Origin of the sequence: Hydrogenophaga sp. ANAO-22 (genome assembly GCF_042466645.1) — a bacterium.
GTDB lineage: Bacteria > Pseudomonadota > Gammaproteobacteria > Burkholderiales > Burkholderiaceae_C > Hydrogenophaga.
The window spans coordinates 3,839,187-4,061,958 of record NZ_CP159956.1 but is presented as its reverse complement, the minus strand read 5'-3'; the positions used below and the strand labels follow the sequence as shown (position 1 = coordinate 4,061,958).

Here is a 222,772-nt window from a genome sequence, read left to right as displayed (position 1 = left end):
ATGCGGTGCGCCACGTACCAGCTGGCGCGCAGCTTGGCCTCACGGGTGTGCGAACCCAGACGCGGCGTGAGGTGCAGATTGGGAATGCCGTGCAGCGGCGTGCCTTCGGCCGCGAACTGCGGGTTGGCGCCATCGAGCAGACAGGCGTCGATGCGGCCGTCGCACAGCGCCAGGGCCAGGGCCTCGGCGTCGAACAGCGAGCTGCGGCTCACGCCCACCCAGAGCTGGCCGGGCTTGCAGTGGTTGAGCATGCGCTCGTTGATCCAGCCCCGGAAACGCGAGGCGTAGACCATCTGCAGCGAGATCGCGTCCGAGTGTGCCAGCAGTTCCTGCAGCGACACGGGTTCGACCTTGAGCTTGTCCCAGATGTCGGCGGCGTGGTGCACGGCCGGGTCGTAGCCCAGCAGGCGCACGCCCAGGCTGCGCAGCATGGGCGCCAGCGTGTGCGCCACCGGTGCCAGGCCCAGCAGTCCGACGGTGCTGCCCGAGAGTTCGCGGCCCATGCGCACCTGGGCGATCTTGCGCCCCAGCAGCGCGCTGACCATGCCCCGGCGGTACAGCATCAGCAGGCCGTACAGCAGGTACTCGGCGTTCGAGCGCACCGTGGCGCTGCGCGCCTGCAGCACGCGCACATTGCGCCGCGCGCAGGCGTTGAGATCGGTGTTGTCGCTGGAGATCTGCATGCGCGCCACGATCTCGAGCTTGGGCGCGAAATCCAGGAATTCGCTGGAGACCACCACGTGCGGCGGCAGCACGATGGCGCGGGTCTTGTAGGTGCTCTTGCGCAGCTCGGCGGGATCGTCGGCCAGCTCGGGCCGGAAACTCACCTCATGGCGTTCCTGCAACCAGGCCAACGCTTCGGGCACGAGCGGATCAAGCAGCAGGACTTCCATGGTGTTGGGGCAGGGCGGTGTGGAGAGGAAGAAATCTGATCGCGCCTGCCTGTGCTCAGCGGCGCTTGAGCAGGGTGATGTGGTCGCCGCCCACCGTCTCCTGCTGCATCAGCAGGTTGCCCGTCTGTTTGGCAAAGGCCTGGAAATCGCGCACCGAACCCGCGTCGGTGGAGATCACCTTGAGCGTCTGGCCGCTGAGCATGTCGGCCAATGCCTTCTTCGCTTTGAGGATGGGCAAGGGGCAGTTCAAGCCGCGGGCATCGAGTTCTTTGTCGGCAGTCATGGGGTGGGGGGTATTCCTGGGTTGTCAACATTCTAAGCGGCCCACAGCGCGCGGCGGCCCCCGCGCGGGGCCCAAAGCACGCTAGCCGGCGCCGTCGGCCGGACCCGCGGCGGGTTTCTGTGACAAATCTTCCATGAAGACAGGCTCATGCCCCTGCTGGCGCAGCCATTGCGCCAGGGCCAGCCCGGTACCGGCCCGCCAGCAGCGCACCTGCTCGGGCCGCATCAGCTTGTAGTCGACCAGCTCGGGCGAGAGCCGCACCTCGCCGTGCGCGCGCGCGTGGTAGGTGATGATGACCTGGTTCATGCGCTGGAAATCGTGCACGCCCACCAGCGCCAGCGCGTCCACCTCCAGCGAGGTTTCCTCGGCGATCTCGCGCCGGATGCCCTCTTCGGGCGTCTCACCGGCCTCCATGAAGCCGGTGATGAGGCCGAACATCTTGCCCGGCCAGGCCGCGTTGCGCGCCAGCAGGATGTGGCCGTCCATCTCCACGATGGCCGCGAGCACCGGCGTCGGGTTGTTCCAGTGGGTGAAGCCGCAGGCCGGGCAGCGCAGCCGCTGGGTGAAGCCGCCGTCTCCCTCCATGCCAATCAGCGCCAGCGGCGTGGCGCACACGGGGCAGAACCGGAATTCGGTGCTCATGGTCGGCCGCTGGCGCTCAGGCCGGGAAAACGCCGGTGGAGAGGTAGCGGTCGCCCCGGTCGCAGACCACGAAGACGATGGTGGCGTTCTCGACCTGGCTGGCGATCTGCTGCGCCACCCAGCAGGCGCCCGCCGCCGAGATGCCGCCGAAGATGCCCTCTTCGCGCGCCAGCTGGCGGCACATGGCCTCGGCGTCGCCCTGGCCCACGTACACCAGCTCGTCCACCGTGCTCGGGTCGTAGATCTTGGGCAGGTACTCGGTGGGCCACTTGCGGATGCCCGGGATGCGCGAGCCCTCGCTGGGCTGGGCGCCGATGATGCGCACGGCCGGGTTCTTTTCCTTCAGGAAACGCGACACGCCGGTGATGGTGCCGGTGGTGCCCATGGCGCTCACGAAATGGGTGATGCGCCCGCCGGTCTGGGCCCAGATCTCCGGGCCGGTGGTTTCGTAGTGGATGCGCGGGTTGTCGGCGTTGGCGAACTGGTCGAGCACGCGGCCCTTGCCGTCGGCCTGCATCTTCTCGGCCAGGTCGCGCGCGGACTCCATGCCGCCGCTCTTGGAGGTGAGGATCAGCTCGGCGCCGAAGGCCTTCATGGTCTGGGCTCGCTCGATGGACAGGTCCTCCGGCATGATCAGCACCATGCGGTAACCCTTGATGGCCGCGGCCATGGCCAGGGCGATGCCGGTGTTGCCCGACGTGGCTTCGATCAGGGTGTCGCCGGGCTTGATGTCGCCCCGTTCCTCGGCGCGCTTGATCATCGAGACGGCGGGCCGGTCTTTCACGGAACCGGCGGGGTTGTTGCCCTCCAGCTTGCCCAGGATCACGTTGCCTCGCGCCTGGTTGGCCGCCGCGCCAATGCGCTGCAGCGCCACCAGCGGCGTGTTGCCGATGGCGTCTTCAATCGTCGGGTAGTTCATCCCACCACTGTGCCATAATTTCGAGTCTCCCTTCTGGCAGCCCGGGTGGTGAAATTGGTAGACGCGCCGGACTCAAAATCCGGTTCCGAAAGGAGTGTCGGTTCGATTCCGACCCCGGGCACCACGACACAATCCCAAGCCGTGCAGGCAAGCCGCACGGCTTTTTTGTTGCCCGCCGCTCAGGCCAGGCCCTGCGCCACCGTGGGGTAGCGCAGGCGCAGGCCCAGCTCGCCCTTGAGGCGCTGGTTGCGCAGCCGGCGCGACTCGCTCATGAAACTCAGCAGCACCAGCGGCAACTGATCGCCCGCGCCCTCGCGCGCCAGGCGCGGCGGCCGGGGCAGGCCGTACAGATCGGCCGCGAGGTCGAAGTAGTCGCCCATCTTGAGTTCGGTGTCGTCCACCACGTTCAGGTTGCGCTGCGGCCGGCCGCGCCAGAGCGCGAGCACGCAGGCGCGCGCCAGGTCGTCGGCGTGGATGTGGTTGGTGTACACGTCGTCCTCGGCGCGCAGCACCGGCGTGCCGCGCAGCAGGCGTTCGCGCGGCGTGCCGCCGGCCCGGTCAGGCGCGTAGATGCCGGGAATGCGCAGCACCGTGGTGCGCACGCCGGTGGCGCGGCCCAGCCAGTGCACGGCGGCTTCGGCGTCCACCCGGCGCCAGGCGCGCGGCGTCTTGGGGTTCGCGGGCGAGGCTTCGTCCATCCAGCGGCCCTGGCCGTCGCCGTAGACGCCGGTGGTCGACCCGTAGACCACCGAGGCGGGCAGCGAACGCTGCGCCAGGGCCCGGGTCAGCGCGCGGGTGCGCGGGTCCAGCCGCCAGTCGGCCAGCTCTTCCGAGGGTGGCGGCGCCAGGTGCAGCACGCGCGTGGCCAGGCCGGCCAGGCGGCGCAGGCTGCGCGGGTCGTCCAGGTTGCCCTGCAGCGGGGTGATGCCCTGGGCCCGCAGTTCCGGGCCGCGCGCGGCGCTGGAGGTGAGGGCCAGCAGGCGCGCGCGGGCACCGCCGCCCAGCACGCGCGCGGCGCGCTGGCCCACGTCGCCACAACCCACGATGAGAACCCGTTCACGCCGGAAGCGTGCGGGCAAAGCGCCGAGAAGGCTCATGCGAAATCCGGATTTGAGACAATGGCGGGTTGCCACACGGGGGGTCGCCCCCGTCGGCCTTTCCCGTTCCAACACGTGCCAGTATGACATTCACCATCACCGTCGAGCCCAGTGGGCGCACCTTCACCGCCGAGCCCGACGAGTCCATGCTCGCCGCCGGCATCCGCCAGGGCATCGGCCTGCCCTACGGCTGCAAGGACGGCGCCTGCGGTTCCTGCAAGTGCAAGCTGGTCTCGGGCAGCGTGACGCATGGCCACCACCAGCCCAAGGCGCTGAGCGCCGACGAGGAAGCCGCCGGCTACGTGCTCACCTGCTGCGGCGTGGCCCACAGCGACGTGGTGCTCGAATCGCGCCAGGTCACCGAGGCGGGCGCCTTCCCGATCAAGAAGATGCCGGTGCGCGTGAGCACCCTGGAGCGCGCCTCGCACGACGTGATCGTGCTGCGCCTGCAGCTGCCGGCGAGCGACGCCTTCCAGTACCACGCGGGCCAGTACGTCGAGTTCCTGCTGCGCGACGGCGACCGCCGCAGCTACTCCATGGCCAACGCACCGCACACGCAGGCCACGGCGCCTGCGCTGGAACTGCACCTGCGCCACATGCCCGGCGGCAAGTTCACCGACCACGTGTTTGGCGCCATGAAGGAAAAGGACATCCTGCGCATCGAAGGGCCCTACGGCAGCTTCTTCCTGCGCGAGGACAGCGACAAGCCCATCGTGTTCCTCGCCTCGGGCACGGGCTTCGCGCCGATCAAGGCAGTGATCGAGCACATGCAGTTCAAGGGCATCACCCGCCCCGCCACGCTGTACTGGGGCGGCCGCCGCCCGGCCGACCTGTACCAGAGCGCCTGGATCGAGGCCCGCCTGGCCGAGATGCCCAACCTGCGCTACGTGCCGGTGGTGTCCGACGCCCTGCCCGAGGACGCCTGGACCGGCCGCACCGGCTTCGTGCACCAGGCCGTGCTGCAGGACTTCCCCGACCTCTCGGGCCACGAGGTGTACGCCTGCGGCGCGCCCATCGTGGTCGAGTCGGCGCACCGCGACTACGTCGCCCAGGCCGGCCTGCCCGACGAGGCCTTCTTCGCCGACTCGTTCACCAGCGCCGCCGACAAACTGTGACCCACCCCCGTCGCTTGCTCACTGCGTGTAGCCGCATCCCCCCTCTAGGGGGCAGCGCCAGCGGCCCGGCAGAGCCGGTTCCGCGGCGCTTCTGACTGTGCACCCGTTCACTCATAGGAGACAACCATGCTGAACCGCCGCCAACTGATCACCCGCTCCGCCCTGGCTTCGGCCAGCCTCGCCCTGCCGGGGTTCGCCTCGGCGCAGGCCGCCAACACCACGCGCATCGTGGTGCCCTTCGCGGCGGGCGGCCCGATCGACGTGACGGCGCGCATCGTGGCCGAAGCGGTCAAGGGAACGCTGGGCACGGTGATCGTGGAGAACCGGCCCGGCGCGGGCGGCAACATCGGCGTGAGCGCGGTGGCCAAGGCGCCGGCCGACGGCCTCACGCTGGGCATCGCCACCACGGCCTCCCACGGCATCAACCCCTGGCTGTTCAAGCAGCTGCCCTACGACCCGGCCAAGGACTTCGCCGCCATCACGCAGATGCTGCGCGTGCCCAACGTGCTGGTGATGAACGCCGAGACCGCCACGCGCCTGAACATCCACTCGGTCGCCGACCTGATCGCCTACGGCAAGGCCAACCCCGGCAAGCTCAACTACGGCTCGGGTGGCAACGGCAGCGCCGGCCACCTCGCGGGCGAGCTGCTGAAGAACCAGGCCGGCATCTACGCCGTGCACATCCCCTACAACGGCGGCAACCCGGCGCAGCTGGGCCTGCTGTCGGGCCAGGTCGACTTCAACATCGACAACCTCGCCACCGCCGCGGCCAACATCCGCTCGGGCAAGCTCAAGGCCCTGGCCGTGACCACGGCTCAGCGCAGCAGCGTGATGCCCGATGTGCCCACCGTGGCCGCCACCCTGCCCGGCTTCGAGATCGACACCTGGTGGGGCCTGATCGCCCCGGCCGGCACGCCGGCCGAGACGGTGCGCAAGCTCAACACCGCCTTCAACGCCGCGCTGAACTCGGCCGAGGTGAAGACGCGCTTCGCCCAGCTGCTGGCCGAGCCCGCGCCCAGCACGCCCGAGCAGTTCGACGATTTCATGAAGCGCGAGCGCTCGAAGTACGAGCGCATGGTGAAGATCTCGGGTGCAACGGTGGACTGACCCGGGGGTTTTTGCCTCAGATTCTGAGGCGCCAAACGAACGGGTCGAACAGACGGCATGGGCGGAGCCAGTGGCCAGGGCCGCGCCCAGCGCGCCGGCCTCTGCCAGCCAGCGACGGCGGGTCGCTCCCGTATCAATGGCTTGAAATCCGTTCATGCGCGAGTTCCGTGAACGCAACATCACGCCTGCGGTCCGTACTGGAACAGGCGCCTCGATTCAGGGGACAGTCTTTCTGACTTCGTCCCCGGCCAATGGGTGAACGGTTCCAGTTCGAAGTGCTGTGTCTTGCCCACCGGCAGCGGCAGGCGCACGTCGCCCTTGACCAGGGTTGCCGTGAACCGCCGGAAATCGTCGCTCACATGCACCTCCACCCGCGCCATGTCGGCTTCGCCCGGCAGGTAGTCGTTGTCCTCCAGCGTGCGCTTCGGGAACAGCTCGTCGAACGCCGCTCGCACTTCGCTCAGGTCGGATTCGCTCACCGCCCGCTCGCGCAGGGAGAAGCTCAACCACAAATGGTGCCGCTTGCCCTGCAGATCGTGAAACCAGAACTTGGCCGTGTCAGGAATGCCGCGCATACGGTTGATCTGGGTGTAGGTGGCCATCTCCCATTGGCCCACCGTCTCGGCCTCGGCATTGCCCTGGTAACTCTCCAGCTCGGTCACGCGCGACACATTGCCCGTCATCACGTGCCGCCAGGGGAACTTCACACGGATGTGCCGCATGTACCACATGGCGTCGGGCCGCCAGCCCGCGTCGATGCGCGCGATGGTCTCTGGCTTGAGCCGGTCCAGCATCAGGCGGCGGTCTTCGCTTTCGGTGAGCGTGAACGTGCCCCCCGGCAGGCTGGCGTTGTAGCTCTTGCCGGTGCAGCCACTGCCGGAGATGACGATCTTCAACGAAATGGTCGAACTTCGCGACAAGAAGGGCCGGCCAGTGAGCGGCCTCCCGTACCGGCTGGAGTTGGGCAACAGCCACAAGGTGAGCGGCGTGACAGACAGCCAGGGACGCACCCAACGCGTAGGCAGTGGCGAGGCGGCCGCACAGCTTCACATGCATCACGAACGGTCGCAATGACCTGAACCCCAGGAGGACTCTTACCGTGGCCATTCAACAACTCGACGATCAAGGCTTCTACAACCAACGCGGCACGACCAACACGGTCGAGGACAGCGTGCACGTGGTGGAGGTGGACACCCTCAACGATTCATCCAAGGTCGGACTTCACTGGATTGACGAATGGCCCTAAAGCGATCACCTCGCCAGAACCGCAACCCATTCCTTCAAATCTGCAGTTCGTTGATTGAATTCATCTCCCTGTATTGACGCGCGAATGGACTCCAGCCGTGGAAAGCTCTGCGGAGGTGCTCTGAGTGTCGGGCGGTTGCAACAGGCGCTCGGCCTTTCGGATGGTCCAATCCGCGGCCGCCTCTTGGGAACGCGGCAAAAGAAAAGCCACCTCGATGAAGGTGGCTTCTCCAGAAACACCGCGGAACCGATTTCGATGGGCCGCTGGTATTTCCCTCAAGGGGGTCGCGCGAAGCGCGGCAGGGGTGTTTCCTTACTTGCGAGCGGCGACCGCCTTCTCGGCCTTGGTCACCAGGTCGGCACCGATCTGGTTCTTCCACTTGTCGTACACCGGGCGCGTCACCTTGACGAACTCGGCGCGCTGCTCCGGCGTCAGCTCGGTCACGGTCACGCCCATGTCGCTGAGCTGCTTGATCAGCGGCTTGCCCGGCTCGACCAGGCCCTTGCGGGCCAGCGCCTTGCCTTCCTTGCCGGCGTCGATGGCGGCCTGCTTGACGATGGCGCGGTCGGCCTCGGTCCAGCTGGCCCAGATGTCCTTGTTCACCACGAAGATCAGCGGATCGGCCACGTAGCCCCAGAGCGTGAGGTGCTTCTGCTCCACGGTGGGTAGCTTGGCGGCGAGGAACACCGACAGCGGGTTCTCCTGGCCGTCCACGGCGCGGCTGGCCATGGCGGGCTGGGCGTCGGCCCAGCTCATCTGCGTGGGGTTGGCGCCCAGCGCGGTGAAGGTGTCCAGGAACAGCGGCGAACCCACCACGCGGATCTTCAGGCCCTTGAGGTCGGCCGGGGTCTTGATGGGGTGCTTGGAGTTGGAGATCTCGCGGTAGCCGTTCTCGCCCCAGGCCAGCGGCACGGCGCCGGCGCGCTCGATGTCCTTGAACAGCTGCGTGCCCACTTCACCGGTGGTGAGCGCGTCGATGGCCGCGAAGTCGGGCATCAGGAAGGGCATGGAGAACAGGTTGAGCTGGCGCACCTGGGGCGACCAGTTGATGGTCGAGCCCACGGCGAGGTCGATCACGCCCTGGCGCAGGCCGCTGAACTCGCGCGTCTGGTCGCCCTGCAGCAGCGACACGCCGGGGTACAGCTTGATGTTGATGCGGCCCTGGGTGCGCTCGCGCACGAGGTTGGACCAGATCTCACCGCTCTTGCCCCAGGGGAAGGCCGTGCCCAGCACCAGCGACATGCGGTACTCGGCCTTGTAGGCGCTGGTGCTCTGGGCAAAGCCCTGGGTGGTCACGGCCAGCGCGGCGGCGGCCAGCGTGGTGGTCAGGAAGGTGCGCAGTTTCATGAGTTTGGTCTCCTTGGTTGACATCGAAAATCAATAACCCAGTCGGGCGGGCAGCCACAGCGCGAGCTGCGGGAAGGCGATCACCAGCACCATGACGAGGAACATGGCCAGCAGCATCGGTCCGACCCAGCGGATGGTGGACTCCATGCGCACCCCGGCGATGCGGCACGAGACCATGAGGTTCACGGCCAGCGGCGGCGTGAACTGGCCCAGCGCGACCTTGAGCGTGAGGATCACGCCGAACCACACCGGGTCCCAGTTGTAGTGCTCCATGATGGGCATGAGCAGCGGCACGAAGATCAGGAAGATCGAGATGCCGTCGAGGAACATGCCCACGGTGATGAGCAGCAGGATCAGCAGCGAGAGCACACCGTACTCGCCCAGGCCCGAGTTCACAATGGCGTTGGCCACCGGGTCGATCACGCCCAGTGTGGACAGCGAGAACGCGAAGATGCCCGCCAGCGAAACCACCAGCAGGATGATGCCGGAGAGCTCACCCGCTTCGCGCAGGATGGGGAACAGGTCGCGCACGGCGATCGTGCGGTGGATCACCATGCCCACGAACAGGCCGTAGAACACCGCGACCACGGCCGCTTCGGTCGGCGTGAACCAGCCCGCGCGCATGCCACCCAGGATCAGCACCGGCGCGGCCAGGCCCCACAGGGCCTCGCGCAGGCTCTTCCAGAACGGCGGGCGCGGCATGGCGGCTTCGAGCGCGCCCATCTTGTGTTTGCGCGCCAGCCACACAGCCGGCACGATCAGCGCGATGCCGGCCAGCACACCCGGCACCATGCCGGCGGCGAACAGCGCGGGCACCGAGGCGCCGGGCACCAGCACCGAGTAGATGATGAAGGCCACCGAGGGCGGGATCAGGATGTCGGTGGCCGCGGCCGCGCCGACCACGCTGGCCGAGAACGAGCCCGGGTAGCCCGCGCGCGCCATGGCCGCGATCATCACGCCGCCGACCGCCGCCGCATTGGCCGGGCCCGAGCCCGAGATGCCGCCGAGGAACATGGCCACCACGATGGCCACCAGCGGCAGCATGCCCGGGCCGCGCCCGACGATGGCCACCGCGAAGTTCACCAGCCGCAGCGCCACGCCCGAGCGGTCGAAGATGGAGCCGACCAGCACGAACATGGGAATGGCCAGCAGCGGGTACTTGCCCAGGCCGGCGTAGAAGTTCTGCGGCACCGCCAGCAGGCCGAACCACTGGGTGTTGAAGTCGGCCATGGCGATGGCGGCGGCGCCGGCCAGGCCCAGGGCCGCAGCGATGGGCACGCCGGCGAACATGGCGCCGAGGAAGAGCAGGAAGAGCAGCGCGGCGATCATGGCTGTTCTCCGGCGCGGCGAAGGCGGTTGAAGCGGCCCAGCGCGCGCAGCGCGATCGCCAGCGAGAGGATGGGCAGCCACATCGAGTACCACCACTGCGGCAGGCCCAGGCCCGGCGAGACTTCCTCGTAGATGTAGTGGTCCCAGACCATGCGCACGCTCAGGCCCGCCATCAGCAGGAACAGCAGCACCATGGCCATCGCGCCCCACAGCGCCAGCAGGTGGCGCCGGCGCGGGGAGCCGGCGTCGGCGAAGAACTCGATGCGGATGTGGCGGTGCCGCGCGACGGCGGCCGAACTCGCCACCAGCGTGAGCACGATCATCAGGAAGATCGAGAACTCTTCGGTCCAGGCGAAGGACTGGTCGGTGAAGTAGCGCGCGATCACGTTGCCGAAGGTGATCAGGGCCAGCAGCGCCATCGAGATGACGGTCAGCCAGTCTTCGATGCGCAGCGGCACCCGGGTGTTTTCGTCGTCCGGGTTGGCGGGCGTGGCGGCATCGGCATCGGCGTCGTCGGCGCGCGCGTCGCGTGGGGGGTCGGTAGGTGCGGACATGGGATGTGGGAACGGCAGGCCGGCGGCCCGGCGGCCACGGCGAAAGAGCCAGGGATCATAGACGTTTTCCCCTTTTGACCCCTGTCCTGCGGGTGCCACCTCCCCATGAAAAACGGCACCCGAAGGTGCCGTTGCCATCAAAGTTGAAGCGCTCAGCCCAGCGGAACCGGCACGAAGATCTGGCTGCCGTCGCGCTGGATCAGCAGCGCCAGCGACTTGGTGGACTTGCCCAGCATGGCGCGCACCTGCTCCACGCTCTGCACCTTGGCGCCGTTGACCGCGAGCAGCACGTCGCCGGGCTGCACGCCGGCCAGCGCCGCCGGACCCTGGGCGTCTTCGACCACGAGGCCACCGTCCAACCCGACTTCGCGCTTCTCCTGCGGCGCCAGCGGACGCAGCGCCAGGCCCAGGCGGCCCTGGTCGGCGGCCTTTTCATCGCCGGCCGTCTTCACGGCCTTGGCCGCGGCGTCACCCAGTTGCGCCGTCAAGCTCACCGGCTTGCCCTGGCGCCACACGTCCAGCTTCACCTTTTCGCCCGGCAGGGCCTGGCCGATCAGGGCCGGCAGGTCGCCCGAGCTCACGATGGGCTGGCCGTCCATCTGGCGGATCACGTCGCCCACCTGCAGGCCGGCCTTGGCGGCCGGGCTGCCCGGCTCCACGCTGGAGACCAGCGCGCCTTCGGGCCTGTCGAGCTGGAAGGACTCGGCCAGGGTCTGGTTCACCTCCTGCACCGAGACGCCCAGGCGCGCGTGGCTGGCCTTGCCGTGGGCCACGATCTGGTCCTTGACCTTGAGCGCGGTCTCCATGGGGATCGCGAACGACAGGCCCTGGTAACCGCCGGTGTGGCTGTAGATTTGCGAGTTGATGCCCACCACCTCGCCGCGCGCATTGAACAGCGGGCCGCCCGAGTTGCCCGGGTTCACCGCCACGTCGGTCTGGATGAAGGGCACGAAGCTGTCGTCGGGCAGCGAACGGCCCTTGGCGCTGACCACGCCGGCGGTCACGCTGTTCTCGAAGCCGAACGGCGCGCCGATGGCCAGCACCCACTCGCCCACCTTCAGGTCCTTGGTGCTGCCCAGGGGCACCACGGGCAGGTCCTTGGCGTCGATGCGCAGCACCGCCACGTCGGTCTTGGGGTCCGAACCCAGCACCTTGGCCACGAACTCGCGGCGATCGGTGAGCTTGACGGTGACGCGCTGCGCGTTGCGCACCACGTGGGCGTTGGTCAGCACCAGGCCATCGGCGCTGATGATGAAGCCCGAGCCCTGGCCGCGCGAGGGCGCTTCGGGCGCGCCGCCCTGGCCCGGGCCCTGGAAGCGCTTGAAGAATTCGAAGAAGGGGTCGTTGGGGTCGATGCCGGGCGGCAGGCGGTTCTGCGCCTGCTGGCCGTCTTCAGGCCCGGCCTTGCCGATCACGCTGATGTTGACCACGGCCGCGCCATGGCGCTGCGCGATCTGCGAGAAGTCGGGCACGGCGGCGGCCGTCACCAGGGGCGCGGACTGGGTGGCGACCGGTGTGGCCGCCGTGGCATGGGTACCGGAGACCAGCCCCACGCTGGCGCCGCCGACGATGCCCGCGGCCGCCAGGGACAGCACCAGGCGCGTCGCGGTGAGAGACAAGGTTTTCATGAGAGCTCCTTCAGCAAGGACAGGTTGAACATGTCCTTGAATATGGGCCCTCAGAGTTAGACGGTTCTTAAAGGCAGCCGCACCGCGATGCGCAGGCCGCCGAGGCGAGGCGAGCGGTCCAGCGCCAGCGCGGTGCCGTGCAGTTGCGCGATGGCGTTCGCAATCGCCAGACCCAGCCCGCTGCCGGTAGCGGTCGAGCCCGGCACGCGGTAGAAGCGGTCGAGCACGCGCGCGCGGTCGGCCTCGGGGATGCCAGGGCCGCTGTCTTCCACCATCAGCACCAGCTCGTCTTGGTCGCGCCGCACCGCCACGTCCACCGTGCCGCCCTCGGGCGTGTACTTCAGCGCGTTGTCCACCAGGTTGCCGAGCAGGATGCGCAGGGGCTCGGCGTGGCCGTTCACCTGCCCCGCGTCGGCCTCGCTCAGGCCGAGGTCGATGCGGCGCGTGGCCGCCAGCGGCGCCGCGTCGGCCACCACCTGGGCCGCGAGTTCGGCCAGCGACACGGGCTGCGCCGGCTCACCGCTGGAGGGCTGGGCCTGCTGGCGCGCGAGCACCAGCAGCTGCTCCACCAGCCGCGTGGCGCGGTCGATGCCGGCCAGCAGGCGCTCCGTCGCCAGTTGGCGCGTGGCGTCGTCGGGCGCGCGCTGCAGGCCCTGCACCTGCAGGCGCAGCGCGGCCAGTGGTGAACGCAGCTCGTGCGCGGCCTCGGCCACGAAGTTCTTCTGCGCGTCGAAGGCCTGGCGCACGCGGCCGAACAGCAGGTTGAGCTCGTGCACCAGCGGGCGGATCTCGTCGGGCAGGCCGGCTTCGCTCACCTCGGCCAGCTCATCGGCCTCACGCGCGGCCACCTGGCGCCGCACCCGGGCCACGGGCGCGAGCGAGGCGCTCACCACCGCCCAGGCCACCAGCATCAGCAGCGGCGCCATCCAGGCGATGGGCAGCACGGTGCGCCAGGCCAGCGCGCGCGCCATGGTCTGGCGCGGCCGCAGGTCCTGCGCCACCTGGATCACCTGCGTGCGCGACTGCATGGAATAGACACGGTAGGGCTTGCCGTCGACCTCGATGTTGGAGAAGCCCAGCACCGCGCGCTGCGGCAGCGCCGCGCCCGTGCCGGACTGGAACACGCGCAGACCTTCCTGCGTCCAGACCTGCACGAAGAAGTCGAACGCCTCGGCCGGCAGCGGTGGCTCGTCACCCGGCGGCGCGGGCAGACCCGGGGGCATCACACCGGCGCGCAGGGCCTGCGCCATCTGCTCCATGTGGTAGTCGAAGATCCCGTCGGCCTCGGCGCGCGCCTGGCGGTACACCACCGCCACCTGCAGGCCCGCCGCGAGCACGATGGCCAGCAGCAGCAGGCCGATCAGGCGCGCGCGCAGCGAATGCGTGGCCAGGCGCGGCAGGTTCATGGAGTACCTCCGCCCAGCGGGCTTCGGTGCGAGCTTGCTAGGGAACGGCCCGGCGCTGCGCTCATGCTTTCGGCACCATGTAGCCCACGCCGCGCACGTTCTGGATCAGGCCGGCGCCGAGCTTCTTGCGCACGCCGTGGATGTAGACCTCGACCGCGTTGCTGCTCACGTCGTCCTTCCAGCCATAGAGCTTTTCCTCCAGCTGCGCGCGAGAGAGCACGCGGCCGGGCCGCGCGATCAGCGGTTCGAGCACGGCCCATTCGCGCGCCGAGAGCACCACCGGCTCGCCCTGCGCCGTCACCTCGCGCGTGGCGGTGTTGATGCTCACGCCCAGGTGCTCGTAGACCGGCTCGGCCCGCCCCGAGGCGCGGCGCAGCAGCGCGCGGATGCGCGCGAGCAGCTCGTCGAGGTCGTAGGGCTTGAGGATGTAGTCGTCGGCCCCGGCGTCCAGGCCCTGCACGCGCTGTTGCACCGAGTCGCGCGCGGTGGCGATGAGCACCGGCACGCGGTTCTTGCGGGCGCGCAGTTCGCGCAGCACCTCCAGGCCGTCGCGGCGCGGCAGGCCGAGGTCGAGCAGGATCAGGTCGTAGCTCTCGGCCTGCGCCGCCGTGGCGGCCATCTCGCCGTCGCGCACCCAGTCGACCGCGTAGTGCTCCGCCCGCAGCAGGTCCAGCACCGTTTCGCCAATCATGGTGTCGTCTTCGACCAGCAACAGCCTCATGGCAATGCACTCTCCAGGTCCGTGGGTTGTCGAACACCCCGGCGGGGCGCCCCGCGTCCATGGTGCGGGGCTTGGCTTAGGCCGATCTTAGGCGCCCGCGAGCAGCTTCTTCAGATCGCCCGCCAGCGCGGCCGCGCCGCTGCCGTAGCGGTTGTACAGGCGGATGCGGCCCTGCGGGTCGTACACGTAGCTGCCGGCCGAGTGGTCCATGGTGTAGCTCGTGGGCGTGGGGCCTTCGACCTTCTTGTAGTAGATCTTGTAGCTCTTGGCCAGCGCGGGCAGTTCGCCGGGGGCCGCGTAGAGGGCGAGGAAGCTCGGGTCGAAGCTGGCCACGTACTGCTTCATGACCTCGGGCGTGTCGCGCTCCGGGTCCACGCTGACGAACAGGCCCTGCAGGCGCTCACCGTCGGCGCCGAGCAGGCGCTTGGCCTCGGCCAGCTCGGTCATGGAGGTGGGGCAGACGTCGGGGCACTGGGTGAAGCCGAAGAAGATCACGACCGCCTTGCCCTTGAAATCGGCCAGGGTGCGCGGCTGGCCGTTGTGGTCGGTGAGCGAGAAGCCGGTGGCGTAGTCGGCGCCGGTGATGTCGATGCCGGTGAACGCGGCTGGCGCATCGGCCTTGTCGCTGCAGGCGGTGAGGGCCACGGTGCCCAGGCTCAGGGCGAGAAGTTGTCGACGGTTCATGACAGAGGACTCACAAATAGTGATCAACCAGCAGCGCAGCAAACAGCACCGCGAGGTGGATCAGGGAAAAGCGAAACGTCTTGCGCGCGAGCGCGTCGGAGTAGTTGCGCCAGAGCGCGAAGGCATAGCCGCAGAAACCGATGCTCAGCGCCACCGCGACCACGAGGTAGATCCAGCCGCTCATGCGCATCACGAAAGGCATGAGGCAGGCGGCGAACAACACGAAGGTGTAGAGCAGGATCTGCAGGCGCGTGAACTCGGAGCCGTGCGTGACCGGCAGCATGGGCAGGCCGGACTTGCGGTAGTCCTCCACCCGGTACAGGGCCAGCGCCCAGAAGTGCGGCGGCGTCCAGAGGAAGATGATGAGGAACAGGATCAGCGCCTCGGGCGACACCACGCCGGTCATCGCGGCCCAGCCCAGCACCGGCGGCATGGCGCCCGAGGCGCCACCGATCACGATGTTCTGCGGCGTGAGCGGCTTGAGGATCACGGTGTAGACCACCGCGTAACCCACGAAGGTGGCGAAGGTGAGCCACATGGTCAGCGGGTTGACCCAGAGGTAGAGCACGGCCGAACCGGCGACGCACAACACGGCCGAGAAGGTGAGTGTCTTGCCGTTGGTGAGCTGGCCCTTGGCGGTGGGGCGCCAGGCGGTGCGCTTCATCTTCGCGTCGATGTGCTGCTCGACCACGCAGTTGAAGGCCGCGGCGGCACCAGCCACCAGCCAGATGCCGAAGCAGGCGATGGCCGCGAGCTGCACCTGGGCCCAGGTGGGTGCGCCGGGCACGGCCAGCACCATGCCGATGAGGGCGCAGAACACGATGAGCTGGATCACGCGCGGCTTGGTCAGCGCGTGGTACTGGCGCCAGACCGAGGGCAGCGCGGCGGCAACAGGAGGGGTGGACGCGGTGCTCATCGGATCGGTGTGGACAGGTGCAGGGAAGTGGCGGACGAAGCGGCATCGCGCTGGCGGGCGCGGCGCGTGCCGCAGAGCGCGCCGGTGAGCACGATCACCAGCGCGGCCGCGCCGCCGGTGTGGCCCACGGCGGCCAGCAGCGGCCAGTCGAGCACCACGTTGGTCAGGCCGCTGGCGAACTGCCAGGCGGCCAGCAGGAGCAGCGCGCGCGCGGCGGGGCGCATGCCGTCCACCGACCACAGGCGCCAGCCCAGCCAGAGCATGGCGGCCAGCACGAGGTAGGCCATGAGGCGGTGCACGTAGTGGATGGCGGTCAGCGCGGGGAAGGTGATGAGTTCGCCGGTGTGGTTCTGGCCCAGCTCGCGCCAGAGCGTGAAGCCCTCGCGGAAGTTCATCGCCGGCCACCAGCTGCCCTGGCAGGTGGGGAACTCGCCGCACACCAGCACGGCGTAGTTGGTGCTGACCCAGCCACCGAGGGCGATCTGCAGCCACAGCAGCACGAACACCGCGCCCAGCGCCCAACGCAGGCGGCCCGGCAGCGGCACGGGGCCGGCGTGGCCCGGCTCGGCCAGCGCGTAGCCCACCGACTGTGCGCGCAACAGCGCCAGCAGACCGAGGCCGCCGAGCAGGTGCAGCGTGACGATGGCGGGGAACAGCTTCATGGTCACGGTCAACGCGCCGAACGCGCCCTGCAGGCAGACCCACACCAGCGTGACCAGCGGCCACACGTAGGACACGCTCAGGCGCCTGCGCTCGACCCAGCTGACCATGGAGAGCACCAGGATCAGCACGCCCACGGCGGTGGCGAGGTAGCGGTGGATCATCTCGATCCAGGCCTTGGAGAAGGTGACCGGGCCGTGCGGCATGGCTTCCTGCGCGGCCGCGATCGAGGTGCTCGCGCCCACCGGGCTCACGCTGCCGTAGCAACCTGGCCAGTCGGGACAGCCCAGGCCGGAGTCGGTGAGGCGCGTGAAGGCGCCGAACAGCACGAGGTCGAAGGTAAGGAACAGCGTGATGAGCGTGAGCACCCGCAAGCGATGCGCGGGGGGCGCATGGCGGTTGCGCAGCCACACCCAGGCCAGCGGCCCGAGCGCGATCACCACGCCCAGGAGCATCAGGCGCGCCACCGGCGCGAGGTCGTACAGGGGTTGGGCGTCCATGTCAGTTCGCGGGGCGGCCTTCCTTGTCCCAGGACGAGGAGGCGCGCAGCAGGCGGTCCAGGTCGCGCTTGGCCTGCTTGGGGTCGAGCTTGGCGGGGAAACGCATCATCCAGTTGCCCAGCGGATCGACGACGTACAGGTGGTCCTCGATCTTCTGGCCGGGCGCGGGCTGAAGCCAGCCGGCCACGGCCTGCGGGTCCACCTGCAGCACCACAGCGGGGGCCGTGGCCTTCTGCAGTGGCTCGGGCAGCGCGGCGTCCCCGGTGCGCAGCCAGACCCAGTCCAGCCGGTCCTTTTCGCGGCCCAGGGTTTCGCGCAGCTGGCGCTGCAGGTACAGGTGCTCCACGCAGGCGTCGTTGCAGGCGCTGTCGGCCACGCTCACGAGCAGCCACTGGTCCTTGAGGCTGCTCATGGGGACGGCGCGGCCTTGTGCGTCGGTGCCGGTCCAGGTCGGCAGCGGGCGCTGCGGGTCGATCAGCTCGCCGTAGTTCTGCCGGCCTTCGGGGCGCACCACGTAGTACATGAAGTACGACGCGATGACCGGCGCGGCACACACCAGCATCAGGCCCAGCATCTTCCAGCGGCCCTTGCGCGTGCTGGCCGCCGCGTCCGCGCTGGCCTGGTCCAGTTGCGGCAGGCTGTGCACGGTCAGGGTCAGGGGTTCATCGGGCGTCTGTGCCATGGGATCTGCGCTTTCGGCGGGGGGAGAGGATTTGGAACCAGAGATAGAGACAGCCCGCGAGGGCACACAGGGCGAACCACTGGAAGGCGTAGCCGTGGTGCTTCTGCACGTCGATCGCGACGCGCGGCCACTCGCGCAGCAGGCCATCGGCGGCGGCATCGGTCTGCAGCACGGACACCGCCAGCAAGGGCAGCCCGGTTTCCTGCGCGAACGCCGCAAGGTCGATATTTTGCCGGATCACCCCCGTGCCCGCCGCGCCGAGCTCGTATAGCTTGCCGGGCGGGGGGGCCAATCGGCCTTCCAGCCGCACCTGGCCCGCCGGGGTGGGGACCTCGGGCACGCGGTTGCGGTCGGTGAAATCGCGCGGCACCCAGCCGCGCTGCACCAGCACCACGCGCTCGCTGCCCTCGAGCCGCAGCGGCGTCACCACGAAGAAGCCCACCCGCGTGTTCATCTGCCGGTTGTCCAGGAACACGGTGCGCCCGGGCACCCAGGTGCCGCTCAGGCGCACCGGCCGGTGCACGCCGGCCGTGGCATCGGCCGCGCCCAGGAGCTGCGGCGTGTCCCACGCGGACAGCCCGCCGCGCTCGTTGATCTGTGCCTCCAGGGCCAGCTTCTGCGCGGCGCGATCGAGCTGCCACAGACCCAGCGAGGCGGTCGCCGCCATGGTGAGCGCGGTCGCCGCGGTGACGACCCAGAAGCGCCAGGTGGAACCTCGCATGATCAAGCAGCCCCGACCCGGGCGCGGATAATGGCGCCCATGAAGTACCTGGTCATCGTGGCGTTCATTGCCATCCTCGGAAGTCTCGCCGCCGCGCTCGTGTACATGATGCGGGGCGGCAGCAACACCGAAGAAGACGGCACGCCGCGCAAGAACCACATGGCTCGGGCGCTGGCGTTTCGGGTCGGTTTTTCCATCCTGCTCTTCATCGTGGTGCTCATCAGCTACCGGATGGGCTGGATCCAGCCCACCGGCTTGCCCCTGCGCGGCTAGAACAGCCGGGCCCTGTCAGCAAAAAAGCGCCGGAAGGCGCTTTCTTGTGGCGGGTGTCCGGGGAAGGTGGATGCACCACCATGACCGTTTACATCCAGTAGACGAGGATGTACAGGCCCAGCCACACCACGTCCACGAAGTGCCAGTACCAGGCCGCGCCCTCGAAGCCGAAATGGCGCTCGGCGGTGAAGTGGCCCTTCTGCAGGCGCAGGGTGATGAACAGCAGCATCAGCATGCCCACGAACACGTGGAAGCCGTGGAAGCCGGTGAGCATGAAGAAGGTGGAGCCGAACACGCCCGAGGAGAGCTTGAGGTTCAGGTCGGCGTAGGCGTGCGCGTATTCATAGCCCTGCACGAACAGGAAGACGATGCCCAGCAGCACGGTCATCCACATGAAGGCGATTGTCTTGCCGCGGTTGCCGACCTGCAGCGCGTGGTGGGCAATGGTCAGCGTCACGCCCGAGGTCAGCAGCAGCGCGGTGTTGATGGTGGGCAGCCAGAACGGGCCCATGGTCTGGAAGGGCTCGACGATGCCACCGGGCGACGCGGTGGCGCCGGCCTGCAGGCTGGGCCAGACGGCCGAGAAGTCGGGCCAGATCAGCGCGTTCTCGATGTTGCCCAGCGCCGGCACGGAGTGCGTGCGCGTCCACCACAGGGCGGTGAAGAAGGCGCCGAAGAACATCACCTCCGAGAAGATGAACCAGCTCATGCTCCAGCGGTACGAGAGGTCGATCTTGTGGCCATACATGCCGCTTTCGCTTTCACGCACCGACTCGCTGAACCACTGGAACAGCACGAACAGCCAGAACACCAGGCCGAACGCCAGCGAATACGCGCCCCAGCCGTGGCCGTTGATCCACTGCCCGGCACCCAGGATGACGAAGAAAAGGCCGATGGCGGCCATCACCGGATGGCGCGAGGGTCCAGGGACGAAGTAGTAGGGCGTCGTGCCGTGGGTTGCTGCTGACATGCTCACTCCTGTTGTGCTTTCGCTTGTATCTAATGTCAAAAATCAAAAATCGTCTCGGGTCGCCGTGTCTCAGCCGACGACCCAGTTCACCACCACGATCAGCACCGCCACGAACAGGATCGCCATGCCCACGCCCACCGCCATCAGGTGCAGCGGGTTGAGCTTGGCGATGTCCTTCTGGTAGTCGGCGTTGCGGCGCACGCCGAGAAAGCCCCAGGCCACGGCCTTGACCGTGTCGATGAAAGAGCCCTTGCGTTGGTGAGCAGGTGTGGGTGTGGTCATACGTCCCCCGTGGGTTTGAGCGTGGCCGGGCTTTGGGCCTGCGGCGCGTCATCGGTCGGCGCGGCCGGCACCTTGCCGCCCACCTCGAAGAAGGTGTACGACAGGGTGATGGTGGACACGTCCTTGGACAGCCGGGGATCGATGACGAAGGCCACCGGCCATTCTTTCTTCTCTCCGGCCTGCAGGGTGTACTGCGTGAAGCAGAAGCACTCGAGCTTGTTGAAGTGCGCGGCCGCCTGTTTGGGGGCGTAGCTGGGCACCGCCTGTGCCGCCATCGTGCGGTTCTGGATGTTCTGGAACTCGTACATCACCGTGGTGAGCTCGCCCGGATGCACCTGCAGCGAGCGCACGGCCGGCTTGAAGTGCCAGGGACCACGGGCGTTCGTGTCGAATTCGACGGTGATGGTGCGCGTGCGGTCCACCTGCGTGTTCGCAGGCAGGCTCGCGGCACCGGGCACACGCAGTTCCGACACCGCCAGCACGTTGATGCCCAGGGCCTCGCAGATATGCCGGTAGATCGGCACCAGCGCGTAGCCGAACGCGAACATGCCCAGCGCGATCACGCAGAGCTTGCCCACCATCTTGAGGTTTTCGCGCTGAACGGCCATGGTCAGAAGCCCAGCAGGAAGCGTTTGCCCACGAAGCCGAGGAAGAACACCACGGCCACGGACGCGAGGATCAGGCCCAGGCGGCGGTTGTTCTTCTTCTGTTCGGGTGTCATGGCGTTGGCAGACATGGCGTGAAAAGGCTTAGCCGATCACCTTGGTGGCGGTCGCGTCGAGCTTGGGCGGGTTTTCGAAGGTGTGGAACGGTGCCGGCGACGGCACTTCCCACTCCAGGCCCACGGCGCCTTCCCAGGGGTTCTGGGGGGCCTTCTCGCCCTTGCCGCGCATGGCGGGCACGACCACGGCCAGGAAGAAGTACACCTGCGCCAGACCGAAACCGAACGCGCCCACCGAGGCGATCGCGTTGAAGTCGGCGAACTGCATCGGGTAGTCGGCGTAGCGGCGGGGCATGCCGGCCAGACCCAGGAAGTGCATCGGGAAGAAGGTGATGTTGAACGAGATCATCGACCACCAGAAGTGGATCTTGCCGCGCGTTTCGCTGTACATCACACCGGTCCACTTGGGCAGCCAGTAGTAGATGCCCGAGAACATGGCGAACAGCGAGCCGGCCACCAGCACGTAGTGGAAGTGGGCCACCACGTAGTAGGTGTCCTGCATCTGGATGTCGATCGGCGCGACCGACAGGATCAGGCCGGTGAAGCCGCCGATGGTGAACACGAAGATGAAGCCGACAGCCCACAGCATGGGGGTCTCGAAGGTCATCGAGCCCTTCCACATGGTGGCGATCCAGTTGAAGATCTTCACGCCCGTGGGCACGGCGATCAGCATCGTGGAGTACATGAAGAACAGCTGGCCCGTCACCGGCATGCCGGTGGTGAACATGTGGTGGGCCCACACGACGAAGGACAGGATGGCGATGGAGCCGGTGGCGTACACCATGGAGGCGTAGCCGAACAGCTTCTTGCGCGCGAAAGCGGGCACGACCTGGCTCACGATGCCGAATGCCGGCAGGATCATGATGTAGACCTCGGGGTGGCCGAAGAACCAGAAGATGTGCTGGTACATCACCGGGTCGCCGCCGCCGGCGGGGTTGAAGAAGCTGGTGCCGAAGTGGCGGTCGGTCAGCGTCATGGTGATGGCGCCGGCCAGCACGGGCATCACGGCGATCAGCAGGTAGGCGGTGATGAGCCAGGTCCAGCAGAACATGGGCATCTTCATCAGCGTCATGCCGGGTGCGCGCATGTTCAGGATGGTCACGATGATGTTGATCGAGCCCATGATCGAGGACGCGCCCAGGATGTGCATGGCGAAGATGCCGGCGTCCATCGAGGGGCCCATCTGCAGCGTCAGCGGCGCGTAGAGCGTCCAGCCGGCGGCGGGTGCGCCGCCGGGCATGAAGAACGAGGCCACGAGCATGATGGCCGCGGGAATCATCAGCCAGAAGCTGAAGTTGTTCATCCGCGCGAAGGCCATGTCGGATGCGCCGATCTGCAGCGGGATCATCCAGTTCGCGAAGCCCACGAAGGCCGGCATGATGGCGCCGAACACCATGATCAGGCCGTGCATGGTGGTGAGCTGGTTGAACAGTTCGGGGTTCACCAGCTGCAGGCCGGGCTGAAACAGCTCGGCGCGGATCAGCAGGGCCAGCACGCCGCCCACCATCAGCATGGTGAAGGCGAACAGCAGGTACAGCGTGCCGATGTCCTTGTGGTTGGTGGCGTAGACCCAGCGGCGCCAGCCCGTGGGGGCATGGTGGTCGTGGTGATCGTCGTGGCCGTGTGCGTCGTGGTGGTCAAGAACTGCACTCATGGTCGATTCCTTTGAGACTCAATGTTTTTCTGTCAACAGATCACTTGCGGGCGGCCAGCACTTCGGCCGGCTGCACGATCTGTTCGGTCTTGTTCGACCAGTTGTTCTTGGCGTAGGTCATGACCGCGGCCAGCTCGGTGTCGGACAGCTGCTTCCAGGCCGGCATGGCGCCGCCTGCCGCACCGTGCAGCAGCACATTGATCATCTTGGCGTGGTCGGTGTCGGTCACGATCGCGGAGCCATCGAGGGGCTTGATCGGGCCGGCGCCCTTGCCGTTGGCCTGGTGGCAGGCCGCGCAGTTGGCGGCGTAGACGGACTCGCCGCGCTTGACCAGGTCGGCCAGCGTCCAGACCTTGCTCGGGTCATCGGCGGCAGCGGCCATGGCCTTCTGGCGCTCGGTCACCCAGGCGGTGTATTCCTCGGCCGACACCACCTTCACGTGGATCGGCATGTAGGCGTGCTCCTTGCCGCAGAGTTCGGCGCACTGACCGTAGAAGTCGCCGGTCTTCTCGGCGCGGAACCAGGTGTCGCGCACGAAGCCGGGAATCGCATCCTGCTTGACGCCGAAGGCCGGCACCATCCAGGCGTGGATCACGTCGTTGGCGGTCGTGATGATGCGCACCTTCTTGTTCACGGGCACCACGAGCGGGTTGTCCACCTTGAGCAGGTAGTCGTCCGTGGCTTCGGGCTTGCCGCTGTTGGACATCACGCGCTGGTTGTTGTCCAGGGTGGAGAGGAAACCGATGCCCTCGCCCTCGCCCTTGATGTAGTCGTAGCCCCACTTCCACTGCATGCCCGTGGCCTTGATGGTCAGGTCGCTGTTGGTGGTGTCCTTCTGGGCCACCAGCACCTTGGTGGCGGGCAGGGCCATGCCGATGACGATGAGCAGCGGGACGATGGTCCAGCCCAGCTCCACCCAGATCGGCTCCGGCAGCTCCTGGGCCTTGTGCCCGGCCGCCTTGCGGTGCTTCAGGATGGAATAGAACATCACGCCGAAGACGATGACGAAGATGACGGCGCACAGGACCATCATGAACCAGTGCAGCCAGTGCTGCTCCTCGGCGATGCGGGTCACTGGGGGGTGGAAGTTCAGCTGGTTGACCGCCGGGCCACCAGCGAGGTCCTTGACCGCCTGAGCAGCGACCGTGGACCAGGCGCCTGCGCCCAAGGCCAGCGTGGTTGCCACGGCGCGGATCGTGGCCCACCGGTTTCGCAGGGAATGCACCTTTTTATTCGTCGTACTCACTTTAAGCGCCTCAAATATAAGTATTGATTTATATCAATGCCGATTAGAACAAATTTTCCGGGCACACCTACCCAAAACCCCACCATCACGCGCCACGCAAGGCCTGGCGTATCTCCCGCGCCAGCACCGGCCGCAGTTCGGGGCGCAGAAAGCGCCCCACCCTCACCGACTGGCCGCCGCAGCGGAGTTCGATCATCTGACCGTCGCCTTCGCGCGGCTCCACCTGCACCCACTCACGGGCGAACTCGCACCGCTTCGTCCGTCCCGCCATCTCCTGCTCCACCACCAGCCGGCCTTCCAGCAAGCGGATGCGTTCGCCGTCGGTCGCGTGGCGGGCATAGGCCAGAAAGGCCACCGCCACCACGATCAACTCCAGCACCGCGAAAGGCAGCACCAGCGTTGCACCTTGCGACCAGAAGAATCCGGCCACACCCAACGACACGACACACATGGAGGCATAGAGCCATCCCAGTTGTGCGGGCGTGACCGAACAGTTGCGCTTCAGCGACCACTCCATGCCTTGTTCAGACTCGGTCGCGAAACGATGAGCGTTGCAGGTAAGGTTCACCACCCACCACCGGTTCAAGCCGCGCTGCGCCCGAAAGCGCGCGCGTTGACGCAGGGAAAATCCCCTTGAAACTTGGATCGCCTCCAATTGTAGCGGCGAGAAGGGTGCCATCCGGCCGCAAAGCCGCCCCATCCGACTCGGACAATGCGGTATCCCCAGGCGAGAAACGGCCCGCCGCCAGCCCGGCTCAGCCCCTGCGGCCCCGCAGCATGGCGCGCATGTCTTCCATCGGCACCGTCGTCGCAGGCCCCATGGGCACTCGCGGCGTGGGCTTGAAGGCGTGGCCGTAGATGATTTCGAAGGTCAGCAGCAGCCGGCCGTCGGCCGCGCGCGGCAGGCCCGTTTCGATCGCCTCGCACAGCCGCGCACGCCAGCCCCGCGACCGACAGGCGGCAAACCGGCCCGAATGAAGGTTGCGGCCCAGGCTGCGCAGCTCGGCCAGCAAGGGCTCCGCCCCGCTGTACGAGAGGGTGATGCGCTCCATGTCCATCACCGGTTCGGCAAACCCGCTGTGCACCAGCATGTCGCCCCAGTCGTGCATGTCGGTGAAGGCGTGGGCCGGCTCGGGCCAGCCTTGTGCCGCGTACACCACGCGCAGTTCGCGCAGGCTGTCCGGCCCCAGGCAGGAGAACATCAGGAAGCCGTTGGTCTCGATGTGTGCGTTCCAGCGCTTGAGCAGCGTTTGCGGCCGTGGCTCGGTGTGCAAGGCCATGTTGGCCCAGAGCATGCCCACCCGGGTGTCGGCGTTCGCCGCCTGCGGGCCTCGGCTGCGCCCCCAGTTCAGGGGGTTCCAGCCCGGCCCGCCCCCTTCCCGGGTGGCCTGCAAGGCCTCGGGCAGGCGCTGTGCGGCCACGTGGCAGGGCGCGTCGGGCAACTGAGCCCGGAGCTGCTGGTGCGCGAGCAGCCCGCCGCCCACGGGCTCCCAGTGCATCCAGCTGGCGGGCGGCTCGCGGAACCATTTCAGGCGTGCGGCCATGCGCGAGGCCACCTCTTCGTGCAGCCACGGACTGGTCGTCGCGGCGCGTTGCTGCCAGCGCAGGGCCGCGACCGGGTCCATGCCGGGCACGGGGGTTTCAGTGGGGGTGGAGGTGTTCAAACGGGATGCCGGCGGGCGGGACAACAAGGCCGCGCCAGTATATTGGCCCCATGCTCAACCCCTGGCGCACGCTCTGGAATTCCCTGCCCGGCACCTGCCAGGTCTGCGGCGCCTGGCCATCGAGCGCGGTGTGCGAGGCCTGCGCGGCGCGGTTCCAGGACGAGGCGCCCCGCTGCACGGCGTGTGCCGACCGCGTGCACGTGGACGTGCCGCTGTGTGGGGCCTGTCTCACCCGGCCCACGCCGGCCGCGCTGCACGCCTGCGCGGCGGCTGTGGACTATGCCTACCCTTGGGACGGCCTCATCGCCCGCTTCAAGTTCCGCCAGGAGCCTGGCTGGGCCGGGCCTTTCGCGCGGCGGATGCTGCAGGCACCGCAGGCCGGCGCCCTGCTCTCGTCATGCGACCTCCTCGCCCCCGTGCCACTCACCCCGGCGCGCCTGGCCGGGCGCGGCTACAACCAGGCCTGGGAGCTGGTGAAAGCCCTGCGGCGCGCGAGCACGCCTGCCGCCCGGGCGCCGGCCCTGGCCGAGGCGCTGGTCCGCCTGACCGAGACCCCCGACCAGCACAGCCTGCCCCGCGAGCAGCGCCTGCGCAACCTGCAAGGCGTGTTCGCCGCCCACCCGTTGCACGCGCCCCGGCTGCACGGCCGGCACGTGCTGCTGGTAGACGACGTGACCACCACCGGCGCCACACTGCAGGCAGCGGCCCAGGCCTTGCGGCAGGCAGGGGCGGGCCGGGTCAGCGCGCTGGTGTTCGCGCGCACGCCGGCGCGGTAAGCTCGCCCGCCACCATGTTCCACATCGTCCTCGTCCAACCTGAAATCCCGCCCAACACCGGCAACGTGATCCGGCTCAGCGCGAACACCGGGTGCACCCTGCACCTCATCGAGCCCCTGGGCTTTTCCATGGATGACCGCCACATGCGCCGCGCGGGGCTCGACTACCACGAGTACGCCGACCTGCGCCGCCACGCGGACTGGGCCAGCTTCCTGCAGACCGAAGCGCCGGACCCGCAGCGCATGTTCGCCTTCACCACCCGAGGCAGCCACAGCGTGTTCGACAACGCCTTCCAGGCCGGCGACTGGCTGGTGTTCGGCTCCGAGACGCGCGGGCTGCCCGACGCGCTGCGCGAGTCCTTTCCCCCGACGCAGCGCCTGCGCCTGCCCATGGTGGAAGGCCAGCGCAGCCTGAACCTGTCCAACGCCGTGGCGGTCACGGTGTTCGAGGCCTGGCGCCAGCGGCAGTTTGCGATGCCGGTTCCGTGACGCAGGTCACGCAAGTGGCGGGAGGCACAGATCACATCGCGCGCGAAACGCGCAACATAGGCTTGCCAACCTGATCGGGACCGCGCGGCTCCACACCCTGTGGGCGGCGGCCCGATCGCCACTCTGCGCATCACGGACCGCCTGCATGGAGACCGCCCTGATTTCTGTCCTCACCCGGATCTTCCGCGTGAACCTCGCGTCTCGACAGCGCGCGCCCAGAAGCCCCAGCCTCAAGGAGTTGGCGCGCATCCGGCGCCATCTCGAGCGCAGCATCGAGGACTGCCCCGGCACACCCGCGATCCGGCTGCGCAAACAGATCGATCAGGCCCACACGCCGCAGGAACTCTGGCTGCTGCGCAACGACGCGTACCAGCTCATCTCGCAGCGGCACAACCAGTCGGTCGCCGCCGAGCGCATCAACCGGCTGATTCAGTACTTCGAAGGCTGGCTCGAGCCCAAGCAGCTCATCCGCATCAAGTAGGCAGGCCTGCCCGCGCGCTCAGGGGTACTGGCGCACCAGCGATTCGGCGAAGCACACCGGCTTGTCGGCCCCTTCGCGCTCCACCACCACACCCCAGGTCATCTGCTGCCCACCCTGTTCGATGGGCTCGATGGCCTGCAGCGTCAGGCGCGCGCGCAAACGGCTGCCCACCGGCACCGGCGCGGTGAAGCGCACGCGGTTCAGGCCGTAGTTCACCCCCATGCGCGTGTTCCGGATATCGAAAGAGGACTCGAAGAACACCGGCAGCAAGGACAGCGTGAGAAAGCCGTGCGCGATCGGCCCACCGAATGGCCCGGCCTTGGCGCGTTCCACGTCCACGTGGATCCATTGGTGGTCGCCGGTGGCCTCGGCGAAGCGGTTGACCTGCTCCTGGGTGATCACCACCCATTCGCTGACGGCCACTTCCTGGCCCACGCAAGCCGCCAGATCGGCCAGGGATTCAAAGGTTTTCATGCGAGCCACTGTATCGCCGGCCCCGCTCCGCGCGTGTCGGGCCGGCGACACGGCACCGCCGAGTGTCAGCGATCAAGCCACTCGCAGATGCCCTGCCACTGCTTGAGGTCCTTCTCGACCCGGCTGGGCGTGACGTCGAACAGCGTGAGCCCGCGCGCCGCGAGGTGCACGTAGTTCTGCGTGTCGCGCAAGGCGCCCAGCACCGGCAGGCCCAACCCGGTCACGAACTCACCGAGCTTGTCGGCCGCGATGGTGCGCATGTCCACCCGCATGCCGACGATGCCCACCTGCAACTGGCCCGCGCGGCGGGACTCGGCCAACTCATCGATGAAGGCGCGCGTGGCGTAGATGTCGAAGATGCTGGGCTGCAACGGCACCAGCACCTTGTCGGCGATCTTGAGCACGTCCTTGAAGCGCCAGCCATGCAAACCAGCGGGGGTATCGAGCACCACGTGCGTGACGTCCTTGGGCGGCCGCGCGATCAGGTCCTGCGAAACCTCCCAGGTCTGGATCGGCCGGGCCTCGGGTGGGCGCAGGCGCAGCCAGAGGGCCGACGACTGCTGGCGATCGGCATCGCCCAGCATGACCGAGTGACCCTGGCGGGCAAAGTAGCCGGCGACATTGGTCGACAGCGTGGACTTGCCAACGCCTCCTTTGGGATTCGCAACCACCACGATGGGCATGAAAAGCTCCTTTGTGTGCGGGACGCCCCACACGGACAGCGTGATGGGGAGGGGGGTATCGGGCGCTATGTTATCGCCACCGCGTCCCACACCAGTTTGCAACCGGTCAGGAACATCCCCACATAGATGAGCCGGTAGAACAGCCGAGGCTCGATGCGCTTGGCAATGTAGACCCCGAGCCAGACCCCGAACGGGGCGAACGGCAGAAGCGCCAGCGAGGTCGCCATGTTGCGCAGATCGAGCAGACCCAGCCAGGCGTACGGCACCCATTTGGCGAGGTTGACGAAGAAGAACAGGTAGGCCAGCGTGCCGGTGAAGACCGCTGGCGACAGACGCATCGGGATCACGTAGGCGTTGAGCGGCGGCCCACCGGCGTGCGCCACGAAGCTCGTGAAACCCGAGGTCACCGTGAGCAGCGCGCCCACCCAGCGCGGCGGCGGCGCGCTGTCGGGGCGCGGCGGAAACAGCAGGCGCTGCGCCAGGAACACCAGGGTGAACACGCCCACCATGCCCGCCACCACGCGGGAATCCAGCCATTTGAAAAGCAAGGCCCCGACCACGAGGCCGACCAGGCTGCAGGGCACGAGGAACATCAGCAGGCGGCGGTCGAAGTTCTTGCGGAAGGCCGCCATGCCCAGCAGGTCCATCAGCAGCAGCACCGGCATCAGGATGGCGGCGGCCTGCGGCACCGTGACCGCCAGGGCCATCAAGGGCACGGCCAGGGAACCAAAGCCGGCGCCAAAGCCGCTCTTGCTGATGCCCAGCAGGAGCACCGCGGGAATCGCGACGAGGTAGAACGAGGGATCGGTGATGAGCGGGAAGTTCAAGCGCGCGATTGTCGCCGCAGGCGAATGCCCTTGCCTCCCGCCCGGCGAGAATCGGCGCATGCACAACATTCAGTTCTGGGGCGAGACCCTGCGCCTGCTGGTCGAGCTGGCGGCCACGGTGGCCTTTGCACTCTCCGGCATCCTCATGGGCGCGCGCATGCGGCTGGACGCCGTGGGCGTGGCGGTGGTGGGCTTCCTGGCCGCCTTCGGCGGCGGCACCCTGCGCGACCTGCTGCTCGATCAGCGCCCGTTCTTCTGGGTGCGCCACGTCGAGCTGCTCTGGGGCGTGCTCGGGCTGTGCGTGCTCGCCATGGTGTTCCTGCGCGGGCGCCACATGAAGCTCACCGAGCGGGCCATCCAGTGGCCCGATGCGCTGGGCCTGGGCCTGTTCACCGCCACCGGTGTGCACCAGGCCCTGCTGCTGGACATGCCGGCGCTGGTGGCCGTGCTCATGGGCCTGATCACCGGCGTCTTCGGCGGCGTGCTGCGCGACGTGGTCTGCAACGAGATCCCCACGGCCTTCAAGGACCACCGGCCCTATGCGCTCTGCGCCTTCGCCGGTGGCTGGCTCTACGTCGGGCTCTGGGAGATCGAGGCCCCGGGCTGGATCGCCCTGGTGGCCTGCGTGGTGTTCACGGCCGGCCTGCGCGGCCTCGCTCTCTGGCGCAACTGGCAGCTTCCCGCGTGGAAGTTGTAGGCCCCCACGCTCCGCCGCTGCGCGGGTCGCTGCCCCCGAGGGGGCTGAGCCCGGCCTTGGGGCGGTCCGGCGGCGGGCTCGCCCTCAGACCCTCAGACCTTTTCGATCACGAGCGCGATGCCCTGGCCCACGCCAATGCACATGGTGCACAGCGCGTAGCGGCCACCGGTGGCGTGCAGGCGGTTGACCGCCGTGGTCGCCAGCCGCGCGCCGCTGGCGCCCAGCGGGTGGCCCAATGCGATCGCACCGCCCCAGGCGTTCACGCGCTCGTCGTCGTCCTTGAGCCCCAGCATGCGCAGCACCGCCAGGCCCTGCGCGGCAAAGGCCTCGTTCAGCTCGATCACGTCCAGCTGCTCCAGCTTCAGCCCGGTGAGCGCCAGCACCTTCTGTGTGGCCGGCGCCGGGCCAATGCCCATCACGCGCGGCGCCACGCCGGCCGTGGCCATGCCCACGATACGGGCCTTGGGCGTCAGGCCGTTCTTCGCCGCCGTGGCCTCGTCGGCCAGCAGCAGCGCGCAGGCGCCGTCATTCACGCCGCTTGCGTTGCCTGCCGTCACCGTGCCATCGGGGCGCACCACGCCCTTGAGCTTGGCCAGCGCTTCCAGGCTGGTCTCGCGCGGGTGCTCGTCCTTGTCCACCACCAGCGGATCCCCCTTCTTCTGCGCGATGGTCACCGGCGTGATCTCGCGCGCCAGGTGACCCGCCTTCTGCGCGGCCACGGCCTTGATCTGGCTGGCCAGCGCCATGCGGTCCTGCGCCTCGCGCTCGATCTTGTAATCGGTCGCCACGTTCTCGGCCGTCTCGGGCATGGAGTCCACGCCGTACTGGGCCTTCATGAGCTTGTTGACGAAGCGCCAGCCGATGGTGGTGTCGTAGACCGCGTTGGCGCGGCTGAAGGCGCTCTCGGCCTTCGGGCTAACGAAGGGCGCGCGGCTCATGCTCTCCACGCCGCCGGCGATCATCAGGCCGGCTTCACCGGCCTTGATGGCGCGCGCGGCCGAGCCCACGGCGTCCAGGCCGGAGCCGCACAGGCGGTTGATGGTGGCGCCGGGCAGCTCCAGCGGCAGGCCGGCGAGCAGGCCGGCCATGCGCGCGACGTTGCGGTTGTCTTCGCCGGCCTGGTTGGCGCAGCCAAAGAGGATGTCGGCCACGGCGGCCCAGTCCACGCCGGGGTTGCGCTGCATCAGCGCCTTGAGCGGGATCGCGCCGAGGTCGTCGGCGCGCACGCTGGAGAGGGCACCGCCGTAGCGGCCGAAGGGGGTGCGAATCGCGTCGCAGATGAAGGCTTGGTTCATGTGTGTTCTCCTCAGGTCAACCTGCGACTGTACCCAAGCCGGGCGCAGGGGTGCGCGGCATGCGGGAGAATCCCCGCACCATGTTCAGCCCATCCCAAGCCGACGTGCGGCGTTTCTTCTGCGCCGTTCACCAGAAACAGTTGCTGCAACAACCCATGGAGGCCATCGAAACCCTGGCCGGCCAATGGATCGCCGAGCACAGCGAGTACCACGCCGAACTGTCCGACGTGGACGCGGCCCTGGCGCGCCTGGGCGAGCCCGACAGCGGCCGCGACAACCCCTTCCTGCACCTGTCCATGCACCTGTCCATCAGCGAGCAATGCAGCATCGACCAGCCCCCGGGCATCCGCCAGGCGGTGGAGCTGCTGGCCGCGCGGCGCGGCGACCTGCATGTGGCGCACCACGAGGTGATGGAGTGCCTGGGCAGCATGCTCTGGGAAAGCCAGCGCGCGGGCCGGCCACCCGACGGGCAGGCCTACATCGACGCGGTGCGGCGCAGGGCAACGCGGGACTGACCACAAAAAAACCGCTCGATGAGCGGCTTTCTTGATGGGTGGCGGCAGGTCAGCGGAAGCGCGATTGCGGCACGACCTTGAGTTCACCGTCCACCGTGGACAGGTACTTGGCGATCTCGCGCATTTCGGCCGGGGTGTACTGCTTGGCGATGCCGGCCATGATGCCGTTGGAGCGGCCGATCATGTTGTTGCCTTCGACCGTGTAGGCCTTGAGCGCGAAGAACAGGTAGTCGGCGTGCTGGCCGCCGATCTTGGGGTAGCTCGGGTCGATCGGCTTGCTGAAGTTGGCACCGTGGCAGGAGGCGCAGGCGCCCTTCTCGATCAGCGCGGCGGCCGCGGTGCTGGCGGTGCGAGGCGCTTCGGGGGCGGCCTTGTCGGCCTGCGACGCGTAGTAGGCGCCCAGATCGGCCATGTCCTGCTCGCTCAGCGAGCCCGCGATGCCGCGCATGGTGGGGTGCTTGCGGTCGCCCTTCTTGTAGGCGTGGAGCGCCGCCACGATGTACTTGTCCGACTGGCCCGAGATCTTGGGGACCTTGTGGATCTCGGGGAAGCTGTTCTGGTAGCCGACGATGCCGTGGCAACCGATGCACATTTCGGCCTTCTTGTGGCCGGCTTGCACATCACCCGTGACGCCCTGGGCCTGGGCAGCGAGAGCGACGGAGAGGGTCGCAGCGGCGACAAGGGTGCGGGCGATCGTGGACAACATTGGAATCATTTTGCAAGCACAATGAATGGAACCGGCTGAGAAAATCAACCCCTGATTATATAGACTGGTCCTCAGCCCCGGCCACACCCCCGCCAACCTTCGCACAAGGCGCTTTTTCATGAAATTCCAAGGTTCCGAGAATTACGTTGCCACGCAAGACCTGATGCTGGCGGTGAACGCCGCCATCACCCTCAAGCGCCCGCTGCTCGTCAAGGGCGAGCCCGGCACCGGCAAGACCATGCTCGCCGAGGAAGTGGCCGGGGCGCTCAAGCTGCCGCTGCTGCAGTGGCACATCAAGAGCACCACCAAGGCGCAGCAGGGCCTGTACGAGTACGACGCGGTGAGCCGCCTGCGCGATTCGCAGCTGGGCGACGAGCGCGTGAAGGACATTCACAACTACATCGTCAAGGGTGTGCTGTGGCAGGCCTTCACGGCGGACGAGCCGGTCGCGCTGCTGATCGACGAAATCGACAAGGCCGACATCGAGTTCCCCAACGACCTGCTGCGCGAACTCGACCGCATGGAGTTCTACTGCTACGAGACGCACGAGATGATCCGCGCCAAGCACCGCCCTCTGGTGTTCATCACCTCCAACAACGAGAAGGAACTGCCCGACGCCTTCCTGCGCCGCTGCTTCTTCCACTACATCAAGTTCCCCGACGCCGAGACCATGCAGCGCATCGTGGACGTGCACTTCCCCAAGCTCAAGAAGGAACTGCTGGCCGCGGCCATGAAGACCTTCTACGACGTGCGCAACCTGCCCGGCCTGAAGAAGAAGCCCAGCACCTCCGAGCTGCTGGACTGGCTCAAGCTCCTGATGGCCGAGGACATCCCGCTCGAAGCCCTGCAGAGCGCCGACAGCAAGGTCAGCGTGCCGCCGCTGGTGGGCGCGCTGCTCAAGAACGAGCAGGACACCACGCTCTTCGAGAAGCTGGTCTTCATGAACCAGCGCAACCGCTGAGCCCACCATGGACAAGCAGACCCGAAACGCATTCAAGGAAGGCCTGGCCGATGCGTCGGGCTTCGTCATCGGTTCGCTGGCCGGCTGGGCCCTGGGCAAGCAGCTGGGCCTGGACTTCTTCGCCGCGCCCGATGCCTTCGGCTGGCGCGAGATGGCCGGCCTGGGCCTGATCGCCCTGGGCTGCGGCGTCGGCAAGCTGGTGGCGCGGCGCCTGATCGCGCCACCACCGCCTCCCTCACCCTGATTTCCACGCCATGGCCTTCGTCGAACCCCTCACCCTGCGCGCCAACGGCCTTGCCCTGGTGCCGCTCGCGCTGGACCACGAGCAGGGGCTGCGCGCGGCCGCCGCCGACGGCGAGCTCTGGAAGCTGCGCATCACCTCGGTGCCCGAGCCCGGGCAGACGCGCGCCTACATCGAAACCGCGCTGCAGATGCGCGCCGAGGGCCACCGCTTTGCCTTCGCCGTGACCGACGAGGCCAGCGGTCGGGTGCTGGGCAGCACCAGCTACCACGACATCCTGCCGGCGGTGAAGCGGGTGGAGATCGGCTACACCTGGTACGCCCAGAGCGTGCAGCGCACCCATGTGAACACCACGTGCAAGCTGCTCATGATGGGCCACGCGTTCGACACGCTGGGCTGCCACGTGGTGGGCTGGCGCACCGACAACTACAACTTCGCCTCGCAGCGCGCGATCGAGCGGCTGGGCGCGAAAAAGGACGGCGTCATCCGCGGCCACGCCCTGCGCCGCGACGGCACCATCCGCGACACGGTGATGTACAGCATGCGCTCGGGCGAATGGCCCGAGGCCAAGGCCCAGCTGCTGTACCTGCGGGACATGCACGCCTGACGAACCCGGGAGATCGCCATGCTGATCGATTTCTTCTACACCCTGCGTTCGGCCAAGCTGCCGGTCTCTGTCAAGGAATACCTGACGCTGCTCGAAGCGCTGCAGGCCGACGTGGTGGGACCGTGCAACCCCGAGGCCTGCTCCATGGACGACTTCTACTTCCTGGCGCGCACCGCGCTGGTGAAGGACGAGAAGCACTACGACAAATTCGACCGCGCCTTCGCCGCCTACTTCAAGGGCGTGGAGATGATCGCGGACTTCACCAAGCCGATCCCGGCCGACTGGCTGCGCCAGGAGATGGAGCGCATCCTCTCCGAAGAGCAGAAAGCCAACGCGCCCAAGATGGACTGGGACGAGCTCATGGAGACGCTGCGCAAGCGCCTCGAAGAGCAGAAGGAACGCCACGAGGGCGGCAGCAAGTGGATCGGCACCGGCGGCACCTCGCCGTTCGGCCACAGCGGGCAGAACCCGCAGGGCATCCGCATCGGTGGCAAGGGCGGCAACAAGACCGCCGTGAAGGTGTGGGAGCAGCGCGCCTACCGCGACTACGACGACACGCAGGAACTGGGCACGCGCAACATCAAGGTGGCGCTGCGCCGCCTGCGCAAGTTCGCGCGCGAAGGCAACGACCTCGAGCTGGACCTGCCCGACACCATCCGCTCCACCGCCGCGAACGCCGGCTACCTGGACATCAAGATGATCCCGGAGCGGCACAACAACGTGAAGGTGCTGCTGCTCATGGACGTGGGCGGCACCATGGACGAACACATCCAGCGCGTGGAGGAGCTGTTCTCGGCGGTCAAGAGCGAGTTCAAGCACCTGGAGTTCTACTACTTCCACAACTGCGTCTACGACTTCATGTGGAAGAACAACCGCCGCCGCTACGCGGAGAAGTTCCCGACCTGGGACATCATCCGCAAGTACAACAAGGACTACAAACTCATCTTCGTCGGCGATGCCACGATGAGTCCTTACGAAATATTGCAACCTGGCGGCAGCGTGGAATACAACAACGAGGAGGCCGGCGCCGAGTGGCTGCAGCGCCTCACGCACGCGTTTCCGAAGTTTGCGTGGATCAACCCGGAACCCCAAGGGGTGTGGCAGTATCGACAGAGCATCAGCGTGATTCAGCAACTGATGGGCCAGCGCATGTACCCGCTGACCTTGAAGGGGCTCGAAGACACGATGCGCCTGCTCTCGAAATAACGGCCGAATGACCTTTTCCTTTCCTGGCCATGCCCGCCGGGCATGGCCTTTGCTGTTGTGCGCGACCCTGCTGTGGCCGCTCGCCACCCGCGCCCAGGAAACGGCCGCACCGGGCGCCGCCCGCGCCGCGGCCCCCGACGACACGGATGCCGACGTGCCGCGTCCGCCGCGCGAGGCGCGCACGCCAGCCGGCGCGCGCTTCGAGATCGACATGCAGGCGCCCAGCGAGGCCATGCGCGACTTCCTGCTGCGCCACATGGAAGTGCAGCGCTACCGCGAACTGCGCAGCCTCGAAGCCAACGAACTGAGCCGCCTGCTGGCCCAGGCGCCGGCCAACGTGCGCGAACTGCTGGCCACGCTCGGCCATTTCTCGCCCCAGGTCGAGGTGATCCCGCCCCCCGGGCTGGGCGATGTGGCCGCCGCCACGAGCGATGGTGACCGCACCACCAGCCCCGCCTCGCTGGGCACCATCACCGTGAAGGTCGATCCCGGCCCGGTCACGCAGGTGGCCTCGGTCACGGTGTCCTTCGTGGGCGACATCGCCACCGCGCCCGAGGCCCAGGCGCAGCGCGCCGACATCGAGCGCGAGGCCGGCCTGATCGCCGGCCTGCCCTTCTCGCAGGCCGACTGGGACCGCGCCAAGACCGCCGCGCTGCGGCGGCTGATCGCCCAGCGCTACCCCTCGGGCCGGATGCAGAACAGCCTGGCCGACATCGACACCCAGGCGCACCAGGCCCGGCTCTACATCGAACTCGATTCGGGCAAGCCCATGCGCATGGGCGAGGTGGTGGTGCAAGGGGCTGAGCGCTACGACGCTGTGACCGCCGAGCGCCTGGTGCGCCTGACCGGCCTCACGCCCGGCAGCGACTACGACCTCGAGAAACTGCAGGACGCGCAACGCCGCATCGCCGAGAGCGGCTACTACGACTCGGTCTTCGTCTACGCCGAGACCTCGACCGACGGACAGACCCTGCCGGTGATGGTGCAGCTGCGCGAGAGCAAGCGGCAGAAGGTCGTGATCGGCATTGGCGGCAGCACCGACAACGGCGCTCGCCTGTCGCTGGAACACACGCACAACAGCGTGCCCGGCATCGGCTGGCGCGCGGTCAGCAAGCTGCAGCTGGAGCGCGACGACCAGCTCGCCAGCACCGACTGGAGTTCGATTCCGAACGACGACGGTTGGCGCAAGATCGCCGGCGCACAGCTGGCCAAACAGCTCGACGACTTCACCACCACCAGCAGCCAGCGCCTGCGCGTGGGCCAGACGCAGCTCGGCGTTGAATACGACCGCAGCTTCTACCTGCAGTACGACCGCGCCCATGTGAAGAGCAGCCTGCTGTCCGCCGCGGCGCAGCAGGAAGCCAGGTCCGCCGTCAGCGTCAACTACGCGTGGACGCGGCGCCGCTTTGACGACCAGGTGTTTCCCCACCGCGGCTATGGCCTCGCGGTGGAGCTGGGGGTGGGCTACACGCTGGGCAGCAGCCGCCAGCCCTTCACCCGCACGCAGGCGCGCTGGCTCACCTACTGGCCGCTGGGTGCGATCGCTCGCGCCGCCGACCCGGTGCCCGGCCAGCCGCGCGACGTGGGCACGCCGTCGCGGCGCACGCAGCTGGGCCGCCTGGCCTTGCGCGTGGAAGGTGGTGCGGTGGTGGCGCGCGACTCGGCCCCCATCCCGGACACGCAGCTGTTCATCACCGGCGGCGACAACACCGTGCGCGGCTACGGCCTGCGCGACATCGGCGTGCCGCGCGCCGACGGCAGCATTGGGCCCGGCCGCTACAAAGGGGTGGTGAGCCTGGAGTGGCAGCGCCCGATCTTCAACGCCGACCAGCGCTCCAACTGGGAAAACGTGCTCTTCATCGACGGCGGCGCCATCGCCAACAAGGCCGGCGACCTCAAGCCGGTCTGGGGCGTGGGCACCGGCATCCGCTACAACAGCCCGGTCGGCCCGCTCCAGCTGGACCTGGCCTATGGCCTGGAGGTCAGGCGTTTCCGCATCCACCTCAATGTGGGCTTCACGTTCTGATCGGCGCATGAACAGCGACAACGATCCCGACCGCATCGCCCCCCCGCCCTCGCGCATCGGCCGCGTGGTGCGCTGGGTGTTCGGCGGCCTGGCGGCGCTGGTGCTGCTGGTCCTGCTCGGCGCCGGCCTGTGGGCCGCCTCGCCCGGCTCGCTGGCCCAGGCCATCGGGTGGGGTCAGTCGTTCATGGCCCGGCAGGGGCCGCAGGCTGGCACGCTGGAAGTCACCGGTGTGCAGGGCAGCCTGTTGCGCGGCGGCCAGATCGCGCAGTTGCAATGGGCGCGCGACGGCCTGAGCGTGCAGGCCAGCGACACGCGCATCGGCCTGAGCAACTGGTTCTGGGCCGACGCCGTGCTCGGGCGCGGCGTGCGTCTGTCGCAGCTCGACATCGGCCGCCTGCGGATCGACGACCAGCGCCCGCCCACGCCATCGGCCCCACCCGAGCCCCTGCAACCCATCACCCTGCCCCTGCCGGTCACCCTGCCCTGGTCGATCGGTGAACTGGTGCTGGCTGGCGAATCGCCGCTCACCCTCAGCGGCCTGAAAGGCCAGTACCGCTACCGCACGGCCGACCGCGCCTGGAACCTCGGCGTGGCCGACGCGCACCAGTTCGACCTGGACAGCGTGGAGGTGGCCGGCGGCCGCTACCAGGCCAAGGCGGTGCTGGGCGCGCAAGCCCCCATGCCCCTGCGCGTGGACGCCAGCGGTGAGGTGCGCACCACCGTGCCGGGTGGCGAGCCCGTGACGCTGCAGGCCATCGCCAAGCTCACCGGCGTGCTGGCCACCACCGACGCCGCGCTCGATGCCAGCGCCAGCGTCAAGGCCACCGGAGGCATCGACCCGGCCCAGGCCCCCACGCTGGATGCCCAGGCCCGCCTGCGCCCATGGTGGCCGCAGCCGATCGAAACCGCCGACGCCACCATGGCCCGCATCGACCTCGCCGCCTTCTGGCCGCAGGCGCCGGTGACGCTGCTCAGCGGCACGGTGAAGGCCCAGCCCCAGGGCGAGGCCTGGCGCGCCGAGCTGAAGCTCACCAACGCCGCCAGCGGGCCGGCCGACCGGCAGCGCCTGCCACTCGACCGGATCGAGGCCGCGCTCGAACAGCGCGGCGCGCGCTGGGCGCTGACGCAACTGGACGCGCAGCTCGGCGGCGGCCGTGTGCAGGGCCAGGGCCAATGGGAACCGGCCAGCGGCGCGCAGCCCTCGCCGCTGGGCCAGTGGCAGGGTGAGATCCAGGCCCGCCGCATCAACCCGGCCCAGCTCTGGAGCAGCATCGCGCCGGCCGCGCTGGACGGCACCGTCACGGCGCGCACGGTCGACACCGCCATCGACCTGGGCGCGCGCCTCCAGCCGTCGGGCACGCAACCCCGGGGCGGCGCCCTGGCCGGCCTGCGGCTGCGCGAACTCGATGTGAAAGGCCGCTGGCGCCCCAGCGCCGACAGCGCCACGCAAGGCGTGCTCGACCTGCGCCAGGCCCGCCTGGGCGTGGCCGACGCCACGCTGGACGGCCAGGGCACGCTCGATACCCTGGCACGCAGCTTCGACGGCCAGTTCGCGCTGCAGCTGCCCGGTGCGCAGGCCCGCTGGAAGGGCAAGGCCGCGCACGCCCAGGGCCACGGCGACCTGGACCTCAACCTGGACGACGCCAGCCGCGTGCTGGCCTGGGTGCGCAGCCTGCAGACCCTGCCCATCGTGGGCCCGTCGATCCGCACCGCGCTGGACGGCCAGCCGGGCCTGCAGGCCGAAGGCAGCGCCCGGCTCAACGCCGACTGGCAAGGTGGCCTGGGCGTGCTGGGCTACCCGCCGCCGGCGGCCGGCGCCACCCAGGCCGCCCCGCTGCGCCTGCAGCTCGGCCTGGACGCGCCGCGCCTGCGCATCGCGCGCGAGGTGGCCGCCGGCGATCCGGCCAACCCCACCAGGGCGCAGGACATCCTTCTCAGCGCGCTCCAGCTGCAGGCCAACGGCCCCCCCGAGCGCCTGGCCCTCACCCTGGCCGGCCGGGCCGAACAAGGCCCCTGGCGCGCCGCCCTCGACACCCAGGGCGTGCTGCAACTGGGCAACGCCCGCCAGCCCGACATCGACACCGGCCGCCTGGAACTCAGCCGGCTGAAATTGCAGGCCACCGACAGCGCGCGGCCCGACCGCTCCGTGGAATGGACGCTGGAGAGCACCAACGCGCTGGGCGTGCAATGGCAGGGCGCGCGCGGCGACACGCTGCAGGTGCAGGTCGACGCCGGCCAGCTGCGGCTGCAGCCCGTGTTCCGCCGCCGCGCGGCGCCCGCGTCCCCGGTGGCCGTGTCGGCCGCTGCCGCGGCCGCGGCCGCGGCCACGCCCACCGTCACCACCCCCATGACGCTGGCCTGGGAACGCATCACCTGGCGGGCCGGCGCGCTCGACACGCGCGGCCAGCTCAGCCACCTGCCGCTGTCCTGGGTGGATGCCCTCGCCACGCCCGAGGGCGCGCGCCACGGCCCGCTGAGCGAATCCGGCCTGGGCGGCGACGTGGTGTTCGACGGCTCATGGGACCTCACCCTGCCGGCCGACCCCAGCGCACCGCCCCGCCTGGCGGCGCAGCTGCGCCGGCGCAGCGGCGACCTCTCGGTGCAGACCGACGGCGCCTTCGACGAGAACACCGCCTCCACCCAGCGCCTGCAGACCGGCATCCGCGAAGCCCAGCTGGACGTGGAAACCCAGGGCAGCAATGTGCTGGCGCGCCTGCGCTGGGACAGCGAGCGCCTGGGCCAGGCCAGCGCCGACGTGAGCACCACGCTGAGCCCGCCCAACGCCGCCGAGCCCGCCTGGCACTGGGCCGAGCAGGCGCCCTTGCGCGGCACCCTCAAGGCCAGCCTGCCTCAGGTGGGCGTGTGGTCCGCGCTGGCGCCGCCCGGCTGGCGCGTGCGCGGTTCCCTGGGCGCCGATCTCACGCTGGGCGGCACGCGCGACAAACCCCTGCTCAACGGCTCGCTCAACGCCGACGACCTGGCCCTGCGCTCGCTGGTCAATGGCATCGCCTTCTCGCGCGGGCAGCTGCGCGCCACGCTCGCGGGCGAGCGCATCACCATCGACCGTTTCTACCTGCAGGGCCTGGGTGGCGTGCAGAACGGCGGCACGCTGCTGGCCACCGGCAGCACCGAGTGGCGCACCGTCACGGTGAACGGCCAGCCGCGCCGCCAGCCCTACATCAGCCTGCAGGCCACCGCCACGAAACTGCGCGTGTCCACCCGCGCCGACCGCATGCTCACGCTCTCGGGCCAGTTGCAGGCCGAGCTGGCGGGCACGGCGCTGCAGCTGCGCGGCCAGCTCACGGCCGACGAGGCCCGTTTCGTGCTGCCCGACGAGTCCACCCCCAGCCTCGGCGCGGACGTGGTGGTGCGTGGCACCGAGCGGCCGCTGGAAGACCCGAACGCCTTCCGCGTGCAACCCGATGTGCTGGTGGACCTGAACCTGGGCAACAACTTCGAGGTGCGCGGCCAGGGCCTGCAGACGCGCCTGACCGGCCAGCTCAATGTGCGCAGCACACCCACCTCGCCCGCGCCGCGCGTGCTGGGCGAGGTGCGCACGGAGCGCGGCACCTACCGGGCCTACGGCCAGCGGCTCGACATCGAAACCGGCGTGCTGCGCTTCAACGGGCCCTACGACAACCCCACGCTGGACATCTCCGCCGTGCGCCCCAACACCACGCAGCGCGTGGGCGTGCTCATCAGCGGCTCGGCGCAGTTGCCGCGCGTGCGCCTGTTCTCCGACCCCGAACTGCCCGACAGCGAGAAGCTCGCCTGGCTGGTGCTGGGGCGCCCGGCCAGCGGCGCCGGGGCCGAAGCCGCCGTGCTGCAGCAGGCCGCGCTGGCCCTGCTCTCGCGCAACGGTGGCAACCTGGACGGCGGCCTGGCCAGCGCCTTCGGTCTGGACGAGCTGTCCTTCGCCGGCGCGGCCACGAACGCCGATGGCACCACCTCGTCCGCTGCGCTCACGCTGGGCAAGCGCCTGTCCAACAAGCTCTACCTGACCTACGAAGCCAGCCTGGCCGGGGCCATGGGCACGGTCTCGATGTTCTACGACCTCTCGCGGCGCGTCACGGTGCGCGCGCGGGCGGGTGAAGAGAACGCCATCGACCTGATCTTCACGACGACATTTGACTGACCCCCGCGCCGCGCCTTCGGTGCGTCACCCCCTTTCAGGGGGCAACACCTGCGGCCTGGCAGAGCCAGCTCCGCGGTGTTCTGGACGTGGGATTCGCGCTCCGGAAGGTTCTCAGGCGACCTGGGCCACCGCGGGCTGGTTGGCGGCTTGCGCCACGTGCGCGCGGATCTCGCTCTCGGCCGTCGCCAGGCCCTGGGCCTTGGCATCCGGGCCCATGCCCACACCCTCGGCGCGCACGAAGCGCACGTCGGTGATGCCGAAGAAACCCAGCACCGTCTGCAGGTAGGTTTCCTGGTGTTCCATGGCGCGGCCTCCTTCGCTGGTGGAGTACACGCCGCCGCGGCTGAGCACCACGATCACCGTCTTGCCACCGGCCAGGCCCACCGGGCCCTGCTCGGTGTACTTGAAGGTGCGGCCACCCTGGGCCACGCGGTCGATCCAGGCCTTGAGCTGGGTCGGGATGGTGAAGTTGTACAGAGGGGCACCGATCACCACCACGTCGGCCGCCAGAAACTGGCTCACCAGCGCTTCGGAGACGGCGTTTTCCTGGCGCTGCGCCTCGGTGGCGGCGGCCTGGCCGGTGCGAAAGCCCAGCGCGTCGGCGCTCAGGTGGGCCGGCGCGTTGACCGCCAGATCCAGGTGCTGCACTTGCGTGCCGGGATGGGCCGCCACCCAGGTCGCCACGGTCTGGGCGGTCAGTTGACGGGACACCGACTGGTCGCCGGTGATCGCGGAATCGATGTGAAGCAGTTGCATGGAAATCTCCTGAAAAGTTGAAAGCCACGCCAAGTGGCCATGGATAGATTGTGATTTCGATGCCAATACTTGATAAGACGGCATTTTTACGACATATCGTTCCATAATCAGGACAATCAACGGGGAACGCCATGCAAGACCTGAACGACATGATCCTGTTCGCCGAGGTGGTGGAACACGGCGGTTTCGCGGCCGCCGGCCGCGCGCTGGGCCTGCCCAAGTCGCGCCTGTCGCGCCGTATCGCCGGGCTGGAGGCGCAGCTGGGCGTGCGGCTGTTGCAGCGCACCACGCGCAAGCTCTCGCTGACCGACGTGGGCGAAACCTACCTGCGCCACTGCCAGGCCCTGCGCGAATCGGCCCAGGCCGCCGCCGACGCCGTGGCCCACGCGCAAACCGAGCCGCGCGGCACCATCCGCGTGGTCTGCCCCGTCACGCTGGCGCAGACCGTGCTCGGCGGCGTGATGCCGATCTACCTCGCGCGGCATCCGCAGGTGCGCGTGGAGATGGAGGTCAACAACCGCGTGGTCGATCTCGTGAAGGACGGCGTGGACGTGGCGCTGCGCGTGCGACTCACGCTGGAGGAAAGCGGCAGCCTGATCGTCAAGCGGCTGGACGACGCGCGCTCGGTGCTGGTGGCCAGCCCGGCGCTGCTGGCGCGCCAGGGCACGCCCACCACGCTGGAGGAAGCCAGCCGGCTCGACAGCGTGGCCATGTCCGCCACCGAGGGCAAGACCAGCATCCGCCTGACCAGCCCCGAAGGGCGCGAGGCCGTGCTGCAGTTCACCCCGCGCTACATCGCCGACGACCTGCTCACCCTCAAGCTCGCCGTGCTCGGCGGCAGCGGCATGTGCTGGCTGCCCGACTACATGTGCGAAGACGAACTGCGCAGCGGCCAGCTGGTGCGCCTGCTGCCCGACTGGTCCACGCCGGTGGGCGTGGTGCACGCGGTGTTTCCCTCGCGCCGGGGCCTCTCGCCCGCGGTGCGCAGCTTTCTCGATTTCCTGGCCGAATACGTGCCCGTGTGCGGCAAGCTGCAGCGCCGCGAGGGCGCGTCCCGGCTGCAGCCCGCCCCGTACAATGCGGGCTCTTTTTCGCCGCCATAGTTCAATGGATAGAACGAGCGCCTCCTAAGCGCTAGATACAGGTTCGATTCCTGTTGGTGGTACCACCTCGAGCCACCATGTCCGAACCGCTGCCCGGCGGCGAACTCGTCCATCAGCTGCGCCGCCTGGGCCTGGCCGCGGGCGACGTGGTCATGGTGCACGCCTCGCTCAAGGCCATCGGGCCGGTGGTCGGCGGCGCCCCGCAGATCGTGCGGGCGCTGCAGGAGAGCATCGGCCCGGGCGGCACACTCATGGCCTATGTGTCCTGGGACCGCTCCCCCTACGAAGAGACCCTGAACGGCGCCACGCTGGGCGCCGCCGCGCGCGAGGCCTGGCCGGCATTCGACCCGACCACCGCCGGCACCGAACGCAGTTTCGGCCTGCTCAATGCCTTCATCTGCCACACACCCGGCGTGCGGCGCAGCGCGCACCCCGACGCTAACATGGCTGCCCTGGGCGCGCAGGCGGACGAACTGGTCTCGCCCCATTCGCTCCAGGAAGGCTACGGACCCGGTTCACCGCTGGACCGCTTCGTGCAACTGGGCGGCCAGGTGCTGCTGCTCGGTGCGCCCCTGGACGCGGTGACGGTGCTGCACCATGCCGAGACCCTGGCCGACATCCCGAACAAGCGCCGCGTGCGGTACGAACAACCGGTGCTCGACGACCAAGGCCGCAAGGTCTGGCGCGCGGCCGAGGAGTTCGACACCAACGGCATCCTGGACGGCTTCGCGCAAGACGGCGCCATGGACGCGGTGGAGACCATCGCGCGGGCCTACGTGGCCGAAGGCCGCCACCGCACGGGCCGTGTGGGCCAGGCCGACTGCCACCTGTTCGATGCACGGGACCTCGTGCGCTTCGGCAAGGCCTGGCTCGAACAGCGCTTTGGCGAGCAGGCTCAGCGCAGCATGAGGTAACCCACGCCGATCGCGGCGGCCAGCCCCACCGCGTCGGCGAACAGCGCACAGGCCAGCGCGTGCCGCGCGTGCTGGATGCCCACGCTGCCGAAGTACACCGCGAGCACGTAGAAGGTGGTTTCGGTCGAGCCCTGCACGATGGCCGCGAGCCGGCCCGCGAACGAATCCACGCCGTGCGTCTGCATCACGTCGATCATCAGCCCGCGCGCGCCCGCGCCCGACAGCACCTTCATCAGGCCCACCGGCAGCGCGGGCAGGAAGTCGGTGTTCCAGCCCATCGCGGCCACCATCGCGCCGATGCCCGAGAGCAGGAAGTCCATGCAACCGGCGGCGCGGAACACGCCGATGGCGATCAGGATCGCGATGAGGTAGGGCACGATCTGGATCGCCACGCCAAAGCCTTCCTTGGCACCGTCGATGAAGGCGTCGTACACGTTCAGGCGCTTCCAGGCCCCGGCCAGCACGAACAGCATCACCACGCTCAGGATCACCGCCGCGCCGGTGGTGCCGGCCACGCGCGCGGCCTGTTCGGCCGGCAGGCGGGCCAGCGCGGTCACGGCCGCCGCGAGCAGGCCGGCCACCGCCAGCACCGGCAGCAGGAACCGCGCGCGCCACAGCGGCAGGCGCTGGCACACGGCCACCGCCAGCACCCCCGCGAGCAGCGAGGTGAAGGTGACCAGCAGCGTGGGCAGAAAAATATCCGCCGCGTTGAAGCCCGCGCCCAGGCCCTGCTTGAGCGCGACGCTCTGGCGGATGGCGATCACCGAAGTGGGGATCAGTGTGAGGCCCGCCGTGTTCATCACCACGAACATGATCTGCGCGTTGCTCGCCGTGCCGGGTGCTTCGGTGTTGAGCGTCTGCAACTCGCGCATGGCTTTCAGGCCCAGCGGTGTGGCCGCGTTGTCCAGGCCCAGCAGGTTGGCCGAGATGTTCATGGTCATCGCGCCCTGCGCCGGGTGGCCTTGCGGCACGGCGGGGAAGAGGCGGCGCAGCAGCGGCCCGGCGAGGCGGGCGAGCAGCTCGATCATGCCGGCGCGCTCGCCCACCCGCATGAGCCCCAGCCACAGCGCCATCACACCGGCCAGGCCGAGCGAGATCTCGAAACCCGAGCGCGCGCCATCGAACATGGCCGTCAACAGCGCTTGTAAGATGCCCTGCTCACCCATCAGCCAACGCGCGACGGCGGTGGCGAAAGCCACGATGAAGAAACCGACCCAGACCCAGTTCAGCGCCATGGAGAGCGATGGTAGCGCCCACGGAGACCTGTCCATGCAATCGATCAACCACCCCCGCCGTTCGTTCTTCTGCGCCCTCGGTCTGGCATGGGCCCTGTCGGCCCCCTCGGTGCAGGCCCAGGCCAGGTTCGTGCAGACGCCCTACAAGAACCCCAAGGCCCTGTTCGACATCTACCTCGACCACCCGGCCAAGCTGGGCGCCGCGCTGCACTGGCTGCGCTCCTTCGTGAACCCGCTCACCGAAGCGCCCTACAGCTTCTTCAACGAGGACATGAGCGTGATCGTGCTGCTGCACGGCACCGAACTCGTGGCGCTGGCGAAGAAGAACGAGGCGAAATACGAAGAGGTGGTGCAGCGCATGCGCTACTACACGGAACTGGGCGTGAAGTTCAAGGTCTGCGGGCTGGCGCTGCAGGACTTCGGCTACACCGCGGCCGACATGCAGCCCTTCGTGGAGGTGACGCCCTCGGCCATCACCGAGCTGGTGCACTGGCAGAACCAGGGCTACGCGCTGGTCACGCCCACGGTGGTGGACAAAAAGCTGTCGGTGGAGGAGATTCGCTGAACGGCCCGCCCGCCGTTCGTCGTGCGGCGCCGGCCGATGTCGAAACGGCCGCGCCTGGTGCGTCGTCAGGTGGCAAGCCCCTTCATCCACCCTTCAGGAGATCCCCATGTCGACGCAACTCAGTGCCTACCTGTCCTACAACGGCAACTGCGCCGAGGCGATGCAGTTCTATGCCAAGCTGTTCAACGCCAAGCTCGAGGCCCTCATCACCTATGGCGAGATGCCCGGCGGCGAACCGGTGCCGCCCGAGAACGCCAAGCTCATCATGCACGCCTACCTGGTGCACCCGGACTTCGCCCTCATGGCCGGCGACGCGCCGCCCGGCGTGCCCTTCGCGGGCATCCAGGGCTGCATGATGGCCATCACCTTCCCCACCGTGGCCGAGGCCGAGCGCGTCTTCAAGGCCCTGGCGGACGGCGGCAAGGTGACCATGCCGCTGTCCGAAACCTTCTGGGCCGACACCTTCGGCATGGTGACCGACCGTTTCGGCACGCCCTGGGGCATCAACGGCGGGCCGAGGGAAATGGCCAAGCCGTGACCGAGGCAGCGCCCGGGCTGCAGGCCACCATCACGTGGGGTGGCCGGTTCGCTGAACCGGCCAGAGCCGGTCAGAGCTGGCCTTCGCTCAGGGTGTCGAGCTGGAAGCGGCCACTGCGGTCCCACAGCCAGGTGTCGACGCTGCGCACGCGGCCCCAGCCCGGTGGGTTGGGGAACGGCGCGGCCTGCCGCACGAGGCGATCGATCTCCGCCATCACCTCCGGCGCGTGGCTCGGTCCGCGCAACCAGCGCACCGCGTCCACGCCGCCGCTGCGGTCGATTTCGAGCTCCATCACCCCGATGGCGTACAGCATCGGCGGCAGCTTGCCCCGGTAGATGCGGTCCGGGTAGCGGCGGTAGATGTGGTTCGCCACCGCGAGCCGGTAGCTGGCGTCGGCCAGCGGCGGACGGCTGGAGCCCGAAGGCAGGACCGAGCAACCCGCCGCGAGCAGGCCGGCCGCGCTGGCGGCAGCGGTGGCCAGCAGCCGGCGGCGCCCAGGCAACAAGGAAGGCGGTGAGGACAGGGTGAGGTCGGTGGTGTTCGGCATGGCGACAGCATACGGCCCTGTGCAGGCCTGGCGCACAAGCAATCGCAACAGCTGTTACCGCCTGCCGGCCGCTGGTGGCGCCACCGGCGCGGCCACGAAGCCTTCCTGCAGCAGCAGCTGGGCGCGGATCGCGTCGATGAAAGCCGTCACGCGCGCGGGGCGGTGGCGGCCCGGCAGCAAGGCCACGTGGATGCCCACGGGCGCGAGCGCCCACTGCGGCAACACACGCACCAGCCGGCCGGCGGCGATGTCTTCACGGCACATCCAGGGGGCGGCCGATCCGATGCCCACGCCGTTGAGGATGGCCCGGTAACTCGCGGGCAGGCTCGGCGTGCGAAAGGGCGTGTTCAGCGTGACCATGCGCGCGGCGCCATCGCTGCGGCGCACGAGCTGCACCGTGCCCACCACGTGCGCGGCCAGCCCGATGAAGGGCAGGCGAGGCAGGCGCGCCAGCGTCACCGGGCCGATGCGCTCCACCAGCGCGGGCGTGGCCACCAGCACGCGCTCCATCGTGCCCAGCGTGCGGCAGACGATGTCCTGGTCGGGCACCTCGCCCACGAAAACGCAGCACTCCGCCCCCGTGGCCGAGAGGTCGGTGTAGCGCTCGGCCAGCGCCAGTTCCACGCGCAGCCGGGGGTGCGCCGCCATCAGGCCGGTGAGCGCGTCGGTCAGGAAACTGGCGCCGTAGCCCGCCGGACCGATCACGCGCAGGGTGCCCTCGGGCCGGCTCTGGCGGCCCTGCAGCCGGTCGGACAGACCGGCCCACCGCTCGCCCAGGTCGCGCGCCTCCAGCAGCAGCGTCTGGCCCTCGTCGGTCAGCGAGAAGGTGGAGGTGGTGCGGTTCACCAGCTTGCAGCCCAGCAGGGATTCGAGTTCCACCAGGCGCCGGCTCACCGTGGGCTGCGTGGTGCCCAGTTGTCGCGCCGCCTTGCTCAGCGAGCGCGCCTCGCTGATGTGCTGGAAGGTGTCGAGCAGTTCGAGTCGGTCGTAGGTCGTCTTCATACGTGACGTGTATAGCACTTACATCGTCCATGCGTCTAGCGAGCGAAGCTCTCTTTGCGTACCGTGGCGGCTTCGAACAGGAGACAAGACGTGAGCACGCATTCCACGACGGCCCCCCCCGCGGACGACGACGCCGCCGCCATCCCCGACACACTGTGGACCCCGAGCGCGGACGACATCGGCGCCAGCCGCCTGGCGCGCTACGAGCGCTGGCTCGCCGAGCAGCACGGCCTGCGCTTCGACGGCTATGCGGCGTTGTGGCAATGGTCGGTGCAGCACCTGGACACCTTCTGGCGCAGCATCTGGGACCACTTCGAGGTGCTGGCCGACGGTTCACCCGAACCCGTGCTCGCGAGCCGCGAGATGCCCGGCGCGCGCTGGTTTCCGAACACGCGGCTGAACTACACGGAGCACGTCTTCCGGCAGGCCAGCGCAGAGCGCCCCGCGCTGGTGGTGCGCACCGAAGGCGAGGAAGCGCGCGAAGTGTCCTGGGCGGCGCTGCGCCAGATGACTGCGGCCTTCGCGGCCACCCTGCGGGATCGCGGCGTGCAGCCGGGCGACCGCGTGGCGTCCTACCTGCCGAACCAGGCCGAGACCGTGGCGGCCTTCCTGGCCTGCGCCAGCCTGGGTGCCATCTGGTCGAGTTGCGCGCCCGACATGGGCCCCTCGGTGGTGTTCGACCGCCTGAGCCAGATCGAGCCCAAGGTGCTGCTGGCCACCGACAGCTACCGCTACAACGGCAAGGTGCACGACCGCCACGACACCGTGGACCAGTTGCTCGCGCGCCTGCCCAGCGTGCGCACCGTGGTGCACCTGCCCGGCCCGCTGGCGAATGAACGCGCCGTGGCGTGGCGCGACCGCCTGGCATGGGACGGCGCGATGCAACAGCACGCACTCGCCGAGCTGCGCTTTGACCGCCTGCCCTTCGACCACCCGCTGTGGATCGTCTATTCCTCCGGCACCACCGGCCTGCCCAAGGCCATGGTGCACGGCCACGGCGGCGTGGTGCTCACCCACCTCAAGACGCTCGCGCTGCAGCACGACCTGCGCGAAGGCGACCGCATGCTGTTCCTCGGCGGCACCGGCTGGATCGTCTGGAACCTGCAGATCGGCGGCCTGCTCACCGGCGCCACCACCGTGCTCTACGACGGCAACCCCGCCTGGCCCGACGACGAGGCGCTCTGGCGCTTCATGGACCGGCACGGCGTCACGCTGTTCGGCTGTGGCGCGGCCTTCCTCATGAACTGCATGAAGCGCGGCCTGCGCCCACGCGACTTCGCCGCCCTGCCGGCGCTGCGCGCGATCAACTCGACCGGCTCGCCGCTGTCCATCGACGCCTACCACTGGGTCTACGGCGCGGTGAAAAGCGACCTCTGGCTGGCCTCGATCAGCGGCGGCACCGACATCGCCTCGGGCTTCGTGGCCTGCGCGCCGGGCCTGCCCGTGGTGGCGGGCGAGATCCAGTGCGCCGAGCTCGGCGTGGCGGCCCAGGCCTTCAACGAGGCGGGCCAACCGGTGCAGGACGAGGTCGGCGAACTGGTGATCACGCAACCCATGCCCTCGATGCCGCTGTTCTTCTGGAACGACGCCGACGGCCAGCGCTACCGCGAGAGCTACTTCGACACCTTCCCCGGCGTCTGGCGCCATGGCGACTGGATCCGCTTCACGCCGCGCGGCACCGCCGTCATCTACGGCCGCTCCGACAGCACCATCAACCGCTTCGGCATCCGCATGGGCACGGCCGAGATCTACCGCGTCGTCGAGGAGATGCCGCAGGTGCGCGACAGCCTGGTGGTCGACCTCGAGTACCTGGGCCGGCCGTCCTTCCTGCCGCTGTTCGTGGTGTTGCAGCCGGGCGTTGTGCTGGACGACGCGCTCAAGGCCGCCATCGCCGGGCAGATCCGCACCAAGGCCTCGGCGCGCCACGTGCCGAACGAGATCTACCTGGTGGACGAGATTCCGCGCACCCTCACCGGCAAGAAGATGGAAGTGCCGGTGCGCAAGCTGCTGCTGGGCACCCCGCTGGAGAAGGTGGCCAGCCCCGACGCCATGGTCAACCCACGCAGCCTGGACTTCTTCGTGCGGCTCGCCCTCGAACTCAACACGCCGGGCACCGCGCCCGCCTGAGTGCCTTCGCTTTTTCCACTACCCACACAGGAGACAACCAGCATGATGCAACGCCGCCAACTCACCCGCCTGGCCCTCGCCCTGGGCGCCACTTTGAGCCTCGGCGCCGCGCCCGCGCTCGCCCAGCCGGCCTACCCGAGCAAGCCACTCACCATCGTCGTGCCCTTCGTGCCCGGCGGCCCGGTGGACGTGATGGCGCGCACGCTCGGCGATGCCCTGGGCAAGTCGCTGAACGTGCCGGTGGTGATCGACAACCGCGCCGGCGCGGGCGGCAACATCGGCAGCCAGCACGTGGCCAAGGCCCCCGCCGACGGCTACACGCTGCTCATGGCCACGGGCAGCATCCTGAGCATCAACGAGGCGCTGTATCCCCGCCTCGGGTTCGAGCCCGGCAAGGACTTCGCCCCGGTCTCGCTGGTGGGCGACATGCCGCTGATCGTCACCGTCAACGCCTCGGTGCCGGTGAAGAACGTGGCCGAACTCGTGGCGCAGGCCAAGGCCAAACCCGACAGCCTGCTGCTGAGTTCGCCGGGCAACGGCACCACGCCGCACCTGGCCACCGAACTGCTCAAGCGCGAAGCCGGTGTGACCCTGGTCCACGTGCCCTACAAAGGCGGCGCCGAGTCGGCCACGGCCATCCTGTCCAACCAGGTCACCGGCGGCATCGAATCCCCGCCCGCCGTGCTGCCGCACGTCCGCGCGGGCAAGATGCGCGCGCTCGCCATCGCCGGCCCGGAGCGCCTGGACAGCCTGCCCGACGTGCCGACCACCACCGAAGCGGGCCTGCCCGGCCTGCAGATCGTGAGCTGGTTCGGTCTGGTCGCACCGGCCGGCACGCCGGCCGCGGTGATCGACAAGCTCAACAAGGAAACACTCGCCGCGCTCAAGACCGACGAAGTGAAGGCCCGTTTCGAGCGCCTCTCGATCCGCCCGATGGGCAGCACGCCCGCCGCACTGGCCACGCTGGCGCAGCAGGACCGCGTGAAGTGGGGCCAGATCGTCAAGGCCTCGGGTGTGCGCCTCGACTGAGGCGCGCCGCTTTCACCTCGCCCGCAAGGTGCGGCTGAGCAGGATCACCGGCACCAGACCCACCAGCACCAGCGTGAGCGCCGGCAGCGCCGCCTCGCCCAGGCGTTCGTCGCGCGCGAGCTGGTAGGTCACCACCGCCAGCGTGTCGCTGTTGAAGGGCCGCAGCACCAGGGTGGCGGGCAGCTCCTTCATCACGTCCACGAACACCAGCAGCGCGGCCGCGGCGGTGGAGCGCTTGAGCAGCGGCCAGTGCACGCGCACGGCCAGGCCCAGGCCGGTGGTGCCGAGCATGCGGGCCGAGTCGTCGAGGCTGGCCGGGATGCGCGCGTAACCACTCTGCAGCGACTGCAGGGCCACGGCGGTGAAGCGCACGAGGTAGGCCCACACGATGCCGAGCGCGGTGGCGGTGACCCAATAGCCCACGCTGGCCTCGGGCCACAGGGACTGCACCCAGCCCACCGGCAGCAACAGGCCGACCACGATCACCGCGCCGGGCACGGCATAACCCAGGCTCACGAGCTGCACCACGCCGCGCGTGAGCCGGCCCGGCCGTGCGCGCAGCGCGAACGCCAGCGCCAGCGCGATCGCGGTGGTCAGCGCGGCCGCCAGGCTGGCCAGCCACACGCTGCTGCGCGACCACTGCAGGAAGGAGGTCCACGGCAGGTCGTCCCAGCCCCCGATGAGCGGGCGCAGCATGAACAGCACCGGCAGCACGAAGCCGAAGGCGATGGGCAGCACACAGGCCAGCACGGCGCACACGGCGCGCCCGCCTTGCAGGCGCGTGGGCTGGGCCTCGGCGCTGCCGGCGCGCTGGCCGCGCAGCGTGGCGAAGCGCAGCCGGCGCTGGGCGCGGTGTTCGAGCCACAGGAGCAGGGCCACCAGCGCCAGCAGCATGGTGGCGAGCTGGGCGGCGGCCATGCGGTTGTCCATCGCGAGCCAGGCCTTGTAGACACCGGCCGTGAAGGTCTGGATGCCGAAGTAGCTGGCCACGCCGAAATCCGCCAGCGTTTCCATGAGCGCGAGCGCCACGCCCGCGGCCACGGCCGGGCGTGCCAGCGGCAGCGCCACTTCGCGGATGCGCCGCGCCAGCGGCGCGCCCAGCAGGCGCGCGGCTTCCATGAGCTGGGCCGCGCGCTCGGCCAGCGCGGTGCGCGCCAGCAGGTAGACGTAGGGGTAGAGCGAGAAGGTGAACACCCAGACCGCGCCCGGCGTGCTGCGCACCTCGGGCAGCAGGCGCCCGGACAGGCCGAAGGTCTCGCGCAGCCCCACCTGCAGGGGGCCGCTGAACTGCAGGAAGTCGGTGTAGGCATAGGCCACCACATAGGCCGGCATGGCCAGCGGCAGCAGCAGGGCCCATTCGAAGAAACGGCGGCCGGGGAAGTCGAACAGCGTGACCGCGCTGGCCGTGGCCATGCCCACCACCGCCACGCCGATCGCCACGCTCACGCACAACACCAGCGTGGTGAGCGCGTACTCCGGCAGCACGGTCTGCGCCATCTGCGAGAGCACGTCGCGCGCGGCGGCATCGAACTCGAACCAGGACGCCCCCAGCGACAGCACCGGCAGCGTGAGCAGCAGCGCAAGCAGGATCAACAGGGCGGGAGCCAACCAACGCAGCATGGGCAGGTTTCAGGTGAAAGGGCCATCGACCCGCGTCAACACAAATGAGAATTGTAGTTATCTAGAATAGACCGCCTATGTTCCTGAACGTCTCTCAACTCAGCGTGCGGTACGCGGGCCAGTCCCAAGCCGCGGTGGATGGTGTCTCGCTGGGGCTGCGCGCAGGCGACATCGGCGTGCTCATCGGCCCCTCGGGCTGCGGCAAGACCACCCTGCTGCGCGCGGTCGCCGGCCTGGAACGCGCCAGCGGCGGCAGCATCACGCTCGACGGCGAGACCGTGAGCGACAGCCAGCACCACATGCCGGCCGAGCAGCGCCGCATCGGCATGGTGTTCCAGGACTACGCCCTGTTCCCCCACCTCGACGTGGGCCGCAACATCGCCTTCGGCATCGACCGCCTGCCGCGCGCCGAGCGCGAGGCCCGCGTGGACGAGGTGCTGCGCCTGGTCGGCCTGGCCGGCATGCAGGCGCGCTTTCCGCACGAGCTCTCGGGCGGCCAGCAGCAGCGCGTGGCCCTGGCCCGCGCACTGGCGCCGCGCCCGCGCCTGCTGCTGCTCGACGAACCCTTCTCCAACCTCGACGTGGACCTGCGCGAGCGCCTGGCCCACGAGGTGCGCGGCATCCTCAAGGCCGCCGGCGCCACCGCTCTCTTCGTCACGCACGACCAGCTGGAGGCGTTCGCCATCGGCGACGTGATCGGCGTGATGCACGAAGGCCACCTGCACCAGTGGGACGACGCCTACGCGCTCTACCACCGCCCGGCCACGCGCTTCGTGGCCGAGTTCATCGGCCACGGCGTGTTCGCCCCGGCGCAGATCCAGATGGTGGGTGACCAGGTCTCGGTGCAGACGCCGCTGGGCCCGCTGCACGACGTGGAGGAATGCCCCCTGCCCTCGGCCTACGAGGCCGGCCTGTGCGACGTGCTGCTGCGCGCCGACGACATCGTGCACGACGACGACGCGCCGGTGAAGGCGCAGATCCTGCGCAAGGCGTTTCGCGGCTCCGAATTCCTCTATACGCTGCGCCTGGCCAGCGGCGAGGTGCTGATGACGCACGTGCCCTCGCACCACAACCACGCGGTGGGCGAGTGGATCGGCATCCGGGCGGAAGTGGACCACGTGGTCACGTTCGAACGCGGCGGTGGCGCCAGCTCGCCGCCCGCACCGGGCTCGCGCCAGACCGCGGCCTGAGCGGCCCGGTTTTTTTTCGCCCTTGAGACTTAAAAAAAACTTATCAAAGCAGTGAACTCTTGCGGTGCGGACACACTCCGTCACAGGTCCAAATCGGAATAAATCTTATTTGCAACCTGTCTGGAGTACTTTTTGATGAAACGCCTCGTTTTCACCGCCCTCGCTTTTGCCGGGCTGGCCGCCCCCCTCGCGCAGGCCCAGACCGCGCCGGCGGTGACGGTTTATTCCTCGCGCATCGAGCAGCTGATCAAGCCGCTGTTCGACCGCTACACCGCCGAGACGGGCGTGAAGATCAACCTGCTGACCGACCGCGGCGGCTCGATCGCCGAGCGCCTGGCCGCCGAAGGCGCGGGTTCGCCGGCCGACATCCTGCTCACGGTGGACATGGGCAACCTCTGGAGCGCGGCCGAGCGCGGCCTGCTGCGCAAGATCGATTCGCCCACGCTCAACAACAACGTGCCGCCCAACTTCCGCGACCCGGGCAACCAGTGGTGGGGCCTGTCGCGCCGCGAACGCACCATCTTCTTCAACCCCGAGAAGGTCAAGCCGGCGCAGCTCTCCACCTACGAAGACCTGGCCGACCCGAAGTGGAAGGGCAAGCTCTGCCTGCGCACCGGCAAGCAGACCTACACGCAATCGCTGGTGGCCATGCTGATCGCCAAGCACGGTGAGGCCAGGACCGAGCAGATCGTGCGCGGCTGGGTGAGCAACCTCGCCACCGACGTGTTCACCAACGACGCCAGCCTGCTGCAGGCCATCGGCGCCGGCCAGTGCGAGGTGGGCATCGCCAACACCTACTACTACGGCCGCCTGGTCTCCAGCAACGCCGGCATCAAGGACAAGGTGCACCTGTTCTGGGCCAACCAGGGCGCCAACGAAGGCGGCGCCCACGTGAACCTCTCGGGCGGTGGCGTCACGCGCCACGCCAAGAACCCGGCCGGCGCGCAGAAGCTGCTGGAATGGCTGTCGTCCGAAGCGGCGCAGAACGGCTACACGCACGGCACTTTCGAAAGCCCGGTGAACCCCAAGGTGGAGCCTGACGCGATCATCAAGGCCTGGGGCACCAGCTTCAAGCCCAGCCCGCTGAACGCGGCCGACATCGGTTCCAAACAGGCCGACGCGATCCGCCTGCTGGACCGCGCAGGCTACCGTTGAGCGACACCCTCGCCGCGACACCGCTGGCGCCCCGCCAGCGGGTGGCGCGGCGCTGGCCGGGCTGGGCGCTGGCCCTGCCCGTGGCCCTGCTCACGCTGATCCCGGTGCTCACCGTGCTCGGCGTGGCGCTCTCGCCGCAGCCCGAGGTGTGGGACCACCTGATCCAGTACGTGCTGCCCCGGGTCACGGCCAACACCGCGCTGCTCATGCTGCTGGTGTCCGTCGGCGTGTTGTGCGTCGGCGTGCCACTGGCCTGGCTCACCGCGCTGTGCGCCTTCCCGGGCCAGCGCTTCTTCTCGTGGGCGCTCATGCTGCCGCTGGCGTTTCCGGCCTATGTGCTGGCCTTCGTGCAGATGGGCCTGTTCGAGTTCGCCGGCCCGGTGCAGAGCCAGCTGCGCGTGTGGTTCGGCAGCAGCGCCTGGTTCCCCGAAATCCGGGGCAGCCTGTGGGGCACGGTGATGGTGCTGACCATGGCCTTCTACCCCTATGTCTACCTGCTCGCGCGCAACGCCTTCATGACCCAGGGCCGCCGCGCGCTGGAGGCCGCGCGCACGCTCGGCCACAGCGCGCCGCGCGCGTTCTGGCGCGTCTCGGTGCCGATGGCGCGCCCCTGGATCGCAGGCGGCCTCGCGCTCGCCCTGATGGAAACCCTGGCCGACTTCGGCGCGGTCGCCGTCTTCAACTACGACACCTTCACCACCGCCCTGTACAAGGCCTGGTTCGACCTGCACAACCTCGACGCCGCGGCGCAGCTCGCCGCCCTGCTCGTGCTGGTGGTGCTGGTGCTCGCGGCGGCCGAGCAGCGCTCGCAACAGGGCCGCAGCTACCAGGTGGCCTCGCGCCACACCCCCCCGGTGGCGCTGCACGGCTGGCACCGCTGGGCCGCCTTCGCAGTCTGCGCGCTGGTGTTCACGGCCTCGTTCGCCATCCCCATCGCGCAGTTGGTGATGTGGTCGCTGAGCACCTGGCGCGAAGAGCTGGAGCCGCGCTACTGGGACTTCACGCTGAACACGGTGCGGCTCGCGCTGGGCACCGCGGCCATCGCCACGCTGCTGTCGCTCGCGCTGGCCTGGGTGCGGCGCCACCACCCCGACCGCGCCACCGGCTGGACGGTGCGGCTCGCGATCATCGGCTACGCGGTGCCGGGTGCCGTGCTCGCCGTGGGCGTCTTCATCCCCATCGCCTGGCTCGACAACCTGCTCATCGCCTGGCTGCAGCCCCTGGGCTTCGAAGGCTTCCAGCTGCTCAAGGGCAGCGTGGCCACCATGCTGCTCGCGCTCTCGGCGCGCTTCCTGGCCGTGGCCTACCACGCGACCGACAGCGCCATGCAGCGCATCACGCGCAGCCAGGAAGAGTCCGCGCGCACGCTGGGCCTGGGCACCTGGGCGATGCTGCGCCGGCTCTACCTGCCGCTGCTGCGCGGCGGCCTGCTCACGGCCTTCCTCATGGTCATGGTCGATGTCATGAAGGAAATGCCGATCACGCTGATGACGCGCAGCTTCGGCTGGGACACGCTGGCCGTGCGCATCTTCCAGCTCACGTCCGAATCGATGTGGGCCAACGCGGCGGTGCCGGCACTGGCCATCGTGGCCGTGGGCCTGCTGCCGGTGGTGCTGATCGTGCGGCAGACCGACCGCCGCGTCGGCGGCGGTTGATCCATCGATCGATCAGCCCAGCGCGGTCCGCAGCGCCGGCAGGCGCGAGACCACCAGCCAGTCGAGCAGCAGCACGCCGAGAAGCACCGCCCCGCTGAGCGGGAAGGCCAGCGCCAGCGCGCACATCACCAGCGCCCCGCCCTTCCACAGCGACGGGTCGCGCGGCGCGGGCGGCGCCACCAGTCGCCAGCTGCCCTTGGGCCGGCGCTTCCACCACACCACGATGCCGCTGGCGCACAGGAACACGATGGCCAGGCAGAACAGCACGTTGAGCACGGCGTTCCACAGCCCCAGGTCGCCCTGGTGCAGCGCGATGCCCACCGCCATGGCCTTGGCCAGCAGCGGGTAGTCGGCATAGGCCGCCTCGGCCAGCACGCGGCCGGTGTAGCGGTCCACGTGCACCGTGCGGTCCTGCGTCGGGCGGTCCAGGTCGCCGCTCATGGTGTCGGCCGACAGGGTGTACACGCCGGCATCGCCTTGCGGCAGCTGGATGTGGTGCTGGCCCGTGAAGCCGAGCCGCTTCGCGAGCGCGGCCACGCTGTCCAGGTCCACCGGCTGGCCGGCGGGCACGCCCACCGCGCCGCCCGGCGAACCCGAGACCGGCAGCGGCGTCTGCGCCAGGCCCCAGGGCACCTCGTGCGTGCCGCCGGCGTTGAGCGTGGCGTGCGTGGCGTCCGACAGCGGCACGGCGTCCCACTTGGCGGCGGGGAAACTGCCCCAGGGCTGAGCGAACTTCGCGCCCCACACGCCCGTCCAGGACAGCCCCGTGAGCAGGAACACCAGCAGCACCGCGCCGAGCCAGAAGCCCAGGCTGGCGTGCAGCGAACGCCACCACAGGCGGCCTCTCATGCGCAGGTCGGGCAGCAGCACCTGGGCCCAGCGCGTGCCGCCGCGCGGCCACCAGAGGTAGAAACCGGTGACGACCATCACGATGGCCAGGCCCGCCGCGATCTCGATCAGGCGGTCGCCCACGTCGCCCAGCAGCAGCGTGCCGTGGATCTTCTCGGCCCAGGCGAACCAGGTCTGGTCCTTGTCCACCAGCTGCAGCACCTGCGCGGTGTACGGGTCCACCGCCACCGCTTCGGTGGTGCCGTCGCGCGCGACGACGAACCAGCTCGCGCGGTCGGGCGTGGCCGGCGCGATGTACTCGCGCAGCGTGGCCTGCGAGCGCAGTTCGAGCACGGCCTTCGCCTGCGCGCTCACGGGCAGCGGCGCGTGGTCCATCGGATTCACCGTCACCACCGGCCCGAGGCGGGTCTGGAAACCGGTGAAGAACACCATGACCAGCCCGGTGAGGGCCAGCATGAGCAGAAAGGGCACGACGTAGAGGCCGGCGTAGAAGTGCCAGCGCCAGGCCACGGCATGGAAACTGGAATGCGAGGACGGCTTCGTCCCCGCGTCCGCCAGCGCGGACGCGCGTTCAGCAACGGCTTTCATGGCCGCCTCAGTGCTTGTGCTTGCCGTGGTCTTCGGCCGCGGCGGCCGGTGCCGCACTGGTGCCACCGAGCGCGCGCGCCGTGGCCTTGACTTCCAGCGTGCTGCGCTGGCCGTCCTTGCCTTCGAGCACCAGCGTCACGGGCACCACGTCACCGGCCTTCACCTGGCCCTTGAGGTCCAGCAGCATCACGTGGTAACCACCGGGCTTGAGCTCGATGGCCTGGCCGGCGGGCAGCGCCAGGCCCTTGACCTCGCGCATGCGCATCACGTCCTTGTCCATGGCCATTTCGTGGATCTGGGCCACGCCCGCGATGGGCGAGCGGGCTTCCACCACGCGGGTGTCGGCCTTGGCGGTGAGTTGCATGAAGGCGCCGGTGGATTTCTGTTGCGCGACGGTGGCGCGCACCCAGGCGTCTTTCACCTCGACGGGAGCATTGGCGGGCGCTTGCGCCCAGGCGCTGGCCGTCACGGCCAGCAGGGTGGAGATGAGCAGGGATTTCATCGTGGAGTCGTCCATCGAAAAGCATTGATCGGGTTCGCCCGGCCCGGGCCGCGGCGGGGCGGCGACAGGGGCTTGGGCGGAGAGGCAGTCCGCGCATGGGCGCGGGCCGGTGGGGTGCGTCAGGCCGTGGGCGGGGCGCGCGACTGCGCGGCGGGCCAGGGTGGCGCGGGCAGGGCCGAGCGGAAGGGCTCGGGCGGGGGCTCGGCGCGGGGCGCGAGCGCCAGGGTGGGCATGGACGATGCGGGCGGCAGGCCGACGGCGCCGTGCAGGTTGCACCAGGGGCAGTGGCGCGAGGCGTCGGCCATGGACTTGCCGACATCGGCCATGGCGGCGTTGTCGCCGTCGATGGCATCGGCCTGCACCCAGACCATGCCGCTGGCGCTGCAGACCTGCACCCAGCCGGGGCCGCCTTGCGCGGCGACCACCGCCTGCGCCACGGTGGGCGCGAGCGCGCCCAGCAGCATGGCGAGCATGGCCAGCCAGGCGGCGAATCGGTGGGTGGTGCGGGGGAAGCGCATGGCGGGGCAGTTTATCAGCCGGGCCCGTCAACTGCGGGACGCGTGGGCGGATGCCCCGGGGCTACGATGGTGCGCACAACCCCCAACAGGAGACAGACATGCTCAAACTTTGCGGCTTTTCGGCCAGCAATTACTACAACAAGGTCAAGCTCGCGCTGCTCGAGAAGGGCGTGGCGTTCGAGGAGGAGTTGGCCTGGATCGGCGAGACGGACAAGGCCTGCAGTCCGCTGGGCAAGGTGCCTTACCTGAAGACGGACAAGGGGGCGCTGTCGGAGTCGACGGTGATTCTGGAGTACATCGAGGACGCTTTTCCCGAGGTGCCGCTGTTTCCGCGCGATGCGTTCGAGGCGGCGAAGGTGCGGGAGTTGGTGCGGTATCTGGAGCTGCATCTGGAGCTGGTGGCGCGCAACCTGTATCCCGAGGCGTTTTTCGGCGGCAAGGTGAGCGAGTCGGCGAAGGAGAAGATCGGCCAGCAGCTGGAGAAGAACGTGGCGGGGTTTTCGAAGCTGACGAAGTATTCGCCGTTCATCGCGGGTTCGCAGTTCACGTTGGCGGATTGCGCGGCGGCGGTGCACCTTCCGCTGGTGAGCAGCGCGACCAAGATCATCTACGGCCGCGATTTCCTGGCCGATACGCCGGCTAGGGAGTACCTGAAGAAGCTGGGCGAGCGGCCTGCTGTGCAGAAGGTGAATGCGGATCGCAAGGCGAACACCGAGTTGATGCTGGGGCGGTCCAAGGGCTGATTTTTTGTTCTGCTTTGGTGGGCGGGGCGGGTGGGTAAGGGGTGTTTGGGCTCCGGCCGCTCGCGGGTGGCTGCCCGGGTTCGCCTTCACCGCTTCGTCAACACTTTGGTTGGCACGCTCGCTCTGTGGCAACCGCGAATGGGGCCTGCGCCCAAACACCCCTTACCCACCCACCTACAAGCAAAGTCGGCGCGCGCCCCTTTGCATGCCAGCGTTTGTTCGCAGGACAGTGGCGGTGCCCGCAGGCGCAGGCCCCATTCGCGGTTGCCACAAAGGGAGGAGTGCGGGGATGGTGTTGACGACGCGATCTGTGCGCGCCCGGGCAGACACCCGCGAGCGGCCGGAGGCCTGCGGGCACCGCCACTGGCCTGACGCGAGGTCCCCGCCGGAAACCCCACGAGCACCCACCAACCTCAGGGAAACCGCCGCACCAACTCAAAGCCGACGTACAGGGACCGCCCACCCCCAGACTCGAAGAACCGGTTGTTCCCCTCATTCACGATCACCGACCCCGCATAAGAACGGTCGCTCACGTTGTCGATGCGCACGAACTCCCGCCAGGTCCAGTCGCCCCGGTTCTGCTCGAACCGCACCCCCAGGTTGAACACCGTGCTCGCGGACGTGAAATCCGTGTTGCGGTCGTTCACCGCCATGCGCCCCGTGTGCAACGCCTCCAGCGTGAACACACTGTTGGCCCACCCCGGCTCCCACGCCACCTGCAGATACGCCTGCTGCTTCGCCAAGCCCGGCAGGCGGTTGCCCGCCGCCACCGGCACATTCGGCACCGCGCACGGCGTGGCCACACAGGTCAGGAAACCATCGCGGTAAGTCGCGTCCATCCACGTGTACGCCGGCGTCACGGTGAATTTCCCCCACTGCATCACCCCCGCCAGCTCCACACCGTGGCGGCGCGTGCGCCCCGCGTTCTGGAACGTGGACCGCCCCCCCGTGTTCGACAACACCACGATCTCGTCCTTCGTGCGCGTCTCGAACAGCGTGGCGCTCCAGCTGCCCCAAGCCTGGCGCCCCCGCAAACCCGTCTCGGCGCTCAGGCTGCGCGAGGCGTTCAACGAGGGGTTGAGCCCCGTCAGCCCCGAGGCGCGGTAGGCCACCTCGTTGAGCGTGGGGGTCTCCAAACCGCGCCCCACGCTCGCGAACGCCTGCAGCTGCGGCGTGATCTCCCGGCGGATGCCCAGCACCGGGCTGAAGCCGTCGTAGTCCGCCGCTCCACTGTCGTTCGGGTTGCCCGCCACGATGTAACGGTCGGCCGAGGTGAAGCGCACGCGCGAGTGCCGCAGCCCGGCCAGGAACGTGGTCGCCGGTGTGCGCCACTCGGCCTGCACATAAGGGTCGAAGGTGCTGGCGCGGTTGGTCTCGTCGCGCCGCAAGCGGCCCTGCACGCCCAGCGCGGCGCCGATGAAGTTCTCGTACCCCAGGCGGTCCTCGGTCTGCCGGTCCGAGGCGATGCCGGCGGCCACGGTGAGGCGGCCGCTGTCGTAGCTGCGGTCCAGGCGCCAGCGCGCGTTCCAGCCCCAGTAGTCGCGGTCCAGGTCGATCACGCCGCCCGCGCTGCCGGCCGGAATCTGCGCGCCGGTGGGAATGGCCTGGAACTGGCGCACGGCGCGCTGGCCGCCGTAGCCCATGAGTTCGATGCGGTGGCCCTGCCCCAGCGCCTGCTCCCAGGCCAGTCCCACCTGCGTCTGCGAGACGCTCTTGCGCGTGTTGAACTGCGTGGCCGCCGCCGTGGTCTGGCCGGGGTCGGCGTCGAACTCGGCGCGCGTGAGGCCCAGCGGGTCCAGCGCCTGGCTGCTCTGGCGGTTGAGCACGAGCACCGTGCGCCCGCCGTCGTGCGCGCGGCTGAGCTTGAGGTTGCCCGTGCTGCGCGAAGCGGCGGATTGCGGGCGCTCGCCGTCGGTGGCGAACTTGCCCGCGTCCAGGGTGTACGACCAGCCCGGCCGCTCGGCGCTGCCGGTCTGCCCGGTGAGCTGGGTGGAGAAGCGCCACAGCCCATTGGAGCCGGCCGCCACGCCGGTGCGCCACTCGGTGGGGCGCTGGCCATCCAGCGTGTAGAGCGCGATCACGCCACCGGCCGAGGCGCCGTACAGCGCCGAGAACGGACCACGGATGACCTCGATGCGGTCGGCGCTGCCGATGGGGAAGTTCGCCGCCTGGCCCTGCCCGTCGGGCGCGCTGGCCGGAATGCCGTCCACGTACAGGCGCACGCCGCGCACACCGAAGGGCGCGCGCGCGCCGTAGCCGCGCATGGAGATCTGCAGGTCCTGCGCGTAGTTCTGCCGGTTGCGCACCACCAGGCCGGGCACGCGGCCCAGGCCCTCGGAGAGGTTGATCTGCAACTGGCCCGCGCGCAGTTCCTCGCCATCCACCACCTCGACCGAGCCCGGCGCCAGCCAGCGTTGCTGCCAGGCCGAGCCGCCGGTGATCACCACGGGCGCGAGCGCGCCGGCGGTGTCGCCGTCCGGCTGGGCCAGCGCGGGCGGTGCAAACAAGGCGCAGGCACCCCACAAAAGCCAGCCCGCAGCGACCGGGCCAGCCGCCGGGCCGCCCCAAGGCAGGCCCAGCCCCCCCGGGGGACAGCGACCCGCGAGGCGGCGGAGCATGGGGGCGCTACTGCTTCGGCCGAATGGCATCGGCCGTGCCTTGGATGAACGCCTTGATTTTCTGGACATCGTCTTGGCTGAGTTTGCCTGTGAAATCGGGCATGCCGCGTGCCATGGCCGGACCGGCGAACACGAACTTGTCGAGATTCTCGATGAAGGCCGAATCCATGTAACCCAGGTTGGGGATGTTGCCGCCCCGGTCCACCCCCGGCACGCCGTGGCAGAACACGCAGTTGCTCACGTACAGCGCGGTGCCGGCCGGCACCTGGGCCGGGTCGTACTTCACGCCGGCCACGAGCTTGCCGAGCTGGTAGTTCACGAAGGCCGGCGGCTGCGCCTTGCCGCCCACGGCGAAGGTGTAGACCGTACCCGGGCCCTGGCGGTCGGTGGCACGCTGCGCCAGGCCATAGACCCCGCCCCAGCCCACCGCGATCGACACGTACTGCTTGCCGTCGACCATGTAGGTCGAAGGCGCGGCGATCACGCCGGTGCCGGTGGGCGTTTCCCACAGCTTCTCGCCGCTGGTCGCGTTGTAGGCGATGAAGCGGCCGTCGGCCGTGCCCTGGAACACCAGGTTGCCGGCCGTGGTGAGCGTGCCACCGTTCCAGGGCGAGATCTGCTCCTGCGTCCAGCGCGCCTTCTGCTGCACCGGGTCCCAGGCCACCAGGCGGCCGAAGGGTTTGCTCGAGGGCGGCTCCACGTTGGCGAAGGTGGCCAGGTTCCAGCCCATGTTGGCGTGCGGTTCACCGGGCCGGTCGGCGTTGAACTTCCAGTCCTTGTTGTCCATCAGCGTGAGCGGCACGCCCTGCACCGGCATGTAGACCAGGCCGGTGGCCGGGTTGTACGACATGGAGTGCCAGTTGCGCGCGCCGAACGCGCTGGGGATGATCTCGCGCGGCCGGTCGGCGGTGCGCGCGGCCGGGGTCTCGATCGGGCGGCCGTTCTTGTCGTACCCGGTGGCCCAGTTCACGTCCACGAAGTTCTTGGCCGAGATGAACTTGCCGTTGGTGCGGTCGATCACGAAGAAGAAGCCGTTCTTGGGCGCGTGCAGGATCACCTTGCGCGGCTTGTTCTCGAGCTTGATGTCGGCCAGGATCATGGGCTGCGTGGACGTGAAGTCCCAGTTGTCGCCCGGGGTTTCCTGGTAGTGCCAGACGTACTTGCCGGTGTCGGGGTTGAGCGCGACGATGGACGCGAGGTAGAGGTTGTCGCCGCCGGCCGGGCTGCGCTTGCTGCGCGCCCAGGGCGAGCCGTTGCCGGTGCCGATGTACATCAGGTTGAGCTCGGGATCGAAGGTCATGGTGTCCCAGGCCGTGCCGCCGCCACCGGCTTCCCACCACTTGCCGGCCGGGTCCCAGGTCTTGGCGGCCTTGGCCATGGACTCGTCCTCGAACGGCTTGCTCGGGTCGCCCGGCACGGTGAACCAGCGCCACTTCTGATCACCGGTCTTGGCGTCGTAGGCGGTGATGTAGCCGCGCACGCCGTACTCCGCGCCGCCGTTGCCGATGATCACCTTGCCCTTGAAGACGCGCGGCGCGCCGGTGATGGTGTAGCTGAACTTGCGGTCGATGATGGTGTCCTTGGACCACACCTGTTCGCCGGTGGCCGCGTCGATCGCGATCAGCCGGCCGTCGTAGGCCGCCACGAAGACCTTGCCCTCGTGCAGCGCCACGCCGCGGTTGACCACGTCGCAGCAGCCCTTGTAGCCCGCCTCGCGCGAGACCTTGGGGTCGAAGGTCCACAGGCGCTTGCCGGTGCGCACGTCCACCGCGTGCACGATGCTCCAGGAGGCGGTGACGTACATGATGCCGTCGACCACCAGCGGCGTGGACTCCACCCCGCGCGAGGATTCGAGGTTGTAGGACCAGACCAGGCCCAGGTCCTTCACGTTGGCGGTGCTGATCTGGTTGAGCCTGGAGTGGCGCGTCTCTGCGTAGTCCAGGCCGTAGCTGGGCCAGTCCGGCGTCTTGCTCGCGTTGGCCTTCATGAAGCTGGCGTTGACCTTGCCCACGGCGGCCCGGATGTGCTCCTGCGAGCCCTTGATGGGGGCTTGCGGCTGCGCGAGCGCGGCGCCGCAGAGCGTGGTGAGTGCGGTGAACAGGCAGGCGGCCGCGCGGCACCTGACCAAAGCAAGTGGTGACGGATTCATCGTGTCTCCTTGTGCTGCCTGCGGCGCGCAGGCCTGTTTGTGGGGCTGCCAGGGCCTGTCGTGCTCGGCCCAGCTTTGCCATCTTCTGCCTCTCCGGGCGCCGATTCATCTTCGGGATTTCCCTGAAGCCGATGTGTTCCGGCGTGGAACATCCGACGGGCGGCGGGCAGGGCTTACCCGCATGCCACCGCGCGCCGATGAACGGGATACTGATCGAGGAGACGCCCAGCAGGACAAGAACATGCCCCACCCCACGAACGGGCAGGCGAGCACGCCGCGCCAGCTCTTTTTCCAGACCACCGAACAGCGCACCGCGCTGGCGCGTCAGCGCTTCTTCGACGAAGGCACGCGCCCCTCCGGCCTGGTGGGCGAGGCGGTCATCCAGTCCTGGCTGCGCTGCGCCTCGGCGCACCAGCAGCCCACCGACCGCGTGAGCTTCGAGCAGGTCACGCGCAGCCGGGCCCACGCCAGCCTGAACCGCAACCGGCAGCTGCTGCAGGCCGGCAACCTCGAGCTCAACCACATGGAAGCCGCGCTGGCCGGCACCGACTGCCGCGTGCTGCTGACCGACGCGCAGGGCGTGATCATCCACGCCACCCAGCTGCCCGCGACCAACCAGCACCCGCTGCTCAAGACCGCCTCGCGCGTGGGCGTGAACCTCACCGAGGGCCAGGTCGGCACCAACGCGCCGGGCATCGTGGTGCGCACCGGCGAGGCCTGCACCGTCACCGGCGCGGAGCACTTCTTCCAGAGCCTGCAGAGCCTGCACTGCGCGGCCGCGCCGATCCGCGACATCCACGGCCAGCTCGCGGGCGTGCTGGACGTGTCGATCGAGGCCGGGCGCTTCCAGTTCGATGCCGCGTCGGTGGTGGGCATGTACGCCACCACGATCGAGAACCGCCTGCTGCAGCTGCAGTCGGTCGAGCACCTGGTGCTGCACTTCCAGGCCAGCCCCACGCTGCTGGGCACGCCGATGGAGGCCCTGGCCGGCATCGACGCCGGCGGGCGGGTGCTGTGGCTCAACGGCGCGGGCCGCCGGCTCACGGGCTGCCGCATGGAAGAGCGGCACACGGTGGACGAGGTGTTCGGCGTGCCGCTGGAGCGCCTGCTGGCCCTGCCGCGCCAGCACCAGGCGCAGACCCTGCGCCTGCCCAATGGCCTGGGCGTGTGGGTGACGGGCACGCTGACCGCGAGCGACGGCGCCGACTTCAAGCACGCGGTGGCCGTGTCACAGCCCGCGCCCGAAGTCACCGAAACGGCGCCCCCACCGGCTGCCCTCGACACGCCGGCCCTGGCCACACCGCCGGAAACCGACCACGCGCAGGCCACCCTGCTGGACCACAAGCAGCGCCTGATCGAAACCACGCTGGCCGCGTGCGGCGGCAACATCGCGAAAGCCGCGCGCGCGCTCGGCGTCTCGCGCGGCATGCTGTACCGGCGGCTGCAGAAGGCGCAGGCGCCGGACGCGGGTTAAGGCGTCGACCAGACGGCGAGTTCGTGCCCGTCCGGGTCGAGAAAGTGGAAACGGCGCCCACCGGGAAATGCGAACACGGGCCTGGAGATCCGCCCGCCCGCGGCCTCGATGCGCTGTTGCGTCGCGGCCAGGTCGTCCGCGTACAGCACGATCAGGGCGCCGCCAGGGCGAACAGCCTCGCCGGTGGCGAAGCCCCCGGTCATGCGCCCGTCGTTGAACTCGCAGTAGCCCGGGCCGTAGTCCACGAAGGTCCAGCCGAACGCCGCGCCATAGAAGGCCTTGGCGCACGCGATGTCGCCCACGTTGAACTCGATGTAGTCGATGCGCTGGTCGCGCCCTTCGGTGCCCATGGTGGGTCCTTTTTTCAGAGCGCGCGCAGGCGGTCGATGTCCGCGCGCAGGTCGTTGGCCCAGGCGCGGCGGTCGCGCCCCTGGTCGTGTTGCGGCTCGCCGTAGCGCACCACGGCCCGCAGGCCGTCGGCGTTGAGCGTGGCCCAGATCGAGCCGATCAGCGTGGTGTCGCCCACGAACACCGGCGCCGGGTGCGGCTCGCCGGTGTCGCGCTGCACGAAGCGCAAGGCAATGGGCAGCACGGGCGCGCGCGCCGCGATGGCAGCCTGCAGCAGGTTGGCGTGGAACGGCAGCAGGGCCCGGCCGTCGCCCGTGGTGCCTTCGGGAAACACCGTGAGGATGTCACCCAGCTCCAGCCGCTCGGCCATGTGGTGCACCATGCGCATGGCCGCGCGCCGGTTGCCGCGTTCGAGGTAGAGCGTGCCCGCGCCGGTGATGAGCGAGCCCAGCAAGGGCCAGTGTTCGGCGTCGGCCTTGGAAACGAAGCGGCTCGGGCGCGCGGCGTTCATCACCAGGATGTCCAGCCACGACATGTGGTTGGCCACCTGCAGCAGCGGGCCGTGTTCGGGCGGCGTGCCCTCGACCACCAGCTCCACGCCCAGGATGAGCAGCATGCGGCGCGTCCACTCGCGCACCACGAGTTCGGTCTGCGACGGGGTCAGGCGGCCGAGCTCGGTGCGGATGGTCCACAGCGCACCCAGCACGTGCGCGGTGGCCCGCAGGCCACGCCAGAGCGCGCGAAAGGATTTCACGCGGTGGCGGCCCGCTCGGTCTCGGCCTGGTAGGCGAGCTGCCCACCCACCAGCGTGGCGTGCACGCGCACCGGCAGTTCGTGGCCGCCGAAGGGCGTGTGCTTGCCCTGGCTGCGCAGCGCCTCGGGCCGCACGGTCCAGCCGCTGTCCGGGTTGAAGATGCAGAGGTCGGCCACGCCACCCACGGCGATGCGGCCCGCGCTGGCCTGCAGCGTGCCCAGGCTCGCGCCCAGCACCGCCTGCGGCCCGACGGTGAGCACGCCCAGCGCCTGCATCAGCCCCAGGCCTTCCTGCTGCGCCCAGGTGCAAGCCAGGCCCAGCAGCAACTCGACCGCCGTGGCGCCCGGCTCGGCCTCGGCGAACGGCAGGGTCTTGGCGTCGCTGTCCACCGGGTTGTGGTCGGACACCAGCGCGTCGATGGTGCCGTCGGCCAGGCCCGCGCGCAGCGCGTCGCGGTCGCGCTGCTGGCGCACCGGCGGCTGCAGGCGCAGGCGGCTGTCGTAATAACCGATGTCCACATCGGTCAGGTGCAGGTTGTGCACGCTCACGTCGCAGGTGACGGGCAGGCCCTCGGCCTTGGCCTGGCGCACCAGGGCCAGGCCGGCCGCGCTGCTGAGGCGGCACAGGTGCACGCGCGCGCCCGCGCCGCCGCCCTTGGCGCTGCGCATCAGCTCGAACAGCGTGTGCAATGCGATGGTTTCGGCGGCGGCAGGAATGCCCGCCAGGCCCAGGCGCGTGGCCAGCGGGCCGCTGGCGGCCACGCCCTTGCCGAGCCAGAAGTCCTGCGGGCGCAACCAGACGGTGTAGCCGAAGGTGGCGGCGTACTGCAGCGCGCGCTGCAGCACCTGCACGTTGACGATGGGCACCTCGGCCTGGCCGAAGCCGATGCAGCCGGACTCGGTGAGCTCGGCCATTTCCGTGAGCACCTCGCCCTGCAGGCCGCGCGTGAGCGCGCCCAGCGGGAACACACGCGCCAGGTGCAGCTTCTCGGCGCGGAACTTGAGCATGTCCACCAGGCCGGGCTCGTCGAGCACCGGGTCGGTGTCGGGCGGGCAGACCAGCGAGGTCACCCCGCCTGCCACGGCGGCGGCCATCTCGCTCTCGAGCATGCCGGCGTGCTCCTGCCCGGGCTCGCGCAGGCGCACCGCGAGGTCCACCAGGCCGGGCGCGACCACGCAGCCGCTGGCGTCGAGCGTGCGGTTGGCGTGGAAGTCGGGCGCCACGTTGCCGATGGCGATGACGCGGCCGGCGGCGATCGCCACATCGGCGATCTCGTCGCGGCCGCTGGCCGGGTCCATCACACGGCCGTTCTGGATCAGTATTTTCATAGGAGGTTCTTTCGCACAGCAAGCAGACGGCCGCGGCGCAGGGCCGCCCCAAGCAAGGCCAGCCCCCTTGGGGGCAGCGACCCGCGCAGCGGTGGAGCGTGGGGGCCACGCTCATGCCTCGTTCCCCGCGACGATGCCCATGACCGCCATGCGCACCGCGATACCGTAAGTGACCTGCGGCAGGATCACGCTCTGCGGCCCGTCCACCACGGCCGAATCGATCTCCACACCCCGGTTGATCGGGCCCGGGTGCATCACGATCGCGTCGTCCTTGGCCCAGCGCAGGCGCTCGGGCGTGAGGCCGAAGCTCTTGAAGTACTCCTGGCTCGAGGGCAGCAGGGCACCGCTCATGCGCTCGTTCTGCAGCCGCAGCGTGATCACCACGTCGCAGTCCTTGATGCCCTCTTCCAGCGTGTGGCACACGCGCACGCCCATCTGGGCGAGGTCGCTGGGCACCAGCGTGCGCGGGCCGACCACGCGCACGTCGGGGCAGCCCAGCGTGGTGAGCGCGTGGATGTCCGAACGCGCCACGCGCGAGTGCAGCACGTCGCCGACGATGGCCACCGACAGTTTGGTGAAGTCCTTCTTGTAGTGGCGGATCGTGTACATGTCGAGCAGCCCCTGCGTGGGGTGCGCATGGCGACCGTCGCCGGCGTTGACCACATGCACGTGCGGGGCCACATGCTGCGAGATCAGGTAGGGCGCGCCCGACTCGCTGTGCCGCACGACGAAGATGTCGGCCGCCATGGCGCTGAGGTTGGCGATGGTGTCGAGCAGCGACTCGCCCTTGGCGGTGGAGCTGCGCGCGATGTCGAGGTTGATCACGTCGGCGGAGAGGCGCGTGGCCGCGATCTCGAAGGTGGTGCGCGTGCGCGTGCTGTTCTCGAAGAACAGGTTGAACACGCTCTTGCCGCGCAGCAGCGGCACCTTCTTCACCTCGCGGTTGCTCACGCTCGTGAAGTTGGCGGCGGTGTCCAGGATCTGCGTGAGGATGTCGCGCGACAGGCCCTCGGTGGAGAGCAGGTGAATCAGTTCACCGTTCTTGTTGAGCTGGGGGTTCTTGCGTTGCACGGTCAGGCTTCCTTGGTTTCCAGCACGAAGCTCAGGCGGCCGCTGTCGTCGCGCGCGAGCTCGAGCGAACGGCCCGCGGGCACGTCCAGGCGCGCGGCGCACAGGTTGGCCTCGATCGGCAGTTCACGCCCGCCCCGGTCCACCAGCACCGCCAGGCGCACGCTGGCGGGGCGGCCGTAGTCGAAGAGTTCGTTGATCACGGCGCGCAGCGTGCGGCCGGTGTAGAGCACGTCGTCGATCAGCAGCACGTGCGCGCCGTTCACGTCGAACGGCAGTCGGGTTTGCGCGCTCGAAGCCAGGCCGCGCTGCGCGAAGTCGTCGCGGTGCATGCTCGACGAGATCACGCCCGCCGGCCCGCTCAGGCCCAGGTCGGCCTGCAGGCGCTCGGCCAGCCAGGCGCCGCCGGAGGTGATGCCGGCGAGCACCACGGGCGCGGGCGACGAGGCCAGCAGCTGTTTCACCCCGCGCGCCAGCTCCGCGTAGAGCGCCTCGGCATCGGGCAGGTGGGAAGGTGACGACGACGACGTCAAGGCAGGCTCCTCAAAAACTGTTCCAGGATGATGCAGGCCGATGCGGCATCGGCGTCTTTGGCCCCGAGGCTGTGGGCCTCGGTGGTGCTGTAGCGCTCGTCCACCTCGAACACCGGCAGGCCGTGGCGGCCGCGCAGCTGGCGCGCGAACTTGAGCGCGCGCGCGGTGTTCTCGTGCGCGGCGCCGTCGGGGTGGTAGGGCACGCCCACCACCAGGGCGTCGGGCTGCCATTCCTTCAGGCGCTGCGCGATCTGCGCGAAGCGCGCGTCGCCCTCGGCGGCGATGGTGGGCTGGGGGGTGGCGCTGCGCGTGAGGCGGTTGCCGGTGGCCACGCCGGTGCGCTTGAGGCCGAAGTCGAACGCCAGGAACACCTGGCAATGCGCCGGGACTTCAATGGTCGTGGGCGCCGGTGCGTTCACGGTCATGCATGCCCCGCGTCGGGCGACAACATCCAGGGCTGCAGGCCCAGCAGGGCCATGGCACGCTCGTAGCGCTCGGCCACCGGCGCGTCGAAGATGAGGTTGGGGTCGGCCTCCACCGTGAGCCAGCTGTTCTCGGTGATTTCCGACTCGAGCTGGCCCTGCCCCCAGGAGGCGTAGCCCAGCGAGACGAACACCCGGCGCGGGCCGGCACCCGAGGCCATGGCTTCGAGCACGTCCTTGGAGGTGGTCATCTCCAGGCCGCCGGGGATGGACAGGGTGGACGCGTAGACCGACTCGCCCTCGCCCGAGACCGATTCGTGCAGCACGAAACCGCGCTCGGTCTGCACCGGGCCGCCCTGGAACACCGGCAGCTCGGCCAGGTCGTCACGGCCCATGGGCAGGTCGACCTTCTCGAACAGGCGGGGCAGCAGGATGTCGCTGGGCTTGTTGATCACCAGCCCCAGGGCGCCGCGCTCGCTGTGTTCGCACATGAACACCACGCTGCGGCCAAAAAGCTCGTCGCTGAGGCCGGGCATCGCAATCAGGAAATGATTGGTCAGGTTGATGGGGGCAAAATCAGCGGACATGGCGCGATTTTAAGCCGCCTACTCTGCTGGTCATTGCCCGGCAGGGGCAACCCCCGCCCTGGCCCATGAACAGCTACGACAAAGGTCTGATGTGGTTCCGCCGTGACCTGCGTGCCGAGGACAACGCGGCGCTGTACCACGCGCTCAAGGTCTGCCGTCAGGTGTGGTGCGTGTTCGTGTTCGACACCGAGATCCTGGACGACCTGATCGAACGCGGCCTGCGCGCCGACCGGCGCGTGGAGTTCATCCGCGAATCGCTGGTGGAGCTCGACGAACGGCTGCGCGCGCTGGGGCGGGCGCACCGCGTGGAAGGCGTGGGCCTGATCGTGCTGCACGCGCCGGCCCGGCAGGCGATTCCCGCGCTGGCGCAGAAGCTGGGCGTGCAGGCGGTGTTCGCCAACCACGACGACGAACCCGCCGCCCTGGCGCGCGACGCGCGCGTGTTCGGCGACCTCGCGCACGCCGGCATCTTGCTGCACAGCCACAAGGACCACGTGGTCTTCGAGCGGCGCGAGGTGCTCACGCAGGCCGGACAGGCCTTCGGCGTGTTCACGCCCTACAAGAACGCCTGGCTCAAGGCGCTCACGCCCTTTCACCTGAAGGCCTACCCGGTCGCCCGGTACGCGGGCACGCTGGCCGGCGTGCCGGCCGAGCACTCGGTGCCGGTTCCGAGCCTGTCGGACATCGGCTTCGAGCCCACCAACCTCGCGCAACTCGCCCTGCCCACGGGCACGAGCGGGGCGCAGGCGCTGTTCGAGGACTTCGTCGACCGCATCGACCGCTACACCGAGGCGCGCAACTTCCCCGCCGTGAAGGGGCCGAGCTACCTGAGCGCGCACCTGCGCTTTGGCACCATCTCGATCCGCCACCTCGCCTCGGTGGCCTACCAGATGCACCTGCAGGGCATCGCGGGCGCGAGCACCTGGCTGTCGGAACTGGTCTGGCGCGACTTCTACCACCAGGTGCTGGCCAACTTTCCGCACGTGGTGGACAAGGCCTTCAAGCCCGAGTACGACGCCATCAAGTTCGAGCACGGCAAGCACGCCAAGGAGCAGTTCGCGGCCTGGTGCGAGGGCCGCACCGGCTACCCGCTGATCGACGCGGCCATGGCGCAGATCAACCAGACCGGCTACATGCACAACCGGCTGCGCATGGTGGTGGCCAGCTTCCTGGTGAAGGACTTGGGGCTGCACTGGCAATGGGGCGAACGTTACTTCGCCGACCACCTGATCGATTTCGACCTCGCGGCCAACAACGGCGGCTGGCAATGGGCCAGCTCCAGCGGCTGCGATGCCCAGCCCTGGTTCCGCATCTTCAACCCGGTGACGCAGAGCGAGAAGTTCGACCCGCAGGGCAAGTTCATCCGGAAGTACCTGCCGCAGCTCGCCGGCCTGCCGGACGCGGCGATCCACGCGCCCTGGAAGGCCAACGAGATCGAGCTGGCGGCGGCCGGGCTGGTGCTGGGCGAGGGCTACCCGCAGCCGATCGTGGACCACGCGGTGGCGCGCGAGCACACGTTGGAGCGCTACGCCGTCGTCAAGCAACCAGGCAAGACGCCCCGCTGAGCATCAGGCCTCGGCCGCCGCCTTCGCGTAGTGGCCGATCAGGGCCAGCAGCTCGTCTTCCGAGTACGGCTTGCCGAGGTAGTGGTCCACCCCGAGTTCGCGCGCGTGCTCGCGGTGTTTCTCCGCGATGCGCGAGGTGATCATGATCACCGGCAGGTCGGACAGGCGCACGTCGCTGCGGATGTTGCGCACCAGGTCGAAGCCGTCCATGCGCGGCATCTCGATGTCGGACAGCACCACGGTCGGGCGCTCGGTTTGCAGCTTCTCCAGCGCCTGCAGGCCATCGGCCGCCAGCGTCACGCGGTAGCCCTCGCGCTGCAGCAGGCGCTGCGTCACGCGGCGCACGGTGATGGAGTCGTCCACCACCAGCACCAGCGGCACCGTGTTCACCTCCGCCGCGCTCTGCGCCAGCGCCTCGCCCAGGGACGTCGCCGCCTGCGGCGTTGTGCGCTGGTTCGCCACCCACTCGGCCACCTGGGCGCCGTACACCGTGGCCAGCGCCACCGGGTTGTAGATCAGCGCCACCGCGCCCGAGGCCAGCACCGACATGCCCGCCAGACCCGGCAGCCGCGAGAGCTGCGCCCCCAGGTTCTTCACCACGACTTCCTGGTTGCCCAGCACTTCGTCCACGTGCATGGCCACGCGCTGCGCTGCGCTTCGGAAAATCACCACCGGTTGTGTGCGGCCATGCACCTCGGTCGAATGCGCCGAGGATTGCAGCAGCGCACCAGCCCAGTAGAAGGGCACGTCCTCGCCCGCCACATTGAGGTGGCCGCTGGCGTAGGCCTTGGTGAGGTCGTCGTTGCCCAAGCGGCGCACCACCTCGACCAGGTTGGACGGTACGCCCACGGTGAGCCCGCCCGCGCGCAGCATCACCACCTGCGTGACCGCGGTCGTCAGCGGCAGCACCAGCTTGAAGCTGGTGCCCTGCCCGGCCTGCGTGGCGGTCTCGATGCGGCCGCCCAGCGCGACCACGTCGTTGCGCACCACGTCCATGCCGATGCCACGGCCGGCCAGTTCGGACACCTCGCGCGCCGTGCTGATGCCGGGCTCGAACACGAGCTGGGCGGCGTCCTCGTCGCTCAACTCGGTGCCCGCCGGCACGATGCCTTGCGCCAGGCCCTTTTCGCGCAGCCGCGCGAGATCGAGGCCGGCGCCATCGTCGGTGAACACCAGCGACACGTCGTTGAGCTCATGGCCCAGCACGATCTCGATCTGACCTTCCGCCGGCTTGCCGGCCTGCTGGCGCCGCTCGGGCGCTTCGATGCCGTGGGCCACGCTGTTGCGCAGCAGGTGTTCGAACGCGGCGGTCATGCGGTCGAGCACGCCGCGGTCCATTTCGATGTTGCCGCCGGTGATGTCCAGCCGCACCTGTTTGCCGGTTTCCTTGGATGCCTGGCGCACCACGCGGTACAGGCGCTCGGAGATGCCTTCGAACTCCACCATGCGCGTGCGCAGCAGGTCGCGCTGCAGTTCGCGCGTCTGGCGCGCCTGGGCGACCAGGCTGTCTTCGGTGGCCTCCACCGCGCGCTGCAGGTTGCGCTGCACGGTGGCCACGTCGTTCACCGACTCGGCCATCATGCGGGTGAGTTCCTGCACGCGGGTGAAGCGGTCGAACTCCAGCGGGTCGAACGACTGGTCGGCGTCGCGCGCCTGGGCCAGCCGCGACTGCATCTGGGTCTCGGCCTGCAGCTCGATGTCGCGCAACTGGCCGCGCAGACGGTCCAGGTTGCCCGTGAGGTCCTTGAGCGAGCCGCGCAGGGTCACGAGTTCGGACTCCATGCGCGAGCGCGTGATCATCACCTCGCCGGTCTGGTTGACCAGGCGGTCCAGCAGCTCGGGGCGCACGCGCACGGCGGCACCCGCGCGGGCCTGCAGGATCGTGGGCGCCTGCGGCAGCGAGATGCCGGTCAGGCCCCCCTCCCCGCCGATGGCGGCGGTGTCGGCCACGGGCGGTGGGGCGGCTTCTGCCACCGGCTGGGCCGGCACCGACTCGGGCGCCGGCGGCGCGATGTCGATGATCTGGGCGTCGGCGTTGCGCAACTGCTCGAAACGCGCGCTGATGGCGTCGAACGCGCTCTGCAGGGGTTCGAGGTCGGCACCGCGCTGAAGGTCGGAGCCCAACCGCTCGGCGGTGGTTTCCATGCGGTGTGCCATCTCGCCCAGCCGCAAGGCGCCGGCCAGGCGCGCGCTGCCCTTGAGCGTGTGCAGGTTGCGCAGCACCTCGGCGCGCGCGCTGCTGTTGTCGGGGCGCGCCACCCACTGGCGCAAGGCGCCGTCGAGCTGAGGAATGAGCTCCTGCGCCTCTTCCGCGAAGATCGGGAACAGGTCGACGTCCACGGTATCGACCACGTCGATGTCGTCGTCAATGTCCTGCACCACCTCGTGCACGCGGCTCACGTCGGCGTGCGGCGCGGTGAAGGCGGTGGTGTGTTCGGCGCGGTCGGGCACCTCGAAACCGGTCAGCGCCAGCACCGGCGCGCCGTCGTCCTGGGGCGCCTGCACCTCGGCGGGCGCTGGCGCCTCGACGGCGGGCTCGGGTTCGGGCTGCGGGTCGTGCACCACGCGGTACAGGGCGTCCATCAGCTCGGCGTTGGGCTCCTTGAGGAAGCCGGCGGCGAACTGGTGCAACAGGCGGCGGATGTCGTCCGACGCCTCGACGAACAGCTGGGCCTGGCCGGCACTGGCCGGGTGGCCCGAGCGCTGGTGCATGCCCACCGATTCGATCGCATGCTCCAGCGCGCGCGCGATGTCGGACAGGGACTGGAAGCCCACCGTGGCCGAACTGCCGGCCAGCGAATGCGCCAGCGCCTCGGCCTGCTCGGGCACCGGCTCGTGGCGCTCCAGGGCCCACTCGGTCAGAACGGTGTTGAGGCGGCGGGACCACTCGTCGGCCTCGTTGAGGTAGACGTTGTAGAGCTTGAGGCCGATGCGCAGCGAACCGATGACCTTGGTCTGTTCGTCGGGGATGGCCTCGGGCTCGGGTTCGGGCAGCGCGAAAGGTTCGACCGACTGCGCCACTTCCAGGGCCAGATGGTCGTCCGCGGGGGGGCCTCGACGGGCTCGGGCAGCGGTGCCACCTCCGCCTCGTCCACCACCTCGGACACGCTCGCCAGCAGCGGTTCTTCTACGGGATCGACCACCTGGGCCAGTTCGGGGTCGGCCCATTCGGGCTCGGCCAGGACGGGCTCAACCAGGGTGGGCTCGGGTTCGACCGGCACTTCGGCCGGCACGGCTTGCGCGGCGGAGGAGAACGCGGCGAGGCTGCCGAAATCGATGTCGGCCAGCAGCGGCTCGGCGTCCAGCGGCGGGGCCACCACCGGCGGCTCGGCGGCGGCGTCCACCGGCGGGAAATCCTGGGTGGGCGGTGCATCGGCAGGCGCCTCTGCGGTCGCAGCTGCGGCTGCGGCTGCGGCTGCGGCCACGGCATCGAGATCGAGGTCGAACGAGGGCTCGGCCAGGGCCTCCCCCACCGGGGCCGGTTCGGCCGCCTCCGGCGGCACGAACACGGTGGCTTCCACCAGAGGCGCCGGTGCGGACGTGGCCGCCTCCGGCGAGGCCAGCGGCAGGTACTGCCCCTGGTCGCGCAGCGCCTCGGCGCTGGCGCGGAAGGGCAGCGAGCGCCAGGGCACGGCACGGCGTGCCGAGATGTCGTCCACCCAGCGCCCGAACTCGGTCATGGCCTCGCCTGAGAGCGTGAGCAGGGGCGGGCTGGCGGGCCGCTGTTCGGCCAGCACCGTGTTGAGCAACTGCTCCATGGCCCAAGCCGCTTCGCCGAATTCGTCCAGGCCGACCATGCGCGAACTGCCCTTGAGCGTGTGGAACGCCCGGCGCAGCGTGGTCAGGTGCTCCAGATCGCTGGGCTGCACCTGCAGGTGCGACACGGCTTCCAGGCCGTTGGCCACGACCTCGCGGGCCTCTTCCAGGAAGATGTCGAGCAGGTCGTCTTCGTCGTTGTCCGCGTCGCTGGGCGCTTCGGGCTCGGGCGCCTGGGCCGCCGTGGAAGACGCCGACAGGCCCACCAGGGCCTGCGCACCGGCGGCGGCATCGTCACCGACCACCGCCTCGGCCGCTTCGCGCGCGGCCCGCGCCACGCCCGACTGCTCGGCCAGCGAAGCCTGATCCGCCAGCGAGTCGAGCTGTTCGCTCAGATCGACCAGGCTCAGGCCACCCTGCACGCTGTCGACCACGCGCTGCACGCCATCGCTGATGGCCTGCGCCTCTTCCAGGGCGGGTTGGTGCGCCGCATCGGCCCCCACGCTGCGGCCCATGAGGGGCAGCAGCTCGCCCTTCTCTTCGTCGAACACGAAAAGCTTCTTGGCCAGCGCCGGCTGGTAGTTGAGCATGTCGACGAGGAAGCTCATCGCGCTCAGGTTGTTGCCCAGCTGCTGGAAGGTGCCGGCCTCGCGCGCCAGCGCCTCGTCCACCTCGGTGTCGAGGATCTGGTCCACCGCGTTGCGCATGCGGGCCACGGTGAGCACCGCCTGCTCCAGCCCCAGCACGGAGAGCACGCCGCGCATCTGCCCCAGCTGGGACACCGCCACGTGCAGGCCCGCCTTCTCCTGCGGGTTGCGGAAGAACTGGTCGAGCGATTTTTCCGCCTCGCCCAGCGAGGCCTTGAGTTCGCCGACCACGCTGCCCATGGTCTGGCGGTCGCTCACGCGCCGGTACAGCTGCTCCATCCACACATCCAGCGGCTGCGCGGGCCGCCCGGCGAGCACGCCTTCCAGGCGTTCGGCGAGGGCTTGCGTGCGTTCGGTCAGCTCGGGTGCGCTGGGGTCGAAGTCTTCAAAGGCCGCTTCCAGGTACAGCGTGGTGGTGGCGACTTCCATCGCCAGTTCGGCGCGCACGCTGCCTGCTTCCTGCACGGCCTGATCGGCCGCCTTCACCAGGGCCTGGGCCAGCACGGTGCTGGCCGGGTGCAGCTTGAGCAGCGAATCACCGATCAGGCTGAACTGGTCGGCCACCTGCCGGGCGCGGCTGCTGTCGCCGCCGGAGTACAGCGACCAGACTTCCTTGGCCGCGTGGATGCGCTTGCGCGCCTGGGCGAGCACCGCCGGGTCGTAGCGGCCCAGCGTGGCCTGGTGGTAGTCCACCGGCGGCAAGTGGCCCAGGCCGAAGGCGTCGCGCACCGCCGCCAGGTGGGGCGTGGTGGTGGCGGAAACCGCCGTGGGCTGGGCACAGAAGAACAGCAGGTCGTGCAGCAGGGTCTCCGACACCTGGGCCTTGCCCTGGCTGAGGTTGACGAACTGCAGCAGGATGCGCGAGGTTGCGCGCTTGACGTAGACGTCGGGCGGCAGCAGGCGCTGCGCCACCGCCTCGAAATAACCGGCGGCCACGCGCCAGAACGTGCGCGAGCGCGCATCGGTGGCGCCGGCGGACAGGCCGGCACTGAGCTTGGCCAGTTGCTGCGCGGCGGCCACGCTCTGGGTCTTCACGACCAGCAGCACCAGGCGGTCGAACAGCGAGCGCACCGCCGCGCTGGATTCGAGCGCGGCGACGTCGGCCGGCGCGCCGACCTCCTTGCCCCGGTGTTCGAAGGGCCACAGATCGGCCGGGTGCACGCGCTCGGCCGCGGCCAGCTCCTGCACCTCGCGGTACTGCGCGAACAGCGCCACCGGCTGGATCGGCTTGTTGTTGAGCACCGCTTCCAGGTACTCGATCAGCGCGAAGCTCGCGCGCTCGACCTTGCCCGCGGCCTCTTCGTTGCATGTGCTCGGGCGCTGCACGAAACGCTGCACCGCGGCTTCCATCGCGCGCAGCACCTGGGCCGGCGAGGTCAGCCCCACCATCTCCAGCGCACCCACGGCCTGGTGCAACTGCTGGCGCGCCAGCCGCAGCGAACCGGGGTCCACCGCCTCCAGGTCGTTGTTGCGCGACAGTTCGGTCTCGCGCACGAAGCGCCGGATGGCCTTGTTGGCGCCGTCGAGCGATTTGCGCAGTTCCTCGAAAACCCAGGCCAGGGGGCCGAGGTCGGCGACCGGCGCGTCCGCTGGCAGGCTGTCGGTGTCGATGGCGGAGTCGAGCATGTTCTTCCAGTGGGTTGACGCGGGCGCCGAGCGGGGTCGTCAGGCGATCTTGAATCGGGCCACGGATTGGCGCAGTTCCTCGGCCATGGCCGAGAGCTCGCGCACCTGGGCCGCCGTGGAGCGCGTGCCTTCGCCGGTCTGTTCGGTCACCGCGAAGATGTGCTGGATGTTGCCGGCCACCTCGTTGGCCGAATCCGCTTCGCGGGACGCGGCATCGGAAATCTGTTCAATCAGTTCGGCGAGGCGGCGCGACACACGGTCGATCTCCGACAGCGCGGTACCGGCGTTGTCCGACAGCTTGGCCCCTTCGACCACACCCTGCGTGGAACGCTCCATGGCGGCCACCGCGTCCTGCGTGTCGGTCTGAATCGCCTTCACCAGCGCCGAGATCTGGCGCGTGGCATCGGCGGAGCGTTCGGCCAGCCGCTGCACTTCTTCCGCCACCACCGAGAAGCCCCGGCCGGCTTCACCGGCCGACGCCGCCTGGATGGCGGCGTTGAGGGCCAGCACGTTCGTCTGTTCGGTAATGTCCGAGATCAGTTCGGTGATTTCACCGATCTCCTGCGACGACTCACCCAGCCGCTTGATGCGCTTGGAGGTTTCCTGGATCTGGTCGCGGATGGCGTTCATACCGCCAATGGCGTCCTGCACGGCCTGCAGGCCCGACTCGGCGGCCTGCAGCGACGCGCGGGCCACCGTGGCCGACTCCTGCGCCTGGCCCGACACCTGGTTGATGCGCTGCGCCATGTCCAGCACCGACTGGCCGGTTTCGCGGATCTCGCGCAGCTGTTCGGTGGACGCGGCCAGCAGCTCGGTCGAGGTGCTTTCCACCGCCGACGTCGTCTGCGCCACGCGCGTGGCCGTGGCCTGCACGTTGCCCACCAGCGAGCGCAGTTCTTCCACCGTGTAGTTCACCGAGTCGGCGATGGCGCCGGTGATGTCTTCCGTGACGGTGGCTTCCTGCGTCAGATCGCCTTCGGCCACCGTCTGCAGTTCGTTCATCAGGCGAAGAATGGCCGCCTGGTTGGCGTCGTTGACGCGCTTGGCGTCCTGCTCCAGCGATTCGGCAGCAAGCCGCTGCGATTCCGCGACCGACTGGCGCTGGCGGCTGTCGAGCAGCTGCACATAGGCCAGGCCGCCCGCGCACAGCAGGGCAAACAGGGCCGAGAGGGCCAGGGCCGCCAACTGGCCGCCACCGAGGCCCGAGCGCGACGACAGGTCGCCCTGCAGCTTCTCCAGGCTCAGGCGCAGGGGCTCGCTGTCGGCAATGATGCCGGCCTGCGCTTCACGTGCCGAGACCAGGCCCTGCAGGTTGCCCAGAATCGCGCCGGCTTCGACGCGCGTGGCTTCGTACAGCTTGAGCAGGGCGTCCAGGCGCTCGCGCACCTGCGGGTCGCGCGCGGCGGCCAGGCGCAGTTCGTCGCTGCCGTTGAGCAGGCCTTCGGCGATTTCCTTGAAGGTGTTCAAGTCCTTGCCGAGCAGGAACACCGCTTCCGGGCTCACGCCCTCCATCGTCAGGAACTCGTTGGCCGACTTGCCGATGCGCTGGGTCAGCATCACCAGCTGGCCCGAGGCCGAAATCTCGGCGGCCGGCGCGTTCTGCTGCAGCTTCAGCGAGGACACGGTCTCGGCGATCTCCAGCAGATCCGACGACTGCCGGTTGATGGTGCGCAAGGCGTTGCCCACCTGCGTCAGGATGTTCTGCTGCGCCAGCACCGCCGCCGCATTGCGCTCGGCCTGGTCCACCTTGGGCAGGATCTTGCCGAGGTCTTCCGAATATTCGGCGCCCAGCGCGTCGAGCGACATCTCGCTGTCGCCGCCCTGCAGACCGCGCAGCGTGCGGGCCATCACGGTCGAGCTGTCGCGCACCTCGGGGAAGGCGGTAGGGCTGCCGATCAGGGCCTGCGACACGCTCTTGGCCAGGCGCTGCGACTGCATCAGGGCCTGGCCGCTGGCGGCCACCTGCTGACCGACCTTTTCGGTCTGGGTCAGGGCATACAGCGTCACGCCACCGAGAACGACCAGGCCGAGCGCCAGCAGGATGGCCAGCGTGCGCTGGTGCTGCTCGGCCGGTTTGCTGCCCAGCAGCGGCAGGGTCACCTGGCCGCTGGCGTCGGGGCTGTCCTCGTCCACCATCGGATTGCCGACGAGGCCTTCCGATGCAAGCGTCGGCGCCAGGCGGGCCGCCGCGAGTTCGGCGACCTCCTGGTCGGTGGCATTGGAAAGGTCGGGTTCGTCGCCGGCTTTTTTCTTGAAGAGACCCTGGAATCGATCAAGCATAGCCATGTAAAAACCTTCCAACTGAAAACAGAATGACGAATGGACCCCATGCGGTCCGCGGGTTCAACCTTCAGGCGGCGATCGCCAGAAACTCGGGCTCGGCCACCAGCATCTGCAGATCCAGCTCCTGCCAGGACTGACCCTGGGCATCGACCAGCGAGCGGGTGAAATACGAAGGCGCGCCCTCGGGATTGGCCCCGAGCGCGGTGAACATGGAGGGGTTGCGCAGACCGAGCAGGCGGTCGATCCAGATCACGGCATTGAAGCCGAGCGCGGTGTGCAGGCTGACCAGGCGTGACTCGGAGGTCACGCGTTCGCTGGTCGGGGAAGGGAGCGCCGAGGCCGCCGAGCCGACCAGGCGGGCCAGGTCGATCACGCCGTGCAGGCCGCCGCGCAGGCTGGCGACCCCGGCGTACCAGGGCTTGGTGTAGGGCACGCGCTGCAGCGCGGACCAGGGGAAGATTTCACCGGACTGCACCAGAGGGAGCAGGTAACGCCGGTCGCCGGCTTCGACCGCCAACCAGGTGGCGGTGACGGCTTCGGTCTTGGCGGCCGTCAAACGCTGGGCCAATCGTTCCTGGAGTTCCTTGAGTGATTGACGTTTGGCCATGCTCGGTGCGGTTCAGGTCGTTGGTGCGGTCAACCCAGCGCGCGAATCTTCGACAGCAACTCTTCCGCGTCGACCGGTTTGGTCACGTAGTCGCGTGCGCCCTGGCGCATGCCCCAGACGCGGTCGGTCTCCAGATTTTTGCTCGTGCACATGACGATGGGAATGCTCGAATACTGAGGGTCCCGCGTGATGGCACGCGTGAGTTGAAACCCATTCTGACCGGGCATCACCACGTCCATCAGGATCAGATCGGGCTTTTCCTCGCCAAGCCGACGGAAGGCCTCGTCCGCGTTCTCAGCGGTGCTCACGGTGTAGCCGTTTTTTCCCAGCAGATCGGACAGGACCATCAGCTCGGTTTTCGAGTCGTCCACCACGAGGATTTTCCGAATGGGCATCACACTGCTCCTGTCAGGTTGGCGCCGAACTGCTGCACGGCTTGCAGCAGCTGGTCTTTGGTAAAGGGTTTGGTGAGGTAGTCCTGCGAGCCGACCATGCGCCCACGCGCCTTGTCGAACACGCCGTCCTTGGACGACAGCATCACCACGGGGATGCTGGCGAAGCGGGCGTTGCGCTTGATGATGGCGCAGGTCTGGTAGCCGTCGAGGCGCGGCATGAGGATGTCGCAGAACACCAGATCGGGCTGGTAGTCGTTGATCTTGGCCAGGGCGTCGAAGCCGTCGTCGGCCAGCAGGACTTCATGCCCGCCCTGCTTGAGGAAAATCTCGGCGCTGCGGCGGATGGTGTTGCTGTCGTCAACCACCAGGACTTTGAGGGCAGGCGTTGTGCTCACGTTTCACTAGCTCCAGTGGGTGGGACAGAACGAGGAAAGCGAGACCGGAGAAATACCCTACCGGGTTCGCCAGGAAACCATCAAGCGCGCAGACCCCGACCTCAGATCTGCACCATTTCAAAATCTTCTTTGCGGGCGCCGCACTCGGGACAGGTCCAGTTCATCGGCACCTCAGCCCAGGGAGTGCCGGCGGCCACGCCATGCTCGGGTGCACCTGCGGCTTCGTCGTAAATCCAGCCGCAGATCAGGCACATCCAAGTCTTGGTTTCGGTCATGGTTATAGGGGGCATTGTCTTAGAATGCAAGCATTGTATCGAGCGACATAAGCCGCTCCGCAAGCCAGTTGGACCGGCTGTCGATCACGTTTGGCGCCCTGCGCAACGCACCCACCCGGGTGACCGCGCCACAACCCTTCCCCCCCTCCGTACCCATGCCCGATACACCCGCAACTTTCGCGCCCGAAACGGTCGAGAAGCCCGGCGAGATTTCCCTGCCGTGCGTGCTGACCTTCAACGCCAGCGATCCCAGCGGCGCGGGTGGCCTGAGCGCGGACATCACCGCCATGTCGAGCGCGTCGACGCACGTGCTGCCCATCGTCACGGGCGCCTACATCCGCGACACCTCCGACATTCACGACCACTACGCTTTCGATGAAGAAGCGGTGGCCGACCAGGCGCGCTGCGCGCTGGAGGACATGCCGGTGCAGGCCTTCAAGGTCGGTTTCGTGGGCAGCCCGGAAAACCTGAGCGTGATCGCGGAGATCACGACCGACTACAGCGAGGTCCCGGTCATCACCTACATGCCCGACCTCTCCTGGTGGGACGAGATGGCGATCGACACCTACCTGGACGCCTGCGCCGAACTGCTGCTGCCGCAGACCACGGTGCTGGTGGGCAACCACAGCACCTTGTGCCGCTGGCTGCTGCCCGAGTGGGAAGGCGATCGCCCGCCAACCGCCCGCGAGGTGGCCCGCGCGGCCGCCGTGCACGGCGTGCCCTACACCCTGGTGACCGGGTTCAACGCGGCCGACCAGTACCTGGAAAGCCACCTCGCCACGCCCGAGACGGTGCTGGCCACGGCGCGCTACGAGCGCTTCGAAGCCACCTTCACCGGCGCGGGCGACACCCTGTCGGCCGCGCTGTGCGCGCTCATCGCGGGCGGCAGCGACCTGCAGGCGGCCTGCGCCGAAGCCCTCACCTACCTCGACCAGTGCCTGGACGCGGGCTTCCAGCCCGGCATGGGCCACGCCGTGCCCGACCGCCTGTTCTGGGCCCACGACGACGAGGGCGAGGAAGAAGAAGCCCCCGCCGAAAGCACGCCCGACAGCACACTCGACGCCAACGATTTCCCGCTCGACACCACGAGACATTGACCTTCGCTCCATGACCACCGATCGCAACCAGCAACTGTTCGACCGCGCCAAGGCGCTGATCCCCGGCGGCGTGAACTCGCCCGTGCGCGCCTTCCGCGCGGTGGGCGGCACACCCCGTTTCGTGCAACGCGCCCAGGGCGCCCACTTCTGGGACGCCAACGGCCAGCGCTACATCGACTACATCGGCTCCTGGGGTCCGATGATCCTGGGCCATGGCCACCCGGCGGTGGTCGAGGCGGTGCAGAAGGCCGTGCTGGAGGGTTTCTCGTTCGGCGCGCCGACCGAGCGCGAGGTCGAGCTGGCCGAGGCCATCGTCGAACTGGTGCCCAGCATCGACATGGTGCGGCTGGTGAGCTCGGGCACCGAGGCCGGCATGAGCACCATCCGCCTGGCGCGCGGCGCGACCGGCCGCAAGAAGATCATCAAGTTCGAGGGCTGCTACCACGGCCATGCCGACGCCCTGCTGGTCAAGGCCGGCTCGGGACTGGCCACCTTCGGCAACCCCACCAGCTCCGGTGTGCCGCCCGAGGTGGTGCAGCACACCCTCGTGCTCGAATACAACAACCTCGAACAACTCGAGGCCGCGTTCGCCGAGCACGGCCCCGACGTGGCCTGCCTCATCATCGAGCCGATCGCGGGCAACATGAATTTCGTGCGCGCCAGCGTGCCGTTCATGAAGCGCTGCCGCGAGCTGTGCACGCAGCACGGCGCCCTGCTCGCCTTCGACGAGGTCATGACCGGTTTCCGCGTGGCGCTGGGCGGCGCGCAAAGCGTGTACGCCAAGCTCATCCCCGGCTTCGAGCCCGACATGACCGTGATGGGCAAGGTGATCGGCGGCGGCATGCCGCTGGCCGCCTTCGGCGCCAAGCGCGCGGTGATGGAACAGCTCGCGCCGCTGGGCGGCGTGTACCAGGCCGGCACGCTCTCGGGCAACCCGGTGGCCACGGCCTGCGGTCTGGCCACGCTCAAGGAAATTCGCCGGCCCGGTTTCTACGACAAGCTCGCGGCCACCACGCGTTCGCTGGTCGATGGCCTCAAGCGCGCCGCCGCCGCCGAGGGCGTGGCACTGAGCGGTGACAGCGAGGGCGGCATGTTCGGCTTCTTCCTGTTCGACGACCTGCCGCAGAACTACGCCAAGGTGATGACCACCGACGGCCCGCGCTTCAACACCCTGTTCCACGGCCTGCTGGACCGCGGCGTCTACATCGCGCCGGCCCTGTACGAAGCCGGCTTCGTGAGCGCGGCGCACACGGCCCAGGACATCGAAGACACGGTGGCCGCAGCGCGCGACGTGTTCAAGCAGCTGGCGCGCTGAGCGCGGGCTTCGGTCAGTACGCCCGGAAAAAACGGGCGTGCTCCCGGTGCATGTGCGAGCGCAGCGTCAGCCAGTCCCGCAGCGCGGCCTGCGTCAGCGGTGACAGGTCCTGCGCGCACCGCTCGAAGGCGTCCCCGAGGCGCTTGAACTCGGCATCAAGATCGCGCTGCGACGCCAGCGCATCCGGCATCGGGCCCATGGCGATGTCGGCATGCCCCCAGACCATGATCTGCGCAATGAGGCGCCTTCGCTCCAGCATGAGGCGGCGGTACATGGCCGAACGCCGGCGGGCACCGAAGCGGCGGAGCACGGGATTCGAGTCACCGGCTTGCACCATCGCCAGGATCACATCGAGCTGCTCGATCAGGTGAATCCAGGGCTCGGGCTGAAAACGCACGGTGGATGCTTCAGGCATCTTCTGCAGGGTGAGCATGCGGGTCTCCTGTTGTTGTTCTGGGTCGGCCGTCTGGATCGCGCCGGCCCAGAGAATAGAGAGCCGCCTTGAAAACAGCCATTTGATTGGCCGCATCCGAAGAATAGAAGTTAACTATTCAAGGTCGGGGACCACGCAAGAAAAAGGGCCGCGGCAGGTTTCTGCGGCGGCCCGGAGGGCATTCAGGCGCGCGTGGCGCCGTTCGCTCAATGGCGGAAGTGGCGCACGCCGCTGTAGACCATGACGACACCACGCTCGTCCGCCGCGTCGATCACTTCCTGATCGCGCATCGAACCACCCGGCTGGATCACGCAGCTCGCGCCCGCGTCCACCACCACGTCCAGGCCGTCGCGGAACGGGAAGAAGGCGTCGCTGGCCACCGCCGTGCCCTGCAGCGAGAGCTTGGCGTGGCCGGCCTTGATGCTGGCGATGCGCGCCGAGTCCAGGCGGCTCATCTGGCCCGCACCCACGCCCATGGTCATGCCGTCCTTGCAGAACACGATGGCGTTGGACTTCACGAACTTCGCCACCTTCCAGGCGAACAGCAGGTCTTCGATCTGCTGTTCGGTCGGCTGCAGCTGGGTGACCACCTTGAGGTTGCTGCGTTGCAGCACGTGGTTGTCGGCGCTCTGGATCAGCAGGCCCGAGCCCACGCGCTTCACATCGCTGAGGTTCAGGCCCTTGTCCCACGCCCTGGCGCCGCCCGGGGGCAGCGCGATTTCGAGCACGCGCACATTGGCCTTGGCCTTGAAGACCTCCAGCGCCTCGGGCGTGTAGCCGGGCGCCATCAGCACCTCGACGAACTGCTTGCTGATCGCCTGCGCGCCCGCGCCATCAAGCACGCGGTTGAGCGCGATGATGCCGCCGAAGGCGCTGGTGGGATCGGTCTGGAAGGCCTTGCCGTAGGCCTCCAGCGCGTCCTTGCCCACGGCCACGCCGCAGGGGTTGGCGTGCTTGACGATCACGCAGGCCGGCACCTCGAAGCTCTTGACACATTCCCAGGCCGCGTCGGCGTCGGCGATGTTGTTGTAGCTGAGTTCCTTGCCCTGCAGCTGCCTGGCCGTGACCAGCGAGCCCGGCGCCGGGTGCAGGTCGCGGTAGAAGGCGGCGCTCTGGTGCGGGTTCTCGCCGTAGCGCAGGTCCTGCAGCTTGACGAAGCGGCCGTTGCTCTGGGCCGGGTACTCGCTGCGGCGGGGCACGCTGGCGCCTTCTTCGAACTCGATGGACGAGAGGTAGTCGCTGATGGCCGCGTCGTAGTTGCTGATGCGGTTGAACGCGGCGACCGAGAGCGCGAAGCGCGTCTTGTCGCTGAGCTTGCCGCTGGCCTTGAGTTCGTCGATCACGGCCGGGTACTGGGCCGCGTCGGTCAGCACCGCCACGTCCTTCCAGTTCTTCGCGGCGCTGCGCACCATGGCAGGGCCGCCGATGTCGATGTTCTCGATCGCGTCTTCCAGCGTGCAACCGGCCTTGGCCACGGTGGACTCGAAGGGATAGAGGTTGACGATCAGGAGGTCGATGGTGTCGATGCCATGGGTCTTGAGCGCGGCCATGTGCTCGGGCAGGTCGCGGCGCGCCAGCAGGCCGCCGTGCACCTTGGGGTGCAGCGTCTTCACGCGGCCGTCGAGCATCTCGGGAAAGCCCGTCACCTCGGCCACCTCGGTCACCGGCAGGCCTTTCTCGGCCAGCAGCTTGGCGGTGCCGCCGGTGGAGATCAGGGCCACGCCGAGGCCGTGCAGGGCCTGGGCGAGTTCGACGATGCCGGTCTTGTCGGAGACGGAGATGAGTGCGCGCATGGAAGAGAGGGCTTGGGAGGTTGGGAAATCGGTCGGGCTCAGTCGATGAGCTTGTGCTCAAGGAGCTTCTTGCGCAGCGTGTTGCGGTTCAGCCCCAGCCATTGCGCGGCGCGCGACTGGTTGTTCTGCGCCTGCTCCATCACCACTTCGAGCAAGGGTTTTTCCACCGCCTTGACCAGCATGTCGTGCAGGTTGGCGGGGTCGGTGCCGTTGAGGTCGCGGAAGAAGTCTTCCATGCTGGCACGCACACAGTCGTGCAATTTGTTCTGTTTCATGCGGCCAGTTTCCAGTTGTCGCTCGGGGTTGTTGTTGTGGTTTCGCCGGACGACCACTCGTCCAGGCTCTCGCTCACGCAGCGCAGCTGCGCCTCCACCGTGGTGACGGCGTTGACGCGCGAACGGAACAGGGCGGCCGCGCCGGGGGGCAGCGGCAGCGATTGTGCGTACCAGCCCAGGTGCTTGCGCGCGCTGCGCACACCGGTGGACTCGCCGTACAGGTCGTAGTGGTCGTGCAGGTGATCGAGCAGCCAGACCCGCACGTCGGCCAGGTCGGGCGGCGGCAGGTGTTCGCCGGTGGCGAGGAAGTGGGCGATTTCACGGAAGATCCAGGGCCGGCCCTGGGCGGCGCGGCCGACCATGATGGCGTCGGCCCCGGTGCGGCGCAGCACCTCGCGCGCCTGCTCGGGGCTGTCGATGTCGCCGTTGGCCACCACCGGAATGCGCACGCGGCTCTTGATGTGGGCAACGGTGTCGTGCTCGGCCTGGCCCTTGTAGCCCTGCTCGCGCGTGCGGCCGTGCACGGTGAGCATCTGCACACCCGCGGCTTCGGCGGCCAGCGCGAGCGTGGGGGCGTTGCGCACGCTGGCGCACCAGCCGGTGCGCATCTTGAGGGTGACGGGCACGCCGTGCGGCTCGCAGGCGGCCACCACGGCCTGCACGATCTCGATGGCCAGCGTCTCGTCCTGCATCAGCGCCGAGCCGGCCCACTTGTTGCAGACCTTCTTGGCCGGGCAGCCCATGTTGATGTCGATGATCTGCGCGCCCCGGTCGATGTTGTAGCGCGCGGCGTCGGCCATCATCTGCGCGTCGGTGCCGGCGATCTGCACCGAGATCGGCGCGGCCTCGCCTTCGTGGTTGGCGCGGCGCGAGGTCTTGAGGCTGTCCTGCAGATCGGGGCGCGAGGTCACCATCTCGCTGACCGCGTAGCCCGCGCCCAGGCGCTTGCACAGCTTGCGGAACGGCCGGTCCGTCACCCCCGCCATGGGCGCGACGAACAGGGCATTGGGCAGGGTGAAAGCCCCGAGTTGCATGGCGGTGGGAGAATCGGTGTCGAGCGGTGGAACTGCCGCGATCCCTGCTAACGCGGGGGCGAAGGAACGCGATTGTATCTGCCTGTTTTTTCAGCAGGCGATATGTCGACACCCTTTTTGCCCTCTCCCTCCGACTTCCCGATCGCCGGTCTCCCCCACCCCCGGATTTCGCCGCCCATGCCCGACTGGATCACCTACCTGATAGAGCTGCTGGCCCTGCCCGAATTCGGCCTGAGCACGGTCTTCGTGGTGTCCTTCATATCGGCCACCTTGCTGCCCCTGGGGTCGGAGCCGGCGGTGTTCGGCCTGATCAAGATCAACCCGCATCTCTTCTGGCCCGCCATCCTGGTGGCCACCGCCGGCAACACGGCCGGCGGCGCCGTGAGCTGGCTCATGGGCCTGGGCACGCACAAGGTGGTGGACCGAGCGCGCGGCAACCACGTCGATCTGCGCGCGCTGCAATGGCTGGAGCGCTTCGGCCCCAAGGCCTGCCTCATGTCCTGGCTGCCGGTGGTGGGCGACCCGCTGTGCGCCGTGGCAGGCTGGCTCAAATTTCCGTTCTGGCCCTGCCTGGCCTACATGGCCATCGGCAAGTTCGCCCGCTACCTCACCATGACGGCCGCGCTGTTGTGGTTCTTCCCTGGAACCCTGCATCCATGACCGTTGCCAGCAACCGCCTGCCACGCGCCCTCTGGGCCCTGATGGTGGGCAACTTCGTGATCGGCACCGGCGTGATGGTGGTGCCCGGCACGCTCAACGACATCAGCCACTCGCTGGGCGTGTCGATCCCGCAGGCCGGCCAGCTGATCACGGCCGCGGCCATCCTGATGGGCCTGGGCGCGCCGCTGTTCGCCAGCCTGGTCGCGGGCTGGGACCGGCGCCGCCTGCTCACGATCTCGCTGATCTGGTACGGCGTGCTGCTGCTGGCCTGCGCACTGGCACCCAACTACGCCAGCCTGATGCCGCTGCGCGTGCTGGCCGTCATCGCGCCGGCCATCTTCACGCCGCAGGCGGCGGCCAGCGTGGGCCTGCTGGTCGGCCCGGCGATGCGCGGGCGCGCCATCACCTTCATCTTCCTGGGCTGGTCGCTGGCCTCGGTGCTGGGCATGCCGCTGTCGGCCTGGATCAGCAGCGAACTCAACTGGCGCTGGGCCTTCGGGCTGGTGGCGCTGACCTCGTTCCTCAGCGGCGCCTGGGTGTGGCGCGAGATGCCCGACGGCATCAAACCGGCCGCGCTGTCGCGCGAAGCCTGGGGCCGCACCCTGGGCTCGGCCCCGCTGATGACCGCCGTGGCCGTGACGCTGCTCTTCTCCTTCGGGCAGTTCACGCTGTTCTCCTACTTCGCCCCCTACTTCGCGCAGACCCTGGGCGCGGGCGGCGGACTGCTGTCGCTGATCTTCCTGTGGTTCGGCGTCTTCGGCTTGGCGGGCAATGTCGCGGTCACGCGCTCCATCGACCGCATCGGCGCGCCCCGGGCCGTGCTGATCACGCTGGGCGCCATCGTGCTGAGCCTGCTGCTCTGGCCGCTGGGCCGCTACGGCGTCTGGGCCCAGGCCTTCGTGCTCATCCCCTGGGCGCTGGGCTGCTTCTCGTGCAACTCGGCGCAGCAGGCGCGGCTGGTGCAGATCTCCCCCGAGCTGGCCCCGGCCACCGTGGCGCTCAACACCTCGGCCCTGTATGGCGGGCAGGCCCTGGGCGCGGCGCTGGGCGGTGTGATGATCGCCCAGGGCCGCATGATGAACCTGCACCAGGTCGGCCTGGCCGTGATGCTGGTCGCGATGGCCGTGAGCCTGTGGGCCGCGTGGCTTCAGAAACGCTCGTGCGCGGCGAGGTAGCGCCACTGGCCTGAAGGCAGGCCGTCCAGGCCGATGCGGCCCAGGCGCTGGCGCCGCACCGAGGCCAGGCGCAGGCCGGCACGCTCGGCCAGGTGCGCCACCTGCCCCGGCAGCGTGCCCTTGATCGCCAGCCGCAGGCGCCGCTCGCTCTGCCAGCTCGCGCGCGCCGTGGGCACGGCCCAGCCGTCGAAGAACAGCGCCTTGCCCAGCGACTGCAGCACCGCTTCGCGCCGCGCGTCGTCGTCGAGTTCGGGATCGTCCTGCACCTCCACGAGCCACTCGTGTTCCAGCGGCGAGGAGGCATCGGTGATCTTGCGCGCCACGCCCGGGTTCTGCGTGAACACCATCAGGCCGCTGGCAAGCACCTCCAGCGGCGAGACCGGCAGCAGCTTGTGGCCATGCGCCTTGAGCGGGCGCACGCCCGAGCGGTCGCCCTTGAAGCGCGCACCCGGGGCGAACCAGCGCGCGGCCAGCTCGTCGGGCAAGGGCGATTCGTCGGGCAGGGCCTGGCCCGAGGGCTTGTGCCAGACCAGCGTGACCGGCACCAGCGGTTCCAGCCGTGCCTTCGGATCGAGCTCCACGGCCTGCTCGTCGCGCACGCGCGCCATGGGCTCCTCGACCACGGTGCCGTCAACCCGCACCCAACCGCCTGCGATGTAGTGTTCGGCGTCGCGGCGCGAGCACGGCAGTTGGGCCGCGAGCCGTTTGGCCAGGCGCTGGGGTTCGGGGCGGATCGGTGCGTCGTTCATGCCGCCGACTCTACCCCCTGTTCGGGCGTGTCCAGGCAGAAGAACGCATCGCACGCCGCCGCGCGGCACAGGCGGGGCCGACATTGTTCCTGTCGATGTGCAACACCAGCGGGATCAATGGGCCTGCGGGGGGTCGCTCCGTATGATCTTCCGAAGGACAAGCCGACAAAAAAACCGCGAGGAGACACCCGCATGCACCGCCCCGATTTTTCTTTCGATCAACCCGCCGGGCCTCGCTGATGTGGTTGCGCATGGAGGATGTGCGAAACGGCGCGCGCCAGCGCCTGCCTCGCTTCGTGTTCGACTATGTGGATGGCGGCGCGGAGGATGAGGCCTGCCTTCATGGCAATGGCAGCGACCTCGCCGCGCTGCGCCTGCTGCCGAACTGCCTGAAGGACACCACCACGATCGACACCCGGGTCGAGGTGTTTGGCCAGACCTGGTCGCGCCCGCTGGGCGTGGCCCCGGTCGGTTTCAACGGGCTGGTGCGCCCTGATGGCGATGTGCTGCTGGCGCGCGCGGCGGCCTCGCAGGGCATTCCCTTCGTGTTGTCTACCGCCTCGAACGAGCGGCTGGAAGCGGTGCGAGCCGCGGCGCCCGATGCCGTGCAATGGATGCAGCTGTACGTGATGTCGGACCGCGCCATCGCGGAGCAGATCGTGCGGCGCGCGGCCGCCGCCGGCTATGGCGCGCTGGTGCTCACCGTCGATGTGCCGGTCAGCGGCATGCGCGAGCGCGACCTGCGCAACGGGTTCAAGCTGCCGTTTCGCCCCGGGCTGCGCACGCTGTGGGACCTGGCGAGCCACCCCGCATGGTCGCTGGGCATGGCGCGCGCCGGCTCGCCCGGCTTTGTGAACCTGTCCGAAAGCACCGACGGCGCCGCGTCGGCCCAGCTGCAGGCCGCGCTGCTGGCGCGCGCCATGGACCGCAGCCTGGTCTGGGACAGCCTGGCCTGGCTGCGCCGGCTGTGGGCGGGCCCGCTGCTGCTCAAGGGCGTGCTGCGCGCGGACGATGCCGCGCGGGCCCTGCGGGCCGGTGTGGACGGTCTCATCGTGTCCAACCACGGCGGGCGCCAGCTGGACGCGGCACCGTCGACGATTTCGGTCTTGCAGGGCATCGTGCAATCCGTTGAAGACCGCGTCCCGGTGTTCATCGACAGCGGGTTCCGGCGCGGCAGCGATGTGGTCAAGGCCTTGTCGCTGGGCGCGCGCGGCGTGTTCGTCGGCCGCCCGGCGGTGTGGGGCCTGGCCGCCAACGGTGAAGCCGGCGCGCGCGAGGCCCTGGGCCTGATCGGCACCGAGATCGTACGAACACTCACGCTGATGGGGGCGGCTTGCGTGCGCGACCTCGGCCCGGACCACGTCACCCGTTCATGGACCTCCCAACCACAGGCAAGCACACGATGAATGAGATTCCGACCATCACCGGCGTCAGGGCGCGCGCGGTCAACGTGCCGCTGGAGTACCCGGTGCGCACCAGTGTGGGCGTGGTGGCCACCTCGCCGCTGGTGCTGATCGACATCGAGACCAGCACCCAGGTGGTCGGCCACGCCTACGTGTTCACCTACACGCCCATCGCGCTGGAGGCCACGCGCGTGCTGGTCGAGTCGATCGGCCGGGCATTGGTGGGCGAACGCGTCGTGCCGTTCGAACTGGACCGCTGGTTCTCGCAGCGCTTTCGCCTGCTGGGCCGCACCGGCATCACCACCATGGCGTGCGCGGGCATCGACATGGCGCTGTGGGACATTCTGGCGAAGGCGCAGGGCCTGCCGCTGGTGACGCTGCTGGGCGGCAAACCCAAGCCGGTGCCGGCCTACGACAGCCACAGCATGGATGGCATCGAACTGGGCACCTCGCGCGCCGCGCGCGCCGCCGCGCAAGGGCACCGCGCCATCAAGACCAAGATCGGCTACCCCACGCTGGCCGAAGACCTGCAGGTGGTGCGCGCGCTGCGCCGCGCGGTCGGGCCCGAGGTGGAGATCCTGGTGGACTACAACCAGGGCCTCACCGTGCCCGAGGCGATCCGCCGCATCGGCGCGCTGGAAGGCGAAGGCATCGCCTGGGTGGAGGAGCCCACGCTGCAGGAAGACCTGCGCGGCCACGCCGAGATCCGCCGCCACACGCGCATTCCGGTGCAGATGGGCGAGAACTGGTGCGAGCCGACGGACATGCAGCGCGCGCTGGACGCGGGTGCCTGCGACCTCGCCATGCCCGACGCCATGAAGATCGGCGGCGTGACGGGCTGGCTCAAGGCCTCGGCCCTGGCCCAGGCCCGCGGCATTCCCATGTCCAGCCACATCTTCCAGGAGATCAGCGTGCACCTGCTGGCGGTGACCCCCACGGCGCACTGGCTGGAGCGCATGGACCTGGCCGGGGCCATCCTGCAAAACCCCCTGGTGTTCGTCGACGGCCAGGCTCAGTGCCCGCAGGAACCCGGCGTGGGCCTCTCGTGGAACGAAGCGGCGGTGGCGCGCTTCGCGGTGTGAGCGCTCAGGAACTGCGCCAGCAACAGATCGAACAGCTCGGCGCGCTCCAGGTGGGCCGCATGCGCCGCGTGGGGCAGGACCGCGAGGCCGGCGCCGGGAATGCGCCGCGCGAGGTCCACGGCGGCCTCCAGGCGCACCGTCTGGTCGCGCTCGCCCACGACAACCAGCACGGGTGAGCGCACACCGCCGAGTTGCGACGCCACGTCGAAACCCCGGCAAGCCACCATGGCGGCCAGGGCGGCGTCCAGCGCCATCTGCGAACCCTGCCGCACCGCGTCGGCAAAGTCCGGATCGCGCGGGCCGGCCAGGAACCAGGTGGCGACGATGCGCTCCACCGTGCGTTCGATGCCTTCGCGCTGCAGCCGGGCGGCGGTTTCGTCCACCGACTCGAAGCGGCCACCCTCGGCCAGGGAAGAGAAGGTGCCGTACAGGACCGCGCGGCCCACGCGCTCCGGGTGGTGGATCAGCAGGTGCTGCACGACGAAGCCGCTCATGGAATGCCCCACGACGTGAAAGCGGCGCAGGCGGTAGCGGTCGGCCAGGCCCAGCACGTGCCGGGCCATGGCGTCGATGGAGCGCAGCGGCGGCTCGGCGCGCCGTGCGCCGAACCCGGGCCAGTCGGGCGTGAGGACCGTGAAGGCCTCTTGCAGCGAAGCGGCCACGCGATCCCAGGTGCGTGCGCTGCTGCAGAAGCCGTGCAGCAGGATGACCGCCTCGTGGGCAGGCTCACCGGGTGGCGTGGCGGTGTCGTCGACGCGCATGCTCAGACCGGGCGGATGTTCAGGCGCCGGATCAGGTCGCCCGACAGGTCGTATTCCGCCTTGGCCAGCTGGCGCACCGCGTCCGGCCCGCCCTTGAGGCGGTCGCAGCCCATCTCGATCAGCTGGGCCTGGATGTGGGGTGGCGCCAGGGCCTTGTCCACGGCGCTGGCGATCTGGCGGCAGATCGCGTCGGGCGTGCCGGCCGGTGCCATGAGCGCGAACCAGCCGCCGATGGTCACACCGGGCACGACCTCGGCCACGGCCGGCACGTTGGGCAAGGCCGCCAGGCGGCTGGTGCCGCAGACCGCGAGCGGTTTCAACTGGCCTGCCTTGATCAGGCCCGAGGCGGGCGTGTAGGCCACGATGCCGATGGCGACCTGGCCCGAGGTCAGGTCCGTCACCATGGCCGAGCCGCCCTTGTAGGGGATGTGGCTCAGGTCGCCCTTGCTGCGTTCGCGCAGCATCTCGCCGATCAGGTGCATGGGCGTGCCCGCGCCGGGCGTGCCGTAGGTCACCCGCCCGCGCCGGCTGGCCTCGAGCACGCCTTCGAGCGTCTGGGCCGGCGCGGCCGGGCCGGCGACGACCACCAGGCCGATGTTGGTGACAGGCGCGATCGGCACGAAGGAATCGAGCTGCACGCCGCTGTTCGGAAAGAGGTGCGGGTTGGTGCCCAGCATCGAGTTGGTGGCCGACAGCAGCGTGTAACCGTCCGGCCGGGCCTTGGCGACCATGGCCGCGGCGATGTTGCCGGCCGCGCCCTGGATGTTGTCGATCACGATGGGCTGGCCCAGCGCCTGGTGGAGCTGCGGCGCCATCAGGCGCGTGACCACGTCGCTGCTGCTGCCCGGCCCGAAGCCGCCGTAGATCTTGATCGACTGGGTCGGGAAGGTTTCACCCGACGCGCCCAGGGGCAGGCCGGTGGCGGCGGTGGCGGCCAAGCCGGCCATGAAGGTTCTTCTTTGCATGATGTCTCCTCGTTCAGGTGGAAAAGACGCCCGCCGCCGAAGGCACGGGCGCCATGGTGGGGTCAGACCAATCGGTACTTTTCGTGCATCGGTGTGGGGCCCGCGTTGCCGCGGGTCAGGGCCTTGTCGCGCCCGCCGAAGCGGGCGATCAGGTCGTCCTGGTCGCGCTTGGCCTGGCGGTCCACCGCGTCGGGATCGAGCATGGCGCGCAGCGCGGCTTGCAGCGATTCGAGTTCGCCCGCATACCGGGGGTCGCCGGCCAGGTTGATGCACTCCTCGGGGTCCGTCTCGAGGTGGAACAGCTCGGGCGCGTGGCCGACGTAGTGGTGGTACTTGAAGCCGTTGCGCGCGACCATGTAGGCGGCCGATGCCGAGCCCACGGCGTGGTACTCGCTGAAACCCAGGCGAGCGGGATCGTCGGGCTGCGCGGCCAGGGCCACGAGCGACTGGCCGGCCAGGTCCCGCTCTTCTTCCAGCACCGGCACCTGGCAGGCCGCCAGCGCCGTCGGGTAGACATCGACCAGGTTGACGTTGGTCTGCCGCACACTGGCCTGCGGGATGCCGGGCCCGGCCAGGATCATCGGCACCGAGGTCGACTCGCGGTACAGCGTGGACTTGTTCCAGAGCCCGCGCGCGCCCAGGTTGTCGCCATGGTCGGCGCTGTAGATCACGGTGGTGTTGTCCTCGAAGCCCTGCTCCTTCAAGGCCGACAGCAGCCGGCCGACCTGCGCGTCCATGAACGAGATCAGGCCGAAGTAACACGCGCGCGCGAGCCGCCGGCGGTCGTCGGTGCCCAGGGCGGCGTCGTGGTCCCAGTGCCGCTTGAGCCGCTCTACCCAGGGGTGGCGCACATCGTCCGGGCCGCTGAGCTTGGGCGCGGGAATGCCATCGAGCGGGTACTTGCTCAGCCACCCGTCCGGCACCACCAGCGGCATGTGGGGGGCGACGAAGCCCACGAACAGGGCCCAGGGGGCATCGCCACCTTCACGGCCGCTCTCGTGGCCACGTTCGTGGATCCAGTCGCAGGCCAGGTCGGCCACGCGCTGGTCGTAGCGGTTGTAGCTGGACTCGCCGGCCCCGAGCTCATCGAAGATGGGGGAGCGCCCGCGCGTGGCCGGCAGCGGCGAGCGCACGGAGCCCCAGACCAGGCCGATGCCGTCGAGGATGTGCAGGGGCTCGTGCTGCGCGCCGAAGCCGGTGGGGTCGCTGGCCTGTCGGTAGTGCAGCTTGCCGATCGACTCGGTGCGCACGCCGGCCTGCGCGAGCCGGTGGTGCCAGCTGGTCCAGCGCCCTTCGTAGGCGATGGCGTTGTCCCAGTAGCCGGTGTGGTGCGTCCAGCGCCCGGTGGCGAGGCCGGCGCGGGCGGGCACGCAGATGGGGCTGGGCGTGTAGGCGTTGGTGAAGCGGGTGCCACGCTGCGCGAGCCGGTCGAGGTTCGGCGTGTGCATCCAGTCGGCGCCCGAGCAGCCCATGTAGCGGGGGTCGTGCTCGTCCGAGAGGATGAAGAGCAGGTTGCGCGACGCGGGTGTTTTTCGTTGTGAAGACAACTTCAGGGCCCTTTCATGCGGGGAAGTGGGTTCATCGAGCCGCGCTCGAGCAGTTCGAGCGTGCCGGCCTGCGGGTCCAGCCGGACGCGATCGCCGCTGCGCAGTTGGGTGACGGGGTCTTCGTTCAGCCGGTCGATCATGGGCATGCCGGCCAGCACCGCGCCCTGCCACACGACGGGGTTGGCGCGCCGGCACACCAGCGCCAGTGGAGCCAGGCCCCGCTCGCGCAGGTCCAGCAAGGCCCAGGAGGTGGCGATGCCGCCTTTGGGGGTGGTGAACACGTAGATGCGCCCGGCGGGGCTTTCGCCGAAGAGATCGTGGCCCGGCCGCGAGAACGTGCCGCGCTCGCGGTCGAGGTCGTAGCGGGCGTTGAAGCCGTGGTGGGAGACGATGGCGATGCCCTCCACCGCCGGTCCACAGCCGGCGGGGCCGTGCCATGCCGTGATGGGTGGGCGGCTCATGCGAGGCGCCCCCGGATGGCGGCCTCGACGCACTCGGCGACGCCCGCCAGCGCAATGCCGTAACCGGCGCCGCGCAGGATGTTGGCCAGCTTCGCCGATGGCGTGGCGAGGGTGCGTGCGCCCATGGCCTGGCGGACCAGCGCCGGGGCCATGACATAGAAGCAGGTGCCCGTGATGACCTCACCGCCGGCCGCCGTCAGCCTGTCCAGGAAACCCAGGCGCGAGAGCTCGGCCTCCACCTGGGCGTTGACGGTCATGATCAACCGGGTGCCCTGGGCCACATGCCTTCCGTCCAGCAACTGCACCACCTGCACCGCCTCCTGAATCGAGAGTTGCGGCGCGCTGAAGACCACCAGGTCCAGCCGCTCCTGCCGGTCGAAGTCCGCGCGGAAGATGCCCTGCAGGTCCGCGCGGTGGACCTGCCGCCGGGCCTGCGGCACCGCGCCGCCGCAGGCCTCTTCCAGCGTGGGCGCCTCCGGGGTCGCACCCACCACATGGAACATGGCGACCGAACCGAAGCTGGCGACCGCCGCAGCGAAGTGCTTGAGTTCGTCGATGCCGGGGTCGCTGCCGGGCGCGATCACGGCGGGCACCGTCCAGTAGTCCGCCACCTCGGCGCCCACCAGCGCGCCCAGCGCCGACCAGTCGGCCGTGCCCTGCAGCGGGAAGGTCAGCTCGAACACCCGGGTCGCGAACCGGTTCTGGGGCAGGTGAAAGCCGTATGCCGGCACCAACCCAGTCAGCGCAGCGGCCACCGAGGCCGGCCCGGCCTCGTAGTTGGAGCGCGCGCCCACGACCCCGTTGGCGAAGGCCACGGCGCCGGTGTCACCCCAGGCGAGGTGCTGCCGGAAACGCGGCGGTGTCACGGTCTGGTAGTTGATGCAGGTGGAACTGTCCAGGCAACCCATGCCGCGCAGGGCGGCGTGCAAGCGGGACTCGGCGTCCAGCTGGCTCTGCGGCACCCCATAGGCGCAGGACCGCCCGAAATCGACACTGCAGGCCGCGGTGACGCTGGGCACGCTCACCCGGGCGCCGTCGCGCGCGAGCGACTCCACCAGCCGGATGCCGGCTTCGCCCATGGTGCCGGCCTCGGCGCCGACCTGGGCCGAGGCCACGGGCACGAAGCGCTGCGCGCCCAGGATCTTGCCGACCTGCACCTGCTGCCCGATGGCCCAGCGCAGGGGCTCCCCCAGCGCGCCCCGGGCCATGGCCTGTTGGCGTTCGTCCAGTTTCATGCGGCACTCATTCCAGGCGTTCCGCCGCTTGTTGCAGCCGGTCCAGCAACGACTCCAGTTGGCGGAGGTCCGACCGGCTGAAGGCGGACTCCAGGTGCCGCTGCCGCTGCTGGGACACGCGCGAGCCCTTGAGATGCAAGGTCTGGCCGCGCTGGCTCAGGCTCAACTGGAACTGGCGCCTGTCGGCGGGGTCGGCGGTCTTGACGACCATGCCGTCCTTCTCCAGCTGGGCCAGGGTGCGGCTGATCCAGCCCTTGTCGATGTCCAGCGTCTGCACCAGGGCGTTGAACGAGATGCCCGGGCGGCTGCCGATAACCGAGAGCACGCGCCACTCGGCCACCGAGATGCCGACCTCCCTCGGCAAGGCGCGGGCGGCGGACCGGCTCAGGGTGCTGGCCAGCACGACGACGCGGTAGGTCAGGTTCTGCGTGACGTCCACGCCTTGGCTGGTCTGTTCACAGTCCATGGGGTCTCCAGGTGTCAGGAAAGAAGGGGCGAAGCGGGCCCTGCGAGCCGGATCACATCGGACCGGGACGAATGGCCGGCCAGGTCGAAGGCGCGGCGCGCCGCGTGCACGGCCGAGGGAAAGAGGTCCGCCAGCAGAAGCCCTTCGGCCTCGGGCGCCAGGGGTTCGCACAGGGCGTCGCCATTCGGCGCGTAGATCTGCGCGTGGCCGCCGCCGCGGCGCAGCTGGTCGGCCTTGGCCGGGGTGTCGCACACCAGCGCGCGCATCTCGTCGTTGACCAGCGAGCAGGGCGCGAGCACGTAACACCCACCCTCGACCGCGTAGGTCCGGCTGATGGCCAGAAAGGTCTCCGGGCTGGACATGTTGGGGATGCCCACCAGCGGGAAACCGGGCCACGAGGCCACATGGAGAAACTCGTGCTGCAGGTGCATCGCGTGTTTGAGCAAGGGGTGCCGGTGCTCGGCGCAGGCCAGCGCCCCGATGCGGCCGGCGCTGCTGTCCACCACGGGCAGGTCGTGCGCGCCGCCTTCCGAGAAGATCTGCATTTCCAGCGGCCCCGGCTTGAGCTTGCGCCGCCGGAACAGCGTGCGCCCGGTCTCGTCCACCAGCCACTGCGTGATGAACAGGCGCTCGCCCTCCTGCTCCGCCACCCCCATCAGCACCACGATCCGGTGCTCGGCGGCGGCCTGCGCGATCGGGCCGCACGCCGCGCTGTCGAAGCGCAACGCCTGCGCCCGGTAGCGGGCCGAGAGGCCCGAGCGCTGGGCCCAGGCCGCGCCGTCGAGCCAGATCCACCACGGGTACCCGGGCAGCCAGACTTCGGGGAAGGCCACCACCCGGGCACCCTGGCGCGCGGCCTGCGCGATCAGGTCCACCGCCTTGTGGACCGAAGCCTCCAGGTTCAGGTAGACCGGCGCGGCCTGCACCACGGCCACACGGACGGGATCGTTGGGCGACATGGGATGCTGGGTCCTATTCTGTTGTCAAGACAACGAAATGATAAGAAGCCACAGCGGCAAGTCAACCGCTGCGCCATCGACCTCGGCGTTGTTGCAGATCGATGGCGTGAATGCCGGGGTCAGAGGCCGCTGAGGGCGCGCACGACTTCTTCGCGCAGCCAGCGGTGCGCGGGTGCGCCGTCCTGCCGCGTGTGCCAGTGCAGGCGCACCTCGAACGGCGGGATCGGCACCGGCAGATCGACCACCCGCACGCGGTGCTGACTCGCAAAAAGCCGAGCGACCCGGCTCGGCAGCACGACGACGAGGTCGCTGTCTTCCACCAGGCTGGGCAGCACGGAGAACTGCGGCACCAGGGCCACCACGTTGCGCTGGATGCCCCGCTCGGCCAGCGCGCCGTCGATCAGCGCATGGCCCGAGGACGGGGAGGTCACCATCACGTGACGGGCCCGGCTGAAGGTGTCGAGGTCGATGGCGCCCATTGCGGCAGGGTGCTGGTCGGCCAGCATGCACACGTAGTGCTCACGGAACAGCAACTCGTTGCGCGTGTGCGTGTGCAGGTTCGGGAGGTTGCCCAGCGCGAGGTCGAGCGTGCCGCGCGCGAGGTCGTCCAGGATCGTGTCGGAGAGCTGGACGAACTCCACCTGGATCCGGGGCGCCACCACCTGGAACAGCCTGAGCAGGGGCGGTGTGAAGAACAGCGAACCGATGTCGGACAGCGCGATGCGGAACCGCCGGGTGGAGCTGAGCGGCGCGAAGCCGGAACGCGCGTCCACCGTGCCCTCGATCGCGGTGAGCGCCACGCGCAGGTGCTCGTACACGCGCTCGGCAATCGCGGTGGGCACCAGCCCCGCGCTGCCCCGGGAAAACAAGCGGTCGTCGTACAGCTCGCGCAGCTTGGAAAGCGCATGGCTCATCGTGGGCTGGGTGAGGTTCAGGCGCTCGGCGGCCTGCGTGACGCTCTTGGTCTCGTAGATCGCAACGAAGGCGCGAACCAGGTTCAGGTCAAACCGCGCGGGTGATTCGTTCATGCTGCCCCTCGATATGCGGCCGGGATTATATCGACCGTATCTATCGAACAGGCCCGCCTCCGGCGCGAGGCCTGAGCCACCTTGGCGCCGCGCCGCATGTTCGCTGGCGAACAGTCGCGAGGCGCCGTTCGGTCTTACCCTGGTGACCTTCTTGTTCGACAGAGGTTTTCGCCATGTCCACTGAGTTCTCTTCCTGGTTCACGATCGAGACCAACGGCAACCCCGCCCGGGAGGGCGTTTACGAGACCACCGCGCTGGGCATTCCCGGCGAGAGCCACAGCGTGCTCCAACACGGCTTCCGGCACTGGGGCGACGGCAGCGGGTGGGGCGACCTGGGCGCCACGCCGGACGCCGCCCTGGCGATGAAGGACCACCGCCCGGTGTTCCCGTTCAACGTCCGCCACTGGCGGGGCAAGGCGCAGCCCGCGGACTGACGCCCGCGGGCTCAGCCAAGGCGGATCGAGTTCAGCTGCTGAACAGGAAGTTCATCACGTCGCCGTCCTTGACGACGTAGTCCTTGCCTTCGGCGCGCATCTTGCCCGCGTCCTTGGCGCCCTGCTCGCCCTTGTAGGCGATGTAATCGTCGAAGCCGATGGTCTGGGCGCGGATGTAGCCCTTCTCGAAATCGGTGTGGATCACGCCAGCGGCCTGCGGACCGGTGTCGCCCACGTGGATGGTCCAGGCGCGCACCTCTTTCACGCCGGCTGTGAAGTAGGTCTGCAGGCCGAGCAGCTGGTAGGCCGCGCGGATCAGGCGGTTCAGGCCCGGCTCGTCCTGCCCGAGTTCCTTGAGGAATTCGAGCCGGTCGGCGTCGTCCATCTCGGAGAGTTCGGCCTCGATCTTGGCGCAGATGGCGACCACGGGCGCGTTCTGCTTCTGCGCGAATTCCTTGAGGCGGTCCAGCAGCGGGTTGTTCTCGAAGCCGTCTTCCGACACGTTGGCCACGAACATCGCGGGTTTGGCGGTGATCAGGAAGAACTGCTTGAGCTGCGCCTGCTCTTCCTTGCTGAAGTCGATGGTGCGCACCGGCTGGGTGTCGTTGAGCGCGGCCTGGCACTTCTCGAGGATGGCGACCTGCTTGATCGACTCCTTGTCGCCCGAGCGCGCGGTCTTGCTCACGCGGTGCAGGGCCTTTTCCACGGCGGCCAGATCGGCCAGGCAGAGCTCGGTCTGGATGACCTCGATGTCGGCGATCGGGTCGACCTTGTTGGCCACGTGGATGACGTTCGGGTCTTCGAAGCAGCGCACCACGTTGACGATGGCGTCGGTCTCGCGGATGTGCGCGAGGAATTTGTTGCCCAGCCCTTCACCGGTGCTCGCGCCCGCCACGAGGCCGGCGATGTCCACGAACTCCACGATGGCCGGCACGATGCGCTCGGGCTTGACGATCTCGGCGAGCTGCTGCAGGCGCGGATCGGGCACTTCCACCACACCGGTGTTGGGCTCGATGGTGCAGAAGGGGTAGTTCTCGGCCGCGATGCCGGCCTTGGTCAGCGCGTTGAAAAGGGTGGACTTGCCGACGTTGGGCAGGCCCACGATGCCGCATTGGAGGCTCATGGAAATTCCTTATGAATCAACCCCTGTGGCACTGTGCAGCGCCTGTCTGGCAGTGCTGCGAACCGAGGTGAGAGGTACCGGGTTCCGTGAGGACGTTGTCCTCGTCTTGCCAAGGGGAAACGGGTGTCGATTGTACTGATGGGTGAATCTCTCGCGCTGAAGCGTCCCGGACGCTCAGCCGCCCGCGCGCCGGGCCTGTTCACGGACCCAGAGCGAGAAGGCCTCCACCGCGCGGGAGCCGGCGGTCGCGCGCGGACGGCACAGGTAGTAGCCCCGCCCGGTGTTGGCGCTGCCGGACACGGGGGTGACCAGGCGGCCGGTGGCCAGTTCGGCCTGCACCATGCAGCGCTGGACCACCGCCACGCCCATGCCCGCGCGGGCCGCTTCGATCAGGTTCATGACCAGGTCGAAGCCCGTCCCCCGCCAGTGCGGCGGCAGTTGCCCACCCACGGAGTCGGCCCACAAGGCCCAGTTGTCGCGGTAGTTGCTGTGGTACAGCAGGGGCAGGTTCAGCAGCGCGTCCACGCCGTCGATGCCTTGCGCCAGCGCGGGCGCGCACACGGCCACGATCTCGCGGCCGATGAGGTACTGCGCCGCCACCTGGCGGGGCCAGTGCTTGCCAGCGCGCGCCTTGAGCGCCACCCACAGGTCCACGTCCGCGCGGGTGAAGTCCTCGTCGTGGTGGTACTGGCGGAACTCGATGTCGATCTCGGGGTGGCGGTGCCGGAAATCCTCCAGGCGCGGCATCAGCCAGAGGTTGCCCAGGCTGGGCACCACGGACAGGCGCAGCCGCAGGGCTTCGGGCAGGGCCCTGACCTGGCCCGCCGCGGCCTCCAGCGCGGCCACGGGCCCTTCGACCTGGCGGCGCAAGTCGGCGCCGGCCGGGGTCAGGCGCACGCCGCTGGCTGCGCGGTCCAGCAGCTGGACCCCCAGGTGTTTCTCGAGCCGGGCCACCGCGCGGCTCACCGCCGCCTGGGTCACGCACAGCTCGTCGGCCGCACGGTGGAAATTGCCATGGCGGGCCACGCCCAGGAAGGCGTGCAGCTCCACCAGAGAAGGGCTTCGGATGCGCATGCGGCTGATTACATCATGTCATCGCACACAGCGAAAATGTCGTTTGCCTGCCTTGGTCGGATTTCCTACCCTTCGGCTCCCATCCCCGAGGAGGAGACCTCACATGACAACCCGAACCCTGCTGCGCACCGCGCTGACCCTGACCACCGCGCTCGTTCTGGGCGCTGCCGCCCAGGCCCAGACCGCCTACCCCAACCGGCCGATCAAGCTGATCGTGCCTTTCGCCCCCGGCGGCTCGACCGACCTGGCCGCGCGCCTGGTGGCCGAATACGGCGGTCGCGAGCTCGGCCAGTCCATCGTGGTGGAGAACAAGGCGGGCGCCGGTGGCTCGACGGGCATGGAATTCGTCGCCCGCGCGCCGGCCGATGGCTACACCCTGGGCATGGCCACCGTCAGCACGCACGGCAGCAACCCGGCGGTCTATGGCAACAAGCTGCGCTACAACCCGGTGAAGGACTTCGCGCCCATCACCAACGTGGCGACCACGCCCAGCGTCTTCGCGGTGCATCCCGCCACACCGGCCAAGGACATGAAGGAGTTCATCGCCCTGGCCCAGGCCAACCCGGGCAAATACAGCTTCGCCTCGCCGGGCATCGGCTCCCTGGGCCACGCCAACATCGAGCACTTCATGGCCCTGTCCAAGATGAACCTGCTGCACGTGCCGTACAAGGGCGCCGGGCAGGCCATGACCGACGCCATGGCGGGCCAGGTGACCGCCATCACGGACAACCTGCCGTCGGCCCTGCCGAACATCCAGTCTGGCAAGCTGCGCGCGCTGGCGGTGCTGAGCGAGAAGCGCTCGCCCTCGCTGCCGGAGGTGCCCACCTACGGCGAACTCGGCTTCCCCCAGATGGGCGGTGGCGGCTGGTTCGGCGTGGTCGCGCCAGCGGGCACGCCACCCGAGGTGGTGGCCAGGCTCAACGCCGCCATCCACAAAGGCATGAAGCACCCCGAGTTCATCAAGCAGATGGAAGCCTCGGGCTCCACGCTGATCCCCGGCACGCCCGAGGCGTTCGCCCAGCAGATCCAGCAGGCCATGGAACGCTATGAGCGCGTGGCCAAGATGGCCAAGATCTCGGTGGACTGACACATGCCGATCGACGCGCCACCGTTCACGCTGCACCGCCCGGCCGCCGCGCCCGTGCCCCTGGTGTGCGATTCGCCGCACAGCGGCACCGACTACCCGGCGGACTACGACCACGCCGTGTCCCGGGCGCTGCTGCGGCGCGGCGAGGACACGCATGTGGAGGCGCTGTGGGCGGCGGTGCCCTCGGTCGGCGGCAGCCTGCTGGCGGCCCACTTTCCCCGCACCTACGTGGACTGCAACCGCTCGGAGGACGACCTCGACCCGGACCTGCTCGACGGCCCGTGGCCGGCGCCGCTGAACCCGAGCGAGAAGACCCGCCTGGGTTTCGGCCTGGTGTGGCGCAACATCGATGCCAGCACGCCGATCTACCGCCGCCGGCTCACCGTGGCGGAGGTGCAGGCGCGCATCGCCCGCTGCTACCGCCCATACCACGCGGCCCTGTCGCGATGCATCGACGAGACCATGGACCGCTTCGGCGCGCTCTGGCACCTGAACCTGCACTCCATGCCCGACAACGCCTACGAGCGGCTCCAGATCCGCAGCACCCGCCCGCTGGCGGACTTCGTGCTGGGCGACCGCGACGGCACCACCTGCGACCCGGCGTTCGTCGATCTGGTGGAGCGTGAGCTGCGCTCGCGCGGCTACTCGGTGGCCCGCAACGACCCGTACAAGGGTGTGCAGCTGATCGCGCGCATCGGCCAGCCCGCGCAAGGGCGCCACAGCCTGCAGATCGAGATCCGCCGCCCGGTGTACATGGACGAGATCACCCGGGAGCGCAACGCCAGTTTCGCCACGGTGCAGCGCGACCTGGGCGAACTGGCGGCCACGCTGGCGCGCTACGCGAGCGAGCGGGCCAGCCCGCCACGATCAGCCCAGGGCTGAGTTCAGTCGAACTTCCAGTCGGCGCTCACGGGCTGGCCGATCCGCAGCACCTGCCCGTCGCCTTCGAGCACGATGGCATTCATGCCGAAGGTGATGGCGCCGTTGAGGCGCGGGTCCTGCCGGTAGACCTGCAGCGTGTCGTTCACCTCGGGGCTGGAGGTGGCGGTCGCCGGGTCGATGTTGGGAATGGGGCAGCGCCCGCAGGGCTTGACCGGCTCGATCAGCGCGGACGCGCCATCCCCGGTGCCGATGCGCATCGCACCCACGCGGTCTTCGTCGTGCGCTTCCACGCCGGCCAGCACGACGTTGGGCCGGAAACGCAGCATCTCCACCGGCCCGTGGCCGGCCGCGCCCAGGCGGGTGTTGAGTTCGTCCAGCGACGCGGTGCTGGTCACCAGCAGGCTGAAACCGTCGGCGAACTGCGTGACGGCCTCGCGGCCCCCGGTCCACTTCAGGCTGCACACGCGCCGCACCTCGGGGTCGAAGCGCGCCAGGCGCAGGGGCTGACCGAGGAAATCGCTGAACCACTGCGCGGCCAGATCGCCCATGTCGTAGGCCTGCACCTCGTCGTCCCACACGCGCACCTTGAGCGGGCCTTCGGCCGCGTCCAGCGCCAGGTGCAGCGCGAGCATGCCGGGGGCGCGCAGCACCAGCTGGCCCATCTTGAAAGCGGTCTGGATGAGCGCCATGCGGGGCAGCTCGCGCTGGGTCACGAACTCGCCGTCCGCGTCCACCACCATCCAGGCGCGGTCGTACAGCAGGCCAGTGTCGGTCAGCTCGACCTCGGTCAGCGAAATGCCGGCGCAGGACTTGACCGGATAGACCCAGAGCTGGGCGATGGTGGCCTGCACGTCGGCGGCAATGGGTTCAGCACTCATGGTGGATGGTCAGGATGGGGGTACCGGGTATCGCCCGGGGGAAGGCCCGGATTGTGCCCTGCTCCTAGAATCCCCCATGAACTCCCCCGCCCCCCGCACCGGCTCTACCCGGCGTTTCGACGTCGCCATCCGAGGGGCCGGCGTGGTGGGCCAGACCCTGGCCCTGCTGCTGGCCCGCGACCGCCTGCGCGTGGCCCTGGTCGGCGCGCCACGCGGCCCGCAGGACACCCCCGACGTGCGCGCCTACGCGATCAACGCCGCCTCGCGCGACGTGCTGCGCTCGGTGCGCGCCTGGCCCGAGGCCGATCCGCAGGACGACCGCGTGCCCCCCATCACCCCGGTGAGCGCCATGCAGGTGTGGGGCGACGACGGCGGCGAGCTGCAGTTCTCGGCCGACGACCAGGGCGCGGACGCGCTGACCTGGATCGTGGACGTGCCCGCGCTGGAGCAACGCCTGTCCGACGCGATCGGTTTCCAGGGCGGCATTGAGCGCGTGAGCGAAGCGCCCAACGCCGCCCTGACGGTGGTGTGCGAGGGCAAGCGCAGCCAGACGCGCGCGGAACTGGGCCTGGAATTCGACGTGCGCCCCTACCCCCACAAGGCGGTGGCCGCGCGGCTGCATTGCGACCAGCCGCACGGCGGCATCGCCCGGCAGTGGTTTTCCAACGGCGAGGTGATGGCCCTGCTGCCCCTGGGCGGCGCGTTCGGGAACTCCGTGGCGCTGGTGTGGTCTGTCCCTGCACAGCAGGCCGACGCCTGGCTGCAAGCCGACCCGACCACCTTCACCCAGGCCGTGCAGGCGCGCTGCGCCCAGGCCCTGGGCCACATGCACATGGAAAGCCCCGCCCAGGCCTGGCCCCTCGAACTCTCGCGCGCCCAACGCTGGATCGCCCGCACCGCCCAGGGCGGCGTGGCGCTGGCCGGCGACGCGGCGCACGCCATGCACCCGCTGGCGGGCCAGGGCCTGAACGTGGGTCTGGCCGACGCCGCCGAGCTGGCGCGCGTGCTGCAGCAGCGCGAATACTGGCGCGAGCTGGGCGACCTCAAGCTGCTGCGCCGCTACGAGCGCGCGCGCGCCGCCGAAGTGGGCGCCATGGGCTGGGTCACCGACGGTCTGTTCGGCCTGTTCGCCCACGGCGACTCGCGCATGCAGGCGCTGCGCAACTGGGGCCTCAACGGCTTCGACCGCAGCGGCCCGCTCAAGCGCTGGATCGCCCGCCAGGCCATGGGCCAGCCGCACCTCTGAAACCCTTTTTTACCCTTTCGAATCCCGCACGCCCTCCAAGGCTCCCACGATGAAACTCTTCAAATCCCTCCTGATCGCGGCCTTGGCTGCCCTGTCGATGGCCGCCATCGCCCAGGAAGCCACCATCCGCAAGAACCTCGCCGAGCGCCTGCCCAACCTGCCGGCCATCGACGAGGTCAGCAAGACGCCCATGCCGGGCATCTACGAGGTGCGCGTCAACCAGAGCGAGCTGTTCTACACCGACGCCGAAGGCAACTACCTGATCCAGGGTTCGATGATCGACACCAAGGCCCGCGTGGACCTGACCGAGCAGCGCATGGACAAGCTCACCGCCATCGCCTTCAAGGACCTGCCGCTGAAAGACGCCTTCACCATCGTGCGCGGCAATGGCAAGCGCAAGCTGGCGGTGTTCGAGGACCCCAACTGCGGCTATTGCAAGCGCTTCGAGCGCGACCTGATGAAGATCGACAACGTGACGGTGCACGTGTTCCTGTACCCGATCCTGAGCGCCGACTCGGGCGAGAAGTCGCGCAACATCTGGTGCGCCAAGGACAAGGGCAAGACCTTCATCGACTGGATGGTGCGCGACGTGACCCCACCTTCGGCGACTTGTGACGCGGCCGCCGTGGCGCGCAACTTCGAGTTCGGCAAGAAGGCCCGCATCACCGGCACCCCGACCATCATCTTCGCCAACGGCACGCGCGTGCCCGGCGCCATCGGCGCCGAGCAGATCGAGAAACAGCTCGCGGAAGCCAAGCCTTGAGCACCCGCGCCAGGGCGGCCAAGGCCGCGCGCAACGCGGACGTGCGCTACACCGTCTCGGTGCTCAGCGCGCACGCCCACCTGTTCGCCGTGACGCTGCGCATCGAGCGGCCCGCGAAGAACCAGCGCGTGGCCCTGCCGGTGTGGATACCGGGCAGCTACCTGGTGCGCGAGTTCTCGCAGAACCTGCAACAACTGCGCGCCTGGCAGAACGGGCAACCCGTCGCCCTCAGGCAGCTCGACAAACACCGCTGGCAGGCCCAGGCCGAGGCCGGCGAGCCGCTGGAGCTGCGGTATGAGGTGTATGCCTTCGACGCCTCGGTGCGCACCGCCTTCCTCGACGCCTCGCGCGGTTTCTTCAACGCCACCAGCCTGTGCCTGCGCGTGCTCGGCCAGGAGGACACGCCGCACGCGCTCGAACTCGTGGGTGGCGAGGCCACCGCCGGCTGGCAGGTCGCCACCGGCCTGACGCCGCAGACCGTGGACGCCCAGGGCTTCGGCCACTACCTCGCCGAGGGTTACGACGAGCTCGCCGACTGCCCGGTGGAAATGGGCCGCTTCTGGAGCGCCAGCTTCACCGCCGGCGGGGTGGAGCACCGCTTCGTGGTGGCCGGCGCGGGCGAGTGGATGGATGGCGAACGCCTGATCGAAGACACCCGCAAGATCTGCGAGACGCAGATCGCCTTCTGGCACGGCCAGCAGCCCCCGCCTTTCTCGCGCTACGTGTTCATGCTGTACGCCAGCGCCGACGGCTACGGCGGCCTGGAGCACCGCAACTCCACCGCGCTGATCTGCCAGCGCGCCGATCTGCCACGCGCGCCCGCGCCGGGCGAAAAGCCCGCCGCCCTCAAGGCCACGGACGGCTACACCACGCTGCTGGGCCTGATCAGCCACGAGTACTTCCACACCTGGAACGTCAAGCGCCTGCGCCCGGCCGAGTTCGCGCGCTACGACTACGACAGCGAGAACCACACCGAGCTGCTCTGGTTCTTCGAAGGCTTCACCAGCTACTACGACGATCTCATGCTGCGCCGCGCCGGGCTGATCGACGACGCGACCTACCTGCAGCTGGTGGCCAAGACCCTCAACCAGGTGCAGCAGACGCCGGGCCGGCTGGTGCAGACCGTCGCCGAGGCCAGCTTCGACGCCTGGGTGAAGTACTACCGCATGAACGAGAACACGCCCAACGCGACGGTGAGCTACTACACCAAGGGCTCGCTGGTGGCGCTGTGCCTGGACCTCACGCTGCGCGCCGAAGGCCACGGTTCGCTCGACGCGGTGATGCGCGAACTCTGGCAGCGCTGCGAAGGCGGCCCGATGCGCGAGGCCGACGTGCTGCGCGCGCTCAAGCGCCTGGGCCAGCGCAGCTACGAAGGCGAGATCGCGGCCTGGGTGCACAGCACCGACGAGCTGCCCCTGCCCTCGCTGCTGCAGGACCATGGCGTGAAGGTGGCGCACGACAAGGCGCCGCTGGCGCAGCAACTCGGCCTGCGCGTGAGCGAGACCGGGGGCGGCGTGGTGCTCAAGACCGTGCTGCGCGGTGGCGCTGCCGAGGCCGCCGGCATGGCCGCGAACGACGAGTGGCTGGGCTTGGAGTTCGCGCCCGCGCAGCGCGGCGGCGAGGCCGAGGCCTGGCGCCTCCACAAGCTCGACGAACTGCCGCCCCTGCGCGCGCGGCGCGCCAAGCTGACCGCGCTGGTCTCGCGCGACAAGCGCCTGCTGCGCCTGCCGCTGGACTGGCCCACCGAGTCCTTCACCGTGCGGCTGGCGGTGGACGACGCGCCCAAGCTCGCCAGCTGGCTGAGCTAGCGCCCTCGCTGATCCAGAACGCGCTTGGCCTTGCCCTGGCTGCGCTCCACGCCGCCCTCGGGCTTCAACTGCACCATCACGCTGCTGCCCACGAACACCTTGATGTCGTGCTGCAGCAGGCGCGCGGCCCCTTGGGCCTCCTCGCTGTCCGGTGACAGACCCGAGCGCGTCTCCACCACCACGGTGAGGTCGTCCATCGGCCCCTGGCGCGTGAGCACGCACTGGTAGTGCGCGCTGAGTTCGGCGCGCTTGAGGATGAGCTCCTCGATCTGCGTGGGAAACACGTTGACGCCGCGCACGATCATCATGTCGTCGCTGCGGCCGGTGATCTTTTCCATGCGGCGCATGAGGCGCGCCGTGCCGGGCAGCAGGCGCGTGAGGTCGCGCGTGCGGTAGCGGATGATGGGCAGCGCCTCCTTGGTCAGGCTGGTGAACACCAGCTCGCCCAGCTCGCCATCGGGCACCGGCTCGCCGGTGTCGGGGTCGATGATCTCGGGGTAGAAGTGGTCTTCCCAGATCGTCGGGCCGTCCTTGGTTTCCACGCACTCGTTGGCCACGCCGGGCCCCATCACCTCGGACAGGCCGTAGATGTCCACCGCGTCGATGCCCATGCGCTGCTCGATCGCCAGCCGCATGTCGTTGGTCCAGGGCTCGGCGCCGAAGATGCCCAGGCGCAGGCTGCTCTCGCGCGGGTCCACGCCCTGGCGTTCGAACTCGTCGGCGATCGCCAGCATGTAGCTCGGCGTGACCATGATGATGTCGGGCCGGAAGTCCTGGATCAGCTGCACCTGCCGCTCGGTCTGGCCGCCGCCGAAAGGCACCACCGTGAGCCCCAGCTTCTCGGCGCCGTAGTGCGCGCCCAGGCCGCCAGTGAACAGGCCGTAGCCGTAGCTCACGTGCACCAGATCACCCGGGCGGGCGCCGCTGGCGCGGATGCTGCGCGCCATCACCGTGGCCCAGGTGTCGATGTCCTTGAGCGTGTAGCCCACCACCGTCGGCTTGCCGGTGGTGCCGCTGCTGGCGTGGATGCGCGCGCATTGTTCGCGCGGCACCGCGAACATGCCGAAGGGGTAGCTGTCGCGCAGGTCCTTCTTGGTGGTGAAGGGGAACTTCGCCAGGTCGGCCAGGCTGCGGCAGTCGTCCGGATGCACACCGGCCGCATCGAACTTCGCGCGGTACACCGGCGAGTTCTGGTACGCGTGGCGCAGCGTGGCCTGCAGGCGTTTGAGCTGCAGCGAACGCAGTTCGTCGATGCCGGCTTTTTCGATCGGTTCGAGGGGAAAGGTCTTCATGGCTGCTTGTCCTCGGGAAACACGGTGCCGGCGATCACGGCGCTCTTGCCGCGGAACATCGCGACCACTTCGCCGCGCTGGTTGCTCACCCGCATGTCGTAGATGCCGTGGCGGCCCGACAGCGTCTGTTCGATGCCTTCGCAGGTGAGCACGTCGCCCGCGTGCGCGGGCCGCAGGAACTCGATGCCGCAGCCGGCCGCCACGGCATTCCTGTTGTGGCTGTTGCAGGCAAAGGCGAAGGTGGAATCGGCCAGCGTGAAGATGAAACCACCGTGGCAGATCTGGTGGCCGTTGAGGTGCAACGGCCGCACGGCCATGCGCATCACGGCGCGGCCGGGTTCGCAGGCCAGCAACTCCATGCCCATGGTGTCCTTGCTCGCGGTGTCCACCGCGAACATGGTCTCGCCCACCTTGCGGGCCTTGTCTTCGGGGCTCATCCTCATTCGCCCTTGAACTGCGCCGGGCGCTTTTCGCGGAACGCCATCACGCCTTCGATGTAGTCGTGCGTGCGGCCCAGGGCCGACTGGGTGTCGCGCTCCACGTCCAGCTGCTGGTCCAGCGTGCGTGTGCCGGCATCGCGCAGCAGGCCGCGCGTGGCCACCAGGGCCTTGGTGGGCATGGTGGCCAGGCGCGCGGCCAGGGCCAGTGCCGCGCCCACGCAGTCGTCGGACACGTCCCAGACCAGGCCCCATTCCTTGGCCTGCGTGGCCGGCAGCTTGTCGCCCGTCAGGGCCAGGGCCATGGCGCGCGCCAGGCCCAGGCGCTCGACCAGGAACCAGCTGCCACCAGCGTCCGGTATCAAGCCGATCTTGCTGAAGGCCTGGATGAAGCTCGCGCCGGTGGCGGCGATGGCGATGTCGCAGGTCATGGCCAGCGAGGCGCCCGCGCCCGCCGCGACGCCGTTGACGGCCGCGATGGTGGGCATGCGCAGCCCTTGCAGGCGGCGCGCCGTGGGGTTGAAGGCCTGCTCGATCACCGGGCCGGGGTCGGCGCGCTTCACCAGATCGGGGCCGGGCTCGAAGTCGAATTCGGCCAGGTCGGCGCCGGCGCAGAAACCGCGCCCGGCGCCGGTGAGCACCAGCGCGCGCACCGCCGGGTTGGCCTCGGCCTGGTCCAGCGCGGCCCACAGCTCGCGGTGCATCTGGCGGGTGAAGCTGTTCAGGGCTTCGGGGCGGTTGAGCGTGACCAGGGCCACGGCCCCGCGCTCTTCATACACCACGGTGGCGTTGTTGCTCATGTCGGTGGGTCTCCTGCTGTTGTCGTTGGCCGATGGATCGCAATTTACCATTAACCAACCAATCGGTCGGCTAATGTTTTCCCGGAGGGCGGGCCCGATATAGTGGTGGGCTTTCAACCCGACGCCATTGCCCGAGGAGACACCATGACCGCCGCCACCCCACCCGAATGCATCACCATGCGCACCGAAGGCCGCGTGGGCATCGTCACGCTCAACCGGCCCAAGCAGCTCAACGCGCTCAACAACCAGCTCATGGACGAGCTGGGCGCGGCGCTCAAGGCCTTCGACGCGGACGAGGGCATCGGCTGCATGGTCATCACCGGCAGCGAAAAGGCCTTCGCGGCCGGCGCCGACATCGGCGCCATGGCCACCTACACCTTCGCCGACGTCTACAACGGCGACTACATCACGCGCAACTGGGAAACCATCCGCGGCATCCGCAAGCCGGTGATCGCGGCCGTGAGCGGCTTCGCGCTGGGCGGCGGCTGCGAACTCGCCATGATGTGCGACTTCATCATCGCGGCCGACAACGCCAAGTTCGGCCAGCCCGAGATCAAGCTGGGCATCATCCCCGGCGCGGGCGGCACGCAGCGCCTGCCGCGCGCCGTGGGCAAGGCCAAGACCATGGACATGGTGCTCACCAGCCGCATGATGGACGCCACCGAGGCCGAGCGCGCCGGCCTGGTCAGCCGCGTCGTGCCGCTGGACAAGCTGATGGACGAGGCCCTGGGCGCCGCGCTGGTGATCTGCGGCCTCTCGCTGCCCAGCGTGATGGCGGCCAAGGAAGCGGTGAACCGCTCGTTCGAGGGCACGCTGTCGGACGGCGTGATGTTCGAGCGCCGCCTGTTCCACGCGATGTTCGCCACCGAAGACCAGAAGGAAGGCATGGACGCCTTCGTCAACAAACGCAAGCCGGCTTTCCAGCACCGCTGAGCCGCCCAAAAAAACTGTCTATAATGCGCGCTTCGCTGGCGATATAGCTCAGTTGGTTAGAGCGCAGCATTCATAATGCTGATGTCGGTGGTTCAAGTCCACCTATCGCCACCAGCATCTCAAAAAGCGGGTTCCGGCAACGGGGCCCGCTTTTTTCATTTCAATCCATTTGCGCGGCGCAACGCATGTGGCGGTGCCAGCCAGAGACACCGAGGGTCCGGCTGTGCCGGCCCGAAGTGTCGCCCCCTAGAGGGGGGTGGCGCCGAAGGCGACGCGGGGGGTGTTTCTCACATGGCAATCAAATCCACCATCTTCAAGGCGAACCTGCAGATCGCCGACATCGACCACGGCTACTACGCCGACCACGCGCTCACCCTGGCCCGCCATCCCAGCGAGACCGACGAGCGCATGATGGTCCGGCTGGTGGCGATGGCGCTGCACGCGCACGAGCTGCAGGACACCTGCCGGGGCGACGGCACACTGGCTTTCGGCGCCGGCCTCTCCGACCCGGACGATCCGGACGTCTCGCTGACCGATTTCACCGGCCGCAAGCGCCTGTGGATCGAGGTCGGCCAGCCGGAAGACAAGCCGCTGGCCAAGGCCTGCAGCAAGGCCGACGCGGTGGTCGTCTACGCCTTCGGCAGCGCGGCCGACGTGTGGTGGCGCGGCATCGAGGGCAAACTCACGCGGCTCGACCGCCTGCAGGCCTGGCGCCTGCCGACCGAGGTGGCGCCCGCGCTGGCCCAGCTCGCCGAGCGCAGCATGCAGCTGCAGGCCACGGTGCAGGAAGGCGCGCTCACGCTCTCCAGCGAGCGCGGCAGCGTGCACATCGAGCCGGTGCGCTGGAAGTAGCCGGCCGGCCTTCGCGCCATGCGCTGCCCCGTCTGCGAAAGCCTTGAGGGCCGGGCGTTCCAGGTCGTCGGCGAGCGCGCCTATGGCCGCTGCGGACGCTGCGAGGCCACCTTTCTATTCCCCGAACACCGGCCCTCGCCCGAGGCCGAACGCGCCGAGTACGAACTGCACCGCAACACCGGCGACGACGCGGGCTACCGCGCCTTCCTGGCCCAGGTGGCCACACCGCTGCTGCAGCGCCTGGCGCCCGGGTGCAGCGGGCTCGACTACGGCTGCGGCCCCGGCCCGGTGCTGGCCGACCTGCTGCGCGAGGCCGGCCACACGGTGGCCCTGTACGACCCGTTCTTCCACCCCGACACCGGCGCACTGGCCACCCCCCACGACTTCATCACCTGCACCGAGGTGGCCGAGCACTTCCACGATCCCGCCGCCGAGTTCCGCCGCCTGGACGCGCTGCTGCATCCGGGTGGCTGGCTGGCACTGATGACGCGCTTCCAGACCGACGACGCGCGCTTCGCGCAGTGGCACTACCGCCGCGACCCGACCCATGTGGTGTTCTACCGCGAGGCCACGCTGCGCTGGCTGGCGCGCCACCATGGCTGGCACTGCGAAGTGCCTGGCGCCAACGTGGTCCTGATGCAGAAGCGCCCCGCCCCCGCGTGAGACAATCGCCCCTCCCCACAGCCTCTGGACACATACCATGAACCGCTGCCGACCCGCCCTCGTGGCCACCCTCGCCGGCTTGAGCACCGCGCTCGCCGCCACCCTCCTCCTGATCCCCGCCAGCGCCGCCCACGCGCAGGCCGTGCAACGCGAGTTCCCGGCCAAGGCACTGCGCGGCACCATGGTGGTGGTGCAACCGCCGCTGGTGGCCATGGACGACCGCGCCACGCGCTTCGCACCGGGCGCGCGCATCCTCGACAGCACCAACAAGCTGGTGATGTCCTCCACCCTGCTCAACCAGGAACTGGTGGTGAACTACACCCTCGACCAGCGCGGCCAGGTCCACCAGGTGTGGCTGCTGACCGAGGCCGAAGCGAAGGTCAAGCGCCCGGGCTACGGCACGCAGCGCAACTTCGTCTTCGAGTCGCAACAGACCCTGCCCGCTGGCGCGCCGGCCCGCACCACGAACTGAGTCCCCCGGCGCCTGCCGCGGTCACCATGGCCGCGGCCCCGCCCATGGCGCGCGCCCGCGGCGCGGCGCCCTTTCCCGAACGGAATTCCCCATGAGCAAAAAAGTCTTCATCAAAACCTTCGGCTGCCAGATGAACGAGTACGACTCGGACAAGATGGCCGACGTGCTGGGCGCCGCGCAAGGCTACGAGCCCACGCAGGACGTGGAAGAGGCCGACCTGATCCTCTTCAACACCTGCTCGGTGCGCGAGAAGGCGCAAGAGAAGGTGTTCAGCGACCTCGGCCGCGTCAAGCACCTCAAGGAAAAGGGCGTGCTGATCGGCGTCGGCGGCTGCGTGGCCAGCCAGGAAGGCGCCGAGATCATCAAGCGCGCGCCTTATGTGGACGTGGTGTTCGGCCCGCAGACCCTGCACCGCCTGCCCGAGCTGCTCAACCAGCGCGCGCGCCAGGCGCTGCCGCAGGTGGACATCAGCTTCCCCGAGATCGAGAAGTTCGACCACCTGCCGCCGGCCAAGGTCGAGGGTGCCTCGGCCTTCGTGTCCATCATGGAAGGCTGCTCCAAGTACTGCAGCTACTGTGTCGTGCCCTACACGCGCGGCGAAGAGGTCAGCCGCCCGTTCGACGACGTGTTGGTGGAGGTCGCGGGCCTGGCCGACCAGGGCGTGAAGGAAGTGACCCTGCTGGGCCAGAACGTGAACGCCTACCGCGGTGCGATGGGCGAGACCAGCGAGATCGCCGACTTCGCCCTGCTGCTGGAGTACGTGGCCGAGATCCCCGGCATCGAGCGCATCCGCTACACCACCAGCCACCCCAACGAGTTCACGCCGCGCCTGATCGAGGCCTACGGCAAGATCCCGCAGCTGGTGAACCACCTGCACCTGCCGGTGCAGCACGGCAGCGACCGCATCCTGATGGCGATGAAGCGCGGCTACACCGCCATGGAATACAAGAGCACCGTCCGCAAGCTGCGCGCGATCCGGCCCGAGCTGGCCATGAGCAGCGACTTCATCGTCGGCTTCCCCGGCGAGACCGAGGACGACTTCCAGAAGATGATGAGGCTCATCACCGACGTGGGTTTCGACACCAGCTTCAGCTTCATCTTCAGCCCGCGCCCCGGCACGCCGGCGGCCAACCTCACCGACGACACGCCGCACGAGGTCAAGCTGCAGCGGCTGCAGCACCTGCAGGCCGTCGTCGAGGAGAACGTGCGGCGCATCAGCGCCAGCCGCGAGGGCACGGTGCAGCGCATCCTGGTGGAAGGCCGCTCGCGCCGCCCCGGCAAGCACGGCGAGATCGAGCTGATGGGCCGCACCGAATGCAACCGCATCGTCAACTTCGACGGTGGCCCGCGGGCCGAGCGCCTGATTGGCCAGATGCTCGACGTGCGCATCACCGAGGCCCGCCCGCATTCGCTGCGCGGCAGTCTGGAAATCACCCCCGCCGCGCTGCGCGCGACCCCCTCGATGGGGCAACACCTGCCGCCCGGCAAAGCCGGTTCCGCGGTGTTTCTGGATTGAGCACCCCTCGGTGAAACCGCTGCGCTTCTCCTTCCAGCAGCTGCTGCTGGTCGCCTTCCTGCTGATCGGGGCGCTGCTCGGCGTGGCGGCGGTGCGCGCGCTGTTCTCGCTCGAAACCCTGATGGCGCAGAGCCGCGAGAGCGCGGCGCAGGCGATCGCGCTGTCGACCGCCGCGCAGTCGCTCTCCGAGCGCAGCCTGACCATGGAGCGCGCGGCGCGCCAGTCGCTGGTGCTGCGCGACCGGCAGCTGCGCCAGCGCTTCGACGAAGCCGCCGGCAACGCGCGCGACATCCTGCGCCGGCTCGAGGACAACGAACTGCCGCCCGACTTCGCCACCAACTGGCGCGACCGGCTGGACGCGATCACCGTGCTGCTGGACGGCCCGCCCGAAACCGCGCTGGACCGCGAGCGCGAGGTGGCGCAGGCCTTTCGCGAGATCGACGGCCACAGCGCGTCCATCGCGCAGAAGGTGCAGTCCATCATCACCGGCCGCAACGAGGCCCTGCAGGCCCGCTTCGAGACCAGCCGACAGGAGCTCACGCAGCAGGTGGTGGGCTCCATCGGCATCGCGGCCATCCTGGCGCTGGGCTTCGGCATCTGGCTCGCGCGGCCGTTCAAGCGGCTGGAGAAGGCCATCCAGGGCCTGGGCGAAAACCGGCTCGACGTGCCGATCGACATTCGCGGGCCGTCCGACGTGCGCCGCGTGAGCCAGCAGCTCGAATGGCTGCGCCTGCGGCTGACCGAGCTCGATGCCGACAAGGCTCGTTTCCTGCGCCACATCTCGCACGAACTCAAGACGCCGCTGGCCTCGCTGCACGAAGGCGTGGCGGTGCTGGGCGACGGCGTGGCCGGCGCGCTCAACCCCAGCCAGGCCGAGGTGGTGAACATCCTGCAGCACAACACGCAGCTGCTGCAGCACCAGATCGAGGCGCTGCTGCGCTTCAACGCGGCGGCCTTCGAGGCGCGCCAGCTCAAGCGCGAGCGCACCGACCTGCTGGCGCTGCTCGAGGACCAGGTGGACACCCAGCGCCTGCAATGGCAGGCCCAGTCGCTGAACGTGCGCGTCGAGGGCGTGCCGACGACGATGCCGCTGGACCGCGAGAAGATCGCCTCGGCGGTGGGCAACCTGCTGTCCAACGCGATCCGTTTCTCGCCGCCCGGTGGCCACATCCGCCTGGTGCTGCTGGACCTGCCGGGCCGCGCCTGCATCGACATCGTGGACCAGGGCCCGGGCGTGGCCGAGGCCGACCGCGACCGCATCTTCGAACCCTTCTACCGTGGCGAACGGCAACCGAGCGGCGCCGTGCGCGGCACCGGCATCGGCCTGTCCATCGTGCACGAGTACATTCTGGCCCACGGGGGCCGCATCACCCTGCTGCCCCAGCGCCAGGGTGCCCACTTCCGCATCGAACTGCCCCATGCCCATTAGCCCATCCCACCCCACCCACGCAGGGCGCCTCACCGGCCTGGTCGCCGCGCTGGCCCTGTCGCAGGCCGCCTGCGGCACGGCGCCGACCGCGCCCGAGACCGGCGGCAACGGCACGGTGACCATCCAGATGACCAACCCCACGGTCACCGTGGCCACCGCGCCGCCCCTGGTGACGCCGGTGACGGCCCCGCCCTCGCAACCCCCCATGGTGCTCAGCGGTGACACGACCCCGGTGCCCGACGTGGTCACGGCCCTGCTGAGCTACGCCGACCGCTTGCACGCGCTCAGCCCCGCCGACCTCGCCGCCGAGATCGTGGTGCAGGGCGACCCCGGCAACGTGGCGCTGCGCCAGATGCAGCTGGCCCTGGCGCTGACCCACCTGCGCCAGCCGGCCGACACCGCGCGCGCGCTCGGTCTGTTCCAACGCGTGATCGCCCACCCCGGCCCCGAGAGCCTGCCGCTCAAACCGCTCGCCCGGCTGCTGGCCAACCGCCTGCTGGACCAGCGCAAGCTGGAGGAAACCACGGACCGCCAGGCCCAGCAGTTGCGCGACAGCCAGCGCCGCATCGACCAGCTCAACGAACGGCTGGAAGCCATGCGCGCCATCGAGCGCAGCCTCACCACGCGCCCACCGGCCGCCGCGCCCAACGGCGCGCGCCCCACCACGCCATGAACGCCAGCCCCGAGCGGCCTTCGGCGCCGCGCGCACGGCTGCTGGTCGTCGACGACGACGCCGACATGCTGCGCCTGCTGGCCATGCGCCTGGGCGCGGCGGGCTACCAGGTGACCTCGGTCGGCTCGGCCGAGGCCGCGCTCAGCCAGCTCGACATCGAACGGCCCCAGCTGGTGCTCTCCGACGTGCGCCTGCCCGGGCGCGACGGCCTGGCGCTGTTCGACGAGATCCGCGCGCGCCACCCCTCGCTGCCGGTGATCCTGCTGACCGCGCACGGCACCATCCCCGATGCGGTGGAGGCCACGGCGCGTGGCGTCTTCACCTACCTCACCAAGCCCTACGACGCCAAGGAACTGCTCGAGAAGATCGCGCAGGCCCTGGCCCTGGGCGCGCCCGCGCACCAGAACACCCACGTGGACGAGGCCTGGCGCAGCGAGATCGTGAGCCGCTCCAACCGCATGGCCGACCTGCTGGCCGAGGCGCGCATGGTCGCGCAGTCCGACGCCAGCGTGCTGCTGCGCGGCGACTCGGGCACCGGCAAGGAAATGCTGGCGCGCGCCATCCACAAGGCCAGCGCGCGCGCCAACCGCCCCTTCATCGCGGTGAACTGCGGCGCGATCCCCGAGGCCCTGCTCGAATCCGAGCTGTTCGGCCACATGAAAGGCGCGTTCACCGACGCCGTGGCCAACCACAAGGGCCTGTTCCAGGCGGCCGACGGCGGCACGCTGCTGCTCGACGAGATCGGGGACATGCCGCCGGCCCTGCAGGTCAAGCTGCTGCGCGTGCTGCAGGAGCGCGCGGTGCGCCCGCTGGGCTCGAGCCAGTCGCTGCCGGTGGACGTGCGCATCATCTCGGCCACCCACCGCGACCTGGAAGACGCGATGGCCGCCGGCCAGTTCCGCGAGGACCTGTACTACCGGCTCAACGTGGTCACGCTCACGCTGCCCACCCTGGCCGAGCGGCGCGAGGACATCGCCCTGCTGGCCAACCACTTCCTCGCCCGGCTCGCGGCCAAATACGGCAAGCGCAGCTCGGGTTTCGCGCCCGAGGCGCTCAAGGCGCTCACCCTGGCGGCCTGGCCCGGCAACGTGCGCCAGCTCTACAACGTGGTCGAGCAGGTCTGCGCCCTGTCGACCACGCCGCTGGTCTCGCTCGCGCTGGTGCAGCGCGCGCTGCGCACGCCGTCGATCGAGGTGCTCAGCTTCGCCGACGCCAAGCAGCGCTTCGAGCGCGAGTACCTGGTGGACTTGCTCAAGATGACCGACGGCAACGTGGCCGACGCGGCCCGCCTGGCGCAGCGCAACCGCACCGAGTTCTACCGCCTGCTGCAGAAACACGCCCTCACCCCGGGGCTGTTCAAAAGCGATGCGCCGGGCGCCGCCAGCGACGCTGTCGCCGATGAGTGACAAGGCCAAGCCCTTGTTTTTGCTGGTTTTTTTCTGAACGAAGACCCAGCCTGTCGCCATTCGGCGACAAAAACGGGGCTTGAAACGCCCGCCAGCGCGGCGAAACGCCGAAAACACATCTGGATACTGAAAAAGTCGTTGATCTGATTGGGTTTTTTCGGGTTGGCACAGGGTTTGCCCTTATACCGGCATGCCCTTCACGATTCGCCCGTTTTTCACCACCCGCCGCCTGCGCGGCTGGGGCGTGCTCGGCGCCCTGCTGGCCTCGTTCTGCGGGGCGTCGGCCCATGCGCAGCGTGTGGACTGGGACCAGATCACCCAGCTCGCCAAGGCGCGTGCCCAGCAGCCCTATCAGGCAAACAGCGACAAGCTGCCCGCCGAGCTCGCCACCATCACCTACGACCAGCTGCGCGACATCCGGTTCAAGACCGACCAGTCCGTCTGGCGCGCGCAGAACCTGCCCTTCGAAGCCCAGTTTTTCCACCTCGGCCTGTACCAGACCGAGCCGGTGCGCATCCACGAACTGACGGCCGACGGCACGGTGAACCACCTGCCCTACCGGGGCGCCGATTTCGACTACGGCAAGAACACCTTCGACACCAGCCGCTGGGGCGACCTGGGCCACGCGGGCTTTCGCCTGCACTACCCGCTCAACGGCCAGGCCTACAAGGACGAGCTGATCGTGTTCCAGGGCGCGAGCTACTTCCGCGCGCTGGGCGCAGGCCAGCAGTACGGCCTGTCGGCGCGCGGCCTGGCGATCGACACCGTGGGCGGCAGCGGCGAGGAGTTCCCACGCTTCTCCGAGTTCTGGCTGCAGCGCCCCGCCGCGGGCGCGACCGAGGTCACCGTGTTCGCGCTGCTCGAGTCGCCGCGCGCCACCGGCGCCTACCGCTTCGTGATCCGCCCCGGCCAGCAGACCACCACCACGGTGACCACGCGCGTGTTCCTGCGCGCCGGCGCCGGCCCGGTGAACACCCTGGGCATCGCCCCGCTCACCAGCATGTTCCTCTCGGGCGAGAACCAGCCCATGCCCGGCGACTTCCGCCCCGAGGTGCACGACTCCGACGGCCTGATGATGGTCAGCGGCGAAGGCGAGTGGCTGTGGCGCCCGCTGCAGCGCCCCAAGGCGGTCACGGTCAGCTCCTTCACCCTGCAGAACCCGCGCGGCTTCGGCCTGATGCAGCGCGACCGTGCCTTCGCCAACTACGAAGACGTGGAAGCGCGCTACGAGCGCCGCCCGAGCGCCTGGGTCAAGCCGGTGGGCGACTGGGGCGCGGGCCGTGTGGAGCTGGTGCAGCTGCCCACGCCCGATGAGACGCACGACAACATCGTCGCCTACTGGGTGCCCGCCCAACTGCCCGCCGCCGGCCAGCCGCTGGAACTGAGCTACGAACTGGCCTGGCAGGGCGACACCCAGCAGCGCCCCCCGTCGAGCTGGGTCACCCAGACCCGCAAGGGCTATGGCTTCACCCGCCTCTCGCCGGCCGAACAGGCGCGCCAGCCGCAGTACGTGATCGATTTCGCCGGCCCCGCGCTGGACAGCCTGCCCGCCGGCGCACCGGTGAAGGCGGTGGTCACGACCAACGCCAATGGCCGCGTGCTCGAAACCCTGGCCTACCCCAATCCCGCCACGCGCACCTGGCGCGTGACCGTGCGCGTCGAGCGCGTGGACCAGACCCAGCCGGTCGAGCTGCGCGCCTTTCTTCAACACCACAACGACACCGTGAGCGAAACATGGACACATCTGCTGCTTCCCGAATGAGCACGGCCCTCCCCAGTTCGCACCCCGGTGCGGCGCCTGAAAGCCTTCCCATGCCCCAGCATGCCCTGACCCAGCTGCGCGAAGAGCGCCACCCCAATTCCGTCACGGCGCCCCCGATCAACCGCGGCTCCATGGTGCCCCGCCCCTGGCGCGGCTTCTGGAACAGCATCGGCACCGCGCTGTTGAGCACGGCCAGCCGCGTGCTGCCCCCGCGCACGCCCGCCGTGGCGTCCGCCGAGGTCGCCGAAGCGCCCATGGCCTGGCAGAGCGCGGCCAACCGCCGCCGTCTCGTGTTCGCCCTGCTCACCGTGGTGAGCACCGCGTTCGCCACCAGCCTGTTCGCCGATGCACAGCCCGAGCACCACAGCGCCTGGCTGCAGTACGGCCAGCTCGCGCTGTTCGGCCTGCTCTCGGCCTGGGTCGTCACCGGCTTCGTGACGGCGCTCATGGGCTTCTGGGTCTCGCTGTTCGGTGACCGCCACACGCTGCGCGCGACCGACGTGAAAGACCACGCCATGAACCCCGAGGCGCGCACGGCGATCATCATGCCGATCTGCAACGAGGACGTGGCCACCGTGTTCGCCGGCCTGCGCGCCACCTGCGAATCGCTCGCCGCCACCGGCCACGCCGGCCAGTTCGACGTGTTCGTGCTCTCCGACAGCTACAACCCCGAGATCGCCCAGGCCGAACGCAAGGCCTGGGAAGACCTGCGCGCCGCGCTGGCCGCCCAGCCGGAGCTGCCGTCGATCGAGGTGTACTACCGCCTGCGCACCCGCCGCACGCACCGCAAGGCCGGCAACGTGGCCGATTTCTGCCGCCGCTGGGGCAAGGACTACCGCTACATGGTGGTGCTCGACGCCGACAGCGTCATGAGCGGCAACTGCCTGGTGTCCATGGTCAAGCTGATGGAAGCCAACCCCCGCGCCGGCATCGTCCAGACCGCCACCCAGGCCATCGGCCACGCCACCCTGCATGCGCGCGCGCAGCAGTTCGGCTCGCGCGTGACCGGGCGCCTGTTCACGCTGGGCATGCAGTTCTGGCAGCTGGGCGAGTCGCACTACTGGGGCCACAACGCGATCATCCGCGTCGAGCCCTTCATGAAGCATTGCGCGCTGGCGCCCATCAAGGGCACGGGCGGCATGTCCGGCGGCATCATGTCGCACGACTTCGTCGAAGCCGCGCTGATGCGCCGTGCCGGCTACCACGTGTGGCTGGTGTCCGACCTGACCGGCAGCTACGAGCAGCAGCCGCCCGACCTGCTGAGCGAACTGCAGCGCGACCGCCGCTGGTGCCAGGGCAACCTGCAGAACTCGCGCCTGATGGCCGAGCCCGGCATCCACCGCGTGCACCGCACCATGTTCGCCATCGGCGCCATGTCCTACCTCTCGGCCCCGCTGTGGCTGGCTTTCCTGTCCATCGGCACCGCGCTGTGGGCGGCCGATTCCAGCGCCATCCCGAGCTGGCAGGCCGTGCCCGAAGAACTGCGCGCGCTGTGGATGTGGACGCTGACCATGCTCTTCATGCCGCGCGTGCTGGGCCTGCTGGCGGTGTTCATGAAGGGCGAGCAGAAGTCCTTCGGTGGCACCGTGGGCCTGCTGGGCAGCTCGGCCGTGGAAACCGTGCTGGCCCTGATGCAGGCGCCGATCCGCATGCTGGCGCACTCGCTGTTCGTGCTGGTGGCGATCACCGGCCTGAGGCTGGAATGGAAGTCGCCTCCGCGCGAAGCGGCCGGCGTGACCTGGCGCGACGCCGTGGCGCGGCTGGCCCCCATGACGCTGGTGATCGGCCTGCTGGCCGTGGGTGTGGCCGCGATCAACGCCAACGCGCTGATCTGGCTGGCACCGGTGGCGATGCCGCTGCTGCTGGCGGTGCCGCTGACCGTGGCGACCAGTCATGTGGACCTGGGTGCCTGGATGCGCTCGCGCGGTGTGCTGCTGATTCCCGAAGAATCGTGGTCACCCGCGGTGCTGCGCCGCGCCTGGCGCCATGCCAGCCGCTTCGGCCTGCCGCACGCGGCCTGACCGGCTCCCCCGTTTCCGTCCAACGCGCCGCTCTTGCGGCGCGTTTTCTTTTGAGGGCTTGTGTGGCTTGTTTTTCGCGCCACCGGGTGGGAGAGGTCGGGTGGTCCGGGCAGGCTGGCGCCGGCCGCTCGCGGGCGTCTGCCCGGGCAAGCGAACAGCATTTCGTCAACACTGGGTGGGCACGCTTGCTTTTGTGGCAACCGCGAATGGGGCCAGCACCCTCCTGCCCGGACCACCCGCCCCACGACAAGAGTGGGCGCGCCAAGCTTGGTGTACGCACACCTCTTGCAGGACGGTGGCGATGCCCGAATGCGCAGGCCCCCATTCGCGGTTGCCACAGAAGGTGCGCACCAGCAACGCTGTTGATGAAGGGGTACATGCGAACCAGTGCAGCCGCCCGCGAGCAGGGCCGGAGCAGTCGGGCGTCGCCACCGGCCTGACGCGAGGCAGACGCCAGAAACCTCAAGAAGAGCGACGAGAAACCAACCAGCCCCCGAGCTGATTCACCACCAGCCCCATCAACACCGCCCCCGTCCCCAGCCACTGCTGAAACAGGGGAAGTTCGCCAAAGAAAACCCAGGCCGCCGAAAGCCCCACCACCGGCACCAGCAAAGAAAACGGCGTCACCCGCCCAGCCGGATGGCGCTGGAGCAACTGCGTCCACAGCGTGTAGGCCAACAAGGTCGCCAGCCACGCAAGAAACAACACCGCCAACACCGCCGACAGACTCAAGCCTGCCACCTGCGCCCACACCACCGAAGGCCCATCCATCCACAGCGCCAACGCCATGAACGGAACAATCGGAAAAACGCTGCTCCACACGATGAACGGAAACGGCTCGTAATCCGCCACCCGGCTCGCCAGCCGCGCCACCAGATTCGACACCGCCCACATGAACGCCGCCGACAAGGTCAGCACAAAGCCCGCCAACGTCATCTGCCCCGGCCCCTCACCATGCGCCGTCGCGATCAGCACCAGCCCGCCCAAGGCCACCAGCAAACCCAGCCCCTGCGACCAGCGCGCCCGCTCACCCAGCACCGGCACCGCCAGCAACAACGTGAAAAACGCCTGCGTCTGCATCACCACCGACGCCATGCCCGCCGTCATCCCCATCTGCAGCCCCAGGAACAGAAAACCGAACTGCCCCAGACCCTGCGCCAAGCCATACGCCACCACATAGCGCCACGGCAGCTTCGGAAACTTCACGAACAGCAGGAACGGCAAGGCCGCCGCCGCAAACCGCAAGGCGCCCAGCAACATCGGGCCAATGCCCTGCAAGCCGATCTTCATCACCACGAAGTTCAAACCCCAGATCACCACCACCGCGAGCGCGCGCAGCAGATCGCCGCGCGAAAGAGGCACAGGGTTCACGCCATCACTTTCACCGGTCGCCCCTGCGCAGCGCGCGCGGCCACAAAAGCATCGAACGCCTGCGCGCTGGTCTTGCGCGGCGTGTAGCCAAAACGCTGCTTCAGCGCGGTGTTGAGCAACACCGGCCGGTAGCGCAGGAAATCGAGCTGCTCCGGGCCGTAGCGGCTCACGCCCAGCGAGCTGCCCACGCGCAGCAGCGTGCGCAACAGGCCCGCCGGCAGCACGCGCGGTTTCTTGCCCAGGCGCGCGGCGATCTCGCGGATGGTCAGCGCGCCGTCACCGGCCAGGTTGTAGCAACCGGGCACGGCCTCACCACTGAGCGCGTGCACGATCGCGCCGGTCACGTCCTCGTCCCAGACGAACACGAAGGGGCTGTCGCTGCCGGCGATCGCGATCAGGCGCGGTTTCTCGAACAGGGCCGTGATCTGGTTGTCCACCCGCTCGCCCAGGATGGTGCCGATGCGCAGCACGGTCTGGCGCAACGCCGGGTGGGCCGCGCGCGTTTCGGCGAGCATTTCTTCCACCAGGCGCTTGTGGTGCGCGTACGCGAACACCTCGTTGCCGCGCAGTGCGTGGTCTTCGGTCAGCCAGGCCGGGTTGTCCGCGTGGTAACCATAGGCCGCGCCGCTGGACGAGACCACGAGGTGGGCCACGCCGTGGGCGAGGCAGGCCTGGATCACGTTGCGCGTGCCGCCCACGTCGACCGAATGTTCGAAGGCCCGGCTCGACCCCTTGCCCGGCGTGACGACGGAGGCCAGGTGCACCACGGTGTCGATGCCGTGCGCCTCCACCGTGGCGGCCAGGGCGCGGTCGCGCACGTCTTCCACCACGTAGGCCACGCGCGGCGAACGCCGCGCGACGGGCACCTCGCGCACATCCACCGCCACCAGGTGTTCGATGTGAGGCTCGCGCGCCAAGGCGTCGATCAGCCCGCGCCCGAGGAAACCGTCGGCGCCCGTGACCAGCACGCGCCGGGCGGCCGGCGCCTTGTCCATGGCCGCGCTCATGGCTTCTCGATCCCCGGCACGCCACCTTGCAGCGGTCTGCGCGCCCACCAGCCCGCCAGGATCAGGCCAGCGATGATGTCCCAGAAGCCCCAGACGCCGGCCACCACGGCCATGCCGCCCAGGCCACCGAAGAAGCTGAAGATGATGACCAGGCCCAGGCCCGCGTTGCGGATGCCGACCTCGATCGACACCGCGCGGCGGTCGTAGTCGGGCAGGCCGGCGGCGCGCGCGATGGCGTAGCCGGTGCCGAAGGCCAGCGCGTCGTGGATCACCACGGCCAGCAGCACCAGGCCCACGTAGTCGAGGAAGTAGCGCCAGTTGCCCGCGATGGCGCCGACGATGAAGGCAATGAGCGCGAGAAAACTGAGGATGCGCACCGGCTTCTTGAAGCGCGCGGTCCAGTTCGGAAAGCGGTGCGCGCACCAGATGCCCAGCACGAAGGGCACGCCGATGATCAGCAGGATGTGGCCGAACATCTCCAGCGGGTCCAGCGCGATGGTCTTGAGCAGCGGCGCGGCGGTGGGGTGGATGCCGCCCCAGAAAGCGAAGTTCAGCGGCATGGCCACGATGGCGATGGCGTTGGACACCGCCGTCATCGAGACGCTGAGCGCGACGTTGCCGTTGGCGCGGTGCGTGAGGATGTTGCTCACGTTGCCCGGCGGGCAGCAGGCCACCAGGATCATGCCCAGCGCGATGCTGGGGCCTGGCTGCAGCAGCAGCGTGAGCGCATAGGTGATGGCCGGCAGCGCGATGAACTGCGCCACGATGCCCACCGTGAACGCCAGCGGCATGCGCATGACGCGGCGGAAGTCCTCCAGGCGCGTGTCCAGCGCGATGCCGAACATCAGGAAGGCCAGCACCGCGTTGAGCACGGCCAGCGAGGCCGGGTTGAAGTTGAGGCGGATTTCGTCCACGGGCAGCATGCGGGTCTCCTGTGTCTGTTGTCTTTGTCGTCGGGCGGGATGTCAGGCCAGGGCCTCGGCCGCCTGGCGCACGGTGTCGCGGTAGACGTTCTTGTTCACGTAGTAGGCCATGCGCTCGAGCTGCAGGTACTTGTAGCCGCCGGAGAGGTCGGGCGGCGGCCCCGCCTTGGCGATCCGGAACGCGCTGGCGCTGGCCTTGCCTTCGTCCAGCCCCTTGAAATAGCGCGCCACCAGCTCGGCCTGTTCATAGCGGCCCTGCCAGCCCAGGCCGCTGGCCTCGACCATGCCGAGCACGGCGAGGCGGTCGAAGCGCGGCGCGAAGATGTTGAGGTAGAGCCGGGGCGCCATGCCCTGCCAGTTGAGCAGCGCGGGGGCGAGGAAGGGGTAGTGCAGCCTGTAGCCGGTGGCCGCGAGCACCAGGTCGTACTCGCCTTGGCGCCCGTCCTTGAAGTGCACGGTGTGGCCGTCGAAACGCGCGATGTCGGCGCGCACGCCCACGTCGCCATGGCCGATGTGGTACAGGATGAGCGAGTTCACCACCGGGTGCGACTCGTACATCTTGTAGGTCGGCTTGGGAAAACCGAAGCGCACCGGGTCGCCGGTGAACCACTTCAGGATGGTGCTGTCGATCTTCTGCTTGAGCCAGGGCGGCAGCCGGATCTTGCCGCCGAGGGTGTCGGCGGGCTGGCCGAACACGTACTTGGGCACGAAGTAATAACCGCGCCGCACCGAGATGTCCACACTGCGCGCCTGGTGCACGGCGTCGACGGCGATGTCGCAACCCGAATTCCCCGCGCCCACGATGAGCACGCGCTTGTAGCGGAATTGGTCGGCGCTCTTGTAGGCCGAGGTGTGCAGCAGCTCCCCGGAGAAGTGGCCTTCGAAGCGCGGCATGTTGGGCTCGGCCAGGGTGCCGTTGGCCACCACCACGCCCTTGTAGTCGGCGGTGGTCTGAAGGCCGTCCGCGTCTTCGGTGGTGACGCGCCACAGCGTGCCGGGCGCATCACCCAACGGCACCACGCTCAGCACGCGCACACCGAAGCGGTAGTGCTCGCGCAACCGGAAGTGGTCGGCGAAGGCGCTGAAGTAGTCCAGCAGCTCGCGGTGGCTCGGGTAGTCGGCCACGCGCTCGGGCATGGGGAACTCGCTGAACTCCGTCATGCGCTTGCTGGAGATCAGGTGCGCCGACTGGTACACCGTGGAGCGCGGGTTGTGGATGTTCCACAGACCGCCGACGTCGGTGTGCGCCTCGAAGCCCTGGAAGGGGATGCCGTGTTTCTGCAGGCAGCGCGCGCCGGCCAGGCCCGAGGGGCCGGCACCGATGAGCGCGATCTGTTGTTCGGTGGGTGTCGTCATTTTTTCAGGCCTGGAATGTCGGTCGCGCCGGGTTCGCCCGCGCGCGGCTTGCGCGGCTGGCCGAGCAGGATGCGGTCGTGCAGGCGCGCGGGCAGCAGGCCCAGCGCGTGCGAAAGCCAGCCGATGCGCCGGGGCAGCACGATGTGTTCGGTGCCGGCGGCCACGCCCGCGAGCAGGCGCCGCGCGGCCTCGTCGGCTTCGAGCAGGCCGGGCATGGCGAAGCGGTTGCCGGCCGTCAGCGGTGTGCGCAGGTAGCCCGGGCTGATGGTGTGCACGCGCAGCGCCGTGGGGCGCAGCTCGGCGCGCAGGCTTTGCAGGTAGGCGATCAGGCCGGCCTTGCTCGCGCAGTACGCACCGTTGCCGGGCATGCCGCGCCAACCCGCGAGGCTGGCCACGCCCACCAGCGCGCCGCGCCGGCCGCTCTCGCGCATGGGCGCCAGAAAGGGCTGGAAGGTGGTGGCCACGCCGAGCAGGTTGATCTCGAGCATGCGGCGCATCACGGCGAGGTCGCCGGCCTGCGCGGTGTCGAAGCCGCCGGCCACGCCCGCGTTGGCGATCACCAGGTCGGGCGCGCCGAAACGGCCCATCCAGTCGGCGGCCACGGCCTGCATCGCGGCCGCGTCCGACACGTCGGGCTGGTAGATCGCGCAACGTTCCGGCGCGAGCGCGGCCAGCGCCTGCAGCGCGGGACGCTGCAGGCCGACCAGCGCCACGCGCCCGCCCGCGGCGATGAGCTCACGCGCCAGCGCCTGGCCCAGGCCACCGCAGGCGCCGGTCACCACGGCGTTGTGAAAGCTCGGCGTCGTCGTCAAACCACCCATCTCCTCGAAGTTGTGCCCGCAATGTAGAGGCCCCTAGAATTCGTCTCAAAATAATTTATGGATTCGTCTCATTTTTCGAGATATGAACACAGAAACCGACAACAGCCCGGGCCTGCGGCTGATGGAGCTGCTGGACCTGCTGACGCGCCACGCCCAACCGATGGCCCTGCCCGAGGTGGTCGCACTGACCGGCTGGCCCAAGCCCACCGTGCACCGCATGCTCTCACAATTGGAGCAAGGTGGGTGGCTGGTGCGCGAGCCCGACGGCCGGCGCTACGCGATGGCCACGCGCCTGCTGCGCATGGCCGAGGCCGCCCTGAGCAACAGCACGCAGCAGGGCGTGCGCCACGCGGTGCTGCGCCAGCTGGTGGCCGAGGTGGGCGAGAGCTGCAACCTCACCGCCCTGTCGGGTGCGGAGGTGGTCTACCTGGACCGCGTGGAGTCGGCGTTTCCGCTGCGGCTGGAGCTGCGCCCGGGCACGCGCGTGCCGGCGCATTGTTCGGCCAGCGGCAAGCTGTTCCTGGCCTGGATGGGCGCGCGCCAGCGCCGCACCGTGCTCGACGGGCTGGTGCTCACGCGCTACACCGCCAACACGCTGACGCTGCGCGAGGCCCTCGAAGCGGAGCTGGAGGCGATCCGGCGCGACGGCCACGCGGTGGACGCCGAGGAGTTCGTCGAAGGCCTGGTGTGCGTGGCGGTGCCGGTGTTTGCGCCGGGCCAGCGCACGGTGCGCTGCGCGCTCGCCCTGCAGGCACCGGCCGCGCGCATGGCGCTGGCACAGGCCCGGTTGCAGCTGCCGCGCCTGGAGGCGGCGGCGCAGGCGCTGGCCCGCACCCTGGGCTGACGCCTCAGTACAGCGTGTCGCGCTGGCGCGCGGGCAAGGCGCGGTCGTAGGCAACGCCGTCGATGGCGTTGTGCGTGAGGGCCGCGAGCATCTCGCCGGCCGTGGGCACCGCCGCCGCGGCTTCGCGCGCGTCCCACAGGCTGGCGCGCTTCATGGCGCGGGCGCATTGGAAGAACACCGTGTCCACCGTGATGACCAGCACGCACCGGGGCAGCTTGCCGTCCATGGCCAGGCGCTGCATCAGGTCCGGCGCCACCGAGATGCGCGCGCGGCCGTTCACGCGCAGCGTCTCGCCCACGCCGGGCACCAGGAACAGCAGGGCCACGCGCGGGTCGGCCAGGATGTTCTTGAGGCTGTCTATGCGGTTGTTGCCGGCGCGCTCGGGCAGCAACAGCGTGTGTTCGTCCTGGATGCTCACGAGCCCGGGCGGATCGCCGCGCGGCGAGGCGTCCAGCCCGTCGGAGCCGACGGTGGCGAGCACCGCGAACGGCGAGGCCTCGATCCAGCGCTGGTAGACCGGGTGCAGGCGCGAGACCTCCTTGCGCACCGACGCGTCGCCCACCGGGCCGAACAGCGCCTGCAGCGAAGCGAGATCCTGAATGGTGTAGGGGTCGGTGGGCGTGGTCATGGCGGTGGCTCCCTCAACCCATGCCGGGCAGCTTGGGCATGCCCTTCATGCCACCCATGCGTTTCATCATCTTCATCATGCCGCCGCCCTTCATCTTCTTCATCATGTCCTGCATCTGCTCGAACTCCTTGAGCAGGCGGTTGACTTCCTGCACCTGCACGCCCGCGCCGGCGGCGATGCGGCGCTTGCGCGTGGCCTTGATGATCTCGGGCTTGCGGCGCTCCTTGAGCGTCATGCTGCAGATGATGCCTTCCTTGCGCTTGATGTCCTTCTCGGCGCGGCCCATGTCGACCTCGCTGGCCTTGGCGGCCATCGCGGCGGGCAGCTTGTCCATCAGGCTGGAGAGGCCGCCCATCTGCTTCATCTGGCGCAACTGGTCGAGGAAGTCGTTGAGGTCGAAGCCCTCGCCGCTCTTGACCTTGGCCGCGAGCTTCTGAGCCGCCGCCATGTCCACGCCGGCCGTGACCTGCTCGACCAGCGCCAGGATGTCGCCCATGCCGAGCACACGCTGCGCGTGGCGGTCGGCGTCGAACACCTCCAGACCGTCGATCTTCTCGGACACGCCGGCGAACTTGATCGGCGCGCCGGTGATGGCGCGCACCGAAAGCGCCGCGCCGCCGCGCGAATCGCCGTCGAGTTTGGTGAGCACGATGCCGCTGAGCGGCAGCGCGTCCTTGAACGCCTTGGCGGTGTTGATCGCGTCCTGGCCCTGCATCGCGTCCACCACGAACAGCGTCTCCACCGGCTTGAGCACGGCGTGCAGTTCCTGGATCTCGCGCATCAGCGCCTCGTCGATCGCCAGGCGGCCGGCGGTGTCGACCAGCAGCACGTCGAAGAAATGCCTGCGCGCGTAATCGATCGCGGCGCGCGCGATGTCCACCGGTTTCTGGTCGGGCGTGCTGGGGAACCACTCGGCACCGGCCTGCGCGGTCACGGTCTTGAGCTGCTCGATGGCGGCCGGGCGGTAAACGTCGCCCGAGACGGTAAGCACCTTCTTCTTGCGCTTCTCGATCAGGTGCTTGGCCAGCTTGGCGGTGGTGGTGGTCTTGCCGGCGCCCTGCAGGCCGGCCATGAGGATCACCGCCGGCGGCTGCGCCGCGAGGTTGATGTCGGCCACGCCGTCGCCCATGGTCGCGGCGAGCTCGCGGTTGACGATGCCCACCAGCGCCTGCCCGGGCGTGAGCGAGCCCACCACTTCCTGGCCCAGCGCCTTCTCCTTCACCCGCGCGATGAAGTCGCGCACCACCGGCAGGGCGACGTCGGCCTCCAGCAGGGCCATGCGCACCTCGCGCAGCATGTCGGTGACATTGCCCTCGGTGATGCGGGCCTGCCCGCGCATTTCCTTGACGATGCGTGAAAGTCGGTCTGAAAGGGCTGAAGCCATGCTGCCTCGGGTAGAAGGGAAAAGGGCGGAAACCCGCGTCGGGCGGGCGGTCAGGCGGGCGCCTGGGTCGGCGGACCGGCGCGTCCAGGAGGGACAAGGCCGTTAAACTGTGAGGATGATTTTAGCTGCGCCCTTCCTTTTCACGCTTGGCGCGCTGCCCCGGTGATGAGCCTGCTGCCCGCACTCGCGTCCAACCTGCCCGCTGCCGTGTTCTCCGGCGGCGCGGCGCTGGCCTACGCAATGCTCGCCATCGCCCACCCGCGCATGTCGGCGCCGCAAAGCCGCGGCCTGCTCGGCCTGGCCTGGCTGCTGCACCTGGTCGTGCTGGTGCTCGGCCTGTTCGAACAACCCGCGCGCTTCGGGTTCGCGCCCGCCCTCTCCGTCACCGGCTGGCTGGTGCTCACCGTCTACCTGATCGAAAGCCGGCTCTACCCGCAGATGCGCGCGCGCTGGACACTGGCCATCCTGGGCATGGTGGTCGTGCTGCTCGCGCTGGTGTTCCCGGGCACGCGCTACCCGGCCCTGCATTCCGCGCTGCTGCCGCTGCATTGGGCCTTGGGCATCGCGTCCTATGGCCTGATCGCCGCGGCGGTGGTGCACGCCTGGCTGATGCAGCGCGCCGAAAAGGCCATGCGGCTGGGCAACGCCAGCGAGGCGTCCATGCCCCTGCTCACGCTGGAGCGCCTCACCTTCCGCTTCGTCGCCGCCGGCTTTGCCTTGCTGAGCGCCACGCTGCTGGCCGGCTGGTATTTTTCCGAGACCCTGAACCACCGCTGGATCTGGGACCACAAGACCACCTTCTCGCTGCTGTCCTGGATCACCATGGGGGTGCTGCTCTGGGGCCGCTGGCGCCTGGGCTGGCGCGGCCGTGTCGCCGTGCGCACGCTCTACGTGGCCGCCGGTTTCCTGCTGCTGGGCTACGCGGGCTCGCGCTTCGTGCTCGAAGTGATGCTGCACCGCGGCTGAGGCATTGACCATGAAATACCTGCTCGTCCTGGCCGTGGTGATGGTGGCGTTCTACATCTGGCGCAACAACCGCCTGAGCGACCGCGCCGAGGCCGCCCGCCAGGCGCCCCCGCCCAAGCCGCGCGCCAACGTCCCCACCATCATGGTGGCCTGCCTGCAATGCGGCACGCACCTGCCCGAGACCGAGGCGGTGCGGGGCCAGCAGGGCGCGTACTGCAGCACCGAGCACCGCCGGCTGCGCGAAGGCGGTTCGGCATGACCTCCCTCCGGATGGACGCCTGACATGGCCCGGGACGTCAGCTCGCAGTTCGCCCCGTCCTGGTACTCCGCTTTCGAGGGCAGCCATGTGCAGAGCCGCGAACAGCGCATGCGCGCCTTCGTCCGGCTGTGGCGCGCCTTCATGCGGGCCCGGGTGTTCATCGCCACGGTGCTGCTCGCCCTTCAGGTGTTCATGCTGGTCTCGCAGACCGGCGGCCCCAACTGGCTGGTGGTGGTGTGCTCGGCCCACCTCTGCGCCGCGCTGGTCACGCTCTACCTGTGGCGTCCGGCGGAGCAGGCCGCTCCGATGCACGTCCAGTGGCTGCTGACCATCGGCGTGGACGTTCTGGTGTTCGCGCTGCTGCAGTCGTTCCAGGTCGGCAGCATCAACTACACGGCGCTGTTCGCCCTGCCGGTGCTGCTGGCCTCCATCCTGGGCTCGCTCACGCTGGCCCTGGCCACCGCCGCCAGCGTCACGCTCTACCTGCTGGGCGAAGCGGCGCTGCATGCGCCCTTGTTCAGCGACCTGTCCACCGCGCGCTTCCTGCAGGCGGCGCTGACCGGCACCGGCTTTTTCCTGGTGGGCGTGCTGGCCAACCAGCTGGCGATCCGGCTGGCCCGCGAAGAGGCCCTGACCGCCAGCAGCCAGGCCGCCGCGCGCGCGCAGGCCCAGGTGAACGAACTGGTGATCGAAAGCCTGACGGTGGGCGTGCTGGTGGTGGACCCGCACGGCGTGGTGCGCAGCGCCAACCCGGCGGCCCAGGCCATGCTGCTCGGCCAGGTCTCGCCCCAGGCGGCCAAGCTCCTGCTGTCCGCCCGCTCCAGCTGGCAGCACCTGGCCCACCTGGTCAACGAAACCTTTGCGCGCGGTGAGGCCCTGGAAACCGAAACCACCATCGACAACGAGGACCGGCCGAGCCAGCGCCTGCATGCGCGCACCCGCCTGACCGCGCAGAGCGGGCGCAGCGCGGGCCTGTGCGTGCTGTTCCTCGAAGACCTGCGCGAGGTCGAGGCGCGCGTGCGCACCGAGAAACTGGCTTCGATGGGCCGCATGTCCGCCGCAGTGGCGCACGAGATCCGCAACCCGCTCTCGGCCATCACGCAGGCCAATGCGCTGCTCGATGAAGAGGTGCAGGCACCGGCCCAGAAGCGGCTGACCCGCATGATCGAGCAGAACGCCCAACGGCTCTCGCGCATCGTCGACGACATCCTCAACGTGGCGCGCGCGCAGCCCAGCCAGGACACGACCTCGGCGCCCTCCCTGCCACTGGACCAGACCGTTCGGCAGATCGCGCACGAGTGGGTGCGCCAGAGCAAGGCTGAGCGCATCCTGGGCGTGCATGCCCACGCGCCTGCGGCCCATGTGGGCTTCGACCCGGAGCACCTGCGCCGCCTGCTCATCAACCTGCTGGACAACGCCCTGCGCCACGCCAGCGGCAAACCCTCCTCGATCCGCCTGATCACCCAGCCCAGTGGCAGCGAGCATGTTCGCCTCTCGGTGTGGAGCGACGGCCAGGCACTCGAAGCCAGCGTGATGCGCCACCTGTTCGAGCCCTTCTTCTCCTCCGAGAGCCGCTCCAGCGGCCTGGGCCTGTACATCTGCCGCGAACTCTGCGAGCGCTACGGCGCCCAGATCGCCTACCGCCGCACGCGCCTGGACCAGCGCGAGGGCAACGAGTTCTATGCGCTGATCCCCGCCGCCAGCGCGGCGCCCACTCGCGAGCCGACACAGCAAAGCCTGTCGTACCCGATGGGCGATTCGGTGGCCACGCGCGCCGAGCACCAAGGCCACCCGCTCTCGGGTGACACCCCCCTGGCGACCCGCTGAACACGACGCCAATGGCCACCGCCCCCTCCTCCGCCTCCGTGCTGGTCGTCGACGACGAACCCGATCTGCGCACGCTGTACGAGCTCACCCTGCTGCGCGAAGGCCATGCGGTGGTGGCCGCGCCGGACATCACCCAGGCGCGCGAATGGCTCGCCCAGCAGCGCTTCGACGTGCTGATCTCCGACATGCGCCTGCCCGACGGCCTGGGCCTGGACCTGCTGCGCGAACTCGCGGACGCCCAGCGGCCTGAAAAATGCATCGTCATCACCGCGTACGGATCGGCAGAAAACGCGGTGGAGTCGCTCAAGGCCGGCGCCTTCGACTACCTCACCAAACCGGTGGACCTCAAACAGCTGCGCAGCGCGGTGACGGCGGCGCTGCAAAGCCAGCGCGGGTCCCCGGCCGCCATGGCCAACGGCGCGACGGCGCCCGCGCCCAACGCCAGCGGCGCGGGCGACGCCCTCAGAAAACCAGCCGCCACCTCCAGTGGCGCGCAATCGCTGCGCCGCATCGTGGGCGCCTCGCCCAGCATCGCGCAGATCAAGTCGCGCATCGAGAAGGTGGCCTCCAGCATGGCGCCGGTGCTCATCCTGGGCGAGTCCGGCACGGGCAAGGAACTGGTGGCGCGCGCGGTGCACGACTGCAGCCACCGCAGCGGCGGGCCGTTCGTGGCGGTCAACTGCGGCGCGATCCCGGAAAACCTGATCGAGGCCGAATTCTTCGGCGCGCGCAAGGGCGCCTACACCGGCGCCACCACCGACCGCGAAGGCTACTTCCAGGCGGCGCGGGGCGGCACCTTGTTCCTCGATGAAATCGGCGACCTGCCCCTGGCCATGCAGGCCAAGCTGCTGCGCGTGATCCAGGAGCGCCGCGTGCGCGCGCTTGGCGGCGTGCAGGAAGAAGCCGTCGACGTGCGGCTGGTGAGCGCCACCCACCGCGACCTCAACGCGCTCGTGCAGTCGGGCCAGTTCCGCCAGGACCTGTTCTACCGCCTCAACGTCATCGGCCTGCGCTCGCCTGCGCTGCGGGAACGGCGCGAAGACCTGCCTCTGCTGGTGGAGGCTCTGCTGGCGCGGCTGTGCGCCGAATCCGGGCAAAACGTGCCCAGGGTGTCGGCCCGCGCCCTGGCCTGGCTGCAGTCGCGCGAACTGCCGGGCAATGTGCGCGAGCTCGAGAACCTGTTGCAGCGCGCCCTGGCCCTGAGCAGCGGCGAGGTGCTCGAACCGGACGACTTCGGCGAGGCCGACGAGACCGAAGTGCCCACCCAGCCCGACCAGCTCGCGCCCGCCGATGGCCTCGGCGCACCCATGACCCGCCCGCCCGAAGAGATTCCCGCCGACCTGCAGACCTACCTGGACGAACAGGAGCGCCAGGTGCTGCTCAAGGCGCTGCGCGAATGCGACTTCAACCGCACCGCGGCCGCGGCCCGCCTGGGCCTGAACCTGCGCCAGATGCGCTACCGCATCCAGCGGCTGGGCATCGCCATGCCGTCGGACGATGACGACACCACCACGGCCTGATTCCGCCGAGCGCGATGATCCCTGGCAAGGCGGCTGGCTGCGCACGGCGCGCCACAGCCCGTCGCCCAACTTCGGCCCGCGTCCCGACGGTGCACAGATCGACCTGATCGTCATCCACTCCATCAGCCTGCCCCCGGGCGTGTACGGCGGCCCGGAGGTGGAACAGCTCTTCACCAACCAGCTGGACTGGAGCGCCCACCCGTACTTCGAGCAGATCCGGGGCATGGAGGTGTCGTCGCATTTCTTCGTGCGCCGCGACGGCGAAGTGGTGCAGTTTGTCGACGCCGATGCGCGCGCGTGGCATGCGGGCGCATCGTGCTGGCGCGGCCGCGACAACTGCAACGACGATTCCATCGGCATCGAACTCGAGGGGCTGGAGGGCGACCGTTTCGAGGCCGCGCAGTACACCGCCCTGGCGCGGCTGTGCACCCGACTGGTGCAACGTTATCCGGTGCGCCATGTGGCGGGCCATGAGCACATCGCGCCCGGACGCAAGCAGGACCCCGGACCGGGTTTCGACTGGTCGCGCCTGCGCGCCGACCTTCACTGGCCCGAAGCGTGTTTCCCACAAGACACACTCGGTCACAGCGTCGCTGGCGACTGAGCCAGGGCGACGCCAAAAACGCCCCGTTCTCACCGGCCGTGCAACGGCGCGGCCAGCCAAGACAAATCGCGTCAAAGCCCCCGCCGGCATTGGTGTTGCCCACCGGGATTCAAGCAAACCGCCCAATCGCCAGCGATCATTCGCACAGGGCGCGGGGATGTGAACCAGCATTTTTTGTCTGACGAAAAATGCGCCGTGTCTAACGACCGCTTTTTCTCGTAAACACTACCCGTAGTGGCTTGAACGGGACATGCACACCAGATATAGTGTTGCCTTGTGAGTCCCGAACCCTACCCCGCCCAGTATGGCCGTCGCCTGAACAATGCCCTTCAGACGACCGCGTCCACCCCCTGCGGCCTGCGTTGATACCGGCACCCAAGCCACCAACCTGCCATCGGACACCGCGCCCCCGATGCAGTTCACCCAACAACAAATGAAAGAGGAACCAATGCTGACCGCTTCTCCCATCACCACCCCGTCCCCCGCCTCGCTGAAGCCCACCGCCGGTACCCCGGCCGCGGCTTCGCTGGCCGCGAGCAGCTCGGTTTTCGCCAACTACCAGATCATCCGCCGCAACGGCGCCGTCGTGCCGTTCGAGCCCAGCAAGATCGCCGTCGCCATGATGAAGGCCTTCCTGGCGGTGCACGGCACCCAGGGCGCCGCATCGGCCAGCGTGCGCGAGACGGTGGACGAGCTGACGCAGAACGTGGCCCGCGCCCTGATGCGCTCGCGCCCGGGTGGCGGCACCTTCCACATTGAAGACGTGCAGGACCAGGTCGAACTCGGCCTGATGCGCAGCGGCCACCACGAAGTCGCCCGCGCCTACGTGCTCTACCGCGAACGCCGCACGCAGGAACGCGCGCACCTGGCCGAAGTGGCGCACCCGGCCGAGCCCGTGCTGCACGTGCTCGACGGCGGCGAGCGCGTGCCGCTGGACCTGCAGCGCCTGCAAGGCCTGATCGCCGCCGCCTGCAGCGGCCTGGGCAAGGACGTCAAGGCCGACCCCATCGTCGCCGAGACCAAGCGCAACCTGTACGACGGCGTGCCCATGGAAGAGGTCTACAAGGCCTCCATCCTGGCCGCGCGCACGCTGATCGAAAAAGATCCCGACTACACCTACGCCACCGCCCGCCTGCTGCTGCACACCATCGTCAAGGAAGTGATGGGCGAGGAAGTGCCCGCCGCCGAAATGGGCGCGCGCTACGCCGAGAACTTCCCGCTCTTCATCAAGAAGGGCGTGGACAACGACCTGCTCGACGAAAAACTGCTGCAGTTCGACCTGGCCCGCCTGGGCGCCGCGCTCAAGCCCGAGCGCGACCTGCAGTTCGACTACCTCGGCCTGCAGACGCTGTACGACCGCTACTTCCTGCACGTGCGCAAGACGCGCATCGAGCTGCCGCAGTCCTTCTTCATGCGCGTGGCCATGGGCCTGTCGCTCAACGAGATTGACCGCGAAGCCCGCGCCATCGAGTTCTACGAGGTGCTGTCCTCGTTCGACTTCATGTCGTCCACGCCCACGCTGTTCAACAGCGGCACGCTGCGCTCGCAGCTCTCCAGCTGCTACCTGACCACCGTGCCCGACGACCTCGACGGCATCTACGAGTCGATCAAGGAAAACGCGCTGCTCTCCAAATTCGCCGGCGGCCTGGGCAACGACTGGACGCGCGTGCGCGCCCTGGGCTCCCACATCAAGGGCACCAACGGCGAATCGCAAGGCGTCGTGCCCTTCCTCAAGGTGGTGAACGACACCGCCGTGGCCGTCAACCAGGGCGGCAAGCGCAAGGGCGCGGTCTGCACCTACCTGGAAACCTGGCACCTGGACATCGAGGAATTCCTGGAGCTGCGCAAGAACACCGGTGACGACCGCCGCCGCACGCACGACATGAACACGGCGAACTGGATTCCCGACCTGTTCATGAAGCGCGTGATGGAAAAGGGCGAATGGAGCCTGTTCTCGCCCAACAGCGTGCCCGACCTGCACGACCTGTTCGGCGCCGACTTCGAAAAGGCCTACCTGGCCTATGAAGAGAAGGCCGCGCGCGGCGAAATCAAGCCGTACCGCAAGGTGCCCGCCAGCGACCTGTGGCGCAAGATGCTCTCGATGCTGTTCGAGACCGGCCACCCCTGGATCACCTTCAAGGACGCCTGCAACGTGCGCAGCCCGCAGCAGCACGCCGGCGTGGTCCACAGCTCCAACCTGTGCACCGAGATCACGCTCAACACCAGCGACACCGAAACCGCCGTGTGCAACCTCGGTTCGGTCAACCTGCTCAACCACGTCAAGCGCGGTGACGACGGCGCCAAGGTGCTGGACCACGCCAAGCTGCAGGCGACCATCAAGACCGCCATGCGCATGCTCGACAACGTGATCGACATCAACTACTACGCGGTGAAGAAGGCGCGCGACTCCAACATGCGCCACCGCCCGGTGGGCCTGGGCGTCATGGGCTTCCAGGATGCGCTGTACGAACTGCGCATTCCCTACGCCTCCAACGAAGCGGTGGACTTCGCCGACCGCTCGATGGAAGCCGTCTGCTACTACGCCTACTGGGCCTCGACCGAGCTCGCCCGCGAGCGCGGCCGCTACGCCAGCTATCGCGGCTCGCTGTGGGACAAGGGCATCCTGCCGCCCGACACCCTGGACCTGCTGGCGCGCGAGCGCGGCGGTTATGTGGACGTGGACCGCTCCAGCAGCCTGGACTGGGACGCCCTGCGCCAGAAGATCGCGGCCGACGGCATGCGCAACTCCAACTGCGTGGCCATCGCGCCGACCGCGACCATCTCCAACATCATCGGCGTGGACGCCTCCATCGAGCCTTGCTTCGGCAACCTCTCGGTCAAGTCCAACCTGTCCGGCGAGTTCACCGTCATCAACAGCTACCTGGTGAAAGACCTCAAGCGCCTGGGCCTGTGGGACGACGTGATGGTCATGGACCTCAAGCACTTCGATGGCTCGCTGCGCCCGATCGACCGCGTGCCGCAGGACGTGAAGGCGCTGTACGCCACCGCCTTCGAAGTCGAACCGCTGTGGCTGGTGGAAGCCGCCGCCCGCCGCCAGAAGTGGATCGACCAGGCGCAGAGCCTGAACATCTACATGGCCGGCGCCTCGGGCAAGAAGCTCGACGACACCTACAAGCTCGCCTGGCTGCGCGGTCTCAAGACCACCTACTACCTGCGCACGACCTCGGCCACGCAGATCGAAAAATCCACCGGCCGCACCGGTCAGCTCAACGCCGTTTCCGTCGGCAACGCCAGCGCCGCCGCGGCCTCCGCTCCGGCTGCGGCACCCGCGGACATCACCGACGTGGAGTCCGCCACCGACATCAAGTTCTGCGCCATCGACGACCCGGGTTGCGAAGCGTGCCAGTGATTTCGGCCGTCATGCGCGCACGTGTTGCGGTGTCCCTCGAATGCAATTCGATGCAACACCGCAACACAAAATGTGCGCATCTCGCCTGATCACTTTGCATTTCATGCACACACTTTCATAATCCGAACATTGGAAACCTCTATGTTGACCTGGGACGATCACACCACGCCCTCTTCGAAGCCAGCGAACAGCCCACTGCCCACCGGCACGTCGGGTCTGCAAGCCTCACTGTCCTCACCGTCCGGTGAGCGCGCGCCTCTCCCCTCCGCTTCGATCAACACCGCCGCCGCGCCGGCCGCTCCCGCGCGCCGCGTCAACGCGGCCGACAAGCGCATCATCAACGGCCAGACCGACGTCAACCAGCTGGTGCCGTTCAAATACAAGTGGGCCTGGGAAAAGTACCTCGCCACCTGCGCCAACCACTGGATGCCGCAGGAAGTGAACATGAGCCGCGACATCGCGCTCTGGAAAGACCCCAACGGCCTGACCGAAGACGAGCGCCGCATCGTCAAGCGCAACCTCGGCTTCTTCGTCACCGCCGATTCGCTGGCCGCCAACAACATCGTGCTGGGCACCTACCGCCACATCACCGCGCCCGAGTGCCGCCAGTTCCTGCTGCGCCAGGCGTTCGAGGAAGCGATCCACACGCACGCCTACCAGTACATCGTGGAGTCGCTCGGCCTGGACGAGTCCGAGATCTTCAACGCCTACAACGAAGTCCAGTCGATCCGTGACAAGGACCAGTTCCTGATCCCCTTCATCGAGGCGATCATGGACCCGAACTTCCACACCGGCACGCCCGAGACCGACCAGCGCCTGCTCAAGAGCCTGATCGTGTTCGCCTGCCTGATGGAAGGCCTGTTCTTCTACGTCGGCTTCACCCAGATCCTGGCCCTGGGCCGCCAGAACAAGATGACCGGTGCCGCCGAGCAGTACCAGTACATCCTGCGCGACGAGTCCATGCACTGCAACTTCGGCATCGATCTGATCAACGCGATCAAGATGGAGAACCCGATGCTGTGGACCAGCGAGTTCAAGGAAGAGATCAAGGAGCTGTTCCTCAAGGCTGTCGAGCTCGAGTACCGCTACGCCGAGGACACCATGCCGCGCGGCGTGCTCGGCATGAACGCCTCGATGTTCAAGGGCTATCTGCGCTACATTGCCAACCGCCGCGCCACGCAGATCGGCCTGGAGCCCCTGTTCCCGAACGAAGAGAACCCGTTCCCCTGGATGAGCGAGATGATCGACCTCAAGAAGGAACGCAATTTCTTCGAAACGCGCGTGATCGAATACCAAACCGGCGGGGCATTGTCCTGGGATTGATACCCACGCAGCCGGAGCCGCATTGCCCATACCGACCAACAACATGATTTCCGCTCAATCAAAACCCTGTCACCGTCGCGCAGACGCCGGGCGCAGGGTTTTGTCACAGGATTCAAAACCTTGGGGCCAGCCGTGGATGCATCCACACGGCTCCAGGGCGTTGAATCACTTCACCGGCAACAAGGCTGGCTGAAGTGCTCTTTGCAACTTGATCAAGGAGAAAACAATGGCAACTGCAAAAAAAGCCCCGGCCAAGAAGGCCGCACCGGCTAAGAAGGCTCCGGCCAAGAAACCCGCTGCGAAGAAGGCAGCACCGGCGAAGAAGGCTCCGGCCAAGAAGGTCGCGGCCAAGAAGCCCGCCGTGAAGAAGGTTGCGGCCAAGAAGGCAGCACCGGCGAAGAAGGTTGCTGCGAAGAAGGCAGCACCGGCGAAGAAGGCCGCGGCCAAGAAGGTCGTCGCCAAGAAGGCTCCGGCGAAGAAAGCCGCTGCCAAGAAAGCGCCGGCGAAGAAGGTTGTCGCCAAGAAAGCTGCTCCCAAAAAGGTTGCAGCCAAGAAAGCGCCGGCCAAAAAAGCCGCTGTGAAAAAGGCCCCTGCAAAGAAGGCCCCTGCGAAGAAGGCAGCCCCAGCAAAAAAAGCTGAGCCGGCCAAGAAGCCGGCGGCCCCTGCTGCTCCTGCGGCGCAGACGAAGCTCAACCCTCAGGCTGCGTGGCCGTTCCCCACGTCCAGCAAGCCCTGAGATTCTCGTTGAGATGACCTGCAAGCCCGGCGCGAAAGCGCCGGGCTTTTTTCATACCCGTTGCCAGGGCTCAGAGCGTGTAGTTCTGACCGCCCCGGCTGGCGATCTTCACGGCACCCATGCGGTTGCCCAACTCGGCACAGCGTTGCAGCGGCCACCCCTGCTCCAGGCCATGCAGCAGGGCCGCGCGGAACGCATCACCACACCCCGTGGGGTCCACCACCGTGGCCGCCGGGAGGCCCGCCACCCGCACCTTGGCCGCGCCACCATCCCAGACGTCACAGCCTTCCGCGCCCAGCGTCACGATGAGGCCGCGCACCTGCGCAGCGATGGCGTCGAGCGTGAGGCCGGTGCGGTCGCACAGCATCTGGGCTTCGTAGTCGTTGAGCGTGACCCAGCTGGCCAGCCCGATGAACTGCCGCAGCTCTTCGCCATTGAACATGGGCAGGCCCTGGCCGGGATCGAACACGAAGGGCACACCGGCCTCGTGCAGCTGGCGCGCGTGCGTGAGCATCGCATCGCGACCATCGGGTGAAATGATGGCCACCTTGAGGTCGTCGCGCCGAGGCACCGGGTTGTCGTGCGCCGTCGACATCGCGCCGGGGTGGAAGGCGGTGATCTGGTTGTTGTCGCGGTCGGTCATGATCATGGCCTGCGCGGTGTAGCTCTCGGCGGAGGACGACACGTGGCGCGTGTCCACGCCCAGTTCGCGCAGGCGATCAAGGTACTCGCCGCCGTCGTTGCCGAGCATGGCCAGCGGCACCGCATCGGCACCGAGCTGGCGCAGGCCGTAGGCGATGTTGCCGGCACAGCCACCGTATTCCCGGCGCAGACCCGGCACCAGGAAGGACACATTGAGAATGTGCAGCTGGCTCGGAAGGATCTGCTCGGCGAAGCGGCCCTCGAAGGTCATGATGGTGTCGAAGGCGAGCGAGCCGCAAACCAGAATGGACATGAAAAATCTTCCAGATCAAGGGTAAAAAATCAGGGCGCGGTAACCCGCCATGGGCGTGGCGTCGCCCAGGGCGAGTGACAGTCGAAAACTCACGTTCACCGAGCCGTTTGCCGGCAACAGCGCCGGGGCATCGGGCCATTCTTCGGGCAGGAACACGCGGCGCGAAATCACCTGGTCGCTGATGTCGGTCAGGCTCAGCTCCAGCGCGGGCACAGCCAGCGCCATGGAGGCCGTGTTCTTGAGCACGAGGTCAAAGGCATAGAAGTTACCGAGCCGACGCACCAGCGAAGTGCTGTCGATGACGATCGCGTCGATGCGCCGCACCGGCGCCACCACGCAGCCCAGGGGTTCGCACGCCCGCTGCAGCCAGGGCTGCAGGCCGGGCCGCCAGGCGGCCAATCGATCGCGCTCCTGCAGGGCCCATTGCCCGGCGAGCACGACCACCAACACCACGGCCAGCAGCGAGAGCACGGCGCGCATGCCGCGGGATTGCCAGAAGGCCTGCCGCTGCGCCTGCCTCACGAAGCCGGGCACCAGTTCGGGCGCGTCCTGCCCATCAGCGTCCAGGTCACCCACGTCCTGCGGTCCGGGGGCGTCGGGCATGGCATCGACGTGGGGCACGACCGCCTCTTCGTCCGACTCCACCTGTTCCGAGGGATCGGTGGCAGCGCCATCGGCTTTCAAACGACCCAGACCGGCGGCGAAGCGCTCCAGTTCGGCGTGGAAATCGGACTCCTGCTCATCGGGCAGGGCCTGAGCGGGCGGGGCATCGATGATCGGTGGCGGCAAGGTTTCGACGGCACGTTCGTCCGCGACGACCTCGGTGTCCCACATCGCATCGGCAGACTCCTCGACCGTTTCCACGGACCGCTGAGACTCGGCCTCCAGCTCGGCTTCCAGTTCGGCTTCCAGTTCGGCGTCGAACGCCGCGTGCGCGGATGCCGGTGCCGGTTCGGGTGCAGGCGCCGCTGCCACGAAATCGTCGGACGTGCTTTCTTCGCCCGGAGGGATCCACGGCTGCAGGTACAGCGTGGCGTCGAACACATCGGCGCAATGGCCACAGCGCACCCAGCCCTCGGAGATCTTCAGTTGGTCGGCGACGACCCTGAACATCGTTCCGCACGAGGGGCAACGGGTGGTGAAACTCATGCGCCGATTATCGCGGGCGCGACAGGCAGCCTCAGGCCTTGACGGCGGTCATGAGGATCCAGCCATCCTCTTCGTCGCTGACCTGCAACGCCACCCACGGCGCGTAGGCTTCGATCAGCTCATCGGCCTGGCGCGCCAGAATGCCCGCGAGCACCAGCCGGCCACCCGGGCGCACGTGCGAACACAGCAACGGTGCGAGCACTTTCAACGGCGTGGCCAGGATGTTGGCCAGCACCAGATCGTGTTCGCCCTGCGCCAGATCGGGCAAGCCGGCCGACAGCACCGCGTGGTTGGCCTCGGCATTGAGCCGGGTGGACTCCACCGCCGCGGGGTCGATGTCCACCGCAATGATCTCGCGCGCACCGAACTTGGCCGCACCGATGGCCAGGATGCCCGAGCCACAGCCATAGTCCAGCACCCGCGGCCCCACAGGGCCGTGTTGCGCGGTCCAGCGCAGGCACATGCGGGTCGTCGGGTGGGTGCCCGTGCCAAAGGCAAGACCGGGGTCGAGCCGGATGACCTGTTGCGCGGCGGCGGGTGGCTCGTGCCAGGTCGGCACGATCCAGAAGCTGGGCGTGATCTCGACCGGCTCGAATTGCGATTGCGTCAGCCGCACCCAATCCTGATCGGGCACCGGGCGCACGCCCTGCACCGCACAGCCCGCAAAGAAGTCCTGTACCGCCAGCAACTGCGCGGCGTCGCGGGCCGCGGCGTCGGTGGGGAACAGCGCCACCACGCGCGAGCGCTGCCAACCCTCCTTGGGCGGCGGCATGCCAGGCTCGCCGAACAGCGCCGATTCGGCGTCGGTCATCGCGTCGGCGTCTTCCACCGACACGCTGAGCGCGTCCAGCGCGACCAGGGCATCGCCCACGTCGTCCACCGCCGCCTCGGGCACCAGCAGCACCAGCTCAAAAAGAGACCCAGCCGGCGGCTGGGTCAGTTGGAAGGCTTCAGCGCTCACGTTGGGACAGCCACTCTTCCAGGTAGTGGATGTTGGTGCCGCCGGTCACGAAGTTCGCGTCCACCATCAGCTCGCGGTGCAGCGGGATGTTGGTGTTGATGCCTTCGATCACGGTCTCGGCCAGCGCCGTGCGCATGCGCGCCAGGGCCTGCTCCCGCGTGTCGCCGTGCACGATGATCTTGCCGATCATCGAGTCGTAGTTCGGCGGCACGAAGTAGTTGGTGTAGACGTGGGAGTCCACGCGAACACCCGGGCCACCAGGCGCGTGCCAGGTCGTGATGCGACCGGGCGACGGGGTGAACTTGTAGGCGTCTTCGGCGTTGATGCGGCACTCGATGGCATGCCCGCGCAGCTCGATCTGGCGCTGCGTGAACGGCAGCTTCTCGCCCGCGGCCACCGCGATCTGGGTGCGCACGATGTCCACGCCCGAAATCCACTCGGTCACCGGGTGCTCCACCTGCACGCGGGTGTTCATTTCGATGAAGTAGAACTCACCGTTCTCGAACAGGAATTCGAAGGTGCCGGCGCCCCGGTAACCGATCTTCTTGCAGGCCGCGGCGCAACGCTCGCCGATCTTCTCGATCAGGCGGCGCGGGATGCCGGGTGCAGGCGCTTCCTCGATCACCTTCTGGTGGCGGCGCTGCATGGAACAGTCGCGCTCGCCCAGGTACACCGCGTTGCGGTGCTGGTCGGCCAGGATCTGGATCTCGATGTGGCGCGGGTTCTGGAGAAATTTCTCCATGTAGACCTCGGGATTGCCGAAGGCCGCGCCGGCTTCCGCCTTGGTGGTCTGCACCGCGTGCAGCAGGGCCGCTTCGGTGTGCACCACGCGCATGCCGCGCCCACCGCCGCCACCGGCGGCCTTGATGATCACCGGGTAGCCCACCGCCTTGGCGGTGCGCTTGATCACGACGGGGTCGTCGGGCAGTGCGCCTTCCGAACCCGGCACGCAGGGCACGCCCGCGCGGATCATGGCCTGCTTGGCCGACACCTTGTCACCCATCGTGCGGATGGACTCCGGCGTGGGGCCGATGAAGGTGAAGCCGCTCTTCTCGACGCGCTCGGCGAAATCGGCGTTCTCCGACAGGAAACCGTAGCCGGGGTGGATGGCTTCGGCGTCGGTCACTTCAGCGGCCGAGATGATGGCCGGCATGTTGAGGTAACTCTGGGCGCTCGGCGCCGGGCCGATGCAGACTGCCTCGTCGGCCAGACGCACGTACTTGGCGTCGCGGTCGGCCTCGGAATACACCATCACCGCCTTGATGCCCATTTCCCGGCAGGCGCGCTGAATGCGCAGCGCGATCTCCCCCCGGTTGGCAATCAGGATTTTTTTGAACATGGGCTCGGGGCCTTCTTCTTTATTCGATCACGTACATGGGCTGTCCGTACTCCACCGCCTGGCCGTTCTCCACCAGGATCTGGGTCACGGTGCCGGACTTGTCGGCCTCGATCTCGTTGAGGATCTTCATCGCTTCCACGATGCAGATCGTCTCGCCTTCCTTGATGGTGTCACCGATCTCGACGAAGGGCTTCGCACCCGGGCTCGACGCACGGTAGAAGGTGCCCACCATGGGCGACTTCACGGTGTGCCCGGCCGGCGCGGCAGGGGCGGCGGCCACCGGGGCGGCGGGCGTCACTTCGACGGCCGGCACCAGGGGTGGAGACACCGGTGCGGGGGCCATGCTGTAGGTCACGGGCGCGGCGGCCACGACAGGCGCGCTCTTGACGATGCGCACCTTGCCTTCGGCCTCGGTGATTTCCAGCTCGGACACGTTCGACTCGGACACGAGGTCGATCAGTGTCTTCAGTTTTCTCAAATCCATGATTTCTCCAACGAAGTTCGGTCAAGTTGATCTAAAAGCACTCAATTTCAACGAACTAAGAGCTGACCAACCCGCCGGGGTGCCGCAGTGTACACGAACGGACCGGCTTCCCAACCTCGCCCGCTGGAGGGTTTTCAACCCGGGGCAAGGGATGACTCATTGAGTCATTTTTGCGAAAACGACGAATTTACCTCTTTTTCTCGTCGAGTTCGAGTGGGTTGACGAAAGGTCAACCCAACTCGGCCCACTGCGCCAGATCGGTCTCCGAGACCTTGCCGAGCTTGCGGTGCAGCAGCGCACCATCGGCCCCGAACACCACGCTGAAGGGCAAGGCCCCGGTCGCATTGCCCAGGCTGCGGCTGAGCTCCGTGCCCGCGAAGCCTGCCATGCCCACCGGAAAATTCAGCGGCAGCTTCTGCATGAAGCTGCGCACCGCGCTGGGCTGATCGACCGCCAGGCCCAGCACCTGCCAGCCCTTGGCGGCCTGCGCGGTGTGGAACTGGTTCAGCATCGGCAGCTCCTCCACGCACGGCGGGCACCAGGTCGCCCAGAAATTCACCAGCAAGGGCTTGCCACGGAAATCGCTCATGCGCACGGCTTCACCGTTCGGTCCGTCGAACGACCCGGCCCAGAACGCGGCCTCGGCCTCGCTCATCACCGGCTGGAGCTGAAGGCGCCGCGTGGCCAGCAAGGCGCCGGCACCGCCAGCGACCACCGCCACGCCGGCCATCCAGAGGGTTCTTCGCTGCAGGCTCATGCCGCCACCTCCCCGGCCAGCAGGCGGCGCAAGGCCGCCGCATCGCCGCGCGGCTTGCGCCCCTGGGCGTCGGGCTTGAGGGCGCCGCGCTGGTCGTCCAGGTCGTGCACCATCAGATGCACCAGCACCCACTGGCCCAGCGCCTCGCTTCGCACGCGCAGCGTCAACGCCTCCACGGGTTCGCCGCGCCAACCGTTGACCGTGCCCGGGTGGTACTCGACGCGGTGATCGAGCAGCGTCCACTCAGGCGCCTTGGGGTCTTCGCAGAACAGCTGAAGATAGATATCGCTGTGCCGGGTGGCCGTGCCGTGCCAGACGGCGCCGCCCAGGTGAGGGCGAAAGGCCTGCAGGCGGACCATCCAGAGCAAGGCGAGTTCGCGCAGCGCGCGCAACTCGACGGCCTGGGTTTCCGGGCAGAACACGGCGATGTCCTCGCGCACCGCGGCATCCAGCATCGCGTTGTCGGGCAGGGGCGTGCGCGCCGGCAAGCCCAGCTGCTTGACCGCGCGGCGCTTGGCCGCGGCATATTCCAGGCCCTCCTCGACCACCAGTCGGGCGGCCACGGCGGCGATTTCGTGGGAAGTGTCGTCTCGGCTGGCATCCATGGAGGGGGATTGTGCCCGCTGGCGGCGGCGCCCACGGCGCGCGCGGCCCATACCCGCAAACCCGGTGGGTGCGCCCCCTAGAATCCCGGGATGCACATTCATATTCTGGGCATCTGCGGCACCTTCATGGGCGGTCTCGCCGCCCTGGCCCGCGAAGCCGGCCACCGCGTGACCGGCTGCGACGCCGGCGTCTATCCCCCCATGAGCGACCAGCTGCGCGCGCTGGGCATCGACCTCATCGAAGGCTTCGGCGCCGACCAGCTGGCCCTTCAGCCCGACGTGTTCGTGGTCGGCAACGTGGTCAGCCGGGCCCGCACGGCAGATGGCACACCCAAGTTCCCACTGATGGAAGCCATCATGGACAGCGGCGCGGCCTACACCAGCGGCCCGCAGTGGCTGGCCGAACACGTGCTGCAGGGCCGCCATGTGCTGGCCGTCGCCGGCACGCACGGCAAGACCACCACCACCGGCATGCTGACCTGGATCCTGGAGGCCAACGGCCTGCAACCCGGCTTCCTGATTGGTGGCGTGCCGATGAACTTCGATGTGTCGGCCCGCCTGGGCCAGGGCAAGACCTTCACCATCGAAGCCGACGAGTACGACACCGCGTTCTTCGACAAGCGCAGCAAGTTCGTGCACTACCGACCCCGCACCGCGATCCTGAACAACCTCGAGTTCGACCACGCCGACATTTTTGACGACCTCGCGGCGATCGAACGCCAGTTCCACCACCTCATCCGCACCGTGCCGGGCAACGGCCGTGTGGTCGTCAACGGCCTGGAAGAAAGCCTCGAGCGCGTGCTGCACAAGGGCCTCTGGAGCGAATTGCGCAGCTTCGGTGCGGCGGTGAGTGATTTCACCGCCCAGGGCGAACCCCACGCCTTCGACGTGTTGCACCGCGGCCAACCAGTCGGCCGTGTGGAGTGGGCACTCACCGGCGTGCACAACCAGCTCAATGGCCTGGCGGCCATCGCCGCGGCCGAGCACGTGGGTGTGGCCCCGGTGGACGCCGCGCGCGCCTTGAGCAGCTTCGAGAACGTGCGCCGGCGCATGGAAGTGCGGGGCATGGTGCCTCGCGCGGGCGGCGCGATCACGGTCTACGACGACTTCGCGCACCACCCCACCGCCATCCACACCACGCTCGATGGCCTGCAACGCAAGCTGGGCCAGCCGCGTGGTCGCATCCTGGCGGTGTTCGAGCCACGCAGCAACACCATGAAGCTGGGCACGATGAAGTCCCAGCTGCCTTGGAGCCTGGAGGCGGCAGACCTGGCGTTCTGCCACTCGGGCGGGCTGGACTGGAACGCGGCCGAGGCCCTGGCACCCATGGGTGCGCGGGCGCAGGTCGGCCGCAACATCGACGAACTGGTGGCCCAGGTGACGGCAGCCGCTCAAGCCGGCGACCACATCGTCTGCATGAGCAACGGCGGCTTCGGCGGTGTGCACGACCGCCTGCTCAAGGCCCTGGCCGCCTGAAGCTCAATACGTCAGCACGTGCTTCGGCACGTCGATCGACACCACCGGTTTGGCCAGCGCCGCGCTCGCGGCGCGGGCAAAGGCCACCGCCCAGGGACGGTGCGCCGCATCCCGGAAATGGCCCTCCCCAGCGGCTTCGGCCACGCACAGGATCTTGTCGGCCGTCAGCACCTTGCCGGTCGGCCGGATCGGGTCACAGCCCAGGGTGGTGAACTGTTCGTCGAGCCAGGCGCGCGCATGGTCGTGCGGCATCGGCTGCACCTCCTCGAGATCGAACGGGTAAGAGGCGGTGCCGCCCCAGCTCACGGTGACTTGGCTGCGCATGTCGGGTTCTCCTGATCGGTGATTCGCCCCATTGTGGACCGCGCGCCGTGCGCGATCCACCCCGTGAAAGCCCGTGGCGGCATCAGCCCCGCGCGTGGCGGGCGGTCTGCACCGCCGCCGACAGGACCTCGAGCGCCTGCAGCGAATCGCCCCAGCCCAGGCAGGCGTCGGTGATGCTCTGGCCGTACTTGAGCGCACCCACCTCGTCCTTGCCCGGGGTGAACTTCTGCGCGCCGGCTTCGATGTGGCTCTCGATCATCACGCCGAAGATGCTGCGCGAGCCGCCGACGATCTGGCCCGCGATGTCGCGCGCCACCTCGAGCTGCTTCTCGTGCTGCTTGCTGCTGTTGGCGTGGCTGCAGTCGACCATCAGGCGCGGCGGCAGCTTGGCGGCTTCGAGTTCCTTCACCGAAGCGGCCACGCTGGCAGCGTCGTAGTTGGGCGCTTTGCCACCGCGCAGGATCACGTGGCAGTCCTTGTTGCCATTGGTCTGCACGATCGCCACCTGGCCGTTCTTGTGCACCGAGAGGAAATGGTGGCCGCGCGAGGCGGCCTGAATCGCGTCGGTGGCGATCTTGATGTTGCCGTCGGTGCCGTTCTTGAAGCCGATCGGGGCCGAGAGGCCCGAGGCCAGCTCGCGGTGCACCTGGCTTTCGGTGGTGCGCGCGCCGATGGCGCCCCAGGCGATCAGGTCGCCGATGTATTGCGGCGAGATCACGTCGAGGAACTCGCTGCCCGCGGGCAGGCCCAGGCGGTTGATCTCGATCAGCAGCTGGCGCGCGATGCGCAGACCTTCGTCGATGCGGTAGCTCTCGTCCAGGTAGGGGTCGTTGATCAGGCCCTTCCAGCCCACGGTGGTGCGCGGCTTCTCGAAGTAGACGCGCATCACGATCTCCAGCGTGTCGGCGTACTTCTCGCGCAGCGGCTTGAGGCGGCGCGCGTAGTCGACTGCGGCGGCCGGATCGTGGATGGAGCACGGGCCGATCACGACCAGCAGACGGTCGTCCTGTCCATGCAGGATGCGGTGAATGCGCTGGCGGGTCTGGCTGATGAGCGCTTCCACCGGCGTGCCGCCGATGGGGAAGAAGCGGATCAGGTGTTCAGGAGGGGGCAACACGGTGATGTCCTTGATGCGTTCGTCGTCGGTCTGGCTGGTTTTGTCGACAGGACGGGCATGCCAGGCGTCGCTGCTGGCGGGGGCGTTCTTGGCGGTCATCACGGGGCTCCTGAGTGGGGTTGAATCAAAAAACGGTTCGAAGGGGCGAAAAAAAACCGCCGGGCTTGGAGCTCCGGCGGTTGTGTCGAGATTCGGTGATGCGCTTACAGCTTCGCCTCTCGTCCGCCGGGGACTGAGAACCAAAAATAAAAGGCAAAAAAGGCGAAGCGCGAAGACATGGGTTCGAAATGTAGCACAGGCAATTGAAAACGCCGAGTCAAGCGGTGCCACCGACCGTCAGGCCATCGATGCGCAGCGTCGGCTGGCCCACGCCCACCGGCACGCTCTGGCCTTCCTTGCCGCAGGTGCCCACGCCGCTGTCGAGCTTCATGTCGTTGCCGATCATGCTGACGCGGGTCAGCGCGTCCGGGCCATTGCCCACCAGCGTGGCGCCCTTCACCGGGTACTGGATCTGGCCGTTCTCCACCCAGTAGGCCTGGCTGGCCGAGAACACGAACTTGCCGCTGGTGATGTCGACCTGACCACCGCCGAAGTTGGTGGCGTACAGGCCTTTCTTGATGCTGGCCACGATTTCCTCGGGCGCCTTGTCGCCACCCAGCATGTAGGTGTTGGTCATGCGGGGCATGGGCACGTGGGCGTAGCTCTCGCGACGGCCATTGCCGGTGGGCTTCACGCCCATCAGGCGCGCGTTCATCGCGTCCTGGATGTAGCCGCGCAGAATGCCGTCCTCGATCAGCACGTTGCGCTGCGAGGTGTGGCCTTCATCGTCCACGTTGAGCGAGCCCCGGCGGTCGGCGATGGTGCCGTCGTCGAGCACGGTCACGCCCTTGGCCGCCACGCGCTGGCCGATGCGGCCGGCGAAAGCGCTGGAGCCCTTGCGGTTGAAATCGCCTTCCAGCCCGTGGCCCACCGCCTCGTGCAGCAGGATGCCGGGCCAGCCCGAGCCCAGCACCACCACCATCTCGCCGGCCGGTGCAGGGCGTGCATCGAGGTTCGTCAGCGCGTAGGACACGGCCTCGTCCACGTAGGACTGCACCATGGCGTCGCCGAAATAGGCCAGGCCGAAACGGCCGCCGCCGCCGGACGAACCGGCTTCGCGCCGGCCCGATTGCTCGGCGATCACCGTCACCGACAGGCGGATCAGCGGGCGCACATCGGCCGCCAGGGTGCCGTCGGCGCGCGCCACCAGCACCACGTCGTATTCGCTCGCCAGGCCGGCCATGACCTGCTTCACGCGCGGGTCCTTGGCCTTGGCCATGCGCTCCACTTTTTCCAGCAGCGCGACCTTGGCGGTGCTGTCGAGCGTGGCGATCGGGTCCAGGCCCGGGTAGAGCGAACGCGACTTGGGCACCTTCACCGCCGGCACGCGCACCTTGCGGCCCAGGCCCTGTGCCGAAATCGAGCGCACCGTGTGGGCGGCATCGATCAGCGAGTCCCAGGACAGGTCGTCGGAATAGGCGAACGCCGTCTTTTCACCGCTGACCGCGCGCACGCCGACCCCCTGGTCGATGCTGAAGCTGCCGGTCTTGACGATGCCCTCTTCCAGGCTCCAGCCTTCGCTGCGCGTGGTCTGGAAATACAGGTCGGCGTCGTCCACGCCGTGCGACATGATCTCGCCGAGCGCGCGCTGCAGGTGCGTGGGGCTCAGCCCGAACGGTTCGAGCAACAGGCTTTGGGCGGTGGCCAGACGGGCCAGGGTGGGTTCGCGTGAAATCATCGGCCCATTGTAAGAACCCTGGCGCCGCGCGCTGCCGTCAGGGTCTTGCCGTCAACCGCTCTAGGACTGCATCAGGCGCTTGGACTTGGCGATCGACATCAGGATGCCCAGCCCCACGCCCAGCGTCACCATGGCCGTGCCGCCGTAGCTCACGAAAGGCAGCGGCACCCCCACCACCGGCAGGATGCCGCTGACCATGCCCATGTTGACGAAGGCATAGACGAACACGTTGAGCGTGACCGCGGCCGCCACCAGCCGGGAAAACTGGGTCGGCGCCTCCACCGCGATCAGCAGGCCACGCACGATGAGGAAGATGAAGCCGGACATGAGGCCCAACACCCCCATGAGGCCGAATTCCTCGGAAAAGGCGGCGTAGATGAAATCGGTGGTGCGCTCGGGGATGAACTCCAGGTGGGTCTGCGTGCCCTGCATGAAGCCCTTGCCCCAGATGCCACCCGAGCCGATGGCGATCATGCCCTGGATGATGTGGAAGCCCTTGCCCAGCGGGTCTTTCGAGGGGTCCAGCAGGGTGCACACGCGCTGGCGCTGGTACTCGTGCAGGATCTGCCAGTCCACGCCCGGCGCGCACATCTGCGGCTCCATGGCGATCAGCGTCACCACGCCGATCACGCCCAGCAGCACCGGCGGCAGGATCAGCTTCCAGCTCAGGCCGGCGAAAAAGATGACGGCCAGGCCGGACGACATCACCAGCAGCGAGGTGCCCAGATCGGGCTGCTTGAGGATGAGCGCCACCGGGATGATGAGCAGGATGCCGGCCGCCACGAAATCCAGCGGCTTGAGCTGGCCTTCCCGGCGGTGGAACCACCAGGCCAGCATCAGCGGCATGGCGATCTTCATGAGTTCGCTGGGCTGGATGACGGTGACACCGATGTCCAGCCAGCGCTGCGACCCCTTGCGCATGATGCCGAACAGCTCCACGCCCAGCAGCAGCATCACACCCAGGGTGTACAGCGGCACGGCCAGCGTCATCAACCGGTGCGGCGGTACCTGCGACACGAGGAACATCAGCCCCACGGCCAGCAGCATGTTGCGGCTGTGTGCGGCGAAGCGGGTGCCGTGGTCGAAGCCCACCGAATACATGGTGATCAGGCCGGCGCCGGCCATCAGCAGGATGGCGAACAGCAGCCAGCCGTCAAAGCCCTGAAAAATCGGGGCGATGCGCTGCAGCAGGGTGGGTTTGTCGAAGACGGCGGCCATGTTGGGCCCCGATTATCCTTCGCTCATGACATCCCCCACCACCCACCTGTTGTACCTGCATGGTTTTCGTTCGTCGCCGCAATCGATGAAGGCGCAGAAGGTCGCCGCGCGCATGCAGGCGCGGCACCCGAAGGTGGTCTGGTGGTGCCCTCAACTGCCGCCCTCCCCGCGCGAAGCCATGGACATGGTGGTGCGCGGCGTGCAGGACTGGCCGCGCGAGACCATGGGCGTCGTCGGTTCGTCGCTGGGCGGCTTCTACGCGCGCTGGCTGGCGCTGCAGACCGGCTGCCGCCGCACGGTGCTGCTCAACCCGGCCGTGTTTCCCGCGCGCGACCTGGTGAAATACATCGGCGAACAGACCGCCTGGCACGACCCGCAGGCGCGCTTCGTCGTCGATGCGGCCTTCATGGGGGAGCTTCAGCAACAGCAGGACGACATCGCCCGCCTGGCTCCTTTGCACCCGGCCTCGCCGGAGCACCAGTTCGCCATCGTGGCCAAAGGCGACGAGGTGCTGGACTGGCGCGAAATGATGGCCTTCTGCGCAGGGGGCACGACCCGCCTGCTGGAGGGCGGCGACCACGCCATCAGCGCCTTCGACGACCACATCGACGACCTGTTCCGTTTCCTGGACCTGTAACGGCCCCATGGGACAATCGCGCCCATGCACATCCTGTTTGATGAAGCCGGCAAGCTGTTGACCGGCCGCCTCCTGTCCGAGGCCGAAAGTTCCCTGCAAGTCGAGCTCGAATCCGGCAAACGCGTCAAGGTCAAGTCGGCCAATGCCCTGCTGCGCTTCGAAAAACCCGCCCCCAGCCAGCTGATGCCCGCGGCCACCGCCCTGGCGGAGAGCATGGAGCTGGAGCTGGCCTACGAATTCGCGCCCGAAGACGAGTTCGGTTTCGCGGACCTCGCCCACGAGTATTTCAGCGACAAGGCGGGCATCACCGAACAGGTGGCCGCGCTCCTGTGCCTGCAAGGCGCGCCGCACTACTTCCGCCGCGCCGGCAAGGGCCGCTACAAGAAGGCGCCGGCCGACATCCTCGCGCAGGCCCTGGCCGCGATCGAGAAGAAGAAACAGGTGCAGGCACAGATCGAGGCCTGGGCGGCCGAGCTCGCCAGCGGCAGTTGCCCGGCGCCGGTGCGCCAGCAGCTCTACAAGCTGCTGTTCCGGCCGGACAAGAACGCGCCCGAGTACAAAGCCGTGGTGGAAGCCGCGCGCACCAGCCACACCGCGCCGCTCACCCTGCTGCAGAACGCCGGCGCCATCAGCAGCGCCTACCAGTTCCACTGGCAGCGCTTCCTGTTCGACCAGTTCCCCAAGGGCACGGGCTTTCCCCCGCTGCAGGCCCCGGTCATCGCCGACGAGTTGCCCCTGGCGCCGGTGCAGGCCTTCTCCATCGACGATTCGCAGACCACCGAGATCGACGACGCGCTCTCGCTGCAAGGCCTGGGCAGCGGCAGCGTCACGCTGGGCATCCACATCGCGGCGCCCGGCCTGGCCGTGGCGCCGGAAGGCCCCATCGACCAGGTGGCGCGCACACGCCTGTCCACCGTCTACATGCCGGGCCACAAGCTCACCATGCTGCCCGACGAGGTGGTGCAGGCCTACACGCTCATGGCCGGGCGCGATTGCCCCGCCGTATCCCTGTACGTCAGCTTCGACGAAGCCACCCTGGCCGTCACCGGCAGCCGCACCGCGCTGGAGCGAGTGCCGATCGCGCTCAACCTGCGGCACGACCAGCTCGACACGGTGATCACCGAAGCCTGGCTCGCGGGCGAGGCGCCGGCGACCGATGTCCCCGCCGAGATCGCGGCCCTGCAACCCTCGCTGGGTTTCCTGTTCCGCCTGGCCCTGCACCTCAAGGCGCAGCGCGAAGTCGTGCGCGGCAAACCCGAGAACTTCACCCGCCCGGACTACACCTTCCGCCTCGAAGGCGTGAGCGGCGACGAACCGCAGGGCGACGAGCGGGTGGTCATCGGCACCCGCAAACGCGGTGCCCCGCTGGACCTGATGGTGGCCGAGGCCATGATCCTGGCCAACAGCACCTGGGGCAACTGGCTGGCCGACTGCGGCGTGCCCGGCATCTACCGCAGCCAGGCCAGCCTGCAGCCCGGCGTCAAGGTGCGCATGGGCACCAAGGCACAGCCGCATGCGGGCATCGGCGTCAAGAGCTACGCCTGGAGCACCTCGCCCCTGCGCCGCTACGTGGACCTGGTCAACCAGTGGCAGATCATTGCCTGCGCGCGCCACGGCAAGACCGCCGCGCTGGCCGCGCCGTTCAAGCCCAAGGACGCCAACCTGTTCTCCATCATCAGCGCCTTCGACGCCGCCTACACGGCGTACAACGGCTTCCAGAACGGCATGGAGCGCTACTGGACGCTGCAGTACCTGCGGCAGGAAGGCGTCACCGAACTCACCGCCACCCTGATCAAGGACAACCTGGTGCGCGCCGACACCCTGCCCCTGGTGCTGCCGGTGCTGGGCGCCGACGGCCTGCCGCGCGGCGCGCATGTGCGCGTGAAGCTGGGCGAGATCGACGACATCACGCTCGACATCCACGGCACCGTGACCGAGCGGCTGGACCTGCCGGTGGACGACGTGGGCGAGACCGCGGGCGACGACGCCGAGGAAGAGGAGGCACTGGCCGCGCCGCTGGCCCTGGCCATCGACGTCAACGAAACCGAGGGCGAAAGCGCCGCCCAGCCCCCCCAAACGCCCGGCCCGGCAGGGGATTGAGGCCCAGGCGACACCCAGCACGGATAATGCCCGCGTGAAGCCGTCCGCCCTGTCCTTTTTCAAGAAGCTGAGCACGCTGCAACTGGCGCTGGGGGTGTCGGTGGCCGTGCACGCCGCGCTGCTCACGGTGCGCTTCGTGGACCCCGAGCGCTTCAACCGCGTGTTCCAGGACACGCCGCTGGAAGTCATCCTCGTCAACGCGCGCGGCAACGAGCGACCCGACAAGGCCACGGCCATCGCGCAGACCTCGCTGGCCGGCGGTGGCGAGGCCGAACGCGGCCGCGCCACCTCGCCCCTGCCACCCGCCACGGTGGCCCGCATCGGCGACGCGCACGAAGAAGACGAGCGCACGATCGAGATGTTGCGCGAGCAGCAGAACCGCCTGCTGGCCCAGGTGCGCCGCGAGCTCGCCAAGATGCCGCCGCCCGACCCCGAGTCGGTCAACCCCAGCCAGGCCTCGTCGGAGCGCGAGCAGAAGCGCCGCGCGCTGGTGAAGATCCTGGCCGAGATCGAAAAGCGCATCAACGAAGAAAACGCGCGGCCCAAGAAGCGCTACATCAGCCCGGCCACGCGCGAGGCGGTCTACGCCATCTACTACGACGAGCTGCGCCGCAAGATCGAAGACCGTGGCACCACCAACTTCCCCGAAGTCGGCGGCCGCAAGCTCTACGGCGAACTCACCATGACCATCACGGTCAACCACAACGGCGCCGTGCTCGACACCGAGGTGGTGCAGCCCTCGGGCATCAGCCAGCTCGACCGCCGCGCCCAGGCCATCGTGCGCAGCCTCTCGTTCGGCCGCTTCAACGAAGCCATGCGCCGCCAGGCCGACCAGATCGTGGTCGTCTCGCGCTTCCGCTTCACGCGCGACGAGACGCTGCAGACCCAGCTCTCCGGGCAATAGGGCCTGTTCACACTATTTTTCCAAGATGCGTTGCGGATCAAAAAGGCCATGCGCAAGGCGCGAAACGCAGCCGGGGCATTCCCCCGGCAAGGCTTCGCAACGCCGCGCATGGCCTTTTTGGCCGCAACCCGAAGGGAATGGGTTGAAAACAGCGCCACTCTTCGTTGCACTCCTAGGCCAGACACCCGGTCTGGCCGTCGTCGCGCGCCTCGATTGGCGCTGTTTTCAACCCATTCGCACTTGGAAAAATAGTGTGAACAGGCCCTTCCACACCGCATGAGGTCCCTCGGACGCTGGTTGCTGTGGCTGGTCCTCGCCGGGCTGGCCCTGCAGCTGTTCTTTCTGGCGCGCATCGCGCTCATGGTCGCGATCGATCCCACCAGCACCGCCTTCATGCGCTCCGAGGCCTGGCGCATCGCGGGCGCCAGTCTGCAGAGCGACAAGGGTTGGCGCTGGTCGCACCACTGGGTACCCGATGCCCAGATCAGCCCGCACCTCAAGCGCGCCGTGATCGCCTCCGAAGACGCCGGCTTCACCGACCACCGGGGCGTGGACTGGGGCGCGATCGAAGGCGCCTGGCAGAAGAACGAGCGCCGCCAGCAGCTGGCCGAAAAACGCGCCGCGCGCCAGCCCGCCCAGCCCGCGCGCGAGCCCAAGGTGGTCGGCGGCTCCACCATCACGCAGCAACTCGCGAAAAACCTGCTGCTCTCCGGCGAACGCCAGCTGCTGCGCAAGGGCCAGGAGCTGGTGCTCACGCTGATGCTCGAAGCCCTGCTCGACAAGCGCCGCATCCTGGAGATCTACCTCAACAGCGTGGAGTGGGGCGAAGGCATCTTCGGCGCCGAGGCCGCCTCGCAGCGCTACTTCAACAAGCCGGCCAGCAAACTCAGCCCGCACGAGGCTGCTCGGCTCGCAGTGATGCTGCCCTCGCCCAAGTTCTTCGAAGCGCGACAGGGCTCGGCCTACCTCGCGCGCCGCACCAGCACCATCGTGGCCCGCATGGGCGGGGTCGCATTACCATGAGCCCCCTCTGCGCCACTTCGCGGCTTCCCCCCAAAGGGGGACGACACCTGCGGCCGGGCAAAGCCCGTTCCGTGGCGTCTCTGGACGTGGCACCTCGCTCGCAAAGCTATCCATGAAGCTTCCTGCCTCCGTCATGAGCGTGTTCCTGCTGGGGCTGGTGCGCCTGCTCACCGGCGCGCAGGCGCGCTGGCATGGCTGCCCGCCCAAGGCCGAGCAGCGCATCTATTTCGCCAACCACCAGAGCCATGCCGACCTCGTGCTGATCTGGGCCGCGCTGCCACAGGAGCTGCGCAGCATCACGCGCCCGATCGCGGCCAAGGACTACTGGACCGCGTCGAACTTCAAGCGCTGGATCACCACCGAGGTGTTCAACGCCGTGTACGTGGAGCGCGAGCGCAAGGGCGACGAAGATCCGCTGGCGCCACTGGTGCAGGCGCTGGAGAGCGGCGACTCGCTGATCCTCTTTCCCGAGGGCACGCGCGGCCACGAGGAAGACCCGCAGCCCTTCAAGTCGGGCCTGTACAACCTGGCGCAGCGCTTTCCCGGCGTGGTGCTGGTGCCGGCCTGGATCCACAACGTGCAGCGCGTGATGCCCAAGGGCGAGGTGGTGCCGGTGCCGGTGCTGTGCTCGGTGACCTTCGGCGAACCGCTGGTGCTGGGCGCCGAGGAGCCTCGCGCCGATTTCCTGAAACGGGCCCGCGAGGCCGTCATGGCCCTTCGGGACGTCTAAGAACATGAGCCCCCACACTCGTCATTTCATGTACTCATTGCCCCCAAGGGGGCGCAGACCGCCCTTGGGGCGGCCCGGCGGACGGTCTGATGGGCTCCTTCCTTCGCAGCCTCTCCCCCGACCAGCAGGTCAGCCTCGTCTTCGTGGTGCTGTTCGGCCTGCTGATCATCGCCAGCGGCGTGGGCGTGCTGCTGTCGCTGCGCGAGCGCCGATCGGGCGACGACGACGCCAGCGGCGAACGCGCGCTGCGCCTGCAGGACAACCAGGCGCTGCTGCGCAGCTCCTGGATGATGATGCTGGTGTTCTGGGTCGGCTGGGTCATGGGCGAGGGCTTCGCCATCGTGCTGTTCGGCCTGGTCTCGTTCTTCATCCTGCGCGAGTTCATCAGCCTCTCGCCCACGCGCCGGGGCGACCACCGCAGCCTGGTGCTGGCCTTCTTCATCGTGCTGCCGCTGCAGTACGCGCTGGTCTGGACGGAACGCTTCAACCTGTTCACCGTGTTCATCCCGGTCTACGTGTTCCTCGCGATTCCCGTGGTGAGCGCGCTGGGCAACGACCCGCAGCGTTTCCTGGAGCGCAACGCCAAGCTGCAGTGGGGCATCATGGTCTGCGTGTACGGCATGAGCCACGTGCCCGCCCTGCTGCTGCTCAGCTTCCCCGGTTTCGTCGGCAAGACCGCGTTCCTGGTGTTCTTCCTGGTGCTGGTGGTGCAGACCTGCATGCTGGTGCAGCACCTGGCCGCGCGCGGCCTGCGCCGGCCGGTGGCCCCCGCCATCAGCGGCAGCTTCCACTGGCGCAGCTGGGCCCTGGGCCTCGTCGCCGGCGGCCTGCTGGGCGCCGTGCTCTCCGGCTTCACGCCCTTCAAGCCCCTGCCCGCGCTGGCCATGGCCCTGGTGGCCTGTGTGGCCGGCAGCTTCGGCCACCTGGTCATGAAGGCCATCAAGCGCGACCGCGGCGTGACCCACTGGGGCTTGGCGGGCCGTTCGGTCACCGGTGCGAGCGGCCTGCTCGACCGCGTGGACGCCCTGTGCTTCGCCGCGCCCGTGTTCTTCCATTCGGTGCGCTGGACCTTCGACCTTTGAGACCATCCACCATGCGCATCCTCGGCATCGACCCCGGCCTGCAATGCACCGGCTTCGGCGTGATCGACACCGAAGGCGCTGCCCTGCACTACGTGGCCAGCGGCACCATCCAGACCAGCCCGAAGGACGGCGCCCTGCTGCCCGAGCGGCTCAAGATCCTGTTCGACGGCATCACCGAGGTGGTGGCGCGCTACCAGCCCCAGATGTCGGTCTGTGAAATCGTGTTCGTCAACGTCAACCCCCAGGCCACGCTGCTGCTGGGCCAGGCACGTGGCGCCTGCCTCACGGCCCTCGTGGCCAACAAGCTGGAGGTGGCCGAGTACACCGCGCTGCAGTTGAAGAAGGCCGTGGCCGGCAACGGACGGGCCGGCAAGCCGCAGATGCAGGAAATGGTCAAGCGCCTGCTGCGCCTGCCCGGCCTGCCCGGCAAGGACGCGGCCGACGCGCTCGGCCTGGCCATCACCCACGCCCAGGTGAGCCGCACCCTGGCGGCGATCAACAAGGTCTCCACCCAACAGGCTCGCACCCACGCCACCTACAAGGCCGGCCGGGTGTATTGATGGGCATGGAGGGTTCTTCGCCGTTGCGCCGTTTCAGCCTGGGGGCCTGGCTCGCCATCGCATTCACGGTCCTGTCGCTGTTGCTCACCTTGAGCCTGACGCTGTTCAGCGACCGCGCCGCGAGCAACCAGGTGCGCGAGGCCATCGGCGCCAACCTGACCGAGCTGGCGCAGCAGACCGCGAGCCGGCTGGACCGGTCCATGTTCGAGCGCTACCGCGAGGTGCGCCTGATCGCCCAACGCCTGAGCGGCCACACCGACTTCGGCGCGGTCCGCGGCGAGATCGAGGCCCTGCAGAAGAGCTATCCGCACTACGCCTGGATCGGCGTGACCGACACCGCGGGCGTGGTGCGCACCGCCACGCGCGGCATGCTCGAGGGCGTGGATGTGTCGGCGCGCCCCTGGTTCCGCAACGCCATGGACGGCCACCCCATGGGCGACGTGCACGATGCGGTGCTGCTCGCCCAGCTGCTGGGCACGCCGGGCAGCGAGCCGATGCGCTTCGTCGACATCGCCTTTCCGCTCACCGACGCCGCCGGCCAGACCACGGGCGTGCTGGGCGTGCACTTGTCGTGGAACTGGGCCAGCGAGATCCAGGACGCGATCTTCACCCCCGTGAGCCGCCACCGCAGCGTCGACCTGCTGATCGTCTCGACCACCGGCGCGGTGCTCCTCGGCCCCGAGGACCTGCAAGGCACGGTGCTGAAGGTACCGAGCGTGGAAGCCGCAGGGCGCGGCGAATCGGGGCAAGCGACGGAAACCTGGCCCGATGGCCAGCGCTACCTCGTGGGCCACACGCGCGACAACGGCTTCGACACCTACGCCGGCCTGGGCTGGCGCGTGCTGGTGCGGCAGACGCTGGACGAGGCCTACGCCCCGGTGAACCAGCTGCACCGGCGCATGCTGCTCGGCGGCATCGCGGCGGCACTGCTGTTTTCCCTGCTGGGCTGGCTGGTGGCGCGCCTGATCACGCGGCCCCTGCTCGACCTGACCGACGTGGCGCGCGGCATCGAGGCTGGTTACGCGGTGAAGGCGCCCACCACCGCGGCCTACCGCGAGGTGGCCATGCTGGGCAATGCCTTCAATTCCCTGGTGAAGGGCCTGCAGGCCAACGAGGCGGCGCTGCGCCAGAACCATGCCGCGCTGGAGCGGCGCGTGAGCGAGCGCACCGCCGAGCTGCGCGAGACGGTGGACGACCTGCGCGCCAACGAGGAGCGTGTGCAGACCGTGATCGACAGTGCGCAGGAAGCCTTCATCGGCATCGATTTCGACGGTTGCATCACCGACTGGAACGCCGCGGCCGAAACACTGTTCGGCTGGAAGCGCCAGGAGGTGCGCGGCGAATCGCTGGCCGACACCATCCTGCCCGAGCGTTACCACATCGCTTTCGTGAAGGCGCTGGCGCATTTCCACACCACCGGCCAAGCCCCGTTCACGGGCCGGTTGCTGCGGCGCACCGTGGTGGACCGGCAGGGTCGCGAGATGGAGGTGGAGATGAAGATCGGCCTGATCCACACCAGCGAGCTGCAGCTCTTCAGCGCCTTCGTGCGGCCGGTGACCGAGCCGCCATCGCACTGACTGAACGGCGGTCTGGCTAGAGCAGGCGCTCCAGCACGAGCACGCCGAAGAAGCCCAGGGCCGCGATGACGGTCCACTTCAGGATCACGATGCCCCAGGTGCGGTAACGTGCCTGGCCGGTGCCGATGTAGAAGGCAAAACACACGCCCGCTGCCAGCAGCAGCAACATCACGGTCCAGCGGAACAGCAGCATGTGGGGTGGTGGCGGCGGCGCTTACCAGGCCGGTGCGAGCTGGGCGAAGCCGCGCGGGGCTTCGCGCTCGTGTTCGAAGCTCACGATCTCGTAGGCGTCGGGCTGGTCCAGCAGGGCGCGCAGCAGCTGGTTGTTCATCGCGTGGCCGCTGCGGAAGGCGCTGTAGGCGGCCAGCAGTGGTTTGCCCACGATGTAGAGGTCGCCCATGGCGTCGAGGATCTTGTGCTTGACGAACTCGTCCTGGTAGCGCAGGCCGTCGGCGTTGAGCACTTTCACGTCGTCCATCACGATGGCGTTGTCCAGCCCGCCGCCCATGGCCAGGCCGTTGGAGCGCATCATTTCCACGTCGCGCGTGAAACCGAAGGTGCGGGCGCGGGCGATCTCGCGCGCGTACTGGCCGCTGCCGAAGTCGAACTCCACGCGCTGGCCGGTGGAGTTCACGGCCGGGTGGTTGAACTCGATCTCGAACGCCAGCTTGTAGCCGTGGAAGGGGTCGAGCCGCGCCCACTTGAGCGTGCGGCCCTCGCCTTCGCGCACTTCCACCGGTTTGGTGACGCGGATGAAGCGCTTGGGCGCGTTCTGCATCACGATGCCGGCGCTTTGCAGCAGGTAGACGAAGGAGGCCGAGGAGCCGTCGAGGATGGGCACTTCTTCGGCCGTGATGTCGACGTAGAGGTTGTCCAGACCGAGGCCGGCGCAGGCGCTCATGAGGTGCTCGATGGTGTGCACCTTGACGCCGCCGTTGGAGATGGTGGAGGCCAGGCGGGTGTCGGACACCGCCATGGCGTTGACCGGGATTTCCACCGGCGCGGACAGGTCGACCCGGCGGAACACGATGCCCGTGTCGGGCGCGGCCGGCCGCAGCGTCAGCTCCACCCGCTGACCGCTGTGCAGGCCGACGCCGACGGCCTTGGTCAGGGATTTGAGGGTGCGTTGGGCAAGCATCCTTGAATTGTAGTTTTCCGGGCGCCAGAACATGGTTTAGAAAGCTGATGGCCTTGATAGGGAAGGCTTTTCTCCGTTTTTCTCCGGCTGAGACGGTCAGCGGCGACCGGGGTGGCCGGCTCCGCGGGTGTCCCCCGCCCGTGGCTGCGCCACGGGCTCCTCCTTTACCCCGCTGCGCCGGCCACCCCGATCACCGCTGACCTACGTGCAAGAGAACCGCTGGCAAACAAACGCTTCTTCAGCTCGTGGACCTCGGGCGTTCTGCGCAGCGGGGTAAAGGAGGAGGACCGGCGAAGCCGGTCCGGGGGACACCCGCGGAGCAGAGCGCCCGGGGTCCACGAGCCCGCGAGGTGCAGGCAAGAAAACCCGGGGAAGAGACTCAGTCCGCCTGCTTGCGCAGGAAAGCAGGAATCTCGAAATCGTCCATGCCGCCGGAAGCCAGCGCATCCACCTTGGCCGCGGCCTGGGTGCGGTTGGTGCGCCAGACGCTCGGCACGGCCATCGAGTTGTAGTCCGGCTGAGCAGCACCCGGGCCACCCACTGCGGCGTTCACCGTCGGCACATTGAACGGCACGTTGTCGGTACCCGTGCGCAGCACCTGCAGCGGAGGCGCCGTGCGGCGCACACCCTGGCGCGACAGGCCCGTCGCCACCACGGTCACGCGCATCTCGTCGCCCAGGGCGTCGTCATAAGCGGCACCGTAGATCACGTGCGCTTCCGGCGAAGCGTAGGCGCGGATCGTGTTCATCGCCAGCTTGGACTCCGACAGCTTGAGCGAACCCTTGGCCGCCGTCACCAGCACCAGCACGCCCTTGGCGCCCGACAGGTCGATGCCTTCCAGCAGCGGGCAGGCCACGGCCTGCTCGGCGGCGATGCGCGCGCGGTCCGGGCCGGCGGCCACGGCCGTGCCCATCATGGCCTTGCCGGGCTCGCCCATCACGGTGCGCACGTCCTCGAAGTCGACGTTCACGTTGCCGTACTCGTTGATGATCTCGGCAATGCCCCCCACGGCGTTCTTGAGCACGTCGTTGGCGTGCGCGAAGGCCTCGTCCTGCGTGACGTCGTCACCCAGCACTTCGAGCAGCTTCTCGTTGAGCACCACGATCAGCGAATCCACGTTGGCTTCGAGCTCGGCCAGGCCGCTGTCGGCGTTGGTCATGCGGCGGCCACCTTCCCAGTCGAACGGCTTGGTGACCACGCCGACGGTGAGGATGCCCATTTCCTTGGCCACGCGGGCGATCACAGGGGCCGCGCCGGTGCCGGTGCCACCGCCCATGCCGGCGGTGATGAACAGCATGTGCGCGCCAGCGATAGCTTCGCGGATGTCGTCCACCGCGACTTCGGCCGCGTCACGGCCCTTCTCGGGCTTGCTGCCCGCGCCCAGGCCGCTGGTGCCGAGCTGGATGGTCTTGTGCGCGGCGCTGCGCGAGAGCGATTGCGCATCGGTGTTGGCGCAGATGAATTCCACGCCCTGCACGCTGCGCGAGATCATGTGCTCGACCGCGTTGCCGCCGCCACCGCCCACGCCGATGACCTTGATCTGGGTGCCCTGGTTGAATTCTTCAACTTCGATCATTTCGATGCTCATTTGGAAGCTCCTTTTGTGGCCCTTGGAACGGTGTCGCCGGGCAATCTGTCAATACAAAAAATCTGCGAAATCGGGGAATGGCGAGGGCTCATCCAGGCGGCCCGGTGCATTCGGTGCACCGCCCTCGCTGGTGGCGTTCCAGGCTCATGGCGTTGGCCGGCGTGAGGGCCGGGCTCGAAGACAGCGTGTTCGCGTTGTTCATCAGAAGGTCCCCACAAACCAGTTTTTGACCCGCTCGAGTGCGCCTTGCATCGAGCCCGCTTTCTGCGCCACCTTGTGCCCGCGCACGCGCGCCAGGCGCGCTTCCTCGAGCAGGCCCATCACCGTGGCTGCGCGCGTCTGCGCGACCATGTCGGACAGGGCGCTGGTGTAGTTCGGGATGCCGCGGCGCACGGGCTTGAGGAAGATGTCCTCGCCCAGTTCGACCATGCCCGGCATCACCGCGCTGCCGCCGGTGAGCACGATGCCCGACGACAGCATCTCTTCATGGCCGGAGTCGCGCAGCACCTGCTGCACCAGCGAGAAGATTTCCTCCACACGCGGCTCGATCACGCCGGCCAGCGCCTGGCGGCTGAGCATGCGCGGGCCGCGATCGCCCAGGCCGGGCACTTCCACCTGCGTGTCCGGATCGGCCAGCAGCTGCTTGGCGCAGCCGCTTTCCACCTTGATGTCTTCGGCGTCCTTGGTCGGCGTGCGCAGGGCCATGGCGATGTCGCTGGTGATCAGGTCGCCCGCGATCGGAATGACCGCCGTGTGGCGGATCGCACCGCCCGAGAAGATCGCCACGTCGGTCGTGCCCGCACCGATGTCCACCAGCGCCACGCCGAGTTCCTTCTCGTCGTCGGTCAGGATGGCCTGGCTGGACGCCAGCGGGTTGAGCATGAGCTGGTCCACTTCCAGGCCGCAACGGCGCACGCATTTGATGATGTTTTCGGCCGCGCTCTGCGCGCCGGTGACGATGTGCACCTTGGCTTCCAGGCGGATGCCGCTCATGCCGATCGGCTCTTTCACCTCCTGGCCGTCGATCACGAACTCCTGCGGCTCCACCAGCAGCAGGCGCTGGTCGGTGGAGATGTTGATCGCCTTGGCGGTCTCGATCACGCGCGCCACGTCGGTGGCGCTGACCTCGCGGTCCTTGATGGCCACCATGCCGCTGGAGTTGATGCCGCGGATGTGGCTGCCGGTGATGCCGGTGTAGACGCGCGCGATGCGGCAGTCGGCCATCAGCTCGGCTTCTTTCAAGGCCTGCTGGATGCTCTGCACCGTGGCGTCGATGTTGACCACCACGCCGCGCTTGAGGCCGTGGCTGGCCGACACGCCCAGGCCCGCGAGCTTGAGTTCGCCGTTGGACTGGACCTCGGCGACCACCACCATGATCTTGGCGGTGCCGATGTCGAGTCCGACCACCAAATCCTTGTATTCCTTGGCCATGATTGCTTCTTGATTACCTTCGGTTTTGAGATCCGCCAGCCGGCGTGTCGGTCACGGTGGTCACGCCGCGCAGGCGCAACGCGTAGCCATTGGGGTAGCGCAGGTCCACGGACTGAACCGCGCCCGCGTAACGTTCGGTGAGCTGCGCCAGCGTGCCGGTGAAGCGGCGCGTGCGCGCCAGCAGTTCGTCGGGCGTGCCGCGGCCCAGCTCCACCTGGGCGCCGCTGTCGAGCTTGGCGCGCCAGGTGCCGCGCTCGGTGAGTTCGAGCCGCTCCAGGCCCAGGTCGAGGCGGCCGAGCTCGGCTTCCAGCAACTGGTAGAGCGACCACACCTGGGCCGACTTCTCGACCGGACCGGCCAGTTCAGGCAGGCCATCGCTGTCGTCGGGGCTGGCATCGAACACCTCGCCCAGGCGGTTGACCAATTGGCCCGAGCCCGACTCGCCCCACCAGGCCACGGCCTGGTGCTCTTCCAGCGTCACGCGCAGGCGGTTGGGGAACTCGCGCTGCACCACGGCCTTGCGCACCCAGGGCACGGACTCGAACAGCTGGCGCACCTGCTGCAGGTCCACGGTGAGGAAGCTGCCGTTCAGCCGCGTCTTCATCTGCGACGAGAGCTGGGCGCGGAAGGTCACGGCGTTCTGGTGCGCCACGTCGCCATGCACGGCGATGGCCTTGACCGACCAGATCGGGTGGCGCACCAGCCAGGTGGTGAACAGGCCCAAGCTCAGCACGGCGAACACCGCGACCAGGACGTGCGTGACCACGGTCATGAGCTTGACGTCCAGGGGCAGTTCGGTGCTGGGCATGGTGGTGTTCCGGGGCTCAGGCCGCGTGGTCCAGCGAGGCGGTGGCCAGCAGCGCCACGCACAGGTCTTCGTACGACAGGCCGGCCGCCTTGGCCGACATCGGCACCAGCGAGTGGCCGGTCATGCCGGGCGAGGTGTTGATCTCGAGCAGCCAGGGTTTGCGGGTCTTGGCGTCGATCATCACGTCGGCGCGCGACCAGCCGCGGCAGTCCAGCGTGAGGTAGGCCTTGAGCACCAGCGCCTGGATGGCGGCCTCTTCACCTTCGGGCAGGCCGCAGGGCACGAGGTACTTGGTGTCGTCGGTGAAGTACTTGTTCTGGTAGTCGTAGTTGCCTTCGGGCGCGACGATGCGGATCACCGGCAGGGCTCTTGCGTCGGCGCCCGTGCCCAGCACCGGGCAGGTGACCTCGTCGCCCGCGATGAACTGCTCGCACATCACCAGCGGGTCCAGCCTGGCGGCGAGTTCGTAGGCGGCGGCGCATTGCGCCTCCCTGGTCACCTTGGTCAGGCCGATGGTGGAGCCTTCGCGCACGGGCTTGACGATCATGGGCGAACCCAGCGCCTTGAACGCGGTCAGGGTCTCGTCGGCGCTGTGCACCTGGCGCCAGGCCGGCGTGGCCAGGCCTTCGGCGATCCAGATGCGCTTGGTCATGAGCTTGTCCATGGCCACACTGGAGGCCATCACGCCGGGGCCGGTGTAGGGAATGCCCATCAGCTCCAGGGCCCCCTGCACCGTGCCGTCTTCACCGAAGCGGCCGTGCAGCGCGATGAAGCAACGCTGGAAACCTTCGCGCTTGAGTTCGCCCATCTCGCGCTCGGCCGGATCGAAGGCGTGCGCGTCGACGCCCTTCGATTGCAGCGCGGCCAGCACGCCCTGGCCCGACATGAGCGAGACCTCGCGCTCGGCCGAGCGCCCGCCCATCAGCACGGCCACCTTGCCAAGCGACCTGGCATCCACCGTCATTGCCTTCTCCTGTTTCATGCGGTTGCTCCCTGCGCCAGCTCGATCACGCGACCGGCCACCGCGCCCACCGTACCCGCGCCCATGCAGAGCACCACGTCGCCGTCGCGCGCGTTGTCGAGCACGGCTTGCGGCATGGCGGCGATGTCGTCCACGAACACGGGTTCGAGCTTGCCGGCCACGCGCAGCGCGCGCGCCAGCGAGCGGCCATCGGCCGCGACGATGGGGGCTTCGCCGGCCGCGTACACCTCGGCCAGCAGCACGGCATCGGCCTGGCCGATGACTTTCACGAAGTCTTCGAAGCAGTCGCGCGTGCGGGTGTAGCGGTGCGGCTGGAAGGCCAGCACCAGCCGGCGGCCCGGGTAGGCGCCGCGCGCGGCCGACAGCGTGGCGGCCATCTCCACCGGGTGGTGGCCGTAGTCGTCCACCACGGTGCAGCTGCCGCCCGAAGGCAGCGCGGCTTCGCCGTAGCGCTGGAAGCGCCGGCCCACGCCCTTGAACTCGGCCAGCGCCTGCTGCACGGCCTCGTCGGGCACGTTCAGCTCCACCGCGATGCCGATGGCGGCCAGGGCGTTGAGCACGTTGTGGTTGCCGGGCAGGTTGAGCACCACGTCCAGGTCGGGCAGCTCCACGCCGTTGCGGCGCTGCACGGTGAAGTGCATCTGCGTGTCCACCGCGCGCACGTTGATCGCACGCACCTGCGCGTCTTCCGCGAAGCCATAGCTGGTGATGGGCCGCGCGATCTGCGGCAGGATCTCGCGGATCGCCGCGTCGTCCACGCACACCACGGCCGCGCCGTAGAACGGCATCTTGTGCAGGAAGTCCACGAAGGCGGACTTGAGCTTGCCGAAGTCGTGGCCATAGGTGTCCATGTGGTCGGCGTCGATGTTGGTGACGACCGAGAGCACCGGCAGCAGGTTGAGGAAGGAGGCGTCGGACTCGTCGGCCTCGACCACGATGTACTCGCCCGACCCCAGCTGGGCGTTCGCGCCGGCGCTGTTGAGGCGGCCCCCGATCACGAAGGTCGGGTCCAGCTGGGCGGCGGCCAGCACGCTGGCCACCAGGCTGGTGGTGGTGGTCTTGCCGTGCGTGCCGGCGATGGCCACGCCCTTCTTCATGCGCATCAGCTCGGCCAGCATCACCGCGCGCGGCACCACCGGCACGAGTTTCGCGTGCGCGGCCACCACCTCGGGGTTGTCTTCCTTCACCGCGGTCGAGGTGACGATGGCGTCGGCGCCTTCGATGTTCGCGGCGTCGTGGCCCACGAACACCTGGGCCCCCAGCGCCACCAGCCGGCGCGTGACGGTGCTCTCGCCCAGGTCGCTGCCGGAGATGCGGTAGCCCTGGTTGAGCAGCACCTCGGCGATGCCGCTCATGCCGGCGCCGCCGATGCCGACGAAGTGGATGTGACGGATGGCGTGCTTCATGGATTCGGGACTTTCGCGAATTGCTCGCAGGCGGACACCACGGCCGCCACGGCTTCGGTCTTTTGCATCTGTTTGGCCTGGGTGGCCATGGCCAGCAGTTGCTCGCGCTGCACGGTCTGCAGGGTTTGCGCGAGCCGCTGGGGGGTGAGTTCGGTCTGGGGCACCAGCCAGGCGGCGCCGGCATCCACCAGGAAGCGGGCGTTGGTGGTCTGGTGGTCGTCCACCGCCGAGGGGAACGGCACGAACAGCGCGGCCGCGCCGACGGCGGCGATCTCGGTCACGGTGCTGGCGCCACTGCGGCAGACGATGAGATCGGCGTCGGCGAAAGCCTGCGCGGTGTCGTCGATGAACGGGGTGAGCTCGGCGTGGATGCCGGCGGCGATGTAGTTGGCGCGCAGCGCGTCGATCTGCTTCTCGCCGCTCTGGTGCGTGACCTGCGGCTGCTGCACCTTGGGCAGCAGCGCCAGCGCCTGTGGCACCACGTCGTTGAGCGCCTTCGCGCCCAGGCTGCCGCCCACCACCAGCAGGCGCAGCGGGCCACTGCGGCCGGCGAAGCGCTCGGCCGGCGCGGCCTGGCGCAGGAAAGGCGTGCGCAGGGGGTTGCCCACCCATTCGGCCTTCTTGAACACGTTCGGGAAGGCGGTGAACACGCGGTCGGCGACACCGGCCAGCACCCGGTTGGCCATGCCGGCCACCGAGTTCTGCTCGTGCAGCACCAGCGGCTTGCCGGCGAGCACACCCATCATGCCGCCGGGGAAGCTGATGTAGCCGCCCAGGCCCACGACGACGTCGGGCTTGACGCGGCGCACCACCTGCAGCGACTGCCAGAAGGCGCGCAGCAGGCGCAGCGGCAGCAGCGCGACCGTGACCAGCCCCTTGCCGCGCACGCCACCGAAGTCGATGGTCTCCAGCGCGAAGCCGCGCGGCGGCACGAGCCGGCTTTCCATGCTGCCGGGCGCGCCCAGCCAGTGCACGCGCCAGCCGCGCTCGCGCAAGGCTTCGGCCACGGCCAGGCCGGGGAAGATGTGGCCGCCGGTGCCGCCGGCCATGATGAGGGCGCAGGGAGCCGTCACGAGCGTCCTCCCTTCATCATCTGGCGGTTCTCGTAGTCCACGCGAAGCACGAGCGCGATGGCCACTAGGTTCAGCAGAATGGCCGAACCGCCGTAACTCATCAGCGGCAGCGTCAGGCCCTTGGTGGGCAGCGCGCCCAGGTTCACGCCGATGTTGATGAAGGCCTGGAAGCCCATCCACAGGCCCACGCCCTGCGCCACCAGGCCGGCGAAGACCTGGTCGAGCGCGATGGCCTGACGGCCGATGTGCATGATGCGGCGCGTGAGCCAGAGGAACAGCGCGATCAGCACCACGACGCCGAGCAGGCCGAACTCCTCGCCGATCACGGCGAGCAGGAAGTCGGTGTGCGCCTCGGGCAGCCAGTGCAGCTTCTCCACGCTGCCGCCCAGGCCGACGCCGAAGATCTCGCCCCGGCCGAAGGCGATCAGCGAGTGCGAGAGCTGGTAGCCCTTGCCCAGCGCATGCTCCACGCTCCAGGGGTCGAGGTAGGCGAAGACACGCTGGCGGCGGAACTCGCTGGTCATGACCATGAGCGCGAACGCGCCCACCACCACCAGCGCCATCAGGAAGAACATGCGCGCGTTCACGCCACCCAGGAACAGGATGCCCATGGCGATCACCACGATCACCATGAAGGCGCCCATGTCGGGCTCGGCCAGCAGCAGCATGCCAACCACACCCACGGCCACGGCCATCGGGGCCACGGCGTGGAAGAAGCGTTCCTTGACCTCCATCTTGCGCACCATGTAGCTGGCGGCGTAGAGCAGCACGGCCAGCTTGGCCAGTTCGGAAGGCTGGAAGTTCATGATGCCCAGCGAGATCCAGCGGCGCGCGCCGTTCACGCCCCGGCCGATGAAGGGCAGCAGCACCAGCGCGAGCAGCACCAGCGCCAGCGCGAACAGCCAGGGCGCCATCTTTTCCCACGAGCGCAGCGGGAACTGGAAGGCCACCATGGCCGCGATCACGCCGATCACCATGGAGATGCCGTGCCGCAGCACGAAGTGGGTGCGGGCGTAGTTCTGGAAGCGCGGGTTGTCGGGCAGCGCGATGGAGGCTGAATACACCATCACCAGGCCCCAGGCGAGCAGCGCCACCACCACCCACAGCAGCGGCTGGTCGAAACCGAGTTCGCGCACCGCCACGTTGCGCGTGCCGGCGTAGGTGCGGTTGGACAGTCGCACCGGCAGGTTGTCGCGCGAGGAGCCTCCGGCGAGCGCGCCCGCGAGGTCGCGCCCCGGGAAGCGTGGCAGCAGGCCGGCCAGGCCGGCGCGCAGGCGCTCGCCCCAGGGGGCGCGGTTGGCTTGGGCGGCGGCGGCGGTTTTTTTCTTCACAGTCCCCCCTCCAGGCTCAGGCCCTGCTCGGCGGCCAGGGCGTGCACCGCTTCCACGAACACGCGGGCGCGGTGCATGTAGTTGTCGAACATGTCCAGGCTGGCGCAGGCCGGCGACATCAGCACCGCATCGCCCGCACGCGCCTGCTGCGCGCAGAGCGCGACGGCGTCGGGCAGCGTGGCGGCGTCGAGCTGGGGCACCCCGGCCTCCTGCAGCGCGGTGCCCACGGCCTCGCGGATGCGGCCGGCGTCGCGGCCGATGTAGACCACGGCGCGCGCGAAGCGGGCCAGCGGTTCGGCCAGCGGCAGGAAGTCCTGCCCCTTGCCATCGCCACCCAGGATGACGACCAGCCGGCGCTCCACGCCCAGACCGCGCACGGCCGCCAGCGTGGCACCCACATTGGTGCCCTTGCTGTCGTCGAAGTACTCGACCTCGTCGAGGATGGCCACGGGTTCCACGCGGTGCGGCTCGCCGCGGTACTCGCGCAGGCCGTGCAGCATGGGACCGAGCGCGGCGCCGGTGGACGTGGCCAGCGCGAGCGAGGCCAGGGCGTTGGCCGCGTTGTGGCGGCCACGGATGCGCAGCGCGTCCACGGGCATGAGGCGCTGGAAATAGATCTCTTCGTCTTCTTCGGCGCCACGGCCGCGCTTGCGCGTTTCGTCCAGCGCCAGGGCGCGCACCAGCCAGGCCATGCCATTGACCGATTCGATGCCCCAGTCGCCCGCGCGGGTGGGCGCGTCCAGGCCGAAGCTGGCCCAGGGGCGCGCGCTCTGCTGGCGGTTGCGGTTGCCCACCTTCACGGTCACCAAGCCGGGCTGCATGCCCATGACCAGCGGGTCGTCGCGGTTGAGCAGCATCAGGGCCTGCGCGCCGAACACCGCCTTCTTGGCCAGGGCGTAGGCAGCCATGTTGCCGTGCCAGTCCAGGTGGTCTTCGGTGAGGTTGAGCACGGTGGCCGCGGTGGGCACGCCGTCCCAGTCGCCGCCGGCGGTGCCGTCGAGCTGGAAGCTGGAGAGTTCCAGCACCCAGGCCTGGGGCAGGTGCGCCGGCTGCGGGGGTTCCACGGGCGGCGGCACGAGCTGGGTCGGGCCTTCGTCTTCTGCCTCGGCATCTGCCGAGGCCACGGCTTCATCGGCCTCGTCGATCTCTGCGTCGGCGTCTTCCGCGGGCACGGCCTCGGCTTCGACGGCCACGGGGGCCTCGGTGGCCACCTGGGCCTGCGCTTCGGCCTGCGCTTCGGCCTGCGCCTGCGCTTCTTCGGCCGCCGCGCGTTCGTCGTCGGCCGCCTGCGCCACGGCTTCGGTGTCGAGCGCGGCGGACAGCACGTCGAGCAGGGCCGGGCCGATGTTGCCGGCCACGGCCACGTTCAGGCCGGCGCGCTGCAGCAGCAGGCCGGTGAGCGAGGTGACGGTGGTCTTGCCATTGGTGCCCGTGATGCCCAGCACCTTGGGCTTGTACGGCAGGTGCGCGCGCTGCGAGAGTTCGCGCAGGGCGCGGGCGAACAGGTCGAGCTCACCGACCACGGCCACGCCGCGCTCCGTTGCCCAGCCGAACACGCCCTGCAGCATCTCGGGCGCCAGGCCCGGGCTGCGCGCGATCAGGTTCCACTCGGCGCGCGCCAGCAGCGTGTCGTCGAACGGTCCGGCCACGAAATTCGCGTCCGGGCACTCGGCGCGCAGCACCGCCAGCTGGGGCGGCGTCTCGCGCGTGTCGGCCACGGTCACGCGCGCACCCTGGCGGACGCACCAGCGCGCCATGGCCAGGCCGGAGGCGCCCAGACCGAGGATGAGGACGGGTACGCCGTTCACGCCACGCCTCTCCGGAACAGGAAGCAGCCGCATGCGAAAGCACCATCGCGGAACACCGCAGAACCGGCTTTGCCGGGCTGCAGGTGTTGCCCCCTTGAGGGGGTCGCGCGAAGCGTGGCGGGGGTGTTCTTTTTCATCGCAGCTTGAGCGTGGACAGCCCCACGAGGCACAACAGCATGGTGATGATCCAGAAGCGCACGACGACCTGCGTCTCCTTCCAGCCCTTTTTCTCGAAGTGGTGGTGCAGCGGCGCCATCTGGAACAGGCGCCGGCCCGTGCCGTAGCGCCGCTTGGTGTACTTGAACCAGCTCACCTGCAGCATCACCGACAGCGCCTCGACCACGAAGATGCCGCCCATGATGGCGAGCACGATTTCCTGGCGCACGATGACGGCGATGGTGCCCAGCGCGCCGCCCAGCGCGAGCGCGCCCACGTCGCCCATGAACACCTGCGCCGGGTGGGTGTTGAACCACAGGAAAGCCAGGCCCGCGCCGGCCATGGCGGCGCAGAAGATCAGCAACTCGCCCGCGCCGGGGATGTGCGGCAGCAGCAGGTAGCGCGCGAACACCGTGTTGCCGGTGACGTAGGCGAACACGCCCAGCGCCGAGCCGACCATGACCACCGGCATGATGGCCAGGCCGTCGAGGCCGTCGGTGAGGTTGACGGCGTTGCTCGAACCGACGATGACCAGGTAGGTCATGATCACGAAACCGAACACGCCCAGCGGGTAGCTGATTTCCTTGAAGAAGGGCACCAGCAGGCCGGCCTGCGGCGGCAGGTCCACGCTGAAACCCGAACGCACCCAGGCGACGAAGAGTTCGAGCACGCGCAGGTTGCTGGACTCGGACACGCTGAACACCAGGTAGAACGCGGCCACCAGACCGATCACCGACTGCCAGAAGTACTTTTCACGCGAACGCATGCCTTCCGGGTCCTTGTTGACCACCTTGCGCCAGTCGTCCACCCAGCCGATGGCACCGAAACCCAGGGTCACCAGCAGCACGATCCACACGAAGCGGTTGGTGAGGTCGAACCACAGCAGCGTGGACAGCGCGATCGAGAACAGGATGAGCACACCACCCATGGTGGGCGTGCCGCCCTTGCTCAGGTGGGTCTGCATGGCGTACTCGCGGATCGGCTGGCCGATCTTGAGCGCGGCCAGGCGCCGGATGAAGTACGGGCCTGCCACCAGGCCGACCAGCAGCGCGGTCATGGCCGCCATCACGGCGCGGAAGGTGAGGTACTGGAACACCCGCAGGGATCCGAATTCGGGCGACAGGCCTTGCAGCCAGAGGGCCAGGCTAGGCAGCATGGGCGTTGTCCTTCTTGTCTTTTGTTTGAGCGGGGTCCAGCGCCAGCAGCGCCTGCACCACGCGTTCCATGCGCATGAAGCGCGAGCCCTTGACGAGCACGCTGCGGTACACCGGCCGGTCGTCGGTCACGGCGGCGCAGACGGCGCCGGCCAGGGCGGGCACTTCGACCCAATGAATGATTTTGGGCAGGGGCGCGCTGGCCTGGCGCATCCAGTCGCCCGCGACGTGCACGGCCTCGATGCCGCGCGCCAGGGCGTGGCGCAGCACCTCGTCGTGGAACGCCAGGCCCTGTTCGCCGACCTCGCCCATGTCGCCCAGCACCAGCAGGCGCGGCGCGGGCAGCTCGGCCAGCACGTCGATGGCGGCGCGCACCGAGTCGGGGTTGGCGTTGTAGGTGTCGTCGATCAGGGTGACGTGGCGGTCGTTCACGCGCAGCGCGAGGGCGCGCGAGCGCCCGCCCACCGGTTCGAATGCGTCCAGGCCGCGCACCACGGCGTCCAGCGGCACACCGGCGGCCAGGGCGCAGGCGGTGGCCGCCAGGGCGTTGCGCACGTTGTGGCGGCCGGCGATGCGCAGGCGCACCGAGGCTTCGCCCAGCGGAGAGACGAAGCTCAGCGCCCACGCGCCTTCGGCCCACTCGGTCTCGAGCGCCTTCACATCGGCGGCCTCGTCGCGGTCGCTGAAGGTGATGATCCGCCGCGCTCCGGCGAACTCGCGCCACAGCGGGGTATAGGTGTCGTCGGAGGGGAACACGGCCACGCCGTCGGCGCCCAGCGCCTGGATGACCTGCCCGTTCTCGCGCGCCACGGCTTCCACCGTGGCCATGAATTCCAGGTGCTCGCGCTGCGCGTTGTTGACCAGCGCCACCGTGGGCAGCGCCAGCGCGGCGAGTTCGGCGATCTCGCCCGGGTGGTTCATGCCCAGCTCCACCACCGAGAGGCGGTGCGCGGCGGTGAGGCGCAGCAGGGTGAGCGGCACGCCGATGTCGTTGTTGAAGTTGCCCTGGGTGGCGTGCGCGGCCTCGCCCGCGGCGGCGCGCAGGATGGACGCGATCATCTGCGTGACCGTGGTCTTGCCGTTGCTGCCGGTCACGGCGATCAGCGGCAGGTCGAACTGGCTGCGCCAGCGGCGCGACAGCTCGCCGAGCGCGCGCCGGGTGTCGGGCACTTCCACGCCGGGAAGACCGGCCTCGGCCAGGCCCTGGTGGGCGATGGCGGCCAGCGCGCCCTGCCCTTGCGCCTGCGGCAGGAAGTCGTGCGCGTCGAAGCGCTCGCCCTTCAGGGCCACGAAGAGGTCGCCCGGCTGCAGGCTGCGGGTGTCGGTGTGCACGCGGGTGAACGGCAGATCGGGCTGGCCGACCACGCGGGCGCCGTCGAGCTGCGGCAGGAGCTGGCCCAGGGTCTTCATGCGTGGGCCCCCTGTCCGTGGCGCTGCGCGAGCGCGGCGCGCGCCTGCTGCAGATCGGAAAACGGTTTCTTCACGCCCATCACGTCCTGGTAGTCCTCGTGGCCCTTGCCGGCGATCAGCACCACGTCGCGCGCCTCGGCGCGCGCCACCGCCAGGGCGATGGCCTGGGCGCGGTCGGGTTCGACCAGTGCGGCATCCGACGAGGAGAGGCCGGCCACCATCTGACGCAGGATGGCCATCGGGTCTTCGCTGCGCGGGTTGTCGCTGGTGAGCACCGGGCGCTGCGCCTCGCGCTCGGCGGCCGCGGCCATCAGCGGGCGCTTGCCGGCATCGCGGTCGCCGCCGCAACCCACCACCACCCAGAGCGCGCCGCCGCGCTGGCGCGCCAGCGGTTGCAGGGCCTGCAGGGCTTTTTCGAGTGCGTCGGGTGTGTGCGCGTAGTCCACCAGCACCAGCGGCTGACCAGGCTGGCCGACCGCGGCCTGCTCCATGCGGCCGGGCACGGGCGTGAGCGCGGCGCAGGCCTGCACGGCGTCGGCCAGGGGCACGCCGAGGGCGCGCGCGCTGGCCAGCACGCACAGCAGGTTGGACACGTTGTAGCGGCCCACCAGCGGCAGGCTCAGCGCGTGCTGGGCCAGGGTGCGGCCGCGCGCGTCGCGCTCGCCGACCTGCAGGGCCATGCCGCTGTCGGTGAAGGCCAGGTCCTGCGCGAACAGGCGCGCGCGCCCATGGTGGCCGGCTTCGATGGCCACGGTCCAGAGGTCCAGCCCCCGCCGGGCGAGCGTGGCGGCCAGGTCCGCGCCGCGGGCGTCGTCGATGTTGACCACCGCGCTGGCCAGGTCCGGCCAGTCGAACAGCCCGGCCTTGGCGGTCCAGTAGGCCTCCATGCTGCCGTGGAAGTCGAGGTGGTCCTGCGTGAAATTGGTGAACACGGCCACGCGCAGTTGCGTGGCGTTGAGCCGGCCTTCGACAATGCCGATGGACGAGGCCTCGATGGCGCAGGCCTTCAGGCCGGTGTCGACGAAGCGGTGCAGTTCGGCCTGCAGCATGACGGGGTCGGGCGTGGTCAGGCCGGTGGCGACCAGCGGTCGTTCCGCCTGGCCGGGCTGGGGCGGGCGCCCCATGCCCAGCGTGCCGATCACCGCGCAGGGTTTGGCGCAGAAGGACAGCAGCTGCGCCGTCCACCAGGCGGTGGAGGTCTTGCCGTTGGTGCCGGTGATGGCCACCATGTCGAGGGCGGCGCTCGGCGTGCCGTGGAAGGCGCTGGCGATCGCGCCGGCCGAGGCCTTGAGGCCTGGCACCGCCACCACGCGTTCGTCGTCGAAGCCATAGCTTGGTGCGCCCTCGTGCTCCACCAGCGCCGCGACGGCGCCCGCCTGGAGCGCGCCCGCCACGTAGCGGCGCCCGTCGGTGGCCGCACCCGGCCAGGCCACGAAGCCATCGCCCGCGCCCACGCGGCGGCTGTCGCAGCGCAGGGCACGCACGCCGCGCTCGCGCAGCCAGTCGGCCACGGCCTGAGGGTCCTGGATGGTGCGCAGCATCAGAACGACTCCTCCACCACGTGGGTGACGATCTGCGGCTTCACGTTCATGTCAGGCTGCACGCCGAGGATGCGCAAGGTCTGCTGCACGGTCTCGCTGAACACCGGCGCGGCCACCAGGCCGCCGAAGTACTGCCCGTTGCTGGGCTCGTCGATCATCACCGCGACCACGATGCGCGGCGCTTCCACCGGCGCCAGGCCCACGAACCAGCTGCGGTACTTCTTCTCGGCGTAACCCTTGCCTTCCTGCTTGTGCGCGGTGCCGCTCTTGCCGCCCACCGAATAGCCCATGGTCTGGGCGCGCGAGCCGGTGCCGCCCGGGCCGGCGGCCAGGCCGAGCATCTGGCGCACGGCGATCGAATTCTTGGCGCTGAACACGCGCACGCCGGCGGTCTGGGTGTCGGACTTCTGCAGGGTCAGGGGAATCAGCTCGCCGTCGCGCGCGAAGATGGTGTAGGCCTGCGCGAGCTGGAACAGCGAGGCCGACAGGCCGTAGCCGTAGCTCATGGTGGCCTGCTCGATCGGGCGCCACGTTTTGTAGGGACGCAGGCGGCCCGTGACCGCACCGGGGAACGGCACCTGCGGCTTCTGGCCGAAGCCGGCCTGCGCGTAGGTTTCCCACATCTCGCGCGGGCTCATCTGCATGGCCATCTTGACCGTGCCCACGTTGCTCGACTTCTGGATCACCTGGGACACGGTGAGCACGTCGTTCGGGTGCGAGTCGCTGATCGTCGAGCCGCCGATGGTGATGCGGCCGGGTGCGGTGTGGATGGGGGTGTTGGGCGTGACCAGGCCCTTTTCCAGCGCCAGCGCGGCGATGAAGGGCTTCATGGTCGAGCCGGGTTCGAAGCTGTCGGTGAGCACGCGGTTGCGCAGCTGCTCGCCCGTCAGGTTCTGGCGCCGGTTGGGGTTGTAGCTGGGGTAGTTGGCCAGGGCCAGCACCTCGCCCGAGACCGTGTCGAGCACGATCACGCTGCCGGCGTGCGCCTTGTGCGCCAGCACCGCGTCCTTGAGCTTCTGGTACGCGAAGTACTGCACCTTGCTGTCGATGGACAGCTGCAGGTCGGGGCCGTCCACCGGCGGCACCACGTCGCGCACGTCCTCGACCACGCGGCCGAGCCGGTCCTTGATCACGCGGCGCGAGCCGCTCTTGCCAGCCAGCTGCTGGTTGAACGCGAGTTCCACGCCCTCCTGGCCGATGTCTTCCACGTTGGTGAAACCCACCACGTGCGCAGCGGCCTCGCCCTCGGGGTACTGGCGCTTGTACTCGCGGCGCTGGTAGATGCCCTTGATGCCGAGCGCCGCGATCTCCTTGGCCACCGGATCGTCCACCTGGCGCTTGATCCAGACAAAGGTCTTGTCGTCATCGGCCAGGCGCTTGCGCAGGTCGGCCAGCGGCATTTCGAGCAGCTTGGCGAGCTGGCGCAGCTTGGGCTCGGCGCGGTCCACGTCTTCGGGAATCGCCCAGATGCTTTGCGCGACCACGCTGGACGCGAGGATCAGGCCGTTGCGGTCGAGCACGCGGCCGCGGTTGGCCGGCAGCTCCAGCGTGCGCGCGAAACGCACTTCGCCCTGGCGCTGGAAGAAGTCGTTGCCGAACACCTGCACGTAGGCGGCGCGGCCGGCCAGGCCCGCGAAAGCCACGGCCAGCGCGGCCACGATGAACTTGCTGCGCCACACCGGGGTGCGGCTGGCCAGCAGGGGGCTCGCGGAGTAGTTGATGCTGCGACCCATGGTCAGCGCTCCGGCGTGGGGTTCGTTGCCGCCGGCTGCGACGGCTCGAACACGGTGACGTACTGCGTGATGCCCGGCGTCACCGGGCGCATCTGCAGCTGGCGCGCGGCCAGCAGCTGCACCCGCGCCGGCGTGGCCTGGGCGCGTTTCTGCACCTGCAGTTGCTCGTGCTCGGACTCCAGCTTGCGCGCCTGGGCCTGCGAGCGGTCCAGCGCGGTGTAGAGCCGGCGCGACTCGTACTGCGTGTGCACGAGGTAGAAGGCGCTCGCGATCACGGCCGCCAGCAGCACGAGGTTCAGGCGGATCATGCCGGCGCCTCCGTGCGCTCGGCCACGCGCATGACGGCGCTGCGCGAGCGCGGATTGGCCTTGACTTCCTCGTCGGAAGGCATCACGCGCTTGAGGCCGCACAGGGCCATGGGCGCGGGTTCGGCGAAAGGCACTCGGCGGTCCACCACGGCGCGCGAATGGCGCGCCATGAACTGCTTGACCATGCGGTCTTCGAGCGAATGGAAGCTGATCACCACCAGTTTTCCTCCGGGACGCAACACGTGCAGGCTGGCCTCTAGCGCTTGTTGCAACTCTTCAAGCTCGGCGTTGATGAAAATCCGAAAAGCCTGAAATGTGCGCGTTGCAGGGTCCTTGCCCGGCTCGCGGGTTTTGACCGCGCCAGCCACGACTTCGGCCAGCTCGCTGGTGGTTCGAAAAGGGCCCCGTTCCTGTCGGCGACGATCAATCGCCTTTGCAATCGATTGAGCAAACCGTTCTTCGCCATAGTCACGAATGACCTCCGACAGGGTTGAGACCTCGGCCGTCTCCAGCCACTGAGCCACGCTCTGGCCGCGCGTGGTGTCCATGCGCATGTCCAGAGGTCCGTCGTGGCGAAAAGAAAAACCCCGTTCGGGGTCGTCGATCTGCGGGGAGCTCACGCCCAGGTCCATCAGCAGGCCGTCGGCGCTCGCATCGCCCAGTTCGCCTAGGTGGCTGAACCCCTCGTGCCGGATGGAAAAACGGCCATCGCTGGCCGCCAGTTCTTTTGCCGCCTGGACCGCCTGAGGATCCTTGTCGAAGACGGTCAGCCGCCCCTTGCGGGACAACTGCTCGAGGATCAGCCGGGAGTGGCCGCCGCGCCCGAAAGTGGCGTCGACGTAGTGCCCGTCCGGGTTGATGCCGAGGGCTTGCACAGCCTCGTTCAACAGGACGGTTTGATGGTTCCATGCGCCTTGCACCATGGCCCTTAGAAAGAGAAGTCCTTGAAGACATCGGGCATCTCGGCCTTCATGGCTTCGGCTTCCTGCGCCGCGTAGACCTGCGCGTCCCACAGCTCGAAGTAGGCGCCCATGCCCAGCAGGACCACGTCCTTGCTGATGCCGGCGCCCGCGCGCAGTTCGGGCGAGACCAGCACGCGACCGGAGGTGTCCATGTCCACGTCCATCGCATTGCCCAGGAAGATGCGCTTCCACCACTGGGCCTGCATGGGCAGCGAGGCGATGCGGTCACGGAACTGTTCCCAGGCGCTGCGGGGGAATACCATGAGGCAGCCGTGGGGGTGCTTGGTGATGGTGAGTGCCGCGCCCAGGGCGTCCCGGTGCCGGGTCGGCATGGACAGCCGGCCCTTCACATCGAGACTGAGAGAAGACGCACCCTGGAACACCGCTTTTAGCCCTTGGAAGACACTTTTCACCACTTAATTGCACTTTTTTCCACTTTATCAGGAAATACCCTGCGCGCAACGGGCCAGCTACACATTTTTTCAATGAAATCAACCACTTAGGAAGCATTTAGAAGCTTTATCGCGGTCAAAAACACATTAAAAGCAAGCACTTACAACAAGCACTGCATGTGAAGCTTCAAAACCCTGTTACATGCAGGGCTGTATGAATGATCAGGTGGGAGAAAAAAGGCTGGCGCGACGCCCGCGACACGGGGTGCGGGCGGGCCGAAAGGGCACTCGGCGCGAAGCCGAGGCCCTGAGAGACTTCAGAGGATGTAGCGCGAAAGGTCTTCGTTGCGGCTGAGTTCGCCCAGGCGGGCGTCCACATAGGCCGCGTCGATGGTGATGGTCTGGCCCTGCAGGCGCGTGGCGTCGAAGCTCACCTCGTCCAGCAGATGCTCCATCACGGTGGAGAGACGGCGCGCACCGATGTTCTCGGTGCGCTCGTTCACGTCGTAGGCGATCTGCGCGAGGCGGCGGATGCCGTCGGGTGCGAAGGCCAGCGTCACGCCTTCGGTGGCCAGCAACTCCTGGTACTGCTTCACCAGCGAGGCATGGGTCTGTGTGAGGATGGCCTCGAAGTCCTCCACCGACAGCGACTGCAACTCGACGCGGATCGGAAAACGGCCCTGCAGCTCAGGAATCAGGTCGCTCGGCCGCGCGAGGTGGAACGCACCGCTGGCGATGAAGAGGATGTGATCGGTCTTGACCACGCCGTATTTGGTGGACACCGTGGTGCCCTCCACCAGCGGCAGCAGGTCGCGCTGCACGCCTTGGCGCGACACCTCGGCCCCGCCCGCGTCGCTGCGCGAAGTGACCTTGTCGATCTCGTCGATGAACACGATGCCGTTCTGCTCGGCGTTGTGCAGCGCGCGGGTCTTGATTTCTTCCTCGTTGACCAGCTTGCCCGCCTCTTCGTCGATCAGCAGCTTCATGGCCTCGGCGATCTTGAGCTTGCGCGTCTGGCGCTTGCCGGCCCCCATCTGGCTGAACATGCCGCGCAGTTGCTCGGCCATCTCTTCCATGCCGGCCGGGCCCATGATCTCCATCGACGGCCGCGCCTCGGCCAGGTCGATCTCGATGTCGCGCTCGTCGAGCTGGCCTTCGCGCAGCTTCTTGCGGAAGTTCTGGCGTGCGGTGCCCTCCGGCGTGGCCACGGCGGACGGCTCGCCCGCCACGCCGCGCGGCGGCGGAATGAGCACGTCCAGGATGCGGTCCTCGGCGGCGTCTTCGGCGCGGGCGCGCTGCTTGCGCATCTCGACCTCTCGCGTCTGCTTGATCGCGATCTCGGCCAGGTCGCGGATGATGCTGTCCACGTCCTTGCCCACATAGCCCACCTCGGTGAACTTGGTGGCCTCGACCTTGATGAAGGGCGCATCGGCCAAGCGGGCCAGGCGGCGCGCGATCTCGGTCTTGCCCACGCCGGTGGGGCCGATCATCAGGATGTTCTTGGGCGTGATCTCGGGCCGAAGTTTTTCATCGACCTGCTGGCGCCGCCAGCGGTTGCGCAGGGCAATGGCCACGGCGCGCTTGGCGCCCTTCTGGCCGATGATGAAACGGTCGAGTTCGGAAACGATTTCCTGGGGCGTCATGGAGGACATTACAAAACCTCCACGGTGTGGTTCATGTTGGTGTAGATGCACAGCTCGCCCGCGATCGCGAGCGACTTGCGCACCACCTCTTCCGCGCTGAGGTCGGTGTGGTCGATCAGGGCCTTGGCCGCGGCCTGCGCGTACGCGCCACCGGAACCGATGGCCACGATGCCGTGCTCGGGTTCGAGCACGTCGCCGTTGCCGGTGATGATCAGCGAGGCGCTGTGGTCAGCCACCGCGAGCATGGCCTCCAGGCGGCGCAACACGCGGTCGGTGCGCCAGTCTCGCGTGAGTTCGATGGCCGCGCGCACCAGGTGGCCCTGGTGCTTTTCAAGCTTGGCCTCGAAGCGCTCGAACAGTGTGAAGGCGTCGGCGGTGGCGCCGGCAAAACCGGCGAGCACCTGGTCGCGGTAGAGCTTGCGCACCTTGCGGGCCGTGCCCTTGACGACGATGTGGCCCAGCGTGACCTGGCCGTCACCGCCGATGGCGACCTGCACGCCCTGGGGTGTCTCGCGCCGCACGCAGACGATGGTGGTTCCGTGAAATGATTCCATGGCGCTTCAGTTGAGGACGGTCTGTGCGATTGCAACGGCGGGGCGCGCGCGTTTGTGCAACAGAAATGCAAGGAGGGCCGGCAGCGGCCTCGATCAGTCGATGCGGACGACCACCTTGGCGTATTCGGTGATGCCGATCACGTGGAAGAACGCCGACACCAGCCGGTGGGCGTCCACGAACTGCACCACACGCCCTTCAGCGTGGTGGTTCGACACCCAGTTGAGCAAGGTGCCCGCGGCCGAAAAGTCGACCCGGATCAGGTTGCGGCAGGAAATGATGAGCACGTCGGCGCCCTTGAGCTTGCGCTCCAGCGCTTCGAGCGTGACCTGGGGATCGCCCCGGATCTCGCCCGAGAGCTCGACCAGACCCAGTTGGCTGTAGTCACCCGCTTCGCTGTCAAGCACCGATTCGCTGTGCGGGAAGCCCGACGCCACCTGCTCCAGCACCGACTCGCCCAGCACCGATTGGCCGGCCTCGCCGGGCCTGTCCGCCGACTGCGACGAGTAGTAGCAGCGCGGCTTTTCCCAACCCGGTGGCGACACCTCGTAGGTCACGCAGAAATCGAGCGCGGTGAGTTCGAACTCGTCCGGCCGGTTCATGACGCGCAGCACCGCCATGCGCAACTCCCACCAGAGCTGTTCGACGTCGCGGCGGCCCGAGGGCGTCTGGCTCTTGAGCAAGTCCCGGAACGGCGACGACCCCTGGAAGCGCAACTCCACTTCCTGGTCGCCCCACAAGGTGAAGATGCCCAGCAGCGCGCGCGCCGCCTTGAGATCCATGCTTTCGAGCGGCGTCCAGTCGAGCACCCAGGGCTGTGCCGCGCGCAGCAGCACGTTCTGCAGGGTGCCCACCGCGTGCGCGTCCAGTTCCGGCTCGCTCACCCACACCGCGCGGTTGTGGCCGGTGGAGGGCACATAGACCTTGCCGGTCATGCCGGCCACGGTCTCGGGCATGTCGTACCACTGCGGCGCGGAACGGCTGAAGCGGTTGACGAAATCCACCGCGCGGCTCTCGAAGGGGGCGAGCTGTCCCGTGGCGCGGTACAGGTCGAACAGGGCCAGCCAGTCTTCCTTTTCGTCGGCTTTGGCGCCCCCCTCACCCAAGACCTCCAGCAGGCCCTGCTCCGCCCCGGCGTCGTCGCCGTTGGCAAAACGGATCGCGGCCTCCTCCACTTCGGGGTCCTGCGCGATCTCCTGCACATCCAGGGCGTAGAAATGCGAGGCCGAGAACTCCTGGCCCGAACTGCGGTGCTCGTTCGTGGCCGTGGGCGCCACCAGCCCGGTGCGCGCAGGCGGCTGTGGAGACGGCGGCGGGGCGGCGGACGCCACCTCGCGTTCCTGCGCCGGGCTCCAGCTCTTGCGCAGGGCAGCGGGTGCCGAGGCGGACGCCGGGATGTTCAACGCCGGAATGTCCAGCGACTGCACCGTCGCAGGCGCGGAGGCAGTCGGATTGGGCAAGGGACCGGGTTCGGTCTCGTCGTACTGCGCCTTGCGCTGCCGGACGCTGGACTCGGGCACGCTGGGCGCCAGGGGCACCTGCTTGGATTTGGCGGAGGCAAGGTTGCCAGGGCCGTGGGTGCCGGTGTTCAGGCCGGAGCCGGTGCTGACCAGGGAATCGGGCCCCTTGGTCTTCCACCATTGCATCGACATCTGGGCCTCGATCTCATCGATCTTCTTCAGGGTCTCGGCCCGGTCGTCCGGCTTGGACGGCAGGCTGCTCTGGAAGAACGAAGGGCGCATGCCGGGCCCTTCGGCCCCGGTGCCCTCGCGGCTGCGGATCTTGCGCAGCATGTCGAACTCGCGCTTGCGCACGAAGTCGTTGCGCCGCTTGCGCTCGATCATTTCCTTGAGCGCGGCCTTGCTGTATTCGCTCTCGCGATCGGCCGTCCGGGTGTCCAGGTCCGACCAGCTGGTGGTCGGATGGCGCACGAACTTCACCACCTTGGACAGGAAGCCGCCGCTGGAGTCGTCCTTGGACATGGAAAGTCGGTACCGGAAATGAAACGGGAACTGAAACGAACGGCGAGGGACTGGGCTCAGTCCCCGAACATCTTCTGCTTGAGCTCCCGGCGCTGCTGGGCTTCGAGCGAAAGGCTGGCGGTGGGCCGGGCCATCAGGCGACCGACACCGATGGGCTCGCCGGTTTCTTCGCAGTAACCGTAGTCGCCGGAGTCGATGCGCGCGATTGCCTGTTCGATCTTCTTCAGCAGTTTGCGTTCCCGGTCCCGGGTGCGCAATTCGAGCGCGTGTTCTTCTTCGATCGTCGCGCGGTCGGCCGGATCGGGCACGACCACGGTGTCTTCGCGCAGGTGTTCGGTGGTTTCGCCAGCGTTGGCCAGCATGTCGGCCTTGAGCTGGGACAGCTTGCGACGGAAGTAGGCCAGCTGCAGGTCGCTCATGTACTCACTGTCGGGCATGGCTTGCACGTCCAGGTCGGTGAGTTGCTCGACCGGCAGGGTCTTCCAGTTGTTGGCCCGCTTGGGGTCTTTCTGGATGGAGGATGGCACGGGAGGGGTCATGACGGCACGTTGATTCATATGGGAGAAAGTCGCTTTGACAGCGTCTGGGGCGTGGGTGGGGACCACGGCGGCCTGCGTCATCTGCTCCATCATGACCTTTTTGGCCGCCCGCTTGCCCAGGGGGCGAGGGGTGGGCTCCACCACGACCGGTGGGGGAGCCGCCGGGCGCTTGGCGCTGGAAGGTTTGGAAGCAGGGGCTGCGGCAGGCGCGGCCTTGGGAACCGAAGGGGTCACGGAGGATACAGCCGCTTTGGCAGCGGACTGGGTCGTTGCTTTGGGGGCGGCCTTGGCCGCCGGTTTGACCGCAGGGGTGGCCGCCTTCACTGGCGCGCGCGCGGCGGTTTTGGCGGGCGTGGCCTTGGGGGCGGGTGACTTCTTGGCCACCACCGCCTTGCCCTTGGCGACCGCCTTGACCGCTGCCTTCACCACCGGCTTGGCCGGGGTCTTGGCTTTGGCGGCAGGCTTCGCAGCGGTCTTGGCAGGGGTTTTCAGAGGGGTCTTGGCAACGGTTTTGACCGCGGCCTTGGCCACGGGTTTGGAGGGTTTGGCCGCAGGCTTGGCGGCTGTTTTCTGGGTTTTGGCCACCGTTGTAGTCTTTTTCGCCGCCGACGCGCGTGCCTTGGCTCCCGACGCGGCGGGTTTGCCTGATTTCGCTGTCCTGGTTGCCGGGGCTTTCACAACGGGTCTCCTCTCAGTGACTGACGAAGCGGGATCTCGGGCGGTGCGCTGCGGCGGGCTGGGCCCGAGATGCATCACGGTGGGCCGCCGGATGCGACGTTATACCCTCATTGCCGAACGGCTCTCGGCATTGGTCGATCGGTGCCCGCAAAGGCGGCCGGCCGGCCAACTTGGGCCGCGATTGTAACGAGCCCCGCCTGTTCCTCCCGGAATCCCGCACCGGGGCCCGGGCCCGTCGTTGGAGAAGCGAGACAAACGGCACGTTCAGCTCCGCTGGAGACGAGGGGGCGGGAAGGCGTTGCGGTCCATGCCCGTCAGGCCAGGCTCTGGTCCAGGCCCTGCACCAGGATGTCCTTGGGCAGGTCGATGCCGATGAAGACCATCTTGCTGGTGCGCGGCTCACCTTCGGCCCACACGGGCCCGAGGTCGCTGCCCATGAGCTGGTGCACACCCTGGAAGATCACCTTGCGGTCGGTGCCCTGCATGTGCAGCACGCCCTTGTAGCGCAGCATGCGCGGCCCATACACCTGCACGATCGCGCCCAGGAAGTCTTCGAGCTTTTCCGGGCTGAACGGGCGCGTGGCGCGGTAGACGAAGCTTTTCACATCGTCGTCGTGGTGGTGATGGTGGCCATGGCTACCGTGGCCGTGCTGGTGCGAGGGGTGGTTGCAGTGCTCACCATGCTCGTGGTCGTGGTGCTCATGCGCATGGTCGTCGTGGCCATGGTCATGCGCGTGATCGTGGTCATCGACCTTGAGAAAGTCGGGGTCGATGTCGAGCTTGGCGTTGAGGTTGAAGCCGCGCAGGTCGAACACTTCCTTGAGCGCCACGTCGCCGAAATGCACCGGGCGCATGGGGGCGCGCGGGTTCATGTGCTTGAGGCGGTGCGTGAGGGCGCCGAGGTCTTCCTCGCTCACGAGGTCGGACTTGCTGATGAAGATCTGGTCGGCAAAGCCGACCTGGCGGCGGGCTTCCTGGCGTTCGTTGAGTTGTTCGGCGGCGTGTTTGGCGTCGACCAGCGTGAGGATGGAGTCCAGCAGGTACTGCTCGGCGATCTCGTCGTCCATGAAGAAGGTCTGAGCCACGGGACCCGGATCGGCCAGGCCGGTGGTTTCGATGACCACGCGCTCGAAGTCGAGTTCGCCTTTGCGTTTTTTCTGTGCGAGGTCCTGCAGGGTGGCGCGCAGGTCGTCGCGGATGGTGCAGCAGATGCAGCCGTTGCTCATCTGGATGATGTTTTCGGTGGTATCGGCCACCAGGATTTCGTTGTCGATGTTCTCTTCACCGAACTCGTTTTCGACCACGGCGATCTTCTGGCCGTGTGCCTCGCTGAGCACGCGCTTGAGCAGCGTGGTTTTCCCAGAGCCGAGGAAGCCGGTGAGGATGGTCGCGGGGATGAGTGACATGGCAGGCGCTGGCAGATGAGGGGGTGGCGAAATGGGCAACCGGGAAGTGTATGCCACCCTCGCGTTTTGTGCCTCTTTCGGGATATGCAAAAAACAGGCCTGATGGGCTTTCTTCCCTCGGTTTCGCTCCACCGGGTCTGGCGAGGTCGGGTGGTCCGGGCAGGCTGGCGCCGGCCGCTCGCGGGCGACTGCCCGGGTCCGCTGGCATCACTTCGTCAACATCGGATCGGCGCGCAGCCTCTGTGGCAACCTCGAATGGGGCCAGCGCCCTCATGCCCGGCCCACCCGCCCCACGGCAAAAGTTGGCGCGCCCGCGGTGGTGTGCCTGCGCTTCTTGCGGGACGGTGGCGATGCCCGAATGCGCAGGCCCCCATTCGCGGTTGCCACAGAGGCTGCGCGCCAACCTGGTGTTGACGAGGGGGTTGCGATGGACTCGGGCAGTCACCCGCGAGCAGGGCCGGAGCAGTCGGGCATCGCCACCGGCCCGACGCGAGGTCTCAGAAAGAAAAACTCAGGGCCGCAGATAAACAAAGCCTTCACGCGCCTGCAGCCGGGCAACTTCCGCCACGCCAGAAGGCACGATCTTGGCTTCCATGGCCACCTTGCCCGGATCGATGTTGCGCGACACCAAAGTGTTGTTGCAGACAAAGAAGCCGACCCCCTTGGCCGACAGGTCGCCGATCGCCCCGGAGAACGGCTGGCCGGCCGTGTTGTTGGCGCCGTCGAGCAGGAAGTCGATGCCCGCACCGTGGGTCACCACCACGATCTTGGCCGTGGGGTCGGCCGCGAGGTGGTTGCGGATGTTCTGGATCGCGCGCGTCGCTTGCGGGATGCCGTCGCTCAGGTGGTAGACCACCTTGACGGCCGGCTGGGCCTGAGCCTGGGCCTGGGCATTCGCCTGCAGGGATGTGGCCAGCACGGCGCCCAGCATCAGGGTCTTGAGCACGGCGAGAAACTTGAACATGGGTGTCTCCGGATGAAGTAAAAAAAAGCGATCGCGCAAGGCGGTGCAGCATCCTACAAGCATTGCCCTGGGCAGGGGGCCTCAGGGACATGCCTCAGCGGGAACGCGGCGGGCGCGGCGTCTGCATGACGGGCGGCCCTTCCAGAGGCTCGGGCGCCTGGCCGGCGCGGCTGCCCGCGCGCGGGTGGGCCGCGTCGTACACCTGAGCGAGGTGCTGGAAATCGAGCCGGGTGTACACCTGCGTGGTGCTGATGCTCGCGTGGCCCAACAGCTCCTGCACCGCCCGCAGGTCGCCGCTGGACTGCAGCACGTGGCTCGCGAACGAGTGGCGCAGCATGTGCGGGTGCACCGGTGTGGCCAGCCCGGCCTGCAGGGAGCGGCGCTTGAGCCGCACGCGGATGTGCTGCGGCGTGAGGCGCTGGCCGCGCGAGCCGATGAAGAGCGCGGGCTCTTCGCCGGCCCAGGTGGCGCGCTGCGCCAGCCAGACCGCCAGCGCCGCCAGCGCCTGCCGCCCCACCGGCACGCTGCGCCGCTTGGACCCCTTGCCCAGCACATGGGCCTCACCGTCCTGCGCATCGATCCAGCCGCGCGCGCTGCCACTGGCGGCCACGTCCAGCCCCACCAGCTCGCCGATGCGCAGACCGCAGCCGTACAACAGCTCGGTGATGCACGCGTCGCGCGCTTCCAGGGCCGGGTCGTCCGACGCTTCGTGGTGCGACACCAGCTGCACCGCGTCGTCCACGCCCAGGGCTTTGGGCAACGGCTTGCCCGCCTTGGGCGCGCGCACGTCCTGCACCGGGTTGTGGTCGATCAGGCCCTGGCGCCCGAGCCACACATAGAAGCCTCGCCAGCCCGAAAGGATCAGCGCGATACCGCGCGCGCTGCGCCCGGCGCCGTGCATCTGCGCGATCCAGCGGCGGATGTGCGCGTTCTGAACGGCCTTGAGCCCCACCCCGGCCTCGCGGGCGTGGGCCGTCAGGCGCTCCAGATCGAGCGTGTACAGGATGACGGTGCGGTCCGCCAGCCGCTTTTCCACCCGGACGTGGCTCAGATAGGCCTGCACCAGCGTGGCATCGTCGCCCGTCCCGGTCGGGCCAGCCAGGGAGCGCTCGGGCAGATTCATGGACGCCAGAATCAGTACGGGGGGCGCAGGCGCGACAGGGCCGCGCTGGTCAGCTCACCGATGCGCTCGAGGAAGTCGGTGCCCATGTCGGGCGCGAAGCGCTGGGTGTCGGGCGAGGCCAGCACCAGCAGGCCAAAGGCCTGCGGCGCAATGCCCGCGCGCAGGGGAATCAGGGCGAGCGAGGCGGCCGAGGCCGAATCGGCCAGCCACTGCGCCGCCTCCAGCCCCGGGTTGGCTCCGCAGTACGGGCGCATGAGCGACGAGGCAAACGCCTTCACGTCGTCGCTGGCGCCCTGGGCGAAGGCTTCCTCCGCGTACGCGGGCTCCACCTCCCAGACCTTGATGGCCACCTGCGGCACCAGGAAATGGTCGGCGATGGCCTTCGTGGTGACCTCGGGCAGCTCGCGCGCGTCGCGCGTCAGCAGCAGTTCGCGCGTCCAGCGCTGCAGCTTGTCGGCAATCACGGTGTTCTCGTTGCCATGGCGGATCATCTCCGCGCCCTTGAGCTCCAGGCCCCGGATCTTCTCGCGCAGCATCTCGGCCTGGCGCTCCTGCAGGCTCACCGCGCGCTGGCCGTGCGGGCTGGTCAGTTGCACCGCCGCCAGCAGGCTGGCGTGGCGCTCGAAGAAGTCGGGTGTGTTCGCCAGGTAGTTGGCGATGTCGTCTTCGGTGATGGGCGGGATGTGGTTGGCGTTCATGGCGTGTGCGGTTCGGTGGCGGGGTCAGGCGAGGTCGGGGATGTCGATCTCACCGTCGAAAACGGTGGTGGCGGGGCCGGTCATGAAAACCGGCTGGTCGTGGCTGAGGGTGTCCTTCCACTCGATGGTGAGCACGCCGCCCCGGGTGTGCACGTCCACCCGCTCGTCGAGCAGGCCCAGCCGGATGCCGGCCACCACGGCGGCGCAGGCGCCCGTGCCGCAGGCCAGGGTCTCGCCCGCGCCGCGCTCGTGCACGCGCAGGCGCACCTCGCTGCGGCTGACGACCTGCAGGAAACCGGCGTTGACGCGGCGGGGAAAGCGTTCGTGCGTTTCGATCCAGGGGCCCCAGGACGGCACCGGCGCGGCCTGCACGTCGTCCACCAGCAGCACCGCGTGCGGGTTGCCCATGGAGAGCACGGCCACCGGCACATCGCCGGCATAGGGCAGTGCCAGTGGCCAGCGCTCGAAGCCGCCCATGGGCTCGGGCGTGAGGCCCTCGGCGTTGAAAGGCACGCGATCGAGCGCGAACACCGGGGGGCTCATGTCCACCGTCACGCGGCCATCGGTGTGCATCTTCAGTTCCAGCTCGGCATTCATCACCTTCACGCGCAGCGGGTTCTTCGCGCTCAGGCCCTTGTCGTGCACGTAGCGCACGAAGCAGCGCGCGCCGTTGCCGCATTGTTCCACCTGGCCGCCATCGGCGTTGTGGATCACGTACTCGAAGTCCAGCCCGCGCCCAGGCGAGGCGCGCACGCTGAGGATCTGGTCGGCACCGACACCAAAGTGGCGGTCAGCCAGAAAGCGGTACTGCGCGGCGCTCAGGCCCAGGCGGCCTCGCGTCTCGTCAAGCACGACGAAATCGTTGCCGGCGCCCTGCATCTTGGTGAATCGGATGTGCATGGCCATCGATTATCCGCCCTGCGCCGCGCGGGCGTCAGCGCGCGGCGGCGCCTTGCCGCAAAATGCCCGCATGGTCCGTCCCACCCAACTCCTCCACCCGCCCCGCCCCCTTGCCACCGTGAGGCCCGCCGCCACCGTGCTGCTGCTGCGCGACAGCACCGACCCGGCCCGCCCCGGCATCGAGGTGCTGATGACCCGCCGCTCCATGACGGCGAGCTTCGCCCCCGGCGCCTACGTCTTCCCCGGCGGCGGCATCGACGCGGCCGACGCCCAGGCCCATGGCATCGCCACGCGCCGCCCCACGCAGAGCGACCTGCACCTCACGCAGGCGATCGCCGCCATCCGCGAAAGCTACGAGGAACTCGGCGTGTTGCTCGCGCACCGGGCCGACGGCTCGCCGGTGGACGACAGCGACATCGCCACGCTGGACCGCAAGGCCCCGTTCGCCGCGCAATGCCAGGCCCGGGGCCTGACGCTGGACGGCGCGGGCGTGTTCGTGCTCGCGCACTGGATCACCGACCGCGACCTGCCGCGGCGCTTCGACGTGCCCTTTCTCGTGGCCCGCATGCCCGCGGGGCAACAGCCGGTGGCCGACGAGGCCGAGCAGTTCGAGCCGTGCTGGGTGCGCCCGGCCGACGCGCTGGAGCGCCACAAGGTCGGCAACTTCTTCATCATCTTCCCGACCATCCGCACGCTGGAGCGACTGCAGGCCCACGCCAGCGTGCAGTCCGTGCTCGATGCGTGCGCCCAGAATGACGAGCCGCTGTGGACCAGTTGCCCGCGCGCCGGCCTGGTGCGGGGTGCCGAAGAGCGCTACATGGAACACGAGTCCCCGTTCGGCGAGCTCGCCATGGTGTGCCCCGACGGACAGATGGTGCACAGCCTGGACTGGCAGAACGAACAGCCGGTGTCCTTGCTGAAGAACGTGCAGCGTCTGACCGCGCCCAACCCCGGCTTCATGACCGGCCCGGGCACCAACAGCTACATCGTGGGCGACCCCGCGAGCGGCCACATCGTGATCGACCCGGGCCCGGACGAGCCGGCCCACATCGAGCGCCTGTGGCGCGCGGCGGGCGGGCGCATCCAGGCCATCGTCTGCACCCACTCGCACCCCGACCACTCGCCCGGCGCGCCGCGCCTGCAGGCGCTGTGCACGGCGGCCGGCCTGGAGAAGCCGCCCATCCTCGGCCTGCCCAGCGCCCCCACCTCGCGCGAAAACAGCCGCTTCACGCCCGAGCGCGTGCTGGCCGACGGCGAGCAGCTCGTGCTGCTGGGCCAGGCCGGTGACGCCACGGTGTCGCACACGCTGGAGGTGGTGCACACCCCGGGCCACGCGGCCAACCACCTGTGCCTGACGCTGGTGGAAGACGGCCTGCTGTTCACCGGCGACCACATCCTCAACGGCAGCACCACCGTGATCGACCCGCCCGACGGCAACATGGGCGCCTACCTCGATTCCCTGGACAAGCTGGATGCGCTGTGCGAGCGCCACGGCATCGAGTTCCTGCTGCCCGCGCACGGCTACGTGCTGGGCGATCTGAAGCGCACGGGCGACAACCCCAGCGCCCCGCTGCATGGCGGCGCGCGCGCGGCCATCGCCCACCTCAAGGCGCACCGCCTTGCGCGCGAGGCCAAGGTGGCGCGGGCCATGCAGGCCGTGCCCGAGGGCAGCATGGACGACTGGGTGAAGCTCGCCTACGACGACGTGCCCGACCGCCTGTGGCCGGTGGCCAAGCGCTCGCTGATGGCGCACGTGGAGCGCATCCAGAGCCTGGGCGGTTTCAACCTCTGAAGACGCCGGAGGCCACCATGCCGAAGTCCACCAACCGGTACTCGCGTTTCGCCAAGGCCGCCGCGCGCTTCAGCGGCCGCCCGCGCGTCTTCGCCCTGGCGGTCGCGCTCATCGTGGTGTGGCTGGTCACGGGACCGCTGTTCGGCTTCAGCGACACCTGGCAGCTGGTGATCAACACCGGCACCACCATCATCACCTTCCTGATGGTGTTCCTGATCCAGAACACGCAGAACCGCGACACGGAGGCCATCCAGGTCAAGCTGGACGAACTCATCCGCGCCACCCAGGGCGCGCACACCGCCCTGCTGGACCTCGAAGAGCTGGAAGAGGAAGAGCTCGACGCCTTCCGCCAGAAGTACGAGGACCTGGCCGCCCAGGCGCGGGCGCGGCTCAAGGGTGGCGGCACGGACACCGACATTCCCGAGGCCTGAGCGCGCCCGGCCTCAGTCCGCCGCGACCCACACGCCGTTGCGCGCCTTGAGCACGAAGCGCGCGCGGTGGTCGTAGCCGTAGTGGTCGGCGGCGCTGTACTTCAGCACGCCCTGCGGCACCACCACCTCGCCGGTGTTCTCGATCGCCTTCTTCAAGGCCTGCCGGAACTCCACGGTGCCGGGCTTCGCCTGCTTCAGCGCCACCGGGATCGCCTTGTCCAACAGCAGCTTGGCACCCCAGATGTTGGCCGCGAACTGGTTGTAGCTGCCGGCCCCGAACTTGGCTTCGTACAGCTTCACGAAATCGAGCGCGACCGGCTTGGACGGGTGGTTGTCGGGCAGCTGGTCGGCGCCCACGGCCGGGCCCGACAGCCCCAGCGTGCCCTCCACGTCCTTGCCGCCCATGCGCAGCAGGTCGGGCGCCACCGCGCTGAAGGTCTGGTAGATGCGGCCCTTGTAGTTGCGATCGACCAGCGCCTTCTGCGGCATCACCGCGCCGCTGCCCGAGGCCACCACCAGCATGGCGTCGGGGTTGGGCGAGAGCACCTTGAGCGCCTGCGCGGTCACCGAGGCGTCGGCACGGCCGAAGCGCTCCACGCTCACCAGCTTGAGCCCGGCCTCGTTGCCGTAGCGCGTCATCTCGCGCAGCCAGGATTCGCCGTACGCGTCCGAGTAGCCCAGGAAACCGAAGGTCTTCGCGCCGCTCTTCTTCATGTGCTCGATGGTGCCCTGCGCCATCAGCGAGATGCTCTGCGGCAGGCGGTAGGTCCATTGGCCGCGCTCCTCGGGCAGGTCGATCGGGGCCGCCGCGAGCTGCACGGTCTGCGACTCGCTCGCGACCTGGGCGATCGCGATCGCCGGCGGGCTGGCGGTGGAGCCGATGATCAGGTCCACCTTTTCCTCGGTGACCAGGCGGTGCGCGTTGCGCGCGGCGTTGGTCGGGTCGGTGGCGTCGTCGAGTACCACGTAGCGAATCTTCTCGCCCGCGATCTCGGTCGGGAACAGCTGGATGGTGTTGCGCGGCGCAATGCCCAGCGCCGCTGCCGGCCCGGTGATGGAAAAGCTGGCGCCGATCACAATCTCGGCATGGGCCGTGGCACCGCTCAAGGCCAGGGTGGTGAGCGCGGCCAGGCGCAGGAATGGCTTCATCTTGTTGTCTCCTTCGGGTGGTGAATCGGTGATCGGCGCTCAGGCCACGGACTGCAACGGAATCACGGTCGGGGCGGCGGCCTCCTCGTCGTGCAGGCGCTTGATCAGCCAGCGGAACTGGTTGAGCGCCGCGTCGGCCGCGATCGGCTGCATGGGGCTGGGTGGCGTGCGGCGGATCAGGCGCTGTTGCGCCTCGATGATGCGGCGGTCCTCCTCGAAGGCCGTGCACAGGCTCTGGTAGATCGACTCGGTGATGGTCGCGTCGTCGAGCCGGAACTTGTGCGCCTGCATGAAGAAGTAGTGCGTGGTGGTGTCGGTCTCCGGCGTCAGCGCCTGGCAGCTGTGGAACTGCAGGGCCCCGGTCATGTCGTCGTCGGGCGTGTCGGCGGGTTTCACGCTGGCGGCCATCAGCAGGACGCCGGGCACTAGGTAGTCGTAGCTGAAGCGCCGGTTGACCTTGCCGGTGAAGCCGCCCAGGCGCGCGTGGTACGGCGCCGGCACGGTGTTGTGCACGTCGCGCGTCACGCGCACGCCGCGCTCCAGGCGTTCGATCACCGGCTTCACCTCGGCGATGTTGGGCGAACCGCCCAGGGTCTTCTCGTGCACGTAGGACAGGTGCGAAAAGTCCAGCAGGTTGTCGGAGATCAGCTGGTAGTCGGCGTCGTAGTGCAGGTAGCCCGGCTTCATGCGCCACTCGGGGTGGTTGAGCGAGTACGCGTCGGGGATCAGCGCCGGGTTGGCCCGCTCGGGGTCGCCCATCCAGATCCACAGCCAGCGCCCGCGCTGCACCATGGGGTAGCTCTTCACGCACAGCTTGGGCGGGATGCGGTCCTGGCCCGGGATCTCGGTGCACTGGCCCGTGGCGTCGAACTTGAGGCCGTGGTACATGCAGCGCACGCTGTCGCCCTCGCGCCGCCCCAGGTTCAGCGGCGCGTGCCGGTGCGGGCACTTGTTGTCCAGCGCCACCGGCGTGCCGTCGGCCAGGCGGTAGATCAGGATGGACTGGTTGAGGATGCCGCGTTCGAGCAGCGTGTCGGCCAGCACCTCGTGGTCCCAGGCCGCGACGTACCAGCAATTCTTGACGAACATGTCTTTGTCTCCGTGCTTGCCGGCGGTAGCGTGGGCTGCCGGTCTGGGAACGGAATCTAGGGCGGCCGGTCCGGACCATCAATACACTATGCCGATACCCACTATCTGCCGGAGCGATGATGGACTTCGACCTCAACCTGCTGCGCGTGCTGGTCAGCCTGGACGAGACGCGCAACGTCACCCGCGCCGCCCAGCAGCTGGGCATGAGCCAGTCCGGCTTCAGCACCGCCCTGAACCGGCTGCGCCTGCAGTTCGAGGACACGCTGTTCGTGCGCACCTCCAAAGGCATGGAGCCGACGCCGCGCGCCCGCGAGATGGTGGGCACGGCGCGCGCGGTGCTCGGCCAGGTGCGCACCGGCATCCTGGCCGACCCGCAGTTCGACCCGGCCACCACGCAGACCGAGTTCCGCCTGGTCATGGCCGACGTGGCCGAGATCGTGTTCCTGCCCCGCCTGATCCGCCACCTGGCGGTGCATGCACCGCACGCCTCGGTGCGCTGCTTCCCCCTGCCCAGCTCGCAGCTGGAGGCCGCGATGGAGGCGGGTGAGGCGGACCTGGCCATGGGCTACTTCCCGGATCTGAGCAAGCAGGTGTTCTTCCACCAGCGGCTGTACATGCACACCTTCGCCTGCGTGATGCGCGCCGACCACCCGTTCGCGCAGACCCGGCTGAGCCTGAAGGACTTCGAGTCGCTGGACCACGCGCTGGTGAGCTCGCCCGCGCGCAGCACCGACCTGGTGGACCGCTTCATCGAACGCAAGGGCATCCACCGCCACGTGGTGCTGCGCACGCCACATTACATGAGCCTGGCGGCGGTGATCGCCGAATCGGAGTTGGTGGCCACGGTGCCGCTGGCCGCCGGCATGAGCGTGGCGCGCAGCGGTGCGATCCGCCTGGTGCGCCCGCCTTTCGACCCGCCGCGCTTTGCCGTGCAGCAGCACTGGCACCGCCTGTACCGCCACGACACGCGCAACCAGTGGCTGCGCGCGCAGGTGTCGCAGCTGTTCAACGAACAGTCGGACGAGTGGCGCGCGGTGGAGCAGTCGATGTATGGCGGAGAAACGATCCGGCGCCGGGCCGCCCCAAGCCGGATCAGCTCCCCGGGGGGGCAGCGACCCGCGCAGCGGCGGAGCGTGGGGGCCAATAAAGTGTGAAGCGCACCGATAAGCCGGATTCTGTGCGGCGGGGTTGCCCCCACCGTGACCGCCATTCATCTGGGCCGGGGATCACTCCCCGGCTCGGTGCCACCTACCCGCCAGCTCCGCGGAACCACGTCAACGCTGGCCTATTTGGTGTTGCTGCGCGTAGAGATTGCCCGTTTCACCCGAACTGAATCGGCTCGTCTCTGTTGCTCTGATCCTCACCTTAGGGCCCATCGAGCGAGCTCGATGGGCTTGTCGGCGGAGAGGTATTACCTCCTACGCTGTCCTGTGCAGTCCGGACGTTCCTCCAGCACACCCTTTCGGGATGTCGTGCCAGCGGCGGTCTGGTGCGCTTCACGCGGCGATTATCGCCTGCTCAAACGAGGCGCTCGATCTTGCGATGCCGCCACACCAGCCGGTAATACGCGGTCTGCATCACCAGCATGGCCACATAGGCCACCGGGAACGCGACCCACACGCCGGGCAGGCCCATCTTCGCGTCGAGCACGTAGGCCGCCGGCAGCTGGATCGCCAGGATGCAGAAGACCGAGATGGCCATGGGCACCATCACCACGCCGCTGGCGCGCATGAGGCCACCCACCACCGCCTGGAAGCCGAACACCAGGATGCTCCACAGCATGATGTGCAGCAGGTGCTCGGCCTGCGCACGCACCTCGGGCTGCGTGAGGAACAGGCCCATCAGCTTGTGCGAGAGAGCGTAGCCCAGCAGCACCAGGGCGCCGGTGAGCACGGCGTTGAGCCACAGGCCGGTGCGCAGGATCGCGCCCAGGCGGTCGACCCGGCCCGCGCCGATGGACTGCGCCGCCAGGATGGACGCAGTGATCGCGATGGACAGCGCGGGGAACTGCACGTAGTTCACCACCTGCGTGACCGCGCCGTAGGCCGCCGTGGCCTGCGAGCCGTGGCCGTTCACCAGCGCGAGGATCACGAGTTCGGAGGCCGAGATCACCACCATCTGCAGCCCGGTCGGGATGCCGATGCGCATCACCTTGGCCAGGATGTCGCGGTCCAGCCGCAGCGCGCCGATCAGTTCGCGATCGACAGCCAGCACGTGGTGCTTGCGGCCCAGGCGCCACGCGAGAAAACCCAGCGCCGCCGCGTAGGACACCAGCCCCGCGTAGGCCGCGCTCTGGATGCCCAGGCGCGGCAGCCCCAGCCAGCCCTGGATCAGCGCCGGCGTGAGCAGCAGGCCCAGCGCGGTCGACAGCAGCAGGGCGATCAGGGGCGAGACCGTGTCGCTCACGCCGCGCAGCAACTGCGTGAACAGGATGAAGACCAGCAGCAGCGGCATGATCAGCAGCATCACCCGCGCGTAGGCCACCGCGTCGTCGAGCACGTCCACCGGCGTGCCCAGGGCCTGCAGCGCCGTCCGCGCGAACACCACGCCCAGCACGGCGGCGACCAGGCCGATCAGGGCGCCCAGCACCAGCGCCGTGCCCGCGATGGCCTTGACCTTGTGCGGCTCGCGCGCGCCCCAGGCCTGGCCGATGAGCACCGAGGCGCCCGCGCCGATGCCGATCACCAGCGAGATGAAGAAGAACACGATCGGGAACATGCCCGAGACCGCCGCCAGCGCGTGCGTGCCCAGCATCTGGCCGATGAAGATGCCGTTGAGCGTGCCCGACAGCCCTTGCAGGATGTTGGACAGCACCATGGGCACGAGGAAAACGAGGTAGACGCGCCAGAGCGGGCCTTGGGGAGCGTTGGGCATGGAGGGCTTCTTGTTGTCTTGTTGAAAAGGGGTCAGGCGGATGGTGCCGCCGTTTCGGGCGCGAACGCGTCGCGCGCGAGCCAGGCCAAGTGCGCCTGCACGTCCGCCGGCCAGCCGGCGATGCAGCGCGCGAAGGCCTCGGCGTCGTGGGCAAACAGCGCGCGCGAGGCTTCTTCGAACCCCTCGAAGCCCCCCGCGATGGCGCTCATGAAGCGGTAGGCGCGCTCCTTGGCCTGGCGCCAGCCGTCGCGATCGGCGTGGGTGCGGCGCGCTTCCTCGACCAGGCGCCGCAGGGCCGCCGACGCGCCACCGGGCTGCTGCGCCAGCCACGCCCAGTGGCGTGGCAACAGCGTCACCTCGCGCGCCACCACGCCCATGCGCGGTCGACCCACCTGGGGGGCGGCGGCGGGTGCCGCGCGGCGCGCGTCATCGGCGGGCGGTGCCGGGTGGCCGGACGGCCAGGGGTGATCGACCTGCGCCGCGGTGGCGTCGTCGAACACCAGCAAGCCGCCCGCCGAAAGGTCGAGCGTGGCGAGGGTCCGTGCCACCTCGTCGTAGGAGCCGAAGGCCACCCGTTTCGAGCCGATGAAGGCGGTGCAGGTGGGAAGGGTTGTGTCGTTCATGCGCCTCATTCTATCCGGGTTTAATAATTTCACCCGGATTATTTTGATGGCGGCGCATTGACGACAATATGGGGGCTTCGTCTTCTGCTTGATCAACACAAGCCCCACGACACATGATCCGCCTCTCCGAACTCAAACTGCCGCTGGCCGCCGTGCCGGCCGAACACCGCCGCGCCGCCGACGCCCCGACCGAAACCGAGGTCGACCGGCAGCCCCCGCCGCATCCCATCGACGCCCTGACCGCCCTGGCCGCCACCGCGCTGGGCATCGAGGCCGCGCAGATCGCCCAACTGGACGTGTTCAAGCGCAGCTTCGATGCGCGCAAGGCCGACCTGCTCGCGGTCTACATCGTCGACGTGGCGCTGGCCGACCCGGGGCAGGAAGCCACCCTGCTCGCGGCGCACGCGGGCAAGCCCCACATCCAGCCCACGCCTGACATGGCCTGGCACGCCCCAGGCCACGCACCGGCGCATTGGCCCAGCGACGAGCGCGAGCGCCCGGTGGTGGTGGGCCTGGGGCCCTGCGGCCTGTTCACGGCGCTGGCGCTGGCGCAGATGGGACTGCGGCCCATCGTGCTCGAGCGCGGCAAGCCGGTGCGCGAGCGCACCAAGGACACCTGGGGCCTGTGGCGCAAGCACGTGCTCAACCCCGAAAGCAACGTGCAGTACGGCGAGGGCGGTGCCGGCCTGTTTTCCGACGGCAAGCTCTACAGCCAGATCAAGGACCCGCGCTTCCTCGGCCGCAAGGTCATGCACGAGTTCGTGGAGGCCGGCGCGCCGCCCGAAATCCTTTACACCGCGCACCCGCACATCGGCACCTTCAAGCTGGTGCGCGTGGTGGAGGCCATGCGCGAGAAGATCGTGGCGCTGGGCGGCGAGATCCGCTTCCAGCACCAGGTCTGCGGCATCGGCCTGGCCCAGGCCGGCGAAGAAGGCCAGCGCATCGACCGCCTGCAGGTGCGGCGCCTGGACAGCGGCGACACCATCGACATGCCGGTGCGGCGCGTGGTGCTCGCCCTGGGCCACAGTTCGCGCGACACCTTCGCCCTGCTGTGGGACGCGGGCGTGTTCATGGAGGCCAAACCGTTCTCCATCGGCTTTCGCATCGAGCACCCGCAAGGCGTGATCGACCGCGCGCGCTGGGGCCGCCACGCCGGCCACCCGCTGCTGGGTGCAGCCGACTACAAGCTGGTGCACCACGCGAAGAACGGCCGCGCGGTCTACAGCTTCTGCATGTGCCCGGGCGGCACCGTGGTGGCCGCCACCTCCGAACCCGGGCGCGTGGTCACCAACGGCATGAGCCAGTATTCGCGCAACGAGCGCAACGCCAACGCGGGCCTGGTGGTGGGCATCGAACCCAGCGACTTTCCGCAGGCGTTGGCGCAAGACCTGCCGCTGTGGACCGCCGCCTTCGGCGAGACCGACGGCGCGCGCTACACCGAGCAGGCCCGTGCGCTCGCAGCGCAAGGCCGCACGCACCCGCTGGCCGGCATCGTGCTGCAGCGCGAACTCGAAGCCCGCGCCTACCAATTGGGCGGGGCCAACTACGAAGCGCCCGGCCAGCTGGTGGGCGACTTCCTGAAGCAGACGCCTTCGAGCGCGCTGGGCGAGGTGGAGCCCTCGTACCGGCCCGGCGTGAAGCTCGGCGATCTGGCCCCTGCCCTGCCCGCCTACGCCATCGAGGCCATGCGCGAGGCGCTGCCCGTGTTCGGCCGCAAGATGCGCGGCTACGACATGCCCGACGCCGTGCTGACCGGTGTCGAAACCCGCACCTCGTCGCCGCTGCGCCTCGCGCGCGGCGACGACTGCCAGAGCCTGAACACGCGCGGCCTGTACCCGGCCGGCGAAGGCGCGGGTTATGCCGGCGGCATTCTCTCGGCCGGTGTGGACGGCCTGCGGGTGGCCGAGGCACTCGCGCGAGACCTGCTCGGCGAGGCCGCCCCGGCAGCCCTCAGGGCCGCTTGAGGAAGTCCACCGCCAGCGAGGCGAGCGAACGGGCGCCCACCGGCAGCTGGGCCTCGTCGAGGTCGAACAGCGGCGAGTGGTTGGACGGCGCCTTGGCGAAGTCCTGCCCCTTCTGCGGCGCGCCCAGGAAATAGAAGAAGCCGGGCACCACCTTCTGGAACTCCGAGAAGTCTTCCGAGCCGCTCACCTTGGGGATCAGCATGACCTTGCCACCCAGGGCTTCGCGCAGCGCCGGCAGCGAGGCTTCGGTGAGCTTGGCCGGGTTGGTGGTGACCGGGTAGGCCACCGGGCCGAAGCTCACGCGCGCCTTGGCGCCGCTGGAAGCCGCGATCGACTCGGCGGTCGCCACGATGCGCTTCTTCGCGTCCTCGCGCATCTCCTCGTCGAAGGTGCGCAGCGTGCCCATCATCTCCACGCTGTCGGGAATGATGTTGTAGCGCGTGCCACCCTGGATGGAGCCGATGGTGATGACCGCCGGCTCCTTGCTGATGTTGAGCTGGCGGCTCACGATGGTCTGCAGACCCAGCACCACCTGGCTCGACGCCACGACCGGATCGACCGCAGCCCAGGGCGACGACCCATGGCCGCCGCGCCCGTCCACGTGGATGGTCAGCGCGTCCGAACCGGCCATCAGCGGGCCGCTGCGGTAGCCCACCACACCCGAGGGCAGGTTGGACGTGATGTGCAGGCCGTAGATGGCCTGCACGTCCTTCAAAGCCCCGGCTTCGATCATGGCCTTGGCGCCGAAGCTGGGCACCTTGCCGCTGGCATCCGCCACCACGGGCGCGCCCTCCTCGGCCGGCTGGAAAATGAACTTCACCGTGCCCGGCAACTGCGCGCGCAGGCCCGCCAGCGCCTCGGCCGCGCCCATCAGCATGGCCACGTGGGCGTCGTGCCCGCAGGCGTGCATCACCGACACTTCCTTGCCGAGGTAAGTGGCCTTCTGCTTCGAGGCGAAGGCCAGACCGGTCTTCTCTTCGACCGGCAGCGCGTCCATGTCGGCGCGCAGCGCCACCACCTTGCCCGGCAGACCACCGCGCAAGGTGCCCACCACGCCGGTGCCGCCCACGCCGGTCTGCACCTCCATGCCCAGCTTGCGCAGGTGCTCGGCCACCAGCTTGGCGGTGCGCACTTCCTGGCCCGAGAGCTCGGGATGTTCATGGATGTCGCGGCGCCAGGCCACCATCTTGGGCGCGAGCGCGTCCACCGCCGTCTCGATCTGCTTGAAACCGGCGGCATCGAGCGCCTGGGCCGCCACCGGCGTGGTCAGCCAAAAACCACCGCTGGCCGCGAGTGCCGCCACGAGCGAGGACGTTGAGAGAGACAAGCGCATCAGAAGTACCCCTGGGGGAAGTGGATGAGACGTCCATGCTAAGAGCGTGCTTCCCTCGGTAGGAAGCTAATATCGCCATTCAGGAAGCTGATACCGCCATGCCCGCCCAGCCCCCTTTTGTCGTCGAGATCGCCGTGTTGCCTGAAAGCGCCATGGGCCACGCCCTGGCGCTGGTGGAATTGCTGCGCACCGCCAACCTGATGGCGGGCCTGCGCCTGGGCGCCCGGGCACCGCGCCTGGCCTGGCGCTTCGTCGATGCCCTGGGCCAGCCGCTGCGCGCCGAAGAAGGGCTGCTGCAGGCGCTCGCGCTCGAAGGCCAGGGCGGCGACAGCCCTGCGGCAGCGCTCTTCATTGCGCCCCTGCACCTGGCCGACATTCCCACGCTTCGCCAGGCCGTGCAGCGCCACGCGGCGCTCGCGCACCGGGCCGCGCTGATGGTGGACACGGGCCGCCGGGTGTGCACGCTGGGCAATGGCGCTTGGTTCGCCGCGCACAGCGGGCGGCTGGACGGGCGCCGCCTCGCGCTCGCGTGGTACTACGTCGCCGGCCTGCGCCGCGACTTTCCGGCCCTCACGCCCGAAGCCGGCCAGGGCTTTTGCGAGGACGGCCCCTGGCTCAGCGCCGCCTACCCCGCCGACCTGGGCCCGCTCGCCGTCGCGCTGGCGCAGCACGCCCTGGGCACCGAACCGGCCGCGGCCCTGGCGGCGGTGCTGCAGCCCGATCGCGATCGCGAACTCGCCGCCGCGCAGGCCTCTCACGCCATTCCAAACACCCGCGACAGCACACTGGCGCGCGCCCTCGCCTGGATGGAGCAGCGCGTGGAGCAACCCTACGACCTGGCGGCGCTGGCGACCGCCGCCGCGGTCAGCGCCCGCACCCTGCTGCGCCACTTCCAACAGGAGCTGGGCCATTCGCCGCTGGACCACCTGCACGGCCTGCGCTGCGCCCGGGCGCGCGTGCTGCTCGAGATCACGCTGGAGAGCGTGCCCACGGTGGCGCTGGCCTGCGGCTACACCGACCCGGCGGCATTCCGCCGCGTCTTCGCGCGCCACACCGGGCTCACCCCCACCGCCTACCGGCAACGGCACGCCCTGCGCGCGCCACGCCGCCGCTGGCGGGTGGACACCGGTGCCAGCGTGGACACCGCGCTCTCGGCCCTGCGATCGGCGGCAAAAAAGCCGGGAACCCCGTAGAACGACACGAATCTTTACAGCATGGGCATCCGGGCTTGACACAAGCGGTGCATGCTTCAGGCTACCCCCATAAGGAGTTCTCCATGAAAACCCCCGTTCTGATTCCCGTGATGACCGGCTTGCTCGCCCTGGCCGGCAGCGGCGTGGCGCACGCTCAGGATGAACAAGGCCGCGTGGTCAGCAGCACCCCCGTCATCCAGCAGGTGGCCGTGCCGCGCGAGGTCTGCAGCGACCAGCAGGTGACCTACCAGGGCCAGAAGTCCGGCGCCGGCGCGCTGATCGGCGGCATCGCCGGTGGTGCGATGGGCAATGCGATCGGCGACGGCGGTGGCCGTGCCGCTGCCACCGTGATCGGCCTGATTGGCGGCGCCATGCTGGGCAACCGCATCGAAGGCCCGAGCCAGCCCTACACCGAAACCTACCGCCAGTGCGGCACGCAGACCTTCTACGAAAACCGCACCGTGGCCTACGACGTGGTATACGAGTACGCCGGCCGCCAGTACCGCACGCAGATGCCGCAGGACCCGGGCCGCTTCGTGCGCCTGAACGTCACACCGGCCGACGCCATGCCGCCGCCTCCGCCGCCCGTGGTCTACCCCTCCTACCAGCCCCAGACCCAGTACGTGGAGCCGTCCACCCGCATCACGATCGGCACCACCTACTACCCCGCCTACCCGGGCAACCGCTGGGGCCCGGGCCACCCGTACCCGCGCCACGACGGCTACTACAACCGCCGCGACAACGACCGTTGGGAACGCAACCGCTGAACCCGGCCCCATGAAAAAAGCGACCCTCGGGTCGCTTTTTTCATGGGGCCGGAGAAAAAGGACTTTCAACCAGGGCACCCGCGGAACCGGCTTCGCCGGGCCGCCAGGTGCGCCCCCTGGGGGGTGACGCCGCAGGCGGCGCGGGGGGCTACTTCTGCAATGCCGCGATGCGCTCCTCGATCGGCGGGTGGGTGGAGAACAGCTTGCCCAGGCTACCCGTGATGCCCAGCGCCTGCATGGTCTTGGGCAGCTCGCCCGGCGTGAGGCCGCCCAGGCGGGCCAGCGCATTGATCATGGGCTGCTTGCGGCCCATCAGGCTGGCGGCACCCGCGTCGGCGCGGAACTCGCGCTGGCGGCTGAACCAGGCCACGATGATGGCGGCCAGGAAACCCAGCACGATGTCCATCACGATGGTGGTGATCATGTAACCGATGCCGGGGCCGGAGTTGTTGTCGCTGCCGCGGCGCAGGAAGGCGTCCACCGCGTAGCCGATCACGCGGCTGAGGAACACCACGAAGGTGTTCATCACGCCCTGGATCAGCGTCATGGTGACCATGTCGCCGTTGGCCACGTGCGCGACCTCGTGGCCGATCACGGCCTCGACTTCCTCCTTGGTCATGTTCTGCAGCAGGCCGGTGGACACCGCCACCAGGGCCGAGTTCTTGAACGCGCCGGTGGCGAAGGCGTTGGGCGCACCGTCGAAGATGCCGACCTCGGGCATGCCGATGTTGGCCTTGTCGGCAAAGCGGCGCACGGTCTCCACGATCCAGGCTTCGTCGGCGTTCTGCGGCTGGTTGATCACGCGCACGCCGGCGCTGAACTTGGCCATGGGCTTGCTGATCAGCAGCGAGATGATGGCGCCGCCGAAGCCGATCACAAGCGAGAACCCGGCCAGCGCCGTCATGTTCAGCCCATTGGCCGTGAGGAAGCGATCCACGCCCAGGATGCGGGTGGTGATCAACAGCACCGCCATCACGGCGAAGTTGGTCAGGACAAACAGCAGGATGCGTTTCATGGGGACTCCGGGTTATAGGTATCGACGACAGCGGGATGATAAGTGGGGCCGCCCACGCGGTTCTTCAAGCGGCACCGCCCTTTCAGCGCGCGCCGGCCTCAGACCTGGGGCAGCAGGAAGCGCCGTTCCCAGGCACTGATCTCGTTGAGGAAGCTCTCGTGTTCCAGCGCCTTGACCGCGAGGTAGGCGCGCACGAAGCGCTCGCCCAGCAGGCGCGGCGCGTGAGCGCTCTGGGCCATTTGTTCGTGGGCGGTGAAAAAAGTTCGCGGCAGGCCCCGGGGCAGGTCGTAGCCATTGTCCTGCACCGGTTCGCCCGGCAGACAGCGCGTCCGCAGGCCTTCCAGGCCGGCGGCGAGCGTGGCGGCCATGGCCAGGTAGGGGTTGGCGTCGGCGCCGGCCAGGCGGTTTTCCACCCGGCGCGCGGCCGGTGGGCTCACCGGCACGCGCAGGCCGGCGGTGCGGTTGTCGCGGCCCCATTCCACGTTGATCGGCGCCTGGCTGCCAGCGACGTAGCGGCGGTAGGAATTGACGGTGGGCGCGTAGATCAGCGTGAGATCGGGCGTGAAGGCCTGCAGGCCGCCGATGTAGTGCAGGAAGGCCTCGCTTTCGGCCCCATCGGCCTGGCTGAAGATGTTGCGGCCTTCGGCGTCCACCACGCTCTGGTGCAGGTGCATGGAGCTGCCCGCTTCGCCCGCCAGGGGCTTGGCCATGAACACCGCGTTGAGGCCGTGCTGCAGTGCGATCTCGCGCGCCGCCGTCTTGAACAGGAAGGCCTGGTCGGCCACGGCCACGGGGTCGCCGTGCAGCAGGTTGATCTCGTACTGGCAGGGGCCGACCTCGTGCAGCCAGGTGTCGGCCCGGATGCCGAGCGCGTCGATGGCGGCGTGGAACGCGTCCCAGAACAGCGCCAGTTCGTTGAGCGCGTTCAGGCTGAAGGCCGACTGCCCGACCTCGGGCCGGCCCCCCCGCCCCACCGGCGGCGTCAGCGGCTGGGCCGGGTCTGTCATGGCGGCGGTCAGGTAGAACTCGATCTCCGGCGCGACCACGGGCGTGAGCCCCAGGGCCTGGTAACGCGCCACCACGTTCTTGAGCACCGAGCGCGGGGCGAACTCGCACAGGCTGCCGTCGAGCTCCACGCAGTCGTGCACCGCGAGGTAGCGCGGCACGCTGGCCCAGGGGGCGAGCTTGAGCGTGGCCAGGTCGGGCACCAGGCGCACGTCGGGGTCGCTGTCGGGAAAGACCTTGTCGTAGGAATACTCGCCCGTCACGCACTGCATGGGAATGGCCTGGCAGATGCGCAGCTCGCCGCCCGCAGCGAAGCTGGCCGCCGGCATGAGCTTGCCGCGCGGGTAGCCGGTGACGTCGGCGAACAGGCATTCCACGTCGCGCACGCCGGTGGCGCGGAAATGGGCGGCGAGTTCGGCGCGGTCAGCGTCTTGCGCCAGGTTCAGGTGGGACCAGGTGGTCGGGGCGGGCTGGGTCATGGGGTGTCCGTTGGGGCATCGGTGCGCCTGGGGCGGAACACCCCGGCGTCGGCATAGTAAGCGGGATCTTCGTTCGCCGCCCACCAGCCCGGCACGCCCAGCACCGGCAGCGGCGTGAACGGTTTGGCCGCGAGCACCGGCGCGCTGAGGCCCTGCGCCAGCCATGCGTCCCACGCGGCAAGGTCGTCGCCCAGCGACGCCGGCACCGGCGCGCGGAACACATGGGCGGTGATGGACTTGTAGGGCGTCACCAGCTTTTCCAGCAGGGCGTGGCCGAACAGCACCAGCCTCGCCTGCGCCCAGAGCGGGCGCAGCGTCACGAACAGGCGATGCCAGTCGCGGGCCGCCAAGGCCGCCCAGAGCGGCGCGGGTGCCTGCAGCAGGGCGGCGTTTTCGTCGAACAGGGTGAGTGCGTCGCGCACCGGGCCCCGCGCGTCGCGCACGCCGTCGGCGGCGATCTGCGCGGCCTGCAGCCGGTTCAAGCATTGCTTGGTCAACGGGAAACGGCGCCAGCACAAACCGTTGAAGAAATCGTGCAGGTTCTCGCGCGTGGGCACGCGGCCAGTGTCGAAGATGAACTGTTCGTAAGGGGTCCCGGCGGGCAGTTCGGCCTGCGGCACGAAGCGCACCGGGGCGGCGCCACCCAGCGCCTGCGGCCAGGGCTCGCCGCCCGCCAGGGACGCCGCCACCGCCCGCCCTTCATGGGCCACGGGCGCGAACCAGGGCGCGGTCCAGTCGAGCGCCAGTTCCAAGGGACTCAGGCTTGCAAGCGCCAGGGCAAGGCCTCGCCGCCACGCAGCGGCTTGAGATCGGCCTCGCCAAAGCGGAAGCTCTCGGGCGTGGTCCAGCTCTCGCGCTTCAGGGTGACGGTGCCGCTGTTGCGCGGCAGCCCGTAGAAGGCCGGGCCGTGGAAGCTGGCGAAAGCCTCGAGCTTGTCGAGCGCGCCCACCGAGTCGAAGGCCTCGGCGTACATCTCGATCGCGGCGTGCGCGGTGTAGCAGCCGGCGCAGCCGGTGGCGTGCTCCTTCAGGTGGGCCGGGTGCGGCGCGCTGTCCGTGCCGAGGAAGAAACGGTCGCTGCCGCTGGTGGCGGCGGCCACCAGGGCCTGGCGGTGGGCCTCGCGCTTGAGCACCGGCAGGCAGTAGTAATGCGGGCGGATGCCGCCGGTGAAGATGGCGTTGCGGTTGTAGAGCAGGTGGTGGGCCGTGAGGGTGGCGGCGGTGAACGCGCCGGCCTCGCCCACGTACTGCGCGGCCTCTTTCGTGGTGATGTGCTCCATCACGATCTTGAGCTCGGGAAAGTCGCGCCGCAGCGGAATCAGCTGCTCATCGATGAACACGGCCTCGCGGTCGAACAGGTCGATGTCGGGCGAGGTCACTTCGCCGTGCACCAGCAACAGCAGGCCGGCGCGCTGCATGGCTTCCAGCGTCTTGTAGGTCTTGCGGATGTCGGTCACGCCGGCATCGCTGTTGGTGGTGGCGCCCGCGGGGTAGAGCTTCAAGGCGACCACGCCCACGTCCTTGGCCCGCGCGATTTCCTCGGGCGGCAGGTTGTCGGTGAGGTAGAGCGTCATCAGCGGCTCGAAGGCCATGCCGGCGGGCACGGCGGCGCGGATGCGATCGCGGTAGGCCATGGCCTGCGCCGCGGTGGTCACCGGCGGCTTGAGGTTGGGCATGATGATCGCCCGGCCGAACTGCGCCGCGGTGTGCGGCACCACGGTGTGCAGCGCCTCGCCATCGCGCACGTGCAGGTGCCAGTCGTCGGGTCGGGTGATCGTGAGGGTCTGTGGGGCGGTCGAGGCGTTCATGCCTCGATTGTCGCAAACCTGCAAAGGCGATCAGGGCACCTTGTCGGTCGGGTATTTCCAGAAATCCCGCAACAGGTAGCTCACGGGCAGGTTCAGCGACACGCCCTTGGGCGGGATGGGCTGGGTGAACCAGGTCGCGTAGATCGCCTGGATTTCACCGCTGTAGATGAGCCGGCGCATCTCGTCGTCCACGATCTTCTTGAACGCCTCGTCGTTCCGCGGCAGCATGATCGCCAGCGGCTCGGTGGTGAAGAACCGGCCCACGACCCTGAGGGAGGTCGGGTCCGGCCGTGCAGCGGCCAGACCGAACAGCAGCACGTCGTCCATGGCAAAGGCGTCGGCCTCGCCCTTCTCGACCATGCCCACGGCCTGCTCGTGGTCGTCCGCCTCCACGACGCGCAGCGGGAGCCCACGCTCCCGCACCATGCGGCGCAGTGCATCCAGGGGCGTCGTGTTGCGGGTGGACACCACCACCTTGAGATCAGGGTGATCCAGCCGATCCACCACGCTGTCGCGCCGGACCATGAGGCGTGCACCGGTGATGAAGTGGGGAATCGTGAAGGCCACCCGCTGGCGGCGCGCGGCATTGTTGGTGGTGGAGCCGCACTCCATCTGGGCCTGGCCCTGCTCCACCGCGTCCAGGCGGTTGGAGGGCGTCACAGCGAGGTAACGCACATCGAGCTTGCTCAGGCCCAGCTTGCGTTGCACGGCCTGCGCCAGGCGGCGGCAGATGTCGAGGGCGTAACCCACCGGTTTGCCCGTGCCGTCCAGGTAAGAGAACGGCACGGAGGATTCGCGGTGGGCCAGCACCAGCACGCCACCGCTTGCCACACGGTCCAGCACCGGGCCGGCCTGGGCGGCGGCCATGCTGGCCAGACACGCCGCGATGAGGATCCTGCGCAGGCAGGTCGTAAGGATCGAGAACACAACGACACCCCCTAAAAGAGTGCCGAGAGCATAGAGAAAGGCCCACCGCGAAGCCAATGCCCATCCCGCATCCGCCCATGTCAAGGGCACATGCGGGCGTGCCGGCGAGGCTCAGTGCGCCAGGATCTTGTTGAGGAAGTCCTTGGTGCGCGGCTGACGCTCCTCCGGCTTGCCGAAGAAGTCGTCCTTGGAACAGTCCTCCAGGATCTTGCCGCCCACGTCCATGAAGATCACGCGGTTGCTGACCTTGCGTGCGAAACCCATTTCGTGCGTCACGCACATCATGGTCATGCCTTCGTGGGCCAGGCCGATCATCACGTCCAGCACTTCGCCGACCATCTCGGGGTCGAGCGCCGAGGTGGGCTCGTCGAACAGCATCACGATGGGATCCATCGACAGGGCTCGCGCGATCGCCACGCGCTGCTGCTGACCACCCGAGAGCTGGCCCGGGAACTTGTCCTTGTGCGCCGACAGGCCCACACGATCGAGCATCTTGAGGCCGCGCTTCTTGGCTTCGTCGGGGTTGCGCCCCAGCACCTTGATCTGGGCGATCGTGAGGTTCTCTGTCACCGACAGGTGCGGGAACAGCTCGAAGTGCTGAAACACCATGCCGACGCGGCTGCGCAGCTTGGGCAGATCGGTCTTGGGGTCGTGCACCGCGATGCCATCGACCGTGATCTCGCCTTTCTGGAAGGGCTCGAGCGCGTTGATGGTCTTGATGAGGGTCGACTTGCCCGAGCCCGAGGGGCCGCACACCACGACGACTTCGCCCTTCTGGATGTTGGTGGAGCAATCGGTCAGCACCTGGACGCTGCCATACCACTTGGAGACGTTCTTGAGTTCAATCATTGCAATTCCTGGGTTTCGATGGCATCAACGAATGATGGCAATTTTCTTGTGCAGCCGCTTGACGAGCCACGACAGCGCGTAACACATGACGAAATAGACCACGGCAGCGGCCAGGTAGGCCTCGATCGGGCGGCCGAAGTTCTTGCCCGCGACCTCGAAGCCCTTGAGCATGTCGTAGGCGCCGATGGCGTAGACGAGCGAGGTGTCCTGAAACAGGATGATGGTCTGCGTGAGCAGCACCGGCAGCATGTTGCGGAAGGCCTGGGGCAGCACGACCAGCTTCATGTTCTGCCCATAGCTCATGCCCAGCGCCTGGCCGGCGAACACCTGGCCACGCGGAATCGACTGGATACCCGCGCGCATGATCTCGCTGAAATAGGCCGCCTCGAAGGCAATGAAGGTGACCACCGCCGACACCTCGGCGCCGATCGGGCGACCGATCAGCAGCGGCACCAGCAGGAAGAACCACAGGATCACCATCACCAGCGGAATGCTGCGCATGCCGTTGACATAGATCGTGGCCGGCGTGTCCAGCCACTTCTTGCCCGACAGCCGCATGAGCGCCAGGATGGTGCCGAAGAAGATGCCGCCCACTGTGGCCACGACGGTCAGCATCACGCTGAAGTACAGGCCCTTCAGCACGAAGTTGCTGATGAGGTCCCAGTTGTAGAAGGAGAGGTCGAGGTTGAGGTTCATGTCAGTGGCCTCCCGCTCCGCCCGCCACGACAAAGCCCGGTATGCGCACGCGTTTCTCGATGAAGGCCATGATGCGGTTGATCGCGAAGGCCGAGATGATGTAGAGGCCGGTCACGGCGAGGTACACCTCCACGCCGCGGGAGGTCTCTTCCTGCGCCTGCATCGCGAACATGGTCAGCTCCGAGACCGACACCGCGAACGCCACCGAGGAGTTCTTGAAGATGTTCATGGTCTCGCTGGTCAGCGGCGGGATGATGATGCGAAACGCCATGGGCAGCAGCACATAGCGGTAGTACTGGAAGGTGGTGAAACCCATGGCCATGCCGGCGTAGCGCTGGCCGCGCGGCAGGGCCTGGATGCCCGAGCGCACCTGCTCGGCGATGCGCGCCGAGGTGAAGAAGCCCAGGGCAAAGACCACCAGCACGAAGCCAGGGACGCCTCGCATGACGGGGAACATCGTGGGCACCACGTGGTACCACAGGAAAATCTGCACCAGCAGCGGGATGTTGCGGAACAGTTCCACCCAGGCATTGCCCAGGCGCACCACCATGGGTCGATCGGGCAGCGTGCGCAGCGTACCGATCAGGATGCCCAGCACCAGCGCCAGCAGCAGCGCCAGCAGCGACACCGACACCGTCCAACCCCAGGCTGACAACATCCAGTCCAGATAGGTGATGTCTCCCCCCTTGCCAAAGCAGCTTTCCACCGGCTGCCGTTCAATGGTGTCCTCGCAGAACACCTGCCAATCCCAGCTCATAGGAGCCCCTTTTCTCTCTGTTGCTTGTCCGGATCACACCGCGCTTTGCGCGGTCGCCACGAAAACGCCCCTTCAAATGGGTCCACTTGAAGGGGCGTCTGGTAAGTGCGTGGCTTACTTCTTGGCGTAGTCTTCCATCGGCTTGTCGTTCGGGCTGGCCCAGGCCGCCTTGGTGGCGTCGGACATGGGCAGGCCGATCTTCACGTTGGCAGGCGGAATCGGCTGCATGAACCACTTGTCGTACAGCTTGGCCAGCGAACCATCGGCAATCTGGCGCTTGATGCTGTCGTCCACGGCCTTCTTGAAGGCCGGGTCGTCCTTGCGCAGCATGCAGGCGATCGGTTCGACCGACAGCACTTCACCCACGATCTTGTAGTCGGCGGGGTTCTTGGACTTGGAGATGTTGGCCGCCAGGATGGAGCCGTCCATCACGAACGCATCGGCGCGGCCGCCCTCGAGCGCGAGGAAGCTGTCGGCGTGGTCCTTGCCATAGACTTCCTTGAAGTCGATGCCGCCGGCGCGCTCGTTCTTGCGCAGGGTCTGCACCGAGGTGGTGCCGGTGGTGGTGGCCACGGTCTTGCCGTTGAGGTCCTTGATGCCGTTGATGCCGGAGTTGGCCTTGACAGCGATGCGCACTTCTTCCACGTAGGTGGTCACGGCGAAGGACACATCCTTCTGGCGCGTGGCGTTGTTCGTGGTCGAACCGCACTCCAGGTCCACGGTGCCGTTCTGCACCAGGGGGATGCGGTTCTGCGAGGTCACGGGCTGGTAGTTGACGTTGAGCTTGGCCAGGCCGAGCTGCTTCTGGATGTCGGCCAGAATGATTTCGCCCATTTCCGTGTGGAAGCCGACGTATTTGCCGTTGCCCAGTGTGTAGCCCAGTCCGGAAGACTCGCGCACGCCCAGGGACACGCTGCCAGACGCCTTGATCTTGGCCAGCGTGTCGCCAGCTTGTGCAAAGGCGCTGCCGACGGCCAGTGTGGTCACGGCCAGCGCGAGCAGGTGTTTCTTCATAGGGATCTCCTTGCTTGTAGAAAAGATGATGAACCAGCGATCAAGACCGGATGCTCAGCGCCGTTGTCGCGCGGAGGGCATCTGCATGATGCTCCCTACGCAAGCTCCGTTCCACCCGGGAATTCCCACCCTGTCACAGGCGGAACCCGCGACTGTAGCCAGCGGCATCCTTCGCATCCAATGCTGATTGCAGCGGCCATTATGCAAACCATTCATGTACGGATTTTCCCCAATGGCCTGGGCAAAGGATCACCTGTATCGCCTATGAGACAGGGTGAATCAGGGATTGCCGAGCTTTTTGCGCAGGTCGTTCCAGAACTGCTCCACCGGTCCTTTGGCCTTTCGCGTGGAAGACCGCTCGCGGTAGATGCGGATGTCCAGCGCGGTCTCCAGCGACCCGCCGGCGGACACGAGCTTGCGAGCCCGCACTTCCTTGCGCACCGCGCTGGCCGGCAGGAAGGCGATGCCATGGCCCTCCAGCGCCATGGCTTTCAGGCCTTCGGCCATGTCGGTTTCGTAGATGCGGTCCAGGTGCACCGGCGTGCTGCTCTGCTTGAGCATCTGGTCCACCGCCCTGCCGAGGTAGGCACCCGGCGCATAGGCCAGGTAAGGCAGCGGCTGCTGGGGCGACCCTGGCAGGGCGTACTGCGGCAGGCCCTGCGCGTCCGGGCGCACATAGGGTGAAAGCACCTCCGAACCCAGGTGCAGCATTTCATAGCGGCCGGCATCGAGCTGGATCGGCTGGGCAGCGTGCTGGTAGGCGATCAGCAGGTCACAGCTGCCCTCGACCAGGCGCAGCACCGCGTCGTGCACGTTCATGGCGATCAGCCGGCTCTTGATCGGGCCGCAGGTCTCGCGCAAGCCCGAGAGCCAGGACGGGAAGAAGGTGAAGGCCAGCGTGTGCGGCACGGCGAACTCGATCACGTCCTGCGCCGCGGCGGTGTGGGCGCGCAGCGTTGCGCGCGTGCTCTGCAGCGCCTGCAGCATCTCCAGCGCCTGGTCGTACAGCGTCTGGCCCGCGGGGGTGAGGCGCGTGGGGTACGAGGAGCGATCCACCAGATCGGTGCCCGCCCAGGCTTCCAGCGACTGGATGCGCCGGGAGAAAGCGGGCTGGGTGACGTGGCGCAGCTGCGCCGAACGGCTGAAGCTGCGGGTTTCGGCGAGGCTGACGAAATCCTCGAGCCATTTGGTTTCCATGGACGGCGATTATGGAACGGCCAGACGGAAGGCTCCTCGGAAAGGTACGACCTGAAGGGAAATCGGCATCAGTCGCTGCCGCTTTGCTGCAGCGCCCACATGCCCGCGTAGACGCCGGTCCGGGCGACCAGTTCGGCGTGGGTGCCCCGCTCCACGATCTCGCCGTTGACCAGCACCAGGATTTCGTGCGCGTCCACGACGGTGGAGAGGCGGTGCGCGATCACCAGCGTGGTCTTGTTGCGCGCGGCGCTCTTGAGCTCGGCCTGGATCGCGCGTTCGTTGGCGGAATCCAGGGCCGAGGTGGCTTCGTCGAAGATCACGATGGGCGGGTTCTTCAACAGCGTGCGCGCGATCGCCACGCGCTGCTTCTCGCCCCCGAGAGCTTGAGACCGCGCTCGCCCACCATGGTGGCATAGCCCAGCGACAGGTGCTGGATGAAGGCGTGGATGTGCGCCGCCTGGGCCGCCCGCACCGCGGCCTCGTGCCCCGCATCGGGGCGGCCATAAAGAATGTTGTATTCGATGGTGTCGTTGAACAGCACCGTGTCCTGCGGCACGATGCCGATGGCCTGGCGCACGCTGGCCTGGGTGACGGCCTTGATGTCCTGCCCGTCGATGGTGATGCGCCCGCCGTCATCGGCATTGCTCACGTCGTAGAAGCGGTAGAGCAGGCGCGCCAGCGTGCTCTTGCCCGAACCCGAGGGCCCGACCACGGCCACCGTCTTGCCCGGTGGAATCTCGAAGCTGATGCCATGCAGGATTTCGCGCGCCGGCTCGTAGGAAAAGCGCACATTCTCGAATTTCACCGCCGGGGGGCCGTCCAGCTGAAGCGGGTGCGCACCTTGCACGTCTGCGATCTCGCGCTCTTTTTCCAGCAGCGCGAACATCTTTTCCAGGTCGGTCAGGCTCTGCTTGATCTCGCGGTAGAGCACGCCCAGGAAACCCAGCGGAATGTAGAGCTGGATCATGAAGGCGTTGACCATGACCAGATCGCCCAGCGTGAGCTCGCCGCTGACCACGCCCTGCGTGGCGCGCCAGAGCATGAGCACCAGCGCCACGGCGATCACCAGTTGCTGCCCCGCATTGAGCATGGACAGCGTGGTCTGGCTCTTGATGCGCGCGCGCCGCAGCTTCTCCAGCGCCTCGTCGTAGCGCCGGCCTTCGAAGCTTTCATTGTTGAAGTACTTGACGGTCTCGTAGTTCAGCAGCGAGTCGATGGCGCGGCTCTGGCTGGTGGATTCGAGCTCGTTCATCTTGCGCCGGAACTGGGTGCGCCACTCGGTCACGAGCACGGTGAAGGTCACGTACAGCACCAGCGCCACCAAGGTGATCCATACATAGCCCATGTCGAACTTGGTGCCCAGCAGCGCCAGCACCATGATCACCTCGATCAGCGTGGGGAAGATGCTGTAAAGCGAGTAGGAGATGAGCGACTGCACGCCGCGCGTGCCGCGTTCGATGTCGCGCGTCATGCCCCCGGTCTGGCGTTCCAGGTGGAAGCGCAGGCTCAGGGCGTGCAGGTGGCCGAACACCTGCAGCGCGATGCTGCGCGTGGCGCCCTCGGTGGCCTTGGCGAACACCAGCTCGCGAAGCTCGGTGAACACGCTGGTGGACAGGCGCAGCAGGCCGTAGGCGAGCAACAGGCCCAACGGCACCACCAGCATCGATTCGACGCTGCCGGGCCGGATGGTCATGGCATCGACCAGCTCCTTGAGCAGCAGCGGCACGCCCACGTTGGCCATCTTGGCCGCCACCATGAAAGCCAGCGCCAGCACCACGCGCACCTTGTACTGCCACAGGTAGGGCAGCAGGCGCTTGAGCGTGCCCCAGTCGGAGCGTTGGGCAGGTGGGTGGCCAGCGGCGCCGGGACTGGCAGGCAGGGCGATGGAAGTTCGGGCGGGGTTGTCGGGGCGCATGCAGGAGAATGGGGGCCGTTGTCCAGAGATTGTGCCCATGTCCAGCAATTCAAGCCCGCCATCCGAAACCGCCCTGCCCACCGACCGGGAACTGGTGCTCAAGGTCATTCCCATGCCCGCGGACTGCAACGCCAACGGCGACATCTTCGGCGGCTGGGTCATGGCGCAGGTCGACCTGGCCGGAGCCGTGCTGCCCGCGCGCTACGTGCGCGGCCGCATGGCCACCGTGGCGGTGAACCAGTTCATCTTCAAGCAACCGGTGCGCGTGGGCGACATCCTGAGCTTTTTCGCGCACATCACGCGCCTGGGCCGCACCTCGGTCACGGTGCAGGTGGAGGTGTTCGCCGAACGTTTCTCGGCCCAGGGCCAGTACGTGAAGGTGACCGAGGCCAGCCTGACCTACGTGGCGATCGACCTGGAAGGCCGGCCCCGCCCCATCCCGCGCGACGGCCTGGTGCTGCCCGAGCACCTGGCCTGAGGCCGTTTCAGGGCGAAGGCCAGCGCGACCGCCAGGTGCGGTAGATGCGCGCGGCCAGCGCCTGGCTGCCCGCCAGGTGCCGTTTCGTGGCGGCGTGCATGCCCGCCGGGTCCTGCACGCTGTCGCGGTGCAGCAGCACATTCACCGCGTAGGCCTCGCCCGGGCTTTCGAGCCAGGCGTCGATCTTGTCCGGCGTGATCTCGATGTGGAACTGCATGGCCAGGTGCGGGCCGAGCGCAAAGGCCTGGTGCGCGCAGGCCGCCGACGATGCCAGCGGCTCCGCGCCCGGCGGCAGCGCCACGAAACCATCCTGGTGCCACTGGTACACGGTGGGTGTGCGCTCCTCGCCGAACCAGTCGCGCGCGGCAGCGCCACCGTGGTGCTCGATGGGCCACCAGCCGATCTCGGGCTGGGGCAGCCGCTCCACCTGGCCGCCCAAGGCCCGCGCCATCAGCTGGCCACCCAGGCAGTGCCCGATGACGGGAATGCCCAGCGCATCGGCCTCGCGGATCAGCGCCTCGGCCTGGCGCAACGTGGGGCGCTCGTCGTTCGCGCTCCACGCGCCACCCAGCACGGCCAAGCCGCGATAGCCCCGAACGGACGCGGGGTAGGGCTCACCCGCCTGGGCACAGCGCAAGTGCCAGGGCAGCCCCTGGGCATCGAGCCATTCGCCGAGGAAACCGGGGCCGTCCTCGAACAGGTGCTGAAGGACCAGGACGTCGGCGGTGGCAGCGGTGGTGGCGGGCATAACCATCCTGAAGCAAGTCTTGCCGCAAACCGTACCACGGGACAGCCGAGCCTGCACCCCATACACGAAAGGCCTGGGCACGCCGTTTGCCGCGCAACCAGTTCAACGCAACCATTCAAAGGAAAAACAATGAGCGACCAAGACACCTCCCTCGACAACCTGTGGGACATGATCAAGGACATCCGGTTTGCGATGTTCACCACGCGCAGCCATCAGGCGGCGCACGCCGGCCACCTGCACGCCCGGCCCATGACCACCCAGAACAACCGGCTGGAGGGCGGCAGCCTCTGGTTTTTCATGTCGCGCCACGGAGGGCCCGTGGCCGATCTGATGGCCGAACCCACCGTCAACCTGAGTTACGCCGATCCCGACAAGGACACCTATGTTTCCGTCTCCGGCACGGCGCGCGTGGTCAACGACCCCGACAGGGCCCGGGCCCTGTGGAACAAGGCCGCCGAAGCCTGGTTTCCCGGTGGTCCGGACGACCCCGATCTGGCGCTGGTGGTGGTCAACGTCACACACGCCCACTACTGGGACGTCAAGGAAAACAAGCTGGTGCAGCTGCTGGCCATGACGAAGGCCGTGATCACGGGTGGTGTGCCCAAACTCGGCGAATCCGTCGAAGTGCAGGTGCGCTGAACGCCTAGCGCTGAGCCCAGATCACCGGCGCCACCGACACCTCGCGGTCCATGCCGAGCAGTTCGCGGTCGAACAGCGCGCCCAGGCGGTCGTCCGCCGAGCTGCCGAAGTCACCGTGCGCGCCACCATCGATGGTGACCAGGTAGCTCTTGGTGCCCGCCTTGTGCAGGGCGTCGTCCAGGCGCGCGGCCTGGCTGAAAGGCACGACGCGGTCCAGCGTGCCATGCACCGTGAGCACGGGGGGCGTGGCGGTGCTGGCGTGCGCCGCCGGTGAGGCCTCGCGCGCCAGCCCCAGCCTGTCGCGGACCGCGCCCCCGAGCAGGCGGCCTTCGGGCGTGTCCGCGCCGCGCCCCAGCACGGACAGGTCGGTCGGCCCGAAGAAGTTGGCCACGGCCCTGACCTGGCTGCTGAGCTGGCGGTGTTCCCCCAGCGTGCCTTCCAGGCGCGGCACGTTGGCTGTGGTGCCGAGCATCAGCGCCAGGTGCGCGCCGGCGCCCCGGCCCCAGACGCCGATGCGCGCCGGGTCCAGCCCCAGGCGATCGGCGTTGCCGCGCACCCAGCGCACGGCAGCCTTCACGTCGTGCAGGGGGGCGGGCCACGTCGCTTCGCCACTGAGGCGGTAGCCCACGGACACCCCGGCGTAATAACCGCCGCGCACGAAATCCATGAGGCGGGCCGCGCCGTCGGCCTTGTCGCCGTGCATCCAGCCGCCACCGTGCACATAGACGATGACGGGCAGCGGGCCCCGGTGCCGCTCCCGGGGCAGGTACAGGTCCAGCCGCTGGCGCGGGTTGGTGGTCAGGGCATAGGGCTGGTCCAGCGTCACGTGCACCGGCTCCCGCTCCAGTTCCTGGATCGACATCACGCCGCTGGGCCCCAGGTCGAACTCGTCGCGGGGCGACTGGGCGCGCACGATGGCCGGTGCCATGCACAACACGGGGGACTGGAGCAACAGACGGCGCAGCATGTCGGTTCCTGGAGGAGATCGGAAGGTCGGCCAAGCGTAGTCGGCCGCGCTGCTTCCGGCAAGCGCGGGCGCTAGAACTTGCCGTGCCGCCCCTGCCCGGCCGCGAAACGCTGCGCACCGGCCAGCGCATCGGGAATGCGCTCGCGCCCGCGCTGCCATTCCTGCAGCAGCGCCTCGCCCAGGGGCAGGTCCCACTGGCGCTGGGCGCTCTCGCGGTCGGCGCGCATCGTGGCCTGCGGGAATGCCGCAAGCTGCCGCGCCAGTTCCAGGGCGGCCTCGCGCGCCTGCCCGGGCGGCACCACACGGTTGGCCAGGCCCATGCGCAGCGCCTCTGCCGCCTCCACCTTGCGACCGGTGAGGATCAGGTCCATCGCATGGCCCATGCCGATCAGGCGCGGCAGGCGCACCGTGCCGCCATCGATCAGCGGCACGCCGAAGCGCCGGCAGTAGACGCCGAAGTAGGCGTCGTCTTCCATCACGCGCAGGTCGCACCAGAGCGCGAGCTCCATGCCACCGGCCACGGCCGCCCCGCTCACGGCGGCGATCACCGGTTTGGAGAGCCGCAGCCGCGACGGGCCCATGGGGCCGAGCGCGCGCGCATCGGTGGCGGCGAAGTCCAGGTCCAGGCCGCCGGTCTCGCCCGAGGCGGCCAGGCGGGCGCCGTACTGCAGGTCCCAGCCGGCGCAGAAATGGCCGTGCGCGCCGTGGAACACCGCCACGCGGGCCTCGGCGTCGTCTTCGAACGCGAGAAACGCCGCGTGCAGCGCCTGCGCGGTGGGGCTGTCCACCGCGTTGCGCACCTCGGGGCGGG

At 68.8% G+C, this 222,772-nt stretch carries 211 protein-coding genes, 3 tRNA genes, 1 other RNA gene and 1 pseudogene (2 of these 216 only partly in view); 79 read left to right on the top strand and 137 right to left on the bottom strand.

Translation table 11 applies throughout. From position 1 onward, the window contains the following. The 4 genes from ABSY19_RS19550 to cysM form a co-directional block, all read right to left on the bottom strand. On the bottom strand, positions 1-893 hold the 5' portion of the coding sequence (locus tag ABSY19_RS19550) for a D-isomer specific 2-hydroxyacid dehydrogenase family protein (RefSeq protein WP_291121549.1). Its footprint begins 154 nt before the window's first position; only the first 893 of its 1,047 coding nucleotides appear in the window; it begins with the start codon at positions 891-893; its stop codon lies off the left edge, out of view. A gap of 55 nt (positions 894-948) precedes the next feature. Further along, a complete protein-coding gene (locus ABSY19_RS19545) occupies positions 949-1,176 on the bottom strand; it encodes a sulfurtransferase TusA family protein (RefSeq protein ID WP_382154986.1) in 228 nt (75 codons plus the stop codon). A gap of 81 nt (positions 1,177-1,257) precedes the next feature. After that, entirely contained in the window at positions 1,258-1,818 is a 561-nt protein-coding gene (locus ABSY19_RS19540) for an NUDIX domain-containing protein (protein WP_382154983.1), read from the bottom strand. Positions 1,819-1,834: 16 nt separating this feature from the next. Beyond that, entirely contained in the window at positions 1,835-2,737 is a 903-nt protein-coding gene (gene cysM / locus ABSY19_RS19535) for a cysteine synthase CysM (RefSeq protein WP_382154980.1), read from the bottom strand. A 39-nt stretch (positions 2,738-2,776) separates the two neighbouring features. Between cysM and ABSY19_RS19530 the strand changes: the two genes are divergently transcribed. After that, positions 2,777-2,861: transfer RNA gene (locus tag ABSY19_RS19530), tRNA-Leu, on the top strand. A 55-nt stretch (positions 2,862-2,916) separates the two neighbouring features. On the opposite strand, the gene ABSY19_RS19525 is transcribed toward ABSY19_RS19530, so the two are convergent. Further along, positions 2,917-3,834, bottom strand: coding sequence for an SDR family oxidoreductase (locus tag ABSY19_RS19525; protein WP_382154977.1), 918 nt, complete (start codon positions 3,832-3,834; stop codon positions 2,917-2,919). An 83-nt stretch (positions 3,835-3,917) separates the two neighbouring features. On the opposite strand from ABSY19_RS19525, the gene ABSY19_RS19520 reads away from it, so the two are divergent. Both ABSY19_RS19520 and ABSY19_RS19515 read left to right on the top strand, forming a co-directional pair. Continuing rightward, positions 3,918-4,949, top strand: a complete 1,032-nt coding sequence (locus ABSY19_RS19520; RefSeq protein WP_382154974.1) for a CDP-6-deoxy-delta-3,4-glucoseen reductase — start codon at positions 3,918-3,920, stop codon at positions 4,947-4,949. A 126-nt stretch (positions 4,950-5,075) separates the two neighbouring features. After that, on the top strand, positions 5,076-6,056 hold the full coding sequence (locus ABSY19_RS19515; protein WP_382154971.1) for a tripartite tricarboxylate transporter substrate binding protein: 981 nt from the start codon (positions 5,076-5,078) through the stop codon (positions 6,054-6,056). A 179-nt stretch (positions 6,057-6,235) separates the two neighbouring features. Here ABSY19_RS19515 and ABSY19_RS19510 read toward each other — a convergent pair whose 3' ends face one another. After that, the gene (locus ABSY19_RS19510; RefSeq protein ID WP_382154968.1) at positions 6,236-6,952 is read right to left on the bottom strand and encodes a hypothetical protein; all 717 of its coding nucleotides are present in this window, start codon (positions 6,950-6,952) and stop codon (positions 6,236-6,238) included. Between ABSY19_RS19510 and ABSY19_RS19505 the strand changes: the two genes are divergently transcribed. Together ABSY19_RS19505 and ABSY19_RS19500 are read left to right on the top strand one after the other, a co-directional pair. After that, on the top strand, positions 6,939-7,130 hold the full coding sequence (locus ABSY19_RS19505; RefSeq protein WP_382154965.1) for a hypothetical protein: 192 nt from the start codon (positions 6,939-6,941) through the stop codon (positions 7,128-7,130). The genes ABSY19_RS19510 and ABSY19_RS19505 overlap by 14 nt on opposite strands. A gap of 25 nt (positions 7,131-7,155) precedes the next feature. Continuing rightward, positions 7,156-7,302: a hypothetical protein gene (locus tag ABSY19_RS19500; RefSeq protein ID WP_382154962.1), complete on the top strand. Its 147-nt coding sequence runs from the start codon at positions 7,156-7,158 to the stop codon at positions 7,300-7,302. A gap of 312 nt (positions 7,303-7,614) precedes the next feature. On the opposite strand, the gene ABSY19_RS19495 is transcribed toward ABSY19_RS19500, so the two are convergent. The 11 genes from ABSY19_RS19495 to ABSY19_RS19445 all read right to left on the bottom strand — a co-directional run bounded on the left by ABSY19_RS19495 (position 7,615) and on the right by ABSY19_RS19445 (position 18,450). Then, positions 7,615-8,649 carry a DctP family TRAP transporter solute-binding subunit gene (locus tag ABSY19_RS19495; protein ID WP_382154959.1) on the bottom strand — a complete coding sequence of 345 codons (1,035 nt, stop codon included), beginning with the start codon at positions 8,647-8,649 and terminating at the stop codon, positions 7,615-7,617. Positions 8,650-8,679: 30 nt separating this feature from the next. Continuing rightward, positions 8,680-9,978, bottom strand: a complete 1,299-nt coding sequence (locus ABSY19_RS19490; RefSeq protein WP_382154956.1) for a TRAP transporter large permease — start codon at positions 9,976-9,978, stop codon at positions 8,680-8,682. Then, positions 9,975-10,532 carry a TRAP transporter small permease gene (locus ABSY19_RS19485; RefSeq protein WP_382154953.1) on the bottom strand — a complete coding sequence of 186 codons (558 nt, stop codon included), beginning with the start codon at positions 10,530-10,532 and terminating at the stop codon, positions 9,975-9,977. Before ABSY19_RS19485 ends, ABSY19_RS19490 begins: the two co-directional genes overlap by 4 nt. Positions 10,533-10,684: 152 nt before the next feature. Beyond that, positions 10,685-12,160 (bottom strand): DegQ family serine endoprotease, encoded by a 1,476-nt coding sequence (locus tag ABSY19_RS19480; protein ID WP_382154950.1) that lies wholly within the window; start codon positions 12,158-12,160, stop codon positions 10,685-10,687. A 56-nt stretch (positions 12,161-12,216) separates the two neighbouring features. Then, positions 12,217-13,566 (bottom strand): ATP-binding protein, encoded by a 1,350-nt coding sequence (locus ABSY19_RS19475; protein ID WP_382154947.1) that lies wholly within the window; start codon positions 13,564-13,566, stop codon positions 12,217-12,219. A gap of 61 nt (positions 13,567-13,627) precedes the next feature. Then, positions 13,628-14,287, bottom strand: a complete 660-nt coding sequence (locus ABSY19_RS19470) for a response regulator transcription factor (protein WP_382154944.1) — start codon at positions 14,285-14,287, stop codon at positions 13,628-13,630. An 87-nt stretch (positions 14,288-14,374) separates the two neighbouring features. Then, the gene (locus tag ABSY19_RS19465; RefSeq protein ID WP_382154941.1) at positions 14,375-14,971 is read right to left on the bottom strand and encodes an SCO family protein; all 597 of its coding nucleotides are present in this window, start codon (positions 14,969-14,971) and stop codon (positions 14,375-14,377) included. Positions 14,972-14,981: 10 nt separating this feature from the next. Next, the gene (cyoE, locus tag ABSY19_RS19460) at positions 14,982-15,887 is read right to left on the bottom strand and encodes a heme o synthase (RefSeq protein WP_382154938.1); all 906 of its coding nucleotides are present in this window, start codon (positions 15,885-15,887) and stop codon (positions 14,982-14,984) included. Next, positions 15,884-17,047 (bottom strand): heme A synthase, encoded by a 1,164-nt coding sequence (locus tag ABSY19_RS19455; RefSeq protein ID WP_382154935.1) that lies wholly within the window; start codon positions 17,045-17,047, stop codon positions 15,884-15,886. Before ABSY19_RS19455 ends, cyoE begins: the two co-directional genes overlap by 4 nt. 1 nt (position 17,048) lies before the next feature. Further along, positions 17,049-17,729 (bottom strand): SCO family protein, encoded by a 681-nt coding sequence (locus ABSY19_RS19450; protein WP_382154932.1) that lies wholly within the window; start codon positions 17,727-17,729, stop codon positions 17,049-17,051. Continuing rightward, on the bottom strand, positions 17,710-18,450 hold the full coding sequence (locus ABSY19_RS19445) for an SURF1 family protein (protein ID WP_382154930.1): 741 nt from the start codon (positions 18,448-18,450) through the stop codon (positions 17,710-17,712). The genes ABSY19_RS19450 and ABSY19_RS19445 overlap by 20 nt, the downstream gene beginning before the upstream one ends. 39 nt (positions 18,451-18,489) lie before the next feature. Between ABSY19_RS19445 and ABSY19_RS19440 the strand changes: the two genes are divergently transcribed. Continuing rightward, entirely contained in the window at positions 18,490-18,723 is a 234-nt protein-coding gene (locus ABSY19_RS19440; protein ID WP_382154927.1) for a twin transmembrane helix small protein, read from the top strand. Positions 18,724-18,811: 88 nt separating this feature from the next. Here ABSY19_RS19440 and ABSY19_RS19435 read toward each other — a convergent pair whose 3' ends face one another. From ABSY19_RS19435 to ABSY19_RS19400, 8 genes are all read right to left on the bottom strand, one after another. Continuing rightward, positions 18,812-19,693 (bottom strand): cytochrome c oxidase subunit 3, encoded by an 882-nt coding sequence (locus tag ABSY19_RS19435; RefSeq protein WP_382154924.1) that lies wholly within the window; start codon positions 19,691-19,693, stop codon positions 18,812-18,814. A 69-nt stretch (positions 19,694-19,762) separates the two neighbouring features. Further along, positions 19,763-19,975, bottom strand: coding sequence for a DUF2970 domain-containing protein (locus ABSY19_RS19430; RefSeq protein WP_291121574.1), 213 nt, complete (start codon positions 19,973-19,975; stop codon positions 19,763-19,765). After that, entirely contained in the window at positions 19,972-20,583 is a 612-nt protein-coding gene (locus tag ABSY19_RS19425; RefSeq protein WP_366834034.1) for a cytochrome c oxidase assembly protein, read from the bottom strand. The genes ABSY19_RS19430 and ABSY19_RS19425 overlap by 4 nt, the downstream gene beginning before the upstream one ends. 2 nt (positions 20,584-20,585) lie before the next feature. Beyond that, positions 20,586-20,696, bottom strand: a complete 111-nt coding sequence (locus ABSY19_RS19420; protein ID WP_366834041.1) for a cytochrome oxidase small assembly protein — start codon at positions 20,694-20,696, stop codon at positions 20,586-20,588. A gap of 28 nt (positions 20,697-20,724) precedes the next feature. Then, entirely contained in the window at positions 20,725-22,350 is a 1,626-nt protein-coding gene (gene ctaD, locus ABSY19_RS19415) for a cytochrome c oxidase subunit I (RefSeq protein ID WP_291121576.1), read from the bottom strand. A gap of 40 nt (positions 22,351-22,390) precedes the next feature. Further along, positions 22,391-23,545, bottom strand: coding sequence for a cytochrome c oxidase subunit II (coxB, locus tag ABSY19_RS19410; protein ID WP_382163877.1), 1,155 nt, complete (start codon positions 23,543-23,545; stop codon positions 22,391-22,393). Positions 23,546-23,681: 136 nt separating this feature from the next. Further along, positions 23,682-24,113, bottom strand: coding sequence for a DUF2244 domain-containing protein (locus ABSY19_RS19405; protein ID WP_382163875.1), 432 nt, complete (start codon positions 24,111-24,113; stop codon positions 23,682-23,684). A 238-nt stretch (positions 24,114-24,351) separates the two neighbouring features. Continuing rightward, positions 24,352-25,221 carry a biotin synthase gene (locus ABSY19_RS19400; RefSeq protein WP_382163873.1) on the bottom strand — a complete coding sequence of 290 codons (870 nt, stop codon included), beginning with the start codon at positions 25,219-25,221 and terminating at the stop codon, positions 24,352-24,354. 89 nt (positions 25,222-25,310) lie between these two features. Between ABSY19_RS19400 and ABSY19_RS19395 the strand changes: the two genes are divergently transcribed. The 3 genes from ABSY19_RS19395 to ABSY19_RS19385 all read left to right on the top strand — a co-directional run bounded on the left by ABSY19_RS19395 (position 25,311) and on the right by ABSY19_RS19385 (position 27,005). Continuing rightward, positions 25,311-26,036 carry a ComF family protein gene (locus ABSY19_RS19395; protein WP_382154921.1) on the top strand — a complete coding sequence of 242 codons (726 nt, stop codon included), beginning with the start codon at positions 25,311-25,313 and terminating at the stop codon, positions 26,034-26,036. Between the two features lie 14 nt (positions 26,037-26,050). Beyond that, positions 26,051-26,524: a tRNA (uridine(34)/cytosine(34)/5-carboxymethylaminomethyluridine(34)-2'-O)-methyltransferase TrmL gene (trmL, locus tag ABSY19_RS19390; protein WP_382154918.1), complete on the top strand. Its 474-nt coding sequence runs from the start codon at positions 26,051-26,053 to the stop codon at positions 26,522-26,524. 145 nt (positions 26,525-26,669) lie between these two features. Then, entirely contained in the window at positions 26,670-27,005 is a 336-nt protein-coding gene (locus ABSY19_RS19385) for a hypothetical protein (protein ID WP_291121580.1), read from the top strand. Positions 27,006-27,023: 18 nt separating this feature from the next. On the opposite strand, the gene ABSY19_RS19380 is transcribed toward ABSY19_RS19385, so the two are convergent. The 3 genes from ABSY19_RS19380 to ABSY19_RS19370 all read right to left on the bottom strand — a co-directional run bounded on the left by ABSY19_RS19380 (position 27,024) and on the right by ABSY19_RS19370 (position 28,989). Next, positions 27,024-27,479 (bottom strand): MaoC family dehydratase, encoded by a 456-nt coding sequence (locus ABSY19_RS19380; protein ID WP_382154915.1) that lies wholly within the window; start codon positions 27,477-27,479, stop codon positions 27,024-27,026. 65 nt (positions 27,480-27,544) lie between these two features. Next, positions 27,545-28,162 (bottom strand): ParA family protein, encoded by a 618-nt coding sequence (locus tag ABSY19_RS19375; RefSeq protein WP_291121582.1) that lies wholly within the window; start codon positions 28,160-28,162, stop codon positions 27,545-27,547. Between the two features lie 65 nt (positions 28,163-28,227). Next, positions 28,228-28,989, bottom strand: a complete 762-nt coding sequence (locus tag ABSY19_RS19370; protein ID WP_382154912.1) for a sulfite exporter TauE/SafE family protein — start codon at positions 28,987-28,989, stop codon at positions 28,228-28,230. A gap of 58 nt (positions 28,990-29,047) precedes the next feature. Between ABSY19_RS19370 and ABSY19_RS19365 the strand changes: the two genes are divergently transcribed. Continuing rightward, complete coding sequence (locus tag ABSY19_RS19365) at positions 29,048-29,686, top strand: trimeric intracellular cation channel family protein (RefSeq protein ID WP_382154909.1); 639 nt, start codon at positions 29,048-29,050, stop codon at positions 29,684-29,686. A gap of 92 nt (positions 29,687-29,778) precedes the next feature. Here ABSY19_RS19365 and pcaF read toward each other — a convergent pair whose 3' ends face one another. After that, positions 29,779-30,981 (bottom strand): 3-oxoadipyl-CoA thiolase, encoded by a 1,203-nt coding sequence (gene pcaF, locus ABSY19_RS19360; RefSeq protein ID WP_382154906.1) that lies wholly within the window; start codon positions 30,979-30,981, stop codon positions 29,779-29,781. A gap of 80 nt (positions 30,982-31,061) precedes the next feature. On the opposite strand from pcaF, the gene ABSY19_RS19355 reads away from it, so the two are divergent. Beyond that, the gene (locus ABSY19_RS19355; RefSeq protein ID WP_382154903.1) at positions 31,062-31,496 is read left to right on the top strand and encodes a DUF1841 family protein; all 435 of its coding nucleotides are present in this window, start codon (positions 31,062-31,064) and stop codon (positions 31,494-31,496) included. A 49-nt stretch (positions 31,497-31,545) separates the two neighbouring features. On the opposite strand, the gene ABSY19_RS19350 is transcribed toward ABSY19_RS19355, so the two are convergent. Continuing rightward, the gene (locus tag ABSY19_RS19350; protein WP_382154900.1) at positions 31,546-32,202 is read right to left on the bottom strand and encodes a c-type cytochrome; all 657 of its coding nucleotides are present in this window, start codon (positions 32,200-32,202) and stop codon (positions 31,546-31,548) included. A 118-nt stretch (positions 32,203-32,320) separates the two neighbouring features. Between ABSY19_RS19350 and ABSY19_RS19345 the strand changes: the two genes are divergently transcribed. From ABSY19_RS19345 to ABSY19_RS19320, 6 genes are read left to right on the top strand one after another with little or no spacing between them, the layout of a single operon-like run. Then, complete coding sequence (locus tag ABSY19_RS19345; RefSeq protein WP_382154897.1) at positions 32,321-33,163, top strand: AAA family ATPase; 843 nt, start codon at positions 32,321-32,323, stop codon at positions 33,161-33,163. A 7-nt stretch (positions 33,164-33,170) separates the two neighbouring features. Beyond that, entirely contained in the window at positions 33,171-33,407 is a 237-nt protein-coding gene (locus ABSY19_RS19340; protein WP_382154894.1) for a hypothetical protein, read from the top strand. Between the two features lie 10 nt (positions 33,408-33,417). Then, on the top strand, positions 33,418-34,011 hold the full coding sequence (locus ABSY19_RS19335; RefSeq protein ID WP_382154891.1) for a GNAT family N-acetyltransferase: 594 nt from the start codon (positions 33,418-33,420) through the stop codon (positions 34,009-34,011). Positions 34,012-34,029: 18 nt separating this feature from the next. Continuing rightward, complete coding sequence (locus ABSY19_RS19330) at positions 34,030-35,217, top strand: VWA domain-containing protein (RefSeq protein WP_382154888.1); 1,188 nt, start codon at positions 34,030-34,032, stop codon at positions 35,215-35,217. Positions 35,218-35,224: 7 nt separating this feature from the next. Then, positions 35,225-37,243, top strand: a complete 2,019-nt coding sequence (locus ABSY19_RS19325; RefSeq protein WP_382154886.1) for an autotransporter assembly complex family protein — start codon at positions 35,225-35,227, stop codon at positions 37,241-37,243. 7 nt (positions 37,244-37,250) lie between these two features. Continuing rightward, on the top strand, positions 37,251-41,378 hold the full coding sequence (locus ABSY19_RS19320; RefSeq protein WP_382154883.1) for a translocation/assembly module TamB domain-containing protein: 4,128 nt from the start codon (positions 37,251-37,253) through the stop codon (positions 41,376-41,378). Between the two features lie 111 nt (positions 41,379-41,489). On the opposite strand, the gene ABSY19_RS19315 is transcribed toward ABSY19_RS19320, so the two are convergent. Beyond that, positions 41,490-42,134 (bottom strand): FMN-dependent NADH-azoreductase, encoded by a 645-nt coding sequence (locus tag ABSY19_RS19315; protein WP_382154880.1) that lies wholly within the window; start codon positions 42,132-42,134, stop codon positions 41,490-41,492. 131 nt (positions 42,135-42,265) lie between these two features. On the opposite strand from ABSY19_RS19315, the gene ABSY19_RS19310 reads away from it, so the two are divergent. The 3 genes from ABSY19_RS19310 (at position 42,266) to aac(3) (ending at position 44,151) form a co-directional block, all read left to right on the top strand. Beyond that, positions 42,266-43,237 carry a LysR substrate-binding domain-containing protein gene (locus ABSY19_RS19310; protein ID WP_382154877.1) on the top strand — a complete coding sequence of 324 codons (972 nt, stop codon included), beginning with the start codon at positions 42,266-42,268 and terminating at the stop codon, positions 43,235-43,237. Then, positions 43,228-43,302 (top strand) — tRNA-Arg (locus ABSY19_RS19305). Before ABSY19_RS19310 ends, ABSY19_RS19305 begins: the two co-directional genes overlap by 10 nt. A gap of 12 nt (positions 43,303-43,314) precedes the next feature. After that, positions 43,315-44,151: an aminoglycoside 3-N-acetyltransferase gene (aac(3), locus tag ABSY19_RS19300; protein WP_382154873.1), complete on the top strand. Its 837-nt coding sequence runs from the start codon at positions 43,315-43,317 to the stop codon at positions 44,149-44,151. On the opposite strand, the gene ABSY19_RS19295 is transcribed toward aac(3), so the two are convergent. Next, complete coding sequence (locus ABSY19_RS19295; RefSeq protein ID WP_382163871.1) at positions 44,133-45,386, bottom strand: nucleoside recognition domain-containing protein; 1,254 nt, start codon at positions 45,384-45,386, stop codon at positions 44,133-44,135. The genes aac(3) and ABSY19_RS19295 overlap by 19 nt on opposite strands. Positions 45,387-45,420: 34 nt before the next feature. Between ABSY19_RS19295 and ABSY19_RS19290 the strand changes: the two genes are divergently transcribed. Further along, positions 45,421-45,951 carry a DsrE family protein gene (locus ABSY19_RS19290; protein ID WP_382154870.1) on the top strand — a complete coding sequence of 177 codons (531 nt, stop codon included), beginning with the start codon at positions 45,421-45,423 and terminating at the stop codon, positions 45,949-45,951. Between the two features lie 106 nt (positions 45,952-46,057). Then, positions 46,058-46,489: a VOC family protein gene (locus ABSY19_RS19285; protein WP_382154867.1), complete on the top strand. Its 432-nt coding sequence runs from the start codon at positions 46,058-46,060 to the stop codon at positions 46,487-46,489. Between the two features lie 70 nt (positions 46,490-46,559). On the opposite strand, the gene ABSY19_RS19280 is transcribed toward ABSY19_RS19285, so the two are convergent. Together ABSY19_RS19280 and ABSY19_RS19275 are read right to left on the bottom strand one after the other, a co-directional pair. Next, entirely contained in the window at positions 46,560-47,036 is a 477-nt protein-coding gene (locus ABSY19_RS19280) for a hypothetical protein (RefSeq protein WP_382154865.1), read from the bottom strand. A gap of 54 nt (positions 47,037-47,090) precedes the next feature. Further along, positions 47,091-48,038, bottom strand: a complete 948-nt coding sequence (locus ABSY19_RS19275) for a LysR family transcriptional regulator (RefSeq protein ID WP_382154862.1) — start codon at positions 48,036-48,038, stop codon at positions 47,091-47,093. Positions 48,039-48,179: 141 nt separating this feature from the next. Between ABSY19_RS19275 and ABSY19_RS19270 the strand changes: the two genes are divergently transcribed. Further along, positions 48,180-50,165 carry an acetoacetate--CoA ligase gene (locus ABSY19_RS19270; RefSeq protein ID WP_382163869.1) on the top strand — a complete coding sequence of 662 codons (1,986 nt, stop codon included), beginning with the start codon at positions 48,180-48,182 and terminating at the stop codon, positions 50,163-50,165. Positions 50,166-50,207: 42 nt separating this feature from the next. Further along, positions 50,208-51,194, top strand: coding sequence for a Bug family tripartite tricarboxylate transporter substrate binding protein (locus ABSY19_RS19265; RefSeq protein ID WP_382154859.1), 987 nt, complete (start codon positions 50,208-50,210; stop codon positions 51,192-51,194). Positions 51,195-51,206: 12 nt separating this feature from the next. Here ABSY19_RS19265 and ABSY19_RS19260 read toward each other — a convergent pair whose 3' ends face one another. Continuing rightward, positions 51,207-52,814, bottom strand: coding sequence for an ABC transporter permease (locus tag ABSY19_RS19260; protein WP_382154857.1), 1,608 nt, complete (start codon positions 52,812-52,814; stop codon positions 51,207-51,209). Positions 52,815-52,891: 77 nt separating this feature from the next. Between ABSY19_RS19260 and ABSY19_RS19255 the strand changes: the two genes are divergently transcribed. The 3 genes from ABSY19_RS19255 (at position 52,892) to ABSY19_RS19245 (ending at position 56,814) form a co-directional block, all read left to right on the top strand. Beyond that, positions 52,892-54,004 carry an ABC transporter ATP-binding protein gene (locus tag ABSY19_RS19255; RefSeq protein ID WP_382154854.1) on the top strand — a complete coding sequence of 371 codons (1,113 nt, stop codon included), beginning with the start codon at positions 52,892-52,894 and terminating at the stop codon, positions 54,002-54,004. Between the two features lie 135 nt (positions 54,005-54,139). Continuing rightward, positions 54,140-55,159 (top strand): extracellular solute-binding protein, encoded by a 1,020-nt coding sequence (locus tag ABSY19_RS19250; protein ID WP_382154851.1) that lies wholly within the window; start codon positions 54,140-54,142, stop codon positions 55,157-55,159. Next, the gene (locus tag ABSY19_RS19245) at positions 55,156-56,814 is read left to right on the top strand and encodes an ABC transporter permease (RefSeq protein WP_382154848.1); all 1,659 of its coding nucleotides are present in this window, start codon (positions 55,156-55,158) and stop codon (positions 56,812-56,814) included. Before ABSY19_RS19250 ends, ABSY19_RS19245 begins: the two co-directional genes overlap by 4 nt. Positions 56,815-56,826: 12 nt before the next feature. Here ABSY19_RS19245 and ABSY19_RS19240 read toward each other — a convergent pair whose 3' ends face one another. The 3 genes from ABSY19_RS19240 to ABSY19_RS19230 form a co-directional block, all read right to left on the bottom strand. After that, positions 56,827-58,251 (bottom strand): PepSY-associated TM helix domain-containing protein, encoded by a 1,425-nt coding sequence (locus tag ABSY19_RS19240; protein WP_382154845.1) that lies wholly within the window; start codon positions 58,249-58,251, stop codon positions 56,827-56,829. 7 nt (positions 58,252-58,258) lie between these two features. Then, positions 58,259-58,753 (bottom strand): copper chaperone PCu(A)C, encoded by a 495-nt coding sequence (locus tag ABSY19_RS19235; RefSeq protein WP_382154842.1) that lies wholly within the window; start codon positions 58,751-58,753, stop codon positions 58,259-58,261. A 119-nt stretch (positions 58,754-58,872) separates the two neighbouring features. Further along, entirely contained in the window at positions 58,873-59,271 is a 399-nt protein-coding gene (locus ABSY19_RS19230; protein ID WP_382154839.1) for a DUF2946 domain-containing protein, read from the bottom strand. A 98-nt stretch (positions 59,272-59,369) separates the two neighbouring features. Between ABSY19_RS19230 and ABSY19_RS19225 the strand changes: the two genes are divergently transcribed. Continuing rightward, positions 59,370-60,014, top strand: coding sequence for a glutathione S-transferase (locus ABSY19_RS19225; protein ID WP_382154836.1), 645 nt, complete (start codon positions 59,370-59,372; stop codon positions 60,012-60,014). A gap of 413 nt (positions 60,015-60,427) precedes the next feature. Here ABSY19_RS19225 and ABSY19_RS19220 read toward each other — a convergent pair whose 3' ends face one another. After that, positions 60,428-62,521, bottom strand: coding sequence for a TonB-dependent receptor family protein (locus ABSY19_RS19220; protein ID WP_382154833.1), 2,094 nt, complete (start codon positions 62,519-62,521; stop codon positions 60,428-60,430). A gap of 118 nt (positions 62,522-62,639) precedes the next feature. Continuing rightward, on the bottom strand, positions 62,640-64,781 hold the full coding sequence (locus tag ABSY19_RS19215; RefSeq protein WP_382154830.1) for a PQQ-dependent dehydrogenase, methanol/ethanol family: 2,142 nt from the start codon (positions 64,779-64,781) through the stop codon (positions 62,640-62,642). Between the two features lie 241 nt (positions 64,782-65,022). Here ABSY19_RS19215 and ABSY19_RS19210 point away from each other — a divergent pair, with 241 nt between their 5' ends. Then, entirely contained in the window at positions 65,023-66,255 is a 1,233-nt protein-coding gene (locus tag ABSY19_RS19210) for a helix-turn-helix domain-containing protein (protein WP_382154827.1), read from the top strand. Here the strand turns inward: ABSY19_RS19210 and ABSY19_RS19205 are convergent. From ABSY19_RS19205 to ABSY19_RS19175, 7 genes are all read right to left on the bottom strand, one after another. Continuing rightward, positions 66,252-66,605 carry a VOC family protein gene (locus ABSY19_RS19205; RefSeq protein WP_382154824.1) on the bottom strand — a complete coding sequence of 118 codons (354 nt, stop codon included), beginning with the start codon at positions 66,603-66,605 and terminating at the stop codon, positions 66,252-66,254. The genes ABSY19_RS19210 and ABSY19_RS19205 overlap by 4 nt on opposite strands. Before the next feature lie 14 nt (positions 66,606-66,619). Continuing rightward, entirely contained in the window at positions 66,620-67,357 is a 738-nt protein-coding gene (locus tag ABSY19_RS19200) for a lysophospholipid acyltransferase family protein (protein ID WP_382154821.1), read from the bottom strand. Next, positions 67,354-68,685, bottom strand: coding sequence for a dihydroorotase (locus ABSY19_RS19195; protein ID WP_382154818.1), 1,332 nt, complete (start codon positions 68,683-68,685; stop codon positions 67,354-67,356). The genes ABSY19_RS19200 and ABSY19_RS19195 overlap by 4 nt, the downstream gene beginning before the upstream one ends. A 111-nt stretch (positions 68,686-68,796) precedes the next feature. Next, the gene (locus ABSY19_RS19190; protein WP_382154815.1) at positions 68,797-69,756 is read right to left on the bottom strand and encodes an aspartate carbamoyltransferase catalytic subunit; all 960 of its coding nucleotides are present in this window, start codon (positions 69,754-69,756) and stop codon (positions 68,797-68,799) included. 2 nt (positions 69,757-69,758) lie between these two features. Continuing rightward, on the bottom strand, positions 69,759-70,286 hold the full coding sequence (gene pyrR, locus ABSY19_RS19185) for a bifunctional pyr operon transcriptional regulator/uracil phosphoribosyltransferase PyrR (protein ID WP_382154813.1): 528 nt from the start codon (positions 70,284-70,286) through the stop codon (positions 69,759-69,761). Continuing rightward, complete coding sequence (ruvX, locus tag ABSY19_RS19180) at positions 70,283-70,711, bottom strand: Holliday junction resolvase RuvX (protein WP_382154810.1); 429 nt, start codon at positions 70,709-70,711, stop codon at positions 70,283-70,285. Before ruvX ends, pyrR begins: the two co-directional genes overlap by 4 nt. Next, a complete protein-coding gene (locus ABSY19_RS19175) occupies positions 70,708-71,295 on the bottom strand; it encodes a YqgE/AlgH family protein (protein ID WP_382154807.1) in 588 nt (195 codons plus the stop codon). The genes ruvX and ABSY19_RS19175 overlap by 4 nt, the downstream gene beginning before the upstream one ends. Positions 71,296-71,360: 65 nt before the next feature. On the opposite strand from ABSY19_RS19175, the gene ABSY19_RS19170 reads away from it, so the two are divergent. Beyond that, entirely contained in the window at positions 71,361-72,860 is a 1,500-nt protein-coding gene (locus ABSY19_RS19170) for a cryptochrome/photolyase family protein (RefSeq protein WP_382154805.1), read from the top strand. Between the two features lie 3 nt (positions 72,861-72,863). Here ABSY19_RS19170 and ABSY19_RS19165 read toward each other — a convergent pair whose 3' ends face one another. The 7 genes from ABSY19_RS19165 to ABSY19_RS19135 form a co-directional block, all read right to left on the bottom strand. After that, entirely contained in the window at positions 72,864-75,722 is a 2,859-nt protein-coding gene (locus tag ABSY19_RS19165) for a response regulator (RefSeq protein WP_382163867.1), read from the bottom strand. Further along, positions 75,719-78,889 (bottom strand): Hpt domain-containing protein, encoded by a 3,171-nt coding sequence (locus ABSY19_RS19160; RefSeq protein ID WP_382154803.1) that lies wholly within the window; start codon positions 78,887-78,889, stop codon positions 75,719-75,721. Before ABSY19_RS19160 ends, ABSY19_RS19165 begins: the two co-directional genes overlap by 4 nt. A gap of 39 nt (positions 78,890-78,928) precedes the next feature. After that, positions 78,929-81,175 carry a methyl-accepting chemotaxis protein gene (locus ABSY19_RS19155; protein ID WP_382154800.1) on the bottom strand — a complete coding sequence of 749 codons (2,247 nt, stop codon included), beginning with the start codon at positions 81,173-81,175 and terminating at the stop codon, positions 78,929-78,931. Between the two features lie 64 nt (positions 81,176-81,239). Further along, positions 81,240-81,779 carry a chemotaxis protein CheW gene (locus ABSY19_RS19150; protein WP_382154797.1) on the bottom strand — a complete coding sequence of 180 codons (540 nt, stop codon included), beginning with the start codon at positions 81,777-81,779 and terminating at the stop codon, positions 81,240-81,242. Between the two features lie 29 nt (positions 81,780-81,808). Then, positions 81,809-82,174: a PleD family two-component system response regulator gene (locus tag ABSY19_RS19145; RefSeq protein WP_291120771.1), complete on the bottom strand. Its 366-nt coding sequence runs from the start codon at positions 82,172-82,174 to the stop codon at positions 81,809-81,811. Continuing rightward, positions 82,174-82,569, bottom strand: coding sequence for a PleD family two-component system response regulator (locus ABSY19_RS19140; RefSeq protein ID WP_297397748.1), 396 nt, complete (start codon positions 82,567-82,569; stop codon positions 82,174-82,176). Before ABSY19_RS19140 ends, ABSY19_RS19145 begins: the two co-directional genes overlap by 1 nt. A 101-nt stretch (positions 82,570-82,670) precedes the next feature. Further along, positions 82,671-82,844, bottom strand: coding sequence for a rubredoxin (locus ABSY19_RS19135; protein WP_291120767.1), 174 nt, complete (start codon positions 82,842-82,844; stop codon positions 82,671-82,673). Between the two features lie 155 nt (positions 82,845-82,999). On the opposite strand from ABSY19_RS19135, the gene ABSY19_RS19130 reads away from it, so the two are divergent. Together ABSY19_RS19130 and hemL are read left to right on the top strand one after the other, a co-directional pair. Next, on the top strand, positions 83,000-83,941 hold the full coding sequence (locus ABSY19_RS19130) for a hydroxymethylpyrimidine/phosphomethylpyrimidine kinase (RefSeq protein ID WP_382154794.1): 942 nt from the start codon (positions 83,000-83,002) through the stop codon (positions 83,939-83,941). 10 nt (positions 83,942-83,951) lie between these two features. Then, on the top strand, positions 83,952-85,256 hold the full coding sequence (gene hemL, locus ABSY19_RS19125; RefSeq protein WP_382154791.1) for a glutamate-1-semialdehyde 2,1-aminomutase: 1,305 nt from the start codon (positions 83,952-83,954) through the stop codon (positions 85,254-85,256). Between the two features lie 13 nt (positions 85,257-85,269). Here the strand turns inward: hemL and ABSY19_RS19120 are convergent, their stop codons facing one another. The 4 genes from ABSY19_RS19120 to dusB all read right to left on the bottom strand — a co-directional run bounded on the left by ABSY19_RS19120 (position 85,270) and on the right by dusB (position 88,791). Then, complete coding sequence (locus ABSY19_RS19120; protein ID WP_382154789.1) at positions 85,270-85,689, bottom strand: hypothetical protein; 420 nt, start codon at positions 85,687-85,689, stop codon at positions 85,270-85,272. A gap of 206 nt (positions 85,690-85,895) precedes the next feature. Next, positions 85,896-87,482, bottom strand: a complete 1,587-nt coding sequence (gene purH / locus ABSY19_RS19115) for a bifunctional phosphoribosylaminoimidazolecarboxamide formyltransferase/IMP cyclohydrolase (RefSeq protein ID WP_382154786.1) — start codon at positions 87,480-87,482, stop codon at positions 85,896-85,898. 38 nt (positions 87,483-87,520) lie between these two features. Continuing rightward, the gene (locus tag ABSY19_RS19110; protein WP_291120759.1) at positions 87,521-87,757 is read right to left on the bottom strand and encodes a helix-turn-helix domain-containing protein; all 237 of its coding nucleotides are present in this window, start codon (positions 87,755-87,757) and stop codon (positions 87,521-87,523) included. Beyond that, positions 87,754-88,791: a tRNA dihydrouridine synthase DusB gene (gene dusB, locus ABSY19_RS19105; protein ID WP_382154784.1), complete on the bottom strand. Its 1,038-nt coding sequence runs from the start codon at positions 88,789-88,791 to the stop codon at positions 87,754-87,756. Before dusB ends, ABSY19_RS19110 begins: the two co-directional genes overlap by 4 nt. Positions 88,792-88,968: 177 nt before the next feature. On the opposite strand from dusB, the gene ABSY19_RS19100 reads away from it, so the two are divergent. Together ABSY19_RS19100 and ABSY19_RS19095 are read left to right on the top strand one after the other, a co-directional pair. After that, positions 88,969-89,451 (top strand): YqaA family protein, encoded by a 483-nt coding sequence (locus ABSY19_RS19100; protein ID WP_382154781.1) that lies wholly within the window; start codon positions 88,969-88,971, stop codon positions 89,449-89,451. Continuing rightward, the gene (locus tag ABSY19_RS19095) at positions 89,448-90,626 is read left to right on the top strand and encodes an MFS transporter (RefSeq protein ID WP_382154778.1); all 1,179 of its coding nucleotides are present in this window, start codon (positions 89,448-89,450) and stop codon (positions 90,624-90,626) included. The genes ABSY19_RS19100 and ABSY19_RS19095 overlap by 4 nt, the downstream gene beginning before the upstream one ends. Here the strand turns inward: ABSY19_RS19095 and ABSY19_RS19090 are convergent. Then, positions 90,599-91,375 carry an RNA pseudouridine synthase gene (locus ABSY19_RS19090; protein ID WP_382154776.1) on the bottom strand — a complete coding sequence of 259 codons (777 nt, stop codon included), beginning with the start codon at positions 91,373-91,375 and terminating at the stop codon, positions 90,599-90,601. The genes ABSY19_RS19095 and ABSY19_RS19090 overlap by 28 nt on opposite strands. A gap of 239 nt (positions 91,376-91,614) precedes the next feature. On the opposite strand from ABSY19_RS19090, the gene ABSY19_RS19085 reads away from it, so the two are divergent. Continuing rightward, a complete protein-coding gene (locus tag ABSY19_RS19085) occupies positions 91,615-92,781 on the top strand; it encodes an alpha-hydroxy acid oxidase (protein WP_382154773.1) in 1,167 nt (388 codons plus the stop codon). Further along, a complete protein-coding gene (locus tag ABSY19_RS19080) occupies positions 92,778-93,860 on the top strand; it encodes an enolase C-terminal domain-like protein (RefSeq protein ID WP_382154770.1) in 1,083 nt (360 codons plus the stop codon). The genes ABSY19_RS19085 and ABSY19_RS19080 overlap by 4 nt, the downstream gene beginning before the upstream one ends. On the opposite strand, the gene ABSY19_RS19075 is transcribed toward ABSY19_RS19080, so the two are convergent. The 8 genes from ABSY19_RS19075 to ABSY19_RS19040 all read right to left on the bottom strand — a co-directional run bounded on the left by ABSY19_RS19075 (position 93,791) and on the right by ABSY19_RS19040 (position 101,282). Further along, positions 93,791-94,621, bottom strand: coding sequence for an alpha/beta fold hydrolase (locus tag ABSY19_RS19075; RefSeq protein ID WP_382154767.1), 831 nt, complete (start codon positions 94,619-94,621; stop codon positions 93,791-93,793). The genes ABSY19_RS19080 and ABSY19_RS19075 overlap by 70 nt on opposite strands. A 2-nt stretch (positions 94,622-94,623) precedes the next feature. Next, on the bottom strand, positions 94,624-95,586 hold the full coding sequence (locus ABSY19_RS19070) for a Bug family tripartite tricarboxylate transporter substrate binding protein (protein WP_382154764.1): 963 nt from the start codon (positions 95,584-95,586) through the stop codon (positions 94,624-94,626). Positions 95,587-95,648: 62 nt separating this feature from the next. Beyond that, positions 95,649-97,133 carry a sulfatase-like hydrolase/transferase gene (locus ABSY19_RS19065; RefSeq protein WP_382154761.1) on the bottom strand — a complete coding sequence of 495 codons (1,485 nt, stop codon included), beginning with the start codon at positions 97,131-97,133 and terminating at the stop codon, positions 95,649-95,651. Positions 97,134-97,135: 2 nt separating this feature from the next. Continuing rightward, positions 97,136-97,594 carry an aconitase X swivel domain-containing protein gene (locus ABSY19_RS19060; protein ID WP_382154758.1) on the bottom strand — a complete coding sequence of 153 codons (459 nt, stop codon included), beginning with the start codon at positions 97,592-97,594 and terminating at the stop codon, positions 97,136-97,138. Then, on the bottom strand, positions 97,591-98,829 hold the full coding sequence (locus ABSY19_RS19055) for an aconitase X (protein WP_382154755.1): 1,239 nt from the start codon (positions 98,827-98,829) through the stop codon (positions 97,591-97,593). The genes ABSY19_RS19060 and ABSY19_RS19055 overlap by 4 nt, the downstream gene beginning before the upstream one ends. Before the next feature lie 7 nt (positions 98,830-98,836). Continuing rightward, a complete protein-coding gene (locus ABSY19_RS19050; protein ID WP_382154752.1) occupies positions 98,837-99,295 on the bottom strand; it encodes a MarR family winged helix-turn-helix transcriptional regulator in 459 nt (152 codons plus the stop codon). Positions 99,296-99,309: 14 nt separating this feature from the next. Next, entirely contained in the window at positions 99,310-100,254 is a 945-nt protein-coding gene (locus tag ABSY19_RS19045) for a carbon-nitrogen hydrolase family protein (RefSeq protein WP_382154749.1), read from the bottom strand. Positions 100,255-100,373: 119 nt separating this feature from the next. Next, positions 100,374-101,282, bottom strand: a complete 909-nt coding sequence (locus ABSY19_RS19040; RefSeq protein WP_382154746.1) for a LysR substrate-binding domain-containing protein — start codon at positions 101,280-101,282, stop codon at positions 100,374-100,376. A gap of 173 nt (positions 101,283-101,455) precedes the next feature. Here ABSY19_RS19040 and ABSY19_RS19035 point away from each other — a divergent pair, with 173 nt between their 5' ends. Beyond that, on the top strand, positions 101,456-101,716 hold the full coding sequence (locus ABSY19_RS19035; RefSeq protein WP_382154743.1) for a hypothetical protein: 261 nt from the start codon (positions 101,456-101,458) through the stop codon (positions 101,714-101,716). A gap of 31 nt (positions 101,717-101,747) precedes the next feature. Here the strand turns inward: ABSY19_RS19035 and ychF are convergent, their stop codons facing one another. Together ychF and ABSY19_RS19025 are read right to left on the bottom strand one after the other, a co-directional pair. Further along, positions 101,748-102,839: a redox-regulated ATPase YchF gene (gene ychF, locus ABSY19_RS19030; RefSeq protein ID WP_382154740.1), complete on the bottom strand. Its 1,092-nt coding sequence runs from the start codon at positions 102,837-102,839 to the stop codon at positions 101,748-101,750. 174 nt (positions 102,840-103,013) lie between these two features. Continuing rightward, positions 103,014-103,913, bottom strand: a complete 900-nt coding sequence (locus ABSY19_RS19025) for a LysR substrate-binding domain-containing protein (protein ID WP_382154737.1) — start codon at positions 103,911-103,913, stop codon at positions 103,014-103,016. Positions 103,914-104,016: 103 nt separating this feature from the next. Here ABSY19_RS19025 and ABSY19_RS19020 point away from each other — a divergent pair, with 103 nt between their 5' ends. Beyond that, positions 104,017-105,000 (top strand): tripartite tricarboxylate transporter substrate binding protein BugE, encoded by a 984-nt coding sequence (locus ABSY19_RS19020; protein ID WP_382154734.1) that lies wholly within the window; start codon positions 104,017-104,019, stop codon positions 104,998-105,000. Positions 105,001-105,003: 3 nt separating this feature from the next. Then, a complete protein-coding gene (locus ABSY19_RS19015; RefSeq protein ID WP_382154731.1) occupies positions 105,004-105,882 on the top strand; it encodes an N-formylglutamate amidohydrolase in 879 nt (292 codons plus the stop codon). Between the two features lie 2 nt (positions 105,883-105,884). Here the strand turns inward: ABSY19_RS19015 and ABSY19_RS19010 are convergent, their stop codons facing one another. Continuing rightward, positions 105,885-106,760, bottom strand: coding sequence for an MOSC domain-containing protein (locus ABSY19_RS19010; protein ID WP_382154728.1), 876 nt, complete (start codon positions 106,758-106,760; stop codon positions 105,885-105,887). Between the two features lie 76 nt (positions 106,761-106,836). On the opposite strand from ABSY19_RS19010, the gene ABSY19_RS19005 reads away from it, so the two are divergent. From ABSY19_RS19005 to ABSY19_RS18995, 3 genes are read left to right on the top strand one after another with little or no spacing between them, the layout of a single operon-like run. After that, complete coding sequence (locus ABSY19_RS19005; RefSeq protein ID WP_382154725.1) at positions 106,837-108,006, top strand: FAD-dependent monooxygenase; 1,170 nt, start codon at positions 106,837-106,839, stop codon at positions 108,004-108,006. Between the two features lie 49 nt (positions 108,007-108,055). Then, complete coding sequence (locus ABSY19_RS19000) at positions 108,056-108,769, top strand: DsbC family protein (protein ID WP_291120718.1); 714 nt, start codon at positions 108,056-108,058, stop codon at positions 108,767-108,769. Continuing rightward, complete coding sequence (locus tag ABSY19_RS18995; RefSeq protein ID WP_382154722.1) at positions 108,766-110,577, top strand: M61 family metallopeptidase; 1,812 nt, start codon at positions 108,766-108,768, stop codon at positions 110,575-110,577. Before ABSY19_RS19000 ends, ABSY19_RS18995 begins: the two co-directional genes overlap by 4 nt. Here ABSY19_RS18995 and paaK read toward each other — a convergent pair. Genes paaK through ABSY19_RS18980 form a run of 3 tightly spaced genes read right to left on the bottom strand, consistent with a single transcriptional unit; the run spans position 110,574 to position 113,106 of the window. Then, a complete protein-coding gene (paaK, locus tag ABSY19_RS18990; protein ID WP_382154719.1) occupies positions 110,574-111,869 on the bottom strand; it encodes a phenylacetate--CoA ligase PaaK in 1,296 nt (431 codons plus the stop codon). The two genes, ABSY19_RS18995 and paaK, sit on opposite strands and share 4 nt — an antisense overlap. Beyond that, on the bottom strand, positions 111,866-112,306 hold the full coding sequence (gene paaI, locus ABSY19_RS18985) for a hydroxyphenylacetyl-CoA thioesterase PaaI (protein ID WP_382154716.1): 441 nt from the start codon (positions 112,304-112,306) through the stop codon (positions 111,866-111,868). The genes paaK and paaI overlap by 4 nt, the downstream gene beginning before the upstream one ends. Before the next feature lie 2 nt (positions 112,307-112,308). Beyond that, entirely contained in the window at positions 112,309-113,106 is a 798-nt protein-coding gene (locus tag ABSY19_RS18980) for an enoyl-CoA hydratase-related protein (RefSeq protein ID WP_382154713.1), read from the bottom strand. Positions 113,107-113,250: 144 nt separating this feature from the next. On the opposite strand from ABSY19_RS18980, the gene ABSY19_RS18975 reads away from it, so the two are divergent. The 11 genes from ABSY19_RS18975 (at position 113,251) to mdoH (ending at position 124,833) form a co-directional block, all read left to right on the top strand. Beyond that, positions 113,251-114,039: an enoyl-CoA hydratase gene (locus ABSY19_RS18975; protein ID WP_382154710.1), complete on the top strand. Its 789-nt coding sequence runs from the start codon at positions 113,251-113,253 to the stop codon at positions 114,037-114,039. 37 nt (positions 114,040-114,076) lie between these two features. Then, positions 114,077-114,153: transfer RNA gene (locus tag ABSY19_RS18970), tRNA-Met, on the top strand. Positions 114,154-114,330: 177 nt separating this feature from the next. Further along, positions 114,331-114,891: a YaeQ family protein gene (locus ABSY19_RS18965; RefSeq protein WP_291120512.1), complete on the top strand. Its 561-nt coding sequence runs from the start codon at positions 114,331-114,333 to the stop codon at positions 114,889-114,891. Between the two features lie 18 nt (positions 114,892-114,909). Next, entirely contained in the window at positions 114,910-115,554 is a 645-nt protein-coding gene (locus ABSY19_RS18960; protein ID WP_382154707.1) for a class I SAM-dependent methyltransferase, read from the top strand. 37 nt (positions 115,555-115,591) lie between these two features. After that, positions 115,592-116,026 carry a hypothetical protein gene (locus ABSY19_RS18955; RefSeq protein WP_382154704.1) on the top strand — a complete coding sequence of 145 codons (435 nt, stop codon included), beginning with the start codon at positions 115,592-115,594 and terminating at the stop codon, positions 116,024-116,026. A 91-nt stretch (positions 116,027-116,117) separates the two neighbouring features. Beyond that, complete coding sequence (gene miaB / locus ABSY19_RS18950) at positions 116,118-117,542, top strand: tRNA (N6-isopentenyl adenosine(37)-C2)-methylthiotransferase MiaB (protein WP_382154701.1); 1,425 nt, start codon at positions 116,118-116,120, stop codon at positions 117,540-117,542. Between the two features lie 10 nt (positions 117,543-117,552). Then, positions 117,553-118,971: an ATP-binding protein gene (locus ABSY19_RS18945; RefSeq protein WP_382154698.1), complete on the top strand. Its 1,419-nt coding sequence runs from the start codon at positions 117,553-117,555 to the stop codon at positions 118,969-118,971. Then, positions 118,961-119,644, top strand: coding sequence for a hypothetical protein (locus ABSY19_RS18940; RefSeq protein WP_382154695.1), 684 nt, complete (start codon positions 118,961-118,963; stop codon positions 119,642-119,644). The genes ABSY19_RS18945 and ABSY19_RS18940 overlap by 11 nt, the downstream gene beginning before the upstream one ends. Further along, positions 119,641-121,050 carry a sigma 54-interacting transcriptional regulator gene (locus ABSY19_RS18935; RefSeq protein WP_382154692.1) on the top strand — a complete coding sequence of 470 codons (1,410 nt, stop codon included), beginning with the start codon at positions 119,641-119,643 and terminating at the stop codon, positions 121,048-121,050. The genes ABSY19_RS18940 and ABSY19_RS18935 overlap by 4 nt, the downstream gene beginning before the upstream one ends. Before the next feature lie 190 nt (positions 121,051-121,240). Next, positions 121,241-122,812 carry a glucan biosynthesis protein G gene (locus ABSY19_RS18930; RefSeq protein ID WP_382154689.1) on the top strand — a complete coding sequence of 524 codons (1,572 nt, stop codon included), beginning with the start codon at positions 121,241-121,243 and terminating at the stop codon, positions 122,810-122,812. A 50-nt stretch (positions 122,813-122,862) separates the two neighbouring features. Further along, a complete protein-coding gene (gene mdoH, locus ABSY19_RS18925; protein WP_382154686.1) occupies positions 122,863-124,833 on the top strand; it encodes a glucans biosynthesis glucosyltransferase MdoH in 1,971 nt (656 codons plus the stop codon). 462 nt (positions 124,834-125,295) lie between these two features. Here the strand turns inward: mdoH and ABSY19_RS18920 are convergent, their stop codons facing one another. From ABSY19_RS18920 to ABSY19_RS18900, 5 genes are read right to left on the bottom strand one after another with little or no spacing between them, the layout of a single operon-like run. Continuing rightward, positions 125,296-126,204 (bottom strand): EamA family transporter, encoded by a 909-nt coding sequence (locus ABSY19_RS18920; RefSeq protein ID WP_382154683.1) that lies wholly within the window; start codon positions 126,202-126,204, stop codon positions 125,296-125,298. Continuing rightward, on the bottom strand, positions 126,201-127,211 hold the full coding sequence (locus tag ABSY19_RS18915) for an SDR family oxidoreductase (RefSeq protein ID WP_382154680.1): 1,011 nt from the start codon (positions 127,209-127,211) through the stop codon (positions 126,201-126,203). The genes ABSY19_RS18920 and ABSY19_RS18915 overlap by 4 nt, the downstream gene beginning before the upstream one ends. Beyond that, the gene (locus ABSY19_RS18910) at positions 127,208-128,134 is read right to left on the bottom strand and encodes a bile acid:sodium symporter family protein (RefSeq protein WP_382154677.1); all 927 of its coding nucleotides are present in this window, start codon (positions 128,132-128,134) and stop codon (positions 127,208-127,210) included. Before ABSY19_RS18910 ends, ABSY19_RS18915 begins: the two co-directional genes overlap by 4 nt. Before the next feature lie 42 nt (positions 128,135-128,176). Next, the gene (locus tag ABSY19_RS18905) at positions 128,177-129,490 is read right to left on the bottom strand and encodes a flavin-containing monooxygenase (protein WP_382154674.1); all 1,314 of its coding nucleotides are present in this window, start codon (positions 129,488-129,490) and stop codon (positions 128,177-128,179) included. Continuing rightward, a complete protein-coding gene (locus ABSY19_RS18900) occupies positions 129,487-130,302 on the bottom strand; it encodes an SDR family oxidoreductase (RefSeq protein ID WP_382154671.1) in 816 nt (271 codons plus the stop codon). The genes ABSY19_RS18905 and ABSY19_RS18900 overlap by 4 nt, the downstream gene beginning before the upstream one ends. A gap of 91 nt (positions 130,303-130,393) precedes the next feature. Here ABSY19_RS18900 and ABSY19_RS18895 point away from each other — a divergent pair, with 91 nt between their 5' ends. Beyond that, positions 130,394-131,155 carry an IclR family transcriptional regulator gene (locus tag ABSY19_RS18895; protein WP_382154668.1) on the top strand — a complete coding sequence of 254 codons (762 nt, stop codon included), beginning with the start codon at positions 130,394-130,396 and terminating at the stop codon, positions 131,153-131,155. A gap of 4 nt (positions 131,156-131,159) precedes the next feature. Here the strand turns inward: ABSY19_RS18895 and ABSY19_RS18890 are convergent, their stop codons facing one another. Both ABSY19_RS18890 and ffh read right to left on the bottom strand, forming a co-directional pair. Next, positions 131,160-131,783, bottom strand: coding sequence for a pyridoxamine 5'-phosphate oxidase family protein (locus ABSY19_RS18890; protein WP_382154665.1), 624 nt, complete (start codon positions 131,781-131,783; stop codon positions 131,160-131,162). Between the two features lie 13 nt (positions 131,784-131,796). Then, the gene (ffh, locus tag ABSY19_RS18885) at positions 131,797-133,167 is read right to left on the bottom strand and encodes a signal recognition particle protein (RefSeq protein WP_382154662.1); all 1,371 of its coding nucleotides are present in this window, start codon (positions 133,165-133,167) and stop codon (positions 131,797-131,799) included. A gap of 165 nt (positions 133,168-133,332) precedes the next feature. On the opposite strand from ffh, the gene ABSY19_RS18880 reads away from it, so the two are divergent. From ABSY19_RS18880 to ABSY19_RS18845, 8 genes are all read left to right on the top strand, one after another. Further along, positions 133,333-134,133 (top strand): inner membrane protein YpjD, encoded by an 801-nt coding sequence (locus ABSY19_RS18880; RefSeq protein ID WP_382154659.1) that lies wholly within the window; start codon positions 133,333-133,335, stop codon positions 134,131-134,133. Positions 134,134-134,143: 10 nt separating this feature from the next. After that, positions 134,144-134,392 carry a PP0621 family protein gene (locus ABSY19_RS18875; protein ID WP_382154656.1) on the top strand — a complete coding sequence of 83 codons (249 nt, stop codon included), beginning with the start codon at positions 134,144-134,146 and terminating at the stop codon, positions 134,390-134,392. Positions 134,393-134,416: 24 nt separating this feature from the next. Further along, on the top strand, positions 134,417-136,219 hold the full coding sequence (locus ABSY19_RS18870; RefSeq protein WP_382154653.1) for a sensor histidine kinase: 1,803 nt from the start codon (positions 134,417-134,419) through the stop codon (positions 136,217-136,219). Between the two features lie 11 nt (positions 136,220-136,230). Then, positions 136,231-137,739, top strand: a complete 1,509-nt coding sequence (locus ABSY19_RS18865; protein WP_382154650.1) for a sigma-54-dependent transcriptional regulator — start codon at positions 136,231-136,233, stop codon at positions 137,737-137,739. Then, positions 137,717-138,343, top strand: a complete 627-nt coding sequence (gene ampD / locus ABSY19_RS18860) for a 1,6-anhydro-N-acetylmuramyl-L-alanine amidase AmpD (protein WP_382154647.1) — start codon at positions 137,717-137,719, stop codon at positions 138,341-138,343. The genes ABSY19_RS18865 and ampD overlap by 23 nt, the downstream gene beginning before the upstream one ends. Positions 138,344-138,791: 448 nt before the next feature. After that, positions 138,792-141,713 (top strand): ribonucleoside-diphosphate reductase subunit alpha, encoded by a 2,922-nt coding sequence (locus tag ABSY19_RS18855; RefSeq protein WP_382154644.1) that lies wholly within the window; start codon positions 138,792-138,794, stop codon positions 141,711-141,713. Between the two features lie 141 nt (positions 141,714-141,854). Further along, positions 141,855-143,036 carry a ribonucleotide-diphosphate reductase subunit beta gene (locus ABSY19_RS18850; RefSeq protein WP_291119333.1) on the top strand — a complete coding sequence of 394 codons (1,182 nt, stop codon included), beginning with the start codon at positions 141,855-141,857 and terminating at the stop codon, positions 143,034-143,036. A 226-nt stretch (positions 143,037-143,262) separates the two neighbouring features. Further along, positions 143,263-143,772: a histone H1-like DNA-binding protein gene (locus tag ABSY19_RS18845; RefSeq protein ID WP_382163865.1), complete on the top strand. Its 510-nt coding sequence runs from the start codon at positions 143,263-143,265 to the stop codon at positions 143,770-143,772. Between the two features lie 70 nt (positions 143,773-143,842). On the opposite strand, the gene ABSY19_RS18840 is transcribed toward ABSY19_RS18845, so the two are convergent. From ABSY19_RS18840 to ABSY19_RS18810, 7 genes are all read right to left on the bottom strand, one after another. Continuing rightward, on the bottom strand, positions 143,843-144,727 hold the full coding sequence (locus ABSY19_RS18840; RefSeq protein ID WP_382154641.1) for a carbohydrate kinase family protein: 885 nt from the start codon (positions 144,725-144,727) through the stop codon (positions 143,843-143,845). A gap of 15 nt (positions 144,728-144,742) precedes the next feature. Next, positions 144,743-145,876, bottom strand: coding sequence for a DUF3426 domain-containing protein (locus ABSY19_RS18835; protein WP_382154638.1), 1,134 nt, complete (start codon positions 145,874-145,876; stop codon positions 144,743-144,745). A gap of 31 nt (positions 145,877-145,907) precedes the next feature. Further along, complete coding sequence (gene prmA / locus ABSY19_RS18830; RefSeq protein WP_382154635.1) at positions 145,908-146,837, bottom strand: 50S ribosomal protein L11 methyltransferase; 930 nt, start codon at positions 146,835-146,837, stop codon at positions 145,908-145,910. Then, positions 146,827-148,176, bottom strand: coding sequence for an acetyl-CoA carboxylase biotin carboxylase subunit (gene accC / locus ABSY19_RS18825; protein WP_291119323.1), 1,350 nt, complete (start codon positions 148,174-148,176; stop codon positions 146,827-146,829). Before accC ends, prmA begins: the two co-directional genes overlap by 11 nt. Before the next feature lie 19 nt (positions 148,177-148,195). Then, positions 148,196-148,660 carry an acetyl-CoA carboxylase biotin carboxyl carrier protein gene (gene accB, locus ABSY19_RS18820; protein WP_382154632.1) on the bottom strand — a complete coding sequence of 155 codons (465 nt, stop codon included), beginning with the start codon at positions 148,658-148,660 and terminating at the stop codon, positions 148,196-148,198. 229 nt (positions 148,661-148,889) lie between these two features. Continuing rightward, the gene (locus tag ABSY19_RS18815; protein WP_382154629.1) at positions 148,890-149,417 is read right to left on the bottom strand and encodes a TlpA family protein disulfide reductase; all 528 of its coding nucleotides are present in this window, start codon (positions 149,415-149,417) and stop codon (positions 148,890-148,892) included. Next, complete coding sequence (locus ABSY19_RS18810; protein ID WP_382154626.1) at positions 149,414-150,022, bottom strand: hypothetical protein; 609 nt, start codon at positions 150,020-150,022, stop codon at positions 149,414-149,416. Before ABSY19_RS18810 ends, ABSY19_RS18815 begins: the two co-directional genes overlap by 4 nt. 90 nt (positions 150,023-150,112) lie before the next feature. Here ABSY19_RS18810 and mpl point away from each other — a divergent pair, with 90 nt between their 5' ends. Beyond that, positions 150,113-151,498, top strand: a complete 1,386-nt coding sequence (mpl, locus tag ABSY19_RS18805) for a UDP-N-acetylmuramate:L-alanyl-gamma-D-glutamyl-meso-diaminopimelate ligase (protein WP_382154623.1) — start codon at positions 150,113-150,115, stop codon at positions 151,496-151,498. A 3-nt stretch (positions 151,499-151,501) separates the two neighbouring features. Here the strand turns inward: mpl and ABSY19_RS18800 are convergent, their stop codons facing one another. The 4 genes from ABSY19_RS18800 to rodA all read right to left on the bottom strand — a co-directional run bounded on the left by ABSY19_RS18800 (position 151,502) and on the right by rodA (position 155,934). After that, positions 151,502-151,822, bottom strand: a complete 321-nt coding sequence (locus tag ABSY19_RS18800) for a hypothetical protein (protein ID WP_291119309.1) — start codon at positions 151,820-151,822, stop codon at positions 151,502-151,504. Positions 151,823-151,904: 82 nt separating this feature from the next. After that, positions 151,905-153,038, bottom strand: a complete 1,134-nt coding sequence (locus ABSY19_RS18795; RefSeq protein ID WP_382154620.1) for a 3-deoxy-7-phosphoheptulonate synthase — start codon at positions 153,036-153,038, stop codon at positions 151,905-151,907. Between the two features lie 217 nt (positions 153,039-153,255). Further along, positions 153,256-154,716, bottom strand: coding sequence for a metalloprotease TldD (tldD, locus tag ABSY19_RS18790; protein WP_382154617.1), 1,461 nt, complete (start codon positions 154,714-154,716; stop codon positions 153,256-153,258). Positions 154,717-154,776: 60 nt separating this feature from the next. Further along, positions 154,777-155,934 carry a rod shape-determining protein RodA gene (gene rodA, locus ABSY19_RS18785; protein ID WP_382154614.1) on the bottom strand — a complete coding sequence of 386 codons (1,158 nt, stop codon included), beginning with the start codon at positions 155,932-155,934 and terminating at the stop codon, positions 154,777-154,779. Positions 155,935-155,959: 25 nt separating this feature from the next. On the opposite strand from rodA, the gene ABSY19_RS18780 reads away from it, so the two are divergent. The 8 genes from ABSY19_RS18780 to ABSY19_RS18745 all read left to right on the top strand — a co-directional run bounded on the left by ABSY19_RS18780 (position 155,960) and on the right by ABSY19_RS18745 (position 164,547). Beyond that, positions 155,960-156,571, top strand: a complete 612-nt coding sequence (locus ABSY19_RS18780; protein WP_382154611.1) for a YqiA/YcfP family alpha/beta fold hydrolase — start codon at positions 155,960-155,962, stop codon at positions 156,569-156,571. 24 nt (positions 156,572-156,595) lie between these two features. Continuing rightward, on the top strand, positions 156,596-158,671 hold the full coding sequence (locus ABSY19_RS18775) for a ribonuclease catalytic domain-containing protein (protein ID WP_382154608.1): 2,076 nt from the start codon (positions 156,596-156,598) through the stop codon (positions 158,669-158,671). Between the two features lie 34 nt (positions 158,672-158,705). Beyond that, positions 158,706-159,575: an energy transducer TonB gene (locus tag ABSY19_RS18770; protein WP_382154605.1), complete on the top strand. Its 870-nt coding sequence runs from the start codon at positions 158,706-158,708 to the stop codon at positions 159,573-159,575. 276 nt (positions 159,576-159,851) lie between these two features. Further along, positions 159,852-160,598, top strand: a complete 747-nt coding sequence (gene mtgA, locus ABSY19_RS18765) for a monofunctional biosynthetic peptidoglycan transglycosylase (RefSeq protein WP_382154602.1) — start codon at positions 159,852-159,854, stop codon at positions 160,596-160,598. A 112-nt stretch (positions 160,599-160,710) separates the two neighbouring features. Then, complete coding sequence (locus tag ABSY19_RS18760) at positions 160,711-161,328, top strand: lysophospholipid acyltransferase family protein (RefSeq protein WP_382154599.1); 618 nt, start codon at positions 160,711-160,713, stop codon at positions 161,326-161,328. A gap of 89 nt (positions 161,329-161,417) precedes the next feature. Next, a complete protein-coding gene (locus ABSY19_RS18755) occupies positions 161,418-162,410 on the top strand; it encodes a phosphatidate cytidylyltransferase (protein ID WP_382154596.1) in 993 nt (330 codons plus the stop codon). A gap of 11 nt (positions 162,411-162,421) precedes the next feature. Beyond that, positions 162,422-162,970, top strand: coding sequence for a crossover junction endodeoxyribonuclease RuvC (gene ruvC / locus ABSY19_RS18750; RefSeq protein WP_291119282.1), 549 nt, complete (start codon positions 162,422-162,424; stop codon positions 162,968-162,970). A 23-nt stretch (positions 162,971-162,993) separates the two neighbouring features. Next, positions 162,994-164,547: a PAS domain-containing protein gene (locus ABSY19_RS18745; RefSeq protein ID WP_382154593.1), complete on the top strand. Its 1,554-nt coding sequence runs from the start codon at positions 162,994-162,996 to the stop codon at positions 164,545-164,547. A gap of 16 nt (positions 164,548-164,563) precedes the next feature. On the opposite strand, the gene ABSY19_RS18740 is transcribed toward ABSY19_RS18745, so the two are convergent. The 26 genes from ABSY19_RS18740 to dapF form a co-directional block, all read right to left on the bottom strand. Further along, positions 164,564-164,740 carry a hypothetical protein gene (locus tag ABSY19_RS18740; RefSeq protein ID WP_291119276.1) on the bottom strand — a complete coding sequence of 59 codons (177 nt, stop codon included), beginning with the start codon at positions 164,738-164,740 and terminating at the stop codon, positions 164,564-164,566. 21 nt (positions 164,741-164,761) lie between these two features. Beyond that, positions 164,762-165,685, bottom strand: a complete 924-nt coding sequence (gene lpxC / locus ABSY19_RS18735; RefSeq protein WP_382154590.1) for a UDP-3-O-acyl-N-acetylglucosamine deacetylase — start codon at positions 165,683-165,685, stop codon at positions 164,762-164,764. Positions 165,686-166,064: 379 nt separating this feature from the next. After that, entirely contained in the window at positions 166,065-167,273 is a 1,209-nt protein-coding gene (ftsZ, locus tag ABSY19_RS18730; RefSeq protein WP_382154587.1) for a cell division protein FtsZ, read from the bottom strand. A 201-nt stretch (positions 167,274-167,474) separates the two neighbouring features. Next, a complete protein-coding gene (gene ftsA, locus ABSY19_RS18725; RefSeq protein ID WP_291118114.1) occupies positions 167,475-168,704 on the bottom strand; it encodes a cell division protein FtsA in 1,230 nt (409 codons plus the stop codon). Positions 168,705-168,717: 13 nt separating this feature from the next. Continuing rightward, the gene (locus ABSY19_RS18720) at positions 168,718-169,512 is read right to left on the bottom strand and encodes a cell division protein FtsQ/DivIB (protein ID WP_382154584.1); all 795 of its coding nucleotides are present in this window, start codon (positions 169,510-169,512) and stop codon (positions 168,718-168,720) included. Between the two features lie 16 nt (positions 169,513-169,528). After that, positions 169,529-170,494, bottom strand: coding sequence for a D-alanine--D-alanine ligase (locus tag ABSY19_RS18715; protein ID WP_382154581.1), 966 nt, complete (start codon positions 170,492-170,494; stop codon positions 169,529-169,531). Then, entirely contained in the window at positions 170,491-171,900 is a 1,410-nt protein-coding gene (gene murC / locus ABSY19_RS18710; RefSeq protein ID WP_382154578.1) for a UDP-N-acetylmuramate--L-alanine ligase, read from the bottom strand. Before murC ends, ABSY19_RS18715 begins: the two co-directional genes overlap by 4 nt. Beyond that, complete coding sequence (gene murG / locus ABSY19_RS18705; protein ID WP_382154575.1) at positions 171,897-172,973, bottom strand: undecaprenyldiphospho-muramoylpentapeptide beta-N-acetylglucosaminyltransferase; 1,077 nt, start codon at positions 172,971-172,973, stop codon at positions 171,897-171,899. Before murG ends, murC begins: the two co-directional genes overlap by 4 nt. Next, positions 172,970-174,235, bottom strand: a complete 1,266-nt coding sequence (gene ftsW, locus ABSY19_RS18700; protein ID WP_382163863.1) for a putative lipid II flippase FtsW — start codon at positions 174,233-174,235, stop codon at positions 172,970-172,972. The genes murG and ftsW overlap by 4 nt, the downstream gene beginning before the upstream one ends. A 65-nt stretch (positions 174,236-174,300) precedes the next feature. Then, positions 174,301-176,145, bottom strand: a complete 1,845-nt coding sequence (gene murD, locus ABSY19_RS18695; RefSeq protein ID WP_382154571.1) for a UDP-N-acetylmuramoyl-L-alanine--D-glutamate ligase — start codon at positions 176,143-176,145, stop codon at positions 174,301-174,303. A 100-nt stretch (positions 176,146-176,245) separates the two neighbouring features. Beyond that, a complete protein-coding gene (gene mraY / locus ABSY19_RS18690; RefSeq protein ID WP_382154568.1) occupies positions 176,246-177,424 on the bottom strand; it encodes a phospho-N-acetylmuramoyl-pentapeptide-transferase in 1,179 nt (392 codons plus the stop codon). Next, complete coding sequence (gene murF, locus ABSY19_RS18685) at positions 177,414-178,832, bottom strand: UDP-N-acetylmuramoyl-tripeptide--D-alanyl-D-alanine ligase (protein ID WP_382154565.1); 1,419 nt, start codon at positions 178,830-178,832, stop codon at positions 177,414-177,416. The genes mraY and murF overlap by 11 nt, the downstream gene beginning before the upstream one ends. Then, a complete protein-coding gene (locus ABSY19_RS18680) occupies positions 178,829-180,373 on the bottom strand; it encodes a UDP-N-acetylmuramoyl-L-alanyl-D-glutamate--2,6-diaminopimelate ligase (protein WP_382154562.1) in 1,545 nt (514 codons plus the stop codon). The genes murF and ABSY19_RS18680 overlap by 4 nt, the downstream gene beginning before the upstream one ends. After that, complete coding sequence (locus tag ABSY19_RS18675) at positions 180,373-182,106, bottom strand: peptidoglycan D,D-transpeptidase FtsI family protein (protein ID WP_382154559.1); 1,734 nt, start codon at positions 182,104-182,106, stop codon at positions 180,373-180,375. The genes ABSY19_RS18680 and ABSY19_RS18675 overlap by 1 nt, the downstream gene beginning before the upstream one ends. A gap of 2 nt (positions 182,107-182,108) precedes the next feature. Beyond that, the gene (gene ftsL, locus ABSY19_RS18670) at positions 182,109-182,414 is read right to left on the bottom strand and encodes a cell division protein FtsL (protein ID WP_291118087.1); all 306 of its coding nucleotides are present in this window, start codon (positions 182,412-182,414) and stop codon (positions 182,109-182,111) included. Continuing rightward, a complete protein-coding gene (gene rsmH, locus ABSY19_RS18665) occupies positions 182,411-183,337 on the bottom strand; it encodes a 16S rRNA (cytosine(1402)-N(4))-methyltransferase RsmH (protein ID WP_382154556.1) in 927 nt (308 codons plus the stop codon). The genes ftsL and rsmH overlap by 4 nt, the downstream gene beginning before the upstream one ends. Before the next feature lie 5 nt (positions 183,338-183,342). Further along, positions 183,343-183,759, bottom strand: a complete 417-nt coding sequence (gene mraZ / locus ABSY19_RS18660) for a division/cell wall cluster transcriptional repressor MraZ (protein WP_291118081.1) — start codon at positions 183,757-183,759, stop codon at positions 183,343-183,345. Between the two features lie 326 nt (positions 183,760-184,085). Further along, entirely contained in the window at positions 184,086-185,420 is a 1,335-nt protein-coding gene (hslU, locus tag ABSY19_RS18655; RefSeq protein ID WP_382154553.1) for an ATP-dependent protease ATPase subunit HslU, read from the bottom strand. Further along, a complete protein-coding gene (gene hslV / locus ABSY19_RS18650) occupies positions 185,420-185,965 on the bottom strand; it encodes an ATP-dependent protease subunit HslV (RefSeq protein ID WP_291118076.1) in 546 nt (181 codons plus the stop codon). Before hslV ends, hslU begins: the two co-directional genes overlap by 1 nt. 93 nt (positions 185,966-186,058) lie before the next feature. After that, the gene (locus ABSY19_RS18645; protein WP_382154550.1) at positions 186,059-187,945 is read right to left on the bottom strand and encodes an STAS domain-containing protein; all 1,887 of its coding nucleotides are present in this window, start codon (positions 187,943-187,945) and stop codon (positions 186,059-186,061) included. A 56-nt stretch (positions 187,946-188,001) separates the two neighbouring features. Next, a complete protein-coding gene (gene dksA / locus ABSY19_RS18640; RefSeq protein ID WP_382154547.1) occupies positions 188,002-189,237 on the bottom strand; it encodes an RNA polymerase-binding protein DksA in 1,236 nt (411 codons plus the stop codon). 239 nt (positions 189,238-189,476) lie between these two features. Continuing rightward, on the bottom strand, positions 189,477-190,568 hold the full coding sequence (locus tag ABSY19_RS18635) for a CobW family GTP-binding protein (RefSeq protein WP_382154544.1): 1,092 nt from the start codon (positions 190,566-190,568) through the stop codon (positions 189,477-189,479). A 511-nt stretch (positions 190,569-191,079) separates the two neighbouring features. Beyond that, on the bottom strand, positions 191,080-191,532 hold the full coding sequence (locus ABSY19_RS18630; protein WP_382154540.1) for a DsrE family protein: 453 nt from the start codon (positions 191,530-191,532) through the stop codon (positions 191,080-191,082). 94 nt (positions 191,533-191,626) lie between these two features. Next, on the bottom strand, positions 191,627-192,655 hold the full coding sequence (locus tag ABSY19_RS18625) for a tyrosine recombinase XerC (protein WP_382154537.1): 1,029 nt from the start codon (positions 192,653-192,655) through the stop codon (positions 191,627-191,629). Between the two features lie 11 nt (positions 192,656-192,666). Further along, positions 192,667-193,353, bottom strand: a complete 687-nt coding sequence (locus ABSY19_RS18620) for a DUF484 family protein (RefSeq protein WP_382154534.1) — start codon at positions 193,351-193,353, stop codon at positions 192,667-192,669. Positions 193,354-193,377: 24 nt separating this feature from the next. Beyond that, positions 193,378-194,253, bottom strand: a complete 876-nt coding sequence (dapF, locus tag ABSY19_RS18615) for a diaminopimelate epimerase (RefSeq protein ID WP_382154531.1) — start codon at positions 194,251-194,253, stop codon at positions 193,378-193,380. 70 nt (positions 194,254-194,323) lie between these two features. Here dapF and ABSY19_RS18610 point away from each other — a divergent pair, with 70 nt between their 5' ends. After that, positions 194,324-196,045 (top strand): MBL fold metallo-hydrolase, encoded by a 1,722-nt coding sequence (locus ABSY19_RS18610; RefSeq protein WP_382154528.1) that lies wholly within the window; start codon positions 194,324-194,326, stop codon positions 196,043-196,045. Positions 196,046-196,062: 17 nt separating this feature from the next. After that, positions 196,063-196,476 carry a low affinity iron permease family protein gene (locus ABSY19_RS18605; RefSeq protein WP_291117876.1) on the top strand — a complete coding sequence of 138 codons (414 nt, stop codon included), beginning with the start codon at positions 196,063-196,065 and terminating at the stop codon, positions 196,474-196,476. Positions 196,477-196,488: 12 nt separating this feature from the next. Here the strand turns inward: ABSY19_RS18605 and ABSY19_RS18600 are convergent, their stop codons facing one another. Together ABSY19_RS18600 and ABSY19_RS18595 are read right to left on the bottom strand one after the other, a co-directional pair. Beyond that, a complete protein-coding gene (locus ABSY19_RS18600; protein WP_382154525.1) occupies positions 196,489-197,625 on the bottom strand; it encodes an ABC transporter substrate-binding protein in 1,137 nt (378 codons plus the stop codon). Positions 197,626-197,664: 39 nt separating this feature from the next. Continuing rightward, entirely contained in the window at positions 197,665-198,714 is a 1,050-nt protein-coding gene (locus ABSY19_RS18595; RefSeq protein WP_382154522.1) for a Rieske 2Fe-2S domain-containing protein, read from the bottom strand. 116 nt (positions 198,715-198,830) lie between these two features. On the opposite strand from ABSY19_RS18595, the gene ABSY19_RS18590 reads away from it, so the two are divergent. Further along, positions 198,831-199,868 carry a LysR family transcriptional regulator gene (locus tag ABSY19_RS18590; RefSeq protein ID WP_382154519.1) on the top strand — a complete coding sequence of 346 codons (1,038 nt, stop codon included), beginning with the start codon at positions 198,831-198,833 and terminating at the stop codon, positions 199,866-199,868. On the opposite strand, the gene rnpB is transcribed toward ABSY19_RS18590, so the two are convergent. The 3 genes from rnpB to ABSY19_RS18575 form a co-directional block, all read right to left on the bottom strand. Beyond that, positions 199,863-200,212, bottom strand: an RNA gene (gene rnpB / locus ABSY19_RS18585) — RNase P RNA component class A. The two genes, ABSY19_RS18590 and rnpB, sit on opposite strands and share 6 nt — an antisense overlap. Before the next feature lie 20 nt (positions 200,213-200,232). Then, a complete protein-coding gene (locus tag ABSY19_RS18580) occupies positions 200,233-201,588 on the bottom strand; it encodes an MATE family efflux transporter (RefSeq protein ID WP_382154516.1) in 1,356 nt (451 codons plus the stop codon). 32 nt (positions 201,589-201,620) lie between these two features. Continuing rightward, on the bottom strand, positions 201,621-202,211 hold the full coding sequence (locus ABSY19_RS18575) for a DUF2239 family protein (RefSeq protein ID WP_382154513.1): 591 nt from the start codon (positions 202,209-202,211) through the stop codon (positions 201,621-201,623). Positions 202,212-202,324: 113 nt separating this feature from the next. Here ABSY19_RS18575 and ABSY19_RS18570 point away from each other — a divergent pair, with 113 nt between their 5' ends. Beyond that, complete coding sequence (locus tag ABSY19_RS18570) at positions 202,325-204,175, top strand: NAD(P)/FAD-dependent oxidoreductase (protein ID WP_382154510.1); 1,851 nt, start codon at positions 202,325-202,327, stop codon at positions 204,173-204,175. On the opposite strand, the gene ABSY19_RS18565 is transcribed toward ABSY19_RS18570, so the two are convergent. After that, a complete protein-coding gene (locus ABSY19_RS18565) occupies positions 204,162-205,508 on the bottom strand; it encodes an amidohydrolase (RefSeq protein WP_382154507.1) in 1,347 nt (448 codons plus the stop codon). The genes ABSY19_RS18570 and ABSY19_RS18565 overlap by 14 nt on opposite strands. Positions 205,509-205,606: 98 nt before the next feature. Between ABSY19_RS18565 and ABSY19_RS18560 the strand changes: the two genes are divergently transcribed. Both ABSY19_RS18560 and ABSY19_RS18555 read left to right on the top strand, forming a co-directional pair. Beyond that, positions 205,607-206,701, top strand: coding sequence for a GlxA family transcriptional regulator (locus tag ABSY19_RS18560; RefSeq protein ID WP_382154504.1), 1,095 nt, complete (start codon positions 205,607-205,609; stop codon positions 206,699-206,701). Between the two features lie 83 nt (positions 206,702-206,784). Further along, positions 206,785-207,468: a glycine zipper 2TM domain-containing protein gene (locus ABSY19_RS18555; RefSeq protein WP_291117898.1), complete on the top strand. Its 684-nt coding sequence runs from the start codon at positions 206,785-206,787 to the stop codon at positions 207,466-207,468. A gap of 148 nt (positions 207,469-207,616) precedes the next feature. Here the strand turns inward: ABSY19_RS18555 and htpX are convergent, their stop codons facing one another. From htpX to ABSY19_RS18500, 11 genes and pseudogenes are all read right to left on the bottom strand, one after another. Continuing rightward, positions 207,617-208,483: a protease HtpX gene (gene htpX, locus ABSY19_RS18550; protein ID WP_382154501.1), complete on the bottom strand. Its 867-nt coding sequence runs from the start codon at positions 208,481-208,483 to the stop codon at positions 207,617-207,619. A 98-nt stretch (positions 208,484-208,581) separates the two neighbouring features. After that, positions 208,582-209,967 carry a glutamine synthetase family protein gene (locus tag ABSY19_RS18545; protein WP_382154498.1) on the bottom strand — a complete coding sequence of 462 codons (1,386 nt, stop codon included), beginning with the start codon at positions 209,965-209,967 and terminating at the stop codon, positions 208,582-208,584. Further along, positions 209,964-210,719, bottom strand: a complete 756-nt coding sequence (locus ABSY19_RS18540) for a DUF3025 domain-containing protein (protein WP_382154495.1) — start codon at positions 210,717-210,719, stop codon at positions 209,964-209,966. The genes ABSY19_RS18545 and ABSY19_RS18540 overlap by 4 nt, the downstream gene beginning before the upstream one ends. A 5-nt stretch (positions 210,720-210,724) precedes the next feature. Further along, the gene (gene pyrC / locus ABSY19_RS18535; protein ID WP_382154492.1) at positions 210,725-211,774 is read right to left on the bottom strand and encodes a dihydroorotase; all 1,050 of its coding nucleotides are present in this window, start codon (positions 211,772-211,774) and stop codon (positions 210,725-210,727) included. A 30-nt stretch (positions 211,775-211,804) separates the two neighbouring features. Beyond that, positions 211,805-212,641, bottom strand: a complete 837-nt coding sequence (locus tag ABSY19_RS18530) for an amino acid ABC transporter substrate-binding protein (RefSeq protein WP_382163862.1) — start codon at positions 212,639-212,641, stop codon at positions 211,805-211,807. A gap of 171 nt (positions 212,642-212,812) precedes the next feature. Then, positions 212,813-213,550, bottom strand: coding sequence for an amino acid ABC transporter ATP-binding protein (locus ABSY19_RS18525; protein ID WP_291117914.1), 738 nt, complete (start codon positions 213,548-213,550; stop codon positions 212,813-212,815). 24 nt (positions 213,551-213,574) lie between these two features. After that, on the bottom strand, positions 213,575-214,246 hold the full coding sequence (locus ABSY19_RS18520) for an amino acid ABC transporter permease (protein ID WP_382154489.1): 672 nt from the start codon (positions 214,244-214,246) through the stop codon (positions 213,575-213,577). Position 214,247: 1 nt separating this feature from the next. After that, positions 214,248-215,003, bottom strand: coding sequence for an amino acid ABC transporter permease (locus tag ABSY19_RS18515; protein ID WP_382154486.1), 756 nt, complete (start codon positions 215,001-215,003; stop codon positions 214,248-214,250). Between the two features lie 114 nt (positions 215,004-215,117). Further along, complete coding sequence (locus ABSY19_RS18510; RefSeq protein ID WP_382154483.1) at positions 215,118-216,017, bottom strand: transporter substrate-binding domain-containing protein; 900 nt, start codon at positions 216,015-216,017, stop codon at positions 215,118-215,120. 279 nt (positions 216,018-216,296) lie between these two features. Next, positions 216,297-217,214: a LysR substrate-binding domain-containing protein gene (locus ABSY19_RS18505; protein ID WP_291117924.1), complete on the bottom strand. Its 918-nt coding sequence runs from the start codon at positions 217,212-217,214 to the stop codon at positions 216,297-216,299. 68 nt (positions 217,215-217,282) lie between these two features. Beyond that, positions 217,283-219,129: pseudogene (locus ABSY19_RS18500) on the bottom strand (ABCB family ABC transporter ATP-binding protein/permease). A 37-nt stretch (positions 219,130-219,166) separates the two neighbouring features. Here ABSY19_RS18500 and ABSY19_RS18495 point away from each other — a divergent pair. After that, positions 219,167-219,607, top strand: a complete 441-nt coding sequence (locus ABSY19_RS18495; RefSeq protein ID WP_382154480.1) for an acyl-CoA thioesterase — start codon at positions 219,167-219,169, stop codon at positions 219,605-219,607. A gap of 7 nt (positions 219,608-219,614) precedes the next feature. Here the strand turns inward: ABSY19_RS18495 and ABSY19_RS18490 are convergent, their stop codons facing one another. Next, complete coding sequence (locus ABSY19_RS18490; protein WP_382154477.1) at positions 219,615-220,355, bottom strand: type 1 glutamine amidotransferase; 741 nt, start codon at positions 220,353-220,355, stop codon at positions 219,615-219,617. 129 nt (positions 220,356-220,484) lie between these two features. On the opposite strand from ABSY19_RS18490, the gene ABSY19_RS18485 reads away from it, so the two are divergent. Beyond that, entirely contained in the window at positions 220,485-220,994 is a 510-nt protein-coding gene (locus ABSY19_RS18485) for a pyridoxamine 5'-phosphate oxidase family protein (protein WP_382154474.1), read from the top strand. Positions 220,995-220,998: 4 nt separating this feature from the next. Here ABSY19_RS18485 and ABSY19_RS18480 read toward each other — a convergent pair whose 3' ends face one another. Both ABSY19_RS18480 and ABSY19_RS18475 read right to left on the bottom strand, forming a co-directional pair. Beyond that, complete coding sequence (locus tag ABSY19_RS18480; RefSeq protein ID WP_382154471.1) at positions 220,999-221,961, bottom strand: alpha/beta hydrolase fold domain-containing protein; 963 nt, start codon at positions 221,959-221,961, stop codon at positions 220,999-221,001. A gap of 71 nt (positions 221,962-222,032) precedes the next feature. Then, on the bottom strand, positions 222,033-222,772 hold the 3' portion of the coding sequence (locus ABSY19_RS18475; protein WP_382154469.1) for a crotonase/enoyl-CoA hydratase family protein. The gene runs 52 nt beyond the window's last position; 740 of the gene's 792 nt are visible here — the last part of the coding sequence; its start codon lies off the right edge, out of view — the gene reads right to left on this strand; its stop codon occupies positions 222,033-222,035.

Bases quoted from the DNA above. Each gene is read 5' to 3' on its own strand.
- lpxC (WP_382154590.1), bottom strand. From the start codon at position 165,685: ATGCTTGCCCAACGCACCCTCAAATCCCTGACCAAGGCCGTCGGCGTC.
- ABSY19_RS19025 (WP_382154737.1), bottom strand. From the start codon at position 103,913: ATGCGCATCCGAAGCCCTTCTCTGGTGGAGCTGCACGCCTTCCTGGGC.
- ABSY19_RS18605 (WP_291117876.1), top strand. From the start codon at position 196,063: ATGCCGAAGTCCACCAACCGGTACTCGCGTTTCGCCAAGGCCGCCGCG.
- ABSY19_RS18855 (WP_382154644.1), top strand. From the start codon at position 138,792: ATGCTGACCGCTTCTCCCATCACCACCCCGTCCCCCGCCTCGCTGAAG.
- ABSY19_RS18680 (WP_382154562.1), bottom strand. From the start codon at position 180,373: ATGCTGCGCACCATCCAGGACCCTCAGGCCGTGGCCGACTGGCTGCGC.
- ABSY19_RS18560 (WP_382154504.1), top strand. From the start codon at position 205,607: ATGCCCGCCCAGCCCCCTTTTGTCGTCGAGATCGCCGTGTTGCCTGAA.
- ftsL (WP_291118087.1), bottom strand. From the start codon at position 182,414: ATGATCCGCCTGAACCTCGTGCTGCTGGCGGCCGTGATCGCGAGCGCC.
- ABSY19_RS18485 (WP_382154474.1), top strand. From the start codon at position 220,485: ATGAGCGACCAAGACACCTCCCTCGACAACCTGTGGGACATGATCAAG.
- ABSY19_RS19240 (WP_382154845.1), bottom strand. From the start codon at position 58,251: ATGAAAGCCGTTGCTGAACGCGCGTCCGCGCTGGCGGACGCGGGGACG.
- ABSY19_RS18960 (WP_382154707.1), top strand. From the start codon at position 114,910: ATGCGCTGCCCCGTCTGCGAAAGCCTTGAGGGCCGGGCGTTCCAGGTC.
- ABSY19_RS18955 (WP_382154704.1), top strand. From the start codon at position 115,592: ATGAACCGCTGCCGACCCGCCCTCGTGGCCACCCTCGCCGGCTTGAGC.
- ABSY19_RS18505 (WP_291117924.1), bottom strand. From the start codon at position 217,214: ATGGAAACCAAATGGCTCGAGGATTTCGTCAGCCTCGCCGAAACCCGC.
- ruvX (WP_382154810.1), bottom strand. From the start codon at position 70,711: ATGACCGTGAACGCACCGGCGCCCACGACCATTGAAGTCCCGGCGCAT.
- ABSY19_RS19480 (WP_382154950.1), bottom strand. From the start codon at position 12,160: ATGAAAACCTTGTCTCTCACCGCGACGCGCCTGGTGCTGTCCCTGGCG.
- dapF (WP_382154531.1), bottom strand. From the start codon at position 194,253: ATGCACATCCGATTCACCAAGATGCAGGGCGCCGGCAACGATTTCGTC.
- mraY (WP_382154568.1), bottom strand. From the start codon at position 177,424: ATGCTGCCTAGCCTGGCCCTCTGGCTGCAAGGCCTGTCGCCCGAATTC.
- ABSY19_RS19325 (WP_382154886.1), top strand. From the start codon at position 35,225: ATGACCTTTTCCTTTCCTGGCCATGCCCGCCGGGCATGGCCTTTGCTG.
- ABSY19_RS19280 (WP_382154865.1), bottom strand. From the start codon at position 47,036: ATGCCGAACACCACCGACCTCACCCTGTCCTCACCGCCTTCCTTGTTG.
- ABSY19_RS19340 (WP_382154894.1), top strand. From the start codon at position 33,171: ATGGACAAGCAGACCCGAAACGCATTCAAGGAAGGCCTGGCCGATGCG.
- ABSY19_RS19470 (WP_382154944.1), bottom strand. From the start codon at position 14,287: ATGAGGCTGTTGCTGGTCGAAGACGACACCATGATTGGCGAAACGGTG.
- purH (WP_382154786.1), bottom strand. From the start codon at position 87,482: ATGCGCGCACTCATCTCCGTCTCCGACAAGACCGGCATCGTCGAACTC.
- ABSY19_RS18675 (WP_382154559.1), bottom strand. From the start codon at position 182,106: ATGGGTCGCAGCATCAACTACTCCGCGAGCCCCCTGCTGGCCAGCCGC.
- ABSY19_RS19405 (WP_382163875.1), bottom strand. From the start codon at position 24,113: ATGGAGTGGTCGCTGAAGCGCAACTGTTCGGTCACGCCCGCACAACTG.
- ABSY19_RS19335 (WP_382154891.1), top strand. From the start codon at position 33,418: ATGGCCTTCGTCGAACCCCTCACCCTGCGCGCCAACGGCCTTGCCCTG.
- miaB (WP_382154701.1), top strand. From the start codon at position 116,118: ATGAGCAAAAAAGTCTTCATCAAAACCTTCGGCTGCCAGATGAACGAG.
- ABSY19_RS19060 (WP_382154758.1), bottom strand. From the start codon at position 97,594: ATGAGCCGCCCACCCATCACGGCATGGCACGGCCCCGCCGGCTGTGGA.
- ABSY19_RS19045 (WP_382154749.1), bottom strand. From the start codon at position 100,254: ATGTCGCCCAACGATCCCGTCCGTGTGGCCGTGGTGCAGGCCGCGCCG.
- ABSY19_RS18635 (WP_382154544.1), bottom strand. From the start codon at position 190,568: ATGTCACTCATCCCCGCGACCATCCTCACCGGCTTCCTCGGCTCTGGG.
- ABSY19_RS18740 (WP_291119276.1), bottom strand. From the start codon at position 164,740: ATGCTGCTGTTCCGCTGGACCGTGATGTTGCTGCTGCTGGCAGCGGGC.
- trmL (WP_382154918.1), top strand. From the start codon at position 26,051: ATGTTCCACATCGTCCTCGTCCAACCTGAAATCCCGCCCAACACCGGC.
- ABSY19_RS19235 (WP_382154842.1), bottom strand. From the start codon at position 58,753: ATGAAATCCCTGCTCATCTCCACCCTGCTGGCCGTGACGGCCAGCGCC.
- ABSY19_RS18850 (WP_291119333.1), top strand. From the start codon at position 141,855: ATGTTGACCTGGGACGATCACACCACGCCCTCTTCGAAGCCAGCGAAC.
- ABSY19_RS19505 (WP_382154965.1), top strand. From the start codon at position 6,939: ATGACGATCTTCAACGAAATGGTCGAACTTCGCGACAAGAAGGGCCGG.
- ABSY19_RS19110 (WP_291120759.1), bottom strand. From the start codon at position 87,757: ATGAAACAGAACAAATTGCACGACTGTGTGCGTGCCAGCATGGAAGAC.
- ABSY19_RS19285 (WP_382154867.1), top strand. From the start codon at position 46,058: ATGTCGACGCAACTCAGTGCCTACCTGTCCTACAACGGCAACTGCGCC.
- ABSY19_RS19525 (WP_382154977.1), bottom strand. From the start codon at position 3,834: ATGAGCCTTCTCGGCGCTTTGCCCGCACGCTTCCGGCGTGAACGGGTT.
- ABSY19_RS19400 (WP_382163873.1), bottom strand. From the start codon at position 25,221: ATGGACCCGGTCGCGGCCCTGCGCTGGCAGCAACGCGCCGCGACGACC.
- ABSY19_RS18555 (WP_291117898.1), top strand. From the start codon at position 206,785: ATGAAAACCCCCGTTCTGATTCCCGTGATGACCGGCTTGCTCGCCCTG.
- ABSY19_RS18510 (WP_382154483.1), bottom strand. From the start codon at position 216,017: ATGAAGAAACACCTGCTCGCGCTGGCCGTGACCACACTGGCCGTCGGC.
- ABSY19_RS19330 (WP_382154888.1), top strand. From the start codon at position 34,030: ATGCTGATCGATTTCTTCTACACCCTGCGTTCGGCCAAGCTGCCGGTC.
- ABSY19_RS19275 (WP_382154862.1), bottom strand. From the start codon at position 48,038: ATGAAGACGACCTACGACCGACTCGAACTGCTCGACACCTTCCAGCAC.
- ABSY19_RS18810 (WP_382154626.1), bottom strand. From the start codon at position 150,022: ATGGATGCCAGCCGAGACGACACTTCCCACGAAATCGCCGCCGTGGCC.
- ABSY19_RS18760 (WP_382154599.1), top strand. From the start codon at position 160,711: ATGAAGCTTCCTGCCTCCGTCATGAGCGTGTTCCTGCTGGGGCTGGTG.
- ABSY19_RS19380 (WP_382154915.1), bottom strand. From the start codon at position 27,479: ATGAAAACCTTTGAATCCCTGGCCGATCTGGCGGCTTGCGTGGGCCAG.
- ABSY19_RS19195 (WP_382154818.1), bottom strand. From the start codon at position 68,685: ATGAAAATACTGATCCAGAACGGCCGTGTGATGGACCCGGCCAGCGGC.
- ABSY19_RS18930 (WP_382154689.1), top strand. From the start codon at position 121,241: ATGCCCTTCACGATTCGCCCGTTTTTCACCACCCGCCGCCTGCGCGGC.
- ABSY19_RS19395 (WP_382154921.1), top strand. From the start codon at position 25,311: ATGCTCAACCCCTGGCGCACGCTCTGGAATTCCCTGCCCGGCACCTGC.
- ABSY19_RS19015 (WP_382154731.1), top strand. From the start codon at position 105,004: ATGCCGATCGACGCGCCACCGTTCACGCTGCACCGCCCGGCCGCCGCG.
- ABSY19_RS18875 (WP_382154656.1), top strand. From the start codon at position 134,144: ATGAAATACCTGCTCGTCCTGGCCGTGGTGATGGTGGCGTTCTACATC.
- ABSY19_RS19435 (WP_382154924.1), bottom strand. From the start codon at position 19,693: ATGTCAGCAGCAACCCACGGCACGACGCCCTACTACTTCGTCCCTGGA.
- pcaF (WP_382154906.1), bottom strand. From the start codon at position 30,981: ATGAACCAAGCCTTCATCTGCGACGCGATTCGCACCCCCTTCGGCCGC.
- ABSY19_RS19495 (WP_382154959.1), bottom strand. From the start codon at position 8,649: ATGAAACTGCGCACCTTCCTGACCACCACGCTGGCCGCCGCCGCGCTG.
- ABSY19_RS19010 (WP_382154728.1), bottom strand. From the start codon at position 106,760: ATGAGTGCTGAACCCATTGCCGCCGACGTGCAGGCCACCATCGCCCAG.
- ABSY19_RS18490 (WP_382154477.1), bottom strand. From the start codon at position 220,355: ATGCCCGCCACCACCGCTGCCACCGCCGACGTCCTGGTCCTTCAGCAC.
- ABSY19_RS19075 (WP_382154767.1), bottom strand. From the start codon at position 94,621: ATGCGCGTCGACGACACCGCCACGCCACCCGGTGAGCCTGCCCACGAG.
- ABSY19_RS19050 (WP_382154752.1), bottom strand. From the start codon at position 99,295: ATGGACTGTGAACAGACCAGCCAAGGCGTGGACGTCACGCAGAACCTG.
- ABSY19_RS18910 (WP_382154677.1), bottom strand. From the start codon at position 128,134: ATGCTGCCCGTGGACGAAATCCGCCTCAACTTCAACCCGGCCTCGCTG.
- ABSY19_RS18565 (WP_382154507.1), bottom strand. From the start codon at position 205,508: ATGCGCTTGTCTCTCTCAACGTCCTCGCTCGTGGCGGCACTCGCGGCC.
- ABSY19_RS19350 (WP_382154900.1), bottom strand. From the start codon at position 32,202: ATGTTGTCCACGATCGCCCGCACCCTTGTCGCCGCTGCGACCCTCTCC.
- ABSY19_RS18880 (WP_382154659.1), top strand. From the start codon at position 133,333: ATGAGCCTGCTGCCCGCACTCGCGTCCAACCTGCCCGCTGCCGTGTTC.
- hemL (WP_382154791.1), top strand. From the start codon at position 83,952: ATGACCACCGATCGCAACCAGCAACTGTTCGACCGCGCCAAGGCGCTG.
- ABSY19_RS18520 (WP_382154489.1), bottom strand. From the start codon at position 214,246: ATGAACCTCAACCTCGACCTCTCCTTCTACAACTGGGACCTCATCAGC.
- rsmH (WP_382154556.1), bottom strand. From the start codon at position 183,337: ATGGTGCAAGGCGCATGGAACCATCAAACCGTCCTGTTGAACGAGGCT.
- cysM (WP_382154980.1), bottom strand. From the start codon at position 2,737: ATGAACTACCCGACGATTGAAGACGCCATCGGCAACACGCCGCTGGTG.
- ABSY19_RS19020 (WP_382154734.1), top strand. From the start codon at position 104,017: ATGACAACCCGAACCCTGCTGCGCACCGCGCTGACCCTGACCACCGCG.
- ABSY19_RS19375 (WP_291121582.1), bottom strand. From the start codon at position 28,162: ATGCCCATCGTGGTGGTTGCGAATCCCAAAGGAGGCGTTGGCAAGTCC.
- ABSY19_RS18940 (WP_382154695.1), top strand. From the start codon at position 118,961: ATGCCCATTAGCCCATCCCACCCCACCCACGCAGGGCGCCTCACCGGC.
- ABSY19_RS19420 (WP_366834041.1), bottom strand. From the start codon at position 20,696: ATGACACCCGAACAGAAGAAGAACAACCGCCGCCTGGGCCTGATCCTC.
- ABSY19_RS18600 (WP_382154525.1), bottom strand. From the start codon at position 197,625: ATGAAGCCATTCCTGCGCCTGGCCGCGCTCACCACCCTGGCCTTGAGC.
- ABSY19_RS18865 (WP_382154650.1), top strand. From the start codon at position 136,231: ATGGCCACCGCCCCCTCCTCCGCCTCCGTGCTGGTCGTCGACGACGAA.
- ABSY19_RS19290 (WP_382154870.1), top strand. From the start codon at position 45,421: ATGCAATCGATCAACCACCCCCGCCGTTCGTTCTTCTGCGCCCTCGGT.
- ychF (WP_382154740.1), bottom strand. From the start codon at position 102,839: ATGAGCCTCCAATGCGGCATCGTGGGCCTGCCCAACGTCGGCAAGTCC.
- mdoH (WP_382154686.1), top strand. From the start codon at position 122,863: ATGCCCCAGCATGCCCTGACCCAGCTGCGCGAAGAGCGCCACCCCAAT.
- ABSY19_RS19265 (WP_382154859.1), top strand. From the start codon at position 50,208: ATGATGCAACGCCGCCAACTCACCCGCCTGGCCCTCGCCCTGGGCGCC.
- ABSY19_RS19085 (WP_382154773.1), top strand. From the start codon at position 91,615: ATGTGGTTGCGCATGGAGGATGTGCGAAACGGCGCGCGCCAGCGCCTG.
- ABSY19_RS18755 (WP_382154596.1), top strand. From the start codon at position 161,418: ATGGGCTCCTTCCTTCGCAGCCTCTCCCCCGACCAGCAGGTCAGCCTC.
- ABSY19_RS19205 (WP_382154824.1), bottom strand. From the start codon at position 66,605: ATGGGCACCGAAGGGCGCGACCAGCGCATCGACTACATCGAGTTCAAC.
- ABSY19_RS18915 (WP_382154680.1), bottom strand. From the start codon at position 127,211: ATGAGCGCGGCCATGGACAAGGCGCCGGCCGCCCGGCGCGTGCTGGTC.
- ABSY19_RS19225 (WP_382154836.1), top strand. From the start codon at position 59,370: ATGCTCAAACTTTGCGGCTTTTCGGCCAGCAATTACTACAACAAGGTC.
- ABSY19_RS18480 (WP_382154471.1), bottom strand. From the start codon at position 221,961: ATGCTGCGCCGTCTGTTGCTCCAGTCCCCCGTGTTGTGCATGGCACCG.
- ABSY19_RS18645 (WP_382154550.1), bottom strand. From the start codon at position 187,945: ATGTCCAAGGACGACTCCAGCGGCGGCTTCCTGTCCAAGGTGGTGAAG.
- ABSY19_RS18845 (WP_382163865.1), top strand. From the start codon at position 143,263: ATGGCAACTGCAAAAAAAGCCCCGGCCAAGAAGGCCGCACCGGCTAAG.
- ABSY19_RS18895 (WP_382154668.1), top strand. From the start codon at position 130,394: ATGAACACAGAAACCGACAACAGCCCGGGCCTGCGGCTGATGGAGCTG.
- murC (WP_382154578.1), bottom strand. From the start codon at position 171,900: ATGAAGCACGCCATCCGTCACATCCACTTCGTCGGCATCGGCGGCGCC.
- ABSY19_RS18795 (WP_382154620.1), bottom strand. From the start codon at position 153,038: ATGACCGCCAAGAACGCCCCCGCCAGCAGCGACGCCTGGCATGCCCGT.
- accC (WP_291119323.1), bottom strand. From the start codon at position 148,176: ATGTTCAAAAAAATCCTGATTGCCAACCGGGGGGAGATCGCGCTGCGC.
- ABSY19_RS19055 (WP_382154755.1), bottom strand. From the start codon at position 98,829: ATGAAACTGGACGAACGCCAACAGGCCATGGCCCGGGGCGCGCTGGGG.
- ABSY19_RS19520 (WP_382154974.1), top strand. From the start codon at position 3,918: ATGACATTCACCATCACCGTCGAGCCCAGTGGGCGCACCTTCACCGCC.
- ABSY19_RS18835 (WP_382154638.1), bottom strand. From the start codon at position 145,876: ATGAGTTTCACCACCCGTTGCCCCTCGTGCGGAACGATGTTCAGGGTC.
- ABSY19_RS19485 (WP_382154953.1), bottom strand. From the start codon at position 10,532: ATGTCCGCACCTACCGACCCCCCACGCGACGCGCGCGCCGACGACGCC.
- ABSY19_RS18975 (WP_382154710.1), top strand. From the start codon at position 113,251: ATGACCGCCGCCACCCCACCCGAATGCATCACCATGCGCACCGAAGGC.
- ABSY19_RS18630 (WP_382154540.1), bottom strand. From the start codon at position 191,532: ATGTTCAAGTTTCTCGCCGTGCTCAAGACCCTGATGCTGGGCGCCGTG.
- ABSY19_RS19355 (WP_382154903.1), top strand. From the start codon at position 31,062: ATGTTCAGCCCATCCCAAGCCGACGTGCGGCGTTTCTTCTGCGCCGTT.
- ABSY19_RS18840 (WP_382154641.1), bottom strand. From the start codon at position 144,727: ATGTCCATTCTGGTTTGCGGCTCGCTCGCCTTCGACACCATCATGACC.
- ABSY19_RS19070 (WP_382154764.1), bottom strand. From the start codon at position 95,586: ATGCAAAGAAGAACCTTCATGGCCGGCTTGGCCGCCACCGCCGCCACC.
- ABSY19_RS19130 (WP_382154794.1), top strand. From the start codon at position 83,000: ATGCCCGATACACCCGCAACTTTCGCGCCCGAAACGGTCGAGAAGCCC.
- ABSY19_RS19255 (WP_382154854.1), top strand. From the start codon at position 52,892: ATGTTCCTGAACGTCTCTCAACTCAGCGTGCGGTACGCGGGCCAGTCC.
- ABSY19_RS19100 (WP_382154781.1), top strand. From the start codon at position 88,969: ATGCCCGACTGGATCACCTACCTGATAGAGCTGCTGGCCCTGCCCGAA.
- ABSY19_RS19170 (WP_382154805.1), top strand. From the start codon at position 71,361: ATGAACAGCTACGACAAAGGTCTGATGTGGTTCCGCCGTGACCTGCGT.
- mpl (WP_382154623.1), top strand. From the start codon at position 150,113: ATGCACATTCATATTCTGGGCATCTGCGGCACCTTCATGGGCGGTCTC.
- murF (WP_382154565.1), bottom strand. From the start codon at position 178,832: ATGAAGACCCTGGGCCAGCTCCTGCCGCAGCTCGACGGCGCCCGCGTG.
- paaK (WP_382154719.1), bottom strand. From the start codon at position 111,869: ATGAAGACCTTTCCCCTCGAACCGATCGAAAAAGCCGGCATCGACGAA.
- ABSY19_RS19515 (WP_382154971.1), top strand. From the start codon at position 5,076: ATGCTGAACCGCCGCCAACTGATCACCCGCTCCGCCCTGGCTTCGGCC.
- ABSY19_RS18595 (WP_382154522.1), bottom strand. From the start codon at position 198,714: ATGTTCGTCAAGAATTGCTGGTACGTCGCGGCCTGGGACCACGAGGTG.
- ABSY19_RS19295 (WP_382163871.1), bottom strand. From the start codon at position 45,386: ATGGCGCTGAACTGGGTCTGGGTCGGTTTCTTCATCGTGGCTTTCGCC.
- dusB (WP_382154784.1), bottom strand. From the start codon at position 88,791: ATGCAACTCGGGGCTTTCACCCTGCCCAATGCCCTGTTCGTCGCGCCC.
- ABSY19_RS18815 (WP_382154629.1), bottom strand. From the start codon at position 149,417: ATGAGCCTGCAGCGAAGAACCCTCTGGATGGCCGGCGTGGCGGTGGTC.
- ABSY19_RS18800 (WP_291119309.1), bottom strand. From the start codon at position 151,822: ATGCGCAGCCAAGTCACCGTGAGCTGGGGCGGCACCGCCTCTTACCCG.
- ABSY19_RS19175 (WP_382154807.1), bottom strand. From the start codon at position 71,295: ATGTCCGCTGATTTTGCCCCCATCAACCTGACCAATCATTTCCTGATT.
- hslV (WP_291118076.1), bottom strand. From the start codon at position 185,965: ATGGAATCATTTCACGGAACCACCATCGTCTGCGTGCGGCGCGAGACA.
- pyrC (WP_382154492.1), bottom strand. From the start codon at position 211,774: ATGAACGCCTCGACCGCCCCACAGACCCTCACGATCACCCGACCCGAC.
- ABSY19_RS18610 (WP_382154528.1), top strand. From the start codon at position 194,324: ATGGTCCGTCCCACCCAACTCCTCCACCCGCCCCGCCCCCTTGCCACC.
- ABSY19_RS18530 (WP_382163862.1), bottom strand. From the start codon at position 212,641: ATGGCCGCCGCCCAGGCCGGCCCGGTGCTGGACCGTGTGGCAAGCGGT.
- ABSY19_RS18580 (WP_382154516.1), bottom strand. From the start codon at position 201,588: ATGCCCAACGCTCCCCAAGGCCCGCTCTGGCGCGTCTACCTCGTTTTC.
- ABSY19_RS19040 (WP_382154746.1), bottom strand. From the start codon at position 101,282: ATGAACGAATCACCCGCGCGGTTTGACCTGAACCTGGTTCGCGCCTTC.
- ABSY19_RS18590 (WP_382154519.1), top strand. From the start codon at position 198,831: ATGATGGACTTCGACCTCAACCTGCTGCGCGTGCTGGTCAGCCTGGAC.
- murD (WP_382154571.1), bottom strand. From the start codon at position 176,145: ATGCGGCTGCTTCCTGTTCCGGAGAGGCGTGGCGTGAACGGCGTACCC.
- ABSY19_RS18715 (WP_382154581.1), bottom strand. From the start codon at position 170,494: ATGAAACAGGAGAAGGCAATGACGGTGGATGCCAGGTCGCTTGGCAAG.
- ABSY19_RS19145 (WP_291120771.1), bottom strand. From the start codon at position 82,174: ATGCCCATTCGGAAAATCCTCGTGGTGGACGACTCGAAAACCGAGCTG.
- htpX (WP_382154501.1), bottom strand. From the start codon at position 208,483: ATGAAACGCATCCTGCTGTTTGTCCTGACCAACTTCGCCGTGATGGCG.
- ABSY19_RS18620 (WP_382154534.1), bottom strand. From the start codon at position 193,353: ATGAACGCCAACCACATCCCGCCCATCACCGAAGACGACATCGCCAAC.
- ABSY19_RS19545 (WP_382154986.1), bottom strand. From the start codon at position 1,176: ATGACTGCCGACAAAGAACTCGATGCCCGCGGCTTGAACTGCCCCTTG.
- ABSY19_RS19260 (WP_382154857.1), bottom strand. From the start codon at position 52,814: ATGCTGCGTTGGTTGGCTCCCGCCCTGTTGATCCTGCTTGCGCTGCTG.
- ABSY19_RS18495 (WP_382154480.1), top strand. From the start codon at position 219,167: ATGTCCAGCAATTCAAGCCCGCCATCCGAAACCGCCCTGCCCACCGAC.
- ABSY19_RS19120 (WP_382154789.1), bottom strand. From the start codon at position 85,689: ATGCTCACCCTGCAGAAGATGCCTGAAGCATCCACCGTGCGTTTTCAG.
- ABSY19_RS18545 (WP_382154498.1), bottom strand. From the start codon at position 209,967: ATGACCCAGCCCGCCCCGACCACCTGGTCCCACCTGAACCTGGCGCAA.
- ampD (WP_382154647.1), top strand. From the start codon at position 137,717: ATGACGACACCACCACGGCCTGATTCCGCCGAGCGCGATGATCCCTGG.
- ABSY19_RS19345 (WP_382154897.1), top strand. From the start codon at position 32,321: ATGAAATTCCAAGGTTCCGAGAATTACGTTGCCACGCAAGACCTGATG.
- ABSY19_RS19475 (WP_382154947.1), bottom strand. From the start codon at position 13,566: ATGAACCTGCCGCGCCTGGCCACGCATTCGCTGCGCGCGCGCCTGATC.
- tldD (WP_382154617.1), bottom strand. From the start codon at position 154,716: ATGATTTCACGCGAACCCACCCTGGCCCGTCTGGCCACCGCCCAAAGC.
- ABSY19_RS18515 (WP_382154486.1), bottom strand. From the start codon at position 215,003: ATGAGCTGGGATTGGCAGGTGTTCTGCGAGGACACCATTGAACGGCAG.
- ABSY19_RS18890 (WP_382154665.1), bottom strand. From the start codon at position 131,783: ATGACCACGCCCACCGACCCCTACACCATTCAGGATCTCGCTTCGCTG.
- ABSY19_RS18720 (WP_382154584.1), bottom strand. From the start codon at position 169,512: ATGCCCAGCACCGAACTGCCCCTGGACGTCAAGCTCATGACCGTGGTC.
- ABSY19_RS19540 (WP_382154983.1), bottom strand. From the start codon at position 1,818: ATGAGCACCGAATTCCGGTTCTGCCCCGTGTGCGCCACGCCGCTGGCG.
- ABSY19_RS19315 (WP_382154880.1), bottom strand. From the start codon at position 42,134: ATGCAACTGCTTCACATCGATTCCGCGATCACCGGCGACCAGTCGGTG.
- ABSY19_RS18980 (WP_382154713.1), bottom strand. From the start codon at position 113,106: ATGAGCAACAACGCCACCGTGGTGTATGAAGAGCGCGGGGCCGTGGCC.
- cyoE (WP_382154938.1), bottom strand. From the start codon at position 15,887: ATGAGCACCGCGTCCACCCCTCCTGTTGCCGCCGCGCTGCCCTCGGTC.
- ABSY19_RS18905 (WP_382154674.1), bottom strand. From the start codon at position 129,490: ATGACGACACCCACCGAACAACAGATCGCGCTCATCGGTGCCGGCCCC.
- ABSY19_RS19425 (WP_366834034.1), bottom strand. From the start codon at position 20,583: ATGGCCGTTCAGCGCGAAAACCTCAAGATGGTGGGCAAGCTCTGCGTG.
- ftsZ (WP_382154587.1), bottom strand. From the start codon at position 167,273: ATGAGCATCGAAATGATCGAAGTTGAAGAATTCAACCAGGGCACCCAG.
- ABSY19_RS19250 (WP_382154851.1), top strand. From the start codon at position 54,140: ATGAAACGCCTCGTTTTCACCGCCCTCGCTTTTGCCGGGCTGGCCGCC.
- rodA (WP_382154614.1), bottom strand. From the start codon at position 155,934: ATGGCCGCCGTCTTCGACAAACCCACCCTGCTGCAGCGCATCGCCCCG.
- ffh (WP_382154662.1), bottom strand. From the start codon at position 133,167: ATGGCTTCAGCCCTTTCAGACCGACTTTCACGCATCGTCAAGGAAATG.
- ABSY19_RS19035 (WP_382154743.1), top strand. From the start codon at position 101,456: ATGTCCACTGAGTTCTCTTCCTGGTTCACGATCGAGACCAACGGCAAC.
- ABSY19_RS18625 (WP_382154537.1), bottom strand. From the start codon at position 192,655: ATGAATCTGCCCGAGCGCTCCCTGGCTGGCCCGACCGGGACGGGCGAC.
- ABSY19_RS18965 (WP_291120512.1), top strand. From the start codon at position 114,331: ATGGCAATCAAATCCACCATCTTCAAGGCGAACCTGCAGATCGCCGAC.
- ABSY19_RS19440 (WP_382154927.1), top strand. From the start codon at position 18,490: ATGAAGTACCTGGTCATCGTGGCGTTCATTGCCATCCTCGGAAGTCTC.
- ABSY19_RS19135 (WP_291120767.1), bottom strand. From the start codon at position 82,844: ATGACCGAAACCAAGACTTGGATGTGCCTGATCTGCGGCTGGATTTAC.
- ABSY19_RS18935 (WP_382154692.1), top strand. From the start codon at position 119,641: ATGAACGCCAGCCCCGAGCGGCCTTCGGCGCCGCGCGCACGGCTGCTG.
- ABSY19_RS19000 (WP_291120718.1), top strand. From the start codon at position 108,056: ATGAAACTCTTCAAATCCCTCCTGATCGCGGCCTTGGCTGCCCTGTCG.
- ABSY19_RS18525 (WP_291117914.1), bottom strand. From the start codon at position 213,550: ATGATTGAACTCAAGAACGTCTCCAAGTGGTATGGCAGCGTCCAGGTG.
- ctaD (WP_291121576.1), bottom strand. From the start codon at position 22,350: ATGAGTGCAGTTCTTGACCACCACGACGCACACGGCCACGACGATCAC.
- ABSY19_RS19215 (WP_382154830.1), bottom strand. From the start codon at position 64,781: ATGAATCCGTCACCACTTGCTTTGGTCAGGTGCCGCGCGGCCGCCTGC.
- ftsA (WP_291118114.1), bottom strand. From the start codon at position 168,704: ATGGCCAAGGAATACAAGGATTTGGTGGTCGGACTCGACATCGGCACC.
- ABSY19_RS19155 (WP_382154800.1), bottom strand. From the start codon at position 81,175: ATGGCTATGCTTGATCGATTCCAGGGTCTCTTCAAGAAAAAAGCCGGC.
- ABSY19_RS18575 (WP_382154513.1), bottom strand. From the start codon at position 202,211: ATGAACGACACAACCCTTCCCACCTGCACCGCCTTCATCGGCTCGAAA.
- ABSY19_RS19005 (WP_382154725.1), top strand. From the start codon at position 106,837: ATGAACTCCCCCGCCCCCCGCACCGGCTCTACCCGGCGTTTCGACGTC.
- paaI (WP_382154716.1), bottom strand. From the start codon at position 112,306: ATGAGCCCCGAAGACAAGGCCCGCAAGGTGGGCGAGACCATGTTCGCG.
- ABSY19_RS18570 (WP_382154510.1), top strand. From the start codon at position 202,325: ATGATCCGCCTCTCCGAACTCAAACTGCCGCTGGCCGCCGTGCCGGCC.
- ABSY19_RS19450 (WP_382154932.1), bottom strand. From the start codon at position 17,729: ATGGCACAGACGCCCGATGAACCCCTGACCCTGACCGTGCACAGCCTG.
- accB (WP_382154632.1), bottom strand. From the start codon at position 148,660: ATGGATTTGAGAAAACTGAAGACACTGATCGACCTCGTGTCCGAGTCG.
- ABSY19_RS19090 (WP_382154776.1), bottom strand. From the start codon at position 91,375: ATGAACGACGCACCGATCCGCCCCGAACCCCAGCGCCTGGCCAAACGG.
- ABSY19_RS19095 (WP_382154778.1), top strand. From the start codon at position 89,448: ATGACCGTTGCCAGCAACCGCCTGCCACGCGCCCTCTGGGCCCTGATG.
- ABSY19_RS19230 (WP_382154839.1), bottom strand. From the start codon at position 59,271: ATGCGCTTCCCCCGCACCACCCACCGATTCGCCGCCTGGCTGGCCATG.
- ABSY19_RS19430 (WP_291121574.1), bottom strand. From the start codon at position 19,975: ATGACCACACCCACACCTGCTCACCAACGCAAGGGCTCTTTCATCGAC.
- ABSY19_RS18775 (WP_382154608.1), top strand. From the start codon at position 156,596: ATGCACATCCTGTTTGATGAAGCCGGCAAGCTGTTGACCGGCCGCCTC.
- ruvC (WP_291119282.1), top strand. From the start codon at position 162,422: ATGCGCATCCTCGGCATCGACCCCGGCCTGCAATGCACCGGCTTCGGC.
- ABSY19_RS19080 (WP_382154770.1), top strand. From the start codon at position 92,778: ATGAATGAGATTCCGACCATCACCGGCGTCAGGGCGCGCGCGGTCAAC.
- ABSY19_RS19365 (WP_382154909.1), top strand. From the start codon at position 29,048: ATGCACAACATTCAGTTCTGGGGCGAGACCCTGCGCCTGCTGGTCGAG.
- mtgA (WP_382154602.1), top strand. From the start codon at position 159,852: ATGAGGTCCCTCGGACGCTGGTTGCTGTGGCTGGTCCTCGCCGGGCTG.
- ABSY19_RS19320 (WP_382154883.1), top strand. From the start codon at position 37,251: ATGAACAGCGACAACGATCCCGACCGCATCGCCCCCCCGCCCTCGCGC.
- ABSY19_RS19150 (WP_382154797.1), bottom strand. From the start codon at position 81,779: ATGGCCAAACGTCAATCACTCAAGGAACTCCAGGAACGATTGGCCCAG.
- ABSY19_RS19385 (WP_291121580.1), top strand. From the start codon at position 26,670: ATGGAGACCGCCCTGATTTCTGTCCTCACCCGGATCTTCCGCGTGAAC.
- ABSY19_RS19465 (WP_382154941.1), bottom strand. From the start codon at position 14,971: ATGAACCGTCGACAACTTCTCGCCCTGAGCCTGGGCACCGTGGCCCTC.
- ABSY19_RS19160 (WP_382154803.1), bottom strand. From the start codon at position 78,889: ATGCTCGACTCCGCCATCGACACCGACAGCCTGCCAGCGGACGCGCCG.
- ABSY19_RS19210 (WP_382154827.1), top strand. From the start codon at position 65,023: ATGCCCCACCCCACGAACGGGCAGGCGAGCACGCCGCGCCAGCTCTTT.
- ABSY19_RS19445 (WP_382154930.1), bottom strand. From the start codon at position 18,450: ATGCGAGGTTCCACCTGGCGCTTCTGGGTCGTCACCGCGGCGACCGCG.
- ABSY19_RS19455 (WP_382154935.1), bottom strand. From the start codon at position 17,047: ATGGACGCCCAACCCCTGTACGACCTCGCGCCGGTGGCGCGCCTGATG.
- dksA (WP_382154547.1), bottom strand. From the start codon at position 189,237: ATGCATCTCGGGCCCAGCCCGCCGCAGCGCACCGCCCGAGATCCCGCT.
- hslU (WP_382154553.1), bottom strand. From the start codon at position 185,420: ATGTCCTCCATGACGCCCCAGGAAATCGTTTCCGAACTCGACCGTTTC.
- ABSY19_RS18780 (WP_382154611.1), top strand. From the start codon at position 155,960: ATGACATCCCCCACCACCCACCTGTTGTACCTGCATGGTTTTCGTTCG.
- ABSY19_RS19490 (WP_382154956.1), bottom strand. From the start codon at position 9,978: ATGATCGCCGCGCTGCTCTTCCTGCTCTTCCTCGGCGCCATGTTCGCC.
- ABSY19_RS18870 (WP_382154653.1), top strand. From the start codon at position 134,417: ATGGCCCGGGACGTCAGCTCGCAGTTCGCCCCGTCCTGGTACTCCGCT.
- ABSY19_RS19310 (WP_382154877.1), top strand. From the start codon at position 42,266: ATGCAAGACCTGAACGACATGATCCTGTTCGCCGAGGTGGTGGAACAC.